We start from the raw sequence: 230,686 nt of genomic DNA on the forward strand, positions 1-230,686 counted from the left end.
AGACCGTCGTGTCGACGCGGATCGTCCCTGGTTGCGTGCAGTTTTTGGGGGTGGAAAAACGTATTCACACAGCCTGGCCCCAAAGCGGACATGGGCCGTTCCCTAGATGCGTCGCGTAGGTGCGTCGTTCATAAACCGCATTTGCACTTTGCTAGTGGTTGAGCCACCGATAGAACCTTGTTTGGGCAATCGTTCGGCCAATCTAGACCTCCTGCAAATACCCGAAGGCATGCATGATGAGCCATTCCCTCTACGACAAGATCTGGAACGACCACGTGGTGGTTGAGGAGCCAGGCGGGACGTGCCTCCTCTACGTCGACCGGCACATTGTGCACGAGGTGGACAGCCCGCAAGCGTTCGGAGGGCTGCGACGCGCAGGCCTCGCGGTGCGGGCTCCTGAAAAAACGCTGCTGGTCGTCGACCACAACGTGCCAACGTCGGACCGCACCAAACCCAACCCCGATCACGAGAGCGCCCAGCAAATCGCCTATTTCGCCGAGAACGCCAAGCTATTCGGCCTCGAATATTATAGCGAATTCGATAGGCGACAGGGCATTTGCCATGTCGTCGGACCAGAGCAGGGTTTCACGCTTCCGGGCACGGTCATCGTTTGTGGCGACAGCCACACCACGACCCATGGTGCGTTCGGAGCACTCGCTTACGGTATTGGCACTTCCGAGGTTGAGCACGTGCTCGCTACACAGACGCTGATCCAGCGAAAGTCAAAGAACATGCGAGTGACCGTCAACGGCAAGCTGCCCCCGGATGTCACCGCCAAGGACATTATCCTGGCCGTCATCGGAGAGATTGGTGCCGCTGGCGGCATCGGCCACGCACTCGAATTCTCCGGTGAAGCTATACGGGAGCTGTCGATGGAAGGCCGTATGACGGTCTGCAATATGTCGGTCGAGGCGGGTGCGAGGACCGGCATCATCGCGCCTGACGAAAAGACCTACGAATTCCTCAAGGGTCGGCCGAAGTCCCCAAAAGGCAAGACATGGGACGAAGCCGTGCGCTATTGGGAGACGTTGCGCTCAGACGAGAGGGCTCAATTCCATCGCGAGGTCACGCTGAGTGTGAATGAGCTTCCGCCGCTGGTCACGTGGGGCACGAGTCCGGAACAGGTGGTTTCGATCGCGGGCCGCGTTCCAAAGCCCAATGAGATCGCGAACGAAAGTAAGCGCCATGCCACTGAACGTGCCCTTGCATATATGGGGCTGGAGGGCGGTGAGAAAATGGTCGACGTCATGATCGACTGCGTGTTTATCGGCTCGTGTACCAACGCTCGCATCGAGGACTTGCGCGAGGTCGCGCGCGTGGCAAGTGGCAAGACGGTCAATCCCAACGTCCGTGCGATGATCGTGCCAGGCTCCGGCTTGGTGAAGCAGCAAGCCGAAAGCGAAGGGCTCGACAAGATCTTCGTGAAGGCTGGCTTCGACTGGCGTGAGCCCGGCTGCTCAATGTGCCTCGCCATGAATCCCGACAAGCTCAAACCCGGCGAACGTTGCGCCTCGACGTCGAATCGCAATTTCGAGGGCCGCCAGGGCTATAGAGGTCGCACCCATCTCGTGTCGCCTGCGATGGCGACGGCTGCCGCGATCGCAGGAAGGTTTGTCGATGTCCGGCAATGGGGCCAAACGTTCGACACACGGTCTCTATAACGGACATCTCGCCTCAACAGATCGACTTGCCTTTCGAGCAAGATGGTGACGCAGAGAAAGACAAGTGTCGCCCAGGTAAGAGCGATATGTTGTGGTGCACGTGTCCGCTATTGGCACGCTGAGACATGCCGATGCACGGTAACGATGTCTGTTTAAAAGGGTAGAACGGAAGTCGTCGGTACGCGGCCAAGCCGACGCGATTGATCCAAAGCAGACATTGCTATCCGCCCAGAAATTCGACCTCCATCCGGTCAACCTGGCGTATGGGTCCAGGCGCAAGTCGTGGAAAGGCACCGACCAGCCGCGTGTCCGGCGCCAACCGTGCAATTGTCGCGAGGATTTCCTCCATCTCGACGCGGGCGAGTGCCTCACCGAGGCAGCGATGCGCACCCGCGCCGAAAATCGGATGCCATCGGGGATGGTCCTTGCGGAAGATATCGAAGTGGTCGGGATCGGTATAGACCGATGGATCGCGCAGAGCCGAGGGCACGGAAATGGTGAGCAGAGTACCGGCGGGAATTCGATAGCCGTCTAGGTCAAAATCCCCGACAACGATGCGGGGGATTCCCATGATCACCGGATCGAAACGCAATCCTTCGTCCACCGCTGCGCGCTTGAGACCATCGGAATCGGCACAGAAAGCGCGCCATTGATCCACATGTTGGAGGAGATGGGCGAGCGTCATACACAGTGAGCCGCGGGTCGTATCAGAGCCCGCTAGAATGAGCCCGACGATCTGGGTGCGGATCTCGTCCTTGGACAACTCTTCATCCTGCACAGTCGCTTCGACATATTGCGACAGGAAGTCTTCTCGAGGCGAAGCGCGCCGGTCAGCCAGTAGCGCCGCAACATAGTCGTTGAACGCCACAAGGCTCTTCTCGATCTCATCACGACGGTCAAGATTGATGAAGCCGAGCGCTTCAGGCGTATCGGCGATCCATTGCATGAAGACTGGGAGGTCGCCGCGGGGAATGCCAAGAATGTCCGCGATGATGCGGGCGGGGACCTGCGCGGCGATCTCATTGACAAAATCGATCGGTCCGAGGCCGATGCGCGCCTCGACAAGCTCGGCCGCCAACGCCGCCGCCTTCGGCCTCATGGCGTCCATCAACTTGAACGCAAAGATACGGGACACTGGCGCGCGGCGGCGCAAATGGACATCGCCGTTGGAAAATAACATGCTAGATTTAATGAAGTCGAAGATGGGACCCGAGGTTATGCCCTGTATCAACTTCCCTTCTGTCTCGATCTGGCGCGTGATATCGCGCGTGATCAGATCGAGATGCTGATGGCGAAGCGCGACAATGAACCCCATTTGGCTGCGAGCGATCGGCCCGTTTGTACGCAATCCAGCCAGATAGGCGTGGATGTCGGGAACGACGCTCGTGTCGATTTCCTGAGCCTCGGCGATTGAAAGCGCGTGCATAATCTTTTCCCTGGCCTGATCGCTTCTGTACTAAGGGAGATGAGAGCCTAGCGCAGTGCGGTAGGTTGGTCGAGATGCCGCCGTGGGGCTGCGATCGCGAGCAAGGCGGGTCTGCTCCGAACGCCGTGAAACGTTTCAAGCGAAAGGTGCCTGGCCGAAACCTCGGGCTACTTTGGTGAACCCCTGATATTTGCCGAGCTGCAATTCGCTCGAGAGAGGCAGTCGCTCACCTTCTTGAACTGGAGCCCAATTTTCCATTACTGAATGGGCGACCCGCAACCGCTTATCGAAGCTCGAAATATCTATATTGACGATCTGCGCAAGGCAGGACTTCCCGAATGAGTGACAGAAGGACTTGTCGCACGTCCAACCAGCGAAAAAAGTCACTTCCGTTTTTGGCAGATTTTGTTGCAAAAGTCAGTTGAGACAGGCCGTGAAGCGTGATTCCGTTGTGTTGACGCGATTCTCGGTGGGGTCGATCCATGATGGGCCGTCTGAAGAGTGACCAAGGTCAACTGTTCTACGAGTTTCATCTTGGCGACGCGGTTCCCGAAGATCACCTAGTGCGGAAGATCGATGTTGCTCTCGATCTATCCTGGCTTCGCAGCGAACTTGCACCTCACTATTCGTCGATGGGTCGCCCGTCGATCGATCCGGAACTGATGATCCGGATGCTGGTCGTGGGGTATGTGTTTGCGATCCGCTCAGAGCGGCTGATCTGCCGTGAAGTACAGGTGAACTTGGCCTATCGCTGGTTCTGCAGGCTCGGTATCGAGGACGCTATCCCGGATCATTCGGCATTTTCGCGTGCCCGCAACGAGCGCTTCCGCGAGGGAGACATTTTCCGCCGTGTGTTCGAGCGGGTCGTCGAGGCGTGCATCGCAGCCGGCCTGGTTGGCGGCGAAGGCTTTGCCGTCGATGCGAGCCTGATTGCGGCCGACGCTAACAAGCAACGCTCGATCGCAGGTCAGGATTGGCGCAAGGATCGCGATCCGGCGAGGTCCAGCCGTGCGGTGAAGGAGTATCTGGCGACCCTCGACGATACGGCGTGGGGCGCCGCCAGCGACGTTGTGCCAAAGTTCGTCTCGCCATCTGATCCTGCGGCGCAGTGGACCGGCGCTCACAAAGGGCCGGCATTCTTCGCTTACTCCGACAATTATCTCATCGACGTGAAGTTCGGCGTCATCGTTGACGTCGAGGCCTCCCGCTCCATTCGGCAGGCCGAGGTCGGCGCCGCAAAGACCATGATCGAGCGAACAGAGGAGCGCTTCGGCCTTAAGCCTGAGCGGCTTGTCGGAGATACCGCTTACGGGGCAGCTCCAATGCTGAACTGGCTGGTCGAGGAGAAAGGCATCGCGCCTCATATTCCCGTGTTCGACAAATCGAAGCGGGACGACGGCACCTTCTCGCGTGGCGACTTTCGATATGACCCGACGAGCGACGTCTACCACTGTCCTGGCGGGAAGCGACTTGGCACGAGTGGTACCGTGCATGAGGGCAAGACGCTTCTGTATCGCGCCAGCAAGCTCGACTGCGATGTATGCCCGCTCAAACCGCAGTGCTGTCCGAAAGACCCGGCGCGCAAGATCCCGCGCGATATCCATGAACACGCCCGAGACGTTGCCCGTTCGCTTGTGGACACTGAAGCCTTCGAACAGTCACGCCGTGAGCGTAAGAAGATCGAGATGCGGTTCGCACACCTGAAACGTATCCTGAAGCTCGGTCGGCTTCGATTGCGTGGTCCACGAGGTGCCCAGGACGAGTTTGTTCTGGCTGCCATCGCCCAGAACCTGCGGCGGCTCGCGTCGCTGGTCGCTCGTCCACCACCCGCTCAGGCTCTGTGCATCGCGTAGCGTTAGAGTTGCGTAGAGAGCGTCAGGGCCGGCGGATCAAAGCCGGTCGTCCTTAGCGAAATGGCCGAACGATCCATCGGTAGCAGCCGACTTTTGCAACAAAATCGGCACAAAACGGACTTGGCGGGCCTCCCTGGCGATGTCTGTTCTTGAATACAAGGCAAACTTTAGTCCGAGCGCCGGCCAAATGTCGCCTTTTGACCCGGAGGTTGGCGGGTGCGACCCGGTATCCGGGTGGTCGATCCTATGCTCGGATTCGCTTCCATCAATCCGCCAACGCTCAGAGTGCTCATTACCCGTTTCATGTTGTAGGCCAGGACGTGTGGAGCGCCATTTCGGTGCCTACGTTCATGAGCGTTTTCATCTGGAAGTGCGTCCATCCCATCCACGACTTATCGTGCCGAATGGATGCTCAACCGTCTGACAGCGGCCCTCTGCTTTCCACGATCCCGAGGTACCCTCCGGCCACCGGGCCTTGGAGGGAGCAGCCAAACCTCCTAAACATACCGCGACCTTCGGATTTCCCTGTTACGTCGTGACGTTACCCTGTTCGCCTAAGAATATTTCCCTGTTAGCCGGACTAGGGAATTGCCCCGAAAAGCGCTGCAGTGTAGCGTTTTTTGACTCACGTTTTTTCTCCGAGCCACCAAGATCGGCGGATTCCCTGCAAAATTCCCTGTTAGCAGGGAAAGTGCCTGGAGACAGGTGCGATCAGCACTGCGTCGCCAGCCAGCACCCAAGCTGCTGAGTTCGCTATATAAACAGCTTCTATTTCCGCTAAGTTTTTCGGCGCGTTTGGAAATACAGGGTCTGAAGCTCGGCTGAGAATCGAACTGAACGGCGTCGCCCGTCATGCTGACCATGGACCCCATTCATTGCAAAGTGGCTTCTTGAATTGGAAACGCAAATATTGTGGGCCGAGCTCGCGTGAAAATGCCCAAGCGCGCATAACCCTGAATGTTGCCGAACTACTGCACCCGTGCCAGCATCCGGCGGAAACGGGCAAGTGCGACCGCCAGGAAGATTGCGCCAAGCACGACAATCGCGACGAGATGCGGCCAGACCAGGTCGATGCCGGCACCCCTGCACAACACCGACTGCGTGAATTGCACGAAATGCACGGCCGGCGAGATCTGAATCGCGACCTGGAGCGGCTCCGGCATGGCTTCGAGCGGAGAGGCCCCGCCCGACAGCATGTTGAGGATGAGGAACACCGGGATCGCGAGCAGCGCGAACTGCGGCATGGTGTTGGCAATGGTAGCAAGCAGGATGCCGAGCGAGGCGATGGCGAAGAGATAGATCATCATGCCGGCGACGAACAGCGGAATCGAGCCCGCGATCGGCACGTGCAATATGCCCCTGATCACGATGAGCAGCGACAGCGTGCCGAAGAACGCCACCACCAGCGCGTTGGCCCAGATCTTTCCGGCGGCGATCTCGTGCGCGCGCACGGGCATGACCAGGAGGTGTTCGATGGTACCCCGCTCGCGCTCGCGAATGACCGCCGCGCCGACCAGCAGAATGGTCAGCATGGTCAGGTTCTCCACCAGTGCATTGATGGCCATGTGCCAGAAGCCTTCCAGGTTCGGATTGAAGAAGGCGCGTTCGACGCTGCGCACCGGCAGTTCGCGCTCGATGCCGCGAGAATGCAGGTAATTCGCCGTTTCCTGCTGCAGGATCGAGGACACGTAGCCGGCACCGACCGCCGCCTGGGTCATGGCGGTGGCGTCGATGTTGAGCTGCACGGCCGGATCGCGCCCGTTCAGCACATCGGCCTGGAACCGCGCCGGGATGTCGAGCACGAAAGCATATTGGCCTTCATCCATCAGCCGATCGACGGCCGAGCGATCGATCGCGACGGGCCTGCGGAAATAGGGCTGCAACAGCGCGTCCGCAATGCGGATCGACAGCACCGAACGATCGGAATCGACAATGGCGATGGGCGCGTTGTTGACGTCGGTCGTGATCCCCGTCGACTCGCTGTAGACGCTGAAGGAGAACGAATAGACGACGAAAAAGGCCAGCACGACGTCGCTGGCGAGGCTCGCGAGCTCCTTGACGCCAAGGCGGAACACGTTGGAGAGCCAGCGGGTCACGTCAACCGTCCTGTTTGCGCAGCAACAGGCTCGCCGCCACGAGATAGGCAAGGCCGAAGGCGAGCAGGATGAGATGGTTAGGATAGAGCTCGACGAAGCTGCGCGCCTTGGTGATGGTGCCCAGTGAGACGTTCTGAAACCAGAGCGGCGGAAAGCTCATACCGATGAAGCGGCCACTGCCCTGCAGGGCGGCGGCCGGATAGAGATAGCCGGAGAAATTGATCGCCGGGACGGTGCTGACGATGGCGGTGACGATGATCGCGGCGACCTGGCTGCGCACGAAGACCGACACGAGGATGCCGAAGGCCGTGGAGGCGAAGACGTAGAGCAGGCCGCCCAGCGCGAGCGCGGCAAGCGAGCCCTTGACGATCACGCCGAAGGCAAGGCTCGCCAGCACCAGCAGGCTGACGAAGCTCGCGCAGCTGAAGAGAATGTAGGGCAGCTGCTTGCCGAGCAGGAACTCCGCCACCGTCGCCGGCGAGGCGTAGAGATTGGTGATCGATCCGAGCTCGCGCTCGCGCACCACGCCGAGGGCGGCGAGCATCGACGGGAACAGCACCATGAAGATCATAATCAGTCCGGGCGTCAGCGCGAATACGCTGCGGAAATCCTGATTGTAGCGAAAGCGCGGCTCGAGCTTGGCCGCCAGGAGGTCCGGCACCGCACCACGGGTGCGGCGGGCCAGATCCTCTACATATGAGAGCACGATGCCGTCCACGTAGTTGCGCGTCGTCTCGGCACGGAAGGGCGTGGCACCGTCGAGGAAGAAGGCAACCTCGGGCCGGCGGCCGGCGACGAGGTCGCGGCCGAAGCCCGGCGGGATGTCGATCACCAGGCGCAGGTCGCCCACGCGCAGGCGGCGATCGACCTCCGCTTCGCTCTGCAGGGGCATCTTCTGCTGGAAGTAGCGCGACGCTGCAAAATTCTCGACCAGTTGCCGGCTGTCGGCGCTGTGGTCACGGTCGAGCACGGCAAAGGACAGGTTCTCGACGTCGAAGGTGATGCCGTAGCCGAAGGTGAGGAGCAGCAGCAGCGGGCCGAGCAGCGCGAAGCCCAGCCGCACCCAGTCGCGCAGCAGTTCGCGCATCTCGCGGTAGCCGAACGCCCACATGCGCCGCAGCGATGCCCGCAGGCTGGCGGTCGGCGACGGGCGTGCAGCCGCCGACGTCGTCCAGACGGTGCGCGCCTCTTCATCGACCGTCCCGTCGGGATCGGCCTCCTCGAGATAGGCGATAAAGGCGTCTTCCAGACTGGCGGTGTCCTTGGCCCGCCTCAGCTCTTCCGGCGTGCCGACCGCAAGCACCTTGCCGGCATGCATCAGCGAGATGCGGTCGCAACGCTCGGCCTCGTTCATGAAATGCGTCGATACGAAGATGGTCACGCCATCGCGCCGGGACAGTTCGCCCAGCAGGCGCCAGAACATATCGCGCGCGGCCGGATCTACTCCGGAGGTCGGTTCGTCGAGGATCATCACCTCGGGGCGGTGCAGACAGGCGGCGGCGAGCTGCAGCCGCTGCCGCATGCCGAGCGGCAGGCTCGGCGGTTTGCTGCTCGCCGCCTCGACCAGGCCGAAATGCTCCAGCGCCCGGTCGGTGACCCGCTTCACCTCCGTTTCGGGAATACGATAGAGGCGCGCATGCAGCTCGAGATTTTCGCGGACCGTCAGCTCCTCGTAGAGCGAGAAGCCCTGTGACATGTAGCCGACGCGCAGGCGCGTCGCCAGGTCGCCCGCCTCGACGGAACGTCCGAGCAGTTCGGCGCGCCCGTCGCTGACGTCGAGCAGACCGGTGAGCATCTTCATGGTCGTGGTCTTGCCGCAGCCGTTCGAGCCGAGGAAGCCGAAGATCTCGCCGCGCCGGATGCTGAAGCTGACGTGATCCACGGCGACGAAATCGCCGAACCGGCGCGTCAGCCCCTCCGCCACGATCGCCGGCGTGCCGTCTGCGCTCGGCGGCAGCGGCGCGATGGATGCCTCAGCGGCGACGCTGCCGCCGTGCAGCGCGATATAGGCCTGCTCGAAATGCTGGGTTGCCGTCTGCTTCAGAAGCTCGGTGGGAGCGCCTTGCGCCAGCACGCGGCCGGCGTCGATGGCGACGACGTGATCGAAGCGTTCGGCTTCTTCCATATAGGCGGTGGAAACCAGCACCGTGAGCTGCGGACGCTGGGCCCGAATGTCGTCGATCAGCCGCCAGAACTGCCGCCGCGACAAGGGATCGACGCCGGTGGTCGGTTCGTCGAGGATGAGTAGGTCGGGATCGTGGATCAGTGTGCAGCACAGCGACAGCTTCTGCTTCATTCCGCCCGAGAGATTGCCGGCCGGCCGGTCGGGAAACGGAGCAAGGCCGGTCGCTCTCAGCAGTTGCTTGATGCGCGCCGCGCGCTCGGTCGCCGACTGGCCGAACAGGCGGCCGAAATAATCGATGTTCTCGGCGACCGATAGGCTCGGATAGAGATTGCGCCCGAGGCCCTGCGGCATGTAGGCGATGCGCGCCATGATGTCGTCGCGGTGCGCGCGGGAGGCGATGTCGCCGCCAAGCGTCCGGATGCTGCCGGCCTGCAGGCGGCGTACGCCGGCGATCAGCGCGAGCAGGGTCGATTTGCCGACGCCGTCAGGCCCGACCAGCGCCGTGGCGTTGCCGGCGCGGACGGATAGGCCGATGTCGGCCAGCGCCGTTACCTTGCCGTAACGGTAGGCGACTTCGCTGACTTCAACTGCGAAAGGCTCAGCCGGCGACATTGGGCAGCCGGAGAGCAAGCCAGGCGGGCCAAGTCGCGTTCGGAGCCACCTGGACATAGGCGTTGCCGCTGAGGCCGGCTTTGACGAAGTCGCGATAGGTGTCGAGCAGCTTCGGGTCGATGGCGAGCTTGACGCGGTACATCAGCTTCTGCCGCTCGTTCTGCGTCTCGACCGTCTTCGGCGTGAACTGCGCCTCGGCAGCGACGAAGGAGACAGTGGCGGGGAATACGGCGTTCGGAACCGAGTCGAGCACGATACGCGCCTGCGAGCCGAGTGCGATCCGGCCGCTCTCGCCGGTCGGCAGAAAGACGGTCATGTAGACGTCGGAAAGGTCGAGGATGGTGACCACGCGGCCGCCCGCGGCGACCACTTCGCCGGCCTGCACCAGCTTGTACTCGACACGGCCCGACACCGGCGTGTGCAATTCGGAATCGCTGAGCGTCGCCTCGATCTGCGCGACCTGGGCGTCGGCGGCCTCCCTGGCCGCATTGGCTTCGACCAGCGCCGCGCGCGCACCCTCGATTTGCGCGGCGGCGACGAGGCTTTGTGCCTGGCGCCGTTCGAGATCGGCCCTGGTTCCGGAGGACGTTTGCTCGAGACGGGTCGCACGCTGCATCTCGACCTCGGCGAGGTCGTACTCCGCCTTGCGGATGTTGATGTCGGCCTCGGCATGAGTGATGGCGGCGGCGGCGCGCTGAACTGCGGCCTTGGCGCCGGCAAGTTGTGCGCGCAGCTCCGCGGTATCGAGCGCGGCGATCAGCTCGCCCTTCTGGACGGCATCACCTTCCTTGACGCGGACTTGCGCCACCCGCCCGGGCAATTTGGAGGCGATGTCGACGCGCGTCGCTTCGATGCGGCCGTTGGCGGTCGCAAGCCCGACAGGGGTTTGCACCGCCATCACTTGCGTCCAGTAGATATATCCGCCTGCAGCGAGCGTAAGCAGGGCGGCGATAGCAAACACTGCGGGGCCACGCATGTTGGGCGCCATACCTTTTTTTAGATCAACGGTCCGATCGAATGCTTTCAATATCCTGAGATCGTCGGAACAGCCTTGAGTTAGCTCAATGAGGGCAGCTCTTGGCTGGCCTTGTGGTAGACTTGGCAATGATTTGCCCAAGATTTGCCCACCGCCCCTGACGCTCTCGCGGTTGGATTTTTCGCTGTAAGCGGTTGATCTGTAATGATCGGATTTTGGCCCAGTTGGGAAAATTCTTTTGAGAAATCACGAGGTGCGGCATGTCTCAATCAGCGGCTCTATCGGAGCCTGCTTTCATGGAGTATCTCGTCGTAGTCGGCACGCGCGCAGCCCGTTGCAGCAGGTTTTTCGGACTGATCCCCCTGCGAGGGCTGCTTCTTTATTTGGAAACAATTGCCAAGCTATTGAAATTGCTAGAGGCCACTTTTAGCCTTTTTTCCAAAGGCGCTTTGAAATCGTTGAACAATCAAACTGATTTTGATTCCGCCATTCGGAGGTTCGATCCCCTCCCGCCCCAGCCAATTGATATTGCTCGTCAAATCGTACTTTGTTCCGGCGCTTCTTCTGAACGTTTTTGCCGCTCTCATCGAACCCAGGTGCGCTTTATCCTTTGTTTCTGCACCTTCACGCCATGAGATACGGCGCGCAGATCAACTGGTACAGGTCGATTACGTGCTCGTCGTAGATTAGGATATTGCAGCGTGCAATTCGGACTCTCTGAGACATTGGATGGGTACCAGTTTGGAGCTGAAATCGCTTTTTGGGCGATGAGCACCAGCAGCCGATGCGACTCTATTGCGGGCCCGGCAGGAGTTGAACCTGCAACGTCGCGGTTCGCGTATGTCCGGGGCAGGTCGGCTTCGTCGTCGTCACGGGCCGCCGCTCGCCATAAGCCGGATGTTCGGATCGGGGGTTTGAGGCGCTCCTCTGACTCGAACCCCGATGGCTACGCAATGTACGATTTCGCTCGATAGAGTTCTCCGGATAGTAGCAGTCAGTTTCTAAAGACATGGGCCTGGGCCATGCGGCGAAGCTGAAATGGTGGCAATTGGCCGCAAGCCCTCACAATGCAAAGCATCGTCAGGTCGTGGTCGCGATTATCCGTTTCGAGTATCGGGTCTCAGCCTCGGTGTTACGGCTGGAGCATCGGTCAGTCGGCTGGAAGGATGGGCGTCAGGCATAAGGCAGGTCAGTGACTTCGCCGGCACCTACAGCTCCGCCGGCAGCGGCGGCGCTTTCGTTGGCGGATAGGCGTTCGACTAGGAAACGAGAAGGGCGTGAAGATCGCTCTACAAGGGCCGAGAGCCGGAATGGAGTTCGCCGCGAAACTCACCGGGGTTGGGATTTCGCTGAAGTGAGCCTGCTCGGCTGCTCCCGTTCTTGTTTCGGGAAGGCACTCTGGAGCGCGCGCCTAGAAGAAATACCCGATTTCACGCATCCCCGAAACGGCGGCCCGACGGGTCTTTCATTTGCTTGACTTAAATCAAAGGTGGAGGTGTCAGCGCTCCGATGGTCAGGGCACGCGCCGAATTGCGACCTCAACATCGAGGGTATCCAAGCAACCAGTCTAAGCCGGTAGGAGATACACCATGAAGGCAAGCGCAGCCCTGAGGAAGGAAGCCGATGCCGGTGATTGCTGGAATGGCTTTCGGCCTGGAGACTGGCTCAGCTCCATCAACGTTCGCGATTTCATCGTCCGTAACGTGACGCCCTACACGGGCGACGAAGCTTTTCTCGCCGGGCCATCGCAGCGCACCAAAGCCGTCTGGGCGAAATTGCAGCCGTACTTCACCGAGGAAAGAAAAAAGGGAGTGCTTGCAGTAGACGCTCAAACTCCCTCGACATTGCTTGCCCACAAAGCCGGCTATATCGATCGCGACAACGAAATCATCGTGGGTCTTCAGACTGACCAGCCCTTCAAGCGGGCGATTTTTCCCTTCGGCGGGTTGCGGATGGTCGAGGCGGGTCTCAAGGCCGCGGGCTTCGAGCCCGACCCGGCTGTCCACAAAGCTTTCACGAACTACCGAAAATCGCATAACGACGGCGTCTTCGACGCCTATACGCCCGAAATCATGAATTGCCGGCGGTCCGGGATCATCACGGGCCTGCCGGATGCTTATGGCCGCGGCCGCATTATTGGGGACTATCGGCGGGTCGCTCTTTACGGGATCGATCGGCTTCTCGAGGCCAAGCGTGCCGAGCGTAAACAGATCGACGGCATGTGGCCGAGCGATGACATCATCCGGCTGCGCGAGGAGCTATCCGACCAGATGCGCGCGCTCGAGGACCTTGCTTCGATGGCGAAGCTATACGGCCGCGACATATCGAAGCCCGCCTCCAATGCCCAGGAAGCATTCCAATGGACCTACTTTGCCTATCTTGGGGCGATCAAGGAGGCCAATGGGGCAGCAATGTCCATCGGACGCATATCAAGCTTCCTGGACATTTACATCGAACGGGATCTGAAGGAGGGCGTTCTGGACGAAGGCAGAGCTCAGGAACTGTGGGATCAACTGGTTCAGAAGCTCCGCATCGTTCGTTTCCTGCGCACGCCCGACTACGACGCGCTGTTCAGCGGGGACCCCTATTGGGCGACCGAGTGTGTCGGCGGTATGGATCTGGACGGGCGCACGCTGGTGACCAAGAGCAGCTATCGCATGCTGCACACGCTTTCAAATCTTGGCCCGGCACCCGAACCGAACATTACGGTTCTCTGGTCCAGCCATATGCCCGCAACATTCAAGCGCTACTGCGCCACGGTCAGCCGCGATACGTCCTCCCTTCAGTACGAGAACGACGATCTGATGCGTCCGTTCTGGGGTGACGATTACGGCATTGCCTGCTGCGTTTCGGCGATGCGCCTGGGCAAGCAGATGCAGTTTTTCGGCGCCCGCGTAAACCTGGCGAAGGCGCTGCTCTACGCGATCAATGGTGGCCGCGACGAGGTCTCAGGCGAACAGGTCGCCCCCGAAACGCTGCCGGTCGCGGGCGACTTCCTCGACTACGACGATGTGATGGCCAAGTTCGATACCACCATGGAGTGGCTGGCGCGCACATACGTCCACGCGATGAACTGCATCCACTACATGCACGACAAGTATTTCTATGAACGCCTGGAGATGGCTCTCCACGATCGTGACATTCTCAGAACCATGGCGTTCGGCATCGCCGGCCTTTCGGTGGTTGCCGACAGCCTCAGTGCTATCAAGTACGGAAAGATCCGCGTCGCCCGCGATGCGAATGGATTGGTGGTTGACTATCAAAATGAGGGGAATAAGGCGACGCCGCAATTCGGCAACAACGACGACCGCGTTGATCAAATCGCGGCGGACATCGTCACCAGCTTCATGGGGAAGCTACGAAAGCACCCCACCTACCGCAACGCGACGCACACCCAGAGCGTGCTCACCATTACTTCGAACGTGGTGTACGGCAAGGCTACGGGTAACACCCCCGACGGCCGCCGCAAGGGCGAGCCGTTCGGGCCGGGCGCAAATCCGATGCACGGCCGGGACAGCCATGGTTGGCTCGCCTCCTGCCTGTCGGTTGCAAAGCTTCCCTACAAGGACGCGCAGGACGGCATCAGCTACACGGTTTCCGTCGCTCCACAGAAGGCGCACTTGTCCGAGAGCCAGCTGATCGATGAAGCTGTCAAGGCGTTCGACCTCTACTTCGATCGAGGCGGGTTCCACATGAACCTGAACGTGATCGACAAGGACACGCTCGAGGACGCCATGAAGAATCCGGACAAGTACCCGCAGCTTACCATTCGAGTCTCCGGCTACGCCGTCAACTTCGTTCGTCTGACACCGGAGCAGCAGAGAGATGTGATCAGCCGCACTTTCCACGGCCAGATCTGAACGGAGGTGCATCATGTCGACGGTGCAGATACTTGAACCCGGAAGTCGTTATGACCTCCGAGCGGGGATTTCACCCGACGCACCAGACGAAAGCCAGCTCAGGGATGAGGAGGGCGCGTTCGGGTATTGCCACTCCTACGAAACCTCGTCCCGATATGACGGGCCGGGTCTGCGCGTCGTGCTCTTCGTCTCCGGCTGCCTGTTGCGATGTACGTACTGCCACAATCCGGATACGTGGCATCTGAAGGACGGGACTTACGTTTCGGCCGATCATGTGCTCGGTCGCCTGGGTGATTTCGCGCCAGCACTTCTTCCGCTTGGCGGAGGACTCACCATTTCCGGCGGCGAGCCGATGGTGCAGCTTGCATTCACCCGGCGGATATTCGCCGGCGCGAAGGCATTGGGCCTGCACACGGCCATTGAGACCTCGGGATTCCTGGGGGATCGTGCCGACGAAAGCTACGTGTCGAACATCGATCTCGTCCTGCTCGACATCAAAAGTTCGGATCCAGACACGTACCGGCGAGTGACGGGTCGTGACCTCGCGCCGACGCTGCGCTTCGCCGAGCGGCTGGCTTCGCTGTCGAAGCCGGTGTGGGTCCGCTTCACGCTCGTCCCCGGCGAGACCGACGATCCCGCCAACGTCGACGGCATCGCTCGATTCGTCGCGCCGATGAAGAACGTCGAGTGGGTCGAGGTTCAGCCGTTCCACCAGATGGGCGCCTTCAAGTGGAAGGCGCTGGGGCTCGACTACAAACTTCTCAATACCGCGCCTGCCAACCGGGAACTGACGGACCGCGTCATTGGGCAGTTCCGCGCGGCAGGCTGCCGGGTGCGTTAACCGACAACAGGGCTCCGGGGGAAACCAGATATGTTAGACCTTGCTCGCGAGATCATCGGCAGCCAGCCGATATTGACGGCGTTTCTCGCGATCGGGTTGGGCTACCTGGTCGGTCAGATCAGCATCGGCGGATTTTCCCTCGGCGTCGGCGCCGTTCTTTTCGTGGGCCTTGCCATCGGTGCGTTCGCGCCCAAAGCCCAGATCACGGGACCAATTGGCCTGACAGGACTGATCATGTTCCTGTATGGGATCGGGATCCTTTACGGCAGGCAGTTCTTCGAAGGCATGGTCGGCGTCGGGCAGAAGTACAATCTGCTGGCGCTTGTCGCATGCCTGGCCAGCTTGTTGGTTGCGCTTGGGCTCGGACACGTCTTCGGTATCAAGATCGGACATACGCTCGGCATCTATGCTGGATCCATGACGAGCACCGCCACGCTCCAGGCTGCGCTCGACGTTGTGAAGAACAAGGATCCATCGATCGGCTATTCCATCGCCTACCCCTTCGGGGTGATCGGTCCCATCCTGTGCATTTACTTCATGACCCGGATCGTAAAGCCGAAATTTCCGGCTAAAGCGCAGCGGTTTCACATGGGCGAAATTTCGATCGGCCAAAGCCATGCCGGAAAGAGACTCGACGAACTGACGACGGGGGCGCTCAGCGGTGTACAGGTGACGATGGTTCGAAAGGGAGGGCACAATTTCGTTCCGACGGCCGATACCGTCTTGTCCACAGGGGATGCCATTCTCGTGGTCGCCGAGCAGAATGAAGCGATTGGCAGGGCGGCCGCCACGCTTGGAAAACTGGAGCCCGGCCGCCTGGCGAGCGACCGCGCTGATCTCGACTACATCAGAGTCTTTGTCGGGAAGGCCAGCGTGGTGGGAGTACCCCTCGCCAGTCTTCCGATGCCGGCCGGCTATCCAACCTACTTGTTGCATGTTCGTCGCTATGATGCGGACCTCGTGCCGGGGCCCGACCTGATGCTCGAATTCGGCGACCGGGTAGGGGTACTGACGCCGCCTGACCGCAAGGAAGAGATTCGGCGCCACTTCGGCGACACGGTGAAGGCGGCGGCCGAATTCAGCTACGTCTCGCTCGGGGTCGGAATGGTTTTGGGGGTCTTGCTTGGGCTTATTCCGATTCCGATTCCTGGAGTAGGCGTTGTGACGCTCGGTATCGGAGGGGGACCGCTGATCGTCGCTCTCATTCTTGGCAAATTACGGCGCACAGGCCCCATGCTCTGGACCATGCCGTTACCAGCGAACATCGTCTTGCGAAACTTCGGACTGGCGATGTTTCTTGCAACGGTCGGCGTCAATGCAGGGCAGCCCTTTGTTCGAACCGTCGCCGAATCCGGGCTTACGATGCTCTTTATCGGGGTTGCAGTTCTGCTGACGACTGTAGCCATCGTCTTGCTGGTGGGGCACTACATTCTGAGAATCCCGTACGACGATCTAGTGGGCGTGGCATCCGGCGCAACAGGAAATCCGGCGATCCTCGTCTATTCGACCAAGATGGCGCCCACCGAACGGCCCGACATCGGCTACGCCATGATCTTTCCTTCCATGACGCTGGTGAAGGTGATCGCAGCGCAGATCGTGGGGCTCCTCATGGTTGGCAGCAGCGCCGGCTAGGTGACCAAGGGGGCGGCGGAAGGTTAGCTCGTCGATGGATCAGGCACGGGAGACACGGCATGGCTGATCGGGCATCTCCGCCGCAACTACCCATCTTCAATTTGAATGCTTACAGCCCGGCCGAAATTAAGGAGGCGATCGAGCAAGTCGGAGTCAAAAAGGCGAACCTTCCCTTTCTGGCTTCATTTATGCTGGCAGTGATCGCAGGGGGCAGCATTGGACTGGGCGCGCTTTACTATATCGTCATCGTCAGCGACGCGGAGCTGAGCTTCGCCACGGCGCGCGTGGTCGGCGGGCTGGTTTTTTCGCTCGGGCTGGCAATCGTTCTGGTTGGCGGAGCCGAGCTCTTTACGGGAAACAATCTGATCGTGATGGCTTGGGCGTCCGGAGACGTGTCTACGAGGGAGATGCTGCGCAACTGGGTCGTCATCTATTTCGGTAACTTGATCGGTGCCGTCGGACTTGTAGTTCTGGTCTTCCTTTCGCATCATCTCGAAATGAATGGAGGTCGCGTAGGGCTGTCCATATTGAATACGGCTGTCGCGAAGATTCAGCCCGACGCCGTAACTTTATTCTTCAAGGGAGTTTTGTGTAACCTGCTTGTTTGCCTGGCAGTGTGGCTGGCGTATGCCGGCCGGTCGGTTACCGACAAGATTGTTGCGCTCATATTTCCGGTGTCGGCCTTCATAGCCGCCGGCTTTGAGCACTGCGTCGCCAACATGTACTTCCTGCCTTTGGCCTGGTTGATGGCGCGAACAGGAAATGTCCCTCCTGATTTCGACGCGTCGGCCATAACTATATCGGGCATCATTCACAATCTTGTGCCGGTCACGCTCGGCAATATCGTAGGTGGTGCCGGCCTCGTCGGCGCAATGTATTGGACTATCTATCGGGTCGCCTTCGGCAGGAACGGCAAGCGCGGTGCTACTTAGGGCAAAGGAGGATCATCCACAGCTCTGCCACACATCCCTGCTGCACGGGGTGCCGCGTTCAGATGGCCCCACATCTTTCGCCGCGGGGCGACCCAACCATTGGCGGCGGCTGCGTCCTGTGCGGAGGGGCTACGAGATCGCAATGATCTCGAGCTCTTGACCGGATGCACCGACGACATCGCCAACAGCTTTGCCCATCAGAGACCTTGCCACTGGGGACACGAAGGAAATGGAGCCGGCCTTGGGGTCCGCTTCGTCCTCTCCCACGATATGATATTTCTGCACGCGTCCATCATTGCGCCTGAAAGTCACCGTGCTGCCAAAGCCGACAGTGTCAGTCGACGTCGGATTGGGGATGACCTGAGCCGTCCGAACCCGCGCCGCAAAGTAGCGCGCATCGCGCAAAGGGGTCGCTGCTTGCCGCCGCCGTTCATTCACGTCTTCGATCTTCTGCGCCGTCTCGTACGCTTCGCGAGCCTGTTGGAGCTGAAATTCCAGAGCCTTTAATCCCGCCTCCGTAACAAGGTTCGGATGAGGTGAAACCGGGCGGTCGGGAAGCAAAGTCTCCGACGCCGTTTCGGCACTGTCTTCCTTGGTGAAGGCAACGCTCAAGCTCGAAACTCCTTTTAAGCGAGATACGCAAAAAGCGGCCGACGACAAGCGCGCGGACTCGTCAAAGGAACTGTAGCGCAACGCTCAGCGACATTTACCAATCATACACCGCGGAGCGAGACGGGCGCCATTATCAAGCTACCTTTGTGAGTGCGCGCGGAATGTCGCATCACGGAGCGGAGCCGCTGCAGCCTTGCTCCGCCGGCAGTTCCTCCGCATTGGGGTCGCCCGGTGCCGTCGCCCAGGCCAGTTCGACGAGCGTCACGATCCGCCGACCGGCGCCGTCAAGCTGGCAAACGATGAGGCCCTGCTCCTCGATGTAGGTCAGCAGACGCCGTGCACGCCGCAACGAATGTGAGCCATAGGCGCGGGCAATCGCTGCATCGCCCGGGCAGGGCCAACCTTCCTTCGCGGCGCGGGCGATCATCATGAAGACGCCCTGCATATCCTCCGGCAGAAGTGAGGCGCGGACCGAGACATCCTGCCACCCGTCATCCTCTGCCATATCGGAGCCGAGCCCGGCGCGGGCGCGCGTCAGCATGCGACGGAAGTCACCCAGGTCCGGCACGGCCGAACCGAGGCCCTCGATCCGGCAGCGGACCACGAACTCCTGATAGAGGACGCCGATGGCGCGGAATCCCGCGTCGGGTTCAGCCATGACGGCGCGCAGAATACGGTCCACTTGCTCACGCCGCGCCGCCAGTTCCTCGGCGCTGAGTGGCTGCTCCACCGCTTCGGGACGGACCTCCAGCGCCGCTGACTTCGCCGCCATGAGCTGGCCGAGGAGGTCTGGCGGCGACCGGCGCTGGGGCCGATTATTCTCGGGCGGCGGCGCTGCCAGGATGATGGCGCGCGCGTCCGGTGTCGCTTCCGGCAGAGGCATCAGGCGCGGGGTCGCGTTGCGCGGCGTGGTGTCTGTCGGACCGATGCGCAGCCCCAGCGGACGGCGGGAGAGGGCCGGTCCCAGCGCCATGAATTGCCCGCGCTCCAGATCCCGGAAGGCCTCTGCCTGTCGCCGTTCCATGCCCAGAAGGTCGGCGGCGCGCGCCATGTCGATATCCAGAAAGGTTCGGCCCATGAGGAAATTGGAGGCCTCGGCCGCGACGTTCTTGGCGAGCTTCGCCAGTCGCTGGGTGGCGATGACCCCCGCAAGCCCGCGTTTGCGGCCACGGCACATCAGGTTCGTCATGGCGCCGAGCGAGAGTTTGCGCGTCTCGTCCGAAACCTCGCCGGCGACTGCCGGCGCGAACAGCTGCGCCTCATCCACCACCACCAGCATCGGGTACCAGTGGTCGCGGGCGACGTCGAAAAGCCCGCCGAGGAAAGCGGCGGCGCGCCGCATCTGGTTCTCGGCGTCGAGCCCCTCGAGATTGAGCACCGTGGAGACGCGATGGATGCGCGCGCGCTCGCCGGCGACCTGCAGGCCCCGCTCGGTATGGTCCTCGGCGTCGATCAGCAGGTGGCCGAAACGGTCGGCAAGCGCCACGAAGTCGCCTTCGGGGTCGATGATGGTCTGCTGCACCCAGGGGGCACTCTGTTCCAGCAGCCGGCGCAGCAGATGGGATTTGCCGGAACCCGAATTGCCCTGCACCAGCAGGCGGGTCGCCAGCAGTTCCTCAAGGTCCAGGTTAGCCGGGGCGCCTGCCGTCGTGTGTCCCATCTCGATCGCAACGGTCATGTCTCGACTCAAAGTCTCCCTGGCGGAGGCGGGCTTTAACAACCTGATCGCAGCCCGTCGAGCGCCCATGGCCGGCGACTCCGTGTTCTCCACGGCTGGTCGAACGCGATCAGCGCATGGCAATTCGTCGAACGGTCGATTTTGGCGTTCGCAGGCAATCGGCATGTTGTGGCTGAATATGAGTAGATGGAGTCAGATAGCCAACTGACAAGATTTTCAGCAAAACGGAGCCAGTCAGCGCGGCGAGGACACATTCTTCAACTGCACCAAGAATGTCACTAGCCACGCGCACGCAAACATGCCCGCGAGACCAAGCGCCGTCCTGCGATCGATCAAGGACAGGTTTGTCCACCACCATATCCGGTAAAGCCATATTCCTGTCGTGGCTACGCCAAGCAGGCAGACCAGCACCTTGAGAAAGGACGAGTTCGCGACACCCAAGGCGCCAAACAAGAGCGTTGCTGGAACGAGGAACATCGTGCAGGCGGATATCAAAGTCTCGTTCATGGGCCTCAAGACATCAACGAATCGCAAGCTACATATGCAGTTTGCAGCAACCTGTATCCTTCTGGAAGGGACACCGATGCGACTGATACTTGGCTTGCGCCGCTCACGATGCGTTCATCCAATCAAGTCTGAACGAGGAATGACGAAATCTCAATGGGTTTGCGGTTGACAGATCCTCGCCAACGGACAGCCGCCCGCTCGTGGCGTCAACAGCGGTCATCACCCGTGCGGCGATTGTCGCTTTCGCATTGACTTTCGGCCGTAGAACCAGGCCTTGGCTCCTTCCGTAGCGGCAATGTAGCCAAGGACGATAGCGAGGACTGTGCTCATCTGGAGAGCGGATAGTGGCACGAAGCCAAAGATCGAGCTCAAGGAGCCGATGAACGGAATCGCGAGAGTCCCGGCGGCAACCACAAGCGTGGTCCATAACAGCAAGCGACTGGGCCTGCTGCGAAAAGCCGGTCTGTGTGTTCGCAGGACAAGCACGACGGCGAGTTCGGTCAGCAGCGAGACTGTGAACCAGAATGTTTGAAACGTCGGCTGGTCGGCATGAAAGACCAGCAGCAGCGCCGCGAATGTCACGAGATCGAAGACCGAGCTAATCAGTCCAAAGACGATCATGAAACGCCGGATGTCCTTGATGTTCCAGCGCTGAGGCCGACGTAGGCGGTCAGGATCGACATTGTCGCTTGAGATCGCAATCGACGGCAGGTCGGAAAGGAAATTGTTCAGCAGGATCTGCTTGGCCGCCAGCGGCAGGAACGGAAGCAGCGGTGCGGCCAGCGCCATGCTCAGCATGTTTCCGAAGTTCGCGCTGGTGGTGATCGAGATATATTTGAGCGTGTTGGCGAAGGTCCGGCGTCCGTCCTCGACGCCGCTGCGCAAGCAGTCGAGATCGCGGCTCAGGAGGATAATGTCGGCACTCTCGCGCGCGACATCCACGGCCTCCTCAACCGAGATGCCGACATCGGCCGCATGCAGGGCCGGTGCGTCGTTGATGCCGTCGCCGAGATATCCGACCGAGTGCCCGGTCTTCTGCAAGGCGCGGACGACCCGCTCCTTCTGTTGAGGATCGATTTCAACGAAAAGGTCGGTGCGTGGCGCGAGGTGCCATAACGCCTCATCTCTGAGTTTACCCAGAGCGTCGCCGGTCAGCATCGACTTCGGATTGAGACCGACGGCCTTGGCCAGATGTGCCGTCACATGGCGGTTGTCTCCGCTGATCACCTTGATGCGAATACCGAGCTGGGCGAGATCGTGGATCGTCCGTTGCGCTTCTGCTTTGGGCGGGTCGGAGAAGATCAGAAAGCCACAAAACGTCATGTCCTGCTCTTGATCTCGTCCATAGCGCGGCTTGGCCGCGACCCTGCGCGTAGCCACAGCCAGGACCCGGAACCCCTCGGTTCCCTTCGCCTCAAAAACCCTATCGAGTTCGGTGCGCAATGCAGGCGTAAGGGGGATATCGGCGGCATCGCGCCGGATCGACGAGCAGATATCGAGCACATTGGAAAATGCGCCCTTGGTAACGATGAGATGCTCTGTTTGATTGCCGTCTTCCGCCACCACGATGGTCAGCCGGCGGCGAAGAAAATCGTACGGAATTTCGTCGATCTTGGTGAAGCCGTGCGTCGTCAAGCCTGCGCTGCTCCCCGCGGCCATGATCGCGGCATCGAGCGGATTTTCGATGCCGTTCTCGAACGCCGCGTTGAGGAAGGCAAGCCGGCTGATTTCGGCGGATGGCCGATTGTCCGCATCCAACGCACCATTGAGAACGATGATACCCTCCGTCAGGGTACCGGTCTTGTCGGTGCACAGAATATCCATGCTGCCAAGGTTCTCGATGGCTTCCAGGCGGCGGACGATGACGCCCCGCCGGCCCATATCTCGGGCGCCCGCGGCCAGAGTCACACTGACGATCGCCGGCAACAGCTCGGGAGATAGGCCGACTGCAAGCGCAACGGCAAACAGGAGGGACTCGATCGCCGGACGACCGAGAAGCAGATTCACCGTGAGGACGAACAGAACGATGACGACCATCGCGCGAAGTAAAAGGTATCCGAACTGACGAACGCCGCGCCCGAAATCCGTCTCGGGCTCGCGGGTTCCAAGCCGTGCCGCGATTGCGCCAAACGTGGTCCGGAGACCTGTTTCGACGACAAGCACCTTCGCCGTGCCGCTTTGGACGGATGCGCCGAGAAAGACTGCATTTGTCCGAGCAGAAACTGCCGCCTCAGCCTTTATGATCCCAGGCTGTTTCTCGACCGGAAAGGATTCGCCTGTCATGCTCGCTTCGCTGACCAGGAAGTCCACAGCCTCGATCACAAGGCCATCGGCCGGGATCAAATTCCCCGCGGACAGCTGGATGATATCGCCGGGCACGATTGTGCTGACAGGCACGACCCGTTCGACGCCGTCGCGCACGACGCGACATGTCAGTGCCAAGCTGCGTTTCAGCTCCTCGACAGCCGCCGACGCGCGATACTCCTGAAAAAAGCCGAGCAGGGTGCTTCCAAGCACAATCGCCAGAACGATGGTCGAGTCCATCCACTGTTGCAGCACCAAGGAGATCGCCGCGGCGAATATCAGAATGAGGACGAGAGGGCTTTCGAATTGCCGCAGAAACAAACGAAGCGCGCTTAGGCGCGATGAGTCTTCCACGACGTTGGGACCCACCAGGCGAAGCAACGCGATAGCTTTCTCCGATGAAAGGCCGCCTGGACCCGATCCCAAGGTGGTCATCAGCGCAGTGGCGTCCTGGCTCCAGTAGGGGGGATCAAGGCATGGATCGCTCATTTACGAATCCAATTTTCAGCGTTCGTCCAACGTCTGGCAACTATCGTGGAAAATCCGTTGGCGGCGCGCAACCCCGCGGCACCAATCGCCCAGGGATTGTTGGTGAGCTCGCCGCGGCCGCTCTGTATCGGGCCGGGATTTCCGGGAATCGCGGCCTGAATCAAGTCGGCTCCGGGCTGCTTTCCCAGATGCGCCACGAGAGCTGCACGAAAGCTGCAGTGGTTGCCGAGAGCCATACGGGTAATCTTGCGCACTATTCCAGCGGGCAGAATTGCAAAGCGCGCGCTGGTGCCTCCGATGTCCGCAAGCAGCACGCTTTGGGGGGCTTGTTCTGAGGAAACCGCTTTCATCTTTGTCGTGCGGCCTTGATCAGATCCCGGTACCAGTGGAATGAGGTCTTGGGAAAACGCCGCAGCGACGCATAATCGACGTAGGTCAGGCCGAAACGAATACTGTATCCCGACTCCCATTCGAAATTGTCGAGCAGGGACCAAACAAAGTAGCCTCTGATATCGGCGCCGCTGGCGGCGGCGGAATTCATGGCCCCGACATAGGCGGCCAGAAACTCTATCCGCTCCGAATCGATTACCGCTCCGGTTTCGTCGGGCTTGTCGTAACTGCCATATCCATTTTCAAGAACGTAAATTGGCAGACCGTACTTCTCATGGACGGTCCGCAGCGTGTCGCGAAAGGCTTCCGGATTGATTGGCCATCCTATCGGGGTGAGCGGAACCCCCGTCGGCTTCTCACCGAACGCGAACCCCAACATGGAATTCGGCTGCGCTCTCACATATACTGGGCTGTAATGATTTAGTCCGAGCCAGTCGACCGGACGACAAATGCGTGCCATGTCGCCCGGCTGGACGTGTGGATCGACGGCAGGCCGCATGAGGAATGGATATTCGCCGCGGCATTGCGGATCGGGGAAAGCCCAATTCCAATAGGTGCCCAGTCGTTCGGCCGCGACCGCATCGGCCTCGTCGACACTCGCGGGCCAGCACGGCTGAAAATTGTGAATGCACCCGATTGATGCGCCGGGGACTTTTTCCCGGATCACATCCACGGCCGCACCATGGGCGAGATTCACGTGGTGTATCGCCCGGTGAAGATTGTCTTCGCTGGTCGGGTCTCGCTTGCCGATGGAGCGGCTGAACAGATTGAAGATCGACGGTTCGTTGAATGTCGCGAAATGTTTGACGCGATCGCCAAAACGCGTTGCGATCAGCGTGGTATAGTCGGCGAACCATGTCACCGCCTCCCGATTCATCCATCCGCCGAGATCCTCCAGCGCCTGTGGCAGGTCCCAGTGATACAGGCACAGCCATGGTTCGATACCGGCGGCCAGCAGCTCATCGATCAGCCGATCGTAAAATAGGAGGCCGGGTTCGTTCACCGACCCTCGCCCTTGCGGTAACACGCGTGGCCAGGCAACGGAGAACCGATAGGCCTGAACGCCCAGCAATTTCATCAGGGCAACATCTTCCCGGTAGCGATGGTAGTGATCGCATGCAACGTCACCGGTGTCGTGATTCTTGATCTCCCCCTTTTGACCGTAGACGTCCCAGATGCTCGGCCCTCGGCCGTCCTCTCTTGTTGCCCCCTCGATCTGGAAACTTGACGTGGAGACTCCCCAGATGAAATCCGGACGCAGGTTAGCTGTTGAGGGAAGCTCCGATGCGGGCATGATTGAACCGTCTGATCTCTGATTGTCTCTCATTGGCCGCCCATGCAACCAGGGCGCGAGCCGCAATTTTAATAATCCGACCGAACGCGAAGACGATCTTGAGATATATCAAGAATTATCGACGGACCGATGCGATAAATTACTTGGTTATTTGACCGCTGGGGTATTCGATTGAAAAGGACAAAATGGGGTGGCATCGCCGACGGTCGCTTCCGAGGAAGCGGGTTTTTTCGCGTTGACGAACATGACGGTGTGTTTTGGCTGGTCGATCCCGACGGAGGGCGTTTCCTTTCCAAGGGCGTAAATACCGTCCGCTTCGATCAGGATCACGTCGGAAGCAGCAATCGCGTACCATATGCCGACACGTGCCTGAAGAAATACGGCAGCCAGCATATCTGGCGTACGTCGGTGGCCGACCGGCTGACGAGTTGGAAGTTCAACACGCTCGGCTGCTGGTCGGATGAACTTGTCGCCACCGCAGGATCGTCGCTGCTAGCGATCGCACCCAGTGCTGCACTCGGCGCCACGTTCCGGCTACACCGGCGCGACCAGATCTTTCCCGATGTGTTCGATCCCGCATTTTCCGCGCACATCCGGGAGAGCGCGAAGAATCATTGCGCAAAGCGGCGCAATGAGGCCGGATTACTCGGTACATTCATCGACAACGAACTGTATTGGTCACCCGATTGGCGAGGGGCCGACGAACTATTGACGCTGTTTCTGAACCTGCCATCTCACCGTCCGGGCCGGGTCGCGGCGATTGCAAGATTACAGGAGCACTATCGGGATTTTTCCCAGTTCAACGCAGTCTGGCGCACGCCGGCGCGATCATGGGAAGAACTCGGCTCAATCGGACGTATCGAAGCGCCGTTCTTCAGAATGCCGCCTGGCGGCCTGAACGACGCGCTTGAGACCAAAGCTAACCTCGCCAATCCAGCCCGCGCGGCATTTTCCGCCGATTGCGATGCCTTTGTTGCGGTCGTCGCCGAGCAATATTTCGCGTCGTGCGTCTCGGCCATCAAGGCTGTTGACCCCAACCATCTCGTGATTGGCTCCCGGTTCGGCTACCAGCCGCAATCCGGTGTGATTGCAGCAGCCGGCCGCTACCTCGATGTGATCTCGTTCAATTGCTATCACCTCGACGCCGGTCCAGTTATCGATGCTTATGCGGAATGTGGCAAGCCGTGCCTGATTTCCGAGTTCTCGTTCCGCGGCGACGATTCAGGCCTGCCCAATACCAGCGGTGCCGGACCGCGGGTGGCAAGCCAGGTCGAGCGCGCCCAGAGCTTCGAACGCTACGTTTCCGCTGCGCTGCGAAAACCGTCCATAGTCGGATATCACTGGTTCGAGCATGCCGATCAGCCAGCGGAGGGACGCTTCGACGGCGAGAATTCGAATTTCGGCATGGTGACAATCGAAGATGACGTCTATGCGGAGCTGACTGAAGCGATGACCCGGGTCAATGCGGCGGCGGAGCAAATTCATGCGGAGGCCGCCCACGCCGAATAGTGGTCGTTACGCCCTGGTTTTCGTGCAACTGGCTTCGGCCTCGACAACCGCCGCCATGGTGCGAAACACGCTTGAGGGATTGACGCTGATTGAATCGATGCCAAGCTGGGTCAGGTAGCGCGCGATCTCCGGATAATTTGCTGGAGCTTCTCCGCAGATGCCGACGTGACGTCCGTTTCGCTTGGCGCCCGTCACAGCCTGCCTGAACATCTCCAGCATGCCCGGATCGCGTTCATCGAAATCAAAGGCGACGATATCGGAATCCCGGTCGACGCCGAGCGTAAGCTGGGTGAGATCATTTGAACCGATCGAGAAGCCGTCGAACAGTTCCGAAAACGCGTCGATCTGGATGACGTTGTTTGGAATCTCGCACATCACATAGATCTCAAGCCCGCCTTCGCCGCGCTTGAGGCCGTTGGCCGCCATCGTCGCGATCACACGTCGGCCTTCCTCGACGGTTCGGCAGAACGGCACCATGACGCGCAAATTGGAAAGACCCATTTCCTCGCGCACCCGGCGCAGCGCCGCGCACTCCAGCTTGAACCCTTCGGCATAGGCAGGGTGGCTGTAACGCGAAGCCCCCCGGAATCCCAGCATCGGATTCTCCTCCTTCGGCTCGAATGCCTCGCCGCCGAGCAGGCTGGCGTATTCGTTGGTCTTGAAGTCGGAAAGCCGGACAATCACCGGCTTGGGATAGAATGCAGCGGCAATCGTGCCGACACCCTCCGCCAGCCTTTGAATGAAGAAATCGGAAGGACTCTTGAAGCCTTTGACCAGACGAGCGATGGCAGCTTTCGCCTTGGCCGAGACGATCATCTGCGGCTTGAGCAGCGCCATCGGGTGGACGCCGATATGTTCGCTGATGATGAACTCCATGCGCGCGAGGCCGACCCCGGCCTGCGGTTGCATCGCGACCCGGAAGGCCATTTCAGGCGTGCCGACATTGACCATGATTGCGGTATGCGGCCGCCGGAGTTCGCTCACGGGCGTCCGGGTGACGTCGAAGGCGACCTTTCCCTGATAGACGTTTCCAATCTCGCCCTCGGCGCAGGAGATCGTGACGTTTGTCCCCGTCTTGAGCTTCTCCGTCGCATGCATCGCGCCCACCACGGCGGGGATGCCCAGTTCCCGAGCCACAATCGCGGCATGACAGGTCCGGCCGCCCTTGTCGGTGATGACGCCGGCCGCAATCTTCATGACCGGTTCCCAATCCGGACTGGTCGACGGCGCGACCAAAATCTCGCCTGGCTTGAAGGCGGCGAGGTCTCGCGCTGTGGCAATCCGGCGGGTGGGTCCCGATACAATCTTTTCCCCCACCGCGCGACCGGTGACGATCACAGTCCCGCTTCCCTTGAGATCGTAGGTTTCGTAGACGTCCGGCGAACGCTGCGAGGCAACCGTCTCGGGCCGCGCCTGAATGATGTAGAGCTTGCCGTCGGCGCCGTCCTTGGCCCATTCAATATCCATGGGCATGGCAATGCCGGCATGTTTTGAATAGTGCTCCTCGATGTGCACGGCAATGTCCGCAAGGCGCAACACTTCCGTATCGGAGATGCAAAACCTTTGTTGCTCGGCGCTTGGCACCGTTCGAACAAGCGTTGCGCGGCTGCCGCCGCCCTTGCCGTAAATCATGCGGATTTGCTTGCCACCGAGCCGCCGCCGCAGGACGCAGCGAAATCCTTGCTTCAGGGTCGGCTTGTGAACGTAGAACTCGTCAGGATCGACCTTGCCCTGGACGATGGTTTCGCCGAGGCCGTAACAGCCCGTGATGAAAACCACATCGCGAAACCCGGATTCGGTATCGAGCGTGAAGATGACGCCACTGGCGCCAATATCCGAACGCACCATCTTCATCACCGCGACGGAGAGGGCGACCTTGAAGTGATCGAAGCCCTTGTCGAGGCGATAGGAAATCGCGCGATCGGTGAAGATCGAGGCAAAGCAGCGCCGGCAGGCCTCGAACAGGTCTTTCGTGCCGCGCACATTGAGGAAGCTTTCATGCTGGCCGGCAAAGCTTGCGGTCGGAAGATCTTCCGCCGTCGCAGAACTTCGTACGGCAACGGCGACGCCGGTTCCGGCTTCCCGCTCAAGCTGCCGATAAGCTTCCACGATCTGTTCGCGGAGAAGCGGCGTGTCCATCGCCCTGTATATGATCTCGCGGGCTTTGGCGGCCTTGCTCGCAAGCTGCTTGATCTTGCGCTTGTCGAGACCGTCCAGAAGCCGGTGAAGTTCGTCCGCGACATAGCCCTGCGACAGCGCATCGCGATAAGCCTCTGCCGTGATGGCAAAACCATTGGGGACAGCAACCCCTTGTGACGACAAAACGGAATACAATTCGCCTAGCGACGCGGTCTTGCCGCCGACAAGGCCGACGTCGTTCAATCCGAGTTCGAGGAATGATCTGATATATTTTGCCATTTGCCCAATAAATCAGGCTGAATTCAGCCGGTATTGACGAAGGTCAATCCTCGCGCACGTTCGCAGCGGAGTGCCTGACGGGGTCGTGAAGGGCAAAAATTTAGCCGCTAACCGGGGCGTCCCTCGGGGTATCGGAAAGGTGGAGAAGAATTGTACTTGACGCACATCAACCAATGGTGCGGGGCACCATGGTAATTGACAATTTGGACGATTAATCGCTTGGAAACCTGCGGAGATGCGCAAATGCCTATGCAAAGCAACATCCACTTCTACGTAAACTGGGCTAAAGAGCGCCTCGATGAAATGGACGCCACGCTGACGTCATTTGAGAACAAAGTCGCTGCAGTGCAAGCCGATGCCCGCGATAGGGCAGACAAGGTTCTTTCAGTAATGCGCGAAAAACGCGATGAATTTCGGAACATCGTCAAGAAACAGGCGGAAGCGAATGAGGCCGGCTGGATCACGGCTCAGGCGCAATTGGAGTCTGAATGGGGTTCCTTCGAGACCGAAGCAAAAAAATATGTCGAGAGCTTCGTCAAGCAGGTCGAGCAACAGCAGGCAACGTTTAAACTTCAGGCCGCCGCCCAACTGAACGCCTGGCGCGAAGCGGCCGACAAACTTGGCTCCGCTGCCAACGATTTCGCAGCTGAACGTCGGAACGAAATCGATGCGGCGCTGAAGCGTATGAACGCTGATGCCGTCGCAGCGGAGGCAAAGCTCCTGAAGCTGAGTGAGGCGGGAACCCAGTCCTGGTCCGTACTGACGGCCGCTCTAACGGAAACCCGGGCTACTTTCGATCGCGCCAATCAGGCGCTGCGGGAGCAGTTCAAGCGATCTGCCTGATCAAGACAGTTGGCCTTTCCGGCCTGACGGTCCTTTGGCGGGATTAGTCGCAGTGGCGAAAGGCGCCACTGCGTAACGATGTAGGATATGCCCGTGCGGTCGGTCAATCGAGAGCCTTGTTACAGGATCGCAGCGGCGATGGTCGCATGGCTCTGCCTTGGCGCGCACGTCAGGATCGCGAACGCTCAAGCAAATAATCTGCCTGCAATTGTTGAGATCTGTACGCCCTGTCATGGTGTGGATGGCACCGGGGGCGATGTTGAAAAGCCAAATCTCGCCGGACAAAAGAGCATCTATATTCGCGAGCAACTTTTGGCCTTCCGATCTGGCAAGCGCAAACACCCCGACATGAAATCGATCGCTCGGGACTTGTCAGACCGGGAGATTGATCAACTCGTAATCTATTACTCTACTTTATCGCCCAATTGACACCGTTCCGGTGGAGCGAGCGCTCTTGACCACACTTGCGTGCGGCGTGTCTTGCGCGAAGCATGGTTGGGCATCAGAAAGTCATGATACTAGCCGCCTCGTCTTTCTCGTGATTACTCGTAGCGTAACGCTTCGATTGGATCGAGCCGGGCGGCCTTCCGTGCAGGGTAGTAGCCGAAGAAGATGCCAACGGCTGCCGAGAACAGGAACCCGCCCGCGATGGCGGCGAGCGATATCGGTGCCGGCCAGCCGGTGAGGGCAGAAATGGCGAGGGAAAATGCCGCGCCGATGATAATTCCCACGATGCCGCCGCTGACGCTGATGAATATTGCCTCAGCAAGAAACTGCAGCAGGACATGCAGCCTTCGCGCACCGATCGCCATCCGTAACCCGATCTCCCGCGTCCGTTCGGTCACTGAGACGAGCAGGATATTCATGATGCCGATGCCGCCGACCACAAGCGATATCGACGCCACCGCGGCCAACAGAAGCGCCATGATGCGGCTGCTGCCTTCCGCGGTCTCCGCGATCTGGCTGAGATTTCGCACGGAAAAATCGTTGACGCTACCCGGCCTGATGCGGTGACGGCGCGCCAGGATTTCAGTCGCCTGGCTGATCGCGGTCTGGATGCTGGTCTGATCTACCGCCTGCACATAAATCTGGTTCACGAACCCTATCATGCGCGGTTGAAGGCCGTAAGGGTTTGGCGCCGCCGGATAGATCCAGTTGATGGCCGTTTGCTGCTGGCTCGGAGACGCAACGCCGAGAATTTTGCGCTCGGCCGTTGTGAAAGGAACCATGATCAGATCATCCTGGTCCTGTCCGAAGGATGTCTGTCCCTTGGTGTCGAGGATTCCGACCACCTGCAATGCGACGCCCCTCGCTTGCACCGTGGCGCCGATCGGATTCTGAAAAGTGCCGAACAATTGCCGGCGCACGGTCTCGCCGAGGACCGCGACAAGTGCCGCGCTTCGCTCATCCTCCGGCGTGATCGCCCGCCCGGCTGCGATCTGCCAGTTCGTCATCGGCGGGTAATTGGAACTTACCCCCTGGATGCCGGTGGTCCAGTTCTGGTTTGAAAACCGAATCTGCCCGGACTGGCGGATGAGATAACTCACCTCACCCGCGGCAGGCGCCTCTCGTCGGATCGCATGGACATCGGCGACGGTCAGCGTCGAGGCGCTTCCGGACCCACCGCGGGCGCCCCCGCTGGTGGCCGCCCCGGGCAGTATGACAACGAGGTTGGTTCCCAGTCTTGCGATCTCCTTGCGAACCGCCTCGTTGGCCCCCTGGCCGACGGACACCATGACGATCAATGCGGCCACGCCAATGAAGACGCCGAGCATCGTCAGCGCCGAGCGCATCTTGTTGCGCCAGATTGCCTCTGCCGCCGCGGTCATTACCATCCAGGCAAACGGCCAGGAGGCGCCCGACAGCCCGACATAGCGCTGAGGCGCTGCCGGTTTCGAGAGAGAGGCCAAGTCGCTCGTTGTCCGGGTTGCAGGGACTGCGGTCCGGGGCGCCCGTTCGCGCGCGGTGTTTCTCACATCGGAGATGATCTGACCGTCGCGCATGGTCAGCACGCGATCGGCAAAGGCCGCAATATCAGGCTCGTGCGTAACCACGATGATGGTGACGCCTTGTTGCCGATTGAGCGAGCTGAGCGTCTGCATAATCTCGTTTGAATTTCGGGTATCGAGATTGCCGGTCGGTTCATCCGCCAGCAACAGACTCGGCTGGTTGATCAGGGCGCGGGCGATCGCGACCCGCTGCTGCTGCCCGCCCGACAGCTGGCCCGGCGTGTTGCGTTCACGGTCGCGTAGCCCGAGCTTGTCCAGAACCGCGCGTGCCCGGTCGAAGCGTACGCGCGCATGGCCCTGACCGGACATCGCGTACAGAAGGGGCAAGGCAACATTGTCGATCGCACTGGTGCGCGGCAGCAAATTGAAGCTCTGGAACACGAATCCAAGCCGCTCGCTTCGCAGGCCGGCGAGATCCGGCTCGGCAAGCTGCGCGACCTCGATGCCATCGAACCAGTAACGACCGCTTGTCGGCCGGTCGAGGCAGCCGAGGACCGACATCAGCGTCGACTTGCCCGACCCCGACGCTCCCATGATGGCGATGAACTCGCCGTGTTCGACGGTCAGGCTGACGTCCCGGAGCGCAAAAACGTCGATGTCGCCGACGTGATATGTCCGCGACACCTTCTCAATTTTGATGACCGGCTCCGCCATGCACGTCAATCGCTGCCTTGTAGCCGCACAATCAGAGTCGCGGTCGAGGCACCGCAGAGCGCCCGTTCACCGAAGTCTGCTGTTCGGCAATGATTACCTTGTCGTCGACCTTCAGATCGCCCTGGACAATTTCCGTGAACTCGTCGTCGTCGAGTCCGCCCGTCACCTGAACCGGCGCCGGCGTTCCGTCGCGAAGCACCCAGACCCGTGGTTGCTTGGTTTCGTGAGGGACGGTTCCGGTCGGCACATAGCGCAAGGCCTGGTTCGGAACGCGGAGCACCGCACTGCGCTGATCGACGATGATCCGGGTTGCGGCCGTCAGGCCCGGCTTGAGCGCCAGGTCGGAGTTGTCGACGCTGACGACGACGTCGTAGGTGACAACGTTTTGTACCGTTTGTGGGGACTGGCGGACCTGAGTGACCCGGCCTTCGAAGGCGCGCCTGGAATATGCATCGACGGTAAATGTCGCCTTGTTGCCGTTCCTGATGCCGCCGATGTCGCTTTCGCTGACATTGGCGTCGACCTGCATCTTGGTAAGGTCAGTCGCGATCAGGAACAGGGTAGGGGTCTGGAAGCTCGCCGCGACGGTCTGCCCCATGGTCACGTTGCGCGAGACAACGGTGCCATCGACCGGCGAGATAATGTTGGTGTAATCGAGATTGACCTGCGCTGCGTCGAGCACCGCCTGGCGCTGCTGAATGGTGGCTTCGTCGAATATGATCTGCGCCTGTGCCTGATCGTATACGCTTTTTGCGTTGTCGTAGGCGTCTCTCGACACGGCGTTGGTCTGCACGAGAGTTGCGTGGCGTTCCAGCGAGAGCTTGGCATACACCAGCGATGCTTTGTCCTTCTCCAGTTGGGCTTTCGCGACGGCGAGGTTCGCCTTTCCCTGATCGACCATGCTTTGATACGGGCGCGGATCGATCTTGGCGCAGGACTGTCCACGCTTGACTTGCGTATTGTAGTCGCAGCTCAGTTCCTGGATGACTCCGGATACGTAAGTTCCGACAATGATCGTCAATTCGGGGTTGACGGTCCCTGTTGCGCTAATGCTGCGGGCGATTGGTCCAATCGTGACGGGCGCGGTCGCATAGCGAATTCCCGAACCGCTGCCAACGGACCACCAGACGGAGATCGTCCCAACGGCAAGCAGAAGCGCCACCGCTACGCCGATCGCCCAGTACCGGGCCGTTCCGCGTTTCTGCGCCGCCGGCTCCCGAACCCCACGCTCGGTTGCCGGGAAGGGTACAATTTGCAGCGCATCCTTGCCGCCGGATTCGCCAGGGCCCGACTGCTTGTTCATCTCGCCTAAACCTCACGGCAACAATTACTAAATGTAGCCCGCTGGTGACCGAGGCAGTTGATCGGCATCAAGGTGATCGGACCTGGTTTCCGCTGAAAGCGACGCTGCCGCCGGTAGAAAAGTAGTGTGAGGTGTGCAGCGGAGCTAACCAGACCGTTCCGGACGGTTCATGGCGTCGGTAACGCAAGTGCAAGCCTTCGGTCCTCAAGCCGCGCCTTGGTCTTGATGATCTGGGCAGTCTGCGAATATTCGTTGCCGGTGTTGACGCGGGCCGCAATCCCGAAGCCCGCGACGCCGATGCCCGCCACCAAGGCAGCGACCACAATTTTCATGTGGGTCGTGCGATCTGCGCTATAGATCGAGTGGTTCATGGCGGACCTCCAGAAAGTTTCGATTCTTGAAGTCGTCGTATTGCTTTCCTATGCGGCTGCGATCGGGTGAACGAGAGAGGTGCCCTCACGCATCCATATTGTGCAGGCGCTGCCGGTTGCGAAGCACGATCTGACGGGCGCCGGAGAAGGCAAGCACGCCATCATTGTGAAGTTGTGACAGGGCGCGCGAGACTGTTTCAAGCGTGAGCCCCAGATAGTCTCCGATGTCCCTGCGGCACATCGGAAGCGCCATCATGCCAGTCGCGGCCAGACGACGGTCCATCTCAAGCAGGAAGCTTGCGACGCGCTCCATCGCGTTCTTGCGGCCGAGAAGCAGCATATGGTCTTCGGCACGTCCAAGCTCGCCGGCTGTCATGGTCCAGAGGCTGCGGGCAACCTGGGCGGTCATGCCGGCTGCCTGCTCGAGGCTGCGGCGCTTCACCAGGCGAACCGTGGTGTCAACGATAGCTTCCGCGGTCAGCCGATGGGTCGGTCCGGACTCCAGCCCGAAGACGTCGCCCGGAAGGTAGAATGCGCCAATCTGCCGCCTGCCGTCGGATAGCAGTTTGTAACTTCGGACCGAACCGCAAATGACCTGATAGACGTAGTCCGAAGGCTCATCCTCCCCATAGATTTCCTCATCCTTCTTGTAGGAGAATTCCGTGGCGACAAGACCCGCATGGCCGGCAATCGCATGGAATTGGTCGGGGCGGCCGGCAGTGGCGACTTTGGGATTTGCGACGGGAGCGCTGATCGATTGAGTGAGCATGTGCCATCTCCTGAACGAGCTGATGGCCAATTGTTAGTTCAGGTCACTGCGTCGCGAAATTTCGTTTCTTTTCTTAGGGGCGGGTCCCTAAGTAGTTTACCGGAGGTGGTCTCCAGCCTTCGAAAGCGCTCTCGGCACATCCTAAAGGCAAATGACGGATACGGATCCCAATCAATTGCACCGGCTTCTGCGGTCCAATGGATGGGGCCGATGTAGGCTAGCGCGGGCATCAGGCGCCGTTGCCGAAAAAACAATGCAGTTAAGTCTGGTCGATCCCGGCAAAATCGCCACCCGACGACATCGCGGCGATAATGGCCGCTTGGATGGTCTTGTCCTGCAACGCTACGGCACGGGTCAGCGACATCAGGCGCCGGCGGGTATCATAGAGCTGATCGAGCAGGGACAGCACCACCGGGAGCGCGCCGCTATCAATCTCGAGCTCGTAAGTCAGGGTGCAGATCAGACGGATCCGGGCGCATTCCATGTCCGAGAACGACAAACCGGCGTCCTGCTGCGGAGCGACCAGTTCGTCGCGGATCCAGCCCTCAAGATCGCCGCGTTGCAGCGAGGGTATGGTCGTCAGAAGGTCGTCGATAGCCATCATCTCTCCATCTCCCTGCGCGGATCCTGCTCGTTTTTCGGTTGCCATGTCTCGAGAAACGCGACCAGTTCGGGTTCTTCGGCTGTGGGCAGCACCACCTTGAGGGTGATCAGCTGATGCCCGCGCTGTCCGGTTTTGCGGTTGCGAATGCCTCTTTCACGCAGCCGCAACGTGGTGCCCGTATTCGATCCCTTCGGGACGGTCACCGTCACCGGTTGACCTATTGTCGGCACCTGGATCCGACCGCCGAGCATCGCTTCCCTCAGGGTCACGGGAACCTCGACATGGATGTTCTCATCCTTGCGGTGAAAGAACGGATGCGGCTGGATATGCAGCTCGACATAGGCATCGCCCGGCGGACCGCCGCCATAGCCGGGCATTCCCTGTTCTTTCAGCCGCAGCATCTGCCGGTCCTCGGCGCCCTCGGGCACAGTCACCTGCAAGGTCTTGCCCTCCGGCAGCGTGATGGCGTGCGTGGCGCCGTTGGCAGCGTCCAGGAAGGCCACAGGAAGCACATAGCTCACATCCTGGCCGCGTGCCCGAAACGCGTCCCGTGAGCGTTGACCCCTGCCGGCAAACGCCTTTGCCAGGAATTCCTCCAGATCCTCGTTGCTGTCGAAACCGTCCTGCGCGGCATGCGAGGTGTAGGCGGGCCCGTCGGCGAAGTCGCGATAGAATCGCTCCTGCGGCCGCTCCGCGCCACTGGCGTCGATCTCACCCGCATCGAACCTCCGCCGCTTCTCCTTGTCCCTGAGCAGATCGTTGGCAGCCGAGATGTCCTTGAATTTTGCCTCCGCCTCCTTGTCGCCCGGGTGGAGATCCGGATGAAACTTGCGCGCCAGTTTCTTGAAGGCGTCCTTGATCTCCTTGTCGGTCGCGGATCCGCTTACGCCGAGGGTCTGGTAAGGGTCTTTCATTCTTCCGATCCCTTCAAATCAGCCCGCGCGCGATCAATTTGATCCAGCCCAAGCAGCAGCGATGCGACGCGATTGGCGGAGGAGGCCCATTCCGCAAGCCGTGCGTAATTGTCGGTGAACCAATTGAACGCGCTCGTCACCATGACGAAGGCGGCTGCCGCCTGAACCACTTCCCCGAGGCTCATCTCACCTGCAAGATACTTTGGGGTACAGAGCAGCAGGCCGATGACCGGCGTAATCAGGACACTGGCGTGCGTGATCAGAGTCAACCGCATCAGCTGCCAACAATAGGTTAGCCAAATGGCGATCACCGCCTTCAAGGCCGAGCCAACTGCCTGGCGACCGTCCTTCTGGTCATCCTTGAGCGCGGTACCTTCACCAGTTTCGCGCAGGTGGGTCCCGATCGATCTCAGTTCGGCTTCGCATCGCTTGTTTTCCTCCAGCACGTGGACCAGGTGTTGGGCAATCAGAAAAGTTGCGGCCGAAAGCAGGATGGAATAGACGACAACCGATATGACAAGGTAGCCGGGAATATTGAGCGTGAAGCCGTCGAAGCTTACGATCAAGCCATCCCCAACAGACCAGAGCACGCCGATAAACGTAATCGCCGTGAGGAACGACGAGAGCAGTCCGATCGTAAGATCAATGGGAAGATCTGTCGCGATCCTTACGTCCTCGGCGATCCGAAACTCGGGAGCTTGATGGTCCCCGCGCACGAATCTCAGCCGGACATAGCGATCGTTTTCCAGCCAATAGTCGTAGAGACGGTTGCTCATCCACTCGCGCCATGTGCGCTGCATGGTCATCCGGGCCCAGACCGAAAAAATAGCGAGGAAAATACTGGCAGCGGCCAACGGAACGAACCGCAGCGTCTGCATCCAGAGCTCCGCCGCATCCTTGCGCTCTACGGCATTGAAGAAGTCGCGATTCCAGAAATTCAACCCGTACTGGGTCCATAGCTGCAGGAGCACCGTGGCGATCAATAGGACGACCAGCAGCCAGGCGCGCCACGCGGAACGGCCCTTCCAGAAGCCGGAAGCACTTTGCCAGAAGCGGGAGAGCAACTGCCCTTCGTCCGGAGCAATGTAAGCCTGATCTGGCATCTCGCTTCGTGTTGATGGCGGCGGAGCCTGCTGAGTGGATGGTACGATACCTCGATCGGACATTTGGCGTACCTACTTCAGGAAGGCAAACGCCATCATGGCAATGCAGGTTGCAAATCCGGCTGCCGGAACGAGAACCGGGACGGTTATATGTGGCGTTTTGGACTGCACACCGCGATAGCGAAGCCGGAGCAATGATAGATTGACCAGCGCAAAGACTACAAGGGTTGCCAGAGATGTGCCCTCTGCAAGGGATGCCAGTGGTACGAACAGCGCAAGGGGGGCGACCATCACTACAATGAGCACTGTCGCGACCCAGGGAGTTCCGGTCCGTGGACTCACCCGCGCGAGGACGGCAGGCAACTGGCGCTCCCGCGCGACACCGTAGATGACCCGAGCCGCCATCGTCATCTGCGCAAGGATCGTGTTCAGCGTTGCGACAATGGCGATCGCGCTGATTGTTGCGGGGCTGACACCGGCCACTTCACGGAACACCAGACTCAGCGGTGCCGACGAGGACGACAGGCGTTCAATCGGCACGGCGGTCACCGCGACCGCTGCGACAACTACATACAGGATTGTCGAGATAAGCAACGTCAGTATCATGGCACGCGGGATGTCGCGGTGCGGAACCTTCGCTTCCTCGACAACGTTTGCAAGGTCCTCGAAGCCGATAAAAGCAAAAAATGCGAGCAAGCTACCGAAGGCGATTCCTGACAGCCCGGCCGCATTCAGCGGTGGCATGTGTGCGGTCGTTGCGACAATGGGAAGGTCCGCATAAACGGCGGCGACGACAACGATAACAAGTCCACCGACCTCGATCAGCGTGAAGATACTCGCCAGAACGACGGATTCCAGAATTCCCCAGCACGCCACGCCTCCAAGAATCGCCAGAACCGCGATCACGATTATAGATTTGGGAAAACTGACGAATTGCTGGATATAGCCGGCGGATCCGAGCGTTACGGCCGCCGAGGAAATCACCCCGATAGCAACGGTCAGCAGGCCGACGGTCGTCGAGAATCCACGCGATCGGAAGGCTGCCCTGACGTAAGCCGCTTCGCCGGCGCTGACCGGAAAACGTGTTGATAATTCCGCGTAGGAGGCGACGGTCAGACCCATCACCGCCGCCGCAAGGACGAACGACCACGGAGCATGAATCCGGGCATGGCCCGCCACCTCGCCGATCAGTACATAAATGCCGGCGCCAACCGTAATTCCTGTCCCGTATAAAACAAGTAGAGGCAACCCAAGACGGCGGCGCAAAGGCACGAAGGCTTCAGTCGATCGCTCGCTCATCATTCGAAACCCCAGGGCCGCGATTGCCTGCGCTTGCGCCAGTTCTTCCGCGGAGCGCCTGGTATCCGGTGTTGCCCCTGGAAGACCATGATTGCGCGGATCGCTCTTGCTCTCTCTAAAGGGATTGCCTGGGTCCGGGAATATCAGGTCGGTTCCTGAACATCGGGGTAGACTCGTTCTCGATGCACCTCCGCGCCCGACTCGTCGATGACAACGATAGCAAGGGCGGGGTCTTTGCGTGGCTGCTCGCTGCCTAACCGCCGTGCAAGCTCCTTGCTGTGCTCGATTGCATTCGCGATCGCAGGAAACTCCAGCCCAGCTCTATCCCGGATCGGAATGCCGTCCTTCCTGTCAAAGTAAAATGTCGGCATCAATGGTTCCTGTAAAATTCTCACAGAATTGAGCGGATGCTCTTGAAAGCCGATGAGACCCCAAGAGCATCCGCGAATTTGACGTCCAGGCAAGCGTGCTCCGTATCACATCGGCCGCGAGCTTCCCTTACGCTTGCGTCCAATAAATCAATGCGAAGGAACCGACCATGCGATAGATCAAACATCGCCCTGCGTTGGCGGTCTCCCGTACCCGGCAATCATGCGGGAAAATCCAGACAAGCGGACATCTGGACGCGGCGGGTGGGCAATCTGGGCGAGAGATCAAATCCAGCGCGACGCCTTATTCCAGCGACTTCAGAAAGCTGATGAAGTCGCCGACCTGGCCGGGATCCAGCCGAAACTCGGGCATCCTTGGGTGGCCCGTCGACAACCCTTCGCCGAGTGCGTCTTCCAGCGTTTCGACCGGATAGCGTTTGTGAAGAGTCCGAAATGGAGGCGCGGCAGTGCGAGGGCTTCGGGTAGCTCTGTCGATCGAGTGACACTGCGAACAGTTGGCTTGCGCGAAGGCTTTGCCGCGCCGGACGCTTTGTGCGTCGGCAAATGCCGGAAAACCGGTGGCGATGTTTGAAATGATAAATATCGAAAGAAAATGCGGCGCAACCCTGCGTCGGTGCGTGCTCATTGGAATGGCTCTTTCAGCTAACCCGGGCAGTTTCCCGCCGTGGAATCAGATATTTTCATCGTCCCATCCATTCGGCCAGGTCATTTGATGCAAATCAATCCCGATAGCCCTGGTTCGACCGCCGGATCGTGCTTGACCTGCGTCAATAGCAAGGAGTCCGTCTTGATTAGTCTTTGATCCAAAATTGGAGGCTTGAATGCGCGCGCATCAAATCATGACCCGCAAGGTGATCACGGTGAAGGCCGATACATCGATCCGGGATGCTGCAAATCTCATGCTGCAACAGCATATTAGCGGGCTTCCCGTGGTTGACGAGGCCGACAGGCTGATCGGTATTGTCTCGGAAGGTGACTTTATCTGCCGCGGTGAGATCGGCACGCAAACACCGCGCATCAGGTGGCTCGACTTTCTCATGGGTCCCGGGAAATCGGCCGTCGATTTCGTGCGTGAGCACGGTCGGAAGGTCGGCGAGATTATGACGCACGACGATCTCTGCACTGTGACAGAGGACACGCCACTGGAGGAACTGGTGCGATTGATGGAACGGAGGAATGTCAAGCGTGTGCCTGTTGTGCGCGAAGCTGCTTTGGTCGGGATTGTGACGCGGACTGACCTGCTTCGCGCCGTCGCAAGTCTTGCTCGGGATATTCCGGATCCGACAGCCGACGATGACCACATTCGCAACCGTGTGATCGCATCCATTGAGAAGAACGAATGGAAGCCGGCGCAGCTTGGTGTCACGGTACGAGACGGGATCGTGCATCTGAGCGGTATGATCACGGATGAGCGCTCTCGGCAGGCGAGCATCGTCGCCGCTGAAAATGTCGACGGCGTCAAGTTGGTCCACGATCACCTCTACCTGTTTGACGCGATGTCCGGGCTTTGGTTCCGGTCGCCGGAGGATGAGGGATGGGCAAGGGCCGGATAGCGCGGTTGTTCCGCCAATGCCCCGGTGATGTCGGTTCGTTTATCTCTTAGCTGCGGACATGAGACTTTGCTTGCCTGCCAGGAGGGCGAGGAAGCAGGTCGCGTCAAGATTTTCGATGTTTTGCGTTCACCGCGATCGCAGCCGCTGCGGTGCGGTTCTCGACGCCGAGTTTCGAGTAGATTTGCTCGAGGTGCTTGTCGACGGTGCGTGGGCTCAAGCCCAGAATTTGCGCGATGTCGCGGTTGGTCTTGCCCTTCGACAGCCACGACAGCACTTCGCCCTCGCGTGTCGTCAGACCAAGCTCGCTGGAGAATTCCGCCGGCGTCTCAGTGCCGGAATCCTTTGCAAGCCGCAGCAGGAATTCGTTGCTGCCCAGCCTGCCCATATATTGCAGCCGGAGCTGTTCGTTGCCGGGAAGCGCGGTCATGATCGCGGCTTTCGACCCGGCCTTGCCCTTGCGGGCCTGGTCCAGCCATTGCGGGATCGGCTGCGGCAGCACGACATCGTCGTCGCTATCCGGGCTAAGCGCATCCGACAGCAGTTTCTGCGCCTGGGGTGTCGCCCACATGATCTTGCCCACGCCGTTGACGGCGAGCAGATAGCGGCCGGAGACGTCGAGCGCGGCCCGCGCGCTCTGGGTCAGCCGCGCATTGGCGAGGTGGACGCGGATGCGCGCCAGCATCTCCTCGACCGCAATGGGCTTGGTGACGTAGTCGACGCCGCCGGCCTCCAGGCCGCGCACGATGTGCTCGGTTTCGGCCAGCCCTGTCATGAAGATGATGGGAACGTGGTCGAGGCCGGCGTCACGCTTCAGCCGCCTGCAGGTTTCAAAACCATCCAGCCCGGGCATGACCGCGTCAAGCAGTACGATGTCGGGCGTGATCTGGTCGACGATCCGCATCGCGGCTGCGCCGTCGAGCGCGACCATGACCGTCATGCCGGCGCCGTCGAGCGCATCGGTGAGCAGCCGCAGGGTCTCCGGCGAATCATCGACGATGAGGGCGACGTCGCGCTTTTTGGATTCAGTGATCATAACTGTGCAGTGTTTTCAGGGTCGCCATGTACTGATCGAGATCGAAGCGGTCGATCAAGGCGCGCATTTGCGACACGAAGTCGGCATGTTCGGGGTAGTCGATCCCGATCTCGTCCAGCTTGACCTGGATTGCGCGGATGTAGCCGAGTTGCCCGAGGCCGATCAGTTCCTCGACATATTTCACCGGTGGCCGCGATCCCGTCTCCGGCTTCCAGCGCGGCTGGGGTATCTGCTCGGCCTCGTACTGCCATTCGATCCTGAGCAATTGCCGGATCGTCTCCACCAGCTTGGGGATATCGATCGGCTTCATCAGATAGCCGTCGTGAAACGGCTGCGCCAGCGGCGCGCCATGCGCCTCCAGCGCGCTCGCCGACACCATCAGGATGCGGGCCTGATGATGACCGCTGGCGCGCAACGTTTCCGCCACCGTCCAGCCGTCCATGCCTGCCATCGAGATATCCAGCAGGAACAGATCGGGCCGGCAGTGCTGTGCCAGCGCAAGGCAGCCCGGTCCGTCGGGCGCGCTCAGGAGAATGAAGCCGAGCGGCGCCAGCACCTCGCGCAGCAGGTCGCGGTGGGTCGGATCGTCGTCGGTGATCAGGATCGTCTTGCGCGGGCCGTGATAGCCGAAGATCGGCGCCTCGATCGGCGCAATCCGCGTCGGATTGGTGACTTCCGACAGCAGGATCTTGACGCGGAACGTGCTGCCGGTGCCGACCTCGCTCGTCACCCTGATATCGCCGCCCATGACGCCGGCGAGCAGCCGGCTGATGGTCAGCCCGAGACCGGTGCCGGTCTGCGGCTGCGACACGCCGAGCGCACCGCGCTCGAACGGCGCGAAGATGCGTTCGAGATCGTCAGCCTGAATACCCGGGCCGGTGTCGATCACCTCGAACTCCGCGACCGGGCTGCGGTAATGCACGACGAACTGCACGCTGCCGGTCTGCGTGAACTTCAGCGCATTCGACAGCAGGTTGATCAGAACCTGGCGCAGACGCTTTTCGTCGGCATAGACGACGAGGGGCAGCACCGAAGGCCGCCTGAAAACGAAGTCGATACCCTTGGCGGCCGCCTGAACGCGAAACATCCCGACGAGTTGGTCGAGGAATTCGCTCAGGCGCACCTCGTCGCGGGACAGATAGAGCCGGCCGGCCTCGATCTTGGAAATATCGAGGATGCCGTCGATCAGCCCGGACAGATGATCGGCGCTGCGGCGGACCACGCGCACCTGATCGCGCGGCTTCGTAGTAAGGCTGGAATCCTGTTCCAGCAGTTGCGCATAGCCGGAGATCGCATTCAGCGGCGAGCGCAGTTCGTGGCTCAGGCCGACCACATAGCGGCTCTTGGCGAGGTTCGCCGATTCCGCTACTTCCTTGGCGCGCTGCAGCTCGGCATCGGTGCGCTTGTGCGCGTCGATTTCCTGGATCAAGAGCGCGGTCTGCCGCCGCGTTTCCGCCTCCGCCGCGCGGCGGCTCTGCTGCGCCAGCACGAACAGCCACGCCACCACGCCGATGATGATGGTGAGCGCGAAGAAAACCTTCCAGAGCACGTCGGACAGAAGGAGGTTGTCGACCGCAACCGTTGCCGACGTCTGCAGGTAGATCAGCCCGAGCGTCAGCCCGACGAGGCCAGCGGATACCGCGAACACGCCGAGATAATGCCCGAACTGCGAGTTGATCCGGGCGTAGATCGTCTCCGGCAGCATTTTGCCCAGCGTCTCCGACACCTGCGCGCCGATCCGCGCATGCGGCTTGCAGAGGTCGTGGCAGCGCGCGTCGAGCGAACAGCACAGCGAACATATCGGGCCGGCGTAGGCGGGGCAGGAGGCCATGTCCTCCGGCTCGAACGAATGCTCGCAGATACAGCACTGGATCGCCTCGAGGTTCTGCCAGCTTCGTTTGGGTTTGCGCGCGATGTAATATTTGCCGTCGGTGGCCCATGCGATCAGCGGCGCGGCGATGAAGGCGACCGCCAGCGCCACGAAGGCCGAGAGCGCCTTTGCCGTCGGTCCGAACAGGCCGTAGAACGCTGAGATCGAGACGAGGGTCGCGATCGTCATGGCGCCGACGCCGACCGGGTTGATGTCGTAGAGATGCGCGCGCTTGAACTCGATGTGCTGCGGGCGAAGCCTAAGCGGCTTGTTGATGACGAGATCGGCGACCAGCGCGCCGACCCAGGCAATCGCGACGTTGGAGTAGAGCGCCAGCGTCTGCTCCAGCGCCTTGTAGACGCCGATTTCCATCAGCAGCAGCGCCACCATGACGTTGAACACCAGCCAGACGACGCGGCCGGGATGGCTGTGCGTCAGCCGCGAGAAGAAGTTCGACCACGCGATCGAGCCTGCATAGGCGTTGGTGACGTTGATCTTGACCTGCGAGAGAATGACGAAGGTGCCGGTCAGCGCCAGCGCCAGATCGGGCTGCGACAGCACGTAGCGGAACGCTTCGAGATACATGTGCGCCGGATCGGCGGCCTGTTCGTTGGCGACGCCGTGGCTGAGCGCGAAGTAGGCGAGGAAGGATCCGACGAGCAGTTTCAGCGCGCCGAAAATGATCCAGCCGGGGCCCGCACCCAGCAGGGCGATCCACCACGAGGTTCGCGAGGTGCGGCGGTCGCGCGGCAGAAACCGCAGGAAGTCGACCTGTTCGCCGATCTGCGCCACCAGCGAAAACACCACTGAGGCGGCGGTGCCGAACAGCAAGAGATCGAGATGGCCGCTCGCGTCGCCATGTTCGCCGGCGAATTTCCGCCATTCCGTGAACGAATGCGGGTTGGCCCAGGCGATCGCCACGAAGGGAAGGATGTGGAGCACGACCCAGAGCGGCTGCGTCCACAGTTGGAAGCGGCTGATCAAGGTGATGCCGTAGGTCACCAGGGGAATGATAACGACAGCGCTGATGAGATAGCCGAGCGGGCGCGGGATGCCGAAGCACATCTCCAGCGCGGCTGCCATGATGACCGCTTCGAGCGCGAAGAAGATGAAGGTGAAGGAGGCGTAGATCAGCGAGGTGATGGTGGAGCCGATATAGCCGAAGCCGGCGCCGCGGGTCAGCAGGTCGATATCGATGCCGCATTTGGCGGCATGGTAGGCAATCGGCAGGCCGCAAAAGAAAATGATGACGCTGACGACGAGGATGGCGGCGGTGGCGTTGGCTGCGCCGTAATTCAGCGTAATCGTGCCGCCGATCGCTTCCAGCGCCAGAAAAGAGATGGCGCCGAGGGCGGTATTGGCGACGCGGGCGGCCGACCAGCGCCGGGCGCTTTTGGCGGTGAAGCGCAGCGCATAGTCTTCCAGGGTCTGGTTCGCAACCCACTGATTATATTGGCGCCTGACGCGGTCGATCCGCTGCCGCCCTGCCACTGTGATGCTCCTGCCCAGTTCAACCGACCCCTGCGTAGCCAGCAAACCCCGTACCAAAATCTACGTCGCTATTTTGCGGTGCAATATACGCAATCCCACGTATCTGTGCAGTGCACAAATCCAGGCAATCCTCGCCTGACCAATAAGCGTTCTCGAACCAAAAATGGGGTGCTCATGTCAGACGAACCAAACAAGGGCCTGCAGTCGCCACTTCGCCGCAAACTGCTGATGGGCGCGGCAGCACTGCCGCTCATTTCGATGCTTCCCCGGCCCTCGTTCGGAGCCGGTCCCGCCACCGCTACGGTCAACACCACCGGGCTAGCGGTCACCGATACGGAAGTCACGGTCGGCATCCTGCACTCCGCCACCGGAACGATGGCGATTTCGGAAACCGGTTCGATCCAGGCTGAAAAGCTGGCGATCGAACAGATCAACGCCGCCGGCGGCGTGCTCGGACGCAAGATCAAGTTCATCCAGGAAGACGGCGCCAGCGACTGGCCGACATTTGCGGAAAAGGCCAAGAAGCTTCTCGTCAACGACAAGGTCGCGGCGATCATGGGCTGCTGGACCTCGGCATCCCGCAAGGCCGTGCTGCCGGTCATGGAGCAGTACAACGGCATGCTCTACTACCCGACCTTCTATGAAGGTCTCGAGCAGTCCAAGAACGTCATCTATACCGGCCAGGAGGCGACCCAGCAGATTCTCGCCGGGTTGAACTGGATCGCCAAGGAGAAGGGCGCCAAATCGTTCTTCTTTATCGGTTCGGATTACATCTGGCCGCGCACCTCGAACAAGATCGCGCGCAAGCACGTCGAGAACGTGCTGAAGGGCAAGGTCGTCGGCGAGGAATATTACGCGCTCGGCAGCACCCAGTTCAATTCGGTCATCAACAAGATCAAGCTGACCAAGCCCGACGTGATTTTCACCGACGTGGTCGGCGGTTCGAACGTCGCCTTCTACAAGCAGCTGAAGGCGGCCGGCGTCGACCTTTCGAAGCAGGCGCTGCTGACGATCTCGGTGACCGAAGACGAAATCGACGGCATCGGCGGCGAAAACATCGCAGGTGCCTATGCCTGCATGAAGTACTTCCAGTCGCTCGACAACGCCAACAACAAGGCGTTCGTCGCCGATTTCAAGAAGATGTGGGGCGAGAAGACCGTGATCGGCGACGTGACGCAGGCCGCCTATCTCGGCCCGTGGCTGTGGAAGTTGACCGTCGAGAAGGCCGGAAGCTTCGACGTCGACAAGATCGCGGCGGCCTCGCCCGGCGTCGAATTCAAGGGCGCGCCCGAAGGCTACGTGCGCATCCACGAAAACCATCACCTCTGGTCGAAGACCCGCGTCGGCAAGGCCAAACTCGACGGCCAGTTCGAACTGATCTTCGAGACCGCCGATCTGGTCGAGCCCGATCCGTTCCCGAAGGGCTACCAGTAAGCGCGGCCGATCTCCCCCAATCTCTCCCGGGCAACCGCTCCCTGGCGTGGACCGTCAATCCGCGCTCACGACCCCGCGTCGCGAATTTTCTCGCGACGCGGGACCCTTTCCCTCGACGGAGAAACATCGATGTTCGGCGAATATTCGATTGGCGATCTGGGCTCCATCTTCGTCATGCAGGGCTTTGCAGGCCTGATCCTGTTTTCCGTCTACGTGCTGATGGCGCTCGGTCTTGCGATCATCTTCGGCCAGATGGGCGTCATCAACATGGCGCATGGCGAGTTCATGATCCTGGGGGCCTATGTCACCTGGATGACGTCGAACACGTTCCAGCATTATTTGCCTTCACTGTTCTCCGGATACTTCTTCCTGGCGATGCTGCTGGCGTTTCTGGCATCGGGCGCGCTCGGGATGCTGGTCGAATGGGCGCTGATCCGTCATCTCTACAAGCGTCCGCTCGATACGCTGCTCGCCACCTGGGGCCTGAGCCTGATCCTCCAGCAGACCTATCGTTCGGTGTTCGGCCCACGCGAGGTCGGCGTCGAACTGCCGCAATGGATGCTGGGGTCGCTCAAGGTGACCGACAGCATCGAGGTCCCGATCAACGGCGTCTTCGTGATGGGCCTGACCGTGCTGATCACCATCGTGGTCGCTTACGTCCTGTACAAATCTCGCTGGGGCCGCCAGGTCCGCGCCGTGGTGCAGAACCGCATCATGGCCGGCGCTGTCGGCATCAATACCGAGAAGGTCGACCGCTACACCTTCGGACTCGGCTGTGGCATCGCCGGCATCGCCGGAAGCGCCTTCACCATGATCGGCTCGACCGGGCCGACATCGGGCCAGCTCTACATCGTGGATACCTTCCTGGTCGTCGTGTTCGGCGGCGCTGCCAGCCTGCTCGGCACCATCGCTTCCGCCTTCTCGATCTCGCAGACCCAGTCGACGCTGGAATTCTTCATGTCGGGTTCGATGGCCAAGGTGCTCACGCTGCTCGCTGTGGTCGGAATCCTGATGCTGCGGCCGCAAGGCTTGTTCGCCCTCAAAGTCCGCAAATAACAAAAAGCAGGTACGGTCATGATCATCACCTCACGCTTCTTCAATCGATCCGAGCTCATCGGCTTCATTGCGCTGGCCGCGGTCCTGTTCGTGATCCTGCCGCTCTCGCTGGATGTGTTCCGCCTCAACCTGGTCGCGAAATATCTGACCTACGCCTTTGTCGCGATCGGGCTTGTGCTGTGCTGGGGCTATGGCGGCATTCTAAGCCTGGGGCAGGGAGTGTTCTTCGGCCTCGGCGGCTACTGCATGGCGATGTTCCTCAAGCTGGAAGCCTCCAGCGTCGAGAACACCAAGATCCAGTCCACGCCCGGCATTCCGGATTTCATGGACTGGAACCAGATCACCTCGCTGCCTTTGTTCTGGCAGCCATTCCACAGCCTCACCTTTACCATCGCCGCAATCATCCTGGTGCCCGGCCTGTTCGCCCTGATTATCGGCACGGCGATGTTCAAGCGTCGCGTCGGCGGCACCTATTTCGCGATCATCACCCAGGCCGTCGCCGCGATCCTGACCATCCTGATCGTGGGACAGCAGGGCTATACCGGCGGCATCAACGGCATGACCGACCTGCGCACCCTCAGGGGTTGGGACATCCGGCCGGACCATGCCAAGATCATCCTTTACTTCTTTGAAGTGTTCCTGCTGTTCGTCTGCATCGGCATCGCGCAGTTCATCCGTCTGACCAAGCTCGGCCGCATCCTGGTGGCGATGCGCGAACAGGAAGATCGCGTCCGCTTTTCCGGCTACAGCGTCGCCAACTTCAAGATCTTTGCCTTCTGCATGGCAGCGATTTTCGCCGCGATAGGTGGCGCGATGTTCGCGCTCAATGTCGGTTTCATGTCGCCGTCCTTTGTCGGCATTGTGCCGTCGATCGAAATGGTGATCTACACCGCCGTCGGCGGACGGATGTCGATCTTCGGTGCGGTGTGGGGCTCGTTGCTGGTCAATTTCGCCAAGACCAGCCTTTCGGAATCCTTCCCGCAGCTCTGGCTGTTCGGCCTCGGCGCGCTGTTCATCGCGGTCGTGCTGGCCTTCCCGAACGGCCTGTCGGGAATCTGGGCCGACTACGTTCAGCCGCGCATCGACCGGCTGCTGGCATCGCGCAAATCAAAGGCGGGCGCGTGGGCCGACAATTCCGTCGCCGACGGCGCACCGGCAGAGTGAGGCAAGCATGCTCATCGGTCATCAGCCCAAACCCTTCCTGCTCGCGGTCGAGGCGCTCACAGTGTCATTCGACGGCTTCAAGGCCGTGAACAATCTCTCTTTCTATGTCGAGGAGAACGAAATCCGCGTCATCATCGGCCCCAACGGCGCCGGCAAGACCACCGTACTGGATCTGATCTGCGGAAAGACCAAGGCGACCTCGGGCTCGATCCAGTTTCGCGGCAAGGAGCTGACGAAGCTGAAGGAGAACCAGATCGTGCAGACTGGCGTCGGGCGCAAGTTTCAGACGCCGTCGGTGTTCGAAGATCTGACCGTGTTCGAGAATCTGGAGATTTCATACCCGCGCGGTCGCACCGTGTTCGGATCGCTCGCCTTCCAGCGTGACGATGCCGTGAGGCAGCGCGTCGAAGAGGTCGCCGAGATGATCTTCCTGAAGGATCGTCTCGATACCTATGCCGACCAGCTCAGCCACGGCCAGAAGCAATGGCTCGAGATCGGCATGCTGCTGATCCAGGACCCGGAGCTCTTGATGCTCGATGAGCCTGTCGCTGGCATGAGCGTCAGCGAACGCGCCAAGACCGCCGAACTGCTCAACCGCATCATCAAGGACCGCTCCGTGCTGGTCATCGAACACGACATGAAATTCGTCGAGGACATCGCCCACAAGGTCACGGTGCTGCACCAGGGCCAGATCCTGTCGGAAGGCACGATGGAGAAGGTCAAGAACGATCCGAAGGTCATTGAAGTCTATCTCGGACATTAGCGCATGATCCCGGAAAGTGGCTTCCGGTTTCCGGACAAGATCCTGCGTAACGAATAAGGAGCGCGTCGATGCTGGCTATTTCGGATCTACACGTGGCCTACGGCCAGAGCGAGGTGCTGCACGGCCTCAACGTTTCGGTCGCGCCCAACGAGATCGTTGCGATCATGGGCCGCAACGGCATGGGCAAGACGACGCTGATGAAGTCGCTGATGGGCATCCTGCCGACCAAGAGCGGCTCTGTCAGCATGGACGGCGCCGAGCTCAGCGCGCTGCCGAGCTACGAGCGCGTCGCCAGGGGCCTCGCCTACGTTCCGCAGGGCCGCATGATTTTTTCCACCATGACGGTGAAGGAGAATATCGAGACCGGCCTTGTGGTGTCGGGCGGGTCCGAGGTGCCTGAAGACATCTACGAGCTGTTTCCGGTGCTGCTGGAAATGAAAGGACGGCGCGGCGGCAATCTGTCGGGCGGTCAGCAGCAGCAATTGGCGATCGCGCGTGCGCTCGCCACCAAGCCGAAAGTGCTGCTGCTGGACGAGCCGACCGAGGGCATCCAGCCGTCGATCATCAAGGACATGGCGCGGACCTTGAAGCGGATTCGCGACGAGCGCGGCCTGTCGATCGTCGTCTCCGAACAGGTCTTGAGCTTCGCGCTCGATATCGCCGACCGCGTGCTCGTCATCGAGAACGGCGAGATCGTCCGCGATGACCCGCGCGACAGCGTCGATGCCGCGCAAGTCTCGAAATATCTGTCCGTCTGAAAACCCAACCCATCTGTCTAAAAAGGGGAGCTATCGATGCCAGAGACACTGATCAAGGTCGATCTTTCGAAGTCGGCCTACGACAACGACATGATCCACAATCGGTGGCATCCCGACATCCCGATGGTTTCGTGGGTCAACCCGGGCGACGATTTCATCATCGAGACCTATGACTGGACCGGCGGCTTCATCAAGAACAATGATTCCGCCGATGACGTGCGCGATATCGATCTCTCGATCGTGCATTTCCTGTCCGGCCCGATCGGCGTCAAGGGCGCCGAGCCCGGCGATCTGCTCGTGGTCGATCTGCTCGACGTCGGTCCGCTGAAGGAAAGCCTCTGGGGCTTCAACGGCTTCTTCTCCAAGCAGAACGGCGGCGGTTTCCTGACCGATCACTTTCCGCTGGCGCAGAAATCGATCTGGGACATCAAGGGACTCTACACCTCGTCGCGCCACGTGCCCGGCGTGAATTTTGCCGGCCTGATCCATCCCGGCCTGATCGGCTGTCTGCCCGATCCGAAACTGCTGGCGACCTGGAACGAGCGCGAAACCGCGCTGATCGCAACCAATCCGACCCGTGTCCCGGGCCTTGCCAATCCGCCGTTCGCCGCGACCGCGCATGCCGGCCGCGCCAAGGGCGACGCCAAGGCCAAGGTCGGCGCGGAAGGCGCCCGCACCGTGCCGCCGCGCGAGCATGGCGGCAATTGCGACATCAAGGACCTGTCGCGCGGCTCAAAAATCTTCTTCCCGGTCTATGTGCCGGGCGGCGGGCTCTCGATGGGCGACCTGCATTTCAGCCAGGGCGACGGCGAGATCACCTTCTGCGGTGCGATCGAAATGGCCGGCTGGCTGCATCTCAAGGTCGACATCATCAAGGACGGGGTGGCGAAGTACGGCATCAAGAATCCCGTATTCAAGCCGTCGCCGATCACGCCGAACTACAAGGACTATCTGATCTTCGAAGGCATCTCGGTCGACGAGGCCGGCAAGCAGCATTATCTCGACGTCCACATCGCCTACCGCCAGGCCTGTTTGAACGCGATCGAATATCTGAAGAAGTTCGGCTATTCCGGCGCGCAGGCCTATTCGATCCTCGGCACCGCGCCGTGCCAGGGTCATATCTCGGGCGTGGTCGACGTGCCCAATGCCTGCGCCACGCTGTGGCTGCCGACGGAGATTTTCGACTTCGACATCATGCCGTCGTCGGCCGGTCCGATCAAACACATCACGGGCGATATCCAGATGCCGATCTCGCCGGACAAGTGATCCCTGCGCGAGAAGGATGCGGGACGGCTTTGGTGTGCCGGCCGCCCCGCATCCGCTGTCGTGCTCTTCCAACCATCGCGCGAGAAAGCCAGATGCCCGTCTACGAATATCTCTGCAACGATTGCGGCCCGTTCACCGACATGCGGCCGATGGCCGAATGCGACGAACCGCAGGACTGCCCGCGCTGTGAGACTATATCGCCGCGCGTGATCCTGACCGCGCCGGCGTTTTTCTGCATGCCGTCAGACAAGCGGAAAGCCATCGCCACCAACGAGCGCAGCGCCCACGCGCCGAAGACGCTTGGTGAATACAAGGCCTCGCACGGCCCCGGCTGCGGCTGCTGTTCATCCAAGAAGCCGGCGCGGCTGGTGACCAGGACGAAGGGCGGCGCCAAAGGCTTTCCGACCGCACGTCCATGGATGATCAGCCACTGAAGCGCGATCCTTCAAACCCGAACCAGAACAAGAGGCGATCCAATGCTCCACGGTGACATTTCCTCCAGCAACGACACAGTCGGCGTCGCCGTCGTCAATTACAAGATGCCGCGCCTGCACACCAAGGCCGAGGTGCTCGACAACGCCCGCAAGATCGCCGACATGATCGTCGGCATGAAGCTTGGCCTGCCGGGCATGGATCTGGTGATCTTCCCGGAATATTCCACCCACGGCATCATGTACGACTCCAAGGAGATGTACGAGACCGCTTCGCAGGTCCCGGGTGCCGAGACGGAAATCTTTGCCGAAGCCTGCCGCAAGGCGAGAGTCTGGGGCGTGTTCTCGCTGACTGGCGAGCGCCACGAGGAGCATCCGCACAAGGCGCCGTACAACACCCTGATCCTGATGAACGACAAGGGCGAGATCGTCCAGAAGTACCGCAAGATCATGCCATGGGTGCCGATCGAAGGCTGGTATCCCGGCAATTGCACCTATGTGTCCGAAGGCCCGAAGGGTCTGAAGGTCAGCCTGATCATCTGCGACGACGGCAACTTTCCGGAAATCTGGCGCGACTGCGCCATGAAGGGCGCCGAGCTGATCGTGCGCTGCCAGGGCTACATGTATCCGGCCAAGGAACAGCAGATCCTGATCTCCAAGGCGATGGCCTGGGCCAACAATGTCTATGTCGCGGTCGCCAACGCCGCCGGCTTCGACGGCGTCTATTCCTACTTTGGCCACTCCGCGATCGTCGGCTTCGATGGCCGCACCCTGGGCGAGACCGGGGAGGAAGAATACGGCATTCAATACGCAGGATTATCGAAGAGTCTGATCCGCGATGCGCGCCGCAACGGCCAGTCGCAGAACCATCTCTTCAAGCTGCTGCATCGCGGTTATACCGGCATGATCAATTCCGGCGAAGGCGCGCAAGGCGTCGCGTCCTGCCCCTACGACTTCTACAAGAAGTGGATCGACGATCCCGAAGGCACGCGCGAAATGGTCGAGGCGATGACCCGCCCGACGGTCGGGACCGACGAGTGCCCGATCGACGGCATTCCGAACGAGGCGACGGCGAGCAACTACTAGACCGCTGAGCCGGCGCGCCGCCGCGCGGCGGCAAGGCGTTTGCGACCTGCCGTCCGCCCGGCTCGAGAGGTGGTCGGATGAGAAGACATACGAGCGACGCGGCTCGCGCCGCTCGCATGTCTTTCCAATCGCCCGGTCAGCGAACGGCGCGCTCGACGGCGATGGCGGTCGCTTCACCGCCGCCGATGCACAACGCGGCGACGCCGCGTTTCAGGTTCCGCGCTTCCAGCGCATGCAGCAGCGTCACGATCAATCGCGCGCCGGTGGCGCCGATCGGGTGGCCGAGCGCGCAGGCGCCGCCATTGACGTTGAGTTTCTCGCGGGGAATGCCGAGATCCTTCTGCGCCGCCATCGCCACCACTGCGAACGCTTCGTTGATCTCGAACAGGTCAACATCGCTGACACTCCAGCCCACCTTGTCGAGCAGCTTGCGGATGGCGGGGATCGGCGCGGTGGTGAACCATTGCGGCTCCTGGCTGTGCGTGGCGTGGCCCTTGATCTCCGCGAGCACCGGCAGGCCGTCACGGTCGGCGAGCGAGCGCTTGGCCAGAATGAGCGCCGCGGCGCCGTCGGCATTGGCGGAGGAGGCGGCCGGCGTGATGGTGCCGTTGGCGCGGAACGCGGGCTTCAATCCGGGAATCTTGCCGGGGTCCACCTTGAGCGGATGCTCGTCATTGGCGACGACGCGTGGGCCTGTCTTTTCGGTCAGCGTGATTGACGCAATCTCGGCCCTGAAGGCGCCGCCCTCGACCGCCTTGCGGGCGCGGTTCAGCGTCTCCATCGCATAGGTGTCCTGGTCCTTGCGGGTGAACTGGTAGGCCTCCGCGGTGGCCTCGCCGAAATCGCCCATCGAGCGGCCGGTCTCGTAGGCGTCTTCCAGCCCGTCCATCATCATGTGATCGATGATCCGGTCATGGCCGGCGCGATAGCCGGCCCGCGCCTTGGCCAGCAAATAGGGCGCATTGCTCATGCTCTCCATGCCGCCGGACAGCACGATCGCGGCCGAGCCCGCATTGATGATGTCGTGGGCCAGCATGGTCGCCTTCATGCCGGAGCCGCAGACCTTGTTGACGGTGGTGGCGCCGGCGGCATCCGGCAGTTTGGCGCCGCGGGCGGCCTGGCGTGCCGGCGCCTGGCCTTGTCCGGCCGGCAAGACGTTGCCCATGAAAACCTCATCGATCCGCTCGGGCGCCAGCTTGGCCCGTTCCAGCGCCGCGCCGATCACGTGGGAGCCGAGCTTGTGGGCGCTGAGAGGCGACAACTCGCCCATGAAGCGGCCGAGCGGCGTGCGGGCGGCGGAAAGGATGACGACGGGGTCGGAAGCGGTGGCCATGGCGAACTCTCCTGTTGATAGATGTTGTTATATGACGATAGTCATATAAGATAGCCAGCATTGCAATGAAATGTTGCCGTGAACTTTCAAGGAAGCGCGGCTCCAGAATTGCTTCGAGGGGATGGGGACGGGTTGTGCAGCCGATCACCTTAGGACCTTGCACGGAGGGGCGATGCGATACGTAGAAGACCACAGGCGTCAAACCCACGATCGGATCGTTGAAAATGCCTCCTACGGTTTGCGCCAAAAGGGCGCGGAAGGGCTCAGTGTTGTCGAGTTAATGAAGCTCGCGGGTCTGACCCACGGTGGCTTCTATAACCATTTCGAGTCGCGTGCCGCGCTTGTCAGCGAGGCGATCGCCTTTGCGATGGACCAAACGACTGGGCGATGGAAAAAACTGGCGAACGGGAAGGCCGACGGGGAACGCTTCGAGGCGTTGGTCGCTGATTATCTTAGTCCCCGGCATCGCGACAATCCTAAACACGGTTGCGCGCTTCCAACCCTGGCCGTCGATGTCGCGCGATCGAGTCCGAGCGAGCAGCAGGCCCTGGCTTCCAAACTGGAGAAGATGATCGATGCCCTTGTCGAGTTGCTTCCCGATGAGCGACTTGGACAGGCCCGCCAAATTGCGACAGGCGCTATCGCAACCATGGTGGGATCGATCGTGCTGTCGCGTGCCGTCGGCGCGGGGAAACTTTCCGACCGCATTCTCGAATCCGGCCGCAGGACCGCCGGCGGCCGGATTCGGAAGCCGAAACGAAGAACAACAAAGGCGACGCGCTGCGAAAAATCATAACAAGGGAGGTCTCCATGACGGCCGGCAAATGGCTCAAGACAGCCTGCAACCTGTGTTACATCAATTGCGGGATTGAAGTCCTGGTGAATGACGGGCGCCTCGAGAAAGTGCGGGGCGACCGTTCGAGCCCGAAATCACAGGGCTATCTGTGCAACAAGGCGACCCGAATTCCATATTATGCGCATCACAGGGATCGGCTCACGACCCCGCTGCGCCGTCGCGCGGACGGCGGCTTCGATGAAATCGAGTGGGACGTGGCGATCGCAGAAATCGCGGAGCGGCTGCGAGACATCGTCGACAGATATGGCGGCAAGAGTATCGCCCTTTACGGCGGTGGCGGGCAGGGCAATCACGCCGGCGGCGCCTACGCCAGTGGATTGTTGCGCGCGCTGGGTTCGCGCAGCGTCTTCAATGCCCTTTCGCAGGAAAAAACCGGCGACTTCTGGGTCAATGGTCACATGTTCGGCAGCCAGACCTGCCATACCGCCGAAGACGTGCATCATTGCGATCTCTTGCTTGTCATCGGCGCAAATCCCTGGATCGCGCACGGCTTCCCCAATGCGCGCGATCATCTCAATCAAATCCGCAAGGATCCCGCACGCAAGCTGATCGTCATTGATCCCAGGCGAACCGAAACCGCCGAAATGGCGGATCTGCATCTCGCGGTTCGTCCCGGTGCCGACACGTTTCTCCTGGGCGCGCTGCTGGCCACGCTTGTCCGGTCCGACCGGATCGATCATGCCTTTATTGAGGAGCACACGATCGGCTTCGCGGAAGTGAGGCAGGCGCTATTAGATGTCCCCGTTGAAGAATGGGCTGCTGCCGCCGATATCTCGATCGCGGACCTGGAGCGTTGCGCCGCGATGATCGTGGCGGCGAAGGCCATGGTGGTGCGGGTCGAGCTTGGCATCCAGCAGGGCATCAACTCGACGCTCAACTCCTATCTCGAAAAGCTTCTAATCATGCTTTCCGGCAATTTCGGCCGTAAAGGTACCAACCAATTGCATAGCTGGCTTCAACCGCTATGGGGAAATTCTCCGAACCAGACATTCGCACCGACCGGCGACGCGATTATTGGGGGCCTGTTGCCGCCCAACATTTTCCCCGAAGCGGTACTCAAAGACCATCCCGACCGGTTGCGCTGCGCCTGGATCGACAGTTCCAATCCCGCCAACACGGCCGCAAACACCGAGGCCGTGGAACGCGCGCTGCGCTCGCTCGACCTATGCGTTGTGGTCGACGTTGCGATGACCGAAACCGCACAGCTCGCGCATTACGTTCTCCCGGCGTCCTCACAGTTCGAGAAAACTGAATTCACCCTGTTCAACTTCGAATTTCCGACGAACTATTTTCATGTTCGTGCCGGTGTGTTGCCGCCGCTCGCCGGCACCTTGCCGGAACCCGAGATCTACACGCGGCTTGCCATCGCCCTGGGGCTTCTGCCAGGTGACAATGTGCTCGCGCCCCTGCGGGAGGCGGCGCGGCTTTCGCGAGCCGAGTTCGCCATCGCTTTTCGTGCTGTCATCGCTGAAAACCCCGGCGCGGTCGCTGCGCTCGTGCTCTATCACACGCTAGGGCAGACGCTTCCGGACGGCACGGCGGCTGCGGCACCCTTGTGGGGGGCGGCACTGGCTTGCGCGAAGCGATCGCCGCAAGCGGTGCGGCGGGCGATCGGCGCATCGGACGAGGTGGCGGATCACCAGCTCGGCGATCTCCTGTTCGACACTATCGTAGCCACCCGGCAAGGCACTGCCGTTACCCGGCACGACTATGATGAGGTCTGGTCATTGATCAGCCATTCGGACCGCAAGGTTCGGCTGGTGGTCCCGCAGATGCTGGAATGGCTGGCACGGCTCGATCCGCAAGCAGCGGGCGCGCCAAAAGAGTTTCCGTTCATGCTGGCGGCGGGTGGCCGCCGGTTGTTCAATGCCAACCAGATCTTTCGCGATCCCGCGTGGCGACGCGAGGATCCGGACGGCGCCATGTTGATCAATTCGCGCGATCTGAGCGAGTTGGGCGCAGAGGATGGTGACTGGATCGCCGTCGAGTCGGTGATCGGACGGCTCGTCGTCCGCTGCAAGGTCGACGATGCCATGCGGAATGGCCAGCTGGCGCTGCCGCACGGTTACGGTCAGGCATACCCGACGTCGGACGGAGAGCGCCTGGTCAACGGACCGCGTATCAATCTGCTCACCGAGAGCGGCAACCGCGATCCCATTGCGGGCACGCCTTACCACAAGAACGTCGCCGTTCGTCTGACCCTCGTGTCCGCGCACGAGGCTGCTGCCTATCAGTCGCAGTCCGAGCGAATTCATATGAGGGCGGCCGGACAACAGTTCGAAGGGAGCGTTAAATGACCGAGAAACCAATCGCGATCGTGACCGGGGTAGGGCCGGGCACGGGTGCTGCCATCGTCAAGCGCTTCTCTGCCGGCGGGTTCCGTATCATTGCACTTGCCCGCTCAGCGGAGCTCATCAATCGCCTTGCGCAAGAGCTTCCCGACGTGCACGCGGTGACCTGCGACGTCTCGGACGAGAGCCAGGTGCGGACCGTGGTCACTGACGTAAAGCGCCGTTTTGGCGCGGCCGAGGTTCTCATCCACAACGCGGTCGGAGGAGGCTGGGGAAGCTTTCGCGAGATCGATCCGAAGATGCTCAAAGGCAATTTCGAGGTCAACGTGATGGGCCTGTTGTACCTGGCGCGCGAAGTGGCTCCTGACATGATCGATCGAGGGAGCGGCGCAATCCTGGTAACCGGAAACACGTCTTCGATCCGAGGCAAAGCCAATTTCGCCGGCTTCGCTCCGACAAAGGCAGCGCAGCGTATTCTGGCTGAGTCCATCGCGCGTGAAATGGGACCTCTCGGCGTCCACGTCTCCTATGTTCTCATTGACGCCGTGATCGATACGCCCCGGATGCGTGCGCGGATGACCGACAGACCGGACGAATTCTTCATCAAACCTGCCGCCATCGCCGACGAACTGTACCATCTCTACTGTCAGGATCGATCGGCTTGGTCATTCCTCGCGGAACTGCGGCCATTCCGCGAAAATTGGTGACCATGGCCGGTGAGAAACACGGTCTCGATTACTCCATTTAGCGAACCGCTCAGACGCAGGACTTGAAAGGTCGAAACCATGTCTGATGGGTCAATCTCGATTGATACAGGGACAGATGAATTGCTGTGTGCGATCCGGGATCGCGTCGCCGTGATCACCTTGAATCGACCTGAGGCACGAAATTCGCTGTCCGACAATCTCACGCCGGCGTTGCGCAGGATGATCAAGCGCAACGGTGACGATCCGGACGTCGGCGCACTGCTGATTACGGGTGCAGGCAGCGCCTTCTGTTCCGGCGGCGACGTCAAGGGGATGGGCGGCAACTCTGCTGCACCGGCCATGTCAATCAGCGACAAGGTTGCGCGACTGAAGGAACGTCAGCGAACCCTGACCGGCGTGCTTGTCTCGGTGCGTAAACCCACCATCGCGGCCCTACCGGGACCTGCGGCTGGCGCAGGGCTTGCGATCGCGCTTGCCTGCGACATTCGTATCGGAGCCGAATCCACCATCATGACGACTGGTTATGCCAGAATTGCGCTCACCGGCGATTACGGCATTTCGTGGCTGTTGACCCGGCTGGCCGGGACGGCGCGTGCCCGCGAACTGATGTTCCTGTCCGAACGGATCGATGCACGCCGCTGCGAAGCACTGGGGCTGGTGAATCGCGTGGTGCCTGATGTTGACCTGCAGGATGAAGCGTTTGCATTGGCGAAGACGTTGGCGAACGGTCCGGGGAGTGCGTTTGCCTCCATCAAGGATAATCTCGATCTTGCGCTGTCGGCTGACTTCCTGACGTCATTGGATCATGAGGCCGAGAAGATGGTCCTCGCAGCGAGCACAGCGCAGCATACCGAAGCCGTGCGAGCCTTCATCGAGAAACGCGCTCCTAATTTCAGGTGAGACTAGGCGGCTGAAGTCACTCCTCGGCCGATTTGTTTTCCGGGGATGGTCCGGCAATATCCGCCACCACGGCCGCAATCAGCGATTCCGCCAGAGGGTCGTCCGCAATCACCCGAGACAATATGACAGCGCCAACCATCTCCGAGAGGATAGCCGCGGGATGTCTGCTGCCAGCGGCCCCTGGGTTCGCGGACGGCAGCTTCGCAATCTGGTCGAGATAGCCTTGAATCGCCGTGATGAAGACGGCGCGGAGAGCGGGATCGTCGCTCCGCGCGGCGTCTACGGCCAATGCTGGCAGAATGCACCCGGACCCTGGATCGTCACGGTGAGCCGATGACACATAGCCTTCGATAAGCGCGCGAAGCGGATCTTTGGGCTTTTGGGCCAGTCCATTCTTCAGCAACGCTGTCGTGTTGGCGATCGCACGTTCGCTGGCCTTGACCGCCAGATCATCCTTTGAAGCGAAGTTGCGATAGAAGCCGCCATGAGTCAGCCCGGCTGCTTTCATGATGTCGGCAACGCCGATCCCTTCGAATCCATGCTTGCGCAGCAGGCGCGCCGCAGTCTCGAGGATCTGCTCGCGGTTCTCCAGCGCCTTTACGCGCGACACCCTCATGGTTTGCTCACTCCGCTTGTCGCAGGACCGGACCTTCGTAAGATGGTCCTCGCCACGGGCCGAGCATTCTCAGATTCGCAAAAACTCCGCTTGACATGTTGCATGACGACCATCATCTATCAGATAAGATGACGGTCGTCATCAAAAAAGTGAAGCGAAATGACCGCCGCCAGCCGACGAAGCGGACCGTTTCATAATTGAGGGGTAAAATAATGCCGAGCCTGAAAGCGCCGGAGTGCAAGAAGACAGCATTCCTCGCCGGCGCGTCGAGTGGCATCGGCTAGGCCGCGCGGCAGGTCGCATTCGCCCGGCGTCCTCGGGCGCTGTTCGACAAGATTCTGCGATCGCAAATCGGGCTGGCGTAATCAGCACGTGTACTGCCGCGCAAATGGAGAGCCGTGCCGTCCGGCCGATTATCCGTCCCATCTTGGAGTGTTCGGTCCGAGCCGGACTATGGAGAAGACCATGTCAAATACTGTTACTAACCTCGGGCGAGGGGTGCGCTACATAGATGCACCCACGCTCTCGATAAATGTCGGGGGGACCAGTTTCGTCTACCGCGACATCGGTCCCCGCACCGGCGTGCCGCTAATTCTTCTCAACCATTGGGGCGCGGTTCTCGACAATTTTGATCCGCGGATTGTCGATGGTCTCGCCAGCAAGCATCGCGTGATCGCAACCAATTACAGGGGTATCGGTGCATCGGGCGGAACAGCGCCCGTGACCATCGATGAAATGGCGCGGGATGCGATTGCCCTGATCCGCGCGCTGGGCTTCGAGAAGGTCGATCTGCTCGGCTTTTCCCTCGGGGGATTTGTGGCGCAGGACGTCACATTGAAAGCACCGGACCTGGTGCGAAAGCTCATTTTGACTGGCACGGGGCCGGCGGGTGGCGAAGGTATCGACAAGGTGTGGCCGGTATCCTGGCCTTTGATGATCAAGGGCTTTCTGACGCTGCGGGACCCAAAATTCTACCTGTTTTTCACGTCCACGGCCAATGGCCGCCAAGCGGCGGCAGCCTTCCTGAAACGGCTGAAAGAGCGCAAAGCAGGCCGGGACAAGGGGCCTACGCCCAGCGCTTTCTTGCGGCAAGTCAAGGCGATCACTGCTTGGGGCCGACAGGCGCCTCAAGATCTCGGCAGCATCCGCATCCCGGTGCTGATCGCGAATGGCGACAGCGATATCATGGTGCCGACCTCAAACAGCATCGATATGGCGCGCCGTATCCCGGGCGCAGAACTGATTATCTACGAAGATGCCGGTCATGGCGGGATTTTTCAGAACCACGACGATTTCGTGCCGAAGGCCTTGTCCTTCCTCGGCGCCTGACGCCGCGACAATATTTCAGATTGGAGAAGACACCATGAAGGCATTCGTTGTCGACAAATACAAAAAGAAGGGCGCTCTGCGCTTGACCAAAGTACCGGAGCCGGAGGTGCGAGACGATGATGTCATGGTTCGAGTTCACGCAACCGGTGTGAACCTTCTGGACTCCAAGGTGCGGAACGGAGAGTTCAAACTCTTCCTGCCGTATCGTCCGCCCTTCGTTCTGGGCCACGACGTTGCCGGGATCGTCACCCGGGTTGGCCCGAAGGTCAGGCGGTTCAAGGCGGGCGACGAGGTCTATGCACGGCCGCGCGATCATCGGATAGGAACATTCGCGGAATTCATTGCCGTGAATGAAACCGACGTGGCGCTAAAGCCCAAAAACATCAGCATGGAAGAAGCCGCCTCCATCCCGCTGGTGGGGCTGACCGCCTGGCAGGCGCTGGTAGAGGTAGGCAAGCTGATGCCCGGTCAGAAGGTCTTCATTCAGGCCGGCTCCGGTGGTGTGGGAACTTTTGCCATCCAGCTCGCCAAACATCTCGGCGCGACAGTTGCGACGACGACGAGCACGAAAAATGTCGAGCTGGTCAAAAGCCTCGGTGCGGATGTGGTCATCGACTACAAGACGCAGGATTTCGAGAAGGTTTTGTCGGGCTACGATGTGGTCTTGCACAGCCAGGACGCCAAGGCGCTTGAAAAATCTCTGCGAGTGCTGAAGCCGGGTGGCTTCCTCGTTTCGATTTCGGGGCCGCCGGATCCCGATTTCGCCAAGGAGTTCGGTTTGAACCTGTTCCTGAAGCTGGTAATGCGGCTGCTGAGCCGTGGTGCGCGGAAGAAAGCCAAAAGCCTTGGTGTGCGCTATTCATTCCTGTTCATGCGTGCGGAGGGCCAGCAGCTGAGCGAAATCACGTCGCTGATCGAATCCGGCGTGATCCGTCCGGTCGTGGATAAAGTCTTTCCGTTTGAGAAGACTGGAGATGCGCTGACCTATGTCGAGACAGGACGCGCAAGAGGCAAGGTCGTCATTGCAGTGAAACAGTAGGTCCCCTAATGACGCGGCCTGAGTTGCGATGCCACGACGCTGGCCGGCCGCCAAACGCATCTGAGGAAGCATCATGACTGAATCCAAGCGCGACACTCAACCTTCCGTACAGGACGTTGCACTCATTGTCGGCGGCGGTCCGGGCATCAGCTCGAGTTGCGCCCGGCTGTTCGCAGAAAGCGGCATGCGTGTCTGCGTCGCAGCCCGGAATCCCGAAAAAGCGGTCCTTGAGACCCTCGAAAAAACGCACGGCGTACGTCGATACGCCTGCGATGCCAGCGAACCGGCGGCCGTGGCGCAGTTGTTCGGAAATGTCGTTCAAGACATCGGCACGCCGAGGCTTGTCGTGCATAACATCGATGGCCGGGTTCCCGGCATTTTCCGCAAGAGCGTTATCGAAGCCGATCCCGTGATGGCGCTCGAGACGCTTCGAAACTCAGCGTTCTCTGCGTTTCTGGTTGGTCAACAAGCCGCCAGGCTTATGCTCGGAAACGAACCCGATGCCAATGGCGCGAGAGGAACGATCATCTTCACGAACGCCAGCGCGGCACTCAAGGGCTTCCCATCAAGTGGCGCCTTTGCAATGGCATGTCATGCCAAGTCCGGACTCGCGCAAAGCATGGCAAGAGAACTGATGCCGCAGGGGATCCACGTTGCGAATGTGCCGATCGACGCCGCGATCGGCTGGACTCAAGCGGACGGGACCCGTGCGCACCGGCTGGCGGGAACGACCGTCGACGACAACATGGCCGACCCCGTCCATATCGCGAAAACCTATCTTCAGCTTCATCAGCAGCATCGGTCGACCTGGGCGTTCGAAGTCGTGCTCCGACCGTGGGCCGAGAAATGGTGATGCGCACTTGCTTCGGTGCGGATACGAAGCGCGATTGACCATTGCTTTCGAGTTGACGTGCCGCTCGCCGTCATCGACCGCAAAGTTGGCATATAATGGACTCCGAGAGGGTTTGCTGTCTTGTTGCCGCGCGTCCGATTTTCATCGAGGCGTCGCCAAGCAAGTCCGGTCGCAACATAGCTAGGCATTGACGTCGACGACCGTGCGGCCCTGGACCTTCCCGGCGAACATTTGGCGCACCACATCGGGGACCTCTGCGAGGCCGACCACCTGCATCGTTCGGGCGAGCTTGTTCAGGTCCAGGTCGCGAGCCAAACGCGACCATGCCTCGATTCGCGCCTCCTGCGGGGCATTCACCGAGTCGATTCCAGCAAGTGTGACGTTGCGCAGGATGAACGGCAGAACCGTTCCGGGAAGATCGACACCCTGAGCCAGGCCGCAGGCCGTCACCACGCCGCGGTACTGCGTCTGCGCCAATACGTTCACCAGCGTATGACTGCCGACGGAGTCGACTGCTCCCGCCCAACGCTCGCGCGCGATAGGAGCTCCAGGCTCCGAAAGCGTCCGACGATCGATGACATCGGCCGCACCGAGGCTCCGCAGATAATCGGATTCTTCAAGACGTCCAGTTGATGCAACGACGCGATAACCGAGGTCCGCGAGGAGAGCAATCGCAATCGAGCCGACGCCGCCATTGGCGCCGGTTACGACGATATCGCCACGCTGCGGTGTAATGCCGCCATGTTCGAGGGCGAGCACCGACAGCATCGCGGTGTAACCGGCAGTGCCGACCGCCATGGCGTCCTTTGTCGAAAATGGCGCCGGAATCTTCACCAACCATTCGCCTTTCAGCCGTGCCCTCTGGGCATATCCACCATGATGGGTCTGACTTAACCCCCAGCTGTTGGCGACGACGCGGTCTCCGACTGCGATGCCGGGATAGGAGGATGCCTCCACTGTTCCAGCAAGATCGATGCCGGGAATGAGGGGAAATTGGCGAATGACCTCCGTGCGCCCGCTAATGGCCAGCGCATCCTTGTAGTTCACGGTCGAGTAGTCGACGGCGACCGTAACGTCGCCAGGCATGAGATCTCGCTCGTTCATTTCGACCACGCTGGTCGTAATCTTTCCGTCTGTCTTTGCTGCCAGCAGTGCCTTGAACGTCATCGTCATATCCTAGGTCGGTGTTGCGTTGTCCACGGACCTAGGGTCGCGCCTCTTTTTCGCAAGGAGGCACAATTAAAGCGGCTACTATCATTTATGGACGTACCCGACGCATGCCAAAGCGCGGAGTCAGGCCTTGGCGATATGACAGCGGGCCTGACATGACGACGGAGCGTCCCGAAGCCTGGGCAGGCTACTGGCCATGCCGAGGCTTATCCGTGCAGCCGCTCCGGCGCGCGCCGTCAGTGAGTTCGTTGCCGAAATCACGCCGCTGTCTTGCAGGAGGATGCGAGCATCTATTGTATTAGGATCGTCATGTGATATAAATCCTGACGTCGGTTCAAATGGCATCGACGGCAACATCCAAAGACGTCAACCGAGCGAGTATGACCGGAGTTTAGGGTCCGCCCACCCGAATTCGTGCCTGCATGCAGCGGAACGCTTAATTATAGCAGATGCGACCATTTTTGGAGGTGTCTATGCGTCCAAGACGGTTTGACGCGAAGAGCGGATGTGCGGTCGGAGTAACACTGTCCGTCATTGGCGGCATGTGGAAGCCACTGATCCTGTTTCATCTCTTCGCTGGCAAGAAACGGTACATGGAACTGTCCCGAGCCATCCCTAACGCCACGCAGAGGATACTGACCCTTCAATTGCGCGAGTTGGAGGCCGATGGCGTGATCGTGCGCCATGCCTATCCGCAGATTCCTCCGAAGGTGGAATATGAAATCTCCCCCTTCGGGCAGAGCCTGGGGCCTGTACTGCTTTCGCTTCGGAGTTGGGGCAAGCAGGTATGGAGGTTCAATTGAAGGCGTCCCGCAGTTGCACAGGCGCTTGAAGATCGCCAGCTAAACGCATGCTCCCTGTAACGTGAAATTGAGTGATGCGTGCGGACTTTGTGCTGCGGATGCCTGAGCAGTCGAGATGTTTTCACCGTACGGCGCCCAATGAGCTGGCGTCGTACGGCGAGTTCAGCCAGTGTTCAGTTAGCGATTAATGCCGCAGTGGCATAGCAATGACGCGATTATTGCGAGCCGCTAACGAACGATGCCTGTGCCAAACTTCTCCAACTTGCGCACGCGAAGCGAGCATTCGCGTGGGATCAGCTGACTCTAACGAGCGCTGAATATCGCGACTGCGCGTGCCAACGAGCAACGCACTTCCCTAAGTTGGTCTTATCCCACTGATTTCTCCGAATAATCTGCGTCTCAACTATTCAATTCCAAATGGGAATTGATCGCGTGAGATGGAAGTCATCCTCACTTCCAGAACGGCGGACAGCCATCCGTCTTGACAGTTCTATTTTAGAACTATTTACTTGGGCGGTCGATGGAAGTGAAGGAGCGGACTTGCCCGTTTGAAGGGGAGGCCACGCAGCACCCCCGAAAACAAGGCGCGAGGAGGATGGCATGAGGAGCGTGGACGAACTCACTGCGGCGGAGCTGCTGGACGGCCTGCCGTCCAGGGTACACGAGGTCTACGCGCCGTTCGTGCGGGACATCCCGGATCATCCGGCCTTTGTGGAAGGGGGGCGTTCGTGGAGCTACAGGCAATTCTCGGAAGCTGTCGACGCCGTAGCGAAGGATCTTTCCAATTTGGGGATCAGGCCGGGCGATCGCGTGATGATTGCGAGCGAGAACAGCGTGGCCCTGGGAGCGATGCTCTTCGCGGCGAGCAAGCTCGATGCTTGGGGCATTGCGGTTAATCCCCGCCTATCAGCCAGGGAGATCGACCTGATCGGCACGCACAGCGGCGCCAGGCGTGTGCTGTTCAACTCAGCACTTTCGAAGGAAGCCGCCGATCACGCCAGCCGCGTCGGTGCTAAAATCGGCGCCGTGGGGCCATTCGGTGGAATCGGTATTGGTCCACTCAATGCGGATGCGCAAGCGGAGCCCGTCGAGAAAGATGGCGCCCGCCAGGTCGCTGGCCTCTTGTACACCTCGGGCACGACCGGTGCTCCGAAGGGAGTCATGCTGAGCCACCGCAATCTGCTCTTTACCGCAAGGACTTCAGGAATTCTTCGCCAAAGCGGTCCAGCCGACCGCATCTACGGCGTGCTGCCGATGTCCCACATCGTCGGGTATTCGATCCTGCTGATCGCCACGCTGATGCACGGCGGCACATTGTGTGTTGTGGCCAAGGCCGATCCCGCCGCGCTGGCCCATGCCATCGCCGAGGAGGGGATTACGAGCCTGTTCGGTGTTCCCGCCACATATCAGCGTCTGCTCGAACACAAGGCGGTCAAGGGCATCCAACGACTCGAGCGAGGCAAGCTGCGGATCATAGCCGTCGCTGGCGCTCCGCTCGACCTCGATCTGAAGAAGCGGATCGAGGACGAATTCGGAATCCCGCTATTGAACAATTACGGCATAACCGAATGTTCGCCGGGCCTATCGGGTGTCCGTTCAGAACACCCTGTCTCGGACGAGTCGGTCGGCCCCTTTCTTCCCGGTATTGAGCACCGGATCGTGGACAGGCAGGGCAAGAAGGTGGTGACCGGCGACGTGGGCGAATTGCACGTCCGAGGCCCCAATGTGATGCTGGGCTACTATCGCGCTCCCGAGCAGACAGCCGCGGCGATCGATAACCAGGGTTGGTTCAACACAGGGGATCTCGCCCGGGTGAACGGCGAGGGCCATCTCTACATCGCTGGCCGAACCAAAGAACTTATCATCCGCTCCGGCTTCAACGTTTATCCCGCCGAGGTGGAGGCGGTGCTGAACGCGCACGACCAAGTCGTCCAATCAGCTGTGGTAGGACGACCGATTGATGGCAACGAGGAGGTCGTCGCGTTCGTGCAGCTTCTCCCCGGCGCCAGCGTCAGCGCCGAAGAGCTGAAGTCATACACGGCCCAACAGCTCACTTCGTACAAGCGGCCAACTGAATTGATCGTGGTCGATGCTCTGCCCTCAGCCTCCACCGGCAAGATACTCAAACACAAGCTGCGAGAGATGGCGATCGAACGGGCGGGCGGGAAGGTGTCCGATGCCGCAGCCGCGGGCTGAGTGATGCACTGCAAGGGATGGGCGAAGCCGCACCAGGGGTCGGTGCCGAGGCCGTACGGAAATTCAACGATTGATGAGCGGCGCAACCCGTCGCCGCACAAGGGAGAAGTCGATGTTCAGGAAGTCTATACTAGCAGCCGCGATCGGCGTGACGATTGTCGGCGCGCACGCGCGTGCGGAAATGCCCGGCGTCACGAGCGCCGAAGTGAAGGTGGGGGCTACGTTCCCGTTTAGTGGTCCAGCATCGCCGCTCAGCAATACCGGAAAGGGTCTGATCGCCTACATCAATTCGATCAACGACCGCGGCGGGATCAACGGCCGAAAGATAAACCTCATCACCTACGACGATGCTTACAGTCCTCCCAAGACGGTGGAGCAGACCAGGAAGCTTGTCGAGAGCGATGAAGTGGCCTTCCTGTTCGGCCCGCTCGGTACTCCCGGTATCGGCGCCACCATCAAGTACGTCAACGAAGAAAGTGCCTCATCTATTCGTGGTAAGCGGCGTCACCAAATTCACGAATTTCGCTGAATTTCCGATGACCACCACTGGGTTGCCTAGCTATGATACGGAAGGGCGGATCTACGCGAAATACATCACCCAGGCCCGGCCGGACGCAAAGATTGCGATCCTGTATCAGAACGACGATTTGGGTAAGGACTTCCTCAATGCATTCAAAGGTTATCTGAAAGAGGACTTCGACAAGAAAGTTTTATCGTCCTCCTATGAAGTGACCGAGCCGACGATCGATTCCCACGTGGTGAAGTTGAAATCGTCTGGTGCGGAGGTGTTCCTAGTTGCCGGCACACCGAAGTTCGCGGCTCAGGCCATCAAGAAGGCCGACGAGGTCGGTTGGAAGCCGCTGTTCCTGATCAACTTCGTTTCGAGCTCGGTCTCTTCGACCATCGTCCCTGCGGGACCGGAAAAGGCCGTGGGCATCGTTGCGGCAACGATCACCAAGGACCCGAACGACAAGAAGTGGGGCGACGACCCCGGCATCAAATGGTACCGTGAGCACTTCGCGAAATACCTGCCGGGCGCGGACATTGGTGATGCCAATTATGTGTTCGGTACGCAGCAGGGACAGATCCTTGAGCAGGTGCTCAAGCAGTGCGGTGACGATCTCTCGCGCGAGAACATCGTCAAGCAATCGCGGAGCATACGCGGGCTGTCGCTTCCCACTCTCATACCGGGTGTTACGATCAACACAGGCCCGGAAAACAGTATGGCGTACACGCAGTTGCAGCTGCAGCGCTGGAACGGTACGACGTGGGAGCAATTCGGTAACGTACTCAGCGCCGATGGAAAGTGAAGTGTGCTTTCTGAAGGTGCAATGCGGGTGATCTGAGCCCGCAACGCCACTAACTGAATCAGGGAGCATAAATGTCCAGCAACGCACTTTTCCGGCCTTTCAAGCTGAAAGGGCTGAACTTGCCGAACCGGGTCGTGATGGCGCCGATGACGCGCTCATTCTCTCCGGGCGGAATTCCGACAGAAGACGTCGCGCGATACTACCGCCGCCGAGCCGAAGGAGCGGTCGGGTTCATCATATCGGAGGGTACGGGCGTGGATCGTCCGGCATCCCTGAACGATCCGAATGTTCCCCGCTTTCATGGCGAGATGGAGCTGGCAGGGTGGCGGCGTGTGGTCGACGAGGTGCACGCCGCCGGCGGCCTGATGGCGCCGCAGCTATGGCATGTCGGAGCCGTTCGCACGCGTGCCCAGAATTGGTCTCCTCCCGGCGCCTACGACAGTCCGTCCGGCCTGTCGCGACCGGAGAAGAAGTTCGGCAAGCCGATGAGCGAAGAGGACATTGCAGACGCCATTCGCGCTTTCGCCGACGCGGCGCTTGCGGCGAAGCGCCTGGGGTTCGATGCCGTCGAATTGCACGGCGCGCACGGCTATCTGATCGATCAGTTCTTCTGGGAGGGTACCAATCGCCGAGAGGATACCTACGGAGGCAAGGACTTGCCCGGCCGGGCCCGGTTTGCTGCTGATATCGTCCACGCGGTGCGCAAGTCGGTCGGAACGGACTTTCCGATATTGCTCCGGATCAGCCAGTGGAAGCAGCAGGACTTTGAGGTAAAGCTGGCCGATACGCCTCGCGCATTGGAAGCCTGGCTCAAACCTTTGGTCGACGCGGGAATCGACATTTTGCATTGCTCTCAACGGCGCTTCTGGGAGCCGGAGTTCGATGGCTCCGATTTGAATTTCGCCGGATGGGCGAAGAAAGTAACGGGAGTGCCGACGATTTCGGTCGGGTCGGTCGGTCTGACCGGCGAATTCATCGCCGCATACGGCGGCGAGAGTTCCCGTCCGGCGTCCCTCGACGAGTTGATCCGCCGCCTCGATCGCGAGGAGTTCGATCTCGTCGCGGTGGGCCGGGCGCTGCTTCAGGATCCGCAGTGGCTACTGAAGGTGCGTGACGGCCGGACGGAAGAACTGATGGCTTTCGAACGGACCGCGTTCGCGGCGCTGAGCTGAGTTGAGCGATAAAAGGTGTCGAGGTGCAGGGCGCACCGCCACCCGAATAAGGGCTATCCAAATTTTCTGTAGCCAGTGTTCGGCGACCGTTCCAAGCTGGCTGGCAGGGAATAATTAGCTGCACGCCAGTCGACCGGAGCCTGCGTGTCGTTGCGCAGTCCCCTGGAAACAATTCGGAGGCAACAAATGAACGACACTAGAACCCAAGTCGGCCAGATCCGCACCGAGGTGCACGGGCATGTCTTCAAGATCATCATCGACAACGTGGCGAAGAAGAACTCGTTCAGTCCGCAGATGATGGCCCAGATGTCCGATGCGATGACGCTTCTCGACCGAACGGACGATTACTGGGTCGGGGTGCTCTGTGCCGAAGGCCCGGATTTCACGGCTGGGCTGGATATGCCGAAATTCTTCGGACCCAAGGCCGAGAATACCGAGATCAAGCCCGGCAACATCGATGCCTTCGCGCTGAAAAGCCGGTGCCGCAAACCGATTGTGACGGCAGTGCAGGGGATCTGTTTCACGATTGGCATCGAAATGATGCTGGCTGGCGACATCGTCGTGGCGGCCGATGATGCCCGGTTCTGCCAGATGGAGTCCAAGCGCGGGATCGCGCCGCTTGGAGGCGCCCACTTTCGCTATCTGACCCGGGCAGGATGGGGAGATGCGATGTATCATTTGTTTTTGTGCGACGAGTTCAATGCGGCCCGAGCGCACAAAATCGGGTTTGTTCAGGAAATAGTTGCTCCCGGCCAACAGATTGCCCGCGCAATGGAGATTGCGGATCTGATCGCAAGGAACGCGCCGATCGGCATTCAGGTAACCAAGGAAGCAGCGCTGAAATACATCGAGGCCGGCGAAAAAGCTGCGATCGATTACATCCCGAAGATCAAGGATCGCGTCTTCAGCAGCGAAGACATGAAGGAAGGCATCCAGTCTTTCGTGGAACGTCGCTCGGCAATGTTCCGCGGGAAATAAAGATCTCGCGGAACCCACATTACCATGCAGCAGAACTTCGCCCACAAGAGGATTTGACTATGGGAAGCATCAAGAAGGCATTCGATCTCACCGGCAAGAATGCCCTTGTTACAGGCGGCTCCCGTGGCCTTGGGCTGCAGATCGCCGAGGCGCTAGGCGAGCAAGGGGCTCGGGTCTTGATTTCGTCTCGCAAGGCGCAAGACCTGGAAAAAGCCCAAGCGCACCTTGCCGGTCTCGGCATTAAGTCGGACTGGATCGCTGCGGATAATTCCAGGGACGAAGACGTCAAGCGGCTCACTGACGAAGCGATCAAGAAGCTCGGCCGGGTGGACATTCTGGTGAACAACGCGGGCGCAACCTGGGGCGCGCCGACCGAGGATCACCCGATCGAGGCGTGGGACAAGGTGATGAATCTGAACATCCGCTCGCTGTTTCTGCTCAGCCAACAGGTTGCGAAGCACTCGATGATCCCCAATAAATATGGCCGCATTATCAACCTTGCTTCGATCGCGGGGCTGTTCGGAAGTTCCGGGGATATGCAGATGGTCGCCTACAATACGAGCAAGGGCGCGGTGGTTAATTTCACGCGGGCCCTGGCGGGTAGTTGGGGGCGCTACGGAATTACGGCCAATGCTCTGGCGCCCGGCTTTTTCCCGTCGAGGATGACGAAGGGCACCATCGAGGCTGTCGGTGTCGAAAAGCTCGCCGCCGGCGCGCCGCTGCGCCGCATCGGCGACGAGGATGATCTGAAAGGCGCGGCCGTTCTCTTCGCCAGCGACGCCGGCAAGCACATCACCGGACAGATCCTCGCCGTCGATGGCGGCCTGACCTCGGTGCTGTCGTCTTCCTGAACTTCTCAGTCGAGCCGCTTTCGGTTTGGTGGTGAAAGGCGCTTCTGCAGAATTCGGTTGTTATATATGATGATGATCATCTAATATGTCTCCGTTTCCTAGGTTAGCTCGGAGCAGGCAATGCGTTACCCGAAAGATCACGGGCGGCAGACCCGCAGGCGGATCGTCGAGAATGCTTCCTATGGCCTGCGCCAGAACGGTGCCGACGGCTTGAGCGTGGTCGACCTGATGAAGCTCGCCGATCTGACGCATGGCAGCTTCTACGCCTACTTTAAGTCACGTGACGCTTTGGTCGTTGAAGCGCTCGCTTTGGCCATGGATCGAACCGTCGCCCATTGGCTGGATCTCATGCAGGGATTGCCTGCCGAGAAAGGATTTGATGCCGTCGTCGAGGCGTATCTGAGCCCTCGCCATCGCAACAACCCGGCCCGCGGTTGTGCGCTTCCGGCGTTAGCCGCGGATATCGGACGTTCTGGCCCGGAGGCGCGACGTACCTTTGCAGGCAGGCTGGAGAAAATGATCGATATCATCGCCGGGTTGATCCCGAAGAGATCGCCATCAGATGCGCGACATGCCGCCGCCGGCGCAATTGCGACTATGGTCGGTTCGATCGTGCTCGCGCGTGCGGCGGGTGACAAGCGGCTGTCTGACGCCCTTTTGGAAGCCGGTCGGCAGGCCGTGCGCGATCAGACCGGAAGCGCCACTGCGGAAGCCTCTCCAGCGGACTGAATCTGAATGCCTCTTTCCGAGTCCATCAGCCTCCAGGGCAGCTCCGGCATATCGATCGTCAAACCATTTGATGCAAACTATGACTTGCAAAATGCAAGCCGTGATGTAGCCTGCATTTCGCAAATCAAATGATGCGGTCGCGAGAGCCGCCGGCAAACAGGAGGCAGCTTTGTCCGAGGATGCGTTGGTGACGCGCGAACAGCGCGGCAATATTTCCGTTTTGACAATGGTTTATCGGCCGTACAACCTGCTCGGCCCCAAGCTTCTCAACGCGATCGTGGAGCAGGTGGAGGCAGCGCAAAAGGCAGGCAGCCGCGCCATCGTCATCCGTAGCGGACTGCGGCATTTCTCCGCCGGCGCAGATCTGGATATCTTCGATAAGCGGGTGGAGGCAGGCAGCGCAGATCAGGGCGGTGAAAATCGGCGGCTGAACGGCGTCGAATTCTTGCGCTTCATGGAGCTTCTGCCAATCCCGTTAATCGCCAGCGTTCACGGCGTTTGCCTGGGTGGCGGTCTCGAGCTTGCGCTATCGTGCGATTACATCATCGCAGCCTCTTCGGCGAAGATCGGCTCAGTCGAGGCGACGCTTGGGCTGCATCCCTTGCTGGGAGGAATCCAGCGGCAGGTGCAACGTATCGGCGCGCAGCGCGCCAAGGAGATGTCGATGCTGGCGCGCCGCTACGATGCGCCAACGCTGGAGAAGTGGGGATTAATCAATCTCACTGTCCCGGAGGAATCGTTGGAGACGGCGACCATGGCCATCGCGGAGGAGTTCGCGCAAGGCCCAACGGTGGCGCATGCCGCAACCAAGGAACTCGCGCATATCGCCGTCAATCAGGGCGTGGTGGCTGCGGACGAGGCGATGTCACGCGTACAGGCGCCGATCTGGGCGTCGGAAGACCTCAAGACCGGTCTTGCATCATTCCGCAAGAACGGCCCGGGTCTCGCAAAGTTTGCGGGGCGCTGACATGAGTGGCCCCTTGAGTGGAATCCGTGTCGTTGATTTTTCCCGTGTGTTGGCTGGTCCTCTGTGTGCCCGGACCTTGCAGGACCTCGGCGCTGAGGTGATCAAGATCGAACCACCAAGCCCCGACGTTTCTCGCTTTGCTTTTCCATCGACCGACGGGATGTCAGGCTATTACGCTCAGCAAAATGCCGGCAAACGCAACGTCAGTATCAATCTCAACATCCCGGGCGCTTACGAGTTGGCGCTTGAACTCTGCGACACCGCCGATATCCTGGTCGAAAACTTCCGGGCAGGCACACTGGGTTTCTTCGGGCTGGATTACGCAACGCTGTCGAAACGCAATCCACGGCTGATATACGCGTCGATCACAGGTTATGGGCAGGGTGGTCCGTGGCGGAGCAGGATGGCTTATGCGCCAACCGTGCAGGCCGAGGCTGGCTTTACCGAAAACAGCGTCCGCCACTATGGCAGCGCTCTGACGGAGCCGCGTACCGACAGCCTGTCGCATGCCGACGTCTACGCTGGATTGCAGGCCGTGATCGCGATACTTGCGGCTCTCAATAGCCGTCAGAGGACCGGTCGGGGCCAGTATATCGACGTCGCAATGGCGGCGACGTTGCTTGCGGTCAACGAACGCGCGCACGTCGATCTTTCCGATGATGACATCGGGGCGGAGCCGGCGGTGCTCGGCGCCACTGATTGTTCCTTCTTTACAGGACCGCAAGGCGAAAATTTCACGGTCGCGACCAGCATTATTGGCAGCCGGACCTTTCCGTCGTGGCTGCGCGCCATGCGCCGGGTCGATCTGATGGATGATCCGCGGTTCTCCAGCGCTGCCGCGCGCCGCTTGAATTTCGGCGTGCTGCATCAGATCATCCAGTCGTGGATCCTGACCTTTCCGGATATGGCGACCCTCGACGCCCAGTTCGACGAGGCCAAAATCGCCATGGGCGAGATCCGTTCTATCAAGGAGCTCACGGCATCGGAATGGAGCGATTACTGGGGCGCCGTCCAACGCGTCCCTGACCGCAGCGGCGGCGAATATCGGTTGCCGGGCCGGCCGTGGCATTTTTCAGCAGAGGAGCTGGCACCAATTGGCACACCTGCCTTTCAGGGCGAGCATAACTTCGCGGTCTTCAGCGAACTCGGCCTCAGCGAGGCGGAATTGAAACGCTTAAGCGAAGCGGGCGCGCTCGTTTCGCATCGGCGTGCGCTAGAGCCAGACATCGTCGCCAAGCCGGAAGCCGAGCCGGGGCAGGCGGCCTGATCAGAAACGCCGAAGGGCGCACTGGACATACGCGAATCCCGCTCAATATGGTATGAGTTGAGTTCGGGGTTGAAAGAGCTATGTCCAGTGTGAAGCGAAGCCGTCTTGCAAACAAGGAATGTTCCATGGCGCGCGCCATGGAGGTTGTCGGCGACCGCTGGTCCATCCTGATCCTGCGCGAGGCCTATTACGGCGTGAAACGCTTCGATGAGTTCGAATACTATATCGGGATCGCTTCCAATATCTTGAGCACCCGGCTGAAGAAATTGATCGATGCCGGCGTCATGGCGCGGGTGCCGTTGCCCGAACACGCCGGGCGATACGAATACGTTCTGACCGAGAAAGGACGCGATTTCTTTCCGGCCTATCTCGCGCTTAAGAAATGGGGTGACGACTGGCTGGCGGAGCCCGCAGGGCCGCAGGTCGTGTTCCGCGAACGCGCCGCCGGACGACCGATCGAATATCCGGCGTTGCGGACGAGCGGCGGCAAGCCGTTGCGGCTTGAGGACGTCGAGATCGTTGCCGGCGCAGGTGCTGTTCCGTTCAATCGTAAGCGATTTGGCGGCAATGCTGCCGATCGCGGGGTTGTCGACTCGAACGCTCCCGTTTCACGACGCAAGCGCAAATAACGCGCGCCTGGTCTCGATCCGGATCAGATTCGCGCGGTATTCCGCCGAAGCGTAGCGGTCGGAGAGGCACTCGGTGGTCTCACTCAGCAATTGTGCCGCCTGTTCGATGTTGTCCTGCGAAAGCGTCTTGCCGATCAGGAAATCGGAAGCGCGTTGGCCGGCGAAGGCGTGGTTCGCTGCACCGGTGACGCCGATGGAAATCTCGTCAACCGCCCCCTCTTGCAACCGCACGCCGACCGCGATTCCCACGACGGCAAAGCCGCTCGCGGGATGCCGGATCTTTCGATAGATGAAGTGCATGCCAGTCCTCGGCCGAGGGATATGGACGCTTGCGAGAATTTCGTCCGGTTCCAGCACAGTCGAAAAGATATCGATAAAGAAGTCCCGCGTCGCCACCCTTCGGAGGCCATTCGGGCCCACGATCTCGATCTCTGCCTGCAGCGCCACCGCTACCGCCGGCCAGTCAGCCGCGGGATCGGCGTTCGCGAGCGAGCCGCCGATCGTGCCGCGGTTACGCACCTGGGGATCGGCAATCAGGCTGGCTGCCTGGCGAAAGACCGGCAATTCCCTGTACAGGGGCTCGGAAGCAAACAGTTCGGCATGGGTGGCCAGTGCGCCGATCCTGATGCCGGTTTCGCTGATCTCGATTCCCTTGAGTTCGGCGATGCCGCTGATATCGACCAGCAGTTCGGGGGACGCCAACCGCAGCTTCAGCGCCGGCAGGAGGGTATGGCCGCCAGCCAGGAGCTTTGTTCCGTCGGGATCGTCGCGCAACAAATCGATCGCCTGGGCCAGCGATGACGCGCGGACATAATCGAAGGCTGCGGGGATCATTGGGCCGCTCCCATGCGTGCTTGTTGCACCGCCGCCCAGACCCGTGGCGGGGTCAGCGGCATGTCCAGATGTTTGATACCGAATGGTGACAAAGCATCAAGCACGGCATGAACCATACAAGGCGGGGCGGCAATCGAACCGCTCTCGCCGATGCCCTTGACGCCGATCGGATTGGTCGGCGAGGCAGTTTGCTGGAATAGCGATCGGATGTTCGGCACATGCTCGGCGCGCGGAACGGCATAATCGAGCAGCGAACCGGTCAGCAGCTGCCCATTGTCAGGATCGTAGCTGACCTCTTCATAGAGCGCTTGCGCGATGCCCTGCACGACGCCGCCATGGATCTGGCCGGCCGCGAGACGGGGATTGATCAGCGTGCCGACGTCGTCAACCGCGACATAGTCGAGGATATCGACGATCCCGGTTTCCGGATCGACCTCGACATAAGCGAGGTGGACGCCTGACGGCGACCCCATGCCGGTCGGGTCGTAAAACACCGTCTCATCAAGGCCCGGCGCGACGCCATCCGGCAGTTTATGCCCGACATAGGCCATGCGGGCCACCTTCGGGAAGGTTACCGGGGCGATATCGGTACCGGGCACGCTGAACGCGCCGGCCGAATAGGAAACGTCCTTCTCGTCCACTTCCAGCATGCCCGCCGCGATCTTCTTCGCCTTTGCGACAATGCGTTGGGAGGACACGTGCACGCTGGATCCACCGACCGCCATCGAACGGGAATTGAAGGTGCCGTGGCCGGCCTGTACCTGGCGCGTGTCGCCCTGTACGATGTCAATGTCTTCAATCGGAATCTGCAACACGTCGGCAGCGATCTGCGACAACGACGTGATATGGCCTTGTCCCTGGCTCATCGAGCCCGAATAGATCGTAGCTCGTCCGCTGGAGTCGATGCTGACCCGCGCGCTTTCCCAGCCGCCCCGGTCGAAGCCGCTCATAGCCAACCGGCGTGATGGTGCCATCCCGCACATATGCGTATAGGCGGCAACGCCAATGCCGCGATAGATGCCACTTCCGCGCAAGGCTTGGCATTCGCTGCGGCGGCCTTCATAGTCGAAAGCCGCGAGCGCCTTGTCGAGCAGTCCCTGGTAATTGCCGCTGTCGTACATGACGCCCGTGCTGCCGTAGGGCCGATAGGGAAATTCCGCCGGTTGAACGAAATTCTTCCGCCGCACGTCGACCTGGTCGAGCTTGAGGTGGCGTGCCACCGCATCGATCGCGCGCTCGGCAATATAAGCGCCTTCGGGCCGCCCATAGCCGCGATAGGCATCAACCGGCACGGTATTGGTCACGACGACGCGGGAAATAGCCTCATAGTCGTCTATCTTGTAAGTGCCGGTGCCGAAGTTGACCGTATTCACGGTCGGACCGCCGCTCGCCATGTTCGACAGGTAGGCGCCGACGTTGCCGAGGGTCTCAACCTTCAGGCCGAGAATCTTGCCGTCGTTCCTGAACGCTACCTCGATATTTTCCGTATGGGCGCGACCATGGCTGGTCGATTGATGGCTCTCGGAGCGGCTCTCCCACCACTTGACCGGTGCGTCAAGTTCGCGCGCGAGATAGGGGCAGAGCAGGTCCTCCGGATACAGATGCATCTTGGCGCCAAAGCCGCCTCCGATATCAGGTGCGACCACCCGCAATTGATGCTCGGGAATACCGACCGTCTCGGCGATCCAGCGTCGGTGCATGTGGGGAACCTGACTGCCGATATAAACCGTCAAGGTGCCGTCCGGTTCCGGCGAGGCAACGATCGCGCGCGTTTCCATGCAGGTGGGGATCAGGCGGTTGTTGACGACGCGCAGGCCGATGACATGATCGGCCGCGCGGGCGGCGTTCTGGTAGTCGCCGCCGCGTACTTTGTAGATCGTGGTGATATTGCCCGGAACGTTGTCATGGAGCTGCGGGGCGCCCTCCCGGATCGCGACTTCCTCATCGATCACGGCGGGCAGCACGTCGTACTCGACTTCGATCCTGCCGACGGCGTCATAGGCTTCAGCCAGCGTTTCCGCAACGACCAGCGCCACGCACTCGCCGACAAAGCGAACGCAATCGGTCGCGACAACCGGACGGAACGGTACCTTGCTGCCGGGAATGACCCAGTTCGGCACGATCGGGCCGATCTTGCCGGCGAGCGCCTTGCCGGACAATACAAGGCGAACACCCGGTGCGACTTTGGCTGCCGACAGATCGACGTTTCGGATCTTGGCGTGGGCGTGCGGCGATCGCAGCACTGCCATATGCAGCATGCCCGGCAACCTGACATCATCGACGTATCGGCCCTTGCCGGCGAGAAATTTGAAATCCTCTTGTCGTTTGAGCGGCTGGCCGATAAGGCGGATCGCAGTTGTATCGTTCATGGCTGGTCGCCTTTCGATGCCAGGCTTTCGATGGCGCGGACGATGTTGTGATAGCCGGTGCAGCGGCAGATGTTGCCGGCAAGGCCGTGGCGGATGTCGTGCTCGCTCGGATTGGGCTGATCCCTCAACAGCTGGCGCACACTCATCACCATGCCCGGCGTGCAGAAGCCACATTGCAGAGCGTGATGCTCATGGAACGCAGCCTGAACCGGGCTGAGTTCGGCCCCTATGTCGGTCAGGCCCTCGATCGTTGTGATCGACGCACCGTCTGCCATTACGGCTAGCACGGTGCAGGACTTGATCGCCAGTCCGTCGATCTCCACGGTGCAGGCGCCGCACTGCGAAGTATCGCAGCCGACATGCGTTCCAGTGAGGCCAAGATCCTCCCTGATCAGGTGGACCAGCAATTTTCGCGCTTCCACTGCGACGGTCTTGCGCGTGCCGTTGATCTCCAAGGTTACGACGTGACGGTTGTCGGGCTCGGGCATGCATCCTCCTGATTACGGCACGCTGGCCGCCGTACTTCTTTATGAGAGCCGGATATCGGCAATATCGATCGCGACCACAACAGCTTCGGTGATCGCGGTGCCATCGGCTCCTCGACGATAAGCGCGCCGCTTGGTCGCGATCCTGACGCCGTCAAAATCCCGATACTCGGACATGTAGTGCGCCATCGGAATCCTGCCGGTGACGACCGCGCCGTAGTCGACGCGTGAGATCAGGCCGTCACAATCGACGTGAAACACCTGTTCGGGACAATGCGTCGCGACCGCGTCCGGAAACGTCACCTTGAGCCGACGCCGCCTTTCGCTTGGTTCGTCCCACGGCTCGATCTCTTCCGTTTTGAATCCCGGCAACTGGAAGAGGAACGGCGAATTTAGATAGTTCCAGATCGCGTAACCTGAAAAATAGGCGAGATGCAGATCATCCCAGGCGGTCTCGACCGTGTGGCCTTCAAAGGCGGCGCGTGGATTTGCCCTGCTCTTGATGGGCTTGCCATTCGAGGTCTCGATGGCGACGGCCTCGGGATGATAGACGCTGCGCCAGTCCGGCTTGGTGAACGGCTGATAGCTGACCCGCTGAGCGCCGGTATCGGCCGTGACGTAAACCTGCTTCAGGGCATCGGGCCAACCTTTTCTGGCCCAAAGCATTCCGGTGATAGACATATAGCCTTCGATCGTCCTAGCCGATTTCCAGCGTGTGACACCGTGAGCGTCGAGGACAAGGTCGCGCAGTTCGCTCATATCCATTGTCCTCCCATTGTGCGTTTAACAACTCTAATAATAAGAGTGACTGGAAGGCAAGTGAATTCTTGCATGAAAATTCCCGGTCTGGCCTTGGATAGCGGGCCAGGCGAGTTTACTCTGGTAATAAGAGTTATTCGGAGGTCCACACAGATGCGCTCGAAGAGTTTTGAGGGAATGGCTTGTTCGATCGCCGGGGTGCTCGATGCCGTCGGCGATCGCTGGGCAGTTCTGATCTTGCGCGACCTGTCGCTGGGTTTGAGCAAATACGAGGATTTGAGAAAGTCGACTGATGTTACCCATGCCACCTTGTCCGACCGCCTCAAGCATCTTGAAGAAAATGAACTGATCGAGCGGCGGCAGTATCAGTCGGGTCCCGATCGTTACGAGTACCTCCTGACCCGAAAGGGCAGGGACGTCATCCTCGTCGTTCAGGCGCTTGCCCAGGTCGGGGACAAATGGGGAATTACCGGGGACGCCGGCCCCCCTCTCAAATTCATCAACAAGAACAGCGGACGCCAGGTGAAGCTGGCGCTCGTGGATGAGAAGTCAGCCGAGGTGGTCCGCATGAGGGATGTTCGGCCTCAGGCCGGCCCAGGCGCCGACGATCTGGTGAGGTGGCGACTGACCAAGTTCGATCAACGATGATTTCTTTCCCGCTGCATGGGGAAAGCGCGACGAGGTATGAGGGGCGCCTCTCCCGGTCAGGATGTAGACCGTCGCAATGGCGGCTTCCCGCTCGGTCGGATGCTGTTGCAGAACCGCAAGCAGCTTGCCGAACTGGATGACCTGGTTCACCCAAAAGATGTTCTGCTCGAGCCCGCTGGTGACTGTGGAGTTGAGCCCTGTCAGGCCCGGCAGCTCGAGATGGCCTTGGCCTACAGGATCTCTATCGCTTCGAGGACCATGATGGGTTTGATGGCGTCATGCTTGGCGTTCCGGGGCAGGCGTATCACTTTGAATTTACCCGTGCACACGGACATGATGCGAGAGCGCCAAACGACAACCTCGTGGCTTTCTACATTCCCGATTGCGCTGATTGGCATGCAGCGGTCGTACGGATGAAACAGCACGGCTATGCGCCGGTTCGGTCCTTCAATCCCTTTTGGGACAAGGATGGGGTAACGTTTGAAGATTGTGATGGGGTATCGGGTGGTACTTCAGAATTCTGCCTGGAAACCCTGAATAACATTAGTGGAAGGGGCGGTTTGCTCTCTCACATAACGACGTCTGGTGGCTTCATTTAGGATTGCCTCGAGTCACTTCAGACGTGAAGCAACCTGATCGATAGCCATATCGAGCGCCAGTTCAAGAGGCCGAGTGGAGCGCGTGGTCTGAGCCAGCAGTAGGCCTCCTTGCAGTGCTGCCAGTACGGCGGTGGCGAGATCGGCTAGGTCAACACTCGACTTGCTTCCAGATCGGTCGCGCATCGCTTTGAAGCCCGCGATGAGATACGCCTCCCAACGTGCGAAACTTTCCGCAAGTTGCGCGCGCGGTTTTGGAGATTCGGCCAACTCTGAGACCAGCGATCCGAGCGGGCAACCACCCGCGCATTGGCTTTCCCGAGACAACTCCACAACGGCGTCCCGCCATCGACGCAGACCGGCAAGGGATGTCAGTCCGCGCAACATCGACTCCTGTGCAGCAAGCACGCATTCGGTCTGCCGTTGGATCACCGCGAGCACCAGGTCATCCTTGTCCGCGAAGTAATGGTAGAGCTGAGACTTGCTCGCCTTGCTGGCCGCGAGAACCGCGTCCACGCTGGTGCTCGCAACTCCGTGAGCTCGCATCAGATCAGCCGCAGCCTCAACGATGCGTGCCTTAGTTGCCGTTCCGCGAGCCGTTCGCGGCCGTTCAGCTGCAATGCTTCCCGCCATGGTGATCACCCTATTTGACAACGGACGGTTTTGCAAGCAGACTGGACTAATCGGTCCAGTAGGAGAATCCATATGTCAGCACTACAGAACGGCAACACTTTTCCTTCCCTCACCATTGATGCCGTAGGCGGCGGCACCATTTCGCTGCCCGGCGATCTGGCAGGCTCGTACGGTGTGGTTCTCATTTACCGTGGTTCGTGGTGCCCCTACTGCAACGCGCAGCTTGCGGCGTTCTCTCGCGCGAGCGCAAAGTTCGCCGAACTCGGCATCAAGGTCGTTGCTCTATCGGTCGATGACCGCGCGACCTCCGCCGCGCTGGTAGAAAAGCGCGATTTGAACTTTCCGATAGGATATGGCGCCAACGCAGATTCGGTCGCGGCGGCGACCGGCGCTTACACCAACGATAATCCGCGCTACCTGCAATCCACCGGCTTCGTCCTCGATCCGGACGGCAAGGTGATCACCGGCGTGTACTCCACTGCGGCAATCGGCAGGCTCGTCGCCGACGATGTCGCCGGTTTCGTCAGCTATGTGAAATCCAAGAAGTGACCGGGTGCTTGCTGGCAAGGGGAGGAAAATCGATGAGTGAAAAGCAGATTGCTGTCGTGGTGGGCGCAGGGCCCGGACTCGGCAATGCGCTGGTCCGGCGATGTGCTGCGGCGGGCATGAACGTGGCCGCAGTCTCGCGCAAGAGGCGGCCGCCCGAGATGATCGAAGATCGCAACCTCGTTCGCGGCTACGCTTGCGACGCGACGGTGGGTGTCGAGGTCACCAGCATGTTCGAGCGGGTTACCGCGGAGCTCGGTACCCCCGATCTGGTGGTGTACAATGTAGGAACCTGGGATCGTGCCGGCATTCTCGATATTTCCGACCAACTGTTCGAACGGGCCTGGCGTACCGGCTGCTTCGGCGGCTTTCTTGTCGGTCGGGAAGCTGTCAGGACGATGCTGCCGCGTGAACGCGGCACCATCATCTTTAGCGGCGCGACCGGGTCGATCCGCGGGGGTGCCGGCTTTGCGGCCTTTGCCGTCCCAAAGTTCGGTCTTCGCGCCCTGGCTCAGAGTATGGCCCGCGAATTCGGTCCAAGAGGCCTTCATATCGTCCACGTGATCATCGACGGCATGATTGGTCAGGAGGACGGCGCAGAATCCGACGACGTTCTGGCCCCGGGTGCGATCGCGGAGGCCTATTTCCAGCTTTACCGGCAACAACGCAGCGCCTGGACGCACGAGATCGATGTGCGGCCGGTCGGCGAAAAGTTCTAATCGACCATTCGCACCATCGGACATGCTCGGACTGACTCGGCAGCTCGACCCCTTCGGAGCATAAATTGGAATCTGCATTCATGACTGCTGCAAGGTTTGGCGGTGATACAAATCGTCACCGATGGCTGCTAATTTTCCTCATTCTGATTTGGGCCATCAGTTGGCCGGTGATCAAGGTTGGGGTAACAGCCGTGCCTGCGATTTGGTTTGGGTGTCTACGTTACATGATTGCGGCCTTTTGCCTGTTTGCTCTTGTTGCCCTGCGGCGACAGCTGGCTTTTCCGTCGAGATCGGATTGGTCACTCATTGCCGTTTCAGGCGCCCTGCAGATGGCTGCATATTCCGCACTGACAGGTCTCGCACTGACCATACTTCCGCCCGGACGTGCTTCCGTCCTCGCCTTTTCCACCCCGATTTGGGTTGTCCCTTTGGCGGCGTGGTGGCTTCACGAACGCATTTCACAGCTCGCCATGTTTGGCGTGGCGGTCGGATTGTCGGGCGTCTTTGTAATTGCGGCGCCCTCCCTCCATGTGGAAGGAAAAGATCAGATCGCCGCGTACGGCATGCTTATGGGCGCGGCCGCTGCTTGGGCAATCTCTATCGTCTTCGTCCGCTCGCATCGCTTTGCTGCGACAACCCTTGCACTGGCTCCCTGGCAGATGCTGGTGGCGGCGGCTCTCCTTCTGCCGTTGGCACTGGGTATAGAGGGCTCGCCGCCGCCAATTGGAGCAAGTGGCGCAGCATCGCTCGCATATGTTGGTCCGATCGCGACTGCTTTCGCCTATTGGGCGGTCGTGGAAGTCGGTCGCCACTTTCAGGCAGGTACGATATCCATGGCGCTGTTGGCAACTCCAAGCCTTGGCATTCTGATCTCCGCTCTTACGCTGGGAGAAGCCGTCGGTGCCTCGCTGATCGCAGGTGTCGTCTTAATCGCAGCGGGAATCCGGTTGGCGACGAGCACGTCCGACCGCCAGGTGCAGTCCCACCAGAGAGTATGTGACAGATAGCGTCCATCTTGACGGACCATTGGGGCGGGCTACCATTTCCAATGCTGGAGCACGGTCGCGCCAGACCGTTGGGCAGGGGTCCGCATTGCATTTCCAATAGTCCAGTTCGTCTAGCCCAGGATGTCATCCGGCCGGTGGCCAAGCAGCCAAGCGAAATTTGCGATCGACGTCGGCGATGGGGTGCTCGTTGATCTCGCAATACGGCGTTCCATCAGCCCGCCTGCGTCGAACTGCCAGTTCTCGTTGCCGTAAGCGCGAAACCAATGGCCGCTGTCATCAGGATATTCATAGGCGAAGCGAACGGCAATGCGGTTATCCGCGTGGGTCCATACTTCCTTGATCAGGCGGTAATCGAGTTCTGTCGACCATTTTCGTTCAAGGAACGCCTCGATCGCATCGCGGCCGTTGATGAACTTCGCCGGATTTCGCCACTGGCTGTCGGGCGTATAGGCGAGTGCGACCCGGGCCGGATCTCGGCTGTTCCAGGCGTCTTCGGCCAGCTTGGCTTTCTGCGCGGCGGTACGATCGTCGAACGGGGAGGTGAGGGCGGCTCATGTCGATACTCCTGTCGCTTGCAGTCAGGTTGAAGGACGACGATCGGCCGCCATGAGATGGTTGGCGACCGTCGCTGTCGTTTTCCTTTGTGGCTGCCTCGCGGCCTGCGTTGACTGGCTACTTCCTCGGTTTCACGTTCTTGTCGTAAAAAGTAACGATGTGGTCAGCGATGTAGGGCAGATTGTCTTCGGTGGCGAAGTGGCCTGCGTTCAGTCGGTGCATTTCTGCCTTAGGAAGGTCCATCAAATAGGACTCGCCGCCTTCCGGGGTGAAGAATGGGTCGTGCTCGCCCCAGAAGATAAGCGTCTTCGGCTGGTGATCGCGCAGAAACTTCTGCCATTGCGGGTACAGTTCTACGTTGGTCCGATAGTCATAGAACAAGTCAAGATTCAACCGCAACCCGTTTGGCTTGCGCATGAAGCCATCGTCTGATTCCCAGGCATCCTGGCTGATCAACTCAGGGTGGGCCGCACCTGCAAGATAGACACCCTTAATGCCGTCGTGTGTGTTGAAGGCTGCGAGCGGCGCTTCGGTCTCAGCGGAACGGTTGACCCACAGCGCCTTTCGGAATGCGTCCCAAGCGGGCGTTAAGCCGCTTTCGTATGCATTGGTATTTTGGATGATCATCCAATCAAGCGCCCGAGGGTTGCGTCCGATGATCCGGAAGCCCACCGGCCCGCCATAATCTTGCATGAAGAGGCCGTAGTGGTCGAAGCCTTTCGCTGCGAGAAACTTCTCCATCGTCACGGAAATGGCCTCGAACGAATAATGATAGGTCGCCGGGTCCGGCCGGTCGCTATTACCAAAGCCCTGGTAGTCCGGGGCAATCACGTGGAAGCGAGGTGCGAGTGCGACGATGAGATCACGATATTGATGCGATGACGACGGCCAGCCGTGCAGCAGCACGAGTTTCGGGTTCTTCGGATCGCCGGCTTCGCGGTAGGCGATATTGAGCTCGTCGACGTTTATCGTACCGTACTTGACCTGGGTAGCGGCGACGGCGGTCGTTGTTGGAGTGATTGCGGTCGTCCCGCGCGCGGGAGCGATCGCTACGAGGTTGGTAGTGGAAATCGCGCCGGCGAATAAGGCCGCAAACAAGCGAGAGCTGATTGTCATGGTCTGGTTGCTCTGTGATTGGAGATGAGTGGGTGTCGGTGGGGATGCCGACAGCCAGTTGCGTCGTTTGCCGAGAGCCCGTTCAGGCAGCTCGGGCCTCGACGACGGGAAAGTCGATGTCGGTCTTGAACACTTCGTTGAAATAATTGGTCCAGGTGTTCAGTGCGACGTGCAGGACGATCTCGATCACCTGCGCGTCGGTGTAACCGGCGAGTTTCATAGCCGAGAGCTCCGCTTCTGCGACATGTCCACGGGCGCGTGCCACCTTGGCGGCGAAGCGGACCGCAGCATCAGCCTTTGGGTCGTTCGATGCGCCGTTGCGGTTTGCAGTAATCTCGCCGTCATCGAGACGAGCGACGTTCTTTCCGAGATAGGTGTGTGCGGACAGGCAGTAGCTGCAGCCGTTCACTTCGGCGACGGCAAGCGCGATACGCTCGCGGGTTGCGGCTGGCAGTGCGCCTTTGCCGAGCGCGCCGGAAAGGCCAAGATATCCCTCGAGGGCCTGCGGGCTGGTCGAGATCAGGCGGAACATATTCGGTACAAGGCCGAGCTGCTTGTTAACGGCTTCAAGCAGCGGTTGTGACTTTTCAGGTGCTTCGGCGATCGTGGCGGGGGTCGGGATACGGGACATGGGGTGGCTCCCTTGTGAGTGGTTAAGCCTAATTGGCGAATGCGCGGAACCTAGTTTCTTCCATTTTTGGGAAATAGACGCTATTTTCTAGAACCAACATTCCATTTTATGGAAGCATCTATGGATCGATTCGATGCAATGGCCACCCTGGTCGCGACGGTGGACGGCGGCAGCCTTTCGGCAGCGTCACGGGCGCTGGGCATGCCATTGGCCACGGTCAGCCGAAAAATCTCAGAACTCGAAAGTCTCTTGCGTACTCAACTCGTCGTCCGGACCAGTCGCAAGCTTGTCCTCACCGAGGCCGGACAGGCCTATGTCGCGGCGAGCCGGCGCATTCTCGATGAGATCGAAGATGCCGAACGTGCTGCCTCGGGCGAGTATCGTGCGCCGCGCGGCCATCTGACCATCACAGCATCGGTCATGTTCGGTCGGTTGCACGTTGAGCCTGTCGTGCTCGAATTCCTGAAGGCATATCCCGATATCAATGCGCGACTGGTGCTGGCGGATCACGTCGTTAATCTGGTCGATGATCAGGTAGACGTCGCCATCCGGGTCGGACTGTTGCCGGACAGCAGAATGATCGCAACGCGTCTGGGGGAGGTTGGCTGGGTGACCTGTGCGAGCCCGCAATACCTGGAGGCGAATGGCACGCCGGAAACGCCTGCAGAACTTGAGAAGCATGATTGCATCATGTTCGAAGGCGTCTATTCAAACAATCTCTGGAGTTTTGGCCGCGGGAAAGAGTCCATCTTTTTGCCAGTCCGTCCGCGCTTTTCCGTAAATACGGCGGACGCCGCAATCGCGGCTGCGATGGCCTCGGCCGGCATTACCCATGTATTGTCTTATCAAGTCGCCGACGCTGTTGCCTCCGGCGCGCTTCGCTTGATCTTGCGTCCATTCGAGCCGAAGCTTCTACCGGTGCACATCATCTACGCCGGGCAATCGCTAATGCCCTTAAAGCTGCGTGCGTTTCTCGACTTCTCCGCCCCCCGGCTCAAGGCCTCGATCCCCGAATTCGGTTTGCCTGTCCACGTAGGGTAGGTCGTTTTCCAGGAATTAGAGGGCTCGACGAACGAGCGACTATGATCCGCTGACGACGCGATACACGCGTGCGTTTCCCTCAACACCACGAAGCGGGGCCTCGAACTCGACGACTTTATGGCTCGTGAGCAGATGACTGACCCCTGGAGCGGTACACTGGCATCCTCGATCTCGAGAATCTGCAAATGGCCGACGAGTAGGTCACCGTCGTGGGCGACCAGCACCTCGCCGCGCGTGATGTAAGCGGCGATCTGGGCCTGGGAATCGTCGGCCAGTGCAAAAAGAGGCAGCAGCAGGTTGCGATCTTCGCCGTAGTGGCCAATGCCCATGGGGTTACGCTGGAGAGAGATACGGGCCGAACCGTTTGAAGTCGGATCGATGCGCATCCGTCAACGAAGGCTGCATTTCACCGTCTTGTACGATCCCCCAAACGATTTGCGCACGCAGGCCCCGCGCATCGCTCCGGTTTTGCAGGACCAATCGTGCGCCGCTGGCGCGAAGCGCGAGATCGACGATCGACAGCCCTAACCCACTTCCGAGCGGGCTCTTGTTGCGGCCGCGGAAGAAGCGGTTCGTTACCAGCGAGATCTCATCGTCCGGGATACCGGGACCGTCGTCATCGATATAGACAGCCAAGGTGTCGGAACCTTTCTTCATCGACCATCGAATGATGCCTGGCTCAAGCATGTGGCAGACTGCGTTCTCATGCAAATTGCGAATGGCAACCAGAAGCAGCTCCCTGTTCGCCGTGACCACGGTGCTTTTCAGCGCGGGATCAAATCCGACTTGTGCCTTGCTGTCCGATGCCGGTAGAGCATCGATGACTTCCTCAATCAGGTCTCCGATGTTGACGTTGGATCGCTTGGCGTCGTGGGTGGAGTCGACCTTTGCCATCGCCAGCAATTGACGGACCATCCGCGTGGTCCGATCGACGGCTACTACGATCTGGCGCAGTGCTGCCTCGCGAATGCCGCCGTCGCTCGCCACCATCGCGATCTGCGCTTGCGTGCGCAGGCCGGCCAGCGGCGTGCGAAGCTCGTGCGCCGCAAACGCCGTTAGCTCCCGTTCATGCCGCATGGCGTCGCGGAGCTTCCGGAAGAGATGGTCGAGCGCATCCACGACGGGTTGGATTTCACCTGGAATCTTTCCGGTCGCGACCGGGCGCATGTCGTCGGCATTGCGGTGTGCAAGTTCGCGCGCCAGCGCCTGCAAGGGGCGAAGGCCGCGGCTGAGGCTTGCCCAGATGAGCAGGCCAAGCAGCGGAATAGTGAGGAGCAGGGGCGCAAGCAGACCCTTAATGATCTCTTCCACTAGGTGAGCCCGCAGTCCCAGACGATCGCCCACCGACACCCGGATGCCCTTGGCGGTATCTTCCGCGGTATAGACGCGCCATGTTTCTCCCTTGATCATCCGCTGTGAAAAGCCGGCACGCTTTTCGCCCAGGCTTTCGTCCGGCGCACCGCTCGAGCGGGCCACCAAGCGGCCGTCGAGCGACCATATCTGGCAGGACAATTGGCGTTCATAACTCATTATTTCGGGCGCCTGTTCTGAATCGCCTTCCGTCTGCGCCGGGCCAACGCCGTTGCCCGAGGCGAGCGACAGCACCATGCGCGCAGCTTCCTGAAGTCGCGCGTCGAGCACACTTTCGATTTCGCGCGTGGCGCCAATATAGATCCAGCAGGTGGCGACGAGCCAGATCAGGCTGGTGGCGGTAACGAGGATCAGGAACAGTCTGCCCTTCAGTGAATTCATGATGCGATGGGCCTCATGCGGTAGCCGATCCCGCGCAGGGTTTCGATTTTGGCTCGCCCGATTTTGCTACGCAGCTTATGCACGTGCACTTCGACGGTGTTGCTTTCGACCTCCTCTTGCCAGCCGTAGAGTTTTGCCTCCAGATCGCTCTTTGACAGCACCGTGCCTGGCCTGTCCATCAGCGCCGCAAGGACCGCGAATTCGCGCCGCGACAGGCCAATGCACTCTCCGTTGACGGCCGCTGTCAGCCGCGCGGGATTGAGCGTCACGCCATTGTAAGTGGCCTGCGGTGCCGCACGGCCGCTATTCCTCCGGCTGATGGCGCGTACGCGGGCGGCGAGTTCCTCAAGATCGAACGGCTTGCCGAGATAATCATCCGCACCGGCATCCAGCCCCCTGACGCGGTCGGGAACCTCATCAAGCGCGGTCAGCAATAGCACCGGCGTTCGGTCACCGCGGGAACGCAGCGCGGCTAACAGATCGAGGCCCGATCCGTCCGGCAACATCAAATCGAGCACCAGCGCATCGAACGCGTCGGCCGCGAGCGCGGCGTGACCGTCGGCGCAACTGGAGACGATATCGAGCGTCGCGCCGTACAGCCCGAGACCGATCTTCAGGCCGTCGGACAGCACCGGGTCATCCTCAACAACCAAAATTCGCATGGAAGCCGCTCCTCGTCGTGACTTCCGCGTCGGCCTCTAGCCTTAAGGCTGGCTTAAGGTCGCGCGGTCACATGGGCCGCCGGATCGCTCACAGAAGGTACCCCATGCCCTACGTTCGCATTCTCGGTTTTGTTACTTTGTTGCTGAGGCTGATGGCGGCTGCCGGTCCAGTTTTGGCCGCGACGCCGATGCCGGCCGATCAGGCCTTCCAGCTCCGCGCCCAACTCGACGAGGAGAAGGGGATCGAGCTGACCTGGACGATCGCTCCGGGCTATTACCTGTACCGCGACAAGATCGTGGTCACGCTTGATGGCCAGCGAGTCAGGATCGCCACGGAGAAAGGCCAGCCCAAGGATGATCCGAATTTCGGCATGACCGAGGTCTATCACGCGGGTACCACGGCGACGGTTCCGGCGGAACTGTTGCCGGAGAAAGGCCGCATCATCGTCACCTATCAGGGCTGCGGCGAAAACACGATCTGTTATCCGCCGATCGCAAAGACGGTTGATATGGCGACATTGCTGATCGCAGTGGCGCCCGAAGATAACGAAGCCGTGAACCGGCCCGGAAACGGCAGCAGCGCAGCGGACATTTCGACATGGGGTCCGTCCCCGGCCGATGGAGCAGGCGCAGAGTCGGGCATGCTCGGGGGCAGCCTATTGACTATAGTTCTGGCCTTTCTGGGTTTCGGCCTGCTGTTGTCGTTCACGCCCTGCGTATTTCCGATGATCCCAATTCTTTCGGGCATGCTGGCGCGGTCGGGCAGCCGCCTTTCCTTGACACGCAGCTTCGCTCTGTCTGCGTCCTACGTGGTGGCGATGGCTGCGGCCTACGGCACGCTCGGGATCTTCGTGGCCTGGTCGGGTGAAAACCTGCAGACCGTATTGCAGACGCCACTCGCCGTCCTTGGCATGAGCGCGCTGTTCTTGGCGCTCGCGCTGTCGATGTTTGGGCTGTATGAATTGCAGTTGCCGCAATCCTGGACCGCGAGGCTCGCGACCAGTGCGGGTAATAGAGGTTCGATCGGCGGCGCCGCGTTGCTCGGTTTTGGCTCGGCGCTGATCGTCGGTCCTTGTGTAACGCCGCCGCTGGCGGCAGCGCTGGTGGTTGCACAGACCGGGGCGGTCGCTCGCGGCTCGCTGGCGTTGTTCGCGCTTGGCCTCGGCATGGGGCTGCCGTTGATCGCCTTCGGCGTGCTCGGCGCCCGGGTGCTGCCGCGTTCCGGCGCGTGGCTCGCGCGCGTAAAGCATATTTTCGGTTTCGTTTTTGTCGGGCTCGCGATCTGGATGGCTTCGCGGGTCCTGCCCGTCGCGCTCACGGCCACCGCGTGGGGCGCCCTGTTCATCGCAATCGGGCTTTACTTCGACGTCCTCGCGCTGTTCGAGGAGCCGCGGTGGCGATCAGCCAGTCTCGCCAGGGCAGGTGCCGCCGTGCTGGCGCTGTTTTATGGATGCGTCCTGCTCATCGGTGCGGCGCTCTCCGACTACGGACCCTTGCAGCCACTGATCTCCATCGGCGCGGTCGCCTCTTCAGCGGATGCCGGCAGCACCGAAGGTTTCCAGGTGGTTTCCAACGAGGCCGACCTCGACAAGGCGATTGACCTCGGTCGCCGGCAGGGCCGCGGCATCATGGTCGACTTCTCTGCCGATTGGTGCACCGAGTGCCGGCTGATGGAGCGGAACATCTTCGCCAAGGATGAGGTGCGGCAGCAGCTTCGCGGCATGCTCCTGATTCGTGCCGACCTCACCCATTACGACCTGTCGAGCAAAAACTTGATGCAACGTTTCGCGGTGGTCGGGCCGCCCACGGTGGTGTTCCTCAATCCCGACGGCAGCGAAATCAAGGATGCCCGCGTGGTCGGCGACATCGGCGTTGACAATTTCCTCAACAAGGTCGCCAAGGCCTGGCGCGCCTAAATCCAGTTCATGGAGAGATGACAGATGACCTCTTCGATATCCCGGGCCGGCTTTTTGCGGCTGGCGGCCCTGTCGCTGTTTGTGGTCCCGGCGCAGACGCGCGCCGACGACAACGAAATCACGCGTGACATGATCCTGAACGATCCCGATGCGCCGACGGCTGGAAACCCCAATGGCGATCTCACCATCGTGGATTTCTTCGACTACAACTGTCCCTACTGCAAGAAGGCCGCCACGAGTCTGGAAAAGCTGGTCAAGGCTGACGGCAATATCCGCCTCGTCTACAAGGACTGGCCGATTCTGCACGAGACCTCGATCGTTGGCGCCCGGCTGGCGCTGGCAGCCAAATACCAGGACCAGTATTTGCCGGTCCACCACGCGTTGATGGACATTCCGGGCTACGGCATCTCGCAGGAACAGATGCTCGATGCCGTTCGCAAGACCGGCGTCGATCAGACCCGGCTGGATGCCGATATTGCAGCGCATGCCGACGACATCCTGCGTCTGATCAAGCGCAATCTGAACATTGCTGAAGCGATCGGCCTACAGGGCACGCCCGGATTTCTGGTCGGCGCTTACAAGGTGAACCAGGCGCTGAGCTATGAAGGGTTCGTGCGGGTCGTGGCCGATGCTCGCGCGCGGGCCAAAAAATAGACGACAGCGTCAATTCCCGGAAAACAGCAATCATGATCAGTTCGCCTTCTCAAGGGGCGCGGCGTTTGTTCGCCGCGTCGACACTCTTACTCGGCCTTGCCGGCTGTTCGGTGACGGACGAGGGGCTCCGCACCGTCGAATTCTCAGGCCCGCAATCTCCGGCCATGATGCATTATGCCTCGCGAGGCTCCGAAAGATTTCCTGTCGACGCCGTCGATACCTCGCATATCGACAGGCAATTCCTCAAGCAGATGGTCGACTATCGCGCGCCGTATCCGCCGGGAACGGTCGTGGTCGATCCGCACCGACGCTTTCTCTATCTGGTTCAGAAGGGAAGTAAGGCCATCCGTTACGGCGTCGGGGTTGGCCGAGAAGGCCTGGCCTTTGCGGGTACGGGCACGGTGCAGGAAAAGCGCGAGTGGCCGCACTGGACACCGACGCCGGCCATGATCGCCCGCGAGCCGAAGCGATACGCGAAGTGGGCAAGGGGCATGGACGGCGGCGTCGGCAACCCGCTCGGCGCGCGGGCGCTCTATCTGTTCAAGGACAGCAAGGACACCCGCTACCGCATCCACGGCACCACCGAGCCCGACAGCATCGGCAAGGCGGTCTCCTCCGGCTGCATCCGCATGATGAACCAGGACGTCATCGATCTGTATGGCCGGGTGCCGCTCGGCGCCAAGGTCGTCGTGCTCTAATGCATTTAAGGTTGGTTTAAGCTGACGCGTCTAAGTGCGCGATATCAGTCAACACAGGATTGGAAAACAGCTGATGCTCGCGATGACATCGTCTTCCCGCAAGGCTTCCGACGCGTTCGCCGCTTGGGCGCCATTGCCGATCCGGCTTGCGGTCGGCTACGGCTTCGTGGCGCACGGCTATGCCAAGCTGTCGCGCGGACCTGAGACCTTCGCGGTGGTGCTGCACACGCTCGGGGTACCCGATCCGCTGTTTGCCGCGTGGGCGGCAACCTTGACCGAGCTCATTGGCGGTGCGGCGGTCATGGCGGGCATGCTGATTCCCTGGGTCAGCATCCCTATGGTGGTCGTTCTCCTCACCGCGCTGATCACCGTGCACCTTCCTTACGGGTTCTTTTCGGTCAAATTCGCGGAAGTCACCGAAACCGGAATCAAATTCGGGTCGGTCGGCTATGAAATCCTGCTGCTTTATCTTGCGGGTCTGGTGGCGTTGGTGCTTGGCGGGCCTGGCGAGTTGTCGCTGGAGCGCTGGCTCGAACGGCGCCGGGATCGCGAGCAGGAGCAGCAGACGCTGCAATCGCTCGCCCGCAAGCCTTAATCAACGTGAGGCGATCCTTCGGGCCCGCGTAACATCGGCGACGACTGCGACGAAGTAATAGATGGGGATGTCATGGGTTAGTTTCGTTAGTGGCGCGATTTGCAGCGTGCCTGCTCTGTGGGATATCGGCGATGACGACGGACGATCTCATTCGGGCTTTGGTTGCCGACGGATATGTCGGGCGAAAGCCCCGGGCGGTTCTCTTGATTGCATTGCTGCCCGCGACGGCCTTCGTTGCAATTCTTTTCTTCACGCGAATTGGATTTCGCGAGGATATCGATGCCGCGCTACGCACGGTGCGATTTCAGTTCAAATTCGCCGTGATCGTGCCGCTCGCGCTCGTGGCCCTAGGCGCACTGTTCCGCAGCGCGGGACCGGTCTTCGCGCTGGGCTGGTGGGCGAGATTATTGCCGCTTCCGCTGCTTCTGCTGTCCGCGGGCGTTGCCGCAGAATTGCTGTCAATCCCGCGATCGGATTGGATGGTCCGGCTGATCGGTTCTAACGCCGTGAACTGCATGACGCTCATTCCGCAGCTCGCCAGTGGTCCGCTGGTAATCTTCATCACCGCGCTGAAGAGCGGCGCACCGGCGCATCCGGGATTGAGCGGTGCAATGGCGGGGCTTGGTGCGGGCACCTTGGCTGCCGTATTCTACGCCACGAACTGCTTTGACGACAGCCCGCTGTTCGTTATCACCTGGTATCCGCTGGCCCTTCTCGCGGTCGTATCTGCTGGCTATTTTGCAGGACTTTGCTCCTTGCGATGGTGACGTCAGGTCACGGCCTAATCCGCCCCGGCAGCAGGCCCGACACGGTGTCGGGCCTGACTGGCGATCGCGCAGGCGACCGCGCAGGTCAACCCAGACTAAATAATTCAGTGCCTGAAAACGTAATTGAGATGGTTGCAGGTCCCCGGAACAACTGAAAAGCTTCGCTCGAAAGCCTATTTCTGCATGAAGTGCCAACCCCGGAATAACCCCGATTACATCAGGAACGAACGCACATAGCCGGGGTCGAATGAAGCCAAGACTCTTGACTTTTCAGCACTATGCGGCGCGATAACCGGGTTCGGGACGCAGGGGTCGCAGGTTCGAATCCTGCCACTCCGACCATTCTTTCAAGTACTTATAGTTTCGATGTTTTTCGTGCGCAATGAAATGCGCAACGATTTGAGGCACGGCAGCCATGCCCATCGATCTTAAGGCGTACGCGAATAGCCTTTAGAAACAAATCGAGCAAGATTCGCGACGACCTTGTGTCGCTCGAAGCCGGGAAGCGCGAGGGAAATGGCTTTGGTGCGACGTCGCGCAGGACACGAAATCCTCTCCCGGCCTACAAGCTGAATTGGCGGCACGCGGCGAGTAGGGTCAGCTCAGCGCCTTCCCCTAAACGCCTCCGCAGCCTCTTCCTGGAAGTCAGGGTGGTGATGTCCGTAGTTGGCCTCCAGTTGCTCAACCGTCATTCCGAGCCAGCCGGCGGCTTCCCACATGTCAACGCCCGATTGCATCAGCCAGGTTGCTGCTGTGTGCGCAGTGAGTGTCGGACCACGTCGTCGCCCAGCCCGGCATCCTCTAAAATGCCTTCCCAGGCTGATCGGATCTTGCCGGCGATCGGCTGGCCATCATGCATGCGGTTCACGACGAACCGGATTCCGTGTTTTCGCCATTCCACCTCGGTTGCCGAACAAGCCCACGACTTTGGCTCGAACAATGGCCAATAGCGCTCGGCAAACTTGCGGTCGAAATTTGCGTTATGATGCAGGAGCCATCGTGCAGGCGAGCGCGTCAGGGGAGGAGCGGACGTACTCAATCCTTGAGTGCGTCGCCGGTGACAAGGATTAGGTCGCAGCGGAAATCATTGGCGGACTTGCCACTCGCATCTTCGATCCGGTGATAACAGGCGTTGTTACCGAACGGGCGGTTCTCGAACTTGCCGTTCGTGTCCTGGACGACCTCGGCGGGGACCTTCTTGCCGAGAAAATTGAACAGGACCTTCGCTTTCTCCGCGTTGCACGACAATACCACGGCGCCACCGGCATCCTCGACCGAGCCGGCTCCCATCGCCTCCCTGACGCAATCGCTGAGGCCCGCGAGCGTCAGGTCCTTGGCGCCCACTTCGGCACGCGCCGGATGCGAGAGCGCGACGGCGGACAGAAGACAGGTCAGGCTGATCAGGTTTTTCATCGGGGCAGTCCATCATCGTTGGGTGGGAAAGGGCTTCGGTTCAGGCCGGTGCTGGTATCCGCTTGCTGATCGTCAGCTTCACGGCGGCGCCACCGAAGCGCGACTGCTCGATCCACAGGCGTCCGTCATAGAGCGCGACCAGATCACGGGCGATCGCAAGGCCAAGTCCGGTGCCGGGCTTGAGTTCGTCGAGCCGCGCGCCGACCTCGAAGACACGTTCGCGATGCTCCTCCGGGATTCCCGGTCCGTCGTCCTCGACGGACATGCACACGCTGGCGCCGAGATCCTGGCTTGCGACAACGACCTGCTGGCGAGACCATTTCGCCGCGTTATCGACGAGATTGCCGATAATCTCGGTGAGGTCATTGGGATCGCAGGCAACCGTGTGATCAAGGGGGCCTTCGACCTCGAAGCTTCGCTGATGACCGGCGTTCAACTTGCTGTAGGCGTTGATCACGGTGTGCACGATCTCCGCAAGAGCGGCCGAGGTGCCGGCGTTGTTCATCGCGGATGCCCGCGCGCGCGCGGTCTGGTAGTCGATTATCAGGACCATGCGCGCGCATTGCTCGTGCAGCACGCGGGCCGTCTCGGTGTGCCCTTGACACTCCAGTTGTCGGGCTTCCATCGTCAGGATCGCCAGCGGCATCTTCAGTGCGTGGGCCAGATTGCCGGCGTGAATGCGTGAGCGCTCGACCATCGCGAGATTGGCGCTGATCATGCCGTTGAGTTCCTTGACGAGCGGCATCACCTCGTTGGGCAGGTCGTCCGGCAGGTGAGTCACGGTCCCCGAACGCACCGCCGAAACCGCGTCGCGGATGCGGGCGAGGGGACGTAGTCCGAATGCTACCTGGGCATAGGCGGTCCCGATCATCCCGAATGCCATCAGGCCGAGCGACGTGGCCAGCACCATGTGCAAATGGCTCATCTCGTCGCTGATCAGTCGTTCGTCGGCTCCGATCCGGATCTCGACCGGTTCCTTGAGGTGACGGCCCTGGACGACGCGCCGGAGCATACGCATCGTCCCGGTGGGACCGTTGACGCTGGCAGCCGCGGGGCTGTCGCCGTCGGGTCCGGCGGGAAGCTCAAGATCGGCGTCCAGCGAGGGCGACCGGATCATTTCGCCGCCGGGCAGATGGACCTGCCAGTAGTGGCCGGAGCGAGCGGCGAAATACCGCGGATCGCTGAAATCGCGCGCCAAAAACGGCCTCCCGTTAGAATTGATTTCAACCAGGCTGCTGAGCTCGCGGGCGTGATCCTGCAGGTCATGGTCGAAGTGCGATGCGACGAGGTTGCGAAATACGCCGGACAGCAGCAGTCCGCTGGCCACGAGCGCAAACGAGATCCAGATCGCTGCGCAGGTGATCATTCGGGCGCGGAAATTCCGGCGCAGCATGGGCTCATCCGATCCGGTAGCCCATGCCCCGGATCGTGCGGATCGTTTCGCGCCCCAGCTTCTTGCGAAGCCGGGCGACGTAGACCTCCACCACGTTTGAGTCACGGCCATGGTTGAACGAGTAGACGTGTTCGAGCAGTTCCTTCTGGGAGACGATGCGGTCGGAGTGGCGCATCAGCAGATCCAGCATGCGCAATTCAAGTGCGGTGAGTTCGACGGGCACACCGTTCTTGGTCACCGTCCCCGCGGCCGCATCGATCTCGATGTCACGGCGCCGGCGCATCGTTTCCGACTGGCCGGACGAGCGACGCAGCAACGATCGGAGGCGGGCCACAAGCTCCTGCGCCTGGAACGGCTTCTCGAGGTAATCGTCGGCACCCGCATTCAGTCCGTTGACCCGTTCGGCCCAGCCGCTCCGTCCGGACAGGATCAGGACGGGCAGCTTGCGACCCTCGCTGCGCCAGCGCCGGAGCACAGCGAGTCCCGAGACGTGCGGAAGCCCGATGTCCAGTATCGCCGCGTCATAGCTTTCGGTGCTGCCCATCAGCCATCCCTTGGTGCCATCGGTGGCAAGATCCGCGTCGAAGCCCGCCTCCGCCAGGTTTGCCCTGATCCGCTGCGCATAGGCCGTCTCGTCTTCAATCAGGAGTATGCGAATGGCCGTCACTCCCCTGTCATGCTGTCATCGGTTCGTTCGAGATCATGGCGCGATCCCGAGTTGCTTCGCAGCATCCGCGATCCGCGTCCGCTCGCCGGACTCCTCGGCGAAGACCGCGAGCGCACGCTGCAGCGAGGCTTTCGCCTGCTCCGTTTCGCCGAGCACGACCCGGGAGCGGATCAGCTTGATCCAGCCTTCGGCATCGCGCGGCGATTGCTCCAGCCGCGCCGCCAGCCCATCGACCATGTTGCGGATCATTGCGCTGCGATCCTGCGGAGCCATGGTCTCGGCGTTTCGTACGTCCTGCGCAGACGGGCCGCGCGCGCCAGCTGCCTCGGCCGGCGGAGCAACCGGGGACGTGGACGATCGCAGCAGCTCTTGCATGGCTTCGGCAGACAGCTTCGGTTTCGACGCGGCGACTTCGCCGGCATCGGCTCGAATGGTCTTGAGCCTCTGACGGAGATCGGGCAGCCACGGCTCGCTTGGATCGGCCTCGGCGACGACCGCTTGCCAGTCCGCGGCCGCGCCATCCTTGTCGCCGTCCTGCTCCTTCGCCAGCCCCATGAAGAATCGTGCCCGTGCATTCCTCGGATCACTCTTCAGCGTCTCTTCGAATTCTTTGCGTGCGTCAGTGGTGACGACGTCGCCCGCGTCACGCACCAGGGCCTCTCCCCGCGCGCTGCGATACTCGGCGAAGTCGGGCCTCAGCTCGACGGCCCGTGCATACGCCTTGGCTGCATCTGCGAACCGCTCGATGTTGAAGTAGGACCAGCCGAGCAGCCGCCAGCCATCGGCGTCTTGCGGATTTTTCTGCAGCCGGTTCTGGACCCGCTGGATCATCTCCTCGACGGGCGGAAGTGTGCTCGATGATTGCGCGGCGCCGCGTGAGGCTTCCGGGGCGGCGGTCGTGGACGGTTGAACCAAGCCCTGCGTCGCGATCGATCGGGTGGCAAAAGCGGGCCGCTGGCTGATGGCCTGCGGAGTGGCTGACGGAAGATCCGGGCTCCCGATGACGGCATAAAGAGCCACGGAACCGAACACGACGATCGAGGTGACGGCGACCAGCGCGAATTTGCGCTCGGACCCGGCGAGCCAGGTGTCGGGCGTGTCCTCGGCGCGATTGACCGCGATGATCCGGCGCTTGATCTCGAGCCCTGCGCTCTCGGCCTGCGCCTGATCGATCAGGCCCTGGGCGGCCTCGGTCTCGATCTCCCTGAGTTGATCGCGATAGACCGCGATCTGTCCGGCCGCGGCCAGCCGCGTCCGCTCATAGCGTCGGATGAAGGGGGCCGAGAGGAGAACCGCGGCCGCGGAAATCATGGCAGTGCAGATGAGCCAGAGCGTCATGCGGAGTTCCGTTTGTCGAGGATCGCCTCGACCAGTTTGAGTTCGTTGTCATCCAGCGGTGCGGCTGTCGTCGCCACCGCTGCATTGGTTGCCGAGCGCCGAATGTACCGGCCGAAGCCCAGGCTTGCTGCGATCAGGACCAGGAATGGTCCGACCCAGAGCATCAACGTGTTGAGCTGCATCGGCGGTTTCAGCAGAACGAAGTTGCCGTACCGCGCAACGATGAAATCCATGGCAGCGCTGTCGTTGTCACCGGCCTGCAGGCGGTCGCGCAGCAGCACGCGGAGATCACGGGCCAGCGGCGCGTTGGAATCGTCGATGCTCTGGTTCTGGCAGACCACGCAGCGAAGTTCCCGGCTAAGATTGCGTGCGCGGGCCTCGAGTGCCGGATCCTTCAGTATCTCGTCCGGCTGTACCGCGCGGGCTTGCGAGATGGCCCCGAGCAGCGCCGCTGCGACCAGCAGTGCCTTGCGAGGCCGTGATCGAGAGACACCAGAGTGTGAGATGATCATCGCGCTCTCCTATTCCGCAGGAGCGGCGAACGGGACCGGCTGCGCCGCGCGTTGCGGAGCGCCAACCCGCAGGCGGCGGTCGGCAAGCGAGACGAAGCCGCCAAGAGCCATCATCAGGGCGCCGATCCAGACCAGCGGGATGAACGGGTGGTAGTAAAAGCGAACGGCCCAGGCGCCCGCATTGTCGGGGTCACCGAGCGTGACATAAACGTTCGAGACCAGGTTCGTACGAATTCCCGCCGCCGTCGTCAGTTGCCGACGGACCGGATAGAACCTGCGTTCGCTGCTGAGTTGCGTCGAAGGCTTGCCGTTACGGGAGATATCGAAAATGGCGCGTTCAGCCTCGTAGTTCGGGCCCGGCACTTCGGCCACTGAGCGGAAGCGGACGTCATAGCCCGCCAGTTGCAGGCTCTGGCCCGGACGCAGCATTTCGATCTTCTCGCTTGCCCATGCGGTCATTCCCGTGATCCCGGCGACCGTCACGCCCATGCCGGCATGGGCGAGGACCAGGCCGTAGACCGCAAGTGGAGTCGTGCGCGCGAGCCGGAGCGTTGTTGCAAGGGGCGTGCTGCCGAGTCGCGTCCGTTGCGCGAGTACGAGCAGCGAGCCGAGGACGAGCCACACCGCGAGGCCCATGAAGAAGGCGACCAGGAAATGCTGACCGAGGGTGAAGGCGAGCAGCGCGACCGCAGTCAGGGTCGCCGCGATCGCAGCCGGCCTGAGACGGCCGAGCGCCGCGCGCAACTCGTCCCGCTTCCAGCGCAGTGCCGGACCCACCACCATCACCAGCAGCAGCGGCACCATGATCGGCACGAAGGTCATGTTGTAATAGGGCGGCCCAACCGAGATCTTGTCGTTGCCGAGCATGTCGACGACCAGCGGATAGAAGGTGCCGAGGAACACCGTTGCCACCGCGGTTGTGAGCAGCACGTTGTTGACGACAAGGCCGCTCTCGCGGCTGACCGCCGCGAACAGCGGCCCATGCTTCATCTCGGGCGCGCGGATCGCGAAGAGAGCGAGGCCGCCGCCGGTGGCGATCAGGATCAGCACCAGGATGAAGGTGCCGCGCGCCGGGTCCTGCGCGAAAGAGTGCACGCTGGTCAGTACGCCGGAGCGAACCAGGAAAGTGCCGATCAGGCTGAGCGAAAAGGTCAGGATCCCAAGCAGGATGGTCCAGCTCAGAAGCGCGTTGCGCCGTTCCACGACCAGCGCGGAGTGGAGCAGGGCGGTGCCGGCCAGCCAGGGCATGAAGGAGGCGTTCTCGACCGGGTCCCAGAACCACCAGCCGCCCCAGCCGAGCGTGTAGTAAGCCCAGGCACTGCCAAGCGTGATGCCGATGGTGAGAAAGCACCAGGCCGCGAGCACCCAGGGCCTGACCCAACGTGCCCAACTCGCATCGACCTTGCCCTCGATCAGGGCGGCGATCGAGAACGAGAATGCCATCGAGAAGCCGACATAGCCGAGATAGAGGAAGGGCGGGTGGATCGCGAGGCCCGGATCCTGCAGGATTGGGTTGAGGCCATTGCCCTCCGCCGGCGCGTCGGCGAGCCGGACGAACGGATTCGACGTCGCGACAATGAATACCAGGAAGCCGAGCCCGATCATGCCGTGAGTACCGAGCACGGTGGTCAGGAGGCGGTCAGGCAGGTTATTGCCGAACACGGCAACGGCCGCGCCGAACAGGGCCAGGATCAGGACCCACAGCAGCATGGATCCCTCGTGATTGCCCCAGACGCCCGACACCTTGTACAGCAGCGGCTTCAGCGTGTGCGAATTGGCGGCAACGACCTGGACGGAGAAGTCCGACTGCACGAACGCCGCAGTCAGGCAGGCGAATGCCAGCGCAATGAAGACGAACTGGCCGATCGCGGCATGGCGAACGAACGCCGCAATCGCCGGCTCGCGGCGGCGCAAGGCCAAGAGCGGGACGGCCGACTGCACGAGCGCAATCAGCAGAGCAATGATGAGAGCGAATGATCCCGTCTCTGCCGTCATGTCCCTTCCCGCAACGACAGCCGCGATTTATTCCCGCAAGCCGTTCTCAAGAGTTCGTGAGTTCCCGGACTGAAAGGGCGAAATGGGGCATCAATAGTACGGAAAAACGCCATTCCGCGGATTCGCCACGATTGAATTTGCGACCGCTTCGCGAATTCAAAACTACGCTTCGGATTGATTCTGTTGTTTTGCATTTGAATTTCCCGTCTTCCGGGAGACGGCATCCCCAACATTGAGAATGCCAGATGCATCCAACGCATGGCCGGCGAATGCACGCGGACCGATCGCAGCAGTCACTTGCCTATTCCAAAAGTTTGGCAACCTCGCGATGACCGCTGACCAGGGCGATTTCAGCTGCCGTCTCGCGCCGCTTGTTGCGCAAGCGCTTGTCGGCGCCGGCCTCCACCAGCATCGAGGCGATCTGGGTCCGTCCTTCATAGGCCGCCATCATCAGCGGACTTACCCCTTGGCCATTGCGGACGTTCGGGTCGACCTTGCGACGCAGAAGCTCGCGCACGACCTCCGTCAGTCCGGCGCGGACCGCGAGAATCAAAGTTGTGTTGCCGCTGGCTGTCGTCGCCTGCGGGTCGGAGCCATGATCGAGCAGGGCCAATGCTGCAGTCTCATGGCCGCTCTCGATCGCTTTCAGAAGCGGGCTCGTGCCGCCGGAGTCGGTGACATTTGGTTCTGCGCCCTGCGTCAGAAGACGTGGAATGGCATCCGCATTGCCGTGCGCGGCCGCATGCCACAGGGCCGTGCGGCCCTGTTTGTCCACCGCCTTGACGCTCTGATGATCCCACAGCAACGTCTCGACCACACGTGGCGAGCACGATGTCGCCGCCATCATCAGCATGGTCCGGCCGTCTTCGAGTGTCTGAATTGCCGACTGGTTGACCTTGAGAAGGGGAGCGATTGTCGGTTCGCTGCAACGGCTCACGGCTGCGGCCAGCGCCGTCGTGCCATCGCTCGTCGTGATCAGCGGGTCGGCGCCCCGAGCCAGCAGCTGTGTCACGATTTCGGCTTGGGCGTGACCGGCAGCGAGAATCAGCGCTGTCTGACCCTGTCGATTGCGGAGATTGGGGTTGGCGCCCGCGGCCAGCAGGAGCTCGGCGACGGCGGTCTGACCTGCTGCCGCAGCGATCATGAGCGGGCTATCGCCATCGGCGTTTGCCACATTGACGTCGACGCCCGCAGCAATGAGCAGGCGCAGCGGCGCGATCTGGGCGCGCAGTGTCGCATCAATGATTGCAGGCTGGCCGTTGCGCGATGCACTCAGCGACGATAGGTCGAGCTTCGGAGTGGCGACGGGCCGGCTGGCCGGACGCATCTCCGGCTGCCTGGGGCCGGTCGCGGCAGCACGATTGGCAATGTCGCCCAAGAGTTGTTCGGCCGGTTGGTAGCCAGCAGCAGCCGATCGCCGCAACCATTCCCGCGCCGTCTCGACATCGGAGGTCGTACCGCGTCCGGCAAGGTACATCGCAGCCAAGTTATATTGTGCGCGGACGTGTCCCTGTTCGGCGCTCTGCTTCATCCATTTGAACGCCAGCGCGTCGTTGGCCCCGGTCACGTGGCCCGAACGATACAACGAACCAAGGCGGTACTGGGCCTCGCGGTCACCGGCGCGGGCAGGCGGCTCGAGCAATTTCAGGGCCTCGCCCGGGCGACCGGCCCTGATCGCGGCGTCGGCGGCGCGGATCGCGGATGAACTGCCGCGACGGTCGGTATCGACGAATGGCGTGGAAGGGTCCGACGCTGCAGCTGAGTTCTGGGCGAAGCAAGATCCCGCCATGCTGCTCAGGCACAGTCCACCGATCAGGCTCATAGATATTAGGCTATGCGGTGCCATATTTGGTCTCGACCTCGATGCCCATGCTCTCAAGGAAGCTTGTCGGTAGAATGCCGCCAGCACACACGATGACCGCCTGGTTGCGGAGACGCTGAGCGCTGCCATCGGCCTCGATCTCGACGGCGTCCGGTTCGACCTGCCGGATGGTGGAATGGAACAGCACGTTCAGCCGCCCCGATTGCCGCATCTCGTCGACGCGTTCTCGGTTCTTGAGCTTTGCCCTGTTGAACGAGCCGCTGCGGTGGGACAGCGTCACCGTGGTGCCCGGCTGCTCGGCGACAGAACAGGCTGCCTCGAGCGCGGCATCGCCGCCACCGACGACGAGCACGTGCTGCCCCCGGTATTGTTCGGGATCAATCAGCCGGTAGACGACCTTGGTCTGGTCCTCGCCGGGAACGTCGAGCCGGCGAGGTGTACCGCGCCGCCCGATCGTGAGCAGCACGGACCGGGTCCGGTAGGTGCTGCGCGTGGTCCTGACCTCGAACCCGTTCGGAGCTCGTGCAACAGATTCGACGCGTTCGCCGAGATTGATCTTGAGCCTCGTCTTTCGGACGATATTCATGAAGAAGCCGATCAGCTCTTCCTTGCTCAGTTCCCGGATGTTGAACTTGCCGACCAGAGGCAGCGTGAACGGCGCTGTCATGACCAGCTTGCCGCGCGGGAAATGTGCCACCGTACCGCCGAGCGAGTCCTGTTCGACGGTGACGGAGCGAAGCTTGTGCTGCATGGCCGCAAGGCTCGCGGACAGGCCGGCCGGTCCACACCCGACGATGACGACGTCGAGCATCTGCCTGTCGCCGGTCCTGGTCACCTTGCGGATCGAATCGATCGCCTGCCGTCCCTGTTCGATGGCGTTGCGCACCAGGCCCATCCCGCCCAATTCGCCGGCGATGTAGATTCCGGGCACGTTTGTCTGGAAGTCTTCGGCGACGTTGGGGATGTCGACACCGCGTGTCTCGGTGCCGAATACGAGTGTGATCGCGTTGACGGGGCAAACTACCTCGCACGCGCCGTGGCCGATGCAATGCGACGGTTCAACCAGAGATGCCTTGCCGCCAATCAGTCCGATGATGTCGCCTTCCGGGCAGGCCCTTACGCAGGAGCCGCAGCCGATGCATTTCGCCGGATCGATCACCGGATGCAGCGAGGCAGGTTCGAGCAGACCGGCCTCTCGCGCCGCGGTGAACTTCGCGGCACTGTGCGCCTCGCGCCGCTTCCGCGTAACCATGTAAGCAGCCCAGATGCCGACCATTGGGGCGGCGTAGATAATGATCAGATCGAGAGCCATGCCAGTCTCTATCGCTTACTTACGGCCTCGCGGCGCAGGCAACCCGTGGCTTGCTTGCATCGGGTCGCTGCGAATGCTTCTCAAGAGACTCCGCGCAGAGATCCGGAATGCTCGCGAGCGGTCCCGACCGACGAGGCGTTCGATGAGTAGCCAGCGACCGCTGGCAGAAATATGGCTCAGGGTGCAGGTGCAGCATGCTCGCAGGGGATACAGCCGCTGGCGGCGGGAATGGCTGTCAGCTGCCGTTCAGGTTCGCCATTCCAGCGACGTATTGCGCTCGCCCGTTGGCGCCATCATGAGTGAAGCGCGCGCGGTGAGGGCATCGGCTCCCACCATTCAGATACGTGTCCCGGCGATGGTAACGGTTCTCGTCGCAGTCGCCGTCCTGGTCGGATGGCTGCAGCGAGACGAGGAAATCTGGACGCCGAAAAGCGGTACCGGATACTGGCTCGGCATCATCGGCGCTCTTGCGATGCTGGTACTGCTGATTTACTCGCTGCGAAAGCGGTTCAAGTCGACACGGACGATCGGCACGATCCCGTTTTGGTTTCGTACCCACATGCTGCTGGGGACGCTGGGGCCGGTCCTGATCCTTTTTCATGCGAACTTCAGGCTCGGCGCACTCAACAGCAACGTCGCATTCTTCGCGATGCTGACCGTGGCCGTCAGCGGCGTGATCGGCCGCTACATCTATCGCCGGATCCATCTCGGCCTTTACGGCAGGAAGGCCCAGGTGCAGGACCTCTTGCTCGAGGCCGAGGCAATGCTGCAGTCGCTGGGCCGGGAAATGCAGGCTGCCGCGTTCGTCGCACAGGAGCTCGTGGCCTTCAGCAGGGGCATCGAGAACAAGGTGCCGCGGACGGCATTCGAAAGCCTGCGGACCGGTGCGACGATTGCCCTGCGATCCCGCCGGCTGCGGGCAAATGTGGTCGCGCAGGCCCGCCACCTCATCCGCGAGCAGGGCAGGCAGGCGGGCTGGACGTGGTCGCAGCGGCGCGTTCGACAGCGCCGGGTCGAATATCTCGTCGGCCGCTATGCGCTGGCCGTCCGCAAGGCCGCCGAACTCACTTTCTTCGAGCGATTGTTCGCGCTCTGGCATGTCTTCCATCTGCCGTTGTTCTTCTTGATGTTGCTGTCAGGCGCCGTCCATGTGTGGGCTGTCCACAATTACTGAGAGGCCACGCGGGGCCGCGATCCGTCTTGTGCTGACCGTCGGCGTGCTCCTCGCATGGCTCGCGGCGCTTTCGGGCTGGGCTGGTGCGCAGACCGTGCTCGAAAAGCTTGTGATGCCGGGACCGCTGACCCAGAGCCATACCAAGTACGAACCCCAGTGCGGCAAGTGTCACGTATCGTTCTCGCGAGGCGCGCAGACCGGACTCTGTCTCGACTGCCACAAGGAAATTGCCGTCGACCGCAACGATCGCAAGCGTTTGCATGGCCGAGAGCAGGGCGCATCTACCCAGGAATGCCGACAGTGCCATGCCGATCATAAAGGGCGAGAGTTCAACATCAACCCGCTCGACAAGGAAACATTCAACCACGACGTGACGAATTACCGCCTGGTTGATTCGCATCGCGGCGTGCCGTGCATTGGCTGTCATGCCGCGACGGTCAAATACCGTGAGACGCCATCGACCTGCTTCGAATGCCACAAGAAGATCGATCCGCATCGCGGCAGACTTGGTGAACGTTGCGAAAATTGCCACACGACGGTGAAATGGCGTGACACCAGGGAGTTCGATCACGGCAAGACGAAGTTTCCTCTGATGGGCGCTCACAAGACCGTGGCATGCACGACCTGCCACGCCGGACAGCAGTACAAAGACCTTCCGACCGCCTGCGGGTCATGTCACAAGCTGCAGGACGTGCATGGTGGGCGCTACGGCGACAAGTGCGACGCCTGCCATGAACAGGTGAAATGGAAGCCGGCCCGGTTCGACCACAACAAGACGAAGTTTCCGCTGCGCAACGCGCATGCCAAGGCCAAGTGTGACAGCTGCCACACCGGTGATCTCTATCACGACAAGCTCGCGACCAGTTGTGTCTCCTGCCACCGAAAGGATCCGCATCAGGGCAAGCTCGGCGAGCGTTGCGAGAAGTGTCACAACGATCTGGGGTGGCGGAAGAACATCACCTTCGATCACGAGCTCACGCGCTTCCCGCTGGCCGGGCTGCACAAGACGGTCCCGTGCGAGGAGTGTCACCGCACGCCTACCTACAAGAACACGCCGACGGCTTGCGAGAGTTGCCACAAGGACTTTCACCAGGGCCGGCTCGGCGGACGCTGTGCGACATGCCACACCCCGAACGGTTGGATGCTTTGGCGCTTCGACCATGCGAAGCAGACCCGGTTTGCGCTGGCGGCAGCCCATCAGAAGCTGACCTGCGAGGCCTGCCACAAGGCGAAATCGCCCCCGAACATGAAGCTGCCGATGGAATGCTACAGCTGCCATCGCGGCTCCGATGCGCACAATGGCACCTTTGGGCAGAGCTGCGAACGCTGCCATGTCGCGACCAGCTGGCGGCAGGTGCAGATTCGCAATTGAGCCGCGCGGATCGCGCCGCTATCGCCTCGCCAAGCCCTCCATTGTTCGGAGCTGGTTGCAACTGGTGTCGCTTTCTCCCGTGGTCGTGTCCCCGATGCCACGCTCGATTCGGATTCGCAGGGCGAACGACAGTTCAAGCGGCTGAGCGCATTGAGCTTTCGTAGCAGTGACGCGTTCTGCGGCCTCGCCGCGCGCAGGGCGATCTGGGCCCTGACGTCGGGATTTCACGCGAATATCCGGCCCGATTGGAGACATCTGGCGCAGGCCCTTGCTGCAGCAGGCGAGAAGCGGACCCGCGTTTCAGGTTGAGTTCAGCTTTGTCAAGCTTTCGGCAACCTTTCGGCCTCTCTCGACAGCCTAGGTCTGGTGTCTTTGTGCCGTGACGATCGCGATGGCCGACGAATTGATGTGATCGGCCGAGAGTCGCAGCGGGAAGCAAAGCGGAAGGAGAGTGCGGGGCGTACTGGCAGGCGGGTGGATGGGGATTCGAAAACCACCTCGCTGTACCGGGGATCTGCAAACAGCATCGACTGGTGGCCAGGAGGCAAGCGCGCAGGCGCTTCGCCTGACGGCTTTGCTTTGACTGACGGTCGGGTGGCTGCACGTGCATCTCCGGAAATCCTGGAGTTGGTGAACGAAGTCGGAGATCGGGTTGGTAGAGTGCAGCAGCCATCTGTCGCTGTTGGTGCGTAGGTCGCGTTCCGTCGTCCGGTGCGCGATCGTCGCCTGCCTGCTCGTGCTCGCGTCCGCGATCACGGCGACCGCGCAGGATACGCGGTCGTCGTTCGACCATTTCTCGACCGGGTTTCCGCTGACCGGCAGCCACACCGCAGTCGAGTGTTCGGCCTGCCATGTTGGTGGCCGCTTCAAGGGGACCCAGACGCGGTGTGCGAGCTGCCATAACGGCGCGCAGACGGCTGGCATGTCCGTGAGCCATCCGAAGACCACGGCCAGCTGCGAAAGTTGTCATCAGACCACGACCTGGAAGGATATCCGCCGGATCGACCACACGCAGGCGAAAGCCGGCTGTGCGACATGCCACAACGGCAAGATGGCATCGGGCAAGTCTGCGAGCCACATCGCGACCAGTGCCCCCTGCGATTCCTGTCACAAGACGACGGCGAGCTTCCGGGTGGCCATGAAGATGGATCACACCGGGATCGTGGCAGGCTGCGCCAACTGCCACAATGGCAAGACCGCGATCGGCAAGCCGGCCACGCACCGTCCGACGAACATTGCCTGCGAAGCCTGCCATTCCACCACCGTCAGTTTCGCCAAGGCGGTCTTCGCGCATCAGCCGACCGACACGAACTGCTCGTCCTGCCACAACGGCAAGACGGCACAGGGCATGACCACGCCGCCGCACCTGCCGACCGGGACGCTGCAGTGCTCGAACTGTCACACTAACACGGCATCGAGCTTCACCACCTACACGATGAACCACGCGTCGGTGTCGACGATGCGCTGCGACGCCTGCCACTCCGGTGCTTACACGTCGCAGGGGACCAAGGGCGCAATGGGAACGGCGTCCTACGCCGGCCATGTCGCGACCAACGGATCGGACTGCGCCTCGTGCCACGCCAAGGCGGTGTCCGGCGGATACGCCTCCTGGAGCGGCGGCACTTTTGCGCACAAGGCGACCGACACCAACTGCTCGTCCTGCCACAACGGCAAGACCGCACAGGGCATGACGACCCCGCCGCATCTCCCGACGGGGACGCTGCAGTGCTCGAACTGCCACACCAATACGGCGGCGAGCTTCAACGCCTATACGATGAACCACGCGTCGGTGTCGACGATGCGCTGCGACGCCTGTCACTCCGGTGCGTACACCAGCCAGGGCACCAAGGGCGCGCTCGGGACGGCGTCCTACGCCGGCCACGTCGCGACCGGCGGATCGGACTGCGCCTCGTGCCACGCCAAGGCGGTGTCCGGCGGTTACGCCTCCTGGAGCGGCGGCACTTTTGCGCACAAGCCGACCGACACCAACTGTTCGTCCTGCCACAACGGCAAGACCGCACAGGGCATGACCACGCCGCCGCACCTGCCGACCGGAACGCTGCAGTGCTCGAACTGTCATACCAACACGGCATCGAGCTTCACCACCTACACGATGAATCACGCATCGGTGTCGACGATGCGCTGCGACGCCTGTCACTCCGGTGCGTACACGTCGCAGGGCACCAAGGGCGCAATGGGAACGGCGTCCTACGCCGGCCATGTCGCGACCAACGGATCGGACTGCGCCTCGTGCCACGCCAAGGCGGTGTCCGGCGGATACGCCTCCTGGAGTGGCGGCACTTTTGCGCACAAGGCGACCGACACCAACTGCTCGTCCTGCCACAACGGCAAGACCGCGCAGGGCATGGCCACCCCGCCGCACATCCCGACGGGGACGCTGCAGTGCTCGAACTGTCATACCAACACGGCGGCGAGCTTCACCACCTACACGATGAACCACGCCTCGGTGTCGACGATGCGCTGCGACGCCTGCCACTCCGGCGCCTTCACCTCGCAGGGGACCAAGGGCGCAATGGGAACGGCGTCCTACGCCGGCCACGTCGCGACCAACGGATCGGACTGCGCCTCGTGCCACGCCAAGGCGGTGTCCGGCGGATACGCTTCCTGGAGCGGCGGCACCTTCGCCCACAAGACGACCGATACCAACTGCTCGTCCTGCCACAACGGCAAGACCGCGCAGGGCATGACGACCCCGCCGCACATCCCGACGGGGACGCTGCAATGCTCGAACTGTCATACCAACACGGCGGCGAGCTTCACCACCTACACAATGAACCACGCATCGGTGTCGACGATGCGCTGCGATGCCTGCCACTCCGGCGCCTTCACCTCGCAGGGGACCAAGGGCGCGATGGGGACGGCGTCGTTCTCGGGCCACGTCGCGACCAATGGCGCAGATTGCGCGAGCTGCCACGCCAGGTCGGTGTCCGGCGGCTATGTCAGCTGGACCGGGGGCGTGTTCACCCACAAGGCCACCGACACCAACTGTTCCTCCTGCCACAATGGCGCGGTCGCAAAGGGCATGACCACGCCGCCGCACATTCCCGTAACCGGCATCCAGTGCTCGAACTGCCACGTCAATACGGCGGCGAGTTTCACGACCTACACGATGAGCCACTCGGCGGTGCATGCGACGCGCTGCGACAGCTGCCACAACGGCTCGTATACGGGGCAGGGCAAGCGGGGGGCCAAGGGTCCCGAGCACAAGGCGAAGTCGCAGGATTGCGGCTGCTGTCATACCGGTGCGGCCGTCAGCTTCTCGACCTGGGACGATAATCCCAAGGACTCCGCAGGTACCTGCACGACGACCGCGAAGTCGGTGACGAACCCGATGACCGCGGTGAGGTCGGCGATGCAGTCGGTCGCCAACCGCACGATGACGGCGGTCACGTCCGCGATCAATTCGGCAACCGGCAGAATTGGAGGCAGTGCAACCCAGTCCTCCGGTTCGCCGGCTCCGGCACCGGGCCCGGCCACGAACAATGCGGCGGCGCCCCAGTCGGCATTGGCCAAGGGTGACAAGGAAGCCGCGGGTGCCTCCACGGCTGCGGGCACACCGCCGGCCGCCGCCGCATCGTCTGCCCCAAGCGCGACCATCGCCGCCAACGGCCGCAGCAAGCTCGCGCCCACGATCGGACCGTCCACCGCAGATCAATCGCTGCAACCGGGTGCCCGGCTGGCACCGGCGCAGCAGTTCGGTCTGTCCGCAGCCCCTGCGGCGGGCGCGGTCTCGAGCCGGTTCGACCACATGACCACGCGCGGCCCTTGCGCATCGTGCCACAATGGCAATGCTGCGACCGGCAAGTCGCCGAAGCACGTGCCGACTACGGCCTCCTGCGACACCTGCCACAAGAGCACGGCGACCTTCGCGGGTGCGCGCTTCACCCATGCCGGCACGACCGCGGCCTGTGCGACCTGCCACAATGGCGGCATTGCCAGCGGCAAGCCGCAAAAGCACGTGCCGACCAGCGCCTCCTGCGAGACCTGTCACAAGAGCACGGCGACCTTCGCCGGCGCGCGCTTCAGCCACACGGCAACGACGGCAGCCTGCGCGAGCTGCCACAATGGCGGCACCGCCAGCGGCAAGCCGCCGAAGCATGTGCCGACCACGGCGTCCTGCGACACCTGCCACAAGAGCACGGCGACCTTCGCCGGTGCGCGCTTCAGTCACAGCGCGACGATGGCAGCCTGCGCGACCTGCCACAATGGCGGCACGGCCAGCGGCAAGCCGCAGAAGCACGTGGTGACCAGTGCGGCCTGCGAGACCTGTCACAAGAGCACGGTCACCTTCAGTGGTGCGCGAATGGATCACGCGACGCTGACGGCGCCCTGCGCCAGCTGCCACAACGGCACCACGGCGTCTGGCAAGGGGCCGAAGCATTTCGTCACCACGGTGTCCTGCGAGAGCTGCCATCGCACGGTCAGCTGGTCGTCCGTGACCTATCGCCACGTGTCGGCGAGCTATCCGAATCATGGCGCCACCATCGCCTGCAGTGCGTGCCATGCCGGTAACAGCCAGGTCGTGACCTGGAAGTTCGCGGCCAGCAAGCCCGATTGCGGCGGCTGCCATACCGACGACTTCCGCCCGCAGCAGCACGTCAAGTCGCTCAAGCCGGTGCCGATGAACTACACCGCCGCCGAGCTGAAGGACTGCACCGGCGCCTGCCACATCTACGCCGACAAGTCGGGCACCACGATCCAGACCCGCCGGCAGCGGCTGCATCGCGTCAACGGAGGCAGCTGGTGACGCGCAACGTGTTCGCTCGCATGGGACTGATGGTGCGCAGTTTCGCTGCGATTTCGCTCGCGGCGATTCTGCTCGATGGCGCGGCGACCGGACTGCGTGCCCAGCCGGTGATCGACCAGTTCGTCTCCGGCGCGGATCTGATGACGGTTGGAAACTGCAGCCTGCTGCGGGTCAACTTCCATGTCCGGATTCGCTATGTCGGGCATTTCCCGCCGGACCGCGGCAACCAGCTCAGCATCTCGCTGCAACTGGTCGACCGCGAGGGAACGCTGGCACGGCGGCTGGTCCGCCGCGAGGGCGTGCGGGTCGAGAACGCCCATGGTCTCGGCATCCGCGATGTCTACCTTGCTCTGGACGAAGCCAGAGGACCGGTCCTCGTCATCCTGTTCGGCGGCGAGGTGCAATACCAGGTCGTGCAGTCCGGCAGCTTCGAGCAGATCGCGGTGCTGATCGCGCGCAAGGGGCCGGCCTCGGCCTGCAAACTCTCCGCCTTTCCGATCGGGACGGCGGAGTCCGTGCGACGCGACGTCGGCCCGCCCCGCAAGCTGTCGCCGGCGGATAGGCGCATCGCCGAGGCGTCGATGGACGAGGCGCGGGCGGCGATCCGCAAGGGCAATTATCCGGCGGCGATCGCGATCCTGAGAAAGGCGCTGCAATACCCGGAGAACAGCACCAGTCCGGAGGCGCAGGAACTGCTCGGCGTCGCCAGGCAGAAGGCGGGCCAGACCGCCGAGGCGGTCGCGGAATACGAGGACTATCTGCGCCGCTATCCGACCGGCGAGGGCAGCGACCGGGTCCGGCAGCGGCTGGCGGCGATCCAGACCGCGGCCATGCCGGAGCGGCCGCGGGAGCAGCCGGGGCAGGGCGCCGAGCCGAACGGGGTGCGCAAGCCGCCGCCGACCGGCGAGACCCGCTGGACCATGTCCGGCAGCCTGTCGACGACCTACATCACCAACGACAGCACCACCGCGGTCAAGGACCTGTCGCGCGCGCCCAACCCGAACGCCGATCCCGACGCGCACCGCATCCACCAGAACACGCTGCTGTCCAATTTCGACCTGTTCGGCACCTCCGACAACGACCAGGTCCGGACCAAATTCAAGCTCGCCTTCACGCATGAACGGCGGTTCGATACCCAGACCGACAAATACGGCGTGTCGACGGCCCAGGTCGATTACACGCTGAAGGACTATGATCTCACCGCGCGGGTCGGCCGGCAGTCGCGCAACACCGGCGGCGTGATCGGCCGCTTCGACGGCGCCGTGCTGAGCTGGCAGTACAGTCCGGCGGTGCGCTTTAACGTGCTGGCGGGCTCGCCGAACTGGAGCCGGTTCGACGCACCGTTCAAGGACAACAAGTCGCTGTACGGCGCCAGCATCGATTTTGGCAAGATCTTCGGCGGGCTCGAGACCAGCATCTACGCCATCACCCAGTACGACAGCGCGATCGTCGACCGCCAGGCGATCGGCGCCGAGTTCCGCTATTTCGATGCCAACAAGTCCGCGCTCGGCACGATCGACTACGACACACATTTCCAGCAGCTGAATGCGGCGATCTTCTCCGGCACCTACACGCTGGAAGACAAGTCCGTTATCAACACCGCGCTCGACTATCGCAAGGTGCCGTTCCTCTCGACTTGGAACGCGCTGCAGGGCCAGCCCTTCCTGACCCTGTACGACATGATGAAGTTCAACACTGCTGCCGATATCAGGCAGTTCGCGATCGACCGTACGCCGACCTTCTCGTCGGCGATGGCGAGCTACTCGAAGCCGCTCAGCGAAACCTGGCAGGTCTCCACCGACGCCACCGTCACCAATCTCTCGGGCACGCTGCCCTCCGGCGGCGTCGACGGCACGATGGCGAGTGGGCTCGAATACTATGCCTCGACCCAGCTGACAGGCAGCGGCATCGTCAAGCCGGGCGACCTGTTCATGGCCGCCGTCCGCTACGCGAACCTCGCGGATTCGCGGTTCTACGTGCTCGACTTCAACACGCGCTATCCGCTGTCGCCCGATCTTGCGGTCAGCCCGCGGCTGCGGCTCGGCTACCGGACCGGAACGCGCACCGATCTGAAGGAGCTCACGATCCTTCCCTCGTTCCTGGTCACTTATCTGTGGTCGAAGGAGCTGAGCATGGAGGCGGAGATCGGCTACCGTTTCGTCGACTCGACCCTCAACCAGGTCAAGTCGGCGGGGAGAGACCTGTTCGGCACCATTACGCTGCGCCACGATTTCGGCATGGATGGCGTCTCCACCCGCTGCCGCGCTTCGACCGTATCCTGCGCCTGGGCGAAGGGCGGCGCGATGGAGGAGGCGGCCCGCAACAGCCCCGGGGCCGGTCTGCCGCTGCGCGACCAGGATGCGGCGCCGCGGTCCTATGCGCTGGAAACGGGGCTGCGCTACTGGTTCAGCTCGGGCAAGAACCGCTACAACTACTTTGCCGACCAGACCGCGACGACCCAGGTATCGCGGCTCGACTACAACGGCCTGACCGGCCACACGGGCGAAGCGTTCTTCCGGTTCGACGCCTATGACGGGCCTTTCGCAAACATGTTCCTGAAGGGCTATGCCGGCGCCGGCAAGGTGTCCGGCGGCAAGATGATAGACGACGACTTCGCGCCGTTCGTCACACCGTCCTCGCGCACCAGCAGCAGCGCCAGCGGGCAACTGCAATATGGCAGCGTCGATCTCGGCTTCAACCTGATCGAGGCCGAGCGCGTCAGGCTCGGCGCGTTCGTCGGCTACCATTACTGGATGGAGACGGTGGATGCGCACGGCTGTACGCAGCTGGGCGGGAACCCGGTGATCTGCATGCCCGCGCTCGGTCCGAACATCAAGGTGGTGACGGAGCAGGATCGCTGGCACTCCGGGCGCGCCGGCGTGGCCGTCGACGCGCGGATCTGGGACCGGCTCAGCTGGCAAGGGGAGGTCGCCTATGTCTGGACCTCGCAGAAGGCCGTCGACACTCATTATTTCACTTTCGGCCGCGATCCGGCCGCGGGGCACGGCTCCGGATTCCAGGCTGAAACCGTGTTCAAGTTCCACCTGACCGACGCTTTCAGCCTCGGAATCGGCGGCCGCTGGTGGCACTTCAGCACCGACGCGGTGGATACCTTCAACCAGCTGCTGCGCTACAACACCGATCGCTACGGCGTCTTCGTGCAGGGTTCCTACAAGTTCAACTGATTTTGGGTGACAAGGAGTTGCGCCATGAATTTCCAGGCCAGGCAAAAGCGGTTCGGTCTCGACTACGACGCCTGTTTCGATCGCGCACTGGCTCAGCTGCATGACGAGCGCAGGTACCGGGTGTTCGCCGACCTCGAGCGGCTGGCAGGGCGGTTTCCCCACGCGATCTGGCATTGCCCGCAGGGCCCGCGCGAGGTCGTGATCTGGTGCTCCAACGACTATCTCGGCATGGCCCAGCACCCCAAGGTCGTCGGTGCGCTGGTCGACGCGGCGACGAGGATGGGCACCGGCGCAGGCGGCACCCGCAACATCGCCGGCACCAACCACCCGCTGATCGAGCTGGAGCATGAACTGGCCTCCCTGCACGGCAAGGAAGCTGCGCTGGTGTTCACGTCGGGCTACGTCTCCAACGAGACCGGGATCTCCACGATCGCGAAGCTGCTGCCGAACTGCCTGTTACTTTCGGATGCTCTGAACCACAATTCGATGATCGAGGGCGTGCGGAAGGCCGGTACCGACAAGGTGATCTGGCGCCACAACGACGTTGGCCATCTCGAGCAGCTCCTGCGTGCAGCCGATCCCGATCGTCCCAAGCTGATCCTGTGCGAGAGCCTCTATTCGATGGACGGCGACGTCGCGCCGCTGCACAAGATCTGTGACCTTGCCGAGCGCTATGGCGCGCTGACCTATGTCGACGAGGTCCATGCAGTCGGTATGTACGGCGCCCATGGCGGCGGCATCACCGAGCGCGACGGCGCAGCCAGCCGGGTCGACATCATCGAGGGAACGCTGGCCAAGGCCTTCGGCTGCCTCGGCGGCTACTTCGCGGCCAAGGCCAATCTGATCGACGCTGTCCGTTCCTATGCCCCGGGCTTCATCTTCACGACCGCGCTGCCGCCGGCGATCTGCGCCGCGGCGACTGCCGCGATCCGCCATCTCAAGACCTCGCAATGGGAGCGGGACCGCCACCAGGACCGCGCGGCGCGGTTGAAATCGGTGCTGCATACGGCACGGCTGCCGGTGATGCCGAGCGATACCCATATCGTACCTGTTCATGTCGGTGATCCCGAGAAGTGTAAGCAGGCTTCCGACCTGCTGCTGACCGAGCACGGCATCTACATCCAGCCGATCAACTATCCGACCGTGCCGCGCGGCCAGGAGCGTCTGCGCATCACGCCATCGCCGTATCATGACGACGCCCTGATCGATCGGCTCGCCGAGGCAATGATTGAGGTGTGGAAGCGGACGGGGCTTGCCTGAGCGGAGAAATTAGATCCCAGTTCCTCTCCTCCGCCATCCTGATTGGGAGGTGCCGTACTCGCTGGCGCCAAGGGGCCAAGATCCCGCGGACTTCGAGGCTCGCCGACTATAACCTGCAGGTCACCACAGATCCCGGCCCAGCCATCAAATGGTTGTCACGCGCAGCCGAGCAGCGCGACGCCAATGCGATGTTTTGGCTCGACGCATTCTATTTGATGTCCAAAGCCCATCACGTTCCTGAACGTGGCGCACAGCTATTCAAGAAGTGCAGCGAAGCGACGTTGGACGATCCGGCGGCAATGCCGCCGCGGTCTCGATCTTACGTGCCCCGCTCGGGAAGGTCGCCAAGCAGATTTGACAGCTTGACCGCAAGCTTGCGAAGCCGGGCATTCTCCTCGAGCAGCAGTCCGACGTTATCGGCTTTCTGATGCAGCGCCTCATCTCCCCGAAGTCCATCGACTTCGTCGAGCAGGGGCGACAGGGCGGTCAGAAGTTCGTCGTCCTGATGCGGCGCTTCATTTGCCTGGCGCACGCCATTGTCTTCGCGCAGCGGCACGACGTTGTCGGCGTGTCCGACGTCCCGAAATGCATTGCGGCGGGCCTGTCTGTCGTGCGGCGGATGTTCGATACTCATGACACATTCCTGATCACAAGGTGGCCCAGTCGTCAGTTCCACGATGAGCTTTCCATTGAGTCGGAGGCAAATTTGCGTCGGAAAGGTAACGCCGAAGTGGCTCGGCAGATCGGTCACACGTCCTTGGATTCACACGGCAGATCGAATTAGGCCAAATTTTTGACGTATCGTGGACCATTCTGACGTCTGCGCGGCTGGGGAGCAAAGCATCTTATTTAGGGACGTATCGATGACGGATTTCCTGACCAATGCGGATCACTGGCGCAGGCGTGCGGAACGGACTCGGGCGTTAGCCGCGAATGCCGTCAAGGACCAGGGCCGCCTGCTCAAGGTGGCGGAGGAATACGACCGCCTGGCAGCCCTCGCCGAACGGCGGCGGAGTGCTCCGGTCCCGGCCGGGTCCTACGCTCCGGCAAGCCAGCCCGAGTAAATCGTCCTCAATCGAAAAACCGTCCGGAGCAGCGGGCATTTCCGCTTCAGTCGGCGCATGGCGATGCAGCCGTGGCGGCGAAGTGTGCCGCCATTACCCAGATGTGTGACCCGTAAAACACAACTGCGGGGCAACGTTCAAAGCATTGTGATCATGCGATTGCAGGAGAATCAACGAATCACCTAGACCGTTAGCGGGGCTGGGAAGCGGAGAGTGAGTATGAGAGTCGCTTCCTTAGAAAGTGTACTGACGGCGGCTACGCTGGTACTGGCCATCGTCATCGTGCTGTGGGGAATCAAGATTTTCCACGGTGTCTGAACAGGCGAGCTGGCGTCGAACAAGAAACCTCAGAAGAGGTTCGCGACAATGGTAACACTTCCGCGGCGGCGGAGGCCTTTTCATTTCTGGTTGCCGACGCATGGTTCGTTGGAGGCTTGTCCCTTCCGACGCGTATCGAGTTTGGTTTACGGCCTGGCGCGAGATTCGCACGGGCCGCGAAAGGCATTGGTTGCAAGTCTCGCATGCATTTTGGTTATTATCTGATGATCGCAGCGCTCGTTCTCATGGGGCTGGAAGTTCTTTACGCGCTCTATCAATTGGCCACGTTTCTTTGAGAGAACTTTTCGGTTCTGATTGAATCAGAACCAGGCTCTAGATTGTTGTTTTGACGCGTTTTCCTGACGCGAAGCGGTGTGCATTCCGAGAGCACGCTTCGCTCGAATACGCCATAATGCGCACGCGCGGGCTGTAATTCCGGACCGCGCAGGCTTGAAGATTCGCCGCAATCACGCCGCTTTGGCGCCGGGGTCGGCTTCGCGCGATTCCAATTTTAGTCGCAAATTTGCCCGCCGACTCACATCATTCTCCGCGCGCGACAGAACGACTGGGGGCACGTTGCGCTTTTTAAAATTGGAGTATCAATCATGCGAGTAGACCATCCGCAGCTTAATAAGCGAGACCGCCGCGCAGAACCTTCATTTTGGGTTGAGGAACCGACCGACGACGCCCTTTCACTGCTTGAGAATGCCCTTCGCGGGGACGAGCCCGCCCTTCGTCGCGACGAACAGGCCGACGAAGCTCACTCGCTGATCGAGGAGAACGCCCGGCTTCGGGAGCTGTTGTCCCAGCTTTCGGACCTGATCCGCAAGAACGGCGTTCACCCGAGATAACGCGACGATCCGATCTCGGCCCCGGCCCGGCAAGAATGGTTCAACCGCTGCCGGGGCGGGGCCGCCGTATTTTCGATGATTGAATTCACAACGCCGCCCGCACCAGAAGCGGCGAATAGCCTGACCCGAATACCTCTCCGCGCTCAGGCCAGATGGCAGGCCACGAAATGCCCGTCGCTGCCTTGCTTCAGTTCGGGCGCGCTTTCCCGGCAGCGCGGCTCGGCGATCGGACAGCGGGTGTGGAAATGACAGCCGCGCGGCGGGTTCATCGGGCTCGGCACGTCGCCTTGCAGGCGGATCCGCTTGCGCTTCACCTTCGGGTCCGGCACCGGCACGGCGGAGAGCAGCGCCTGGGTATAGGGATGCTGCGGACGGCGGTAGAGCTCGCTCGCGTCAGCCAGTTCGACGATGCGCCCGAGATACATCACCGCCACGCGGTCGGAAATATGCTCCACCACGGAGAGATCGTGGGCGACGAACAAATAGGTCAGGTTGAGTTCGGCCTGCAGGTCCTCCAACAGGTTGATCACCTGCGCCTGGATCGACACGTCGAGCGCGGATACCGGCTCGTCGCACACGATGAACTTCGGCTCCACCGCGAGCGCGCGCGCGATCACGATGCGCTGGCGCTGGCCGCCGGAGAATTCATGCGGGTAGCGGCGCATGTGCTCGGCCTTCAGCCCCACCTTGACGAGCAGGCTCGCCACGCGGTCGTCCCGCTCGCTGGCCGAGGAAGCGAGCTCGTGGATGGTGAAGGCTTCGCCCAGGATCGCGCCGACGGTCATGCGCGGATTGAGCGAGGCGAACGGGTCCTGGAACACGATCTGCATGTTGCGCCGCATGGCGCGCAGGTCGCCGCCGGAAAGGCCAAGCATGTCCTGCCCCTCAAAGGCGATCTCGCCTTCGCTGGGTTCGATGAGGCGCAGCACGCAGCGCGCCGTGGTCGACTTGCCGCAACCGGACTCGCCGACCAGTCCGAGCGTTTCGCCGCGGTTGACCGCAAACGACACGCCGTCAACCGCGTGAACGCGCCCGACCTCGCGCGAAAGCAACCCGCCCTTGACGGAAAAATATTTCTTCAGTCCGGTGACGCGCAGCAGGGGTTCGCTCATGCGCTCGCTCCCTGCGTATCTCCGAGGTGACAGGCCATGCGGTGGCCAGGTGCTACCTCGCGCAGCACCGGTTCCTGTTCGGCGCAGCGCGCGAAGGCGAAGCGGCAGCGCGGCGCGAAGCGGCAGCCGGGCGCGGGATTGATCAGGATCGGCACGGTGCCGCCGATGGTTTCCAGCCGGGTCTTGTGCGCGCTGTCGAGGTCGATGCGCGGGATCGAGCGGATCAGGCCCTGCGTGTAGGGATGGCGCGGGCTTTCGAACAGGCTGTCGACATCGGCCTCTTCCACCACCTTGCCGGCATACATGACGACGACGCGCTGCGCAGTCTCCGCCACGACGCCCATCGCATGGGTGATCAGCATCACCGCCATGCCGAAGCGTTCCTTCATGTCCTGCAACAAATCGAGGATTTGCGCCTGGATGGTCACGTCGAGCGCGGTGGTCGGCTCGTCGGCGATGACGAGCTTGGGCTTGCAGGCCAGCGCCATCGCGATCATGACGCGCTGGCGCATGCCGCCCGAGAACTGGTGCGGATAATCATGCACGCGGCCGGCGGCATTGGGGATCTGCACCAGCTTGAACATTTCCACGGTGCGGGCCAGCGCGTCCTTGTTCGAGAGACCCTCGTGGCGACGAAGAACCTCGGCGACCTGCTCGCCGACCGTGAGCACCGGGTTGAGCGAGGTCATCGGCTCCTGGAAAATGAAACCGATATCCTTGGCTCTGATATCGTCAAGCTCGTTGCTCGTGAGCGGCACCAGATCGCGGCCCTCGAACAGGATCTGGCCTTCGACGATGCGCCCCGGCGGCATCGCGATCAGCTTCAGGATCGACATCGCCGTGACGGTCTTGCCGCAGCCGGATTCCCCGACCACGCAGAGCGTCTCGCCCTTGTTGAGCGAGATGTCGACGCCGTCGACCGCCCTTAGCACGCCGTCATCGGTGGCAAAGTGAGTCTTCAGGCCCTTGATCTCGAGCAGCGGCGCCATCAGATCACCCGCCTTGCATCGAGCGCGTCGCGCATCCCGTCGCCGATGAAGTTGATGGCGACCACCGCAACGAAGATCGCGCCACCCGGAAACAACGCCCAGTGGGCGGCGATGTCGAGAAAGTCCTTGGCGTCGTACAGCAGCCGGCCCCAGGTCGGAACGTCGGGCGGGAAGCCCAGGCCGAGAAAGGACAAGGTCGATTCCGCGATGATGGCGGCGGCGACGTCGATGGTGCCCGCGATGATCACCGGTCCCAGCGCATTGGGCAGGATGTGGCGCACCACCTGCCGCAGCGGACTGGCGCCGAGCGCGCGGGCGGCTTCGACAAAATCCTTTTCGCGCAGCGACAGGAACTGCGCGCGCACCAGGCGGGCAACCGGCATCCAGCGCAGGCCGCCGATGACCAGCACGATGAGAATGAAGATGCCGCCCTCGGGGCCGAAGGCGGCCTTCAGCCCGTCGCGGAACAGATAGATGAGGAGCAGCAGCAGCGGCAGTTGCGGCAGCGAGAGGAACAGGTCGGTGAGCCACATCAGCGCATGCCCGAGCGCGCCGCGCGACATGCCGGCGAGCGCGCCGATCACCGTGCCGACGATGACAGCGACCGCCATCGCGGCGAGGCCGACCGCGAGCGAGATGCGTCCGCCGTAGATCATGCGGGCGAGAATATCCTGTCCGAGATCGTCGGTGCCGAAGGGATGGGCGAGCGAGGGGCCTTCGAGGCGGGCGTTGAAATCGATGTCGTTGATGCTGACGCGCCAGACGAAGGGACCGAACACCACCGCCGCGATCAGGACAATCAGCAGGACTGCGCTGACCACGGCGAGCTTGTGGCGGCGATAGCGCCGCCAGGTCTCGCGCCAGGGCGACCAGGCCGGCCGCCGCTCAGCGGAGGGAGATGCGAGGGTCAAGCCAGCCATAAAGGACATCCGCGATCAGGTTGAAGAGCACGACGAGACAGGCGAAGACGAAAGTCACGGCCATCACGACCGGCGTGTCGTTGGAGAGAATGGAGGAGATCAGGAGCGAGCCGATGCCCGGAATGCGAAAAATCTGCTCGGTGACGATGGCGCCGCCGAACACCGCGGGCATCTGCAGCGCCACCAGCGTGACGACCGGGATCATGGCGTTGCGCATCGCGTGCTTGACGATCACCCTGGCCTGCCCGAGGCCCTTGGCGCGGGCGGTGGTGACGTAGTCGAGGCGGATCACGTCCAGCATGGCCGAGCGCACGAAGCGCGTCATGGAGGCGGCCTGAAACAGCCCGAGCACCATCACCGGCATGATCGCCTGCCGAACCTGTTCGATCACCCAGCGGAAGCCGGTCGCCTTGATGTCGGAGGTGTAGACGAAAGGCAGCCAGTCCAGCGTGATTGAAAACAGCAGGATGAACAGCAGGCCGGTGAAGAAGGTCGGCAGCGAAAAGCCGATAAAGGCGAGCGTGTTGGCGATCTGGTCGAAGATCGAGTAGGGCTTCGTCGCGGCATAGACCCCGACCGGTATCGCGATCGTGAGTGCCAGCAGTTGCGCCGAGCCGATCACATAGAGCGTCGTCGGCAGGCGCTGCAGGATCAGCGTGTCGACGTTCATCCGGCTGACGAAGGAAAAGCCCCAGTCGCCCTGCAGCATGGCCGAAAGCCAGTGCAGGTAGCGGAGGTAGATCGGATCGTCGAGGCCAAACTTGGCCCGAAGCGCCGCCGCTACTTCGGGCGGCACGTTGGGATTGGTCGCGAGTTCACTGAACGGATCGCCGGGCGCCAGCGCCAGCACGATGAACAGCACGAGCGAGATCCCGAGCAGGCTCGGGACCGCGATCAGGAGGCGACGCAGAACATACTGCCGCATGAGAAACGATCCGCCTATGCCGGCTATCAGGTCTCTCGGTACCAGTCCTGGATGTTGTCGGTGTCGTTGGTCCAGCCGCTGAGCACCGGGCGCAGCGAGTTGGTTGCCGCGCCGACCTTCAGGCGGTGCATCACCGGGATGACCACCGTGTCCTGCCACATGATGTCGTTGGCCTTGATGTAGAACGCGGCCCGCTTGATCGGATCGACTTCAGCCTCGGCCGCGTCGATCGCGGCATCAAACTCCTTGTTGACCCAGCGCGGGAAATTCCTGCCCTGCCACTTGTTTTCCTTGGTGGCCACGAAGCGCGAATGAAAGCGCCGCATATGCTGGGCCGGGTCGGGCTGGGTCATCGGAATCTGGAACATCTCGATGTCGGCATAGAACTTGGAATAGGTGTCTGGATTGGCGACGTCGGAGGAGAAGAACACCGAGGCGACCACCGATTTCAGCTCGACGTCGATGCCGGCCTTCTGGCAGGCCTGCTTGACGATCGCCTGGGTCTTCTGGCGCGGGCCGTTGGTCGAGGTCTGGTAGAGGAGCTTCAGCTTCTTTCCGTCCTTCTCCCGGATGCCGTCGGCCCCGACTTTCCATCCGGCCTCCTCCAGCAGCTGGGTCGCCTTCTCGATTGAGAACTCCCATTTCGTGTTCTTGGAGACGAATTGGTCCGGGCCGTTGAGGAAGTTGGCCGTGGTGCGTCCGGCGCGACCGTAGATGTGCTTTTGCATGGCATCGCGGTCGACGAGGAGCGCCAGCGCCTTGCGAACGGCCGGATCGGAGAGCAGGGGATGCTTGGTCTTGATCGAGGAGCGTTCGCCGTCGACCTCGGTGTTGGGATCCGTGAAGTTCAGCGCAATGAATTCGATATCGCCGCCGGTCGAGTAGACGGTCTTGCCCTTGCCGCCCTTCTCCAGGCGCAGCAAGACGTCGTCTTCCACCTGCATGTTCCAGGCATAGTCGTATTCGCCGGTCTGAATCACCGCGCGTGCCGCCGAGACGGCATCGCCGCCGCCCTTGATCTCGATCGTATCGAAATAGGGGCGGTTCGGCATATGGTAGTCAGGATTGAGTTCCCCACGCACGACGTCGCCCGGCTTGAACTCGACGAACTTGTAGGGACCGGTGCCGACGGGCTTGAGATTGTTCGGAGCCTCGCGGGATTTGGCGCCTTTGTAGTCCGCAAACAGATGCTTGGGCAGGATGCAGCCGACCACCGCGACAAAGGCATCGGCCCAGAACGGGGTGGGATTCTTGAACAGGACGCGGACAGTGAGATCGTCAACCTTTTCGACGGTGATGTCCTGGTAAACACCGATGGTCAGCGCTGAGGTGGCGGGATCGCGGGCGTATTCCCAGTTGAACACGACGTCGTCGGCGGTGAACGGCTTGCCGTCATGCCATTTGACGCCCGGCTTGAGCTTCCAGGTAACCGACTTGCCGTCGGCAGCGAGACCGCCGTTCTGAATCGACGGAATCTCCGCCACCAGAATCGGACAGAGGTTGCCGCTGGAATCCCAGCTTGCGAGCGGCTCATAGAAGAGGCGCGAGCCGTCCTGGTCCTTGGTGCCGGTGGCAAAATGCGGATTGAGCAGGGTCGGTCCCTGCCACCATAGCAGTTTGAGCGGCCCGCCGCCGCCGCGCTTGGTCGGCTTGTAAGGAGCGGGACTCTGCGCCATCGCCACACCGCCGATGGCGAGTATCTGCGTGGCCATTGGCGCGGTGAGGCCAAAAGCGATCATGCGTTGCACAAAGGCGCGGCGATCCATCCGGCCGTCCTTTACCTCATCGATCATGCTTCGCAGTTCAGTGTCCAGCATCGTTGTCCCCATCTGGTTCCGGCGTGGTTGCGGCGCGCCGCCGGGCGGCAGCGTCAGGTGTCCCCCGGTAAGATGGCACACCAAATGCCCCCGAGGTCAACGTCTGTCGACAGACCACCCCCGTGACGGCAAGCCGCTGTTGATTTTTGCTTGAGCAAAACGGCGCTGCAGCGCACACCGCTTCAGCAATCCGGCGCCATCCGTGCTCCAAACGCACCCCGGATTGCAAAAAATTTGTTCGCCGGATCAGCGAGGTCCAGCCTCGTCCGGGCTGATGTCCGGTCAGGCCAGCGACATATCCAGGGGCGGCGCAACGCTGTCCGGCAGCGGACTGACATAAGGCGTGCGGGTGGTGCGCTTGTTCAGGTCGGCCTTGGCGGCGGCGATCAGGTCCGGCTCCGTCAGCGCCCGGACGCCGAGCCCCGCCATCGCCTTGGCCGCCTGCACCATGGCCTTGTGGGCGTGCGGGCTCTTGCCCTGCGCCACCACCTGCCAGGTGTGGAACGGGGTGCCGATCGCTACCGTCGGGGCATGGACCTGAACGGTGGGCACGACCCAGCTCACGTCGCCGACGTCGGTCGAGCCGATTTGCGGGTTACGTTTGGCGTCTAAGGGCACGATGAAATCAGCCAGCGGCCGGTCGGTCGGCTCCATGCCGATCGAGTGATAGACGCTCTCGATATCCTTGTCCGTCAGCGTGGAGCGGATTTTTGCGGCGAAATCCTTGTCGGTCTCGTCGAAATGCGGGGGACCGAGTTCTTCCATGATGCCGTGCAGAGCCTGCTCGAGCGGCGTGTTCGGCAATATGTTGGAGACGGCGGAAATGATCTTCATCTCCACTTTTGTTTCGGTCATCAATGCCGCGCCCTGCGCGATCTTGTGGACGCGTTCCACCAGCTCGTTCATGCCAGGCAGGTCGCGGGCGCGGATCGAATAGCGCACGCGCGCATGGGCCTGCACCACGTTGGGGGCGATGCCGCCGGTGTCGAGCAGGGCATAGTGGACGCGGGCGTCGCTCGGCATGTGCTCGCGCATGTAGTTGACGCCGACATTCATCAGCTCGACCGCATCGAGCGCGCTGCGGCCAAGATGCGGCGAGGCCGCGGCATGCGAGGTGCGCCCGGTGAAGATGAAATCGGCGCGGGTGTTGGCGAGCGAAGGCGTCACCACGACTTCCCAGAAGCTCGACGGGTGCCAGGTGATCGCGATGTCGGCGTCATCGAACGCGCCCGATCGCACCATGAAGGCCTTCGCCGCGCCGCCTTCTTCCGCGGGGCAGCCGTAATAGCGCACGCGCCCCGGCACCTTGTGTTCGGCGAGCCAGTCCTTCACGGCCGTGGCTGCAAGTAGCGCGGCCGAACCGAGCAGATTGTGGCCGCAGCCATGGCCGTGGCCGCCGGCCTCCAGCGGGCGAGGTTCGGCCACGCCGGCCTCCTGGCTGAGACCGGGCAGGGCGTCATATTCGCCAAGGAAGGCGATCACGGGCCCGCCTTCGCCCCATTCACCCATCACGGCGGTGGGAATCCCTGCGACCTGCTCGGTGACGCGAAAACCCTGATGGCGCAGCTCGGCCAGATGTTCGGCCGACGAGCGCGCTTCGGTGTAGCAGACCTCGGGCATCGCCCAGACCCGGTCGCTCAAGTCGACGAAGCGCGGCTTGATGGTGTCGACGCCACGCCAGATATTACTGCGGTTATCCATCTTCCGGTTCCCAATTCTGATGCGATGTGAGCAATTGTTATCAGCTTCGCCAAACGACGCCAGCGCCGGGGCAGGCACCTGCCATGCCCATCACGCCTTCGCGCCATGCGGCCGGAACAGCCGGCCTTTCTCCACCGCCAGCACCACGGCGAGCGCAGCCAGCGTGCACAGGAAGAAGCCGGTCGCGAACGGCAGCAGCGTGCCGTCGTAATCCTGGCCGATGGTGACGCCGATGCCGATGCCGAGCAGGGTCGTGATCGAGCCGTACAGCGACGAGGCGGTGCCGGCGATATGGCCCTGCGGCTCCATCGCCAGCGCGGTGAAATTCCCGATCATCAGGCCGAAGGCAAACATCATCGATGCCGACAGCGCCATGAACAGCGGCAGGGGCAGCATCTGCATTTTCGTCGCCGCCAGCATGGTTGCGGCGACGGCCACGAACCCGAGCAATGCGCCATGCGAGATCACGCGCATGCCGAGACGGCCGACCAGGCGGGAGTTGATAAAGCCGGCGATGGCGGTGCCGATGGCGATGCCGGCAAAGGCCAGCGGAAAATAATGCCCGAGCTGGTAGATTTCGGTGAACACCTGCTGCGACGTGAACACGAAAGCGAACAGCGAACCCACGACGCCGCCGGCCGCGAGCGCATAGCCCAGCGTCTGGCGGTTGGTCACGGTCTGGCGGAAGGCGTCAAGCACCTCGCGGATGGCGAGCGATCTGCGCATGGCGACGGGCAGCGTCTCCGGCATGCGCAGCGCGGTCCAGATCAGCGCCACCACGCCATACAGCATCAGCACGATGAAAATGCCGCGCCACTGCGTCAGCATCAGCACGGCCTGTCCGAACGACGGCGCGACCACCGGCACGGCAATGAACACCATCATCGCCAGCGACACCACGCTTGCCATGCGACGGCCGGAATAGCAGTCACGGACGATCGAGGTCGCGATCACGCGGGTGGCTGAGGTGCCGAGGCCCTGCAGGGCCCGCGCCAGCAGCAGGGTTTCAAAGGAAGGTGCGGCGATCGCAAGCAGGCTGGCGACACAATAGAGGGCCATGCCGCCGAGCAGCAGCGGACGGCGGCCGAAACGGTCCGACAGCGGCCCCATCACGAACTGGCCGACGCCGAAGCCGAGCAGAAAGATCGACAGCACCATCTGCGGCCGGTTGGCGGCCGTGATGTGGAACGTGGACGCGATGTTCGGCAGCGCCGGCAGCATCATGTCCATCGCGATCGGATTCAGCGCCATGATGGACGCGATCACGATCACGAATTCGGGAAAGCCCATCGGGCGGTGGCCTGAAGCGGCCAAGGCATTGGCACTGGTGTCGGACAACGAAAAACCCTCTTGAGGACCGCACTCTATTGATTTTGTTGCGACGCACAATCGGTGTTTTGGAATGGCAGGTCGGCGGCCTCGGAGCCTGCAGGCAAGCCTTGCCCGAACAATCGGCAAACTCGTTGCGGCGGTGCCCAAAATCATTGTTCTGATCGGCCGCTTGCTCTATCCCCTAGGCCACAAAACACCGGATCGTGATCGCCTTTGAACGGAGACCTTGTGTCGGGACAGACCTTGAAGATCGGCACGCGCAAGAGCGCGATGGCGCTGGCGCAGACGGAAGCGATTGCGCGGCTGTTGCGGGCGGCCGATCCCGCGCTCGACGTCGAGATCGTCAAGTTCGAAACCCGCGGCGACCAGGACCAGACCAGCAAACTGCTGCGCCATGGCGGCAAGGGCGGCGCCTTCGTCGCCGAAATCCGCGAAGCGATGCGCGCGGGTCAATTGCAGGCGGCGATGCATTCGCTGAAGGACGTCCCCGGCAATGAGGAGACGCCCGGCCTGATCATCTCGGCGATGCTGCCGCGCGACGCCGCCAACGACGCGCTGGTGCTGCGTCCCGGCCTTTCGCTGGAAGAATTTCGGAAATCGAAAGGCAAGGGTTTCAAGATCGGCACCAATGCGGTGCGCCGCGCCGCCTATCTGCGCCGGCTGTTTCCGGAAGCCGCCGTGATCCATTTTCGGGGTGCTGCCGATACCCGGGTGGCAAAGCTCGATCGCGGCGACAAGCAGCGGCTTCCCGGCGGCGGCGAGGTGGGGCCTGCGGACGCGCTTGTCATGGCGCGGTCGGGGCTCGAGCGCATCGGGATGGCTTCACGTATCGTCCATGACTTTTCGGTTCGCGAAATGCTGCCGGCGGTGGGGCAGGGCATCGTCGCGGTCGAATGCGTCGAGAAGGACTGGCTGACGCGCGGGCGGCTGGCGAAGATCGAGGACACGCAATCGCGGCGCTGCGCCGAGGCCGAGCGCGAGGTGCTGTGGGTGTTGAACGGCCATTGCAACTCGCCGATCGCCGGCCACGCCACGCTCGCGGGTAACGAGATGACGCTGACGGCCGCCGTGCTCGATGAAACCGGCGACCGCTTCATCGAGGTGTCGCGGCAGGGCATGGCGGACCGACCACGCGAGCTTGGCCGCGCCGTCGGGCTGGAGTTGTTGGACAAGGGCGCAGCCGAGATTATCGCGCGCACCCGGCCGGACGAACATTAGGGCGCGTACGTCGGCCAGGCAAACGACTGCACCAAAGCGCCATTGGCGGCAATTCTCTGGTTTCGTAATGACAACCTATTTGGTTCCGGAGATAGTTATGGCCGATGATGGTAGGCGCGGCTTGCCATCAAGGGATGTCTTACGTACCAAATCAAGCACTGTGGCTTCGATCTTCTGGCGAGTTTGTTCGTCCGACTTTGTGAGCCCCGCGACGACCGGTGCAGCGACCTCCGTCATCAAGCTCCAGTACTCCTCAGCTGACTTGAGGTTAAGTTCGCCCACCACATTCTTCACTGCGATGTCCTTGAGACCGCCCTTGCGAAAGGCTGTTTCCATATAACCCGGCGCGGCACAACGGAACAGTCCAGGCGACCCGGGGGGCGGTGTGGGCATATCAACATACTTGCTGATTGTTTCCATGATCGTGGTGGCCCATGGATTCCTGTCGGGTACATCCCAGACAGCGGTGCACACGCGTGCTCCAGGTCTTGCTACACGCACGAACTCTTTCACACAGGTGTCGACATCGGGGAAAAACATAAAACCGAATCGACAAAGCACGGCATCGAATGAGTTGTCGGGAAATGGAAGGGCGCCCGCATCACACTGCTTGGTCCGAAAGTTTCCAATCCCGCGACGCGCGGCCTTATCCGCAGCGACCTCAAGCATTCGATCAGAGAGATCTGTGACTGTGACTGTTCCCTTTGGTACGAGAGCAGCGGCGCTAAGCCCCGGCTCGCCGGTACCAGCTGCCACATCAAGGACGTTCGAAGTGTCGCGCAAGGCGGCACTGCGGATGAGCTCCTGGCCAACCGGGGCTAGCCAATTCAATACTTGCTCGTCCCATTTCTTCCAACCGGCAGAGAACTTGTCCCAGGTCTGGCGCTGCTGATCACGTATTTGCTCAAGCTCTGAGGGCATGGTGGCCTCCTCGCGACTGTGCTTACGCTGTGCTTGACTAGCAATATAGCGGACCGATGTCTTGCGACCTAATGTCCGAAGTGGGGCATTCGCTACCGAGTCGAGCCAGCGGTAAGTCCAGCCATGTCCGCTGTGACGCCGAAAGCGGAAGGCAATTCAGAACGTCGGCGGCCACGCTATGGGCCGTTGCGGGTTGCATCTGCATCATCCACCCGCGTGAAGGCTCAGCTCGGCACTGCGGCGGTCGGCGCGGCGGAGTCGCCGGCAAGGTTCGCGGTTGATATTCTGCATCACGATCACATAGCCTTCGGCCTTGTAGTACGCGTAGAGGTTTCCGGCCGTGGCTCGTACAGCACGGTTGCGGTCTCCGCGATGACGGTGGCTGACCGGTTCTGCATAGTTGCTGGACAAGGGCGCCGCCGAGATTATCGCGCGGACCAGGCCCGACGAGCACTAGCCCAACGGTCGCCGTCTATCCGCTGATGGAGGACGGGGCCGCCGGGCTTACGGAGTCGGCGCGGCGCATTTCGCTTCTGCGCCGCTGCGGCCGTCGCAATTTGCGCCGTGTCCACAGCAGCAATCCGGTCGAGAGCAGTCCGAGCAGCGCGAGCGAGGTGAGAATGTTCAGCGAGCTCGCGATCATGGCCGACCAGTTGCCTTCGTGAATCAGCCGGGGCCAGTTGCGGGGCAGTGGCACCAGATCGTCGCCATTGACGGCATAGGCGCGGAGTTCGCCGCCCTCGAAAATTCGCGCCATTAACAGTCTGCCGCGTGGGCGGATGGAGGTGACCTGCGCCAGATCATGCGATCGGCGACAATGGAAACGGCCTCGGGAAGCGATATCAGCCGGGCGGACCTGAGGGGAGGTGCGCTTGCCTGAAAGGTCCAGCCGAACGCCAGGCATAGCCCGGTCAACGGGCTCAGCACGATCAGCGGCAACGTGAACCACGCGGTGCCCTTGTGCCAGCCGGAAAGGCTGTTCCGCAGTTTCGGCAGTCCCATCAGAATGCCGAGGCACATGACGACGACCATGGCGATCGTCGACGAGATCACGAGCCAGGATTGACCGAGCAAACGTTCATGGTTGCGCCGCGTCCACAGGAAGAATGCCGGCAAAGCCGCTTTCTCGGTGACCTTCTCGCCGCTTTCGAGATCGATCTCGGCTGAGTCGGCGCCCTGCAGGGTGATGCGCCGTTCCGCCGAGTTGACGGAGACGCCGCGCGCCTTGCCGTCGGGATCATATCGCTTGATGAGATCGGCGACCCGCGCCGCATCGACGGATTGCGGCTTGATGGCGCTTACCTGAACTGCCGGCTCAAAGGAAAGAATCAGCCCGGTCAGGATGATGGCGAGAAGCGGCAGCGCGAAGACGAGGGTGATCCAGCGGTGAAGTATCAACAGCAGGGGCTTGACCATGGCAGTCTCCGAACCTGGCGCGACCTTGATGTACCGAGGCGCGCAAGACAAATGACGCTTTGTCCATGTCGGCGCATTGATCCCGAACAATTCGCCCGGGACCCCTCGAGCAACGAACTGCTTTCGCCGAAGCGCGTTTATGGGTATCGTCCAACCCGCCGGTGATGCCGAAACGGTGCACGCATGCGATACGCGTCAGTTCTGGGAGCCGCAGTCTTAAGGGCCGCGTTGGTCGCGACCGCAGCCGCGCTGTCTCTGCCGGCGCAAGCCCAGCAGCGCTTTCTGGCGACCCCCGAAGAGATCGGCGTCGGGCCGCCGCCCGCGCGCTACTCCTGGATTCCGTTCCGCTGCACCGACGAGCTAGCGGATAATTTCTATCACGGCGCCTGGTATGCGGGGCAGCCGACCGCGCTTTATCGTGGGCGCGCCTACCGGCCGTACTATCGATACAGCGCCTATCGCGCGGGCCTGCGGACCTATCTCTGTTCGGAATAGGCCGTGTACATGTCACGGCCTAACGTTTGGCTTGGTCCTGCCAGTCTTCCCACTCTACGTCATGGATTTCCAGGTAACTGGAAACGGCTGCGCCGATGGTCGGGAAGAAGTATTGCTCGCCAAGCTGCGAGAACAATCCAAATCGCTTCAGCTTGTCCTTTACCGGATCTTTCAGTTCGGCAAAGCACAACTCGATACCCTGCGCGTACAACGTCTCGTCCAATTCGGCGACTGTATCGCCGGCGGAGACGTCCACGCTGGTGACAGGCTCCGCCGCAACGACCAGCCAGCGCACGGGCGTCGGCGATTTCGCCACGGCGTCCAGTATGCGCTCTCTAAAGAATTCGGCGTTGGCGAAAAATAGTGGCGCGTCCCACCGAAACAGGACCAGGCCCGGGATTTGGCGTGCATCCGGATATCTCGTGATGTCGTGATAACCCTTGACGCCATGGGCGCGACCCAACACGGCGGAGTGTGGGCGCCAGCCGTCCCACAGGAACTCGATGATGGCGATCGCGATGGCCAGACCTATCCCCGGAATCACACCGAATACGGCCACGCCGACAAAGCAGACCATCGCCAGCCAGAACTCCCACTGCTGAATCCGATAGATTCGTTTGAGATCCGTGACCTCAAAGAGGCCGATCGCGGCCGCGATGACGACGGCCGCCAATGCAGCGGTGGGCAAATGCTGAAGGAGGTTTGGCGCCACCAGCAGAAGGATGGCGATGGCAAGCGCGCCGACGACGCTGGTGAGTTGGGTGCGGGCGCCGGCGGCTTCTGCAACAGGGGTACGCGAAGCGCTGCTGCTGATCGGAAAGCCTTGAAAAAAGCCGGTTGCCAGATTCGCGGCGCCAAGCCCGACCATCTCCTGGTTGGGATCGACATGGGTGCCCAGTCGCGCGGCATAGGCACGCGAAAGCACGCTGGTGTCAGCAAATGATACGAGCGCGATTGCGCAGCCGCCGATGAGCACCGGAAACAGATCATTATAGCCGATCAAGGGAATGGCGAAAACGGGCAGGCCCTGGGGAAGAGGACCCAAAACCTTCACGCCGTAGTGGGTGCCAAGACCAAGCGCAGCGACGACCGCAGTCGCCCCAACCACCGCAATCAGAATGCCTGGCAGCCGTTTGCTATCCTTAAGCAGCAGGATGACCATCAGCGTGCCGAGCCCAACCCCGAAGGCGACCCAGTTTGTCTTTCCTTCAATAATTGCATCGGTGATCGCCCACAGGTCCCGCAAAGGTCCTTTGCTCTCGACCGAGAAGCCTAAGAACTTTGGCAGTTGGCTGATCAAAACGGTCAATGCAATTCCGTTCATATAGCCGTACCGTATCGGCTTGGAGAGCAGCTCGGTGACAAAACCCAGGCGCCCGATGCCGGCCAGAATGCATACCGTCCCCGAAACGATCGCCATCATGGCAGCGAGCGTTGCGGCGCGAACAGGATCGCCACCAGACAACGGAACGACGACGCCGAGGATAACGGCCGCCAGTGCCGAGTCCGGTCCCAGCACGAGGATGCGGCTGGGGCCGAACAATGCGTAGACCAGCAGCGGTACGATCGTTGCGTACAGACCGTAGATGCCAGGCAGGCCCGATGCCGCCGCGTAGGCAATTCCAACCGGGACCAGCATCGTCGCCAGGACCAGTCCAGCGAAGATATCGTGCGGAAGCCATGCCGCCTCATATCGACGGAGGATCTCGATTCCCGGCAGCCAGTGCATCGAATGCTTCATTGGCGGTCACTTCCGGACCCGCTGGCCACGCGCATGCGTTGGCCGCAATTGGTACAGCTGGAGCCCGGTCCAGGCTGTTGTGTCCCTCGGCAAGCGGAAAACACAACGCGCCGAAACATCAGTAGTGGTTGGGAATCGGCTGGCCCGAGCCCAGACCCTCGGTAGCATTCTTGGGCCGCCGCTGCACCTTGGGGATCTTCGGCAAGTCTACGTCGACCTTCTTGTATGGGATGCTGTCGAGCAGATGCTGGATCAGGTTTAGCCGGGCGCGACGCTTGTTGTCAGCGGGGACGATGTGCCAAGGCGCCCATGACGTGTGGGTGGCCTTGATCATGCGCTGGTAGGCTTCCGTATAGTCCCACCAGCGCCGCACCGATTCAGTGTCCATCGGACTGAGCTTCCAGTGTTTCACCGGGTCTTTGATCCGCGCCTCAAACCGGCGACGTTGCTCGTCCTGACTTACATCGAGAAAGTATTTGCGCAGGATGATGCCGTTGTTGACGATCATCTCCCGCTCGACGATGGGCGCCATCGTCAAGAACCGCTCGTAGTCCTCGTCGGTGACGAAGTCCATCACCCGCTCGACCCCGGCCCGGTTGTACCACGAGCGGTCGAAGAGGACGATCTCGCCCGCCGCCGGGAAATGCGCGATGTAGCGCTGCATGAAAACCTGGGTCTTCTCGCGGTCGGATGGGGCGGGCAGTGCCACGTGGCGGTAGATGCGCGGGCTGGTGCGTGCAGTGATCCGGCTGATCACACCACCCTTGCCCGCGGTGTCCCGGCCCTCGAAGACCACAATGATGCGTGCCCCCTTGTCTTTGACCCAGGTCTGCAGCCGCGTTAGCTCGACCTGAAGCTTCGCGAGCTCCTTCTCAAATTCCTTGCGGCTCACCTTGCCAGACCCGGCCGGCGCCTCGGTTACCTCACCCTTCTTCTGCTTGTCCTTCAACATCTGGCAGCCTCCCGGGCCACTACGGACGACTTCGGTCGCGCCGCAGGACGCCCCTGATACCGGACGGAGCAGAGCGCCGCGTTGCTCTTGTTGACCTAGATCAAAGGACGTCCGCAATGGATCATTCGATTTTGGCTGTCCGCGCATGTCCAGTTGGGCCGTTTTCAACCGGGTCTGCGGGCTTTGCTGTCAGCCAACGGCCTTGTGGGGTTGGCCGGACGACCGTGATTCAAATTCCAAAAACCGGGGGCTTCGTGGACTAGCGCGCCACCTCTGCCCATTCCGGGCAGGTGCGCTGGTCGACCGGCACCAGCCATGCCTTGTAGTTGGTCTTGTCGATCACTTCCGCCGGCAGCATCACCTTTTCCGGCAGCGGCTCCTTCTTGAGGTGACGCACCGCGGCCCGCGCCGCAGTGCAGCCGATCTTGAACATGTTGAAATCGACGGAAGCTAACATCCCGCCGGTTTCGATCTGCTTCACGGCCGGAAGAATGCCGTTGATGCCGATCACGGTCGCGGTCCGGTTGGCGGCCTTCAGCGCTTCCAGCACGCCGAGCGCCATGCTGTCGTTAACCGACAGCACGGCATCGATCTCCTGATGCTCGGTCAAAAATTTCTCCATCGCGCGGCGGGCGTCCACCTGCTGGTAATTGCCGATGCCCGATCCCAAAACCTGGATGCCGGGAAACTCAGTGAGGGCGCGCTGGTATCCGCGCACGCGCTCGCGATTGGTGGGCGCGGCAGGCGTTCCCTCGATGACGACGATCTTTCCCTTAGCCCCGAGTTTTTCGAAGAGATAGCGCGCCTCGCGATATCCGATTTCGAAATCGTCGGCGCCGACATAGGTGACGAAGCTGCCGGGCAGCGGATTGGACACCAGCACGATCGGGATTTTGGCCTCGTTGAGTTTCTTCACGGAATCGATCATGGCGACGTCATCGACCGGGATGAAGATGACGGCGTCCGGTTTGTCTTTCAACACCTGATCGACCATCGCTTTCTGTTCGCCGACATTGTCAGGCTGGTTCGGCACCAGGTGGATCAGCTTCACGCCCGTGCTGCGCGCGATCTGGTCGGAGGCGATGCGGAAGGCCTCATAGGCCGGGTTGGTGCGGTTCTTGGTGAACACGGCGATGGTCATCTGATTGTCCGCCGCCAGGGCGTGGCCTGCGATCAGGAGCATCGATCCTGCAAGCATTGTCGTTATCAGATCTCGCATCGCAGCCTCCCAAGGAGTGCCGTCATTGCGAGGAGAGACGAAGCAATCCATCTATCCCCGTGTGGGGAGATGGATTGCTTCGCTCCGCTCGCAATGACGGCGGTGAGTGTCATAGCCGTCACAGCCACAGTATCTTCTTCCGGTATTCGAGGTCGGTGAGCAGCGGTTGCGCCGGTCCCTCATGGAACACCGCGCCGCGCTCCAGCGCGAACACGCGGTCGGCGAGCGCCAGCACGAGATCGAGATTGTGTTCGACGATCACGATGGAGATGTGCTGCCGGAGTTTGTCGAACACTTTGAACAGGTCGAGGATCACCGCCGGCGCCAGTCCCTCGAAGGGCTCATCGAGCAATAGCAGTTTGACATTGCCCGACATCGCGCGCGCGACCGCCACCATCTGCTGCTCGCCGCCGGAGAGATAATCGGCAGCTACGTCCATGCGCTCGCGCAGGCGCGGGAAGTATTCGAGGATCTTCTCCTCGTTCCACACCACGCCGTTGCTGCCGTCGGTCTTGCGGGCGAGACGCCCGAGCGAGAGGTTTTCCCGAACCGTCATGCCGGCGAACAGGCCGCGGCCCTGCGGCACATAGCCGATGCCGGCGCGCGCGATGTCGGGCGCGGGCAGGTGGGAGATATCGGCGCCGGCATATCGAATCGTGCCCGACGACAGCGGCACGAGGCCCGCGAGCGTCTTTAGCAGCGTCGATTTGCCGGCGCCGTTGCGGCCAAGAAGAGCGACGATCTCGCCTTCGCGCACATTGAGGGTGGCGTCGTGGAGGATATGGCTCTTGCCGTAGAAGGTGTTGACGCGCTCGAAGCGCAGGACAGGCGCTGCACTCGCCTTCGCGTAGTCGCTGCTGAGATGCTCGACCTCGGGCACGCCGGTGCCGGTATAGACCTCCTGCACCCTGCGGTCGGCGCGCACGGCTTCCGGCGTGCCGGTCATCAGCACCTCGCCCTGGTTCATCACGGTGACGGTGCGCGAGAAGCCGAGCACGCGGTCGATGTCATGCTCGACGATCAGGACCGGAATATTAGCGGCGATGTTTTTGACGAGGTTCGAGACGCGCTCGCGCTCGGCGGCGGCAAGTCCTGCGAGCGGCTCGTCCAGCAAAAGCACGTGCGGCTTGGAGCCGAGCGCGATGCCGAGATCGACCAGCCGCTGCCCGCCATAGGAGAGTTCGCCGCCCTCGATGGTCTCGATGCCTTCGAGGCCGAGGAATTTGATCAGCTCCGCGGTCTCGGCGTGGATATCCCTGTAGTGGTCGATGTCGCGCCAGAGGTCGAAGCGTCCGGCATTCTGCGCCTGCAGCGACAGGCGGAGGTTTTCGTAGATCGACAGCCCCTTGAACAAATTGGTGATCTGGAACGAGCGCGCCAGCCCCCGGTGGCAGATCGCCTCCGAGGGCACGCCCTGGATCTCGCGGCCGTTCAGCTTGATGGTGCCGCTGTCGGTCGGATAGAGGCCGGAAACCAGATTGAACAGCGTGGTCTTTCCCGCGCCGTTCGGCCCAATCAAGGCATGGATTTCGCCGGCGCCAACTTGCAGGCTGGCATCGGTCACAGCGCGAATGCCGCCAAAGCTCTTGGAGACGCCGCGCACGTCGAGCACGATGCCGTCGAGCCCCTTCGGCAGCAGGAAGGCCGGCAGCGGCAGGCCTTCGTAAATCTTCCGACGGCTCATCGCCGCGGATTCTTCCGGCGGTGGCCACCAGCGTTTTGAAAGCGTTGCCCAGATGCCGACGAGGCCGCCCGGCGAGTACAGCACGAAGGCGACGAAGACGAGGCCGAACCACAGCAGCCAGTTCGACGTCCAGATCGAAAACAATTCGCGGAACAGGATGAAGAACAGCGCGCCGATTGCCGGCCCCAGCATGCTGCGCATGCCGCCGATCACGACGATCGCGAGCAGCTCGCCGGAGAACGGCACCGAGACCGCTTCGGCGGAGACCAGATAATTCTGGAAGCCGATCAGCCCGCCGGCAAAGCCGGTCACGACAGCCGAGATCACAAAGACGCCGAGCTTGTAGCGCTCGACGGGATAGCCCTGAAAGGTGGCGCGCAACTGGTTCTCACGGATCGCCATCAGCACGTGGCCGAACGGCGAGCGCACCAGTCGCAGCAGCAGGTAGAGCACGCCGAGGCAGAGTACGGAGACGACGATGTAATAGTTCAGCGCATTGTCGAGGCTGAACGGGCCGATGCTGCCGCGCTTCAGGCCGCCGAGGCCGTCCTCGCCGCCGGTGACGGCAGTCCAGCGGAAGGCGATGGTGTAGGCCAGCGCCGACAGCGCCAGTGTCAGCAGCGAGAAATAGACGCCGCGCCGGCGCAGGATGACGAAGCCGACAAAGGTTGCGATGATGGCGACGACGGCGGCTGCCAGCAGCAGCGGCAGGAAGATGTCGCCACCGAACCAGTTGCGCTGGATCAGCCCCGCCGCATAGGCGCCGATGCCGAACCAGGCGCCGTGGCCGAACGAGACGAGGCCGGTATAGCCGATGCAGAGGTTGAGCCCCATGGCGGCAATGGCGAGCGCCACCACCATGGTGCCGGTGTTGAGCGAGAGGCCAAGCAGATAGAGGCCGAACGGCAGCGCGATGACGGCGAGCGTGGCTGACAGCAGCTGATGATATTTGGTGAGGAACGCGCTTGTCATTCGAACTTCTCGATACGTTCGCCCAGGAGCCCGCGCGGCCGCACCAGCAGCACCAGGAACATCAGCACGTAAATCGAGGCTTCACCCGCGGCGGGCGCGAAGTGAATGGTGATGCCCCTGACGACGCCCACCAGCAGTGCTGCGATCACCACGCCCCAGAAACTGCCGAGGCCGCCGATGACGACCACGACAAAGGCCACCGTGATGATCTCGGCACCCATGGCGGGATGCACGATCGTGATCGGGGCAAAGAACGCGCCGCCAAGGGCGGCCATGCCGACGCCGAGCATGACGATCGCGGTCATGTAGGGCTGCAGCCGGATGCCAAGCGCAGCCACCATGTCCGGCCGCTGGATGCCGGCGCGCACCACGCGGCCGAACGATGTCTTGTGTAAGAGCAGCCAGACGCCGACCAGGACCGCGGCGACGACAGCGAGGATCAGCAGGCGATAGCGCGAGAACAGGAAGTCGCCGAGAAAGACCGAGCCGCGAAACGCCTGCGGGATCGCGGCCGAGATCGGCGGCGCGCCCCATAGAATCCGGATCGCCTGCTCGGTGACCATGGCGAGCCCGAACGTCACCAACAGGCTCAAGATCGGATCGGCATCGTAGAACCGGCGCAGGATGAAGCGCTCGAAGAGAATGCCGAGCAGCGCCACGGCGACCGGCGACAGCACCACCGCCGGACCGAAGCCGAGAAATTTCGTGATCCCGACCGAGATGTAGGCGCCGAGCGCATAGAACGCGCCGTGCGCGAGATTGACGATGCCGCCGACGCTGAAGATCAGCGACAGGCCGAGCGCGATCAGGAGGTAATAGCCCCCGAGCACCAGGCCATTCACTACCTGCTCCAGCAGAAATCCGAACTGCATATGCGATCCGCGAAGATAAAAAGGGACGGCGCCGGCTTTTTAGTGCCGGCGCCGCAACGCCAGTGTGCCCGACGCCCGGATTCGGGCTTCTATGCCTTCATGTTGCAGGGATTTTGCGTCTTCGTCGGGTAGATCGATTCGAGCTCCGCGCCCGCGGCCGGCACCGCTTCGCCAAGCACCAGCATGTCCCACTTGTCCTTCATCTCGCCCTTCGGCTTCACCGTGAACGGATAGGCCTCCTGCACCAGCTGATGATCCCAGGAACGGAAATAGGCCTTGCGCGCCTTCATGATGTCGAACTGCGTCTGCTTCTCGAAATAGCCGATCAGCGCGTCGCTCTCGGTCGACTTGGTCTCGGTGATCGCCTGCGCGATCATTTTCAGCGTGATGTATTCGATCCAGGCGTGGTTCTCCGGCGGCTTGCCGTATTTCTTGGTGAAGGCCTCGACGAAAGCCTTCGAGGCCGGATTGTCCAGCGTGTGATACCAGACGGTCGGCCAGGTGCCGCTGAGATTGCCTTCGCCCATCGCCCAGGCGTCGCCGGTGTTGAGGTTGAAGCCGACCAGCGGGTAGGGGAGGCCGAACTCGGCATATTGCTTGACGAGGTTGGTGACCTGGTTGCCGGCGAGGTTGCAGCACACGACGTCAGGCTTGGCCTGCCGGACCTTCAGGAGATACGGGCTGAAGTCGGTGACGTCAGTCGCGATCAGCTCGTCCCCGATCAGGGTGGCGTCGTTGGCGCTGAAGAAGGCTTTCGCGGCCTTCAGCAGGTCGTGGCCGAAAATGTAGTCTGCCGTCAGGGTGACGAACTTCTTGCCCTTCACCATACCCTTCTGCTTGAGCGCGGTGCCGACGGCGTTGACCATCACGGTGTTCGGGATGTCGCAGTGGAAGGAGTAGCGGTTGCAATCCTTGCCGCGCAATGCATCCGAACGCGCGCCGGTGGAGAAGAACACCTTCTTGTTGCGCTCGGCGACCTGCATGATGGTCAGCGACGAGGCGGAAGAGATTTCGCCGAACAGCAGCACCGCGCCGTCCTGCTCGATCATGCGCTGCGCCTTGGTGGATGCAGTCGCGGGATTGACCGAGTCTTCCGACATCAGGTCGATCTGCTTGCCCATGATGCCGCCGGACGCGTTGATCTCTTCGGCGGCCATCTTCACCCCAAGCTGGGCGTAGCTGCCGATCGCGCCGAGGAAGCCGGTCAGCGGCACCAGATGGCCGATCTTTATTCGCGCGGCCTGGGCGCTGAGGATGGCCGGAGATCCGATCGCGGAGGCGCCGGCAAAGGCGGCGCCGGCCTTCAACAGAGTACGTCGGCTGTAGCGGGTCATCACTGGTCTCCTCCCGGGATACGTCACGACGTTCTCTCTTCCGTTTCCGCTTATGCGACAATGTGAGAGACGTTCTTTTATTGTTGTAGGATATTTCCGGACGCAATCGCTCCTGTCAACGCCAAATGCGTCGCAGCCGCGGCCAACCCGTTTGAAGCGGATTTTAGCTGGATCGGATCAGGAGGATTTCGCCAGATCCCGCGCGCCGAATTCGGCCGACAGCCGGCTGGCGGCCGATTGCACCAGCTTGGCGCGGCTCTGCAGCACCTGGTCGGTCATGCGCCAGATCGGGCCGGAGATGCCGAGCGCGCCGATCACTTCGCCGGTGAAGTTGTAGACCGGCACTGCGACGCAGCGGACTTCCGCGTTGAATTCGCCGTCGTCGAAGGCGATCGCGCTGCGGCGGATCTCGGCGATATCGCGCAGCAGCACGGCGGGGTCGGTGATCGACTTTTTCGTCGACGGTTTCAGCTCGACCCGTTCGAGGAAGCGCTTCAGCTGATCGGGGCGCAGCGAGGCCAGCATGATCTTGCCGAGCGCGGTGCAATGCGCCGGCCGCACCACGCCGACGCGGTCGGTCAACTGGAACGCGCCAGGCCCGCTGGTGCGGGCAATCACCACCACGGCGTCGCCCATCCGCACGGCAAAATGGCCGCTTTCGCCGCTCTCGCGCGACAGGTCTTCCAGCACCGGCGTCGCCAGATTCACCATCTCGATTTCGTCAAGCGCGCTGGCCGCCAGCGCAAACAGCGGCCGGCCGACGCGGTAGCGCTTTGAATCGCGCTCCTGCCTGAGATAGCCGAGCGAGACCAGCGTCTTGGCAAGGTGGAAGGTGGTCGAATTATGCAGGCCGACCCGCTTGCTGAGGTCCGCCAGCCCGATGCCTTCGCGGTGACGCGCGACTTCCTCCAGAATCGAAAACGCGCGGCCCAGCGACTGCACGCCGCCCCGCGCGCGCTCCTCGGCCTCGTCGTCGATGTTGGGTTCGCTCGATGGCACCAGCTTTGCGATCGCGACTTTGCCGGTCGAAACCTTGCGCGATATTGCCGGCTTGTCGCTCGTCTTCGGCTTGGTGCGCGGTTTCACGGAATCAGCTCTCCAGGTGGGCGGGGCGAACTCTATCAGGCCGTCCTCGCCCGGCAACAGCGCCGCGCAGCGCGCGAGGCCCAATCGGCATCATACCACAATAGCAATTGACGTACAGTATTATGAGAAATAGGTTCGGGCCCGTCGCCGCACCGTGCAAGCAAGACGCGGAGGCGAATTCGTTGAGCTCAGGGAGAGAGTTAAATCGATGTCGCGTAACATGCTCAACGGCGCCCAGGTCATCGTCGACTATCTGATCCAGGAAAAGGTGCCGCAGGTGTTCGGCCTGTGCGGCCACGGCAATATCCAGTTCATCGACGCGCTGTACGAGCGCTCATCCGACATCAAGACCATCTCGGTGCATCACGAGAGCGTCGCCGGCTTCATGGCCGACGTTTATTACCGCGTGTCGGGGCGGCCGACGGCGACCTTCACCTCCTGCGGGCCCGGTTCGGCCAACCTGCCGATCTCGCTCGCCAACGCCTTTCTCGACTCCGTACCGTTCCTGGCGGTGACCGGCAACGTGCCGACCAGCCAGTTCAACCGCGGCGCCTTCCAGGAAATGTACCGGCACTATCAGGCCGATTTTCCCTCCACCGTGCGCACGATGTGCAAGAAGGTGTTTCAGCCGACGCGCGGCGAGATGGTGCCGCTGGCGGTGCGGCAGGCCTGGAAGACAATGACGACCGGCCGGCCCGGCCCTGTCGTGCTCGACGTGCCCTTCGACGTGTTCATGGAATCGGCGGCCGAGGAGGCGCCGAACGCGATCGCATGGAACGGCAACATATCGAGCCGCTGCGGCGCCGATCCGGAAGGCGTGGTCAAAGCGGTCGATATGCTGCTCGGCGCCGAGCGGCCGACGATCATCGTCGGCCAGGGCGTGCGCTACGGCGGCGCGGCGGAGGAATTACTGAAACTTGCCGAGCGCTTGCAGATTCCGGTCGCGGCGTCCGCCAGCGGCCTCGGTGCGATCGATTGCAACCATCCGCTGGCGCTGGGCCTCGTCGCGCGCGCCGGGCACTACCAGGCCAACCACGCGACGCGTCAGGCGGATGTCTTGCTGGCGATGGGGATGCGGTTCGACGACCGCACCTCGAGCTCATGGATCCCGGGCTATTCCTTCACCATCCCGCCGACGCGGCTGATCCATGTCGATATCGATCCCGAGGAGATCGGCCGCAATTATCCTGTCGCGCTCGGCCTGATGGCCGACGTGCGCACTTTTCTGCGACAGGTCCATGCCGAACTCGATCGCCGCGCCGACCTCACCAAGAAGGCCGATGCCCGCAAGAAATGGCTGGCGCAGATCGATGGCTATCGCAAGGAATGGGACAAGTTTGTCGCGCCCGGATTTTCCGACGACACCACGCCGATCAATCCGCAGCGCGCCGCGCTCGAGATCGACAAGGCGCTGCCTGATAATGCGATCCTCGTCAGCGATATCGGCGTGCATCACAACTGGCTGCTCGGCTTCTGCAAGCCGAAGCGGCCGGATTCGCTGATCGGCTCGATGGGGTTCGGCCCAATGGGTTTTGGCGTCGCCGGCGTGATGGGCGCGAAGTTTGCAGCCCCCGACCGGCCCTGCGTGTCGGTGTGCGGCGACGGCGCGTTCTTCATGCACGCCAACGTGCTCGGCACGGCGGTGGAATATAATCTGCCCGTGGTCTGGGTGGTCTGGAACAATTACGCCTATGCCTCGATCCGCGGGTTGCAGCGCGGCTATCTCGGCGGCCGGGAGCTGGCGACCGATTTTCACGATCCCAACACCGGCGCGCGCTACAACCCGGATTTCGCCGCGATGGCGCGCTCCTGCGGCGTCGAGGGCGTGCGTGTCGATCGCGCCGGCGATCTCGGCGAGGCGATCCGCAAGGGCATTGCGGCGAACAAGCCCTATCTGATCGACGTCGATATCGCCGCTGACATCAATCCGGTCGGCGCGGGGGTGTGGGAATTGCCCGGGCTCGGCCAGAGCAAGGCCGGCATTGGCACGCGCTATCAGCCCGCCTGATCTTTTGCGAAAGGAAATCGCATGTTGCTTGCAGGCAAGAAAGTCGTCGTCGTCGGTGGTTCCTCCGGCATTGGTCTTTCGACCGCCGAGATGGCAAAGCGCGAGGGCGCTGAAATCATCCTTGCGTCGCGCAATGTCGAGCGGCTCGACAAGGCGGCCGAGAAGCTGAATGCGATCGCGATCCCCACCGATGTCACCAGCGATGACAGCGTCGCGAAACTGTTCCAGCGTTGCGGTCCTGTCGATCATGTCGTGGTGACGGCGGCGCAGCTTCGCACCGGCCCGTTCAAGCAGGTGGCGATGGAGGATGTCCGCGCCACCATGGAAGGCAAGTTCTGGGGCGCGTGGCGTGTCGCGCGAGAGGCGCAGATCCGGGCCGGCGGGTCGCTGACGCTGGTCTCGGGATTCCTCAGCGTTCGGCCGCGGCCGAATTCGGCGATCGTCAGCGCCGCCAATGGCGCGCTGGAATCGCTGGCCCGGGCGCTGGCGCTCGAACTCGCACCGGTGCGCGTCAACGCGGTCTCGCCCGGCGTGATCGATACCCCGATCCGCGCCGCGATGCCGGAAGAGGCGCGGCGCGACATGCTGGCGAAGACGGCGGCGGCGTTGCCGGTGGGCCGCGTCGGCGCGGCTGAGGATATCGCGCGGCAAATCCTCAGCTTCATGGCGAACGGCTTTGCGACCGGATCGATCGTCACTATCGACGGCGGGGCGCTCGTCATCTGACGGCAGAGGAGGCCATCATGGCTTCGGAAAACAACGGCGCCTTCATCCGCAACATCGCCGAAGTGCCGTGGCGCGAGTTCCCCAATCATTTCGGCGGCGCGCTGTCAAAGCCGCTGGTCATGCCGGAGACCGCGGGCTCCCGTCACATCGACTACCGGATCTCGATGTACCAGCCGATGGCGCATGTCGCGCCCCACAAGCATCTTGTGCAGGAGCAGATCTATCACGTGCTCGAAGGCGAGGGGCTGATGGAGATCGCGGGCAAGAATCACGTCGTCCGCAAGCACGACTTCATCTTCCTGCCGCCCGGCGTCGAGCACGCGATTTCGAATTCGGGGTTGGTCGACTTGGTGTTTCTGGTGATCACCTCGCCGGTGACGGACGACGAGAAGCCGGTGTGACACCCCGGCTGGCGGGCTTCAGGCGGAAGCGGATCCGAGCAGCACCACGCCTCCAATCAGAATCGCGCAGCCCGTAACCCGCCATGCGGTGACCCGTTCGCCGAGGATCAGCATGCCGAACAGCGCGCCGACCATCATCGACATTTCGCGCGCGGGCGCGACCAGGCTGAGCGGGGCGCCCATCTCGATGGCTGACAGCACGAGGATGTAGGACAGCGGCGACAGCGCACCGACCCCGAATGCCAGCAGCCAGTAACCTTTCATTTTCGCCCTGGCGCGAGGCAGGTTCGACAGAACGATCGGCAGCATGATGAAGAACCGCAGCAGGTTGGTGACCCAGTCGAGCACGACCGGGTGAATGCCGAGCAGCTTGACGCCATATCCGTCGACGACCGTGTAGCCGGCGATCAGCGATCCTGTCGCAGTGCCCCAGCGCACGCCATCGAGGCCGCGCGGGCGGCGGAACGCGGTGAGATCGCCTTGCGTGGTGATCAAGCCGATGCCGGCGACGACGGCGAGCAGCCCAAAAATGCCCTGCGCGGTCGGCGTCTCGCGCAGCAGGATGAACGCGCCGATCGATGACAGCATCGGCCCGGTGCCGCGCGCGATCGGATACACCACCGAAAGGTCGGCGACCTGATAGCCGCGCTGCAGGCAAAGGCTGTAGGCCAGATGAATGCAGGCGCTGAGCACGAGGCAGCCAGCGACAGGCAGGCTCCAGTGCAGTTCACCGTAAACCAGAAGCCAGATCATCCACGGCAGATAGACGAGGCAGGCGAACAGATTGTAGGCGAACACGAAGGTCGGCCCGGCATCGGCGGCGCGCTTGGAGAGCAGATTCCAGGTGGCGTGGATGAAGGCGGCGAGGACAACGAGGGTGAGTGAGACGAGCGACATGAGACCTCCGTGCCATCAGGCGCGATCAAGATCTCGACATCTCCTCCTCTGGGCTTTTGTCCCTCGGGTGCAGCCGCGTGCTACCGCGGTTTCCGCAACGCTCGGACCGGCGATGGCGGTGTCGCCACCCGGAACCCTAGTTGCCACTCAGTCGATGGAACCCTGATATCCAAGGGAATCAGGTGCGGTCAATCCGGAATCTCATGCTGCAGGCGCGCAATGCCGCGCGGTCAGGCCGCCAGATCCTGCAACAGCAGCGACGAACCGCGAATCAGCACCTTGCGTCCCTTCGCGGTGATGGCGGGCGCATCGCCGTTCATGGTGGCAAGTTCCAGCGCGATCAGGCCGTCGATCGTGGTGCGGCTCATGCGCGGCAGCCTTGATGCAGGCGTCCGCAACGCTTTCAAGGCTTCCCACTGGGACGGCGTCAGTTCGTAATCGAATTCTTCGTTCATGGTGCCTCGGCATTCTTGCAGCGCTTGCCACAATTCTTGTGGCGCGTGATTAGCGAGCGCACGTGAAATTCGTGCGACCGCAACGAGTCGGTATCGCGACGAGCGACGATGCGCTGTCACATCATCGTGTCACTGGAATCGATTGAATGTGTCGAATCACACAGATGGCCGGACAAAAACGCTGGCGCAAAATTGCGTGAGTACGGGGCGTCAAAAAAACCGCCCAATCGCCGCAACCCTTAAGAGGAAGTTACTAACCAAAGGTAAACGCCGGTTCCGCAAGAACACGGGGCTGCGCCCACTTCTGCCAGACCTCATCCTGAGGAGCCGCGAAGCGGCGTCTCGAAGGATGAATGGCACCAGCGGGCCTCATGGTTCGAGACGGCGCTAAAGCGCCTCCTCACCATGAGGGTTTGGCTGCCAGGGTGGGCAAAGCGCAAGCGTGCCCACCATTGTGAGCGGAGTGTTCGATGGTGGGCACGGCGCGGTGCGCCTTGCCCACCCCACGAATCTACCCGCGCCGCACGCTGGCGCCACCATCGACCGGCAATGTCACGCCGGTGATGAAACTTGCTTCATCGGAAGCGAGAAACAGCGCGGCGTTGGCGACGTCCCAGCCGGTGCCCATCTTGTGGCGCAGCGGAACTTTGGCGTCGCGCTCGGCCTCGACCTCGGCGCGGCTCTTCTTGAACTCGCGCGCGCGGGTATCGACCGCCATCGGCGTGTTCATCAGGCCGGGCAGGATGACGTTGGCGCGGATGCCGTATTGCGCGTTCTGGTAGGCGAGTTGTTCGGTGAAGGCGATCATCGCCGACTTGGTCGCCTTGTAGGCCACATACGGATAGGTGGTGATCGCGGCCATCGACGAGATGTTGATGATCGCGCCGCTCTTCTGCGCCCGCATGATCGGGATAACGTGCCTGGCGGCCCACACGCAGCTCTTCAGATTGATCGCGACGCAGCGGTCGAACGCTTCCTCCGAAATGTCGAGCAGTTCGGCGTCGCCGCCGGACAGGCTGACGCCGACATTGTTGTGCAGGATGTCGATGCGGCCCCAGCGGCCCAGCGCATCCGCCACCATCGCCTTGAGGTCGGCATTTTGGGTGACGTCGGCCTTGAATGCCGCCGCGGTGCCTTCCCTGGCGGCGATCATGTCGACCGTCTCCTGGGCCGAGGCCGGATTGTGATCGACGCACAAAACTTTTGCGCCTTCGCGCGCAAAAGTGAGAGCGGTGGCGCGGCCGTTGCCGATGCCTTCGCCCGGGCTCTGTCCGGCGCCGACGACGATGGCGACACGATCTTTCAGGCGCATTCATTCCACTCCCGGGATCGGGTACTGTTGCAGTACCTCTTTGTAATGGGGTTCGTTGTCGATCTTCATCGTCGCCAGCACGCGCACCACGGCGCAGTAGAAGGCGATGGTGAGCACGAGGTCGACCATCTGCTCGTCGGAGAGCTTTTGCTTGATCTCGCCGAAGGTTGCCTCCGACATCGCAAGCTCCCTCACCATCTCGCGGGCGCCACGCAGGATTACTTTTGCGAGCGGTTCCAGCTTCGAGGGCTTGCCCTCGGTCTCGGCCATCAGTCCTTCGATATCCTCGTCGGTGACGCCGAATTCCTTGCCGATCTTCACATGGTGGGTGAACTCATATTCCGATTTCTCCATCCAGCCGACCTGGAGGATCGCGAGTTCACGCAGGCGCGGATCGAGCTTGCTCTTGAAGCGGATGTAGCCGCCGACGCCGTTGAAGGCGCGCGCCATGTCGGGCGAGTTCACCAGCAGCTTGTGCAGGTTCGTGTTGCGCTTGAGCATGTCGCGGTATTCGGGAGCGACCTGGTCGGCTTCGAGATAGGGCAGGCGGGCCATTTTGTTGTTGTCCTTGTTGGCGATGTCCGATGATGCTCACCTAGCCGTACAGCGCTTTGTGCTCCTGCTCATAGTTGGCGTAGGAGTCTTTCATGCTCGCCATGTTCAACAGCATGGTGGCAACCGGCGCGTCGTCAGCTCCGAATACCGTCGTGCGCACCCACACGCTTTCGGTGCGCCGACTACCGCTCAGCGCAACGACCTCGCGCTCGGTGACATAGTTTTCGCCGACGAAAAGCGGCCCGCGCAGCAGGCGGATTTCCTGATCGGCGAACAGCCCGACCGCCGGCCCCCGGATCGGCAGCCGGTCCTCGCGGGCGCGGTATTGAAACAGCACACTCAACATCTCCATGGGAATGATCGCCCGGCCCCAGGGATTGAGCTCCTGCGAATAGTACGCCGAAGGCTCGGTGATGACCTTCAGCTTCTGCTCCAGCGAAAACGGATAGAGATCGCCCATGTTCTGGTCGAAATCCATTTTAACGGTCTGGCGGGGTGTCTTCATGCCGACCTTGAGGTCGGCGAGAATGACGGGATCGGCGAGCGGCTTCAGTTCGCCAAGCCTTCGGTGAAGCGCGGTTTCCGTTCCATCGCCGCCGATCGATGCGGTGCCGCGCAAGATCTCGGTGCCGTCACGCTTGGTCATGCCGATCGCGCAGGTAATCTGGCCCGGCTTCGGCTTTTCGATATTGGCCTGCACCTCCTCGCCCTCGAAGGCGGGGTTGCGGTAATGCGCGGACAGGCATCCGGTCTCGAACCAGGCCTGGCCCCAGATCCGCTCGCACAGCGGCGCGAACTGGCTGAAATGGGTCGGGCCCTCGATGGTGCCGCCCTGAAAGCCGAGCTTCTGCGCGGTCGCATCGTCGTGGATCGAGGCGTGGGAGTCGTAGACCTGCGCATGAAGCATCTGCTTCGGGCTGCGCCATGGCCCCACGAGCAGATTGTCGCGCTCCAATAGTTCGGTCGTGAACGCCGCTGATGTCATCCCTGGTGTCTCCCTTTGTCCCGCAGCGTTTCAAAGAAGGCGGATTTCGGCAAGAGCGATCCACAAGACGGGCGAGATATGTCCTGCGGCCATGAATTCACGCTGGGCACGCATAGCAGAACCGGTGCATTCTGTTCGCAATTAGACCGGTTCAAATAACCGGCGGAACGCGCGACGGGGAGCGGACGAATGGCGTTGATGGAAGTGGGGCTGGACGACAAGTACCGGCTGGATGCGAAGCGCATTTTTCTGTCCGGTACGCAGGCGCTGGTCCGATTGCCGATGTTGCAGCGCGAACGCGACCGCGCAGCGGGGCTCAACACCGCAGGTTTCATATCAGGCTACCGCGGCTCGCCGCTCGGCATGTATGACCACGCGCTGTGGCGCGCGAAAACCTTCCTCAAGCAGCATGACATCGAGTTCGCACCCGGTCTCAACGAGGATCTGGCGGCGACCGCCGTGTGGGGCAGCCAGCAGGTCGGCATGTTCCCCGGCGCCAAGGTCGATGGCGTATTCGGCATCTGGTATGGCAAGGGCCCCGGCGTCGACCGCTCGATGGACGCGCTCAAGCACGCCAACTCGGCCGGCACCTCGCCGAATGGCGGCGTGATTGCGCTGGCCGGCGACGACCATGGCTGCCAGTCCTCGACGCTGGCGCATCAGAGCGAGCAGGTATTCGCCGCAGCATTGATGCCGGTGGTCAATCCGGCGACGCTGCAGGATTATCTCGATCTCGGCATTCTGGGCTTTGCGCTGTCGCGCTACTCAAGTTGCTGGGTCGGCTTCAAGGCGATTTCCGAAACCGTTGAGAGCTCGGCCTCGATCGTCAGCGATCCCGATCGCATCAAGATCATTTTGCCCGATGATTTCGAAATGCCGCCGGGCGGGCTCTCCATCCGCTGGCCGGATGCGCCGCTGGAGCAGGAGCGGCGTCTGCACGGCCCGAAGATGCAGGCAGTGGCGGCGTTCACGCGCGTCAACCGCTTCGACCGTATCGTGCTGGATTCCAAGCCCGCGCGGCTCGGCATCATGGCAACCGGCAAGGCCTATCTCGATCTCCGGCAGGCGCTGGCCGATCTCGGCATTACCGATGCCGAGGCGCAGGCGCTGGGATTGCGTATCTACAAGGTCGCGCTGACCTGGCCGCTGGAGGAGTCAGGCGCGCGAGCGTTCGCGGAAGGTTTGCAGGATGTTCTCGTGGTCGAGGAGAAGCGCGGCTTCATCGAGGATCAGCTCCTGCGCATTCTCTATAATGTAGATGCGTCGAAGCGGCCTTCGGTGGTCGGCAAACGCGACGAGAGCGGCGCGCCGCTGCTGCCGAGCGAAGGCGAGTTGACGCCGACCATGGTGGCGGCGGCGGTCGTGGCGCGGTTGCGAAAACTCGGCCATCGCAGTCCGGCGCTGGAGCAGCGCCTCGCAAAGCTCGAAGCCTTCGACCGGCCGGCGGAAGGCATTGGCGCGGCAAAGCTGCAGCGCACGCCGTATTTCTGCTCGGGCTGCCCGCACAACACTTCGACCAAGATCCCGGAGGGCAGCCGCGCGATGGCCGGCATCGGCTGCCACGGCATGGCGCTGTCGGTGCCGAACCGGCGGACGCAGACGATCTCGCATATGGGCGCGGAAGGCGTGACCTGGATCGGGCAGGCGGCGTTCACCAATGAAGCGCACGTGTTCCAGAATTTGGGCGATGGCACCTACACCCATTCCGGCCTGCTGGCGATCCGCGCGGCGGCCGCGTCCGGCGTCAACATCACCTACAAGATCCTTTATAACGACGCGGTCGCAATGACCGGCGGCCAGCCGGCCGAGGGCGGGCTGACGGTGTCGCAGATCGCGCACCAGGTTTCGGCGGAGGGCGCAAAACGCCTCGTCATCGTCTCCGACGATCCGGAGAAATACCCCAGCAATTACTTCCCGGCAGGCGCGACTGTTCATAACCGCCGCGAACTCGACGCGGTGCAGCGGGAGCTGCGCGAGATCAAGGGCCTCACAGTCCTGATCTATGACCAGACCTGCGCGGCGGAAAAGCGCCGCCGCCGCAAGCGCGGGCTTTACCCGGATCCGCCGAAGCGCGTCTTCATCAACGAGCGGGTCTGCGAAGGCTGCGGCGACTGCTCTTCTGTCTCGAACTGCGTCTCGGTGCAGCCGCTGGAGACCGAGCTCGGCCGCAAGCGGCGGATCGACCAGTCGAACTGCAACAAGGACTTTTCCTGCATCGAGGGCTTTTGCCCGAGTTTTGTCACCGTGCATGGCGGCAGGCTGCGGAAGGCCGATCGTACCGCGGCCGATCCGTCCGCGCTGTTTGCCGACCTGCCGCTGCCGGCTACGCCTGCGCTCGATGGCGCCTACAACATCCTCGTCACCGGGATCGGCGGCACCGGCGTCATCACCATCGGTGCGCTGCTCGGCATGGCCGCCCATGTCGAGGGCCTGGCGTGCTCGACGCTCGATTTCACGGGCTTGTCCCAGAAGAACGGCGCGGTCATGAGCCATGTCCGCATCGCGCCCGAGGCGGACGATCTCTCCACCGTCCGCATCGCGCCGGGCGGCGCCAATCTCATCCTCGGCTGCGACATCGTGGTCGCCACCAGCATCCCGGCGTTGAGCCGGGCCGAGCGCGGCGTGACGCGGGCGATCGTCAATGCCGACCTGCTGCCGACCGCGAGCTTCGTCATCAATCCCGACATCGATTTCGAGGCGGGGACGATGCGGGAGTCGCTCAACGAGGCCGTCAGCGCCGCCGATCTCGACATCCTCGATGCCACCGGGCTTGCCACCGCGCTGATGGGCGACAGCATCGCCACCAACGCCTTCATGCTCGGCTTTGCGTTCCAGCGCGGCGCCATCCCGCTGTCGCTGGAGGCGATCATGAAGGCGATCGACCTCAATGGCGCGGCCATCGACATGAACAAGCTGGCGTTCTCCTGGGGCCGGCTCGCCGCGCACGACCTGCAGCGCGTCGTCAGCGCGGCGCGCTTCAAGAATTCGGGCGCAGCCCCGGTCAAGCGGACGCTCGACGAGAGCATCGCCTTCCGCGCCAAATTCCTGACTGAGTACCAGAACGAGGCCTATTCGAACCGCTACCTCGCGGAGGTTGAGCGCGTTCGCGCGGCCGAAGCCAAGGGCTCGCCCGGTTCGCATGACCTCACCGAGGCCTTTGCAAAAGGCCTGTTCAAGCTGATGGCCTACAAGGACGAATACGAGGTCGCCCGGCTTTACTCGGACGGCGAGTTTGGCAAGGCGTTGAAGGAGCAGTTCGATGGTGACCCCGGCGTCAAGGTCAGCCTTGCGCCGCCGCTGCTGGCGTCGCGCGACAAGGGGACCGGGCATCTGCGCAAGCGCGAGTTCGGCGCATGGATATTCCGCGCCTTCGAGCTCCTGACCCGGTTCAGGTTCCTGCGCGGCACGGCGTTCGATCCGTTCGGCTACACGGCCGAGCGCCGGATGGAGCGGGCCTTGCCGGGCGAATATTCGGCAATGATCTTCCGCCATCTCGACAAGGCGAAGCCGCAGGATTGGCCGCGCCTGGTGGCGTTGGCGAAGTCGGCGGAACTCGTTCGCGGCTACGGCCACATCAAGGAAGCCAATGTCGCGAAATACCGCGCTGAATATGCGCGTCTCGAAGGCGCCATCGGTCAGCCCGTGGCGCAGGCGGCCGAGTAGGTTCCGCTCATCCTGGCTGTGAACTTTTCCACAGCCAGGATCATGCACCGGTAACCTTGCTGGCAGGAACGGCTGGAATTGTCCGGCTCGCTTCCTACATGATGGCTGTTCCTCAGATTCTTGGTTTGATTCAGGAGGCCTTTGATGGTCCTGAAAAGCGCTTTTGCGGCGGCACTTTGCACGGGGTTCCTGATGTCGGGCAGCGCCGCGCTGGCGGATGAGTACCGTGCGGGTGAGTTGCTCGGCCTCGATCTTTCCCAGGCTGTGCTCTCGCCGAAGCGGCTCGGCCCGGAGACGGAATTCGCCCCGGTTCGGATCGAGGCGAGATCCGATCGCAAACCTGTGAAAACGGAGCGCGTGGTTGTGGCGAAGGAAGCCGCGCCCAGGCCTTACGTCGAGCCTCACGTAGCGCATGAGCGCACCGCGAAGCCGCGTGGCGTTGCCCGCACCAAGCTGGCGCGGCGTCACGGCAACCCGCTCGACGCACAGGCGCGCGACACGCGGATCCAGACCTGGCCGTGCAAGTCCGGCGGTATCTGCGGCTGGCAGCGGTAGAGTTGGTTCGGCAGCGGTAAATTCGCGGAGTTCGTCATTGCCTGCGACAAACGCGAAGCGTTTGCGCAAGGGAGCAAAGCGACGAAGCAATCCATCTATCCGCGGATAGAAAGAATGGATTGCTTCGCTGCGCTCTGCCCATCCTGCGATTCCCACTCCTTCATCCATCGCAGCATATCTGACGTGTTCGACCGGGAGACCGTCAGCACGGATCCCCCGTAACCCTCCATGTTGGCGCCTCATCGTTTGGCTAGGCTTCATCGCCTTGCCGACGCGTGGGTTACAAAATCGCATCCGGAAGTTGCGCATTGGTTCTTGAAGGAGGCGTCGCGGTGGCGCACAATTCGCCTGTCCCTCCCGACCGGAGCGCTGCCATGTTTGTCGCCGAGAGCAAGCGCCTGACGCATCAGGGCGCGAAAAAGATCATGGCGACGGCGCTGGAATTGGGAATGACATAGGCCGAAGCCGGCCGACGAACTCGGCCGTGTGGCGTGCAAAGTGTTGGGGGAGGGCAAAGTGACGAGTGCCGATCCGCTCCGCGTGGCTTGCATCGGGATGGGATGGTGGTCCGACGTGCTGGCGGATGCCATCCAGCGTTCGGGCAAGCTCGAGATCCGCGGCTGTTACACCCGGTCCGACGAAAAACGCAAAAATTTTGCGGCAAAATACCGCTGCCGGCCGGCCGCGAGCTACGAAGCGCTGCTGGCCGATGCCGAGATCGAGGCAATCATCAACACGACGCCGAACGACGTGCATCTGGCGACGACCTGCGCCGCCGCGGCCGCCGGCAAGCACGTCTTCCTGGACAAGCCGATCGCCAATAGCATCGCGGATGGCCGCGCCATCACCGAGGCCTGCCGCAAGGCCGGCGTGGTCCTGGCGCTCGGCTATCAGCGGCGGCGCGAGAGCCATTTCCGCCACATCAGGCAGCAGATCGACGCCGGCCGGTTCGGCAAGCTCGTCAACGCCGAGGCGAACATCAGCCGCGACCGCCTCGGCAAGATCGATCTCACCTCCTGGCGCTACCAGGCCGCGGGCATGCCGGGCGGCGTGATGCTGCAGATCGGAATCCACTATATCGACGTGCTCGCCTACCTGATCGGGCCGATCCATGCGGTACGCGCCCAGTCGGCGCAACTGGTGCTGCCCGGCGACAATCCTGACGTCGCGAGCCTGATCCTGCAGCATGAGAACGGCGCGCTGTCGACGCTGAATGCAAGCTACGCCTCGGCGTCCGAGTATTACCTGATGAATGTCTACGGCAAGGACATGACGGCGTTCTACGATTTGCACAATGGACTGCGGCTGCTCAAGCGCGGTGAAAGCCACCCCGTTGCGGTGCCATGCGCAGTCAACGATACCCTGGTCGAGGAGCTCGAGGAGTTTGCCGCGGCGGCGCGCGGGCAGCGCCGACACGAAGTCGGGGGCGAGGAGGCGACGCGGTCGCTCGCCGTAGTACGCGCCGGCATTGTCTCGGCACGTGAGGGACGTTCGGTCGAGGTTGCCCAGATACTGAACGGCGACGGAAAAATGTGACGGCGCAGCAGCACGGATAGGAGCGCGCGTTATGAAACCTGGCACATGTGTCTGGAAAGTTTTCGCGGTTGCGATGGTATTGGCCGGCATCGTCGGGGAGGTAGCCGCGCAGGACTATCCCGCCAGGGCGATCACGGTGGTCGTGCCGTTCCCTCCCGGCGGCGCCAGCGACGTCGTTGCGCGCATCGTCACCAACCAGATGTCGAAGATCCTCGGCCAATCCATCATCATCGAGAATGTCAGCGGCGCCGGCGGCACCGTCGGCGGCGCGCGCGTGGCGGCTGCCGCACCCGACGGCTATACCCTGCTTGCCGCGGCGATGGGCTCGCATGTCGCGGCTCCGGTGCTTACGCCCAACCTCAAATACGATCCGGTCGCCGACTTCGTGCCGATCGGCATCACCGCCCACTCGCCGGCAGTCATTATCGCGCGGAAGGATTTCCCGGCACGGGACCTGAAGGAATTCGTCGCAGCGTTGCGGCAACGGGGTGACGCGGTGAAGCAGGCCCATGGCGGCATCGGCGCGTCCTCGCATATGGCGTGTCTGCTGTTCACGGCGGAAATCGGCGCGAATCCGGCGCTTGTCGCCTATCGCGGTTCAGGCCCGGCATTGAACGATCTGGTCGGGGGGCACGTCGATTTCATGTGCGAACAGTCGGTCAGCGTCGCGGAGTCGGTTCTGGCCGGCTCGGTCAAGGCCTTCGCGGTCTCTGCCGCGAAACGCCTCGAAACGCTGCCGAATGTTCCGACCGCCAGCGAAGCCGCCATCAACTACGAGATGAGCGTCTGGGCAGGACTGTTTGCGCCGAAGGGCGTTTCGCCCGAAATCATCGCCAGGCTGGCCGATGCGCTCGACCGGGCGCTCGATGAGGATGTCGTGCGCGAGCGGATCGCCCAACTCGGCGGCTCGATACCGCCAAAGGACGAACGCAACCCGGCTGCCTTCGACCGTTTTGTTCGCTCCGAGATCGCACGCTGGTCACCCATTCTTGCTGCGGCCGGAGCCGGGAAATGAGGGGCGTGCGCTACATGAAGTAGCCTCAGGGCGTCACCTCACCGCGAGATAGCCGCCCACCACCATCAGTATGGAAAGCGCCACGACGACGCCGAGCACGGCGGCGATGATCGCAGGCAGTTCATGGGTCTCCAGCCATTGTCGCAACGCCCTTACCATCGCACCCCCGACCTGGTCCTGATTGCCCGCACCTTGCACGCCGCGATCTCATTAGCGGTCAATTTCGCTTAGTGAAATAGCCGGTTCATGCGCCTTTCGTCGCGCATCGGGCGCGCCGCTTTTTCTCAAGCCACCGCGCGGCCTTGCCGAAGCACAGGCGTTGTGTAATTCCCGGCTCCGGGCCGGCTTGCGGGGTAATTCTTTTCCGCGGGCCGGAATTCGGGTTTTTGCTACACACGGGCGCGGTGCCAGTCCATACTGGATCGCATCAAAGGGAGGTCTTTCTAATGCGTGAAGCTGTCATCGTTTCCTATGCACGTACCGGGCTGGCGAAGTCCGGCCGCGGCGGGTTCAACATCACCCCGCCGATGTCGATGGCGGCCCACGCCATCAAGCACGCCGTCGAGCGCGCCGGCGTCGACAAGGACTATGTCGAGGACTGCTATCTCGGCAATTGCGCGCATGGCGCGCCGAATATCGGCCGTCAGGCCGCGTTGCTCGCGGGATTGCCGAAGTCGACCGGAGGCGTGTCGGTGAACCGCTTCTGCTCGTCGGGACTGCAGACCATCGCGATGGCCGCCAACAGTATCCGCTCGGAGGGCTCCGAATGCATCGTGGCCGGCGGCGTCGAAAGCATCTCGGTCCCCGGCGGCCCCCTGCCGAAGGAAGTGGTAGATCCGGAACTGCTCAACATCGCTCCTGCGATCTTCATGGCGATGATCGACACCGCCGACATCGTCGCGGAGCGCTACAAGGTCAGCCGCGAATACCAGGACGAATACTCGCTCGAATCGCAGCGCCGCATGGCGGCCGCCCAGCAGGCCAACAAGTTCAAGGACGAAATCGTCCCGATGAAGACCAAGATGAAGGTGGTCGACAAGGCGACGAAGATGGAAAGCATCGTCGACTACACCGTCGATCGCGACGAGTGCAACCGTCCCGAGACAACCATGGAAGGCCTGGCCAAGCTCGAGCCAGTGAAGGGTCCGGGCAAGTACATTACCGCCGGCAACGCCAGCCAGCTTTCGGATGGCGCGGCCGCCGTCGTGCTGATGGAAGCCAAGGATGCCGAAAAGCGCGGTCTCAATCCGCTCGGCCGCTTCGTTGGCTGGGCGTCGGCGGGCTGCGAGCCGGACGAGATGGGTATCGGTCCGATCTACGCCGTGCCGAAGCTGTTGAAGCGCAATGGCCTGAAGATCGACGACATTGATCTCTGGGAACTGAATGAGGCCTTCGCCAGCCAGTGCCTGTATTCCCGCGACCAGCTCGGCATCGACCCCGAGAAGTACAACGTCAACGGCGGTTCGATCGCGATCGGCCATCCCTTCGGCATGACCGGTGCGCGTCTCACCGGCCACATCCTGCAGGAAGGCCGCCGGCGCAAGGCCAAGTGGGGCGTCGTCACGATGTGTATCGGCGGCGGCCAGGGCGGCGCAGGGCTGTTCGAAATCTACAGCTGAGACTTTTCGCAATTAGCGCTCAACAAAGAAAATGGCTCCGCGAGGAGCCATTTTCAGTTTGATGTGTCGGCCTCAGTAGCGATGCTTCTTGATGATCACGACCTTGTCGTGATGACCATGCCGCCATCCGCGATGGTAGCCGCGGTCGCGATGTCCACGATATTCGGCACGCGCGCCATAGCCATGGTGATGGCCGTTATAGCCACCACGCTTGATCACGACGGTCTCGGCGCTCGCAATCGACGGCGCCGCGATGATGAGCGCGCCAAGCGCGGCGATAACGTATCCAAACTTCTTCATTCCATTCCTCCTCAAATGATCGAGGATAAAACATCACGTCGAAGGCAACGTTCCCGCGGAACTTGAAGAGAATTCTGAACGCCTGTTCAGATGCGTGCGTCGCAGCGCGTCAGCGTTCGACCTTTGGCTGGTTTCGTAGGATGGGTGGAGCGAAGCGATACCCGTCACGCTTCCGCGGAGGGATTTGATGGTATCGCTTCGCTCCACCCATCCTACGAAGACGTGGACGCCGGTGGACCGAGCTCTGGCGCGCAACCGCGCCGGTCTGCCCACTCAGGGATCACCGGCTCCATGGTTGGTTTTGCGTGGGATGATGCACGCCCTCCTTGCGGAACGCCGGTTCCCGGCGCATCATCCCTCCATAAAAAATCATATCAGGGGGAGCGCTGCGATGAGCAGGTTTTCACGCCGTGATTTTCTAAGCTTGACGGGATCGGCCGCTATCGCTGCTGCTTCCGGCCACGCCAACGCCGCGATGGGGCCGAACGACAAGTACGACCTCGTGATCAAGGGCGGCGACGTTCTGGATCCGAGCCAGTCGCTGCGCGGAAAGCGCGACATCGGCATTCGCTGGGGCGTCATCGAGGCGGTGGAGAACGAGATTCCGGCCGCCCGCGCCGCCAAGACCATCGATGCCTCGGGCAGGCTGGTGACGCCGGGCCTGATCGATTTGCATTCCCACGTCTACCCCTACGGCTCGGCGATCGGCATTCCCGCCGACGAACTGGTGCAGGCGCAGGCCACCACCACGGTGGTGTCGGCGGGCGACGCCGGCGTCAACAATCTCGCCGCGCTGCGCCGCTACATCGTGGCGCAATCGCGGGCGCGGATTTACGCCTTCGTCCACATCGCCAACAACGGCCTGTCTGGCTTCCCGGTCGCCGAGCTCTACAACATCGATTACGCGCAAGTGGAAGCCTGCGCGATGGCGCTGGCCGAAAATCCGGATTTCCTGCTCGGCGTGAAGGTCAGGATGTCGGAGAACGTCATCGCCAAGCATGGCCTCGAGCCGCTGAAGCGCAGCATCAAGGCCTGCGAGATGTGCGGCTGGCCGGCCAAGATGATGGTGCATATCGGCGGCGTCGAGACCAAGGAGCTGATGTCGGAGATTCTCGACCTGCTGCGGCCGGGTGACGTGCTGACCCATTGCTATTCCGGCGCGCCGAACATCGCCGGCGCCTTCACCAACATCGTGCAGGATGGAAAACTGCTGCCGGCGGCGCTGTCCGCCAAGCAGCGCGGCGTGATGTTCGATGTCGGCCATGGCGGCGGCAGCTTTGACTTCACCGTGGCGGAGGTGGCGATCCCTGGCGGCTGCACGCCGGACACGATCTCTTCCGACATTCACGTCTTCTCCGGCAATTCGCCGGGCATGCCTTATCTGCCGAACGTCATGAGCAAGTTCATTCTGCTGGGATATACGGTGGAGCAGGTGGTGGCGATGGCGACCACGGCGCCGGCCAAGATCATCAACCGCGCGCCGAAGCTCGGCACGCTGCAGATCGGCGCCCCCGGCGATGTGTCGATCCTGGAACTGGTGGAGGGGCAGACCTCGTTCGTCGACACCCGCAACAACAAGCGCGAGGGCAAGCTGCTGCTTAAACCCGTACAGACCGTGATCAACGGCGTGCCGTTCGGCCGGCCCTACCAGGCGCCGTTCGCGGTGCGGTGAGGGACCGCACCGCTTGTCTCAGGCGGATTCGCCGGCTCGGCCCAGCAGCTTGTCGACGAGGTGTGCGGGATTATCGGGGATGGCGTTGCCCCGCCAGGCGACGTGCTGATCGGTGCGCGCCAGAATCAGTTTGTGGTCGCTGGGCGGTTGCGCTTCGGGGACATCGACGACGTCGAACGGGACGCCGTTGCGGCGCATCGCGTCAGTCAATGGCGCAACCGCAACATCGGAATCGTAGCGCAGCAGCGTGTAGCCCGGCCCGAGCGCGTCATAGACCGGCCGGCCATCGGCCAGTTTCGCGAACGGAAGCCGGCAGCCCGGCGTCGAGGACGACGTGAAATCCGCCATCGTAAAACCCGGCTGCTCGGCGCCGTCATAGGCGATGATCGGGGAGCGATCGTAGAAATAGCCGAAGTTGAGGCCGGCGCAGCAATATTGCTGCACGTTCAAATCATAGGCGGCTTGCCCCACCTGCTTGCGGACGGCGTCGCCTTCAGGCCCCGGCTGTTCGATTTCATCGGGAACGGTGCGGCGCTGGCTCAACACCTTGCCCGCCATCTCCATCGCAAAGCGGGACACCTGCTCGGTGATGGGAAGGCGCTCGGCCTCATAGGCATCGAGGATGCCGATGCCGGCCCAGCCTTGCAGATAGGCCGCGAGCAGCCAGGCGAGGTTGGTCGCGTCCGCGATCCCGGCATTCATGCCGTAGCCGGCATAGGGCATCCACAAATGCGCAGCGTCGCCGCAGATGAATGCGCGCCCCTTGCGGAAGCGGTCGGCGACGAGGCGGCGGCCGACCCAGTCCTCCTTGCTGAGGATCTCGTATTCGAAATCGGGACCGACGCCGAGGATGGCGCGGATCGAGGCGTCGCGATCGACCGACTCGAAGGTCTCGTATTCCCGATTGAGATGGTTATGGATCAGCCAGTTCTCCCGGCCGTCGATTGCAACCACCGTGCCGCAGCGCCGCGGATTGAGCGACAGCGTCATCCAGGCGGGCTGGTCCATCAGGGCGAGCAGGGTGGGGGCGTGTATATAGGTCGATTGCACGCGCTGGATGATCGGCGTTCCCCGCAGATTGGCGTCGATGGCCTTGCGGACCAGCGAACGCGCCCCGTCGCAGCCGACGATGAAATCGGCATGAATCTGCAAGCTGGTTCCGGTGTCGAGGTTGCGGACGGTCGCAACGATGCCGTCATTGGCTTCGCTGAAATCCTCGAACGCGGTACGGTTCAGAATATGCAGCCCGTCGATGGAACCCGCGTGTGCAAACAGCACGGGTTCCATGTAGATCTGGTTGATGCGGTGCGGCGGCTCGGCCGTCGGCCAATCGGTGTCCGGTCCGCCGGTAGCGGTATAGCGATCGCGGCGGCAGGGAATCAGGATGCGCGAGAGCTCGATGCCCGTTGCCGTGGTGCGGTAAGAGCAATCGTTCGGGTAATCCGCCGGCAGTCCGGTGTCGCGCAGCTTCTGCGCCAGCCCGAGCCTGCGGAAGATCTCCATCGAACGCGACGAGACATGGTTGCATTTCACGCTCGGCGGTTCCCCGGCGGCGCGCGTTTCCACGATGGCAACCGATATTCCTCGCGTTGCGAGGTCCATTGCCAGAGTCAATCCGACCGGACCGCCTCCGACCACGAGAACGCTTGTCTTCACCATGTCGCTTGCTGCCATGTCGCTTGCTGGGTTGGGACGATCATGCATAACTAAGCGCCACAGAGATCATCGGGGGGACCCTGAATGTTTCCGTCGATCCGGCGAGGCATGATCCATGCCCTTGTTGTTGTTTTGTCGCTGTCGTTATCGGCAATTGAAGCAGCAAACGCATATCCTGATCAACCGATCAAGATCATCGTGACGTTTCCGCCCGGCGGCAGTGCCGATATCGTGATCCGCGCCCTGCAGCCGGCGCTCGCGGAGACGCTGCGTCAGCCTGTTGTCATCGAGAACAGGGCGGGGGCGGGCGGCAATATCGGGATCGGCGCCGTGGCGCAGGCCGCGCCTGATGGCTACACGCTCGGCGTGGCCGCGGCCGGCGTGCTGACCGTCAATCCCCACCTCAATCGCGCGGCGATGTCGTTCGATCCGGTCAAGGATCTGGCGCCGGTCACGCTGCTGGCGGAAATTCCGTTCGTGCTGGTGTCCTCGCAACAGTCGGCCATTGCCTCGGTCGCAGACCTCATCGCCAAGGCCAAGGCGCAACCGCAGGTCCTGTCGATCGGCCATGGCGGCAATGGCACCGCGATGCACCTGACCTCGGCCCTGTTCGCTCAAAAGGCCGGCATCGGAGTTCAATTGATCGCCTATCGCGGCACCGCGCCGGCGACGACGGACGTTCTTGCCGGCCACGTCCCGCTGGCGGTGCTGGATATTCCAGCATCCAGGCAATTGATCGGCGACGGCAAGCTGAAGGCGCTCGGGGTCTCCGCCGCCAAGCGCGTCGTCTTCCTGCCCGACGTTCCCACGCTGGCGGAGCAGGGCCTGAGCGGATTCGAATCCGTCGGCTGGTTCGGGATCGTCGCGCCCGCCGGCACGCCGCCCGAGATCATCAGCGCGTTGAATGCCGCCTTTGTGAAGGCGTTGAGCGATCCCGCCGCGATCGAGAAAATCCGCGTTCTCGGCGCCGAACCCGCGCCCACCTCGCCCGAGGCTTTTGCAAAATTCATCCAGAGCGAAAGCGCGAAATGGGGGAAGCTGATCGCCGAGGCCGGCATCAAGGCGGAATAGAACGCCGGCCACCGGGCCTGCGGCCGATTGATCAAAATCAAATTGGGCGAAGGCCAACACCATTTGATCCCAATCAATGCGGCGGCCTTCCTGCCTGACGACGATGTCAGGTAGAGGAATCCAGCGTGGCACGCAGCGAACGCCTATCCGACACCGAACTAACCTTGGGCCGTCCCGTCCGGGCGATGCCGCATGACGATGACACGCGCCTGGCGCAGGAGAGCGAGTTTCTCAGCCAGTTGGGCAGCCGGGTCCGCGAGATGCGCGCGCTGCACGGCATGTCGCGCCGGGAGCTCGCGCGCCGCTCCCACCTTTCCGAGCGTTTTGTGGCTCAGATCGAAGCCGGCAAGGGCAATGTCTCGATCGTGCGGCTGTTGCGGATCGCGCTGGTGTTTCGCTGCGAGGGACCGGCTGCCTGACCGGCCGCGCACAGGGAGGCCTTGCCATGGGAGAGCTTGTTCTTGCGGCCAAGGTCAGCCACGTGCCGTCCTTGATGCTGTCGGAGGTCGCGGGCAGCCCGCTCAGGAGCGCGCGGCAAGGCGCGGTGAATGCGCTGCGCGAGCTTGGACGCCGGGCGCGGGAGCGCCGCGTCTCGACCTTCGTGGTGTTCGATACGCACTGGCTTTCCAATTTCGGCTATCACATCAACGCCAATCCACACCATCGCGGCGCCTTCACCAGCCACGAAGCGCCGCAGATGATCCAGGATTTGCGTTACGACCTGCCGGGCGACCCCGCGCTTGCCGAAGCCATTGCCGCGGAGGCGGCGGGCGCGGGGCTTGGCGTCATTGCGCACAGGGTTGCGAGCCTCGGGCTCGAATACGGCACCATCGTGCCGATGCACTACATGAATGAAGATGGCTGGGCCAAGGTGGTCTCGGTCGCGACGCCGCTGTTCACCTCGCTGGAGGAGAGCCGCATTCTCGGTGAGGCGACGCGTCGCGCCATCGCGCGATCCGGCGAACGGGTGGCGATCCTTGCCAGCGGATCGCTGTCGCACCGGCTGTGGCCGAACAAGAAGCTCGGGCCGGAGGCGTGGACCTCGATCGCGAGCGAATTCAACCGTCAGGTCGATCTGCGCGTGCTCGAACTTTGGCAGCAGCGCCGCTACCGCGAATTCATCGACATGCTTCCGGACTACGCCGTCAAATGCAACGGCGAGGGCGGCATGGCCGATACCATCATGCTGTTCGCGGCGCTCGGCTGGGATAGCTTTGATGGCGAAGCCGAGCAGCTTTGCGACTACTTCCCGTCCAGCGGCAGCGGCCAGGTCAATGTCGAGTTTCACGTCGGCGGGAATAAAGGGTTGGCGTGAAGATACTGGTTATCGGAGCCGGGGTGATCGGTACGGTCTATGGCGGCAGGCTGTCGGCGGCCGGCCACGACGTGACGATGCTCGCACGCGGCAGGCGGCTCGCCGAGATCGCCTCTGACGGCCTGCGGCTCGAAGACGCCATCACGGGTCGGCAGAACGAGGCTCGCGTTGGGGCGATCGCGGCGATCGGCGCCGATGACCGCTACGATCTCGTCGTGGTTGCCGTGCGCGAGCGGCAGCTTGACGGTGTCCTGCCGCTCATAGAGCGGGCCGGCGCGACCTGCGACATCCTGTTCCTGCTGAACTGCCCACTGCGGGTATCCGAACTGGTCGCGCGCTTCGGAATCCGGCGCGCCTGGTTCGGATTTCCCGGCGCCGGCGGCGTTCATGCCGGATCGACGGTCCGCTATAGCGCGGTTGCCCAGCAGCCGACGACATTCGGTCCCGTGGCCGGGCAGGACGACGGCAAAGCGCGCGACTTTGCCAGGCTTTTTCGTGGGGCTGGATTTGCCACTTCCGTCGTCTCCGACATGGAGGCATGGCTGAAGACCCATGCGTTTCTAATCGCGGCGATTTGCGGTGCGCTTTACCGGAACGGCGGTGTATCGGCTAAGCTGGCCGAGGATCGTGAAGGCCTGGCAATGCTGCGCAACGGCGTCAGTGAAGGCTTCCGCTGCGTTCAGGCGCTCGGCTTCAAACCGTCGCCTCCGAAGTTGCGCTTTCTGGTCACCTGCCTGCCGGCGCCGCTGCTCCTGCGCATGCTGAAGAAGTTTTTCTCGTCGCGGCTGGCGGAGTTCGCCATTGATGGCCATGCGACGGCGGCTCCGGAAGACATGCTCGACCTTGCGGACGACTGCCGGAAGATGATCGCGACCAGCGGGATCGAGGCTCCGAACACGGAGCGTCTGTGCGCCTCTGTCGAAAACTACTGCGCCAGCGCCACCCTCGGTTCGGCCGCGCGCGATCGCCATTGATCTTGGGAAGTCAGCGACCGAGCTTCGCGCCGCGCTGCTCCACGTTCGCGATCCGCGCCGGCACGCCAAATTCCTTGCGGCAGACTTCGGCGAGCACGGCGACGCCCTCGCGGATCTGTTCCTGCGAGGGGCTGGCAAAGCACAGCCGCAGCCGGCTGCCGGCATAGGCCTTGTCGGTCGACCATTCCGGTCCGGGATTGATCGCGACGCCGGCGGCGAGCGCGGCCTGATAGAGTTTCAGCGTATCGACATTGTCGGGCAGCTTTACCCACAGGAAGATGCCGCCCGCAGGCGCTTCGAACTCGGCCGCGGTGCCGAACTGCTCGTTCAGCGCTTCCATCAGCGTGTCGAGCTTGGCGCGCAGGCCGCGCGTCAGCTTCGGCACATGGGTGGAAAAATGCGGCGCGCAATATTCCGCCAGCACCATCTGCTCCAGCGCGCCGCTTCCGGCATCGGTCTTCAGCGCCAGCATCCGCGACATCATTTCCCAGGGCGCAACGATGAAGCCGACCCGCAGCGCGGGGGCGATCGACTTCGAGAACGAGCCGATGTGAATGACGCCGCCGTGCCGGCTCATGGCATAGATCGCGGGCGGGCGCTTCCCCGTCCAGATCAGGTCGGCGTAGCAATCGTCCTCGAAGATCGGCACGCCGTATTGCTGCGACAGTTTCAGCATTTCCGCGCGCCGCGCCTCCGGCATGATTGAGCCGGTCGGGTTCTGCACGGTCGGGATGGTGTAGATGTATTTCGGCGTGATGCCGCGGCTCTTGTGGTCGGCGAGGGCTGCCGCCAGCGCATCCATCCGCATGCCCTGATCGTCAAGGGGAATGCCGACCGCCTTGACGCCGAGCCGCGTCAGCCGGTTCAACGCGCCCTGATAGGTCTCCTGTTCGACCAGCACGGTGTCGCCGCGCGCCAGCAAGGTTTGATTGACGAGATCGAGCGCCTGCAGCGAGCCCGAGACGATCATGATGTCGTCGGCGCTGCAGGTAATACCGGCGTCGCGCTTGAGTTTTGCCGTGAGGAATTCGCGCAGGGGACGATAACCCTGCGGACCGCTGGCAAGCCCGTAGGTCGCGAGCGTCTTGCCCTCGCGCCGGAGCACGGCGTTGACCGCGTCGATCAGGCCGTCGACCGGAACCTGGTCGGGATCGTTGTTGCCGCCGACGAAACTGTATTTGGCAAGGCCCGTCCACCGCGCTGCCGGCGCCGGCAATCCGGCGGGCAGCAATGGCGCGAAATCGAAGGGGGTTGCGGTGGACATGGAAATTCACTCCCGTTTTGTTTTTCGTTGAGAAGGCCGCCCTGCGGCCTTCTTGCAGGCTCGTTCTTGCAGGCTAGTTCTTGATGATCCTGATCGGCCGCCCCTGACTGATGAAGGCATAATGCCCGGCGCCGATGCCGCCGACCATCAGCGCCTCGACCGCAGGCTCGGCGATTTCGCCTGTGGCCGCCCAGTCGACCACGAAATTGGCCCCCGTTCCGCCGCGCACGTCATTCGCGGGAATGAAGACTTCGACGGTTGCGAACGGCTTTAGCGCAACCGGTGACTTGAGGTAGCTTTCCACCATCTTGCCCGATGTGTCGAAATACGCGACCCGCTTCAATACCAGAGGACGGGTTTCGGAAGCGTTGTGGACGCTGAGGGTAACCGAAAAATCCGCCCGCAGCTTGCCATGGCTCATCGAGACGCTGGAATAGACCGGCACGTAGAAGGCGCCGGATACGGCGAGATTTTCTGTCGGCAACGCGGTGAGGGAGGCGACGAAGGTCTGTTCGATGGTGCCGGTCTGTGCGCTGGCGGCGGGGGAATACAGTATCGACAGTGCAGCCAGAATCGCGAGAAAAGCCCCCTTTCCATGGCTGTGACACATTGCTTGTTTGACCCCTGCGCCGGGACCTCTAGGTTGGGGTAGGGGCAGAAACGGACCTATGCACGAGCTTATTCGCGATATCACCTTATGCATCCTGTTCGCCTGGGTGCTCGGCCTGTTGGCGCATTTTTCCCGGCAGCCGCTGATCCTGGCCTACCTTATCGCCGGGTTCCTCATTGGTCCATTCGGCATGGGCTGGGTCAAGTCCCAGGATTCGATCAACGTCATCTCCGAACTCGGCCTGATCTTCATGCTGTTCATGATCGGGCTGGAAATCGACCTGAAGAAGATCGTGCGCGCCGGCAAGGTCATCCTGTTTGCCGCCGGCGGCCAGTTGATCGGCGGCGTCCTGCTCGGGATATTGTTCTTTATCGGAATCGGCCTGTCGATGGGAAATGGCCATTTCGACGCGCTGTATCTGTGCATCGCCTGCGCGCTGTCGAGCACGGTGATCATCGTCAAGGTGCTGTACGAAAAGCGCGAACTCGATACGCTGCCCGGGCGGATCACGCTCGGCGTGCTGGTGCTGCAGGACATCTTCGCGATCCTGTTCCTGGCGGTGCAGCCGAGCCTCGATAATCTGCAAGTGAGCGTGATCCTGTTGTCGATCGTGCGGGTCGGCGCGCTGGTGGCGACCGCGCTGGTGCTGAGCCGCTATGTGCTGCCGTGGCTGTTCCACCAGATCGCACGCCGGCCGGAACTGATTCTGCTCGGCGCATTGGCCTGGTGCTTTCTGATCGGCGAGATCGCGGAGAGGCTGCATTTGTCGCGCGAGATGGGCTCGCTGGTGGCGGGCGTGTCGCTGTCGACCTTCCCCTATGCGCTCGATGTCACCGCCAAGGTGACCACGCTGCGCGACTTCTTCATCACGCTGTTCTTCGTCGCCCTCGGCATGACGATCCCGATCCCGGGGGCGTCGGTGATCGGGCTGGCGCTGATGATCGCGGCCTTCACGGTCGTCAGCCGCGTGGTGACGACGTTCGTGCCGCTCTATCTGATGAAGCAGGGCCTGCGCGCCAGCCTGCTGCCGGCGATCAACCTGGCGCAGATCTCGGAATTTTCGCTGGTCGTGATCCAGACCGGCGTTACGGCGGGCCACATCAAGACCGAGACGTCGAGCGCGGCGTCGTTCGCCTTCGTGGTTCTGGCGGTCGTGAGCACCTTCGTGATGGCGCGCAGCGACCAGGTGACGCGTGGCCTGATTGGTCCGCTGAAGCGTATGGGTCTGCGCGATCTCGATCACAAGCATGACGCCGACGCCGGACATGAGGGCGGGCACGGGGAGGCGCGCCGGGTCGTCATCCTAGGTTTTTTCCGTGCCGCCAGCGCGCTGTTGGCCGAGATCGAACAGCGCAATCCGGCGGCTCTCGAGCAGATCACGGTGATCGATTTCAATCCGCTGGTGTTCCGGACCCTGACCGACCGGGGCATGCACGTGGTCTATGGCGACATCAGCAATGTGGATACGCTGGTGCATGCGGGCGTCGGCAAGTCCGAACTGATCATCCTCAGCATCCCGGACTCGCTGTTGAAGGGCGCCGACAACGAAAAGCTGGTCCGGCATGTCCGCTCGCTCAACCCGACCGCCAAGATCGTCGCGACCGCGGAGATCCTGGCCGACGTCAACGACCTCTACGAGGCCGGGGCCGACTACGTGACGGTGACCAGGCTCAGCGACGCCCATGAGCTTTACAAGGTGATCGAGGCCGCGCAAGCCGGGCTCCTGGAAGACAAGCGCGCCGAGACCGACGCGCTGCTCAGCGAGCGCCGCGAGGTGCTGCCGTAGAAACGGGCCTGCGTTGCCCGGATTGCGCTTCGCCTCATCCGGACTACGGGCCGGCATCCTGGTATGCCTGTGGGCGACGTTGCCCCGCGTTTTGACGCTGGCGCAGGACATTGAGTCCGGCTAATGCACTGGCTGTAGATAGCGAGATGTTGGAAAAATGGCCGATACCATCCAGGAAGTTCTGCAAGCCTTTGCCAAGGGTGAACTCGTCGTCGTCACCGACGATGACGACCGGGAGGGCGAGGGCGATTTGATCGTCGCGGCCTCGCTTTGCACCGCGGAGAAGATGGCGTTCATTATCCGCCACACCTCCGGCATCGTCTGCGCGCCGATCACCACCGACGACGCGCGCCGGCTGCGGCTCGATCCGATGGTGGCGCACAACGAGTCCAACCACACCACCGCCTTTACCGTCTCGATCGACTACAAGCCCGATGGCGGCACCGGCATTTCGGCGGATGAGCGCGCCTCGTGCTGCCGCGCGCTCGCCAATCCCAACGCCGGCGGCAACGATTTTGCCCGGCCCGGCCACATCTTCCCGCTGATCGCCCGCGACGGCGGCGTGCTCTTGCGTTCCGGCCATACCGAGGCGGCGGTCGATCTCTGCAAGCTCTCGGGGCTCCCGCCGGTCGGCGTCATCTCCGAGTTGATGAACGACGACGGCACCGTGATGAAGGGCGAGCAGGTTGCGCGTTTCGCCGCCACCCACAAGCTCAAGCATGTCACGATCGCTGACATGATCGCCTACCGCCAGGCGCGCGAGAAGCTGATCGAGCGGGTCGCCACCTTTACTACCGACAGCCCGATCGGGCCGCTGCAGGGCTACGCCTATCGCTCGCCGTTCGACGAGATTGCGCATGCCGCCTTCGTCTATAACGGCATCGGCGACGGCAAGAACGTGCTGACGCGGCTGCACAAGCCGAACATCGTCAAGGATCTCTTCGCCGGCCCGGCGCGCGTGCAGATCGTGCTGAACCATTTCCAGAAGGCCGGCCGCGGCGTGCTGGTCTATCTGCGCGACGGCGCGGCCGGGGTTCCGGTCCAGCCGGTCGGCGAACAGAAAACCGCGGAGGCCGATCGCAACCGGCAATGGCGTGAAGTCGGCGTCGGTGCCCAGATCCTGCGCGATCTCGGTATCACCTCGATCGTCAACCTCACGTCCTCTGTGCACGACTACAAGGGACTTTCCGGTTTCGGCATCGAGATCGTCTCCAACGAAAAGTTGGAGGGATAGAGTTCGTCATTCCCCGATTTGCAACGGCAAATCTGAGGTTCGCGCCTTCGACGCGCCCCCGGAACGACGCGGGAAAGATTTGCGCTTCTGCCGATAGCGCATTAATTTGTCGACAATTCCATGAGGACAGTGATGCGAAAGGGATTTTCATGAGCGTGCGCCCTCAAGCCAAGGACAAGCCGGCGGCGGCTTCTTTCCAGTGGGACGATCCGTTCCTGCTCGACGAGCAGCTCACCGAAGACGAGCGCATGATCCGCGACACCGCGCGCGCCTATGCGCAGGACAAGCTGCAGCCGCGTATCGTCAAGGCCTATCTTGAAGAGAAGACCGACCGCGAGATCTTCAACGAGATGGGCGAGCTCGGGCTGATCGGTATCACGCTGCCGGAGGAATATGGCTGTGCGAACGCGAGCTACGTCGCCTATGGCCTCGTGGCGCGCGAGATCGAGCGCGTCGATTCCGGCTATCGCTCGATGAACTCGGTGCAGTCGTCGCTGGTGATGTACCCGATCTACGCCTATGGCGACGAGAACCAGCGCAAGAAATATCTGCCGAAGCTTGCGACCGGCGAGTGGGTCGGCTGCTTCGGCCTGACCGAGCCGGATGCCGGCTCCGATCCCAATGGCATGAAGACCCGCGCCGAAAAGGTCGCCGACGGCTACCGGCTGACCGGCAGCAAGATGTGGATTTCCAACGCGCCGATCGCCGACGTCTTCGTGGTGTGGGCCAAGTCCGCCGCGCATGACAACCAGATCCGCGGTTTCATTCTCGAGAAGGGCATGAAGGGCCTGTCGGCGCCGAAGATCGGCGGCAAGCTGTCCTTGCGCGCCTCGATCACCGGCGAGATCGTGATGGACGGCGTGGTGGTGCCGGAAGACGCGCTGCTGCCCAACGTGAGCGGCCTGAAGGGCCCGTTCGGCTGCCTCAATCGCGCCCGCTACGGCATTTCCTGGGGCGCCATGGGCGCGGCGGAAGACTGCATGCACCGCGCGCGGCAATACACGCTCGACCGCAAGCAGTTCGGCCGGCCGCTGGCGGCAACCCAGCTGGTGCAGAAGAAGCTCGCCGACATGGAGACCGAAATCGCGCTGGGGCTGCAGGCAAGCTTGCGCGTCGGCCGCCTGATGGACGAGGGCAAGTTCGCGCCGGAAATGATCTCGATCGTCAAGCGCAACAATTGCGGCAAGGCGCTCGACATCGCGCGGGTGTCCCGCGACATGCACGGCGGCAACGGCATCCAGATCGAGTACCACGTGATGCGCCACACCGCGAATTTGGAAACCGTGAACACCTATGAAGGCACCCACGACGTCCACGCCCTGATCCTGGGCCGGGCGATAACGGGTATTCAGGCGTTTTCGTAAGCCGCTTGCTCGTCATTCCGGGGCGCGCCGAAGGCGCGAACCCGGAATCTCGCGCCGTATTCTTTTTTCCCACCTCGGGATTCCGGGTTCATCGCTGCGCGATGCCCCGGAATGACGCCAAGAAAAACCATGGCCGACAACGACGACATCCCGTTCAACCGCGACTTCCCGCTCAAGCCCGGAGTCGTCGATGAAGCCCGCCCCGGCGTGCGGCGCGTCCTCTGCAACAATCCGAGCCCGTTCACCTTCACCGGCACGGTCAGCTACATCGTGGGTCGCGGCAATGTCGCGATCATCGATCCCGGTCCCGACAACGAGGCGCACGCAAAGGCGCTGCTCGACGCCGTGCGCGGCGAGACGGTGACGCACATTCTCGTCACCCATACCCATCGCGACCACTCGCCGAACACCGCGCGGATCAAGGCCGCCACCGGCGCGCCTGTTTATGCCGAGGGGCCGCATCGCGCCTCGCGGCCGCGCTTCGAGAGCGAGAAGCACAATCCGGAATCCGGCGCCGACCGCGACTTCAGGCCTGATATCGAAGTCGAGAACGGCGACGTCATCGAAGGGCAGGGCTGGGCGCTGGAGGCGGTCGCAACGCCGGGCCACACCGCCAACCATCTGGCGTTCGCGTGGCCTGAGCGAAAGATCAACTTCGTCGGCGATCACGTGATGGGATGGTCGACCTCGATCGTGGCACCCCCGGACGGATCGATGATCGATTACATGGCCTCGCTGGCGCGGCTGGAGAGCCGGGACGAGGATCTGTATTTCTCCGGCCATGGGCCGGAAATTCGGGAAGGGCCGCGTTACGTCCGCTTCCTGACCCGGCACCGCCAGGCGCGCGAAGCCTCGATCCTGCATCGCCTCGCCAAGGGCGAGGCCGACATCCCGACCATGGTGCGCGCGATCTATATCGGTATCGATCCGCGGCTGACCAACGCCGCCGGATATTCCGTGCTGGCGCATCTGGAAGACCTGGTCGCGCGCGGCATCGTGGCGACGGACGGCGATCCGGTGATCGGCGGGACGTACCGCCTGGCGTCCTGATCCCTGATTCCAAGACGCGTCAGCGCTCGCTCGCCGAGATGATCTTGCGCCAGGCCTCCGGCGTCAGCGAGTAGGGGCCGGTGGCGCCAGCGTGAAACAGGCGCCACAGGGACGGTTTGATCAATGTCGCGAGCACCGCCAGGACAACCGGCAGCGCGGCTATCGGGTCGCCATCGACCGGCGTCAATTCCTCAGCCGCATCCTTATAGTCGCCACGGCATCGCAGCGCGGCAATCAGCTCGCGCAGCACCGCGACGCGCCGTCCGTGTTCCGCCGCGCCCAGGACAGACAGCAGAAGTTGGCGCGAGCGCACGCCGCCTTGCCCGGCCGGCACCGCCGGGGGATGACCGCCCTGGGCCAGCTCGAGCATGGCGCCGACGAGATCGACGCCGGCGATGTGTGCGTTGATCGGCTCGACCAGCCGCGGATTGACGTCGATGACCAGCGGTCCATCACCAGTGACGATGACATCCATCGAGATGGGCCCATGCCAGTCGAGCGCCTGCACCAGCCGCTGCAGATATTCTTCCAGCTTCGGAAGCCGAATGCTTTCCTTCACCGCGGCGCCGCCGCCGATGCCCTCGATCACACGCCGATTGGCGTGATGGGCAACGAGCCGGCCGTGGTCGGCGAGCGCCTGCACCATCGCAAGCGGGCCCGAGGCTTGCGTCTGCACCAACAGCTCCTCGGTACCGAGCCCGAGCGCCGCAGCTGCGGCGACGAGTTCGTCCGCCGTGGCGGCGCGGCGGACGCCGGCGCTCGCGGTCGAGATCGGTCGCTTCACGAACACGGGAAACTGCCCGATCGCAGCAAGATCGTTCTTGCTGCGTACCACGACGGAGGCGGGCTGCGGAATGCCGATCGCATGCAAGGTGCGCCAGGCCTCGATCTTGTCCTGCACGCGGCGCAGCGCGGCGAAATCCGGAACCACCGTTGCCACCTCGAGCCGGCTGCGCTGCGCCGACAGGACCGCCACCTGCTCCTGCGTCGGCAGCAGCACGTCGATGGCGCGCAGCCTGGCGATGCGGTTTGCCGCCGCAAGCCAGGCCATCGGATCGTCGGCGAAGCGCGGCACCCGATGCAGCGCGCGGACATGACGTGTGAAACGGGTGAGGCAGAACGGCGTCGAGGAAAGGACTTCAACGTGGTGACCAAGCGCGCCCAGCCGTGTCGCGACTTGGCGGGAGGTCAGACCGGAACCTTCGCTGAGGAGCACGCGCATGACATCATTCCGGATATCCCGGGTTCGCTCGCGCCCAGGACTGGCTAACGCGTCACTTCTTCACCGTCTTGGCCTGCGCCTTGGCCGGCGCTTGCGGTTTCTTCGGCGCCGCCGGTTTGGCGCTATCGACCGCGGTATTGATGTCCTCGATCAGCTTGGAGACGCGCGCGGCGTTGCTGCCGAGGTCGCTTTCGAAATAGCGCGAGGAGGAGCGGATATCGACGCGCGATTCCTCGCCGTCGGGCGTGATGCGGATCGAGATGTCCTCGCGAAATCCCATGATCGGCGTCCGCGCCACCGCCTCGATGCGGCCGATGCGGCGCGGCAACTGCGGCGGCCGCTCGTCGATCACGAGCCATTTGCGCTTGGTGACCAGCGCCAGCGTCACCTCATAGGCCCGCTGCGGCGGGACTTCGAGCTCCACCGTCTCGATATCGGGGTAAGCGATCCGCTGCTGTTCGGCCGAATAGAGCCCGGCATAGACCGCCGAGTTGGCGCCTTCGCCGCTGCGCAGCCGCGCCAGCGCCTCGAAGCGCGGCGGATCGATCGGGTCGGTGGTGATGTCGTGGATCGGCGGCAGCTTGCGGTATTGGAGGGCGAGGTAGGCCGGGTAGGCGAGCAGCAGGGCGTTGATCAGGAACGCCAGCAGGATCCGGCCCATGCCGCGCGACCCGTTCTGCCAGATCGCGGCAAAGGCAGCGAGGCCGACCAGGATCGAAAGCACGGCGCAACCGAGCGCGCCGAAGAAGGTCGCCAGCGCCGGCTTCATCTCCAGGAAGCCGAAACGGACGATGAGGATCGAGACCACCACCGCGACCACGGCAAAGATGGCGAGGTTGCGCGACCAGGTGGCGAGGCTGGACACGGGCTCCGACTGGTAGGGAGCGGAAAACCTTCGGGCCATCGGTAAATCTGCCGGGTTGGAGTCTGTCTGGCCGACGGGCGGGGCCGGGCTGCAAACTCGCAACGTGAGACCACGGCGGGGCGCGAATTTCAAGGTTTGCGCGTTATACTTCTTGGTTGAAGCGTTTTCTTGGCGCGAACCGGTATCCACTTCGCTCGAAAACGCTATTAATCGGCCAATGCGCTGATGACGGCAACCTTGCCGGTTAACCATCCCTGTAAATTGATTATTAGTTGTAGATTGAAGTCGGTCCAACTTTCGTCTACCTCTCGCCGTCTGGTTGTCGTATTTGCCGCAACACGGGACTGTCCTGCACGGACACGGCGAACCGCCAACTAAACGGGAAACGGCGGGTGTCAGCCGGAAGCGCTGCAGGATGATCTCAACTCCCGGTCCTTGTTTCCGGGCGGAGCCGCAAAGATGCGGTTGCGCCCATCCGGAGTTTCAGGGATCATCGCATAGGGCGCAATCGGCATACGTCCGCGGGGCTGGTGGATAGCCTCATGAGGGCGAGTGTTCAGTATGAGTAGTGATGCAAAGCACGAAGGATATGTCGGCCCGAATGACCCGGCATATTATGCGCCGCGCGAGCTGAGGGAACGGTCGACCAGCGAGCAGCCGGGCACGATGCCCATCCAGACCGAGGAGTGGCGCCCGCGAATGCCGACGGAAGGACCGCCCTTGCAACCATTTGGCAAGCCTCCACGCCGCCAGGATTCCGAAATGTTCACCAAAGCCGTCGCGCAGGCCATGCAGGAGGCGAGGGAAGTGGCGCCGGTCGAAGCGCCATCCGTGCTCCGCGATCTGTCGGGGCGGCGCGCACTGCTCCAGCAGGTCATCCGCTTCTCGATCGCGGTGGCGATTGCCGCGAGCATCGCAACGCTTCTCGTGATGGCCATTCCGTCTTCGCAACGCCCCGCCGGCCAGGACAACGCGTCGCTTTCGGCCGCCTGGCAGTCGGTAAAGTCGTCGGTTACCCCGGCGCCGCAGCCGCCGCCACAACAGAAGCGTACGGCGACCCTGGCCGTGCAGGACGGCAGCGGCTTCGCCAACGATCCCGTGCCGCTCGGAATTCACGTCGGCGCTCCGCCGCCCGGCGCGTTCGTATCCATCAACGGACTGACTGCCGGCGCGCGGCTGACGTCCGGCAAGCGTATCGGCGCCGGCGAGTGGCGTGTGCCGGCGACGGAGATTTCCGGCGTTTCGGTCATTCCGCCGGAAGGATTCACCGGCCAGATGCTGGTGACTGCGGAATTGCGTGACGGTAACGGCGCGGCTCTGACCGGCACCTCCACGCGGCTGACCTGGCAGGCAGCAGCGCCAAGCCTTGCCGCGGTAGCGCCAAGGGTCGCTGCGACGCCGCCGGTTGCCGTGCCGCCGCCAGTTGCCGCACCGCCGCCAGTCGCCGTGGCGCCGCCGGTCGCCGTGGCCACGGCCGCGCCGTCGGCGATGCCGGTCACGCCGCAGGCGGAGGTCGTGCGCAGCCTCGATCCGAGGGAAGTCGCCGCCCTGATCAAGCGCGGGCAGGATCTGCTCTCAAGCGGCGACGTCCAGTCGGCGCGGTTGTTGCTGATGCGCGGCGCCGAGGCGCGGAATGCGCGGGCGGCACTGCTCGTCGGCACGACCTACGATCCGGCGCTGCTCAGGCAGATCGGCGCTGACGGTCCGATGGCGGACGCCGCCCAGGCCCGCATCTGGTATCAGCGGGCAAAGGAATGGGGCGAACCCGACGCGCAGCGAAAGCTGGAAGCGCTGGCGCTCTCGCGCTGATTTCGACCGGGCGCGTTCGCACGCGCCGGTCAAATTATTTTTGAGTACCGGAGTTTTTCCATGACGATGCGATTCGCTACCCGCGTGGCGTCTCGCTGCGCGGTCGCGCTGTTGTGCGCGACATCGGCCTTCGCCCAAGGCAACCCGCAAGGCATCAAGGGCGAGCTCGATCCCGGCGCAGTGAGCGACGGACTGAAGGCAATATTCAGCTATTCCAGCGGGAACAAGAGTACGCGCGAACGGCTCAACGCCAACACCGTCACTGTCGTGACGGGCACGATCGGCGGCACCTACGTCCAGTTCGGGGCGGACCTCGCCTCGGTGCTCGACGACGGCAACCAGATGCGCGTGCTGCCGATCGTCGGTCGCGGATCGGTGCAGAGCATTGCCGACATCCTTTTCCTCAAGGGGGTCGATCTCGGCATCATGCGTGCCGACACGCTCGATTACCTGGAAAGGAAGGGCTACACCGGCAACATCCGCGGCCAGTTCGCCTATATCACTAAGCTCTACAATGAGGAGATGCACGTCGTCGCCAGGACGTCGATCAAGAGCCTCGCCGATCTGAACGGCCGGCGCGTTGCCGTCGACCTGCCGAACGGAGGAACGTTCGTCACCGCGATCACGATCTTCGAACGGCTGGGCATCAAGCCGGTCTACGCCTTCATCGAGCAACGCATCGCTTATGAAAAGCTGAAGAACGGCGAACTCGATGCGGTCGTGGCGGTGCAGGGAAGCCCGTCCAAGGCCGTCAGCCAGGTGAAGGGAGACAACCTGCATTTGGTCCCGATCCCCTACAGCGAACCGCTGCAAAGCGATTATCTGCCGTCCGTGCTGAAGGCCGAGGACTATCCGTCGCTGATCCCGCCCGGTGGCCGTGTCGACACCGTCGCCGTGCCGGCGATCCTGGCCGCCTACAACTGGTCGCCGAAGACCGAGCGATACGGCAAGGTCGAGCATTTCGTGAAAATATTCTTCGACCGCCTGAAATCGCTGCAACAGCCGCCGTTCCATCCGAAGTGGAAGGAAGTGGTGTTGAGTGCGCCCTTGAAGGGATGGACGCGCTTCCCGGCGGCCCAGGAATGGCTCGACAGGAATGCCACCGTTGCGTCGGACACGCGCCAGAGATTCGAGCAGTTCATCGCCGCGCAGGCCCGTGACACCGGCGGACAGGATACGCGAGCGGCGGAGGACGACGCGACGCTCTACCAGCAATTCCTGAAGTGGAAGGAAAGCCAGCCGGGCGCCAGGCGCTAGCGCGGGATCAAATCAGGTTGGGCCGTGATGACGGACCAACTCGTGCCCCTGCGTGAGTGCTGCGAGCCGGGGCCCGTCCTACTTTGCATGGGGTTGTTTTCGATATTTTGAGTCCGGGCCCCTGCGGTGCATCGCGAAAAGGCCGCCTTCCTTTGCGGGAAGGCGGCCTTCTTTAATTCGGGCGGGGAGTTCGCCTCACGCCGCGGCGGTCGGGAAGCGGTAAGCCTTGAACTGTTCGCGCAACGCGGTCTTCAGGATCTTGCCGGTCGCGGTGTGGGGAATGCCGTCGACGAAAGCGACGTCGTCGGGCATCCACCATTTGGCGATCTTGCCATCCATGAACTTCAGGATGTCCTCGCGGGTGGCTTTCTGGTCCTGCTTGAGTTGTATGATCAGCAGCGGACGCTCGTCCCATTTGGGATGATAGACGCCGATAACAGCGGCTTCCGCGACCGCGGGATGACCGACCGCGAGGTTTTCCAGGTCGATCGACGAAATCCATTCGCCGCCGGACTTGATGACGTCCTTGGAGCGATCGGTGATCCGCATGTAGCCGTGCTGGTCGATGGTCGCGACGTCGCCGGTATCGAAAAAGCCCTCGTCGTCGAGGATCTCGGTATCGACGTGGAAATAGGCCTTGGCGACCGCCGGGCCGGCGACCTTGAGGCGGCCGAAAGTCTTGCCGTCCCACGGCAGTTCCTTGCCGGCATCGTCGGTGATCTTCATCTCGACGCCGAACGGCGGATAGCCCTGGGTCTGCAGGATGTCGAGCCGCTCCTCGCCGGTGAGTTCGGCAAATGGCGGCTTCAGCGCGGCGACGGTGCCGATCGGGCTCATCTCGGTCATGCCCCAGGCGTGGCGCACGCGAATGCCCATGTCGACGAACGCCTTGATCATCGAGCGCGGCATCGCCGAGCCGCCGCACACCACGCTCTTCAGGTGGGGCAGCTTCAGGTTTCCGGCGGCCATGTGATTGAGCAGCATCAGCCACACGGTCGGCACGCCGGCGGTGTGCGTGACCTTCTCGGTGTCGAGGAGTTCATAGACCGAAGCACCGTCGAGCTTGGCGCCGGGCATGACGAGCTTGGTGCCCATCGAAGGCGCGGAAAACGCGATGCCCCAGCTATTGGCATGGAACAATGGCACCACCGGCAGCATTGTCTCGGCGGCGCTGGTGCCGAGGGCGTCGACATTGTTGGCCATCAGCCCGTGCAGCACGTTGGAACGGTGCGAATACAACACGCCTTTTGGATCGCCCGTGGTGCCCGAGGTGTAGCACATCGCGGCCGCGGTATTTTCGTCAAAATCCTTCCATTTGAACTTGCCGTCGGCTTCCGCGATCCAGTCCTCATAGGCGACCGCGTTTTTCAGCGTGGTCGGCGGCATGTGCGCCTTGTCGGTCAGCACGATGTAGCGTTCGACGCTCGGCAGGCTGGCGGCGATCTTTTCCAGGATCGGCACGAAGGTGATATCGACCATCACCACGCGGTCCTGCGCGTGGTTGATGATCCAGGCGATCTGGTCGGGGAACAGCCGCGGATTGATGGTGTGGCAGATCGCGCCGATTCCCATGATGCCGTACCAGGCTTCGAGATGGCGCCAGGTATTCCAGGCGATGGTGGCGACGCGGTCACCGAGCTTGATGCCGTCGCGGTCCAGCCGTTGCGATACTTTCAGCGCGCGTGCATGAATTTCGGCGTAATTGGTGCGATGTATGGGACCTTCGACCGACCGCGTGACGACCTCTTGCGTGCCGTGATACTTCGCCGCGTGTTCGATAATCCGATGGCAAAGCAAAGGCCAGTCTTGCATCAATCCGAGCATACGCACTTCCCTCCGATGGTTTGTTTGTTGCCGCTCGATCCGCCGACTGTACGGGCGGACCGGGGGGTGGGTTCATGGAATTGACATGAACTTTACCGCGCAGAACGCAAGCCGGAAATGGGCTTATGGCGCCTTTCGCCGCCTCAACCCGGCAATGGTTACCGCTGCCGCGGTGGCGCTCCTGCTTGGCATGCCAACCGGGCCGGCGGTTGCGGCGAAAGCGTCCCGTCCGGCGCCTTGGGCGGACCTGTTCAGGGATGTATCGCCAAGGGAACGGGGAGCCCCGCGGGCAACGGCGCGCCGCGCGGCGGTGCCGCTGCCGAAGCCGCGCCCGTCCGAGGCCCCTTCGGCCGAACGCGACAAGCCGGACAAGCAGCAGCAGGCCTCGCCCCCGAACGGCAAGCCCGGCGAACAGGCCGCGCCGGCACCGCAGCCCACGCCACAGCCATCGGCCTGCCGGCTGGCGCTGACCGACGCCATCGCGATTGCGCCCAGCATCCCCGACATCAAGGGCGCCGGCGGCTGCGGGGGCGAGGATCTGGTGCGGCTGGAGGCGATTGTGCTGCCGGACAAGCGGCAGGTTTCGGTGAAGCCGGCGGCGATCCTGCGTTGTCCCATGGCATCTGCGCTCGCCGAGTGGATCCGCAGCGATATCGCGCCGCTGGCGGAGCGCCTCGGCAGCTCCGTCTCCGATCTCGACAATTTCGACTCGTTCGAGTGCCGCGGCCGCAACCGCATCGTCGGCGCCAGGCTCTCCGAACACGGCCGCGCCAACGCGCTCGACGTTCGCGCCTTCAAGTTCGCCGACGGCAGCTCGATCTCGCTGACCGACCGCACCGTGCCGCGGGGATTGCGCGAGAGTGTGCTGCATTCCGCCTGCACGCGGTTCTCGACCGTGCTGGGTCCAGGCTCGGACTGGTACCACGAGGACCATATCCATCTCGACCTGATGGAACGGCGCGGCAATTACCGGATCTGCCAGTGGGACGTGTGGGACCCGCTGCCGCAGACCGCGCCGCTATTGCCGGCCGAGCGGCCCGAGGAAGCGCCGCCGCGCGAGGCCGCCGCCAAGCCGGACGAAGCCAAATCGGATGCCAAGTCTGGTGCCGAGTCTGGTGCCAACTCTGATGCGAAGCCTGATGCCAAGTCCGCGGCTGAGCCGGAAGCTGAAAAAAAGAATGCCGAAAAACCGGATCAGGCCGAGCCGCCGCGCGAGGAGAAGCCTGCAAAGAAAAAGCGCCGGCAAAACCGGCGCTCTTGATGTTCGGCTGCGGTGTAACCGGCAGTCGGCTACTGCGGCGTCGGGCCGTTGTTGCCGCCGCCCTGCAGCGCCATCTTGGAATTGTACGGCGAGTCGCCCTGCCTGGGTTCGAGCACGACAACCACCGTGCCCTGCTTCACCCGGCTGTAGAGGTCGATGACGTCCTCGTTGGTCATGCGGATGCAGCCCGACGAGATCGAGGCGCCGATATATTCCGGCTGGTTGGTGCCGTGGATGCGGAACAGCGTGTCTTTGTTGCCCTGGTACAGATAGAGCGCACGGGCGCCGAGCGGATTATCGACGCCGCCGGGCACCGATGCGGGCAGGCCTTCGATGCGCTTGTGGATATCGGCCGTGGGCGTCCATTTCGGCCATTCGGCCATGTTGCCGACGCGGGCGATGCCGGAGAACGCGAGGGCTTCCTCGCCGACGGTGACGCCGTAGCGGATCGCCTTGCCGCCGTCCTGGACCAGATAAAGGTAATGATTATCGGAATCGACGACGATGGTGCCGGGCAGTTCCTTGCGGTGATAGTCGACGATGGCACGGCGGAACGGCTCCGCCGGCGGCACCACGGCATAGCGCGCCTTGGCGAGCTGGGCCTTGTCGTTCGGCTTGAGGGTGGCTTCAGGGGCGGCCTGATAGGTGGTTGCCGGCATGCAACCAGACAACGCAAGGCCGGCGGCAAGCAGCCCCAGGATTACTTTCAGCGACGACATGGCGTACTTCCAATCGAAAGTCTTGCGTTCGCAGCAACAATCTTGCGGCCCAAACGCGACGATTCCATTAATCCCAGTATCCGCAAAATCCGGCTGATATGCCAGCGTTTGCGCACCGGTTTCGCGTTGCGGAAGCGCGGCTGTGGCTTTTATGCCGCAAATTTTGCGACTTGCGGTTGATTTCCGGGCAGGGGTACGCCGGGGCCGAATAGTGGCCGCGCGGGCGCCACCTCGCGGCCACAAATATGGATCGGCGGTTAATGCGCCGGTCATGAAGCGCTTGCCAGAATCGGGTTTAGTGCCGCTGGGTAGCCCTAGCGTTTTCAAGCGAAGTGGTACCGGTTCGCGTCAAGAAAACGCGTCCAGATGAAGAGATTGCCGCCCGTTCTGGAGTTGCCCATGTTTTCGGTGTTTGTTCCCTCCGAATCCTCCCTGAAGAAGCTCCCCGCCGCGGATCCGGCGGCGCTGCCGGACAATGCGGTCTGGATCGACCTGTTGAAGCCGACGCTGGAGGAGGACCGCGCGGTCGAGCGGCTGGCCGGCATCGCGGTACCGACCCGGGAGGACATGCAGGAAATCGAGATTTCCAGCCGGCTCTATATCGAGAACAGCGCCCGCTACATGACCGCGACGCTGATGTGCCAATCCGACACCGACATGCCGAGGACCACGGCCGTCACCTTCATCCTCGCCGGCCACCGCCTGGTGACGGTGCGCTATGACGAGCCGAAGCCGTTTGCCTTGGTGGAACACAAGCTGGCGCGCTCATGCCTGCCGGGGATATCGGGCGAAATGGTGCTGATGGAACTGCTGGACGCGGTGATCGACCGCTGCGCCGATATTCTGGAGCGCGCCGGCGCCGAGGTCGATCAGGTCTCCCACGACATCTTCGAGCCCGAAAGCGCGCGCCATGGCCAGGCCAAGCGATATTCCCAGATCCTGATCGCGATCGGGCGGAAGGGGGATCTGGTCTCGAAGATCCGGGAGAGCCTGGTCTCGATCGGCCGTGTCGTCACCTTCCTGTCGGCGGTGGTGGAAGGCGCCAAATGGTCCAAGGACATGCGCGAGCAACTCAAGACCATGCAGCGCGACGTCGTCTCGCTGACCGACCATTCGTCCTATCTCTCCAACAAGATCACCTTCACGCTCGACGCCATGCTTGGCGTCGTCAATCTCGAGCAGAACAACATCATCAAGCTGTTCTCGGTGATGGCGGTCGTCCTGATGCCGCCGACACTGATCGCCTCGATCTACGGCATGAACTTCAAGATGATGCCGGAACTCGAATGGGCGCACGGCTATCCGATGGCGCTCGTCATGATGCTCATGGCAGCCGTGCTGCCATACTTGCTCTTCAAGTGGAAGAAGTGGCTATAGACCAGCGGTTCCCGGCGGTTCCACACCTGCGAAGATCGGCTCAATTCCACTGCTAAAATTTGAGCAGTGCGCTGAACGAATGATCGAAACTTGTCTGCGATAACGTGCATCTCAGGCCGCGAGGATCCCATGGTTGAGAAACTCATAATGTCGCCACGCAACGTTGTCGATCTTGCGCGCTATCAGCAGGACCGCGTCGTTGGCAAGGCGCAGGCGTTCTCGACGCGGCTTTGCCGGCACTGCGGTGCTGTGCTGGCGGACGGCGAGAACGAGGACGAGTGTTCGAGCACGCTTAACGTTACCGCCACGACACTGCGCACGGGGCAACGAAAGCTTTACGCGGAGTGATGTTGCTTCGCAATCACTGACCTCATCCTGAGGAGCGCGCACTCGCGCGCGTGTCTCGAGGTAGTGTAGGATGGGTGGAGCGAAACGATACCCACGCTTTATCGCGAGCCGATTGATGGGTTTCGCTTCGCTCTACCCATCCTACGAGATCACATCCTGCGCTTAAACGTGCTGGCCGCCGTTGATGTGGATCTCGGCGCCGTTCACGTAGGAGCTGGTTTCCGTACACAGCACATAGATGATCTTGGCGACTTCGTCCGGCGTGCCGAGCCGGTGCATCGGAATCTGCTGCTCGACGATCTTCTCGGTGCCCGGCGACAGGATCGAGGTGTCGATCTCGCCCGGCGCGATCGAATTGACGCGGACGCCGACGCGGCCGAAATCGGACGCCATTTCCCGTGTGAGTGAAGCAAGTGCCGCCTTCGAGGTCGCATAGGCGACGCCGGCGAACGGGTGCACGCGCGAGCCCGCGATCGAGGTGACATTCACCACCGCGCCTTTGGCGTGCTTCAATTCCTCGATCAGGCCGCGCGCCATCATGATCGGCGCGAAGAAGTTGACGCGAAAAACATGGCTCCAGGTTTCGATATCGGTGTCCATGGTGCCGAGCCGGCTGCCGTCCGGCGCTTTCGGCGAGATCGCGGCGTTGTTGACCAGCGCATGCAACTCGTCGTTCTCCAGCCGCTTGCGGATCTCCGAAATCGCGCGCGTCGTGTCGGCGTGGTCGGCGAGGTCGACCTCGATGTGATCCTCCGGTCCGGCGCCCCACGGGCAGACTTCCGGAAAGGCATGCCGCGAGCAGGTGATGACACGCCAGCCGGCCGAGGAGAACCGGATCGCGGTGGCGTGGCCGATGCCGCGGCTGGCACCGGTCAGGAGCAGCGTGCGCCGCGGCGCGTTGGATGAAGAGGGCATTTAGATTCTCTCGTTCTTCGTTTTGCCCGGGCATAGTAGTCTGCCTTGCGCAGACTACGTAGACTTGTCTGCGCTCCCGGGCATCCACGTCTTGCTTTGTCGCATAAAAGGAAGTCGTGGATGGCCGGGACATCCTACACGAAGACGCGCTTCGCGCTTTAGCCCGGCCATGACGATCACTCAGGGATAGAGCCTCACCTTCGACCACGCGCCATCAGGCGCATCGCGGCGGAATTCGATGCGGTCGTGCAGGCGGAACGGGCGGTCGTGCCAGAATTCGAAACGTGTGGGGTGAATGCGCCAGCCGCTCCAGCCCTGCGGGCGCGGCACTTCGCCGATCACGTATTTGGCGGCGACCAGCGCGATCGCCTGCTCGAAGGCAAAGCGGCTCTCCAGCGGCTGCGACTGCTTGCTGGCCCAGGCGCCGATCTGCGCCTGCTTCGGCCGCGTGGCGAAATAGGCGTCGGCTTCCTCATCCGTCACCGGCGACACGTTGCCGCGGATGCGGACCTGACGGCGCAGCGACTTCCAGTGAAATAGTAAAGCCGCCTTAGGATTTGCGGCGAGTTCGCGGCCCTTCTGGCTGGCGATGTGGCTGTAGAACACGAAACCATCCGCATCATAGCCCTTCATCAGCACCATCCGGACATCCGGCAGCCCGTCGCCATCGACGGTCGCCAGTGCCATCGCGTTCGGATCGTTCGGCTCGGACTTCACGGCTTCCGCAAACCATTCGGCGAACAGGGCAAACGGTTCCCCGGCCGCGGTAAAATCACCCGATGTTAACGGTGTCGGGTGTTTGATGGAGGTCGTGTCCGTCATGGCAGGAGTCCCAGTTGCGTCCGTTCGCGTCCCAGAGCGCGTTGCAGCCCCGATACGGGCTCGCCCTATATAGGGCATGGGGACGCGTTGGCCTATCGGCGATCGGGCCGCGCGGCGCGGTGATGACCTTGATTTTGATCGGCCTCGGCTCGGGCGGCTGCAGCCTGTCGCGCCCGGACGCCTACGCCAGGATGGACGCTCCCGACGTCACGGGTTCGCTGAGCAAGCAACCGGGCACGGCGCCGGTGCCGACCGAGAGCGATCTGGCCTTTGCACGCACTGCCGCCTCCGACGTGCTGACCAAGGGCGACAAGGATTCCAGCCAGCCCTGGGAAAACCCGGAGACCGGCGCGCGCGGCTCGGTGACGCCGCTGTCCCAGGCCTATTCCGCCGAAGACGGGCGCACCTGCCGGGACTTCCTGGCGAGCTACGTCAACGGCCGCGCGGAAAGCTGGCTGCAGGGCGCTGCCTGCAAGGCCGGCCATGGCCGATGGGAAATCCACACGATCAAGCCCTGGACGCGGGGATAAGGCCTGAAAGGTTTTTCAAGCGAAGCCTTCGGGGTAGTTGCAAAAATGCAACTGGCTCCCCAGATGAAGCCAAAGCGGGCGAATTGCTCTAAGCTTCAATAACCGAATTTCCCGTGAAGGAGACCTGACGGATGCGCGACCCCTATGAGGTCTTGGGGGTGCCGCGGGGCGCCAGCGCTGCGGCGATCAAGAGTGCCTATCGCAAGCTCGCCAAGAAGCATCACCCGGACAACAACAAGAACGATCCAAAGGCGGCTGCGCGCTTTTCCGAGATCAATTCCGCCAACGAGATCATCGGCGACGAGGACAAGCGCAAGCAGTTCGACCGCGGCGAGATCGACGCCGAGGGCAAGCCTCGCTTTCAGGGCTTTCCCGGCGGCGACCCGCGCAGCCGCGCCGGTGGAGCTGGTGGCTTCGAGTCCTACAGCTTCCGCACCGGTGGCGGTCCCGGCGGGGCGGGCTTTGAGGATATCCTCAACAGCATGTTCGGCGGCGCGGCGAGGGGCGGACGTTCCGGCGGCGGCGGCCGGACCTTTGAATTCGACACCGGCGGGATCGGCCTCGATCTCGATCTGAATGTCGCGATGACGGTGTCGCTGGAAGAGGCAGTTAAGGGCGGAGAAAAACGCGTCCGCCTGCCGACCGGCAAGGAGCTCAACGTCCGGATTCCGGCAGGCGTCACCGCCGGCCAGCAGATCCGGCTGAAGGGGCAGGGCGAAACCGCGCCGGGCCACCCGCCCGGCGATCTCCTGATTACGGTCAGCATCGCGCCGCATCCGTTCTTCAAGGTCGACGGCAGCGATCTGCGCATCGATCTGCCGATCGCGCTGTATGAGGCGGTGCTGGGCGGCAAGGTCCGGGTGCCGACGCTCGGCAGCGCGGTGGAATTGTCGATTCCGAAAAATACCTCCAGCGGCCGCACCTTTCGCCTCAAGGGCAAGGGTCTGCCCAAGGCGGGCGGAGCCGGAGACCTGTTTGTCACCACCCGAATTATTCTGCCTGACGGGAACGATGCCGAGCTTGAGGCATTGATGGAAAAGTGGCGCGACGGCCACCCTTATAATCCGCGCAGCGATTTCGGCTGAGTCGAGTGGTGATTCGGCTGCGATTCGCGGCACGAAAAAACGTGTCGAACAGTACGGGGCCTGGCAGGAATTTTTCCCAAAAAAGCGGCCTATTTCCTGGAAAACAAAGGGTTTTCGGGAAAAAGGGGCGGCCTCGAAAGGGGGACCAGCGCGGTACCAAACCCCGATCGAGGCCGCTTGCGCCGATCGGCGGATCGAGCGCTACTCATTTTCGCGTGATCACCCGGTGCATTAATGAGACCGGCCGGTGTTTTGATTCCAGATTTTCGATGTCAGAATTGGGACAAGTCGGCTTGACGTTGTCTAGCCGCCCTTCTTCTCCATCTGGTCGTAGACCGCCTGGGCGATCTGGGTCAGTCGCCCCCGATCGGCGCCGGTAGACACCACCGCATAGACGACGCCGTCATCGGCCCAGAACAGCGTGCTTTCATTGCCTTCCGCCGCGAATCGCATCTGCGTCGCCTCGGCCTCCGATTTGGCGGTGTAGATCGTGAAACGTTCGCCCGAGGCGCTCTCATACATCATGAAGGATGCCGGGCCCGCGGACCCCGGCAGCAGCCGCCCGCCGACCAGCTTCAATCCGGCTCCCGCCAGTTCCGGCGCGCGGACGACCCAGCCGCAGCGCTTGGTCAGCCATTGCTGCAGATGGCTGCGTTCGCTGCCCGGCACCTCGACCGGATGGCGGACTTCCACCACGTAAAGCCGGTGCGCTTCGATCGCGTGCACCGTCAGAGTTTGGAAAGCCGAGGGCGCCGCCGTCGCGCCGCGCGCGAGCCAGCCGACGCTGCCGCCGACAATGAACGCCGCCAGCGTGGCCGCGATCGCGCCGTACACCCATTTGCGCGGCTGTCGCACCAGCCGCTCGATCTCGAGCCGCTTCGGCACCGCCTCGTCGATAACCGAATCGTACCTGGCATGCAGCGCTTCCGCCATCGCGCGCCACGACTGCACCCGCGCGGCATCGTCGGGATGCGAGGCGAGCCACGTCTCGACGTCGCCGCGGCGTTCCGCCGGCAGCTCGTTGTCGACGTAAGCATGCAGCTCGTCTTCGGTGACGGGAATGTTGGGATCGGTCATCGTCGTCGTCTCTGCCTATTCCTGGTCTGTCTGTGCATCACGCCTGCCACACCCATCTTCATTTCACCCGCCGCAGCGCCGTGCGTTCGCCCTCGAGCGAAGCTTTGACATGCGCGCGTGCGCGGGCAAGCCGGGACATTACGGTGCCGATCGGCACGCCCTGGATATCGGCGACCTCGCGGTAGCTCAGTCCTTCCAGCATCACCAGCAGCAGCACCGAGCGCTGTTCTTCCACCAGCGTTGCCAGCGCGCGGGCGATGTCGCGGCCCTCCGCCTCGGTGCCGCTGGCGTCGGGATTGTTGTCGAGCAGCGGCATGAATTGCGGCCGCCGCGCCAGCGACCGCCGCCGGTTCTTGTTCAAATTGGTCAGGATCGTATAGAGCCAGCTCCTGACGTCGCCGCCGAGAAACAGCCGCTCCGAACGCAACGCGCGCACCAGCGTATCCTGCACCAGATCGTCGGCGATGTCGGCATCGCGCGCGAGCGCACGTGCATAGCGGCGGAGCGCCGGAATCATGGCTTCGACACTTTGACGAAACGCGCTCATCGGCACCAGATTGCAAGAGTTGCAAGAGTCATGAGGCGCGAACGCCTTACCCAACATAACACCCAATCGGCGTGTCTATTCCAGCCATTGAGGCGCACCGGAAACAGCGTTAATCCGAACAGCGGATTTGGGCTCGACCGCACGGGAGTGCTGGTGTACCTCCAAACCCCACAGGGAAGCTCGATTGAAAACCGGATGTCGCAAAAATCAGGCCTGATGCTGGGCAAGCGCGGGGTGATCCTCGGCGTCGCCAACAACCGCTCGATCGCCTGGGGCATCGCCAAGGCATGCCACGACGCAGGCGCTGAAATCGCGCTCACCTGGCAGGGCGACGCGCTGAAGAAGCGGGTCGAACCGCTGGCCAAGGAGCTCAACGCGCTTCTGCTCGGCCATTGCGACGTCACCGATTCCGCCACCATCGACGCGGCATTCGACGTGCTCCGGGAAAAATGGGGCAAGATCGACTTTGTGGTCCATGCCATCGCCTTCGCCGACAAGGACCAGCTCGATGGCCGTTATCTGGAGACGACGCAGGACAATTTCTCCAGGAGCATGCTGATCTCCTGCTACTCGCTGACCGCGATCGCGCAACGCGCCGAAAAGCTGATGACCGACGGCGGCTCGATCCTGACGCTGACCTATTACGGCGCCGAGAAGTGGATGCCGCATTACAACGTGATGGGTGTGGCCAAGGCGGCGCTCGAAGCCAGCGTGCGCTATCTCGCCGCCGACCTTGGTGAAAAGAACATCCGCGTCAACGCGATCTCGGCAGGTCCCATCAAGACGCTGGCCGCATCCGGCATCGGCGACTTCCGCTACATTCTGAAGTGGAACGAATATAACGCGCCCCTGCGCCGCAACGTCAGCATCGAGGAGGTCGGCGACAGCGCGCTGTATCTGTTGTCGGACCTGTCGCGCGGCGTCACCGGCGAGGTGCATCACGTCGATGCCGGCTATCACGTCGTCGGCATGAAGCGCCCCGAGGCGCCCGACATCTCGCTCTCCAATTCGGTAGCGAAGGAATAGCCTGATAGTCCGATGCCCGCGCCCGTGATCTACTACATCCGCCATGGCGAGACGTCGTGGAATGCGGAAGGAAGGCTGCAGGGTGCGCAGGACATTCCGCTGAACGATCTCGGCCGCAGGCAGGCGGCCCATGCCGGCAACGTCCTCGCCGATCTCCTCAAGCGCGATGGCCGCGACAAGGCCGCGTTGCCGTTCGTTGCAAGCCCGCTGCAGCGGGCGCGGGCGACGATGGAATTGGTGCGAGAGGCCCTGAAACTTCCTCGGGAAGAATATGCGCTCGACGATCGGCTGCGCGAGATCGGCTACGGTGTCTGGGAGGGTTCGACGCTGGCGGAGATGCAGGCCGCCGACCCCATGCTCTATGCCAAACGGCTGACGGCGAAGTGGACGATGGCCCCCGAAGGCGGCGAAACCTACGCGGAAGTGCAGGACCGGATGCGCCACTGGTACGATTCCGTGCAGAGCGACACCGTCGCCGTGGCCCATGGCGGAACGGCGCGGGCGCTGATGGTGGCCCTCGGTATCGAGACGCCGAAGAGCGCCGCCGACCTCCTGATCGAGCAGGGCGCGGTTTATGTGTTCAGGGACGGCGGTTTGCGGAAGTTTAGCTGAACTAGTTTGTATTGACATTGTAGATACAGACGTCCATATTCCAGCAATGCCAAAGGACCGTTCTTCATCCTCCCAAGGCTTGGGAAACGCGACCATTGCTGTCGCCGAGCGCTCATCTGTTGCGGACACGAAGGGCAGCATCAACCTGCGCATCGAGGCCAATACCCGGCAACTTATCGACGAGGCAGCAGCGATCCTCGGCAAGACGCGCACCGAGTTCATGATCGAGACCGCGCGGCGGCAAGCGATCGATGTGCTGCTCGACCAGCGCTTGTTCGTACTCGATTCCAAGCGCTACGACGCCTTCCTGCACGCGCTCGACAATCCCCCCGCGCCGGGTCCGAAACTGCGGTCGCTGCTCCGCCGAGCGCCGGCATGGCAGAAGTAGAAGACGCATCGGAACGCTCCGCATCTGGATTGTCCGCCCCCGTTCCCTTGACGGCCGAGCATGATCTTTCGGGCTTCGACTGCGGCGAACCTGCGTTGAACGACTGGCTACGGCATCGGGCCTTGAAGAACGAAAGCCGTTTTTCGCGAACCTATGTCGTCTGCGAGGGCAACCGGGTGGTCGCTTATTTCTGCATCTCGGCCGGGGCGGTGGAACGCATGGCGGCGCCGGCCAAGGTGCGGCGCAATGCACCCGACACAACTCCGGTTTCGGTCATCGGGCGATTGGCGGTCAGCCGCGACCACGCGGGCAAGGGGTTAGGCGCCGACATCCTCGCGGACGCGCTTCGCCGCATCGCGGTCGCCTCGCAGAGCATCGGCATTGGGGCGGTGCTGGTGCATGCGAAGGATGAGGCAGCGAAGCGCTTCTACATCAGATGTGCCGAGTTCATCGAGTATCCGGAAGACAGCCGCACCCTGTTTCTTCCGATCGAGACCGTCGTCGCCGCCTTCAGTTAATTACCTTAAGCACCACGCCGGAGCCCATTTGACCCAATGCTCTCCGCGCGTTACCACACGGGCCAATCCGGCGATTTCGAGCTCCAAATGTCGCACAACACCTTCGGCCACATGTTCCGGGTCACGACCTTCGGCGAAAGCCACGGGGTCGCGATCGGCTGCGTGGTCGACGGCTGTCCGCCGCTGATCCCGCTGACCAATGAGGACATCCAGCACGATCTGGATCGCCGTCGCCCGGGACAATCGCGCTTCACCACCCAGCGCCAGGAGCCGGACGCGGTCAAAATCCTGTCCGGCGTGATGGCCCATCCCGAGACCGGTGTGCAGGTGACGACGGGAACGCCGATTGCGCTGTTGATCGAGAACACCGATCAGCGCTCCAAGGACTATTCCGAGATCAAGGACAAGTTTCGCCCCGGCCACGCCGACTTCACCTATGAGGCCAAATACGGCCTGCGCGATTATCGCGGCGGCGGACGGTCGTCGGCGCGCGAGACCGCCACCCGCGTGGCCGCCGGCGCCATCGCACGCAAAATCCTGCCTGACGTGAAGGTGCGCGGCGCGCTGGTGCAGATGGGCCCGCACAGGATCGACCGCGACAGATGGGACTGGGACGAGATCGCGCGCAATCCGTTCTTCTGCCCCGACAAGGACAAGGCCGCGTTCTTCGAGCAGTATCTCGATGGTATCCGCAAGAGCGGCTCCTCAATCGGCGCCGTCATCGAAGTGGTCGCCGAAGGCGTGCCGCCGGGATGGGGCGCGCCGATCTACGCCAAGCTCGACGGCGAGCTGGCGGCGGCGATGATGAGTATCAATGCCGTGAAGGGCGTCGAGATCGGCGCAGGTTTTGGCGCTGCCGAATTGTCCGGCGAGGAAAACGCCGACGAGATGCGCACCGGCAATAACGGCACGCGCTTCCTGTCGAACCATGCCGGCGGCGTGCTCGGCGGCATCTCGACCGGCCAGCCGGTGGTGGTGCGCTTTGCGGTGAAGCCGACCTCGTCGATCCTGTCCCCGCGCAAGACGGTGGATCGCGCCGGCGCCGACACCGATATCATGACAAAAGGCCGCCACGACCCCTGCGTCGGCATCCGCGCCGTGCCGGTGGGCGAGGCGATGATGGCCTGCGTGCTGGCGGACCATTTCCTGCGCCATCGCGGCCAGGTCGGCTAAAGAGTTCGGCTGACGGGCCGAGTTGCCGCAACGTCAAGCGTCGGTGTCGCCTTGACGCGCGCTGAACTTGCGCGGCAAATACCGGCGTCATGGATGCATCGAAACTGCACGAACTGACCGACTGGCTGATCGACGGCGGCAGGTCCGCGGCCAGCCCGAGCCGGTTTATGGCCGAGTGCTGCGAACGGATGGTCGCGGCGGGCCTGCCGCTCTGGCGTGTCGGCGTCTTCGTCCGCACGCTGCATCCCGACATCTACGGGCGCAATTTCATCTGGAAACCGGGCGCCGAGGTCGAGGTCGGCACGGTCGATTACAATATCCTGGAGTCACCGGGCTTTCATACCAGTCCGCTGATCATCGTGTTCCAGCAGGGGCTGGAGGTTCGGGCCCGGACAGATGATCCCCGGAGCGAGCGCTTTCCGATCATCGATGAGCTTCGCGCCGAAGGCGTCACGGATTATGTCGCGCTGCCGTTGCCCTTTATCGGCGGCACGGTGAATGGATCGAGCTGGACCACCAAACAGCCGGGCGGTTTCACGGATGAGCAGTTGGCGGCGCTGCGGAGCCTCGTGAAGCCGCTGGCACGGGTGGTCGAAATTATCACCCTGACCCGCACCGCTGCGAGCCTTTTGGACACCTATGTCGGCAACCGCGCCGGCGAACGGATCCTCGGCGGCCAGATCAGGCGCGGCCACACCGAGACCATGAACGCCGCGATCTGGCTGTCCGACCTGCGCGGCTTCACCTCGCTGTCCGATCGCGTGCCGGCGGAAACCGTGGTCGACGTCCTGAACCATTACTTCGACTGCCAGGTTGCCGCGATCCGGAATCATGGCGGCGAAGTGCTGAAATATATGGGCGACGGCCTGCTCGCGGTTTTCCCGATCGATGAATATGTCGGCGACGAGCAGCAGGTTTGCAGCCGCGTCCTCGAAGCCGCCCACGAATCCCGCGCCAGCGTCGCCGAGTTGCAGTGTCCGATCGGCGACGCCGTCGAACGGTTCCGCTTCGGCGTGGCACTGCATGTCGGGCGAATTCTCTACGGCAATATCGGCGGCGGCAACCGGCTCGACTTCACCTGCATTGGACCGGCGGTGAATCTGGCGGCGCGGCTGGAAAAGATCGCCAGCCAGCTCGGCCGCACGGTCGTGGCGTCCGAAGGATTTGCCGGCATCTGCCGGGGCGGCTGGAGCGATCTCGGCGAGTTCCCTGTCGCCGGTTTCTCCAAGGCCGCACGCGTGTACGGCCTGGTCGACGAAAAGTCGGCGGCCTGAAGACTCCCGTAGCCCGGATGGAGCGAAGCGCAATCCGGGTCGCTCCCCGCAGTCTACGATCTATCCCGGATTACGCTCCGCTTCATCCGGGCTACGGAGGTGTCACTCTTCCGGCTCGGTGGTGAACAGCAGCGGATAGCCCTTGGCGCGGCCGGCGTCGGTGGCGCGCGTCGCCTTGGTCTCGGCGACGTCCTTGGTGAACACGGCGACGACGCAGACGCCGCGCCGGTGCGCCGTGATCATCACCTTGTGGGCCTGGTCCTCGGTCATGCGGAACTCGGCCTTCAGGACGGTGACGACGAATTCGCGCGGCGTGTAGTCGTCGTTGATGAGGATGACCTTGTGCAGGCGCGGCCGTTCGGTCTGGGTTTTGACCTTTGTTTTTGGCGTGACGACAGTATTGGCCATTTCCAGTCAAGTCCGGCAAGCGAGCGAGTGACGCGGGCCCGCCGCGCTCAGTTGGCGCGGCAATCCGCCAGGCGCTGCGCCATGGTCTGATCGCCGCGGCTGACGGCCGCCTCGATCAGTTTACAGGCTCCGGGCCGGTCCTGAAACTGGGCGTTTGCCGAGAGTTTCAGCTCGATCAGGGCGGCCATCGCGCCGGGTTCGTCGAGTTCCGCGGCCTGGACGGCATCGTAGAGCGTGCGCTTCGGATGGCTGACCCGTGTTTGCGGATATTCGGCGAGCAGCCGCACGACCTGCATGCGCGCGTTGAAATCCCAGGTGCCGGCGCGGTCGATCAGGGTGACCGCCTCCTGAATGTCGCGCGGCACCAGTTTGCCTTCGAGGGTGAGCTGCCCGAGCATCCCCTTTGCCATCCAGCTGTCGGACGTGCCTTTCAGCAACGACAGCGCGCGCTTGGGATCGGCCGCGCCGCCTTCGCCCGCGATCAGCATTTCCGCGAGCGGGACGATGGCGCCACCGGGATCGGGGCGGCGGGATTCTTCGAGCAGGGCTCGGGCGCGCACCGGATCCTGCTTGCGAATGGCGATGGCCAATTCGCGCTTGGCGCCGAATACATCAGCCTTTGCCATTCTCTCCAGGATGTCGAGGCCGCGGGCGCGCTCGTCCGGTTTGTCCGACGTCGCCAGTAGACGCCCCAGCGTCACCAGCAGACTTCCTTTGCTTGCGTCCTTTGCAGGGTTGGCGACGGCACGTTCCGCCCAGTATCGCGCGGCGACGGGATCGCGTTTGACGATGTCCCCGTCTTCGAGCCGGCGTATCAGCATCTGCGTGGCAAAGGGGTGGCCGAGTTCGGCGGCCTTGTGCAGGGCCAGACCCGCCTCGTCGCGTGTGACCAGCGGCACGTGATCGAGGTCGCCGCGATCCCAGGATTTGTGATGCTCGTAGAGTTGGTAATTGGCCTCGGCACTGCCTTGCGCGGCGGCCTCGCGCAGCATGGCAACCGCCTCCGCCTTCTGCGCATAGGGCAGGTTGCGCGCATACGCGGCCTTGAAATCTGCGTTCGCAGGGTTGGCCTCGAACGCCACTTTGCAGCTTTCGCGCCGCAGGTCCCATCGCCGGCGCTTGGCGGCATCGTCGATATACTCTTTCGGCTCTTCAAAGAGCTGCTGGCAGAGCTCGGCGGCATTCTCCGCCGTCAGCACCGGCTCCGGCTTGGCCGCTTCAGGCCGGGCGGTACCGGACTGCGGCGTCGGAAGCGACAACGCGACCACCATGCCGAAAGCGAGCAGGCCGCTCGACATAACGACCGACCGCATCAACGGCGACGGGCTGTCATTTGCGGGAAGTTTTGGGGGCGTAACCATGTTCATGCCATGCGCCGCTTCTTGTGCGGCCGCTCGCATCTGTCGCGCCGGGCGCCCTGATCGTTCAATCCGGAAACCAGGCGCCGGGCAGCTGAACCGCGGTGTGGAACCTGTCCGAGCAGGCCGGCGGTGGACGAGGCCTGATCCTAACCCGAATGTGAAGGACAAATGATTTCAGCGCTTTGCGTCGGCCGTTTTGCATGTCACCATCACTGTCATTCGACGGGAGGGCCGCAATGCGCTGGTATGTCTCGATCGGGGCCGTGCTTGTCGCGGGCGTACTCGCCGGCGGCGATGTGGCGGGTTTTGCCGCGCCGAACCCGACGAACCGGCCGGGTCACCAGCCGAACGCCGCCAGCCGTCAACTGGCCGACAAGGAAACCAATCCGACCGTCGACGTCGAACTCGTCCTTGCCGTCGACGTCTCCTATTCGATGGACCTGGATGAACTCGCGCTGCAGCGGGAGGGTTATGCGCAGGCGATCGTCTCCAAGGAATTCCTGCAGGCGCTGAAGAGCGGCCCGAACGGCAGGATCTCGATCACCTATTTCGAATGGGCGGCCTCCACCGACCAGAAGATCATCATCCCGTGGCGCGTGATCGACGGGCCGGAGACGGCCGACGCCGTCGCCAATGAAATCATCAGGACCCCGATCCGCCGGGCGTCGCGCACCTCGATCTCGGGTGCGATCAACTTCGCCATGCCGCTGTTCGACGAGAACCCGCACCGCGGCCTGCGGCGGGTGATCGATATTTCCGGCGACGGCCCAAACAACAACGGCGCGCCCGTGACCATCGCGCGCGATGCTGCGCTGGAAAAGGGCATCGTCATCAACGGCCTGCCGATCATGGTGAAGGAACCGTCTTACTCCACCATGGATATCGACAATCTCGATTTCTATTACGAGGACTGCGTCATTGGCGGCCCCGGCTCGTTCGTCGTCACGATCAAGGACCGCGAAAAGTTCAAGGAAGCGATCCGCACCAAGCTGCTGCTCGAGATCGCGGGCCGTACCCCCGAACGCCCGGTCGTGCCGGCCGCCGGCCGGGAGGCGCGCGTCAATTGCATGATCGGCGAGAAGATCTGGCAGGACCGGTGGGGAAGGTGAGGACGTAGTTTCGTAGGATGGGTGGAGCGAAGCGATACCCATCAAACCACGCAATGCCCTGCATGACGACATGACTGATTACCGTCGCAACTTTGTCGTTGGAGGTAGTTTCTTCTTCACGGTTAATCTGGCGGAGCGGCGACTGCGACTACTGACGGAACACATTGACGAATTGCGGGCAGCATTCCGGGAGGCGCGGCACGACCATCCATTCACGATCGACGCGATGGTTGTTCTGCCTGATCATCTTCACGCGGTCTGGACAATGCCCGACGGCGATGCTGACTTTGCCACGCGTTGGCGGTTGATCATAACGGGTTTCTCGCGCCGTGTTCCGGCTGGCGAACGAATTTCCGAGAGCCGGGCCGCCAAGGGCGAACGCGGCATATGGCAGCGGCGTTATTGGGAGCACACCATTCGTGATGAAAACGATTTCGCCCGTCACATCGACTACATCCACATCAATCCAGTCAAGCATGGCTACGTGACGCGGGTCGGAGATTGGCCGCATTCGTCATTTCATCGCATGGTGAAACTCGGCGTTTATCCCGAGGATTGGGCCGGCGATGTCTCTGACCATGGAGATGCGTTCGGCGAACGTCGGTAGGAACGCGAAATCGGATGATGGGTATCGCTTCGCTCCACCCATCCTACGAATTACCGCGAGCTCACCGCCTGAACCTTGCCACCAATTCCACATGCGGCGTGTGACGAAACTGATCGACCGGCGTGACGCCATCGATCCTGTAGCCGCCGTCGATCAAAACCTTCGCGTCGCGCGCGAATGTCGTGACGTTGCACGATACCGCGACCACCGTCGGGATCTTGCTCGCCGCCAACTGCGTCGCCTGCGCCTGCGCGCCCTGCCGTGGGGGATCGAACACCACCGTGTCGTAGTCGCGCAATTCCTGCGGCATCAGCGGGCGGCGGAATAGATCGCGCGCTTCGGCCTTGACCGGCTTCAGTCCCGAGGTGGACGTCGCGGCCTTCTGCAAGGCTGCGACCGCGCCGGCGTCGCTGTCGTAGGCGGCGATACGCGACTTCGCTGCAAGCCGCAGCGCGAAGGGGCCGACGCCGCAGAACAGGTCGGCGATATATTTGGCACGCTTGCAATGGTCTGACACCAGCGCGGCCAGCGTTTCCTCGCCGGCCACCGTTGCCTGCAGGAACGAGCCGGGCGGCAGCGCCACCTGTGCGGCGCCGATCGAAATCACCGGCGGCGTTCGCATCAGCACCAATTCGCCGTGGCGCGTCAGCCGCGCCAGCCGATGCTGTTCGGCGATGCGCGACAGCCTTGCGATCAAGGCCGTCGACAGCGGGCCGGAGCCGCGCACATCGACATCGAGCCCGCTATTGGTCGCGGTGATCTGGATGTCGAGCGGCTTGCCCGTCGAAATCAGCGGCTCGGCGATGGCCCAGGCCACCTCGATCGCGCCGTCGAGATGCGGGTCGAGGATCGGGCAGCGGTCGATCGGAATGATGTCGTGTGAACCTGCCGCCGTATAGCCGACCTTGAGCACGTCGTGCGTTCCCATCCGCGCGTGCAGGGTGATGCGCCGGCGGCCCGCGCCATGGGCATCGGCCAAAGGCGCGATGTCGCAATCGATTCCCGCCTGCGCCAGCGTCGTCACCACGAGCTCGCGCTTCCAGGCGCGATAGGGGGCGGCGTCCCAATGCTGGATCGCGCAGCCGCCGCAGACGCCGAAATGCGGACAGAACGGCGCGATTCGCTCCAGGCTTGCGGCCTCGACCTTGAGCAATCGCCGGCGGTCGGGATGATGGCCGGGAACCGGGCCGGCCTCGATTGCTTCGCCGCCCAGCGCGTAGGGAACGTAGATATTGCCGCCGCCGGCGATGGCGACGCCGTCGCCGTGATGGCCGACATGGTCGATGACGAGACGCTCGCTGTCAGCCACGGCGCGCGCCCATGAAGAATTCGATATTGCCGTCGCCGCCTTTGATCGGCGACGGAAACACCTGGATATCGGTGCAGCCGAGCGAGGCGGCAAATGCCGTGATGTCGTCGCAGATTTCCTGATGCACCATCGCGTTGCGGATGATGCCGTGCTTGGAGTGCTTCCGCTCCGCCTCGAATTGCGGCTTGATCAGCGCCAGCAGATGCATCGGCGCGGCCGCCAGCGACAGCGCCACCGGCAGCACCGCTTTCAACGAAATGAAGCTGACATCGATGACGACGACATCCGGCCGCGCGGGCAGGCGCTTGCCCTCGAACTTGCGGATGTCGGTTTCTTCCATCGATACGATCTTGGGGTGGTTGCGCAGCGAAGGATGCAGCTGGCCGCGCCCGACATCGATGGCGAAGACGAGGCTCGCCCCGTTCGCCAGCAGCACCTCGGTGAAGCCGCCGGTGGAGGCACCGACGTCGAGGCAGACATGGCCCTCGATCTCGATCGGATACAGTTCCAGGGCGCCTGCGAGCTTGACGCCGCCGCGCGAGACCCAGGGGTGCGCGGGCTGCGCGGACAATTTGGCATCGGCGGCGATCATCTCCGACGCTTTCGACACCTGCCGGCCGTCGGCGGTCACGCCACCGGCGTCGATCGCGGCGCGGGCGCGGGCACGGCTTTCGAACAGGCCGCGCTCGACCAAGAGCACGTCCACGCGCTTGCGGGCAGAAGTCTCGCTGTCGTTCCTGTCAGCCAATGTCCGTCCGATTTGCGTCAGTCCGATTTGCCGGTGGCGCGATCCGCCGCAAGCGCGACGCAGGCCTCGAAAGAGGTGAGATCGTGCCAGATATCTTGAGGCCGCTGCCGCGGCGTCACCAGTCTAGCACCATGCAGATCGAGCGTGTGGATCATCATGAGATTGTCGGGCAGGCCAAAATCTTCCACCGTCAGTCCGTCATCGTCGATCAGATGGCCGGTGGCGGATTTGGTCACGTCATAGATCCGCTTTACGCGCTCAACATAGAGCGCGGGGTCGTTGCTATAGGCCAGACAGAACTTGCCGCGACCGGCCATGTAGCCGAGTTCATAGATGGTGCCGGCGTCGGCACTGGGGCCGCGAAACGGCGTAAGGTTGGCGATGATCGCGTCCGCCGCATCCATCATGGCCTCATTGCCCTTGAAGATCGCGAGCGAGGCGTCGGCGGCCGAAAGATCGACCGCGTTGTCGAGCGGATAGAGCCCGCTCACGCCATGGCGGGCGCAGATCGCGGCCTTGCGGCGCCCGATCTCGATGGCGTCCGGCAGGAACACGTCGGGACCTGCCAGGTAGATCTTCATGGGATTACCGGCGAAAGAGCCAGCTCTTTGGTTCTGTCAGCGCTTCGGTTCCGACCGGATCAGAACCGAAGCGGCTGCGCCTCAGGCGAGCTTGACGGTCTCGGTCTTGTAGTCCTTGCCGAGCGCATCGAACACCTTGGCGACGATGCCCTTGGCGTCGAGTCCGGCATGGGCATACATCGCGGTCGGCGAGTCGTGGTCGATGAACTCGTCGGGCAGGATCATCGCGCGCATCCGCAGACCGCCGTCGAGCATGCCGTGGTCGGACAGCGTCTGCATCACGTGCGAACCGAAGCCGCCGATCGAGCCTTCCTCGATGGTGAGCAGCACCTCGTGGTCGCGCGCCAGCTTCAGCACCAGGTCGACGTCGAGCGGCTTCATGAAGCGCGCGTCGGCGATGGTGGTGGAGAGGCCGTGGGCGGCGAGTTCGTCGGCCGCCTTTTCGCATTCGGCCATGCGGGTGCCGAACGAGAGCAGGGCGATCTTGTTGCCCTGGCGGACGATGCGGCCCTTGCCGATCTCGAGCGGGATGCCGACCTCGGGCATTTCGACGCCGCGGCCTTCGCCGCGCGGGTAGCGCACCGCGCTCGGGCGGTCGTTGATCGCGACCTGCGTCGCAACCATGTGCACCAGTTCGGCCTCGTCGGAGGCGGCCATGATGACGAAGTTCGGCAGGCAGCCGAGATAGGCGTTATCGAAGGAGCCTGCATGGGTCGCGCCGTCGGCGCCGACCAGGCCGGCGCGGTCGATCGCAAAACGAACCGGCAGGCTCTGAATCGCGACGTCGTGGACCACCTGGTCGTAGCCGCGCTGCAGGAAGGTCGAGTAGATCGCGCAGAACGGCTTGTAGCCTTCGGTGGCGAGGCCGGCCGCAAACGTCACCGCATGCTGCTCGGCAATGCCGACGTCGAAGGTGCGGTCGGGGAAGGCCTTGTTGAAGATGTCGACGCCGGTGCCGGACGGCATCGCCGCGGTGATGGCGACGACCTTGTCGTCCTTCTCGGCTTCCTTGACGAGGCTCTGGCCGAACACGTTCTGGTAGGCCGGCGCATTCGGCTTGGCCTTGGCCTGGGCGCCGGTGGCGACGTCGAACTTGACCACCGCGTGGTACTTGTCGGCGGAAGCTTCGGCCGGGCCGTAGCCCTTGCCCTTTTGCGTGACGACGTGGACCAGGATCGGGCCGGTTTCCATGTCGCGGACGTTCTTCAGAACCGGCAGCAGATGGTCGAGGTTATGACCATCGATCGGGCCGACATAATAGAAGCCGAGCTCTTCGAACAGCGTGCCGCCGTCCATCATGAAGCCGCGGGAATATTCCTCGACGCGGTTGGCGCGGTTGGCGAGGATCTTGGGCAGACGCTTGTTGATCTGCTTGGCCGCCTCGCGCAGCGTGCGGTAGGTCTTGCCGGAGTAGAGCCGGGACAGGTACGCGCTCATCGCGCCGACCGGCGGGGCGATCGACATGTCGTTGTCGTTGAGGATCACGATCAGGCGTGAATTCATCGCGCCCGCATTGTTCATGGCCTCATAGGCCATGCCGGCGGACATCGCGCCGTCGCCGATCACGGCGATGACGTTGTTCTTGCCGCCGGAGAGGTCGCGCGCCACCGCCATGCCGAGGCCGGCCGAGATCGAGGTCGAGGAATGCGCGGCGCCGAACGGATCGTAGTCGCTCTCGCTGCGCTTGGTGAAGCCGGAGAGGCCGCCGCCGGTGCGCAGCGTGCGGATGCGGTCGCGGCGGCCGGTCAGGATCTTGTGCGGATAGGCCTGGTGGCCGACGTCCCAGATCAGGCGGTCGCGCGGCGTGTCGAAGGTGTAGTGGATCGCGGTGGTGAGTTCCACGACGCCAAGACCGGCGCCAAAATGGCCGCCGGTCACCGACACGGCGTCGATGGTTTCCTGGCGGAGTTCGTCCGCGACCTGGCGCACTTGCTCGACCTTGAGCTTGCGCAGATCGTCGGGCGTACGGATGGTATCGAGAAGCGGCGTTTTACTAAATGTGGTCACAGCGATATTCCAATTTTGCATGTCAGGGCGAGTGGCCCGACGCGAGATGGGAAGCGCGTTAACCGCGCCGTGAAAATCCAGACCCCGGTGCCATCGCGGCAGGCCGGTACCTGATTTGAAAGCCTAGATGCACTCTGGCTTAAACCATGTGATATGCATCACGTTAGTAGCTTCTAAACCCTTCCCGGTTCAGTTTCTTTAGCTATTTGAAGCGCTTACTGCCGTGCGAATCCGTCGGCAGGCCGCTCTCCCCCAGCCCATAGAACTGCAAGCTTTACACCAAAGCCGCTGCCAAAGCCAACCCGGAGGGTCGATTCGGTTCCGGGGCGGGAAGCTGGAAAAACCTCGATTTTTCAACCGCTGCGGCGGGCGGATGGTTCCAATTTGGCTAAATCGACGGCATTTGTGGCCGCCGTCGTGGCCGCTTCGATCCTTTTCCAGGCCCGATCGCGCGACCTGGAATCGCCGGTGGCGACATCCAGCGCGGCGTCGGGTGCGGCCACGCGCGCGCTGAGCGGGACCGGTCCGCAGACGATCATGAAGAAGTCGTAGGCGTTGGGCCGTTCGTTGGCCATCACGAACTGGAAATGCACGCGGAAGAACTGCCAGCGAAACTTCTCGTAGTGCTCGGGCCGGATGATGTCGCGGAAGCGGACCGGCACGATCGTCGGGTTGCGCCTTAAGGCGCCGACGTCGATGCCGTGGCTGGTGATCGGATCGAACTGGTAGAAATTCATCACGTCCTTGCGGGCCTGGCAGTCGATCCAGTCGATCGACGGCTCGATGGCCAGCATGCGCAGATGCTCGCGAAACTCCTTCGACACCGCGTGATAGCCGACGATCGGGAAATTGCCGCCGATCGTCAGCAGCACGATTCGCGGACCGTGACGGCCGAGCGCGGGGTCGAGCTTCAGTGCGCGCGCCAGCATTTCCGTCGACAGGAACGATCCGGAGCTATGGCCGACGATGACGATTTCTTCGGCGTCGGTGCTTTTGGCTGTCTTGACCAGATGCTGCGCGAAGCGGTCGATGCGCTGGTCCCATTCGGAGCGTTCGCGGTGCGAGAACTCCCACGTCCAGATCGTGTCGCACAGGAGGTAGAGCACGTAGGTGGCGTTCTCGGTGTATTTCAGCACGATGCCGAGCAGGGCGACGAACAGGGCGGTCGCAATGGCGATGCTGAAAATGTCGGGAATGCCGACCGCATTCAACCCCTTCTCGAAGACAAAGGCGACCGCTGCGGCGCACGCGGCTTCCAGCAACAGCATCAAATGCGGATAGGTGATGAAAGTCGCAAATCGCCAGTTCGCCTTGCCGAAGCGGGCGATAGTGCCGGCGAAGACCAGGCGCCAGTAGATCCACACCGCGCTGAAGACCGTGCGCCAGATCGGCGACGCCAGGTCCTGCTGGATGAAATCCTCGAACCGGAGGAAATCGTAGGCCGTGCGGGTCTGCCAATCCTCCGCCTTGGTATCGATGGTCCAGGACGCGATCTCGTCGTCGGCAGCGACCTTGGGCCGGCTGATGGTCGCCTGCAGCTGGTAAAGCCGGCCGAACTTGCGCAGTTCGGTCCGGAACATGCGGTAATATTGCGCCAGCCCGCGCGGATCGTAGCCCTGAATATAGATGATATGGCGGTGCTGGACGCGCACGTAAGTCCCCGGAGTGATGGCCGACTATAACAGGCTGGGCAGGGCGCCAAGAACTAAATCGGCGACTAAACCAGCGACCAGGCCGGCGAGCGAATTGACCGGCTGTTCAGCCTTTCGGTGGGAGGCCAGCACCGAATTCGTCCCAGATTCTCTCGATTATGCCAAGGGAGACTGGTGGGATCGACTTTCCACCCCGTCCGGGATCATTGCACGTCAAGCGGCTCGGTCCCGGTGACCTGGCCGTTGGCATCGGTGGTGATCTTGTCGACACGGGCCTCGGCCTGCCGCAGCAGTTCCTCGCAGCGGCGCTTCAGCGCCTCGCCGCGCTCATAGATCGTGACCGATTCCTCGAGCGGCACCTTGCCGTCCTCCAGCCTTTTCACGATCGATTCGAGCTCCTCGATCGCGCGCTCGAAGGAAAGCTTTTTGACATCTGCTTGGGTGTTTTCGGCCATTATTGCGTTCCCGGATGCGCCCCGGTTCCCCAAGGCACAGAATCAAGCTTACTTTTACGAGGCTATTGTGGCGGGGATTTACCCGCCCATCAATGCGGTGACATGGGCCGCAACCGACTCCTTCAGCCCCTCCAGGTCGTAGCCGCCCTCCAGCACCGAGACAAGGCGGCCACCTGCGCTGGCCTCGGCCTGATCCATCAGCTTGCGCGTGACCCAGCCGAAATCATCCGCCTTGAGATTGAGCGAGGCCAGCGGATCGCGGTAATGCGCGTCGAAGCCGGCGGAGATGATGATCAGTTCCGGCGAGAATTTCCGCAATTGCGGCAGGATCAGGTTTTCGAACGCGGAGCGGAACTTGGCGCTGCCGTCTTCGGAAGCCAGCGGCGCATTGACGATGGTGTCGTGCTCGCCGCGCTCGCCGCTGGCGCCGGTGCCGGGAAACAGCGGCATCTGGTGCGTCGAGCAATACATCACGGTCGGATCGTGCCAGAAGATGTCCTGCGTGCCGTTGCCGTGATGGACGTCGAAATCGACGATCGCCGCACGGCCGATGCCGTATTTGCGCTGGGCGTGACGGGCGGCGATGGCGACATTGTCGAAGAAGCAGAAGCCCATCGGCTTGGAGACCTCGGCATGATGGCCGGGCGGGCGCACCGCGACGAACGCGTTCGGGTGGACGCCGGACATTACCGCGTCGGTCGCCGCCACCGCGCCGCCGACGCCGCGCATCACCGCTTCCCAGGTGCCCGGCGACATCGAGGTGTCGCCGTCGATATAGATCATGCCGCTCTGCGGGGCGATATGGCGGAGCTCGCCGACATAATGCTCGCCATGGCACAGCGTGACGGAATCGAGATTGCCTTCCGGTGCCTCGCTGCGCGTGAGCGGCTTGAAGCGTTCTTCGGCCAGCACCTCGGCGACCGCGCGCAGCCGGTCGGGCCGTTCCGGATGGCCTGGGGGCGTCACATGGTCGAGACAGGCGGTATGCGTCAGAAGGAGCGTCATGCAAAATCCTGGCGTTAAGGCGGGCGCCGGCGAGGAGCGGCTAATCTATAGCGTTTTCGAGCGAAGTGGATACCGGTTCGCGTAAAGAAAACGCGTCAAAACATAAGATTGGAGCCCGGTTCTGATGCAATCAGAACCGTTGGGGCTCCAGGCGGTTAGCGGCCGCTCGGAAAGGCCCACGGCGTCAGGCTTAGTTGACCCTGACAATGCGATCGGCGGCGGTCGGGCCGACCGGGCTGTTCGCCCCAAAATAGGCATGCAGCGCGTCGACGTCGTAGATGCCGACCTGCGGCGCGGTTCCCTGGGTGAGCACGGTAAAACCGTCGCCGCCGACGAACAGGAAATTGTTGACGGTGACGCGATAGCTCGCGGCGGGATCGACCGGTTGCCCGTTCAGCGACATCCGTTCCGCAAGCACGCGCTCGCCGTCCGGCTTCGATCCGTCCCACGCATAGCCAAAACCCCTCGACACCTGCAGGATCCTTGGCCGCTTCGGATCGAGCCATTGCTGCTCCAGCATGTCCTTGATCTGTTTCCCGGTCAGCGTGATCGTCACCAGTTGATTGCGGAACGGCTGGCTGGCGAACAGGTCGGCATAGGTCACCGCGCCGTCCTCTCTGCGCGTGACGTCGGCGCGCACGCCGCCGGGATTGGTGAAGGCGATGACCGCGCCGCCTTTCGCATCAAGGCTGGTCGCCGCAAGCTGCGCGTCCGCGATGATGTCGCCGAGCGGGCTTTCGCCGGCATTGTTGGGCACGCGCGACAGCGTGGCCGTCACCGAACCCGCCGGGCGGTTGGCGATCGGTGCGGCAACCCTGTCATAGGCTTCCAGCAGCGCGGTTTGCCTGATGTCCTTCGCAAGCGTCGCTGATCGCACGATGTTGTTGTCGGCCTTAGCGCTGACCACGTCGCGCGTGACGGGATCGAGCTTGAGATCAACAGCGGTGACGAGCGTGCCGTATTTGTCGCCTGATGTGACGAGCCGCCCGTCGACCTCGCAGACATAGGCGCGGTGGGTGTGACCGGTGACCACGACATCCACCGCGTGATCGAATTTCTTGACGATATCGACGATCGGTCCCGAAATGCCAGGGCATTCGTTGTAGTCTCCGGTCGGCAGCCCGCCTTCATGGATCAGCACGACGATGGCCTCGACGCCGCGTGCTTTCAGTTCCGGGATCAGCGCATTGACCGTCTCGGCTTCGTCGCGAAACTCTAGATCGGCAATGCCAACCGGCGAGACGAGACCCGGCGTGCCCTTCAAGGTCAGGCCGATGAAGGCGACCGGAATGCCGTCGAAGCTGCGGATTTCGTAAGGGGGAAACACGGTCTTGCCGCTGCTCTTCTCGAACGTGCTGGCGGCGAGATAGCGAAATTTCGCGCCGGCAAACGGATGCGGTCCCAGGCATTGGTCGACCGGGTGGCAGCCGCCATGCTGCATGCGCAACAGTTCGTCCTTGCCCTCGTCGAATTCGTGATTGCCGACCGAGGAAATATTCAAGCCCATCGTCGACAGCGCCTCGACCGTCGGCTCGTCATGGAACATCGCCGACAAAAACGGGCTGGCGCCGATCAGGTCGCCGGCCGCGACGAAGATCGTATTCCTGTGACCCTCGCGAAGCTGGTCCACCAGCGTCGCCATGTGTTCGGCGCCGCCGGCAGGGACGGTGATCTTCCTGGTCTTGTCCTCGGGATCGGCAATCGTGATCCCGCCCGGCGGCGGGCGGAGGTAGCCGTGAAAATCGTTGATCGCGAGAATGCGCAGGTCGACGGGGGCGGGGGTTTGGGCCTTGCCTGGTGCGGCCAGGCAGAGGGCGGCGAGCAGTGCAAACGCAGGGATAGGACGAAGGAAAGCGCTCATGACTTTGACATAGCAGCCTAATGTGTCCCCGTCATTGCGAGCGCAGCGAAGCAATCCATCGCGCCGCATGAAGAAAGAATGGATTGCTTCGTCGCTGCGCTCCTCGCAATGACGGTGGGGCGAACGCGCGCCTTTCGCTCACCCCTTCTTCCGCGCAAAGAACGCCTTGAACGCGGCGACCGCTTCCTTCGAGCGCATCCGTTCGCCGAACAGATGGCCTTCCTGGTCGATCCGGCGCGTCATGTCCTCGGGCGGCAGCTTCAACAGTTTTCGCGAGATCGCGACCGCTTCGGCCGGCAGCGCGCAGATCTCGCGGGCCACCTTGCGCGCCTCGGCCTCGGTATGGCCGGGCGCCACCACCACATTGACGAAGCCGGCTTCGCGGGCGTCGTCGGCGGAGAAGGTGCGGCCCATCACCAGCATGGAAAAGGCGCGCTGGTGGCCCATGGTGCGCGGCATCAGCAGGCTGGAGGCGCCTTCCGGCACCAGCCCGAGATGGATGAACGGCGTCGAGAAGGTCGCGGTCTTGCTCGCCAGCACGTAATCGCAATGGAACAGCATGGTGGTGCCGATGCCGATCGCGACGCCGTCGACGGCGGCGATGATCGGCTTGACGTTGTGCGCCAGCGAGTAGAGAAATTTGGCGGCATTGGAGGCGCGCGGCGCGTCGCTGTTGGAGGTGCCGTCTTTGAGGAAATCCTCCAGATCGTTGCCGGCGGTGAACACGCCCGAGCCGCCGGTGATGATGATGCAGCGGATATCGGGGTTGTTCTGCGCCTTGTCGATGGCATCGCTCATCGCGCGATACATGTCTTGCGTGATCGCGTTCTTCTTCTCGGGCCGCCGCAACGTGATCACGCGCGTCGCATCTTCGTCCGACACAATGAGGTGTTCGGTCATGAACTCGCCCCTAAAAGCAGGCGGCGACGGTGCCGCTGGCCAATCATCCGCCGACATCCTACATGATCCGGCAAAAGGCCCAACAACTCCCTGCGATTTTTCGGGGGATGTGACTGCGAGGATAGTGCAATGCAGCTAGGCGGAATTCATCATCTGACCGCGATCTCGGCAAAGCCCCGGGACAATCTGGCGTTTTACACCGCGCTCCTCGGCATGCGGCTGGTGAAAAAGACCGTCAACCAGGACGACGTCAGCGCCTATCACCTGTTCTATGCCGACGGCAAAGCCAATCCCGGCACCGATCTCACCTTCTTTGATTTTCCGGCAGCCCCCGAGCGGCGCGGAACCAATTCGATCTCGCGCACGGGCTTGCGCGTCTCGGGCGAGAAGACCCTCGGCTACTGGCGGGATCGTCTGAAAAACGCCGGCGCCGAGACCGGCGATATCGTCGAGGTCGACGGCCGGCTGACGCTGCCGTTCGAGGACGGCGAGGGCCAGCGCCTGGTGCTGGTCGACGACGGGGCCGCGGGCGCCGCCTCGCCATGGGAGCGCAGCCCGGTGCCGGCAGAGCACCAGATCCGCGGCCTCGGTCCGATCGTGCTGACCGTGCAGGAGCTGTCGCGCACTGCCTTCGTGCTGACCGAGGTCATGAACATGCGCCGCGTGCGCGAGTATGCCGCCCACGGCGCGCAGATCCATGTGTTCGAGATGGGCGAGGCAAGGGGAGAGAGCAGCCCCGCCGCCGAACTGCATGTGCTCGAAGACAAGGAAACGCCGGTCGCGCGGCAAGGCGCCGGCGGCGTTCACCACGTCGCGTTCCGCACGCCGGATGAGGCGCAATATCACGCCTGGACGCACCGCCTGAACGAGCTCCGCGTCCCCAACAGCGGCGAGATCGACCGCTTCTATTTCCGCAGCCTCTATTTCCGCGAGCCCAACGGCATTTTGTTCGAGATCGCCACTGACGGCCCGGGCTTTGCGACCGACGAGCCGATGGAGACGCTGGGCGAGAGGCTGGCGCTGCCGCCGTTCCTGGAGCCGCGACGGGCGGCGATCGAGGCGGGGCTGAAGCCGATTGGGTAAGCTTCGTAGGATGGGTGGAGCGCAGCGATACCCATCATCGCCGGACAAGCGTAGAACCGTAGCCCGGATGAGCGCAGCGACATCCGGGGCTTCAGCCGACTATCCATCCCCGCACGTCGCTGCGTTGATGCGGGCTACGCGCTGAGCCGATTTCGCAGGATGGGTAGAGCGAAGCGAAACCCATCACTGTTCTCCGTCGCAATTGATGGGTATCGCTGCGCTCCACCCATCCTACGGGCTTGGTCACCGCAACTTCTTGGTGCACGTTGCGGAATTCGGATGTGTATAGTATTATCTTTTCATACACATCGCGACGGGACATCGGCCATGCGCACCAATATCGACATCGACGATGCGCTGATGGCGGAAGCGCAGAAGGCTTCCGGACATCAAACCAAGAAGCAGACGGTGGAGCAGGCGCTCCGTTTGATGATCAGGCTGCGAGGTCAGCAGGAGGTCGGCGGGGCGTTCGGCAAATACCGCTGGCGCGGCAACCTCGCCCGCAGTCGCAAGGGACGAGCAGCGGCCGGGTGATCGTCGTCGACAGCAGCGTTTGGATCGACTTCCTCAACGGCCGCAATGCGCCGCATGTCCGGCGGCTCCGCGCGCTCCTCGGCATGGAAGAGATCGTCGTGGGCGACCTGATGCTTTGCGAGGTGCTGCAGGGTCTCGACAGCGAGCGGGCGGCCCGGGAAGTCGAGGCTCTGCTGCGCCGCTTCGAGATCGTGTCAATGGCCGGCGATGCGATCGCCACCATTGCGGCCCGCAATTTCCGTTCCTTGCGCCGGCGCGGCATCACGGTTCGCAAGACCATCGACCTCTTGATCGGCACCTGGTGCATCGAGAACCGCAGGCCACTGCTTCACAACGACAGCGATTTCCGGCCGATGGCGCGGTATCTGGGGCTGGTCGAAGTGCCGGCGCAGGTGTGAAAGGCCGGTGAAGATGCGACTAGTTAAGTGCACGCCCTAGGCGTTGCGCCAAAACACTAATTTCCCGAGCCAATTCAACGTGATTTGCCCCGTCCAGTCCCTTCGGCAAAAACAATTCTCTTCTCGGCCACCCCAAATCAGCACTATCAATCCCGCCGTCTCATCCCTCACGAGGGGCGGATCGCGATCGTCACGGACGCGGGGTGGGATGCGGTGGACGTGGGCAGCGTCAGGCGCGAGATGGTGTTTGCAGGGCGGTTTCGGCCGTGAGTGAGCACAGCGCGCAAGACGACGACGCTGCAGCGTACGGCAAAACCGTGTGGTCCTGGCATCCGTGGCTGATGTCAAGCTGCCGGTGGCGAAGTTGGTCCAACCGGATCGATTTTGCCATCAAGCCGGCAGCGATGGAGGCAAAAGGAATTCGTCTCCAAGGAGAGCGCGGCATAAGCCGTCAAACCATTGCGCAGGGAATGCCGGAGTGCTCCGGCTGTACCTGTATGCTCGTGTGCGCTCACTTCCACTCATTGCACACGAGACCGCGGGTGCAGCAAGCACCCGGCATTCCCTGCTCCCTCATTTTAGAGGGAAGGAATTCCAGCAAACCTCGGGCGCAAGTCGCGCCGCGAGATGGTGAAGTCATGTTTACGAACGTTGACGCAAACAAGTTCGTTGTGCCCGGCAAGGAGCCGCGCCAGCGTGAGGTAGCATGCAGCTTCTCAGGCTTCGTTCTTCGGAACGTACTTCCCGAGCACGCATTTGTAGCTCTGCAATCGCCACGCGTGATACGGCCCCTTGGCGAGCCAGTCGGCAATCCCGATCTGCGCGTTGACCGCGCAGGCGCTCATGGTGATGCCGGACTGGTCGCTGGTGGTGACGACCTTTTCGAGACAAAGCTGGCTGTTGCAGAGAACGGCGACGAGAGTGATGAGCATGGCGACCTTCGTTGAATAAGGAATATCCACTTCGTTCAGCCAATGCAGGGTTCATGCCAACATTGGTGCACGCCGTTTTTTTGGACGCCCCTTACGCGAATTGCCCGGCAAAAACGCAACACTTCCGTAGCCGTGCTTTTTTTTGCGCGGGACGGATACCGGCAACGCCGGGGAATGCGAATTGCATTGAGAGTAGCGGCGGGCGTGGACGATTCGCAAAGCGTAGAACTACGGGACCGCATCGGAATGGCCATGACTGTCTTAACGCTGCAACAGTTCTGGATTGCCGTGCCTGGGCCTCCACCCATCCTGCAAATCGGGCACACTCGAAGAACGAGGATGCGAACTCGGAAATTCAGATGGCCCGGTTGATTTCGCCCTCGAAGCGCATTTCGCACTCACTCCCGACATCGCGCCATGCTCGTTTCGCGTCCACGCGTGAAGCGGTTCCCTCCGGCGATCGGAATGAGACATTAGTGCAACAACCATCGTCCTAAATTCCGGGAGGCGCATCGTTGTGCAGCTACATCCTGCCGACGCAGATATAATCGCAGCAATGGTTCGAGTAGGAGTTTTCGATGTCGAAGTTTGCGATTGGCGAGCAAGTCGAAAACATGGCCAACGATCACGAGTCGGGCGCGGTTGTCGCCGTGTTTCCGACCGTTGACGGAAGCTTTAGATATGCCGTCGACACGGAAGGTTACGGCGCGCTTCAGTTCTTCGCCGAGGAGAAGCTGGCTTTCGCCGTTGCGAGGCGGGGGGCCACATGACAGGCCGTGCAACCACGCAAGCGATCTCCGCGACCGAACTTAACGAGGGCGACAGCGATGCTGTGCGCATCAGGCACCAGCTTGACGCCTGGGCCAATGCCTCAAATCGCACCCCCAGATTGGTGGCGACGCCTGCGGAAAACATAGGCGTTGAAGCATCTGGCGAGACGCCCTTGCCGGCAGCGAAGCGCGGCCGCGCCTCTCCGGCAACCAGTCGCGCCAAGGCTGCCAAGGGCACCAAGGCCAAGGCAGCCAGGACAACCAAGGCCAGGACAGAAGAGGCCGATGGCGAGCCCGAGGCGCCCAACGCGCCGCTTGAGCCGCTGACCGTTTCCGTCGCACCCATCATGCCGGAGGCAGTTCCCACCACGCCGGAGCGCGCACGCACCAGCCGCGCCTTTGCCCTTGTTGCCGCACTCGCACTGGCGACGGTTGCTGCCTATTTTTCCGTCGCGGGCATGGCCGAAATATTTCCCGGCGCGCCGGTTGCGGTCATGGTGCTCGCCGCCACCATGGAAGCCGGCAAGCTCGTGATCGCCGGATGGCTGGCCGCGCATTGGCGCCGGACCAACTGGAAAATGCGTTTCGTCATGGTCGCCCTCGTTGCCGGCCTCGCGCTCATCAACGCCGCCGGTGTGTTCGGCAAGCTGGTCGAGGCGCATGTCAGCGTGGCGGCCTCGTCGCGTTCCGGCGTCACGGAGCGCCTTGAAGCGCTCGACGCCCACGTTACGGCGCAAACGGCTCTCGTTGCCGACCTCGCCGGCCGCATCGCGCAAATCGACCGGGCCGTGGACGAATCGACGCGGCTTGGCCGGGTGACGCGGGCCATCAACATCGCCACGCAACAGCGTGTGACGCGGGATGGGTTGGATACGCAGCGGCAGGCGGCGACCACAACGCTGGTCGGCCTGCAGGCGCAACGCGCCGCGCTGGCCGGTGAACGTTCCCGCATCGAGGCATCCGCAGGCCCGATCCAGTATCTTGCGATGATGGTCGGTGCCGCGCCCGAAGTCGCGGTGCGATGGCTGATACTCTTGATGGTGCTGTGCTGCGATCCCGCAGCGATCGCCTTGACGGTCGCGGCGGCTGGTTCGCGGGGCGAGCGAACCCGGCATGCGTAGCCCGGATGAGCCAACGGGTCGCGCGAATGCGCGCCCGACGACGAGCGCATTGCGCTCGCACAGTGATGACAGGCTCCGCGACATCCGGGGCTTCAGCTTCTCTCCCGCATGTCGCTGCGCTCATGCGGGCTACTCGCTGCGTTAACGACGAGATGAATCATCGGCCGACGCACCATCAGCAACGACTCGCCTAAAGCCGATATCAGGCGTATAAGTATTTCCCATGAGTTGGGATGCGAAAGACGTAGCACTGCTCAAAGAACTCTGGGCCGCGGGCCACAGCGCCGGTCAGATCGCAAGTCGGCTCGGCTACAGCCGCAACGCCGTGAGCGCCAAGCTGAAGCGCATGGGCCACAAGCGGGGTCACAAGCCACCGACGGCCAACCCCAGGATCGTGGCCGTGCCGACGCGAAAGCCGGCGCTCGCGGCAGCCTGCGCCCGGCCGGTGGACAGGGTGATGTCGAAGTCCAAGCCGGTCGCGAAGCAGGCCAGGGAACTCACCAAGCGTGAGCTCTACGCCATGCTGGCCAATGCGGTCAGGAACACGGGCTGACGCTTACTGCGGCGCGTTCGAGAGCAGAGGGTATGATCGATCCGCTCCTGACAGGAGCGGAGGCGGGGCAAGTCTGCGGCCTTCCCGTGACGGGCGGGAAGGGCGTGCTCGAACCGGCTACATGGTCCTCGCTCTCGCGAGTTTCACGGTCTTGGCAATTTTAGCGGTCTTGGCCTGCTTAGCCTTGCCGCGATCCTCGCGCGCGGCCTGTCGGCTGCCCTTCTTGACCTTCGCGTCGGCGTGCTTCCTGGCCTTCGCTCCCGCGTCTTTCTTGATCCTCGCTTCTGCCTCTTGCGTCTTTGCGCTGCCGCGGCGAGAGACATATTCTTGGCCGTCGATCGGCGCGACGTGGGGCGGATCCCTGTCGAGATAGGGCCGACCGATTCCAAAGTCCTTGCCGTTCGCGTCGATCCACTTCCAGAGCTTTTCGGTGGAGACCCATCGCTGCGCGCGGCTGGCGCCCTTGACGCTCACAATGTCGGCCGCGAGCCCGCGGCCATAGCCGCCGCGGAGGCTGCCGCCATGGTAGGACCGGTCGGATGCCGCCTTCAGGCCGCTTGCGATTCCCTGACGGTAATCATCGCGGAATGCGCTGGTGATGCCGGGCGACAGGCCAGCCTGCTCCGCCGCGTGAAGGGTGTGAAACAGCTTGAGCTTGAACTTCCGGTCCATGCCGCCGATCACATAGTCCATCATCGACATGCCGGCTCTTTCAGCGGCCTTTGGATCCTTCCAGGTGAAGTCCTCGTCGACACGCTTAGTGAAGGTCCTGGTGACAGTTTTCGTCTTGCCTTTGCGCTTGATCGTCACCTTGCGCTGTTCATGCACCTTGATGGCATCGACCTTGGGCGCCCGCTCGTAGAGGGCCCACAGATAGCGATCGATGCAGATCTCCGCGACCAGGCACTCCTCGTTGATTTCGAGGATGCGGATCGCTGGCTGGGCATTGTCAGGCACCGCATCGGTCGGGCTGACCATCGCTACATCGGTGGACGGTTCCTCGGGCGACAGCACCTGCGAAGGATCGGCCAACGAAATCTCGAAAAGCGATATCGGCTCATAACGAAGGTTCGCCGTAGCTTCGGCGACTTTCGCCATCACGGAATCGGTGGCTGGCGCCACAACGACGTCACCGATGTCGGCGCTCGCCAGAACGATCTTCTGCGGTGGCTCCGTGGGCGCGACGCTTGTGATGACAGTTGGTTCGCGGCGTTCCACGATGGACACCGCACTGGTGCTCTCGATCGCGGCCGCGCGAGCGTTTTCGATGGAAGCGCTGATGTGCTCGATGGAAGCCGAACCGGAGCCTGCGAGCCAGGCGAGAACACAGCTCGCGAGAGCCAAGCCCGCGAGAGCGTTGATTCGGCGCTGCGCCTTCGTTGCCAATCGCCATGGGTCCATGATCCGGCCTCCCAAGGCTCCGCATGAGCCTGATTACATAGCCAAGCACGCGACGGCGCTCATTCTTCGGATTGCGAAATGAATGCGCAACGGCCGGAGACTACGGGATCATCCATTTTTTCAAAGGTGTTGCTTCAATACCACGCGCCGCAGCATGGAACTTGCTGTGCCATTCTGCGACGGATGCGTGCGTGCCGCGTATTCAGAGCGAGCCGCACGAATGCGCTCACCCCAGCAACACTGCATCCGCGCCGTTCACGGCTTCCGCGCTGTCGGTCACCGTCTTCTCCAGCGAACCCGCCTGCACGGTGATGTTCTCGGCAAAGAACCGCGCCACCGTCACGTAGCGCTGTGGATCGCCGGCGTCGCCATTGCTCTTGGCGGCCAGCGCTTCGCCGGCCAGCATGCAGCCGCCGAGCGTCGAGCCAAACAGGCGCAAGTATGGCGTGGCGCCTGCCAGCGCGTCGTTCGGCGCCGACGCCACGCGCTCCAACAGCCATTTGCTGGCGCGCTCCAGCGAGCCGAGCGCGTCGCGCAGTTTGGCGCCTGTCGTGCCGAAGGCGGGATCGTTCGAGGTCTCGACCTGCTTGACGATGCCGCCCAGTTCATCGAGCAGGGCCCAGACGGATGCGCCGCCGTTGGCGGCAAGCTTGCGCGTCACGAGGTCGATCGACTGGATGCCGTTGGTGCCCTCGTAGATCGAGGTGATGCGCGCGTCGCGATAGTGCTGCGCGGCGCCGGTCTCCTCGATGAAGCCCATGCCGCCGTGGATCTGCACGCCCAGATACGCCACCTCGTTGCCGATATCGGTGGAGAACGCCTTTGCAATCGGCGTCAGCAACGCGCCTCGCGCGGCGGCCTCAGCCCGAACCTTGGCGTCCTTGGCGCGCGTGGAGACGTCGAGCGCCACGGCGGTGGCGTAGCAGATCGAGCGCGCCGCGGCGGTCATGGCGCGCATCTGCAACAGCATGCGCTTGACGTCGGGATGCACGATGATCGGGTCGAGCCCGTCGCCTTTTTTGCCGACGGCGCGGCCCTGGCGGCGTTCCTGCGCGAAGGCCAGCGCCTGCTGATAGGCGCGATCGGCAATGCCGACGCCTTCGAGGCCGACGCCGAGGCGGGCCTGGTTCATCATCGTGAACATGCAGAGCATGCCCTTGTTTTCCTCGCCGATCAGGTAACCGACGGCGCCGCCGTGATCGCCCATCGTCATGGTGCAGGTGGGGGAGGCGTGCATGCCGAGCTTGTGCTCGACGCCGGACGGATAGATGTCGTTGCGTGCGCCAAGCGAGCCGTCGGCATTGACCATGAATTTCGGAATCAGGAACAGCGAGATGCCCTTGGTGCCCGCGGGCGCATCGGGCAGGCGGGCCAGCACGAAATGAACGATGTTATCGGTCATGTCGTGGTCGCCATAGGTGATGAAGATTTTCGTGCCCTTGATGCGATAGGTGCCGTCATCAGCGCGCTCGGCGCGGGTACGCAGCGCGCCGACATCGGAGCCGGCCTGCGGCTCGGTGAGCTGCATGGTGCCGGTCCATTCGCCGGAGACGAGCTTTTTCAGATAGATCTGCTTCAGTTCCTCGCTGCCATGGGCATCGAGCGCCTCGATGGCGGAGAGCGTCAGCAGCGGGCAGAGGCCGAAGGCGATGTTCGACGCGCTCCAGATTTCGGTGCAGGCCGCGTTGATCGCCATCGGCAGGCCCTGGCCGCCAAAAGCTTCCGGCCCCGACACCGCATTCCACCCGGCGGCGATCCAGCGCTGATAGGCATCGGGCCAGCCGGGAGCGGTCGTCACCTTGTCGTCGGCGAGCTTGATGCCGTGTTCGTCGCCCACCCTGTTCAGCGGCGCCAGCACGTCGCCGGCGAATTTGCCGGCTTCCTCCAGCACGGCCGCGGTGATGTCGCCGTCGAAGTCGCCATAATGGCCGGCCTTCACGGCCGCCTGCAGGCCGGCGCCGTGGTTGAGCGCGAGCAGGATGTCGGAGATCGGCGCGCGGTAGGTCATGACGAAAATCTCGCTTTGACAGGAACTGGGCTGCCGTATTCCCACGAAACCGGGGTTGTCTCAACTCTCCGATGGGCGGTATTGGGCCGCGCCAGGGGCGTGAAACCGGCCGGGGGCCTTCGCGTAACCGGTCTAATTATAAAGGGTCACGCTTCCGGGGTGCTGATTTCGGACGAAATTCGGGCTTCCAGCCTGTTGAAATGGCCGAACTCCCTCTATAGACCGGGCGTTGTCCGAACCGGTTCGCGCAGGGCGCATCGTCCGCGCGTTTCGGTTCAGCCTGTTGGGGCGTAGCCAAGCGGTAAGGCAGCGGATTTTGATTCCGCCATTCGGAGGTTCGATCCCTCCCGCCCCAGCCAGCCACTGGCTCAACCAGAGAGGGTTGGCTCATATTGGTTAGAACCGCCGCATTTTATAGGCTTTTCGTGCAGTTGCCCCGAGTCTCCAGTCTCTAGAAAATGGCAACCTTAGCGAGAATATGCCGAAAGTCTCCAGCCCAAACCGCAGAAATTCCCGTTTTTGTGGAGACGATTGGAGGAGACCGGTTCGATCACCACTGAGTGGTAGGGGTGGCAGATGCATCCAAGCCTATTTGTTACTCGATTCAGGCCGATTTTTTGATGCAGTGTCAGCAACTGACAGCGGGCAAATGCAAATCACTTTGCGCAGCGCTCCAATTTGACGTCTGCTCATGGAAGCTAAGCAGACGTGTTCATGGCGTTGCGCGCGTGTCAGCTTATGACCGACCGACCCAAAGTGGATGTTATCCCTGATTGTCAGCCACGTCCGCTCCCTAGCGCAGTACTCACTTACCTAATCAATTCCGGCCAACGGTCGATCCGCGCTTCACTGGCGGAAACGAAGCATCTCTTAAAGGCGGGAGCCTAAGAGCTTATCTTTGCACACCTTTCGGCAATTGCCCGAGACAACAATTAGCCGGCGGGCCAGTGCAATTTGCTCGTCTTGCGTTGACGGTTGTCCTACTATCGGTACGAAATTGGCTAACGGTTGGACATGCCGTGAAGAAGGGTCACTGCCGTGGTCACGAAACGGCGCAATTTGCCCGGCGAATTGGGACGTCGGTGTAGCCATTGTGGCTTTGAAATCCGGCCGACTGCGAACTTTTGTGGCGGCTGTGGACGATCCAGGGCCTTCGGGAACGCGACAGACCAGAACGCCCTGACTTTTCTGCAATCGAAGGTGCCGGCCAAGCTGGCCGAGCGGATTTTGCATTCCGGCGGCGCCATGTCCGGAGAACGCAAGCACGTCACGGTTTTGTTCGCCGACGTCCGTGGTTCGACAGCACTGATCGACAGGCTCGATCCAGAAGAGGCGCTCGAAATCCTCGGACCAGTGCTCCAGGTGCTGATGGATGCGATTCATCAACACGATGGATTCATGAACCAAGCCCGTGGCGACGGTGTCATGGCGCTTTTCGGAGCGCCCATCGCAACCGAAGACCATGCCGTGCAGGCTTGTCGCGCGGCGATGGCTATGCAGGCCGGCATTCAAGAGCTGAATCGCAGGAGGATCAGCGATATCTCCCTGCGTATCGGAATTAATTCCGGTCACGTCGTCATTCACTCGATCGGCAGCAACTTGACGATGAATTACGATGCGGTCGGAAAAACCGTGCATCTGGCTGCCCGCATGGAAGAGCTCGCGGCGCCAAACAGGATCATGCTGACCGCTGCGACGCAAAAGCTGGCCAAGGGCTTCATCGTCGCGGACCCGCGGGGCACGGTTGCGTTGAAAGGCGTGGCGGAGCCGGTCGAGACTTTCGAATTGGGCGGGATGCGTTCGACCACGCGCTGGCAGGCGCGCTCTTCGCAAGGCCTAAACGCGCTGGTGGGCCGACAGGCAGAGCTCGACACGCTAAGAGGGCTGCTGCGAAGAGCCGCGAGCGGTAATGGACAGGCGCTGACTGTCATTGGCGCTGCGGGGTTCGGTAAATCGCGACTGATTCACGACTTCGTCGGCGAGCTTGGCAGCGAGTGGATGGTACTGGAAACCGCATGCGTTCCTCAGCATACGCAGTCCAGCTATTATCCGATCAGCGATCTTATCCGTCATATGTTCGGAATTGACATCGATGACAAGCCGGAAACCGTTGCCAAGCGTATTAAGGAGCAGATCGTTTCGCTCGACGCCAATCTGGCAAAGTTCCTTCCGGCAGTTTTTTCAGTGTTGGACATCAGCATCGAGGATCAGGAGTGGAAGAACCTGGAGCCGACGGAGAAACGTCGAGCAATCGTCGAAGCGATTACGGCTCTGGTCTTGTTTCAGGAGCGGCGCACACCGCTGTTGATCATTGTCGAGGACGTTCATTGGATCGATAGCGAAACAAGGATCATTCTTCACAATGTCCTCAGCTTGTTGCGTGGCTTGCGAATTTTCCTGATCATGACGCAGCGCCCCGAAGGCAATCTGGCGGACCCCGATCTCCTTCGTCTCGAACTATCCGCACTCGCCGAGGTAGATTCACAAGAATTGCTCGATCGTCTTATCGGTCGAGATCTCACTCTGCAGTCTATAAGAAACCGCATCGTCGCTAAAGCGCAGGGAAATCCCTTGTTTTTGGAGGAGTTGGTTCAGTCTCTCGCAGAGGCTGGCAGTTTCGAGGGAGAGCCAGGGGACTATCGGCTGAGCAAACCTGCCGAGCGGATTGAAATCCCGCAAACCATCCATACCGTTCTAGCCGCACGTATTGATCGATTAGACGGATTGCCGAAGACGTTGTTGCAAACATCTTCAGTGATCGGAGCGGACGTTTCGATCGCACTGCTATCCGGAATGCTCGAGGTACCAGCAAGTAAGATATCGGGATACCTCAGGGAGCTTGAGGAGGCAGACTTCCTCCGCAGAGTGAAGCGCGTCGGATCAGAGTATTCTTTCAAGCATGAGCTGATACGCGAAGTTGCCTACGGCACGATGCTGCTGGGGACGCGCCGATCGCTGCATGCCAAGGCGGTTGCAACCATAGAATCCCGCTTCGGCGATCGGCTCGACGAGCACATCGACCGGTTGGCCGATCATGCATTCATGGCGGGGCTTTGGGAAAAGGCCGTGCCGTATCAGCTCCGTAGCTGTCGACGTGCCGTGAGGCGCGGCGCCAACCAGGACGCGATCGGGATTTATCATCGCGGGCTGGAGACCCTGTCGCACTGGCCGCCCTCGGCAGCGAAAATCAGGGCTGAAATCGATTTCCGCCTCATCGTTGTGATTGCGTTGGAGCCCCTTGGCAAGCATCGTCTGATTGCCGATGTGCTGCGAGAGGCGCGCGAGCTGGATGACCCATCCAATGATCCAATACGCAATGCCGCCGTCAATTGTCAGCTCGCGGTAGCCCTTTGGCGGATTGGAGAGCACGACGGTGCAATGGAGGCGGCTAAAGCTGCGAGCGCGATAGCGCAGCAGATCGCTGACCCAGCTCTCACGTTCGCATCACTGCACAACATCGGGATGGTGCTCCACGAAACCGGAGCTTACAGAGACTCGATCGAAGTACACGAACAGTGCTTCGCGTTCGAAAGTCCGGAGCTTGATCAGAAGCGCGCAGGCTGGGCCGCCTATCCAAGCGTCGTGCTCCGCACTTTTTTGGCCGACTCCCTGATCGAAATCGGGGAACTGGAACGAGCCGAAATCATGGCCAATGATGCCATAACAAGAGCCGAGGATCATTTCTACTCGCGCGCAAATATATCGCATGTCCTTGCCCGGCTCAGGATTGCGCAGGGTCGGCATGTGGAAGCGTTGTCGATCCTGCGGGAGTGCTGGCAAACTTGCCTCGATCGCGGCATCGTGCAGATGTACCCGATACTCGCCGCACGTATGGGAGAAGCCTATCTTGCGCTGGGCGATGTCAAGGCCGCCGCCGAGATTCTCTCCAAGCCGGAGCGGCTGGACGTGCCACTTGGCGAAAACGCCTTCGGTTGGGGCTGGCTCTTCGTGGCGCAGGGGCGCGCTTTCCTGGCGGCAGGCGATCACGTGCAAGCACGAATTTCAGCGAAGCGGGCCCTGGCGCTCGCGGAAGAGCGCGGCGAGCCTCCGCAACGGGCCCATGCGTTGAAACTATTGGGCGATGCGTCGTTGGCGAAAGGTGACCGATCCGAAGCTCAACCCTACCTTGAGCGCGCTCTCGAGCTCGCAACAACGTGTGACATGCGGCCGTTGATGGACCAATGTCGTCCCGCCCTCGAGTCCGCTCGCACGTCGCGCGCTATGTGAATCAAACATGCTCGAGGGTCATGCCGGGGCGGCGATATCGCGTAGCGCCCGAAGTCCTGGAAGAAAGAAATAGGCTCCGCCCCGGACCGTGACGAACGGCTTTGCACGGTCGACGCGAAGGTTTGACGGCCGGCTCTGGATCGTGATTCCTTCTCCATCAGGGAAATGACTGATTGGATCCGTTCCAGTGTAGAGACCGTTGAAATGAGGGTTGTTGATCCATGAGTGCTGGATCATCTCGAATTGCCCGGCGATATCGGCGTTCAGGGCAATGAACAACATGCCTCTCTCGGCCTTGTCACCGTGGCCATTTGCACCATTCGGCTCCCATCGTTCGCCATATGGCCGGCCGCGCCTGATGATGCGATGCATCTTTGAAAGATGCAGCGCTGTTTCCGGATCGGGTCCGAGGGAGTCGCGCGGATTTGCCCGCCGGATGTGTGCTCCGATCGGGCACCTCAAGCCGGCGCGGTCCTCGTAGTAGTAGAGGAAATTGTTCTTTGCATCTTCCTCGCTTCCATTGGGCTTTTCAACGATCAGCGGTTCGCCGTCCATACCCCGGCCGAGCAGGCGTGCGGCAACCCACTTGTCGGTCTCGCCAATTTTTTTTGCTACGTCGCAAACAAAGGTGTTAAAGGCCGGGACATCCTGTTCGAGCTGGCGAAACACAAGATAGGTGCCGTTCCGCCTGATATCCCGATCATGCCCGTTGGTCACGCGCGCTTTGCGCTCGTTCTCGTAACCGAGCAGGAACTCGCCTGCCTTTACCTCGGCGTTCGGCTTGATCTCGGATTTCCCATTCTTGGAATTTGCGCCTTTGCTCTTTTTTGGGCGGCCCTCGATCTTCGGCTGAGAAAACCCGTCCTCAAAGCCGAAATGCTCCCTCTCTTTGGGGAAGAGTTGACCACTTAGTACGATTGGTTCGCCATCGACAATGTCGGCCATTGCCGTCATTTCAGCTTGGATCAGCTGATTGATTCCCGTCTCTTCAGCGAACAGCATGAGGAGGCCATCGATTTCGCGGGTTTCCTCGTTCCAGCCGCCCCAATGCCAGTACTCTGGTGAGCTGTCTTCGAGGTCGCCAAGTATATTCGTCCGGCGAGGTATCGGCGCCCCTCGGGCTCGCGCAGGGGCCATTCCTTCGAGGAATTCGAACGAGAAGGAGTTAAGTGTGGATTGGTCGACCCCGAGATGCCGCAGGCCAGAGGCCGTCAGCGCTAGATTTCTGGCGGGTTGCGTGTTGCTGCTGGGCCCGGGCTGGGATGGCGTCAGCCGCCTCGTGAGGTCGAAAAGCCACTCTTTCTTGCGCGGGAGATTGCCAGATTGGAAGCGCCACAACAGATAGGCCGAACGTTTTAGTTCTCCGTACCCACTGAGGACGATACCTTGCACATCCTCCCATTCTACCCTGTCCATCTTGCGCATGATGGTCCCCACTCAAAGGTTTTGAACGATGGCGTCGAGCCCGCTTGGGGCGAGTCGCTTGGACAGGGATTGTCGAATAGCCGTGTTCGTATTGATGTTCACCACGCTCAGCGTATGATAAGCGCTGTACCACATAATCGTCTCGATCTGGCTCTCCCGCACGTAAGCCTTGAACGGTTGCTCAGCCTGAGCCCCTATCCAGAAATAGAACCGTGTTTCGGGGAAGCTGCAGCGCGCGCCTGCTTGACCTTCGACGTACGTGTTGGTCCAAATGGCGTTCAGCCCCTTGACCGCGGCCATGTCAATGAACTCGTTCAGATAGCTGTTCCAGGCGCCTCCATAATTGTCGAGAAACAGCAGCCGTCGACCACTATCAATGAGAATCCAGCGGGCCGAGAGGATGGTCGGGATATCGCCAAGCGTGCCGACATTGAACCAGAAGCGGGACAGGAGATTGATGAGGAACAGCGTGCCGCGCAACGCAATACCATGGATAAAGCCTGGCTTGACGAGCGTCAGGCTTGCAAGGTGGTTCTGGAAACGGTTGTTGCCGCCTTCTTCCCGCGAGTATTTTTTCGCGTTTTCGGCGGATCTCGCTACGAGCGCTATGGGGTCGTCAAATTGCCGCTTGTCCATCAGCTCGCGCCCGTGCGCGACGAACAGGAGCAAGATGCCAAGCCCGTACAGGACAAAGACACCGATCAATGCGTGGGCGGCGATCAACAGTCCTTGGTAGATCAGCCAGTTGGTAGTCTCCTTGGTCATGATAGGCGACAGATATCGGCTGACGATGAGGGCGCCGCAGGCGAGGACGAGCACCATCATAAACCGGACCAGGTCGAGCCGCAGGCGTCGCCAGTTTTCCTGCGGGCCTTTGAGTTTATTCACTTCGACCGATATGTTCAGAGATGTTGCGAAGTATTGTAGGCCGGCCAGCGCAACGACCAGCAGGAAGAGGACAAAGAGAAGGATCGGATGCACAAGCCACGTGGAGAGCTGGGTCGCAACCAGCAACGTCCCCATGTTGGGAATAAGCGCCAGCAGAACCGCGCCAATGAAAAGGACGAGCACGCCATAACGCAAGATCACCAGGACGTGCAGCGGAACGCGGCTGGTGAAGAATTGATCGCGCGGATGCTTGCTCCAGCTGGTGAAAACGAGTTCGAGTCCACGGAGCAGGAGCCAGCTCACGGCAAGTCCGATGGGGAGAAACACCTCCGGCGGCAATCTTACCGGGAAGTTCGGGAAGAGCTGGATGAGAATGCGTTTGCTGTTGCGATCCACAACTGCAAAGGCGGCCTTGATCGACTCCAATAGCGGCGGCCAGCCGTAGGTCACCGCCAGCCAGTCGCAGGCAGCGCCGATCAGGCAAGCCACAGCAAGAGCCGCAAACACTATCGCCACGGCGGTCAGGTTCCGGTACTGTACTTCCCATGGCACGGGCGCCGGTCGGTCTGCCCAGCGACTGTCTGCATTCCCGGTGATGAAGCTGCGCAGCTGCGCAAAGAGTCCGTCCAGACGCGGCGCAAAGGCTGCACGACGTTGCTGCCCAGCGAAATAGTCGACGACCTCGGCCTGCAGCCCATTTTCACTCTTGATTTCCGCGACGGTCCGTCCGGGGTTGCCGGAGAAGTAGATGTGAGCTCCCACGTCGTGATCAATCAAATACTCTTTTGCGAGCTCGGGAGAGATAAGACCGGAAGCGGGATAGCCCACGCAGTGCTGGTAAAGCCCGTGCATGCCTTCCCCTGCTGCACGCAGCAAGTCCGAAATGAAATCCGCTTTTGACCCATCAAACGTAGCTTCGAGTACAAGGCTTGGCTCGAAATCGTGCGTCCCCTCCAATATGATGCAGCTGGCGAAATGAAGACTTGGAATACCGTCAAACCGGAAGTCCGGTCTGCATCGCATGTCGGATTCCGGCTCGGCGTTGCGGCGGAGATATTGACGACATTGCTCTGTCTGAGAGGCCTTTATCGGTGTAATAATCGTGACGTAATTCGTCATGGGTTCTATCCGCGCGATGCTTTCGCCTTACCGATCATTGAACGTGACAAACAGGCCGACAGCCACCGGTCCATCAAACTGCAACTGACCTTTTGCGTCCGTTGTTCGTGAGAGTCCTTTCAGCAGCAGAAGCGATCTGAAAACCTCCAGCAGGGCTATTTCGGCTATGTATCGTCCGAAACACTCCCGCGCCCCAAAGCCAAAATGCAGATATTGGTCAAACGGTCGGTTGGCATCGAAGCTCGACGGGTCGGGCACCGCCTCCCGGTCGAACATGGCCGACAGCGGGGGAGCAAGAACCCTCGTTCCGGCGCGCACGAGACGTGCCTTTTTCGTACCGTACGCAATCACTGTGTCGCGCGGCGTATCGCGGACCAGGAGTGGCAACATTGGCCGAAAGCGCAGTGCCTCATAGACGAAGTGCCGAAGAGTGGTGCGGAGCGTGTTCACACGTTGGTCGTCACCGCACCTCATGGCCTGATCGAGCGCGATTGCCACTTTCTGCGCCTCCTGCAAGGCGTCGGGATTGGCGAGGATCTGATCGATGGCCCCTGCAGCCGCTCGAACGATTGTTGCTCCGCCTGTAGCGAGCAGACCGGTCAGATAGCGCCGTATCCAGTCTTCATCGAACCAAGCCGGTGCGCCGGAAGTGCCTAGCCGTTGAACGAAGCGGGTAAGAAGAGTGCCGTTGGGCGCAGTCGGCTGCGATCCCGCCACGAGTGAGGCGGCGCTGGAAATCTCATTCAGCACGAGATCAGTGATTTTCTCGATGTGGGAGTGCGAGCGGGACCAGGGCTTCGAGCCGATCGGTGGCTTGACCATGATGATGCCGGCGAGATCACGCATCGCATGGGCCATGTCTCGCGTGCTCCCCGCCAGGGGAGGAACACCAAAATACTTGTCTGCGATATCGACAACGACCGGTTCAAGCAACTCGGAGACGACGTCGATATGACCCTTCGCTGCTGCAATTTGCTGGCGGCATCGCTGGTCCACGATCGCCCTGAGCCTTGCGGGGTCGGCGGTCAGGTCAACAGCGCTCTGAAGCCACTCGCGCTCTTGCGCATGCCGCTGGCGCCAGTCCACGGTCATGAGAAAATTGCCCCACGGCATTCCCGGCTCGATGGACTCTCCCAGCGTGAAGTCGTCGAAGCGCTCGAGCACCTCGCGCACCTCGCGGGCCTGCGTGACGACGAGGAGTTTGCTGAAGATAAATATCGGTCGAAAGCGTCGCAGGCCGCTGAAAAGGAACTTGAAGAGACCAAGTTGACAGAGGAAATGGCACTGCACGCGGTAAAACTGCATGCGGAACGCAAGACGTCGCGCCTCGATGAAGCGTTCCAGCCGGGAGACGAATTGGAAATAGCGATCCGGCGACTCACGTCGCATGGTCGATTTGAAAATATTTGTGTCCATCGACAGCCCCCGAAGCCTTGCTGCACAATTCCGCCGGGGCACCAAGGCCGTCAATTTACTATGCTGCGATCGTTATCGCAGGTCGCGCAATGTTAATGTGAACTGTTTCACAGTTGTAGGAGCGAGCGTGTAAAAAGGCGGTTGGGCGCCTTAGGTGCCGCCACCTTAGGTCAGCATTGGCTTGGTAAAAGCAACTGGTGGCTCTTGTCGGCCCCCAGGCGCCTCGCTTCGTATCGGGGCAAACGAGAGCTTCAGAATACGTGCGCCTGCGCTGCATAATCCGTGCTTCAGAGCTCGTGCGAACCTTCATCGATGCGGGCCGTTACCCGCTTACGGCTTTGGTCTTTGGAGCCCACTTCTAAGATATTAGCGGACGTCGTGAGGGCACATTACTAACTCCGCCTCTGGCCCCTTTGCGGACCTAGCGATTTGGTTAGATGGCGTCCGCTTCTACAGCGAAGGCAGACTGCCATGTGTGCCTTCCAGTGCGCGAACGGCCAACTCTCCATTTCACGGGCCGTCTCTAGGCTCCCGCTTCCATTGTGGAAAGGCCGAAAAGTCTCCTGGGGCGAAAACCTGGCTTCGAGGCGAAATTCTCTCGATATTTCAAAGGCCGATATTCAATTGGGAATGTCGGAGTTCGATCCCTCCCAGGGCAGCCAGCCAGTCCGGCGTCCAGCGGAGCTCCCGAATAGACCCGAGAATAGGCCGGAAAGCCCGGCTTTTTCGGCGAGCTAATTAGTCTCTGGGCACCCGGTCTCTTAGCATCGGTGACGAAATCGCGGAAAGTCTCCGGTCGTTTCCCGAAAAATTCCCGTTTTGCGGAGACTATCGGCGGAGACAGGTTCGATCAGGCCTAGTCTCCGATCTTAAATGCGCGGATTTAGAAATGGACTGCCACGCCCGACGCAAACCGCTTTGAACTGATAGGCTTTCAAAGCGCCGGTTAATAGTTGGCCATCATTGGCATGTCACCGAATGGCCGAGACAGACGTTCCGCGCCTTCGCGCGGCAATCGGCTGACGCGGTGAGCCATGGGCGAGTAGAGCCCGATCAGCGAAGCTGACGCGCCCAGAATCGACTTACTCGGTTGCATGCGATGGGAATCTCGCGAAACTAAGGTTTGAATCGGGGGTGCGCTTTGGACGAACGAATTGAAAGAGCCTTGCGGAGCGTGCGGTCGTTAGACGAATTATCGCGGCTCGAAGGAAACGTGGAACGGCTTAAGGCTTCTTCCGATGAAGTCCGGGCGGCCATCCGCGCGAAATCAACCGAACTTGGTCGCGCCCTCGTAGCAGAACGGACGGGATTTCCACTTACTGACCTCACCCCTGCCGAGGAGAAGATCGTACGCGCCGCCAGCGAATACGCAGGCATCGAAAAGCGCCTGGGAAACCCCGCGACAAGGACGTTCAGCCAACTCAAGAACCGGGGTTTGATCGGCGCCGCTGAAGTGTCGGTGATGAAATCGAAACCGACTCAAGGTTTTACGGCGCTCGAGGATGCCGATCTCGTCGAACTTTCCTACGAACAGATCATCGTCGATCACCCCGATGAATTCTCGGCGCGCGCGCAATGGTACTCCCGCCGGGCCTTGGGATTGCCGAACGATACCGACAAGCCGCCAGCCCCTGGCGCAAGCCTGACTCAGGAGCGGACAGGACAGCTTCTCCGATGGCTTCGTGACCGTGCCGCCACCAACGGCGGGCACTTGGGCGAATTCACGAACGCGGAAGCCGCCGCCGCGATTGGGCTCACGGACATGCACCGCTCTGGCCGGGTCTTTGGCAACATCCAGTCCCGTATTGATTTCGCGTGCTATTCCTTGGATCTGCCACCGCTCGGGCTCTTGGCCGACGAGCCATTCGACATGGCGTGGTCGCAGCAAGACCGGGATTGGGCCTTCCCTATCGAAACCATGCAAGCTGCCGCGCGCGCCCGCGCGTGGCGGGAAGAAGACTTTGAGCTCGTGTTGAACGAAGCGGAACGCCTTCCAGGCCAAGCGCATATTTCGTGGAAGCGCGCCATTAGCGAGAATGAAGCGAAGGTTCGCGCGTGGGCATCTGGCCTCGCGGACGCCGACCCAAACAAGCCGGCCGCTGCCAGTGAAGACGAAGACAGCCTTGGCAGCGCCAAGCGAAATCCCGTCTGGGGCCGCGAGGAGCTTATCCTCGCCCTGGACCTTTACTTACGCCATCGGGTATCGCCGCCGTCAAAGGCAAGCGCAGAAGTCGCTGAGCTTTCGGCCTTCCTCGGCCAGTTGGCCGGTGCGCGGGGCGGCGCGGACGCGCAGACGTTCCGGAACGTCAACGGCGTTTACATGAAGATGATGAATTTCCGGCGCTTTGATCCGGAATATACCGTCGATGGCAAAGTCGGCCTTGTTCGAGGCAATAAACTTGAAGAGGTTGTCTGGAATGAATTCCATGCGGATGCGGCAAAGCTTGCCGCGGCCGTGAGCGCGATTCGCTCTGGCGTGGTGAACCACGTCCAGCCTCAACCAGCGCCGTATTGGGTTTTTGTATGTAACCCCAAAAAATGGGCGATAGATCGCTTCCTTGATCGCAATATCGAACATGACACCTGGGGCGTCAGGCCATCGGACCGCGACCGCTTCGCTCCAGGCCAACTCGGAATCATCCGCGTGGGCGTGGATCGCCGCACCATCGAAGAGCGTGGCGGAAAGCCGCCTCTGGAAGCTGGTATCTACGCGCTTTGCGAAGTGGAGAGCGCAGCGTTCAGCGGCGCCGGGGCCAATGATGAGTTTTGGAATGACGACGCCGGCCGCGAGCCCGGATGGCCTACAGTGCGCATTCGCTATCTGCGGACCTACCTGAATGAGCCGCTGACCATCGCAAGGCTCCGGGCTGAGCAGCCAGGCGTATCGAGCCTGCTGCTCGATGGCTTCCAAGCCGCGTCGTTCCCTATCAGCGCTGACGACTTCCACGCGGTCGTCGCGCTGCTCGGCGAGGACGTCGATGAAGTGGTGGCGAGCACCCCGGAGACAGCTAACTCAGCCGCTGCCTTGGCAGCGCTTCAAAAGAAATACGTGAATGCAAGCCCCGAGGTGAAGGAACGCGTAAGCAAATACATCGAACGTGGCAGCGTCGGAAGTCGGGTCAAGAAGGAGCTTGGCTTCAGATGCCAAGTTTGCGAGGCGCTGGGTCAAAAACCGCTGGGTTTCCTAAAGAAGAACGGCGAACACTATGCCGAAGCGCATCACGTCATGCCTGTTTCAGAACTGCAAGTTGGTTCGCTTGCGGCGTCCAACATCATGGTTGTTTGCGCCAACCACCACCGACAGATGCACTATGGTGGCATCGAGGTGGAAGTGCGTGAAACAGTTTTTGAATTCACCATCGACGACACGCCGCTGAAGATCGAACGCTACTTGGCGGACGCCTAGCCGTTTCGGCATACCGTGCATCAAGCTCAATGCCGAGATAGGAGCGGCCCGATGCAGACGGCCGCATCACCTGAACGCAATCGCCGTGCAGGACGGCATTGCGGGTGTGGATAAGAGGTGAGCCAATCATGACCTCACCTCCGAAGTGACAAGCTCGGCTTCCCAATCGACGCAGCCAGAATGGCTGGAAGTGAACTCGGCCAAGCCGTTCAGTTCATGCATGGCGGCTGCCTTGGCAATCGCGTCCTCCTCGCTGCTGGCAAGCACGAAGGTCTCGTGTTCAGCCATGTCGATGAATCTCACGCGGTATCGCCGCGTAGCGGCGGGGCTCATCGCCCCGCCTCCGCGTCGGCCTTCGGCTCGCGAACGACCAGGCGGCCATTCAGGGGCAGGCAGCTGAGCTGCAGGTTGAAGCCCTTGCCATCCTCGTGGCGCCAGGCTGCGCCGATCTTGGTCCAGTAGGCCTTCTCGCCCTCACCTTCGATTACGTAAAGCGCGTAAGGTTTCTGGCTCTTTTGGTTCGTCTTCATCGGACTATCTCCCGTTTGTTATTCCAGCTGCGCCAATCGCGGCCGGACGGGAGTGAAAAAGGACCAGAGGTCATAAGCAGCGGCGCAAGGAGGCTCCGACCGAGGGACCCTCCGGGATACGGTTGGATGCCTTGCGCCGAGGCGCCTCGGTCCTAACTTCCCGTCGTTATTGGCCGTGCAATTGGAGCGAGGCTACAACGGGACCTTAGGCCCTGAGACGTAACAGGAGCCGATCTGGGGCGGTTTCACGTTGCGAGTCGAGGCAGAGAGGGCTGCTTGGATATTCAGGTGTGCTGAGCGCGGGTTGCAGATGGCAGGAATTCCATTTCAGGCCTGCCTATGCCGATACTGTTGCACCCAAGCGTTGAACCTTCAAGGAACGGTGGGGATGGTAGAGGTTGCTGCTGTCATTATTCTGCCTCCGGAAGGTCAGCCGCGGCTGTGGATTGGGAAAGAAGCTATGGCCTGGAAGATTGAGAAGTACGCCTGTTTCGTGAAAGTGCCCTTTTGCGTTGCACCACGGTCCGTGACACGCCGCGCGGCGCACAGCTGATTGCAAAGCTGCTACCCCGGATTCTTACGTGCCTTGACAGACTGGCCAACTCGGGCATTCTGTTCGACCTTAGGTAGATTTCTATTTTCTGAAATTTTCGGAAATCCGCGAACGCGGCCATTCCTATAATATCTGTATTTGTGAGGGGCCCATGATTACACGGGCGTTGCGCGCGGCAGGTATTCTCGCGCTCTCATTCATGAGCTGTGAATCAAACGGGTGGAGTCTGAAGACGCATCTTTGGATATCCGATCAGGTCATTGCTGACGTCATAGACGATTGCAAGATAACCCTGAAACTGCGTGATGGATCGCAGAGAACATATCCAGTACCCGCGGATGCCTGTTCAGCACTTCGGGCACGGCCGGATCTTTACAGGGCTGGTCATCTCGGCCCGGATGTTTTTCCGGATCCGGTAACCGGCCAGATGACCACGCACCCTGGAATCGAGCATGGATGGCTGGCCGAGCGCTGGATGCGCCAGGTCCTTGAGTCTGCGGCGGGCGATGACGAGTTGGCATTCGCGTACGGTTTCTTGGGACACGCGTCCGGAGACATTTTCGGGCACACGTTCGTAAACCAGTATGCGGGGGACATCTTCCTGCTCACAGATGGAGAGACAAAGGTAGAACTCCGCCATTTCTCTCTGGAAAAATACATTGAGTCAAAAACTCCCGGCCTGTCATTTCCAACCAACGCCGGCGGGATTGGTATTCCGGCAAAATATCTGTCTCAAATACTTATCTATAACGATGACGTTTCCAAGCAATATCAGAAACAAGCAATAACATTGCATCTTGCGAGTCTTCAGATAGCCAAGAAGGCGGTCGACGACGTCTCAAGGGAGAGCAGGAAGATTACGGATCGCTTGGTCGATTTCTACGCCGACTTCTACAAGCTCCAGGCGAAGGAGTTAGCGAAAATTGCATCCTTCGAACGCGAGGTTGAACTGGCAAAGGCCAGCTTGCGGGCTGCTGAGGCAGAACTGAAGCTGGAAGAGGACGCGCTGGCGCTGGCGCAAAAGGCAGTCGATGAAGCTGAGAAGATCTTGTCCACCTACGGCGATCTGATAACCGCGCTAAATTCTCAAATCAGCGACACCCTTAATGCCATATCAGCTGCGGCGGGAACGATCGCGGATCTTTCAAAAGCAAAACAACGGGCGGTCGATGCGCTGAACGCGGCTAATGCAAATCTTGGACAGATTGTTTGCGACGCCAAGCAGGAATTCTGTAATGACGTTACCAACAACGTCTGTAGTTGGCTTCGTCTTGGAAAAGTCTGTAAAGATGTCACGAAAACGATTTGCCATGTGGTCGACATCTCCGATCCGCAATGTGGCGCCGCAAAAGCGGCTGTGAGCGCAGCCGTTGCGCAAGTGAATGCACTCACGTCCCAGCTGGAGCAACAGATCGCTCGGGAAACCCAGCTACAGGCGAAGAAGGCAGCGCTCGAAGCGGAGAAACTTGAAAAGCAGGCAACCCTTCTGGCGACACAATCAGCTATCGCAGGTCTGCGGGCGACACTTAGCGCTCATAAGGCTTTGGTCGATGCGAAGCAGGTGCTGGTAGGAAAGGCCAGGGAGTTGGTGGCAGAGGCCGAAAAACGGCTGGAAGAAATCAAGAAAGCTGCGGAGCCGGTTCTGAAGCTCGTCGATAGCATCGCGGACGTCATGAAAGAGTACAACCTCATCTCATTGATGTTCACGAACTGGCGGGATGGCATCGAGCGGGCAGGCGCGGATTTCATGGATGCTTCCATGGAAACCGGCTTTGGCATGATGAATGAAGACGGAAACATCATGGAGCACTACAAGAAATGGCTCCAATGTTCGGCTCACGCGTATCTCGGCGTTCCCTGGCAGTTGCCGTACACCTATTGCACGGTCCAGGACAAGGTCGAAGAAATCAAGGCGGCAATTGATCGGCTGAAAGAGCAGCTGCCCCCGATCGTTCGATGGCTGCTTGATCCTCTGGCAGATCTCCGCGAAGAGGCAATCAAGGTTGCGAAAAAGGAAGTCTGGAATGCCGCTAAGCACACTGCTGACTTCGTCATGGGACCTCCCACCGGCAGGTTCATTGGCATGCTCGCCAGCCAGGAGAAGGCGACGGCGGATGCCGTGCGGGATATCTTCAGGAGT

At 62.0% G+C, this 230,686-nt stretch carries 198 protein-coding genes, 1 tRNA gene and 4 pseudogenes (1 of these 203 cut by a window edge); 99 read left to right on the top strand and 104 right to left on the bottom strand.

Going from position 1 to position 230,686, the window contains the following annotated elements:
- The first annotated feature begins 233 nt into the window (after positions 1-233).
- Complete coding sequence (gene leuC / locus JQ624_RS14440; RefSeq protein ID WP_409334328.1) at positions 234-1,661, top strand: 3-isopropylmalate dehydratase large subunit; 1,428 nt, start codon at positions 234-236, stop codon at positions 1,659-1,661.
- A 220-nt stretch (positions 1,662-1,881) separates the two neighbouring features.
- Here leuC and JQ624_RS14445 read toward each other — a convergent pair whose 3' ends face one another.
- Positions 1,882-3,087 (bottom strand): cytochrome P450, encoded by a 1,206-nt coding sequence (locus JQ624_RS14445; RefSeq protein WP_212419565.1) that lies wholly within the window; start codon positions 3,085-3,087, stop codon positions 1,882-1,884.
- 482 nt (positions 3,088-3,569) lie between these two features.
- Between JQ624_RS14445 and JQ624_RS14450 the strand changes: the two genes are divergently transcribed.
- Positions 3,570-4,940 carry a transposase gene (locus tag JQ624_RS14450; RefSeq protein ID WP_212419566.1) on the top strand — a complete coding sequence of 457 codons (1,371 nt, stop codon included), beginning with the start codon at positions 3,570-3,572 and terminating at the stop codon, positions 4,938-4,940.
- A 257-nt stretch (positions 4,941-5,197) separates the two neighbouring features.
- Here JQ624_RS14450 and JQ624_RS14455 read toward each other — a convergent pair.
- The 4 genes and pseudogenes from JQ624_RS14455 to JQ624_RS14470 all read right to left on the bottom strand — a co-directional run.
- A pseudogene (locus JQ624_RS14455) lies at positions 5,198-5,369 on the bottom strand (IS5/IS1182 family transposase); the annotation flags it as partial.
- 539 nt (positions 5,370-5,908) lie between these two features.
- Entirely contained in the window at positions 5,909-7,036 is a 1,128-nt protein-coding gene (locus JQ624_RS14460; protein WP_212419567.1) for an ABC transporter permease, read from the bottom strand.
- 1 nt (position 7,037) lies between these two features.
- On the bottom strand, positions 7,038-9,773 hold the full coding sequence (rbbA, locus tag JQ624_RS14465) for a ribosome-associated ATPase/putative transporter RbbA (protein ID WP_212419568.1): 2,736 nt from the start codon (positions 9,771-9,773) through the stop codon (positions 7,038-7,040).
- On the bottom strand, positions 9,760-10,749 hold the full coding sequence (locus JQ624_RS14470; protein WP_249129805.1) for an HlyD family secretion protein: 990 nt from the start codon (positions 10,747-10,749) through the stop codon (positions 9,760-9,762). The genes rbbA and JQ624_RS14470 overlap by 14 nt, the downstream gene beginning before the upstream one ends.
- 296 nt (positions 10,750-11,045) lie before the next feature.
- On the opposite strand from JQ624_RS14470, the gene JQ624_RS14475 reads away from it, so the two are divergent.
- The 5 genes from JQ624_RS14475 (at position 11,046) to JQ624_RS14495 (ending at position 18,014) form a co-directional block, all read left to right on the top strand.
- On the top strand, positions 11,046-11,384 hold the full coding sequence (locus JQ624_RS14475) for a hypothetical protein (protein WP_212419570.1): 339 nt from the start codon (positions 11,046-11,048) through the stop codon (positions 11,382-11,384).
- Between the two features lie 954 nt (positions 11,385-12,338).
- Positions 12,339-14,609: a formate C-acetyltransferase gene (gene pflB / locus JQ624_RS14480; protein WP_212419571.1), complete on the top strand. Its 2,271-nt coding sequence runs from the start codon at positions 12,339-12,341 to the stop codon at positions 14,607-14,609.
- 13 nt (positions 14,610-14,622) lie between these two features.
- Positions 14,623-15,450, top strand: coding sequence for a pyruvate formate-lyase-activating protein (gene pflA / locus JQ624_RS14485; RefSeq protein WP_212419572.1), 828 nt, complete (start codon positions 14,623-14,625; stop codon positions 15,448-15,450).
- A 30-nt stretch (positions 15,451-15,480) separates the two neighbouring features.
- Entirely contained in the window at positions 15,481-17,082 is a 1,602-nt protein-coding gene (locus JQ624_RS14490) for an aspartate:alanine exchanger family transporter (protein ID WP_212419573.1), read from the top strand.
- A gap of 59 nt (positions 17,083-17,141) precedes the next feature.
- Entirely contained in the window at positions 17,142-18,014 is an 873-nt protein-coding gene (locus JQ624_RS14495) for a formate/nitrite transporter family protein (RefSeq protein ID WP_212419574.1), read from the top strand.
- A gap of 129 nt (positions 18,015-18,143) precedes the next feature.
- Here the strand turns inward: JQ624_RS14495 and greA are convergent, their stop codons facing one another.
- The 7 genes from greA to JQ624_RS38565 all read right to left on the bottom strand — a co-directional run bounded on the left by greA (position 18,144) and on the right by JQ624_RS38565 (position 25,681).
- Positions 18,144-18,626 (bottom strand): transcription elongation factor GreA, encoded by a 483-nt coding sequence (gene greA, locus JQ624_RS14500; protein ID WP_212419575.1) that lies wholly within the window; start codon positions 18,624-18,626, stop codon positions 18,144-18,146.
- Between the two features lie 169 nt (positions 18,627-18,795).
- Positions 18,796-20,304 carry an ATP-binding protein gene (locus JQ624_RS14505; protein WP_212419576.1) on the bottom strand — a complete coding sequence of 503 codons (1,509 nt, stop codon included), beginning with the start codon at positions 20,302-20,304 and terminating at the stop codon, positions 18,796-18,798.
- Between the two features lie 109 nt (positions 20,305-20,413).
- Positions 20,414-20,677 carry a hypothetical protein gene (locus tag JQ624_RS14510; protein WP_212419577.1) on the bottom strand — a complete coding sequence of 88 codons (264 nt, stop codon included), beginning with the start codon at positions 20,675-20,677 and terminating at the stop codon, positions 20,414-20,416.
- Between the two features lie 353 nt (positions 20,678-21,030).
- Positions 21,031-23,604 carry a magnesium-translocating P-type ATPase gene (mgtA, locus tag JQ624_RS14515; protein WP_212419578.1) on the bottom strand — a complete coding sequence of 858 codons (2,574 nt, stop codon included), beginning with the start codon at positions 23,602-23,604 and terminating at the stop codon, positions 21,031-21,033.
- Positions 23,601-23,954 carry a glucokinase gene (locus JQ624_RS14520; protein WP_212419579.1) on the bottom strand — a complete coding sequence of 118 codons (354 nt, stop codon included), beginning with the start codon at positions 23,952-23,954 and terminating at the stop codon, positions 23,601-23,603. The genes mgtA and JQ624_RS14520 overlap by 4 nt, the downstream gene beginning before the upstream one ends.
- Positions 23,951-25,288 (bottom strand): GH1 family beta-glucosidase, encoded by a 1,338-nt coding sequence (locus JQ624_RS14525; protein WP_212419580.1) that lies wholly within the window; start codon positions 25,286-25,288, stop codon positions 23,951-23,953. Before JQ624_RS14525 ends, JQ624_RS14520 begins: the two co-directional genes overlap by 4 nt.
- Before the next feature lie 147 nt (positions 25,289-25,435).
- Positions 25,436-25,681 (bottom strand): hypothetical protein, encoded by a 246-nt coding sequence (locus JQ624_RS38565; RefSeq protein ID WP_249129806.1) that lies wholly within the window; start codon positions 25,679-25,681, stop codon positions 25,436-25,438.
- 15 nt (positions 25,682-25,696) lie between these two features.
- On the opposite strand from JQ624_RS38565, the gene JQ624_RS14530 reads away from it, so the two are divergent.
- Positions 25,697-26,797 (top strand): agarase, encoded by a 1,101-nt coding sequence (locus JQ624_RS14530; RefSeq protein WP_312014419.1) that lies wholly within the window; start codon positions 25,697-25,699, stop codon positions 26,795-26,797.
- Between the two features lie 6 nt (positions 26,798-26,803).
- Here the strand turns inward: JQ624_RS14530 and ppsA are convergent, their stop codons facing one another.
- Positions 26,804-29,215 carry a phosphoenolpyruvate synthase gene (ppsA, locus tag JQ624_RS14535; protein WP_212419582.1) on the bottom strand — a complete coding sequence of 804 codons (2,412 nt, stop codon included), beginning with the start codon at positions 29,213-29,215 and terminating at the stop codon, positions 26,804-26,806.
- Positions 29,216-29,458: 243 nt separating this feature from the next.
- Here ppsA and JQ624_RS14540 point away from each other — a divergent pair, with 243 nt between their 5' ends.
- Both JQ624_RS14540 and JQ624_RS14545 read left to right on the top strand, forming a co-directional pair.
- On the top strand, positions 29,459-30,058 hold the full coding sequence (locus tag JQ624_RS14540) for a hypothetical protein (RefSeq protein WP_212419583.1): 600 nt from the start codon (positions 29,459-29,461) through the stop codon (positions 30,056-30,058).
- 138 nt (positions 30,059-30,196) lie between these two features.
- On the top strand, positions 30,197-30,487 hold the full coding sequence (locus JQ624_RS14545; protein WP_212419584.1) for a c-type cytochrome: 291 nt from the start codon (positions 30,197-30,199) through the stop codon (positions 30,485-30,487).
- A gap of 113 nt (positions 30,488-30,600) precedes the next feature.
- Here the strand turns inward: JQ624_RS14545 and JQ624_RS14550 are convergent, their stop codons facing one another.
- The 10 genes from JQ624_RS14550 to JQ624_RS14595 form a co-directional block, all read right to left on the bottom strand.
- A complete protein-coding gene (locus tag JQ624_RS14550; RefSeq protein WP_212419585.1) occupies positions 30,601-32,721 on the bottom strand; it encodes an ABC transporter permease in 2,121 nt (706 codons plus the stop codon).
- A gap of 31 nt (positions 32,722-32,752) precedes the next feature.
- Entirely contained in the window at positions 32,753-34,024 is a 1,272-nt protein-coding gene (locus JQ624_RS14555; RefSeq protein ID WP_212419586.1) for an efflux RND transporter periplasmic adaptor subunit, read from the bottom strand.
- Between the two features lie 167 nt (positions 34,025-34,191).
- Complete coding sequence (locus JQ624_RS14560; RefSeq protein ID WP_212419587.1) at positions 34,192-34,395, bottom strand: hypothetical protein; 204 nt, start codon at positions 34,393-34,395, stop codon at positions 34,192-34,194.
- 85 nt (positions 34,396-34,480) lie between these two features.
- Entirely contained in the window at positions 34,481-35,164 is a 684-nt protein-coding gene (locus JQ624_RS14565) for a helix-turn-helix domain-containing protein (RefSeq protein ID WP_212419588.1), read from the bottom strand.
- A 259-nt stretch (positions 35,165-35,423) separates the two neighbouring features.
- Positions 35,424-35,768 (bottom strand): hypothetical protein, encoded by a 345-nt coding sequence (locus JQ624_RS14570; RefSeq protein WP_212419589.1) that lies wholly within the window; start codon positions 35,766-35,768, stop codon positions 35,424-35,426.
- Positions 35,765-36,682: a DnaJ C-terminal domain-containing protein gene (locus tag JQ624_RS14575; RefSeq protein WP_212419590.1), complete on the bottom strand. Its 918-nt coding sequence runs from the start codon at positions 36,680-36,682 to the stop codon at positions 35,765-35,767. The genes JQ624_RS14570 and JQ624_RS14575 overlap by 4 nt, the downstream gene beginning before the upstream one ends.
- Positions 36,679-37,785: an SbmA/BacA-like family transporter gene (locus JQ624_RS14580; protein WP_212419591.1), complete on the bottom strand. Its 1,107-nt coding sequence runs from the start codon at positions 37,783-37,785 to the stop codon at positions 36,679-36,681. Before JQ624_RS14580 ends, JQ624_RS14575 begins: the two co-directional genes overlap by 4 nt.
- A gap of 72 nt (positions 37,786-37,857) precedes the next feature.
- Positions 37,858-39,087: an APC family permease gene (locus tag JQ624_RS14585; protein ID WP_212419592.1), complete on the bottom strand. Its 1,230-nt coding sequence runs from the start codon at positions 39,085-39,087 to the stop codon at positions 37,858-37,860.
- Between the two features lie 140 nt (positions 39,088-39,227).
- Positions 39,228-39,455, bottom strand: a complete 228-nt coding sequence (locus JQ624_RS14590; protein ID WP_212419593.1) for a DUF6894 family protein — start codon at positions 39,453-39,455, stop codon at positions 39,228-39,230.
- A 301-nt stretch (positions 39,456-39,756) separates the two neighbouring features.
- On the bottom strand, positions 39,757-40,098 hold the full coding sequence (locus tag JQ624_RS14595) for a cytochrome c (protein ID WP_212419594.1): 342 nt from the start codon (positions 40,096-40,098) through the stop codon (positions 39,757-39,759).
- A gap of 196 nt (positions 40,099-40,294) precedes the next feature.
- Between JQ624_RS14595 and JQ624_RS14600 the strand changes: the two genes are divergently transcribed.
- Entirely contained in the window at positions 40,295-41,026 is a 732-nt protein-coding gene (locus JQ624_RS14600; RefSeq protein ID WP_212419595.1) for a CBS domain-containing protein, read from the top strand.
- A gap of 103 nt (positions 41,027-41,129) precedes the next feature.
- Here the strand turns inward: JQ624_RS14600 and JQ624_RS14605 are convergent, their stop codons facing one another.
- Together JQ624_RS14605 and JQ624_RS14610 are read right to left on the bottom strand one after the other, a co-directional pair.
- On the bottom strand, positions 41,130-42,059 hold the full coding sequence (locus tag JQ624_RS14605) for a response regulator transcription factor (protein ID WP_212419596.1): 930 nt from the start codon (positions 42,057-42,059) through the stop codon (positions 41,130-41,132).
- On the bottom strand, positions 42,049-45,420 hold the full coding sequence (locus JQ624_RS14610) for an ATP-binding protein (protein WP_212419597.1): 3,372 nt from the start codon (positions 45,418-45,420) through the stop codon (positions 42,049-42,051). The genes JQ624_RS14605 and JQ624_RS14610 overlap by 11 nt, the downstream gene beginning before the upstream one ends.
- A gap of 174 nt (positions 45,421-45,594) precedes the next feature.
- On the opposite strand from JQ624_RS14610, the gene urtA reads away from it, so the two are divergent.
- From urtA to JQ624_RS14650, 8 genes are all read left to right on the top strand, one after another.
- Positions 45,595-46,854, top strand: coding sequence for an urea ABC transporter substrate-binding protein (urtA, locus tag JQ624_RS14615; protein ID WP_212419598.1), 1,260 nt, complete (start codon positions 45,595-45,597; stop codon positions 46,852-46,854).
- A gap of 129 nt (positions 46,855-46,983) precedes the next feature.
- The gene (gene urtB / locus JQ624_RS14620; protein ID WP_212419599.1) at positions 46,984-47,910 is read left to right on the top strand and encodes an urea ABC transporter permease subunit UrtB; all 927 of its coding nucleotides are present in this window, start codon (positions 46,984-46,986) and stop codon (positions 47,908-47,910) included.
- An 18-nt stretch (positions 47,911-47,928) separates the two neighbouring features.
- Complete coding sequence (gene urtC / locus JQ624_RS14625) at positions 47,929-49,074, top strand: urea ABC transporter permease subunit UrtC (protein WP_212419600.1); 1,146 nt, start codon at positions 47,929-47,931, stop codon at positions 49,072-49,074.
- Positions 49,075-49,081: 7 nt separating this feature from the next.
- Positions 49,082-49,837 carry an urea ABC transporter ATP-binding protein UrtD gene (gene urtD / locus JQ624_RS14630; protein ID WP_212419601.1) on the top strand — a complete coding sequence of 252 codons (756 nt, stop codon included), beginning with the start codon at positions 49,082-49,084 and terminating at the stop codon, positions 49,835-49,837.
- Positions 49,838-49,905: 68 nt separating this feature from the next.
- A complete protein-coding gene (urtE, locus tag JQ624_RS14635; protein ID WP_212419602.1) occupies positions 49,906-50,595 on the top strand; it encodes an urea ABC transporter ATP-binding subunit UrtE in 690 nt (229 codons plus the stop codon).
- Between the two features lie 36 nt (positions 50,596-50,631).
- Entirely contained in the window at positions 50,632-51,861 is a 1,230-nt protein-coding gene (fmdA, locus tag JQ624_RS14640) for a formamidase (RefSeq protein WP_212419603.1), read from the top strand.
- Between the two features lie 92 nt (positions 51,862-51,953).
- The gene (locus JQ624_RS14645; protein WP_212419604.1) at positions 51,954-52,295 is read left to right on the top strand and encodes a zinc ribbon domain-containing protein; all 342 of its coding nucleotides are present in this window, start codon (positions 51,954-51,956) and stop codon (positions 52,293-52,295) included.
- A gap of 42 nt (positions 52,296-52,337) precedes the next feature.
- Entirely contained in the window at positions 52,338-53,378 is a 1,041-nt protein-coding gene (locus JQ624_RS14650) for an aliphatic amidase (protein WP_212419605.1), read from the top strand.
- Positions 53,379-53,514: 136 nt separating this feature from the next.
- On the opposite strand, the gene JQ624_RS14655 is transcribed toward JQ624_RS14650, so the two are convergent.
- Complete coding sequence (locus JQ624_RS14655; RefSeq protein WP_212419606.1) at positions 53,515-54,711, bottom strand: acetyl-CoA C-acyltransferase; 1,197 nt, start codon at positions 54,709-54,711, stop codon at positions 53,515-53,517.
- 172 nt (positions 54,712-54,883) lie between these two features.
- Between JQ624_RS14655 and JQ624_RS14660 the strand changes: the two genes are divergently transcribed.
- From JQ624_RS14660 to JQ624_RS14675, 4 genes are all read left to right on the top strand, one after another.
- Positions 54,884-55,507, top strand: a complete 624-nt coding sequence (locus JQ624_RS14660; protein ID WP_212419607.1) for a TetR/AcrR family transcriptional regulator — start codon at positions 54,884-54,886, stop codon at positions 55,505-55,507.
- Positions 55,508-55,521: 14 nt separating this feature from the next.
- Entirely contained in the window at positions 55,522-57,864 is a 2,343-nt protein-coding gene (locus JQ624_RS14665; protein ID WP_212419608.1) for a molybdopterin-dependent oxidoreductase, read from the top strand.
- Positions 57,861-58,565, top strand: a complete 705-nt coding sequence (locus JQ624_RS14670) for an SDR family NAD(P)-dependent oxidoreductase (RefSeq protein ID WP_212419609.1) — start codon at positions 57,861-57,863, stop codon at positions 58,563-58,565. Before JQ624_RS14665 ends, JQ624_RS14670 begins: the two co-directional genes overlap by 4 nt.
- 78 nt (positions 58,566-58,643) lie before the next feature.
- Positions 58,644-59,465: an enoyl-CoA hydratase-related protein gene (locus tag JQ624_RS14675; RefSeq protein ID WP_212419610.1), complete on the top strand. Its 822-nt coding sequence runs from the start codon at positions 58,644-58,646 to the stop codon at positions 59,463-59,465.
- A gap of 16 nt (positions 59,466-59,481) precedes the next feature.
- On the opposite strand, the gene JQ624_RS14680 is transcribed toward JQ624_RS14675, so the two are convergent.
- Positions 59,482-60,081 (bottom strand): TetR/AcrR family transcriptional regulator, encoded by a 600-nt coding sequence (locus tag JQ624_RS14680; RefSeq protein ID WP_212419611.1) that lies wholly within the window; start codon positions 60,079-60,081, stop codon positions 59,482-59,484.
- Between the two features lie 465 nt (positions 60,082-60,546).
- Here JQ624_RS14680 and JQ624_RS14685 point away from each other — a divergent pair, with 465 nt between their 5' ends.
- The 3 genes from JQ624_RS14685 (at position 60,547) to JQ624_RS14695 (ending at position 63,302) form a co-directional block, all read left to right on the top strand.
- Complete coding sequence (locus JQ624_RS14685) at positions 60,547-61,410, top strand: alpha/beta fold hydrolase (RefSeq protein WP_212419612.1); 864 nt, start codon at positions 60,547-60,549, stop codon at positions 61,408-61,410.
- A 34-nt stretch (positions 61,411-61,444) separates the two neighbouring features.
- Positions 61,445-62,449 carry an NADP-dependent oxidoreductase gene (locus JQ624_RS14690; RefSeq protein ID WP_212419613.1) on the top strand — a complete coding sequence of 335 codons (1,005 nt, stop codon included), beginning with the start codon at positions 61,445-61,447 and terminating at the stop codon, positions 62,447-62,449.
- A 73-nt stretch (positions 62,450-62,522) separates the two neighbouring features.
- Positions 62,523-63,302, top strand: a complete 780-nt coding sequence (locus tag JQ624_RS14695; RefSeq protein ID WP_212419614.1) for an SDR family oxidoreductase — start codon at positions 62,523-62,525, stop codon at positions 63,300-63,302.
- 180 nt (positions 63,303-63,482) lie between these two features.
- On the opposite strand, the gene JQ624_RS14700 is transcribed toward JQ624_RS14695, so the two are convergent.
- Positions 63,483-64,469 carry an MDR family oxidoreductase gene (locus tag JQ624_RS14700; protein WP_212419615.1) on the bottom strand — a complete coding sequence of 329 codons (987 nt, stop codon included), beginning with the start codon at positions 64,467-64,469 and terminating at the stop codon, positions 63,483-63,485.
- Positions 64,470-64,945: 476 nt separating this feature from the next.
- Here JQ624_RS14700 and JQ624_RS14705 point away from each other — a divergent pair, with 476 nt between their 5' ends.
- The 10 genes and pseudogenes from JQ624_RS14705 (at position 64,946) to JQ624_RS14750 (ending at position 75,374) form a co-directional block, all read left to right on the top strand.
- Positions 64,946-65,275 carry a helix-turn-helix domain-containing protein gene (locus tag JQ624_RS14705; protein ID WP_212419616.1) on the top strand — a complete coding sequence of 110 codons (330 nt, stop codon included), beginning with the start codon at positions 64,946-64,948 and terminating at the stop codon, positions 65,273-65,275.
- A 600-nt stretch (positions 65,276-65,875) separates the two neighbouring features.
- Entirely contained in the window at positions 65,876-67,471 is a 1,596-nt protein-coding gene (locus JQ624_RS14710) for a class I adenylate-forming enzyme family protein (RefSeq protein WP_212419617.1), read from the top strand.
- Positions 67,472-67,583: 112 nt separating this feature from the next.
- Positions 67,584-68,781, top strand: a pseudogene (locus JQ624_RS14715) (ABC transporter substrate-binding protein).
- Between the two features lie 71 nt (positions 68,782-68,852).
- Entirely contained in the window at positions 68,853-69,953 is a 1,101-nt protein-coding gene (locus JQ624_RS14720; protein WP_212419618.1) for an NADH:flavin oxidoreductase, read from the top strand.
- Between the two features lie 186 nt (positions 69,954-70,139).
- On the top strand, positions 70,140-70,931 hold the full coding sequence (locus JQ624_RS14725) for a crotonase/enoyl-CoA hydratase family protein (protein WP_212419760.1): 792 nt from the start codon (positions 70,140-70,142) through the stop codon (positions 70,929-70,931).
- A 59-nt stretch (positions 70,932-70,990) separates the two neighbouring features.
- Positions 70,991-71,782, top strand: coding sequence for an SDR family oxidoreductase (locus JQ624_RS14730; RefSeq protein ID WP_212419619.1), 792 nt, complete (start codon positions 70,991-70,993; stop codon positions 71,780-71,782).
- A 120-nt stretch (positions 71,783-71,902) separates the two neighbouring features.
- Positions 71,903-72,511: a TetR/AcrR family transcriptional regulator gene (locus JQ624_RS14735; RefSeq protein ID WP_283816919.1), complete on the top strand. Its 609-nt coding sequence runs from the start codon at positions 71,903-71,905 to the stop codon at positions 72,509-72,511.
- Positions 72,512-72,680: 169 nt separating this feature from the next.
- On the top strand, positions 72,681-73,478 hold the full coding sequence (locus JQ624_RS14740) for an enoyl-CoA hydratase/isomerase family protein (protein WP_212419621.1): 798 nt from the start codon (positions 72,681-72,683) through the stop codon (positions 73,476-73,478).
- A 1-nt stretch (position 73,479) separates the two neighbouring features.
- Positions 73,480-74,745 carry a CaiB/BaiF CoA-transferase family protein gene (locus JQ624_RS14745; protein ID WP_212419622.1) on the top strand — a complete coding sequence of 422 codons (1,266 nt, stop codon included), beginning with the start codon at positions 73,480-73,482 and terminating at the stop codon, positions 74,743-74,745.
- 125 nt (positions 74,746-74,870) lie between these two features.
- Entirely contained in the window at positions 74,871-75,374 is a 504-nt protein-coding gene (locus JQ624_RS14750; protein WP_212419623.1) for a helix-turn-helix domain-containing protein, read from the top strand.
- Here JQ624_RS14750 and JQ624_RS14755 read toward each other — a convergent pair.
- Genes JQ624_RS14755 through JQ624_RS14770 form a run of 4 tightly spaced genes read right to left on the bottom strand, consistent with a single transcriptional unit; the run spans position 75,354 to position 79,821 of the window.
- Positions 75,354-76,208, bottom strand: a complete 855-nt coding sequence (locus tag JQ624_RS14755) for a xanthine dehydrogenase family protein subunit M (RefSeq protein WP_212419624.1) — start codon at positions 76,206-76,208, stop codon at positions 75,354-75,356. The genes JQ624_RS14750 and JQ624_RS14755 overlap by 21 nt on opposite strands.
- Positions 76,205-78,577, bottom strand: a complete 2,373-nt coding sequence (locus tag JQ624_RS14760) for a xanthine dehydrogenase family protein molybdopterin-binding subunit (RefSeq protein WP_212419625.1) — start codon at positions 78,575-78,577, stop codon at positions 76,205-76,207. The genes JQ624_RS14755 and JQ624_RS14760 overlap by 4 nt, the downstream gene beginning before the upstream one ends.
- Positions 78,574-79,065 carry a (2Fe-2S)-binding protein gene (locus tag JQ624_RS14765; protein ID WP_212419626.1) on the bottom strand — a complete coding sequence of 164 codons (492 nt, stop codon included), beginning with the start codon at positions 79,063-79,065 and terminating at the stop codon, positions 78,574-78,576. Before JQ624_RS14765 ends, JQ624_RS14760 begins: the two co-directional genes overlap by 4 nt.
- Positions 79,066-79,104: 39 nt before the next feature.
- A complete protein-coding gene (locus tag JQ624_RS14770) occupies positions 79,105-79,821 on the bottom strand; it encodes a hypothetical protein (RefSeq protein WP_212419627.1) in 717 nt (238 codons plus the stop codon).
- Positions 79,822-79,974: 153 nt separating this feature from the next.
- Between JQ624_RS14770 and JQ624_RS14775 the strand changes: the two genes are divergently transcribed.
- Together JQ624_RS14775 and JQ624_RS39700 are read left to right on the top strand one after the other, a co-directional pair.
- On the top strand, positions 79,975-80,469 hold the full coding sequence (locus JQ624_RS14775; RefSeq protein WP_212419628.1) for a helix-turn-helix domain-containing protein: 495 nt from the start codon (positions 79,975-79,977) through the stop codon (positions 80,467-80,469).
- A 197-nt stretch (positions 80,470-80,666) separates the two neighbouring features.
- A complete protein-coding gene (locus JQ624_RS39700; RefSeq protein ID WP_409334331.1) occupies positions 80,667-81,068 on the top strand; it encodes a VOC family protein in 402 nt (133 codons plus the stop codon).
- A 12-nt stretch (positions 81,069-81,080) separates the two neighbouring features.
- On the opposite strand, the gene JQ624_RS14780 is transcribed toward JQ624_RS39700, so the two are convergent.
- A complete protein-coding gene (locus JQ624_RS14780) occupies positions 81,081-81,698 on the bottom strand; it encodes a TetR/AcrR family transcriptional regulator (protein WP_212419629.1) in 618 nt (205 codons plus the stop codon).
- A 72-nt stretch (positions 81,699-81,770) separates the two neighbouring features.
- Between JQ624_RS14780 and JQ624_RS14785 the strand changes: the two genes are divergently transcribed.
- The 3 genes from JQ624_RS14785 to JQ624_RS14795 all read left to right on the top strand — a co-directional run bounded on the left by JQ624_RS14785 (position 81,771) and on the right by JQ624_RS14795 (position 83,970).
- Positions 81,771-82,247 (top strand): peroxiredoxin family protein, encoded by a 477-nt coding sequence (locus tag JQ624_RS14785; RefSeq protein WP_212419630.1) that lies wholly within the window; start codon positions 81,771-81,773, stop codon positions 82,245-82,247.
- 32 nt (positions 82,248-82,279) lie between these two features.
- Positions 82,280-82,963, top strand: coding sequence for an SDR family NAD(P)-dependent oxidoreductase (locus JQ624_RS14790; RefSeq protein WP_212419631.1), 684 nt, complete (start codon positions 82,280-82,282; stop codon positions 82,961-82,963).
- An 80-nt stretch (positions 82,964-83,043) separates the two neighbouring features.
- Positions 83,044-83,970, top strand: coding sequence for a DMT family transporter (locus tag JQ624_RS14795; RefSeq protein WP_212419632.1), 927 nt, complete (start codon positions 83,044-83,046; stop codon positions 83,968-83,970).
- A 110-nt stretch (positions 83,971-84,080) separates the two neighbouring features.
- On the opposite strand, the gene JQ624_RS14800 is transcribed toward JQ624_RS14795, so the two are convergent.
- The 3 genes from JQ624_RS14800 to JQ624_RS14810 form a co-directional block, all read right to left on the bottom strand.
- The gene (locus tag JQ624_RS14800; protein WP_212419761.1) at positions 84,081-84,470 is read right to left on the bottom strand and encodes a DUF1348 family protein; all 390 of its coding nucleotides are present in this window, start codon (positions 84,468-84,470) and stop codon (positions 84,081-84,083) included.
- A gap of 172 nt (positions 84,471-84,642) precedes the next feature.
- Entirely contained in the window at positions 84,643-85,641 is a 999-nt protein-coding gene (locus JQ624_RS14805; protein WP_212419633.1) for an alpha/beta fold hydrolase, read from the bottom strand.
- Between the two features lie 82 nt (positions 85,642-85,723).
- The gene (locus tag JQ624_RS14810; protein ID WP_212419634.1) at positions 85,724-86,272 is read right to left on the bottom strand and encodes a carboxymuconolactone decarboxylase family protein; all 549 of its coding nucleotides are present in this window, start codon (positions 86,270-86,272) and stop codon (positions 85,724-85,726) included.
- A 120-nt stretch (positions 86,273-86,392) separates the two neighbouring features.
- Here JQ624_RS14810 and JQ624_RS14815 point away from each other — a divergent pair, with 120 nt between their 5' ends.
- Positions 86,393-87,313 carry a LysR family transcriptional regulator gene (locus JQ624_RS14815; protein WP_212419635.1) on the top strand — a complete coding sequence of 307 codons (921 nt, stop codon included), beginning with the start codon at positions 86,393-86,395 and terminating at the stop codon, positions 87,311-87,313.
- A gap of 333 nt (positions 87,314-87,646) precedes the next feature.
- Here JQ624_RS14815 and JQ624_RS14820 read toward each other — a convergent pair whose 3' ends face one another.
- Positions 87,647-89,065, bottom strand: a complete 1,419-nt coding sequence (locus tag JQ624_RS14820) for an ATP-binding protein (RefSeq protein WP_212419636.1) — start codon at positions 89,063-89,065, stop codon at positions 87,647-87,649.
- A complete protein-coding gene (locus tag JQ624_RS14825; RefSeq protein WP_212419637.1) occupies positions 89,062-89,727 on the bottom strand; it encodes a response regulator transcription factor in 666 nt (221 codons plus the stop codon). Before JQ624_RS14825 ends, JQ624_RS14820 begins: the two co-directional genes overlap by 4 nt.
- 104 nt (positions 89,728-89,831) lie before the next feature.
- Here JQ624_RS14825 and dsbD point away from each other — a divergent pair, with 104 nt between their 5' ends.
- From dsbD to JQ624_RS14850, 5 genes are all read left to right on the top strand, one after another.
- Complete coding sequence (gene dsbD / locus JQ624_RS14830) at positions 89,832-91,643, top strand: protein-disulfide reductase DsbD (protein WP_212419638.1); 1,812 nt, start codon at positions 89,832-89,834, stop codon at positions 91,641-91,643.
- A 24-nt stretch (positions 91,644-91,667) separates the two neighbouring features.
- Positions 91,668-92,297: a DsbA family protein gene (locus JQ624_RS14835; RefSeq protein WP_212419639.1), complete on the top strand. Its 630-nt coding sequence runs from the start codon at positions 91,668-91,670 to the stop codon at positions 92,295-92,297.
- A 32-nt stretch (positions 92,298-92,329) separates the two neighbouring features.
- Entirely contained in the window at positions 92,330-92,995 is a 666-nt protein-coding gene (locus tag JQ624_RS14840; protein WP_212419640.1) for a L,D-transpeptidase, read from the top strand.
- Positions 92,996-93,068: 73 nt separating this feature from the next.
- Positions 93,069-93,590: a DoxX family protein gene (locus JQ624_RS14845; protein WP_212419641.1), complete on the top strand. Its 522-nt coding sequence runs from the start codon at positions 93,069-93,071 to the stop codon at positions 93,588-93,590.
- Positions 93,591-93,721: 131 nt separating this feature from the next.
- Positions 93,722-94,357 (top strand): NrsF family protein, encoded by a 636-nt coding sequence (locus JQ624_RS14850; RefSeq protein WP_283816921.1) that lies wholly within the window; start codon positions 93,722-93,724, stop codon positions 94,355-94,357.
- Positions 94,358-94,959: 602 nt separating this feature from the next.
- Here the strand turns inward: JQ624_RS14850 and JQ624_RS39310 are convergent.
- The 10 genes and pseudogenes from JQ624_RS39310 to JQ624_RS14890 form a co-directional block, all read right to left on the bottom strand.
- Positions 94,960-95,094, bottom strand: coding sequence for a hypothetical protein (locus JQ624_RS39310; protein ID WP_283816922.1), 135 nt, complete (start codon positions 95,092-95,094; stop codon positions 94,960-94,962).
- Between the two features lie 143 nt (positions 95,095-95,237).
- Positions 95,238-95,342 (bottom strand): annotated as a pseudogene (locus JQ624_RS39705) (3'-5' exonuclease); the annotation flags it as partial.
- A gap of 50 nt (positions 95,343-95,392) precedes the next feature.
- Positions 95,393-95,770, bottom strand: a complete 378-nt coding sequence (locus JQ624_RS14855) for a hypothetical protein (protein ID WP_212419643.1) — start codon at positions 95,768-95,770, stop codon at positions 95,393-95,395.
- 40 nt (positions 95,771-95,810) lie between these two features.
- Positions 95,811-97,163: a HAMP domain-containing sensor histidine kinase gene (locus JQ624_RS14860; RefSeq protein ID WP_212419644.1), complete on the bottom strand. Its 1,353-nt coding sequence runs from the start codon at positions 97,161-97,163 to the stop codon at positions 95,811-95,813.
- Positions 97,164-97,167: 4 nt separating this feature from the next.
- Positions 97,168-97,821, bottom strand: coding sequence for a response regulator transcription factor (locus JQ624_RS14865; protein WP_212419762.1), 654 nt, complete (start codon positions 97,819-97,821; stop codon positions 97,168-97,170).
- Positions 97,822-97,863: 42 nt separating this feature from the next.
- A complete protein-coding gene (gene ccmI / locus JQ624_RS14870; RefSeq protein ID WP_212419645.1) occupies positions 97,864-99,168 on the bottom strand; it encodes a c-type cytochrome biogenesis protein CcmI in 1,305 nt (434 codons plus the stop codon).
- Positions 99,165-99,680 carry a cytochrome c-type biogenesis protein gene (locus tag JQ624_RS14875; RefSeq protein WP_212419646.1) on the bottom strand — a complete coding sequence of 172 codons (516 nt, stop codon included), beginning with the start codon at positions 99,678-99,680 and terminating at the stop codon, positions 99,165-99,167. Before JQ624_RS14875 ends, ccmI begins: the two co-directional genes overlap by 4 nt.
- Before the next feature lie 9 nt (positions 99,681-99,689).
- The gene (locus tag JQ624_RS14880; protein WP_212419647.1) at positions 99,690-101,675 is read right to left on the bottom strand and encodes a heme lyase CcmF/NrfE family subunit; all 1,986 of its coding nucleotides are present in this window, start codon (positions 101,673-101,675) and stop codon (positions 99,690-99,692) included.
- A gap of 301 nt (positions 101,676-101,976) precedes the next feature.
- The gene (locus tag JQ624_RS14885; RefSeq protein ID WP_249129807.1) at positions 101,977-103,497 is read right to left on the bottom strand and encodes an ankyrin repeat domain-containing protein; all 1,521 of its coding nucleotides are present in this window, start codon (positions 103,495-103,497) and stop codon (positions 101,977-101,979) included.
- A 10-nt stretch (positions 103,498-103,507) separates the two neighbouring features.
- Positions 103,508-104,809, bottom strand: a complete 1,302-nt coding sequence (locus JQ624_RS14890; RefSeq protein WP_212419649.1) for an NAD(P)-binding domain-containing protein — start codon at positions 104,807-104,809, stop codon at positions 103,508-103,510.
- 142 nt (positions 104,810-104,951) lie between these two features.
- Between JQ624_RS14890 and JQ624_RS14895 the strand changes: the two genes are divergently transcribed.
- The 5 genes from JQ624_RS14895 to hemA all read left to right on the top strand — a co-directional run bounded on the left by JQ624_RS14895 (position 104,952) and on the right by hemA (position 116,568).
- The gene (locus JQ624_RS14895; protein WP_249129808.1) at positions 104,952-105,983 is read left to right on the top strand and encodes a pyridine nucleotide-disulfide oxidoreductase; all 1,032 of its coding nucleotides are present in this window, start codon (positions 104,952-104,954) and stop codon (positions 105,981-105,983) included.
- 28 nt (positions 105,984-106,011) lie between these two features.
- A complete protein-coding gene (locus JQ624_RS14900; RefSeq protein WP_312014420.1) occupies positions 106,012-107,355 on the top strand; it encodes a cytochrome c3 family protein in 1,344 nt (447 codons plus the stop codon).
- A 652-nt stretch (positions 107,356-108,007) separates the two neighbouring features.
- Positions 108,008-112,123 (top strand): hypothetical protein, encoded by a 4,116-nt coding sequence (locus tag JQ624_RS14905; protein ID WP_212419651.1) that lies wholly within the window; start codon positions 108,008-108,010, stop codon positions 112,121-112,123.
- Entirely contained in the window at positions 112,120-115,308 is a 3,189-nt protein-coding gene (locus JQ624_RS14910; RefSeq protein WP_312014421.1) for a hypothetical protein, read from the top strand. Before JQ624_RS14905 ends, JQ624_RS14910 begins: the two co-directional genes overlap by 4 nt.
- 24 nt (positions 115,309-115,332) lie before the next feature.
- Positions 115,333-116,568, top strand: a complete 1,236-nt coding sequence (gene hemA, locus JQ624_RS14915) for a 5-aminolevulinate synthase (RefSeq protein WP_212419652.1) — start codon at positions 115,333-115,335, stop codon at positions 116,566-116,568.
- A gap of 319 nt (positions 116,569-116,887) precedes the next feature.
- Here hemA and JQ624_RS14920 read toward each other — a convergent pair whose 3' ends face one another.
- On the bottom strand, positions 116,888-117,244 hold the full coding sequence (locus JQ624_RS14920) for a hypothetical protein (protein WP_212419653.1): 357 nt from the start codon (positions 117,242-117,244) through the stop codon (positions 116,888-116,890).
- A 187-nt stretch (positions 117,245-117,431) separates the two neighbouring features.
- Between JQ624_RS14920 and JQ624_RS14925 the strand changes: the two genes are divergently transcribed.
- Complete coding sequence (locus JQ624_RS14925; protein ID WP_212419654.1) at positions 117,432-117,632, top strand: hypothetical protein; 201 nt, start codon at positions 117,432-117,434, stop codon at positions 117,630-117,632.
- Positions 117,633-118,555: 923 nt separating this feature from the next.
- On the top strand, positions 118,556-118,801 hold the full coding sequence (locus JQ624_RS14930) for a hypothetical protein (protein ID WP_212419655.1): 246 nt from the start codon (positions 118,556-118,558) through the stop codon (positions 118,799-118,801).
- Positions 118,802-118,944: 143 nt separating this feature from the next.
- Here JQ624_RS14930 and JQ624_RS14935 read toward each other — a convergent pair whose 3' ends face one another.
- From JQ624_RS14935 to JQ624_RS14965, 7 genes are all read right to left on the bottom strand, one after another.
- Positions 118,945-119,913, bottom strand: a complete 969-nt coding sequence (locus JQ624_RS14935; RefSeq protein ID WP_212419656.1) for an ABC transporter ATP-binding protein — start codon at positions 119,911-119,913, stop codon at positions 118,945-118,947.
- On the bottom strand, positions 119,910-120,902 hold the full coding sequence (locus tag JQ624_RS14940) for an ABC transporter ATP-binding protein (protein ID WP_212419657.1): 993 nt from the start codon (positions 120,900-120,902) through the stop codon (positions 119,910-119,912). The genes JQ624_RS14935 and JQ624_RS14940 overlap by 4 nt, the downstream gene beginning before the upstream one ends.
- Positions 120,902-121,822 (bottom strand): ABC transporter permease, encoded by a 921-nt coding sequence (locus JQ624_RS14945; protein WP_212419658.1) that lies wholly within the window; start codon positions 121,820-121,822, stop codon positions 120,902-120,904. The genes JQ624_RS14940 and JQ624_RS14945 overlap by 1 nt, the downstream gene beginning before the upstream one ends.
- The gene (locus tag JQ624_RS14950; protein ID WP_212419659.1) at positions 121,788-122,747 is read right to left on the bottom strand and encodes an ABC transporter permease; all 960 of its coding nucleotides are present in this window, start codon (positions 122,745-122,747) and stop codon (positions 121,788-121,790) included. The genes JQ624_RS14945 and JQ624_RS14950 overlap by 35 nt, the downstream gene beginning before the upstream one ends.
- 26 nt (positions 122,748-122,773) lie before the next feature.
- The gene (locus tag JQ624_RS14955) at positions 122,774-124,564 is read right to left on the bottom strand and encodes a peptide ABC transporter substrate-binding protein (protein WP_212419660.1); all 1,791 of its coding nucleotides are present in this window, start codon (positions 124,562-124,564) and stop codon (positions 122,774-122,776) included.
- 282 nt (positions 124,565-124,846) lie between these two features.
- Positions 124,847-126,265, bottom strand: coding sequence for a M20 family metallopeptidase (locus JQ624_RS14960; RefSeq protein WP_212419661.1), 1,419 nt, complete (start codon positions 126,263-126,265; stop codon positions 124,847-124,849).
- 90 nt (positions 126,266-126,355) lie between these two features.
- A complete protein-coding gene (locus JQ624_RS14965) occupies positions 126,356-127,603 on the bottom strand; it encodes a multidrug effflux MFS transporter (protein ID WP_212419662.1) in 1,248 nt (415 codons plus the stop codon).
- 237 nt (positions 127,604-127,840) lie between these two features.
- Between JQ624_RS14965 and hemC the strand changes: the two genes are divergently transcribed.
- Positions 127,841-128,815 carry a hydroxymethylbilane synthase gene (gene hemC / locus JQ624_RS14970; RefSeq protein WP_212419765.1) on the top strand — a complete coding sequence of 325 codons (975 nt, stop codon included), beginning with the start codon at positions 127,841-127,843 and terminating at the stop codon, positions 128,813-128,815.
- 75 nt (positions 128,816-128,890) lie between these two features.
- Here hemC and JQ624_RS14975 read toward each other — a convergent pair whose 3' ends face one another.
- From JQ624_RS14975 to JQ624_RS14985, 4 genes and pseudogenes are all read right to left on the bottom strand, one after another.
- The gene (locus tag JQ624_RS14975) at positions 128,891-129,736 is read right to left on the bottom strand and encodes a class I SAM-dependent methyltransferase (RefSeq protein ID WP_212419663.1); all 846 of its coding nucleotides are present in this window, start codon (positions 129,734-129,736) and stop codon (positions 128,891-128,893) included.
- 204 nt (positions 129,737-129,940) lie between these two features.
- Positions 129,941-130,134: pseudogene (locus JQ624_RS14980) on the bottom strand (cyclic nucleotide-binding protein); the annotation flags it as partial.
- A 74-nt stretch (positions 130,135-130,208) separates the two neighbouring features.
- Entirely contained in the window at positions 130,209-130,493 is a 285-nt protein-coding gene (locus JQ624_RS39710) for a hypothetical protein (protein WP_409334329.1), read from the bottom strand.
- Complete coding sequence (locus JQ624_RS14985; protein WP_409334330.1) at positions 130,493-131,152, bottom strand: PepSY domain-containing protein; 660 nt, start codon at positions 131,150-131,152, stop codon at positions 130,493-130,495. Before JQ624_RS14985 ends, JQ624_RS39710 begins: the two co-directional genes overlap by 1 nt.
- Before the next feature lie 183 nt (positions 131,153-131,335).
- On the opposite strand from JQ624_RS14985, the gene JQ624_RS14990 reads away from it, so the two are divergent.
- Positions 131,336-131,647 (top strand): hypothetical protein, encoded by a 312-nt coding sequence (locus JQ624_RS14990; protein WP_212419664.1) that lies wholly within the window; start codon positions 131,336-131,338, stop codon positions 131,645-131,647.
- A 19-nt stretch (positions 131,648-131,666) separates the two neighbouring features.
- Here the strand turns inward: JQ624_RS14990 and JQ624_RS14995 are convergent, their stop codons facing one another.
- The 7 genes from JQ624_RS14995 to JQ624_RS15025 all read right to left on the bottom strand — a co-directional run bounded on the left by JQ624_RS14995 (position 131,667) and on the right by JQ624_RS15025 (position 141,507).
- Entirely contained in the window at positions 131,667-133,388 is a 1,722-nt protein-coding gene (locus tag JQ624_RS14995; RefSeq protein WP_212419665.1) for a SulP family inorganic anion transporter, read from the bottom strand.
- Positions 133,389-133,506: 118 nt separating this feature from the next.
- A complete protein-coding gene (ppk2, locus tag JQ624_RS15000) occupies positions 133,507-134,340 on the bottom strand; it encodes a polyphosphate kinase 2 (protein ID WP_212419666.1) in 834 nt (277 codons plus the stop codon).
- A 259-nt stretch (positions 134,341-134,599) separates the two neighbouring features.
- Positions 134,600-135,559, bottom strand: coding sequence for a sugar ABC transporter substrate-binding protein (locus JQ624_RS15005; RefSeq protein WP_212419667.1), 960 nt, complete (start codon positions 135,557-135,559; stop codon positions 134,600-134,602).
- Positions 135,560-135,677: 118 nt separating this feature from the next.
- Positions 135,678-138,215, bottom strand: a complete 2,538-nt coding sequence (locus JQ624_RS15010; RefSeq protein ID WP_212419668.1) for a branched-chain amino acid ABC transporter ATP-binding protein/permease — start codon at positions 138,213-138,215, stop codon at positions 135,678-135,680.
- Positions 138,212-139,087, bottom strand: coding sequence for a branched-chain amino acid ABC transporter permease (locus JQ624_RS15015; RefSeq protein WP_212419669.1), 876 nt, complete (start codon positions 139,085-139,087; stop codon positions 138,212-138,214). Before JQ624_RS15015 ends, JQ624_RS15010 begins: the two co-directional genes overlap by 4 nt.
- A gap of 89 nt (positions 139,088-139,176) precedes the next feature.
- Entirely contained in the window at positions 139,177-140,421 is a 1,245-nt protein-coding gene (locus JQ624_RS15020) for an ABC transporter substrate-binding protein (protein WP_212419670.1), read from the bottom strand.
- Between the two features lie 177 nt (positions 140,422-140,598).
- Positions 140,599-141,507, bottom strand: a complete 909-nt coding sequence (locus JQ624_RS15025; RefSeq protein ID WP_212419671.1) for an IclR family transcriptional regulator — start codon at positions 141,505-141,507, stop codon at positions 140,599-140,601.
- A 208-nt stretch (positions 141,508-141,715) separates the two neighbouring features.
- Here JQ624_RS15025 and JQ624_RS15030 point away from each other — a divergent pair, with 208 nt between their 5' ends.
- The 3 genes from JQ624_RS15030 to JQ624_RS15040 are packed head-to-tail and all read left to right on the top strand — an operon-like array spanning position 141,716 to position 144,642.
- Positions 141,716-143,515: a thiamine pyrophosphate-binding protein gene (locus JQ624_RS15030; RefSeq protein ID WP_212419672.1), complete on the top strand. Its 1,800-nt coding sequence runs from the start codon at positions 141,716-141,718 to the stop codon at positions 143,513-143,515.
- A gap of 21 nt (positions 143,516-143,536) precedes the next feature.
- A complete protein-coding gene (locus JQ624_RS15035) occupies positions 143,537-144,241 on the top strand; it encodes an SDR family oxidoreductase (RefSeq protein WP_212419673.1) in 705 nt (234 codons plus the stop codon).
- 17 nt (positions 144,242-144,258) lie between these two features.
- Positions 144,259-144,642 carry a cupin domain-containing protein gene (locus JQ624_RS15040; RefSeq protein WP_212419674.1) on the top strand — a complete coding sequence of 128 codons (384 nt, stop codon included), beginning with the start codon at positions 144,259-144,261 and terminating at the stop codon, positions 144,640-144,642.
- Positions 144,643-144,660: 18 nt separating this feature from the next.
- Here JQ624_RS15040 and JQ624_RS15045 read toward each other — a convergent pair whose 3' ends face one another.
- From JQ624_RS15045 to JQ624_RS15065, 5 genes are all read right to left on the bottom strand, one after another.
- Positions 144,661-145,539 carry a DMT family transporter gene (locus JQ624_RS15045; protein WP_212419675.1) on the bottom strand — a complete coding sequence of 293 codons (879 nt, stop codon included), beginning with the start codon at positions 145,537-145,539 and terminating at the stop codon, positions 144,661-144,663.
- Between the two features lie 230 nt (positions 145,540-145,769).
- On the bottom strand, positions 145,770-145,994 hold the full coding sequence (locus tag JQ624_RS15050) for a hypothetical protein (protein WP_212419676.1): 225 nt from the start codon (positions 145,992-145,994) through the stop codon (positions 145,770-145,772).
- A 511-nt stretch (positions 145,995-146,505) separates the two neighbouring features.
- Complete coding sequence (locus JQ624_RS15055) at positions 146,506-147,306, bottom strand: SDR family NAD(P)-dependent oxidoreductase (RefSeq protein WP_212419677.1); 801 nt, start codon at positions 147,304-147,306, stop codon at positions 146,506-146,508.
- Positions 147,307-147,861: a carboxymuconolactone decarboxylase family protein gene (locus tag JQ624_RS15060; protein WP_212419678.1), complete on the bottom strand. Its 555-nt coding sequence runs from the start codon at positions 147,859-147,861 to the stop codon at positions 147,307-147,309.
- A 40-nt stretch (positions 147,862-147,901) separates the two neighbouring features.
- On the bottom strand, positions 147,902-148,846 hold the full coding sequence (locus JQ624_RS15065; protein WP_212419679.1) for a hypothetical protein: 945 nt from the start codon (positions 148,844-148,846) through the stop codon (positions 147,902-147,904).
- 189 nt (positions 148,847-149,035) lie between these two features.
- Here JQ624_RS15065 and JQ624_RS15070 point away from each other — a divergent pair, with 189 nt between their 5' ends.
- The 5 genes from JQ624_RS15070 (at position 149,036) to JQ624_RS15085 (ending at position 155,615) form a co-directional block, all read left to right on the top strand.
- Positions 149,036-152,509, top strand: coding sequence for an indolepyruvate ferredoxin oxidoreductase family protein (locus tag JQ624_RS15070; RefSeq protein WP_212419680.1), 3,474 nt, complete (start codon positions 149,036-149,038; stop codon positions 152,507-152,509).
- 144 nt (positions 152,510-152,653) lie between these two features.
- On the top strand, positions 152,654-153,064 hold the full coding sequence (locus tag JQ624_RS15075; protein ID WP_212419681.1) for a hypothetical protein: 411 nt from the start codon (positions 152,654-152,656) through the stop codon (positions 153,062-153,064).
- 332 nt (positions 153,065-153,396) lie between these two features.
- Positions 153,397-153,522 (top strand): hypothetical protein, encoded by a 126-nt coding sequence (locus tag JQ624_RS39315; protein ID WP_283816923.1) that lies wholly within the window; start codon positions 153,397-153,399, stop codon positions 153,520-153,522.
- Between the two features lie 58 nt (positions 153,523-153,580).
- A complete protein-coding gene (locus JQ624_RS15080; RefSeq protein WP_212419682.1) occupies positions 153,581-154,600 on the top strand; it encodes a Gfo/Idh/MocA family protein in 1,020 nt (339 codons plus the stop codon).
- Between the two features lie 31 nt (positions 154,601-154,631).
- A complete protein-coding gene (locus JQ624_RS15085; RefSeq protein WP_249129809.1) occupies positions 154,632-155,615 on the top strand; it encodes a tripartite tricarboxylate transporter substrate binding protein in 984 nt (327 codons plus the stop codon).
- Positions 155,616-155,648: 33 nt separating this feature from the next.
- On the opposite strand, the gene JQ624_RS15090 is transcribed toward JQ624_RS15085, so the two are convergent.
- The gene (locus JQ624_RS15090; RefSeq protein WP_212419778.1) at positions 155,649-155,813 is read right to left on the bottom strand and encodes a hypothetical protein; all 165 of its coding nucleotides are present in this window, start codon (positions 155,811-155,813) and stop codon (positions 155,649-155,651) included.
- Positions 155,814-156,061: 248 nt separating this feature from the next.
- On the opposite strand from JQ624_RS15090, the gene JQ624_RS15095 reads away from it, so the two are divergent.
- On the top strand, positions 156,062-157,234 hold the full coding sequence (locus JQ624_RS15095; protein WP_212419683.1) for an acetyl-CoA C-acyltransferase: 1,173 nt from the start codon (positions 156,062-156,064) through the stop codon (positions 157,232-157,234).
- A gap of 72 nt (positions 157,235-157,306) precedes the next feature.
- Here JQ624_RS15095 and JQ624_RS15100 read toward each other — a convergent pair whose 3' ends face one another.
- The gene (locus JQ624_RS15100; protein ID WP_212419684.1) at positions 157,307-157,534 is read right to left on the bottom strand and encodes a hypothetical protein; all 228 of its coding nucleotides are present in this window, start codon (positions 157,532-157,534) and stop codon (positions 157,307-157,309) included.
- 391 nt (positions 157,535-157,925) lie between these two features.
- On the opposite strand from JQ624_RS15100, the gene JQ624_RS15105 reads away from it, so the two are divergent.
- Positions 157,926-159,206, top strand: a complete 1,281-nt coding sequence (locus tag JQ624_RS15105) for an amidohydrolase/deacetylase family metallohydrolase (protein WP_212419685.1) — start codon at positions 157,926-157,928, stop codon at positions 159,204-159,206.
- 18 nt (positions 159,207-159,224) lie between these two features.
- Here JQ624_RS15105 and JQ624_RS15110 read toward each other — a convergent pair whose 3' ends face one another.
- Positions 159,225-160,880 (bottom strand): FAD-dependent oxidoreductase, encoded by a 1,656-nt coding sequence (locus tag JQ624_RS15110; RefSeq protein ID WP_212419686.1) that lies wholly within the window; start codon positions 160,878-160,880, stop codon positions 159,225-159,227.
- Positions 160,881-161,060: 180 nt separating this feature from the next.
- On the opposite strand from JQ624_RS15110, the gene JQ624_RS15115 reads away from it, so the two are divergent.
- The 4 genes from JQ624_RS15115 to JQ624_RS15130 all read left to right on the top strand — a co-directional run bounded on the left by JQ624_RS15115 (position 161,061) and on the right by JQ624_RS15130 (position 164,222).
- The gene (locus JQ624_RS15115) at positions 161,061-161,933 is read left to right on the top strand and encodes a tripartite tricarboxylate transporter substrate binding protein (protein ID WP_312014423.1); all 873 of its coding nucleotides are present in this window, start codon (positions 161,061-161,063) and stop codon (positions 161,931-161,933) included.
- A gap of 125 nt (positions 161,934-162,058) precedes the next feature.
- Positions 162,059-162,352 carry a helix-turn-helix domain-containing protein gene (locus tag JQ624_RS15120; RefSeq protein WP_312014424.1) on the top strand — a complete coding sequence of 98 codons (294 nt, stop codon included), beginning with the start codon at positions 162,059-162,061 and terminating at the stop codon, positions 162,350-162,352.
- 26 nt (positions 162,353-162,378) lie between these two features.
- On the top strand, positions 162,379-163,248 hold the full coding sequence (hpaD, locus tag JQ624_RS15125) for a 3,4-dihydroxyphenylacetate 2,3-dioxygenase (protein WP_212419688.1): 870 nt from the start codon (positions 162,379-162,381) through the stop codon (positions 163,246-163,248).
- Positions 163,245-164,222 carry a ketopantoate reductase family protein gene (locus tag JQ624_RS15130; RefSeq protein WP_212419689.1) on the top strand — a complete coding sequence of 326 codons (978 nt, stop codon included), beginning with the start codon at positions 163,245-163,247 and terminating at the stop codon, positions 164,220-164,222. Before hpaD ends, JQ624_RS15130 begins: the two co-directional genes overlap by 4 nt.
- Positions 164,223-164,232: 10 nt before the next feature.
- On the opposite strand, the gene JQ624_RS15135 is transcribed toward JQ624_RS15130, so the two are convergent.
- Together JQ624_RS15135 and JQ624_RS15140 are read right to left on the bottom strand one after the other, a co-directional pair.
- On the bottom strand, positions 164,233-165,486 hold the full coding sequence (locus tag JQ624_RS15135) for a PLP-dependent aminotransferase family protein (RefSeq protein ID WP_212419690.1): 1,254 nt from the start codon (positions 165,484-165,486) through the stop codon (positions 164,233-164,235).
- 73 nt (positions 165,487-165,559) lie between these two features.
- A complete protein-coding gene (locus JQ624_RS15140) occupies positions 165,560-166,096 on the bottom strand; it encodes a DUF3124 domain-containing protein (RefSeq protein WP_212419691.1) in 537 nt (178 codons plus the stop codon).
- Positions 166,097-166,154: 58 nt separating this feature from the next.
- Here JQ624_RS15140 and JQ624_RS15145 point away from each other — a divergent pair, with 58 nt between their 5' ends.
- From JQ624_RS15145 to JQ624_RS15160, 4 genes are all read left to right on the top strand, one after another.
- On the top strand, positions 166,155-167,882 hold the full coding sequence (locus JQ624_RS15145) for a cation:proton antiporter (RefSeq protein ID WP_212419692.1): 1,728 nt from the start codon (positions 166,155-166,157) through the stop codon (positions 167,880-167,882).
- Between the two features lie 157 nt (positions 167,883-168,039).
- A complete protein-coding gene (gene ribB, locus JQ624_RS15150) occupies positions 168,040-169,116 on the top strand; it encodes a 3,4-dihydroxy-2-butanone-4-phosphate synthase (protein ID WP_212419693.1) in 1,077 nt (358 codons plus the stop codon).
- A 149-nt stretch (positions 169,117-169,265) separates the two neighbouring features.
- Positions 169,266-170,480, top strand: a complete 1,215-nt coding sequence (locus JQ624_RS15155; protein WP_212419694.1) for an acyl-CoA dehydrogenase — start codon at positions 169,266-169,268, stop codon at positions 170,478-170,480.
- 129 nt (positions 170,481-170,609) lie between these two features.
- Positions 170,610-171,530: an MBL fold metallo-hydrolase gene (locus JQ624_RS15160; RefSeq protein ID WP_212419695.1), complete on the top strand. Its 921-nt coding sequence runs from the start codon at positions 170,610-170,612 to the stop codon at positions 171,528-171,530.
- Positions 171,531-171,549: 19 nt separating this feature from the next.
- On the opposite strand, the gene JQ624_RS15165 is transcribed toward JQ624_RS15160, so the two are convergent.
- Both JQ624_RS15165 and JQ624_RS15170 read right to left on the bottom strand, forming a co-directional pair.
- A complete protein-coding gene (locus JQ624_RS15165; protein ID WP_212419696.1) occupies positions 171,550-172,752 on the bottom strand; it encodes an ATP-grasp domain-containing protein in 1,203 nt (400 codons plus the stop codon).
- Positions 172,753-172,804: 52 nt separating this feature from the next.
- Entirely contained in the window at positions 172,805-173,656 is an 852-nt protein-coding gene (locus JQ624_RS15170) for a DUF1499 domain-containing protein (protein ID WP_212419697.1), read from the bottom strand.
- A 723-nt stretch (positions 173,657-174,379) separates the two neighbouring features.
- Here JQ624_RS15170 and JQ624_RS15175 point away from each other — a divergent pair.
- Together JQ624_RS15175 and JQ624_RS15180 are read left to right on the top strand one after the other, a co-directional pair.
- Positions 174,380-175,426 carry a hypothetical protein gene (locus JQ624_RS15175; RefSeq protein WP_249129810.1) on the top strand — a complete coding sequence of 349 codons (1,047 nt, stop codon included), beginning with the start codon at positions 174,380-174,382 and terminating at the stop codon, positions 175,424-175,426.
- 66 nt (positions 175,427-175,492) lie between these two features.
- Positions 175,493-176,683 carry a TAXI family TRAP transporter solute-binding subunit gene (locus JQ624_RS15180; protein WP_212419769.1) on the top strand — a complete coding sequence of 397 codons (1,191 nt, stop codon included), beginning with the start codon at positions 175,493-175,495 and terminating at the stop codon, positions 176,681-176,683.
- Positions 176,684-176,878: 195 nt separating this feature from the next.
- On the opposite strand, the gene JQ624_RS15185 is transcribed toward JQ624_RS15180, so the two are convergent.
- Positions 176,879-178,507, bottom strand: coding sequence for a fatty-acid--CoA ligase (locus JQ624_RS15185; protein WP_212419698.1), 1,629 nt, complete (start codon positions 178,505-178,507; stop codon positions 176,879-176,881).
- Positions 178,508-178,592: 85 nt separating this feature from the next.
- On the opposite strand from JQ624_RS15185, the gene JQ624_RS15190 reads away from it, so the two are divergent.
- The gene (locus JQ624_RS15190; protein WP_212419699.1) at positions 178,593-179,768 is read left to right on the top strand and encodes an extensin family protein; all 1,176 of its coding nucleotides are present in this window, start codon (positions 178,593-178,595) and stop codon (positions 179,766-179,768) included.
- A gap of 29 nt (positions 179,769-179,797) precedes the next feature.
- On the opposite strand, the gene JQ624_RS15195 is transcribed toward JQ624_RS15190, so the two are convergent.
- On the bottom strand, positions 179,798-180,487 hold the full coding sequence (locus tag JQ624_RS15195; protein ID WP_212419700.1) for a L,D-transpeptidase: 690 nt from the start codon (positions 180,485-180,487) through the stop codon (positions 179,798-179,800).
- A gap of 399 nt (positions 180,488-180,886) precedes the next feature.
- On the opposite strand from JQ624_RS15195, the gene JQ624_RS15200 reads away from it, so the two are divergent.
- Both JQ624_RS15200 and JQ624_RS15205 read left to right on the top strand, forming a co-directional pair.
- Positions 180,887-181,864 carry a magnesium transporter CorA family protein gene (locus tag JQ624_RS15200; RefSeq protein ID WP_212419701.1) on the top strand — a complete coding sequence of 326 codons (978 nt, stop codon included), beginning with the start codon at positions 180,887-180,889 and terminating at the stop codon, positions 181,862-181,864.
- Between the two features lie 147 nt (positions 181,865-182,011).
- Positions 182,012-182,212, top strand: coding sequence for a hypothetical protein (locus JQ624_RS15205; protein ID WP_249129811.1), 201 nt, complete (start codon positions 182,012-182,014; stop codon positions 182,210-182,212).
- A gap of 162 nt (positions 182,213-182,374) precedes the next feature.
- Here the strand turns inward: JQ624_RS15205 and JQ624_RS15210 are convergent, their stop codons facing one another.
- Both JQ624_RS15210 and pdxH read right to left on the bottom strand, forming a co-directional pair.
- The gene (locus JQ624_RS15210) at positions 182,375-183,127 is read right to left on the bottom strand and encodes an SDR family NAD(P)-dependent oxidoreductase (protein ID WP_212419703.1); all 753 of its coding nucleotides are present in this window, start codon (positions 183,125-183,127) and stop codon (positions 182,375-182,377) included.
- Positions 183,128-183,307: 180 nt separating this feature from the next.
- Positions 183,308-183,949, bottom strand: coding sequence for a pyridoxamine 5'-phosphate oxidase (gene pdxH, locus JQ624_RS15215; protein WP_212419704.1), 642 nt, complete (start codon positions 183,947-183,949; stop codon positions 183,308-183,310).
- A gap of 122 nt (positions 183,950-184,071) precedes the next feature.
- Here pdxH and JQ624_RS15220 point away from each other — a divergent pair, with 122 nt between their 5' ends.
- Both JQ624_RS15220 and JQ624_RS15225 read left to right on the top strand, forming a co-directional pair.
- On the top strand, positions 184,072-184,479 hold the full coding sequence (locus JQ624_RS15220) for an RT0821/Lpp0805 family surface protein (protein ID WP_212419705.1): 408 nt from the start codon (positions 184,072-184,074) through the stop codon (positions 184,477-184,479).
- A 131-nt stretch (positions 184,480-184,610) separates the two neighbouring features.
- Complete coding sequence (locus tag JQ624_RS15225; RefSeq protein WP_212419706.1) at positions 184,611-185,564, top strand: DnaJ C-terminal domain-containing protein; 954 nt, start codon at positions 184,611-184,613, stop codon at positions 185,562-185,564.
- Between the two features lie 303 nt (positions 185,565-185,867).
- Here the strand turns inward: JQ624_RS15225 and JQ624_RS15230 are convergent, their stop codons facing one another.
- Together JQ624_RS15230 and JQ624_RS15235 are read right to left on the bottom strand one after the other, a co-directional pair.
- A complete protein-coding gene (locus tag JQ624_RS15230; RefSeq protein WP_212419707.1) occupies positions 185,868-186,641 on the bottom strand; it encodes an anti-sigma factor in 774 nt (257 codons plus the stop codon).
- Positions 186,642-186,699: 58 nt separating this feature from the next.
- A complete protein-coding gene (locus tag JQ624_RS15235; RefSeq protein ID WP_171577673.1) occupies positions 186,700-187,188 on the bottom strand; it encodes an RNA polymerase sigma factor in 489 nt (162 codons plus the stop codon).
- A gap of 195 nt (positions 187,189-187,383) precedes the next feature.
- On the opposite strand from JQ624_RS15235, the gene fabI reads away from it, so the two are divergent.
- The 6 genes from fabI to JQ624_RS15265 all read left to right on the top strand — a co-directional run bounded on the left by fabI (position 187,384) and on the right by JQ624_RS15265 (position 192,179).
- A complete protein-coding gene (gene fabI, locus JQ624_RS15240) occupies positions 187,384-188,214 on the top strand; it encodes an enoyl-ACP reductase FabI (protein ID WP_212419708.1) in 831 nt (276 codons plus the stop codon).
- A gap of 12 nt (positions 188,215-188,226) precedes the next feature.
- Positions 188,227-188,826, top strand: coding sequence for a histidine phosphatase family protein (locus JQ624_RS15245; protein WP_212419709.1), 600 nt, complete (start codon positions 188,227-188,229; stop codon positions 188,824-188,826).
- A 46-nt stretch (positions 188,827-188,872) separates the two neighbouring features.
- Positions 188,873-189,214, top strand: a complete 342-nt coding sequence (locus tag JQ624_RS15250; protein ID WP_212419710.1) for a DUF1778 domain-containing protein — start codon at positions 188,873-188,875, stop codon at positions 189,212-189,214.
- Complete coding sequence (locus tag JQ624_RS15255; RefSeq protein ID WP_212419711.1) at positions 189,202-189,732, top strand: GNAT family N-acetyltransferase; 531 nt, start codon at positions 189,202-189,204, stop codon at positions 189,730-189,732. Before JQ624_RS15250 ends, JQ624_RS15255 begins: the two co-directional genes overlap by 13 nt.
- An 87-nt stretch (positions 189,733-189,819) precedes the next feature.
- A complete protein-coding gene (aroC, locus tag JQ624_RS15260) occupies positions 189,820-190,905 on the top strand; it encodes a chorismate synthase (protein ID WP_212419712.1) in 1,086 nt (361 codons plus the stop codon).
- Between the two features lie 89 nt (positions 190,906-190,994).
- A complete protein-coding gene (locus tag JQ624_RS15265; protein ID WP_212419713.1) occupies positions 190,995-192,179 on the top strand; it encodes an adenylate/guanylate cyclase domain-containing protein in 1,185 nt (394 codons plus the stop codon).
- Positions 192,180-192,281: 102 nt separating this feature from the next.
- On the opposite strand, the gene clpS is transcribed toward JQ624_RS15265, so the two are convergent.
- Positions 192,282-192,587, bottom strand: a complete 306-nt coding sequence (gene clpS / locus JQ624_RS15270) for an ATP-dependent Clp protease adapter ClpS (protein ID WP_212419714.1) — start codon at positions 192,585-192,587, stop codon at positions 192,282-192,284.
- A gap of 47 nt (positions 192,588-192,634) precedes the next feature.
- On the bottom strand, positions 192,635-193,954 hold the full coding sequence (locus tag JQ624_RS15275) for a sel1 repeat family protein (protein ID WP_212419715.1): 1,320 nt from the start codon (positions 193,952-193,954) through the stop codon (positions 192,635-192,637).
- Positions 193,955-194,184: 230 nt separating this feature from the next.
- Between JQ624_RS15275 and JQ624_RS15280 the strand changes: the two genes are divergently transcribed.
- Both JQ624_RS15280 and JQ624_RS15285 read left to right on the top strand, forming a co-directional pair.
- A complete protein-coding gene (locus JQ624_RS15280; protein ID WP_212419716.1) occupies positions 194,185-195,057 on the top strand; it encodes a DUF1194 domain-containing protein in 873 nt (290 codons plus the stop codon).
- Positions 195,058-195,127: 70 nt separating this feature from the next.
- Positions 195,128-195,664: an REP-associated tyrosine transposase gene (locus JQ624_RS15285; protein ID WP_212419717.1), complete on the top strand. Its 537-nt coding sequence runs from the start codon at positions 195,128-195,130 to the stop codon at positions 195,662-195,664.
- Positions 195,665-195,725: 61 nt separating this feature from the next.
- On the opposite strand, the gene JQ624_RS15290 is transcribed toward JQ624_RS15285, so the two are convergent.
- From JQ624_RS15290 to JQ624_RS15330, 9 genes are all read right to left on the bottom strand, one after another.
- Complete coding sequence (locus tag JQ624_RS15290) at positions 195,726-196,973, bottom strand: methyltransferase (RefSeq protein WP_212419718.1); 1,248 nt, start codon at positions 196,971-196,973, stop codon at positions 195,726-195,728.
- Positions 196,966-197,721 (bottom strand): TlyA family RNA methyltransferase, encoded by a 756-nt coding sequence (locus tag JQ624_RS15295; protein ID WP_212419719.1) that lies wholly within the window; start codon positions 197,719-197,721, stop codon positions 196,966-196,968. Before JQ624_RS15295 ends, JQ624_RS15290 begins: the two co-directional genes overlap by 8 nt.
- A gap of 17 nt (positions 197,722-197,738) precedes the next feature.
- Complete coding sequence (locus tag JQ624_RS15300) at positions 197,739-198,302, bottom strand: nucleoside 2-deoxyribosyltransferase (protein ID WP_212419720.1); 564 nt, start codon at positions 198,300-198,302, stop codon at positions 197,739-197,741.
- Between the two features lie 81 nt (positions 198,303-198,383).
- The gene (gene dxs / locus JQ624_RS15305) at positions 198,384-200,330 is read right to left on the bottom strand and encodes a 1-deoxy-D-xylulose-5-phosphate synthase (protein ID WP_212419721.1); all 1,947 of its coding nucleotides are present in this window, start codon (positions 200,328-200,330) and stop codon (positions 198,384-198,386) included.
- A 332-nt stretch (positions 200,331-200,662) separates the two neighbouring features.
- The gene (locus JQ624_RS15310; RefSeq protein WP_212419722.1) at positions 200,663-201,961 is read right to left on the bottom strand and encodes a hypothetical protein; all 1,299 of its coding nucleotides are present in this window, start codon (positions 201,959-201,961) and stop codon (positions 200,663-200,665) included.
- Positions 201,962-202,164: 203 nt separating this feature from the next.
- Complete coding sequence (locus JQ624_RS15315; RefSeq protein ID WP_212419723.1) at positions 202,165-202,416, bottom strand: exodeoxyribonuclease VII small subunit; 252 nt, start codon at positions 202,414-202,416, stop codon at positions 202,165-202,167.
- Positions 202,417-202,494: 78 nt separating this feature from the next.
- Entirely contained in the window at positions 202,495-203,421 is a 927-nt protein-coding gene (locus JQ624_RS15320; RefSeq protein ID WP_212419724.1) for a histone deacetylase family protein, read from the bottom strand.
- 190 nt (positions 203,422-203,611) lie between these two features.
- Positions 203,612-205,282, bottom strand: coding sequence for a bifunctional UDP-sugar hydrolase/5'-nucleotidase (locus JQ624_RS15325; protein WP_212419725.1), 1,671 nt, complete (start codon positions 205,280-205,282; stop codon positions 203,612-203,614).
- Positions 205,283-205,420: 138 nt separating this feature from the next.
- Complete coding sequence (locus JQ624_RS15330) at positions 205,421-206,182, bottom strand: crotonase/enoyl-CoA hydratase family protein (RefSeq protein ID WP_212419726.1); 762 nt, start codon at positions 206,180-206,182, stop codon at positions 205,421-205,423.
- A 129-nt stretch (positions 206,183-206,311) separates the two neighbouring features.
- On the opposite strand from JQ624_RS15330, the gene JQ624_RS15335 reads away from it, so the two are divergent.
- The 3 genes from JQ624_RS15335 to JQ624_RS15345 all read left to right on the top strand — a co-directional run bounded on the left by JQ624_RS15335 (position 206,312) and on the right by JQ624_RS15345 (position 208,197).
- Entirely contained in the window at positions 206,312-207,265 is a 954-nt protein-coding gene (locus tag JQ624_RS15335) for a ring-cleaving dioxygenase (protein WP_212419727.1), read from the top strand.
- 327 nt (positions 207,266-207,592) lie between these two features.
- Entirely contained in the window at positions 207,593-207,799 is a 207-nt protein-coding gene (locus JQ624_RS15340; RefSeq protein ID WP_212419728.1) for a type II toxin-antitoxin system VapB family antitoxin, read from the top strand.
- Positions 207,796-208,197, top strand: a complete 402-nt coding sequence (locus JQ624_RS15345) for a PIN domain nuclease (protein WP_212419729.1) — start codon at positions 207,796-207,798, stop codon at positions 208,195-208,197. The genes JQ624_RS15340 and JQ624_RS15345 overlap by 4 nt, the downstream gene beginning before the upstream one ends.
- A gap of 716 nt (positions 208,198-208,913) precedes the next feature.
- Here the strand turns inward: JQ624_RS15345 and JQ624_RS15350 are convergent.
- Positions 208,914-209,129, bottom strand: coding sequence for a hypothetical protein (locus JQ624_RS15350; RefSeq protein WP_212419730.1), 216 nt, complete (start codon positions 209,127-209,129; stop codon positions 208,914-208,916).
- Positions 209,130-209,707: 578 nt separating this feature from the next.
- Between JQ624_RS15350 and JQ624_RS15355 the strand changes: the two genes are divergently transcribed.
- The 3 genes from JQ624_RS15355 to JQ624_RS15365 all read left to right on the top strand — a co-directional run bounded on the left by JQ624_RS15355 (position 209,708) and on the right by JQ624_RS15365 (position 211,573).
- Positions 209,708-209,899: a hypothetical protein gene (locus JQ624_RS15355; protein ID WP_212419731.1), complete on the top strand. Its 192-nt coding sequence runs from the start codon at positions 209,708-209,710 to the stop codon at positions 209,897-209,899.
- A complete protein-coding gene (locus tag JQ624_RS15360) occupies positions 209,896-211,020 on the top strand; it encodes a hypothetical protein (protein WP_212419732.1) in 1,125 nt (374 codons plus the stop codon). The genes JQ624_RS15355 and JQ624_RS15360 overlap by 4 nt, the downstream gene beginning before the upstream one ends.
- Positions 211,021-211,243: 223 nt before the next feature.
- Entirely contained in the window at positions 211,244-211,573 is a 330-nt protein-coding gene (locus tag JQ624_RS15365) for a GcrA family cell cycle regulator (protein ID WP_212419733.1), read from the top strand.
- A 117-nt stretch (positions 211,574-211,690) separates the two neighbouring features.
- Here JQ624_RS15365 and JQ624_RS15370 read toward each other — a convergent pair whose 3' ends face one another.
- Together JQ624_RS15370 and JQ624_RS15375 are read right to left on the bottom strand one after the other, a co-directional pair.
- On the bottom strand, positions 211,691-212,974 hold the full coding sequence (locus JQ624_RS15370; protein ID WP_212419734.1) for a hypothetical protein: 1,284 nt from the start codon (positions 212,972-212,974) through the stop codon (positions 211,691-211,693).
- Positions 212,975-213,200: 226 nt separating this feature from the next.
- The gene (locus tag JQ624_RS15375) at positions 213,201-214,982 is read right to left on the bottom strand and encodes an acyl-CoA dehydrogenase (protein ID WP_212419735.1); all 1,782 of its coding nucleotides are present in this window, start codon (positions 214,980-214,982) and stop codon (positions 213,201-213,203) included.
- 284 nt (positions 214,983-215,266) lie between these two features.
- On the opposite strand from JQ624_RS15375, the gene JQ624_RS15380 reads away from it, so the two are divergent.
- Positions 215,267-215,341 (top strand) — tRNA-Gln (locus tag JQ624_RS15380).
- An 841-nt stretch (positions 215,342-216,182) separates the two neighbouring features.
- Positions 216,183-219,209, top strand: coding sequence for an adenylate/guanylate cyclase domain-containing protein (locus JQ624_RS15385; RefSeq protein ID WP_312014425.1), 3,027 nt, complete (start codon positions 216,183-216,185; stop codon positions 219,207-219,209).
- An 18-nt stretch (positions 219,210-219,227) separates the two neighbouring features.
- On the opposite strand, the gene JQ624_RS15390 is transcribed toward JQ624_RS15385, so the two are convergent.
- The 3 genes from JQ624_RS15390 to JQ624_RS15400 are packed head-to-tail and all read right to left on the bottom strand — an operon-like array spanning position 219,228 to position 224,057.
- Entirely contained in the window at positions 219,228-220,634 is a 1,407-nt protein-coding gene (locus tag JQ624_RS15390; protein ID WP_249129812.1) for a Dyp-type peroxidase, read from the bottom strand.
- Between the two features lie 12 nt (positions 220,635-220,646).
- Positions 220,647-222,641 (bottom strand): hypothetical protein, encoded by a 1,995-nt coding sequence (locus JQ624_RS15395; RefSeq protein WP_212419736.1) that lies wholly within the window; start codon positions 222,639-222,641, stop codon positions 220,647-220,649.
- Positions 222,642-222,668: 27 nt separating this feature from the next.
- On the bottom strand, positions 222,669-224,057 hold the full coding sequence (locus tag JQ624_RS15400; protein ID WP_212419737.1) for a cytochrome P450: 1,389 nt from the start codon (positions 224,055-224,057) through the stop codon (positions 222,669-222,671).
- 1,213 nt (positions 224,058-225,270) lie between these two features.
- Here JQ624_RS15400 and JQ624_RS39510 point away from each other — a divergent pair.
- Positions 225,271-227,463 carry an EVE domain-containing protein gene (locus tag JQ624_RS39510; protein ID WP_212419738.1) on the top strand — a complete coding sequence of 731 codons (2,193 nt, stop codon included), beginning with the start codon at positions 225,271-225,273 and terminating at the stop codon, positions 227,461-227,463.
- Positions 227,464-227,589: 126 nt separating this feature from the next.
- Here JQ624_RS39510 and JQ624_RS15410 read toward each other — a convergent pair whose 3' ends face one another.
- Both JQ624_RS15410 and JQ624_RS15415 read right to left on the bottom strand, forming a co-directional pair.
- Positions 227,590-227,796 (bottom strand): hypothetical protein, encoded by a 207-nt coding sequence (locus tag JQ624_RS15410; protein WP_212419739.1) that lies wholly within the window; start codon positions 227,794-227,796, stop codon positions 227,590-227,592.
- Positions 227,793-227,993 (bottom strand): hypothetical protein, encoded by a 201-nt coding sequence (locus JQ624_RS15415; protein WP_212419740.1) that lies wholly within the window; start codon positions 227,991-227,993, stop codon positions 227,793-227,795. Before JQ624_RS15415 ends, JQ624_RS15410 begins: the two co-directional genes overlap by 4 nt.
- 704 nt (positions 227,994-228,697) lie before the next feature.
- On the opposite strand from JQ624_RS15415, the gene JQ624_RS15420 reads away from it, so the two are divergent.
- On the top strand, positions 228,698-230,686 hold the 5' portion of the coding sequence (locus JQ624_RS15420) for a hypothetical protein (RefSeq protein WP_212419741.1). 891 nt of this gene lie beyond the right edge of the window; only the first 1,989 of its 2,880 coding nucleotides appear in the window; its start codon is at positions 228,698-228,700; its stop codon lies beyond the right edge, outside the window.

It is taken from the genome of Bradyrhizobium sp. AUGA SZCCT0283 (genome assembly GCF_018130385.1).
Taxonomy (GTDB): domain Bacteria; phylum Pseudomonadota; class Alphaproteobacteria; order Rhizobiales; family Xanthobacteraceae; genus Bradyrhizobium.

Bases quoted from the DNA above. Each gene is read 5' to 3' on its own strand.
- leuC (WP_409334328.1), top strand. From the start codon at position 234: ATGATGAGCCATTCCCTCTACGACAAGATCTGGAACGACCACGTGGTG.
- JQ624_RS14445 (WP_212419565.1), bottom strand. From the start codon at position 3,087: ATGCACGCGCTTTCAATCGCCGAGGCTCAGGAAATCGACACGAGCGTC.
- JQ624_RS14450 (WP_212419566.1), top strand. From the start codon at position 3,570: ATGATGGGCCGTCTGAAGAGTGACCAAGGTCAACTGTTCTACGAGTTT.
- rbbA (WP_212419568.1), bottom strand. From the start codon at position 9,773: ATGTCGCCGGCTGAGCCTTTCGCAGTTGAAGTCAGCGAAGTCGCCTAC.
- JQ624_RS14470 (WP_249129805.1), bottom strand. From the start codon at position 10,749: ATGCGTGGCCCCGCAGTGTTTGCTATCGCCGCCCTGCTTACGCTCGCT.
- JQ624_RS14475 (WP_212419570.1), top strand. From the start codon at position 11,046: ATGGAGTATCTCGTCGTAGTCGGCACGCGCGCAGCCCGTTGCAGCAGG.
- pflB (WP_212419571.1), top strand. From the start codon at position 12,339: ATGAAGGCAAGCGCAGCCCTGAGGAAGGAAGCCGATGCCGGTGATTGC.
- pflA (WP_212419572.1), top strand. From the start codon at position 14,623: ATGTCGACGGTGCAGATACTTGAACCCGGAAGTCGTTATGACCTCCGA.
- JQ624_RS14490 (WP_212419573.1), top strand. From the start codon at position 15,481: ATGTTAGACCTTGCTCGCGAGATCATCGGCAGCCAGCCGATATTGACG.
- JQ624_RS14495 (WP_212419574.1), top strand. From the start codon at position 17,142: ATGGCTGATCGGGCATCTCCGCCGCAACTACCCATCTTCAATTTGAAT.
- JQ624_RS14505 (WP_212419576.1), bottom strand. From the start codon at position 20,304: ATGACCGTTGCGATCGAGATGGGACACACGACGGCAGGCGCCCCGGCT.
- JQ624_RS14510 (WP_212419577.1), bottom strand. From the start codon at position 20,677: ATGGCTTTACCGGATATGGTGGTGGACAAACCTGTCCTTGATCGATCG.
- mgtA (WP_212419578.1), bottom strand. From the start codon at position 23,604: ATGAGCGATCCATGCCTTGATCCCCCCTACTGGAGCCAGGACGCCACT.
- JQ624_RS14520 (WP_212419579.1), bottom strand. From the start codon at position 23,954: ATGAAAGCGGTTTCCTCAGAACAAGCCCCCCAAAGCGTGCTGCTTGCG.
- JQ624_RS14525 (WP_212419580.1), bottom strand. From the start codon at position 25,288: ATGCCCGCATCGGAGCTTCCCTCAACAGCTAACCTGCGTCCGGATTTC.
- JQ624_RS38565 (WP_249129806.1), bottom strand. From the start codon at position 25,681: ATGCTGGCTGCCGTATTTCTTCAGGCACGTGTCGGCATATGGTACGCG.
- ppsA (WP_212419582.1), bottom strand. From the start codon at position 29,215: ATGGCAAAATATATCAGATCATTCCTCGAACTCGGATTGAACGACGTC.
- JQ624_RS14540 (WP_212419583.1), top strand. From the start codon at position 29,459: ATGCCTATGCAAAGCAACATCCACTTCTACGTAAACTGGGCTAAAGAG.
- JQ624_RS14545 (WP_212419584.1), top strand. From the start codon at position 30,197: ATGGTCGCATGGCTCTGCCTTGGCGCGCACGTCAGGATCGCGAACGCT.
- JQ624_RS14550 (WP_212419585.1), bottom strand. From the start codon at position 32,721: ATGGCGGAGCCGGTCATCAAAATTGAGAAGGTGTCGCGGACATATCAC.
- JQ624_RS14555 (WP_212419586.1), bottom strand. From the start codon at position 34,024: ATGAACAAGCAGTCGGGCCCTGGCGAATCCGGCGGCAAGGATGCGCTG.
- JQ624_RS14560 (WP_212419587.1), bottom strand. From the start codon at position 34,395: ATGAACCACTCGATCTATAGCGCAGATCGCACGACCCACATGAAAATT.
- JQ624_RS14565 (WP_212419588.1), bottom strand. From the start codon at position 35,164: ATGCTCACTCAATCGATCAGCGCTCCCGTCGCAAATCCCAAAGTCGCC.
- JQ624_RS14570 (WP_212419589.1), bottom strand. From the start codon at position 35,768: ATGATGGCTATCGACGACCTTCTGACGACCATACCCTCGCTGCAACGC.
- JQ624_RS14575 (WP_212419590.1), bottom strand. From the start codon at position 36,682: ATGAAAGACCCTTACCAGACCCTCGGCGTAAGCGGATCCGCGACCGAC.
- JQ624_RS14580 (WP_212419591.1), bottom strand. From the start codon at position 37,785: ATGCCAGATCAGGCTTACATTGCTCCGGACGAAGGGCAGTTGCTCTCC.
- JQ624_RS14585 (WP_212419592.1), bottom strand. From the start codon at position 39,087: ATGATGAGCGAGCGATCGACTGAAGCCTTCGTGCCTTTGCGCCGCCGT.
- JQ624_RS14590 (WP_212419593.1), bottom strand. From the start codon at position 39,455: ATGCCGACATTTTACTTTGACAGGAAGGACGGCATTCCGATCCGGGAT.
- JQ624_RS14595 (WP_212419594.1), bottom strand. From the start codon at position 40,098: ATGAGCACGCACCGACGCAGGGTTGCGCCGCATTTTCTTTCGATATTT.
- JQ624_RS14600 (WP_212419595.1), top strand. From the start codon at position 40,295: ATGCGCGCGCATCAAATCATGACCCGCAAGGTGATCACGGTGAAGGCC.
- JQ624_RS14605 (WP_212419596.1), bottom strand. From the start codon at position 42,059: ATGATCACTGAATCCAAAAAGCGCGACGTCGCCCTCATCGTCGATGAT.
- urtA (WP_212419598.1), top strand. From the start codon at position 45,595: ATGTCAGACGAACCAAACAAGGGCCTGCAGTCGCCACTTCGCCGCAAA.
- urtB (WP_212419599.1), top strand. From the start codon at position 46,984: ATGTTCGGCGAATATTCGATTGGCGATCTGGGCTCCATCTTCGTCATG.
- urtC (WP_212419600.1), top strand. From the start codon at position 47,929: ATGATCATCACCTCACGCTTCTTCAATCGATCCGAGCTCATCGGCTTC.
- urtD (WP_212419601.1), top strand. From the start codon at position 49,082: ATGCTCATCGGTCATCAGCCCAAACCCTTCCTGCTCGCGGTCGAGGCG.
- urtE (WP_212419602.1), top strand. From the start codon at position 49,906: ATGCTGGCTATTTCGGATCTACACGTGGCCTACGGCCAGAGCGAGGTG.
- fmdA (WP_212419603.1), top strand. From the start codon at position 50,632: ATGCCAGAGACACTGATCAAGGTCGATCTTTCGAAGTCGGCCTACGAC.
- JQ624_RS14645 (WP_212419604.1), top strand. From the start codon at position 51,954: ATGCCCGTCTACGAATATCTCTGCAACGATTGCGGCCCGTTCACCGAC.
- JQ624_RS14650 (WP_212419605.1), top strand. From the start codon at position 52,338: ATGCTCCACGGTGACATTTCCTCCAGCAACGACACAGTCGGCGTCGCC.
- JQ624_RS14655 (WP_212419606.1), bottom strand. From the start codon at position 54,711: ATGGCCACCGCTTCCGACCCCGTCGTCATCCTTTCCGCCGCCCGCACG.
- JQ624_RS14660 (WP_212419607.1), top strand. From the start codon at position 54,884: ATGCGATACGTAGAAGACCACAGGCGTCAAACCCACGATCGGATCGTT.
- JQ624_RS14665 (WP_212419608.1), top strand. From the start codon at position 55,522: ATGACGGCCGGCAAATGGCTCAAGACAGCCTGCAACCTGTGTTACATC.
- JQ624_RS14670 (WP_212419609.1), top strand. From the start codon at position 57,861: ATGACCGAGAAACCAATCGCGATCGTGACCGGGGTAGGGCCGGGCACG.
- JQ624_RS14675 (WP_212419610.1), top strand. From the start codon at position 58,644: ATGTCTGATGGGTCAATCTCGATTGATACAGGGACAGATGAATTGCTG.
- JQ624_RS14680 (WP_212419611.1), bottom strand. From the start codon at position 60,081: ATGAGGGTGTCGCGCGTAAAGGCGCTGGAGAACCGCGAGCAGATCCTC.
- JQ624_RS14685 (WP_212419612.1), top strand. From the start codon at position 60,547: ATGTCAAATACTGTTACTAACCTCGGGCGAGGGGTGCGCTACATAGAT.
- JQ624_RS14690 (WP_212419613.1), top strand. From the start codon at position 61,445: ATGAAGGCATTCGTTGTCGACAAATACAAAAAGAAGGGCGCTCTGCGC.
- JQ624_RS14695 (WP_212419614.1), top strand. From the start codon at position 62,523: ATGACTGAATCCAAGCGCGACACTCAACCTTCCGTACAGGACGTTGCA.
- JQ624_RS14700 (WP_212419615.1), bottom strand. From the start codon at position 64,469: ATGACGTTCAAGGCACTGCTGGCAGCAAAGACAGACGGAAAGATTACG.
- JQ624_RS14705 (WP_212419616.1), top strand. From the start codon at position 64,946: ATGCGTCCAAGACGGTTTGACGCGAAGAGCGGATGTGCGGTCGGAGTA.
- JQ624_RS14710 (WP_212419617.1), top strand. From the start codon at position 65,876: ATGAGGAGCGTGGACGAACTCACTGCGGCGGAGCTGCTGGACGGCCTG.
- JQ624_RS14720 (WP_212419618.1), top strand. From the start codon at position 68,853: ATGTCCAGCAACGCACTTTTCCGGCCTTTCAAGCTGAAAGGGCTGAAC.
- JQ624_RS14725 (WP_212419760.1), top strand. From the start codon at position 70,140: ATGAACGACACTAGAACCCAAGTCGGCCAGATCCGCACCGAGGTGCAC.
- JQ624_RS14730 (WP_212419619.1), top strand. From the start codon at position 70,991: ATGGGAAGCATCAAGAAGGCATTCGATCTCACCGGCAAGAATGCCCTT.
- JQ624_RS14735 (WP_283816919.1), top strand. From the start codon at position 71,903: ATGCGTTACCCGAAAGATCACGGGCGGCAGACCCGCAGGCGGATCGTC.
- JQ624_RS14745 (WP_212419622.1), top strand. From the start codon at position 73,480: ATGAGTGGCCCCTTGAGTGGAATCCGTGTCGTTGATTTTTCCCGTGTG.
- JQ624_RS14750 (WP_212419623.1), top strand. From the start codon at position 74,871: ATGGCGCGCGCCATGGAGGTTGTCGGCGACCGCTGGTCCATCCTGATC.
- JQ624_RS14755 (WP_212419624.1), bottom strand. From the start codon at position 76,208: ATGATCCCCGCAGCCTTCGATTATGTCCGCGCGTCATCGCTGGCCCAG.
- JQ624_RS14760 (WP_212419625.1), bottom strand. From the start codon at position 78,577: ATGAACGATACAACTGCGATCCGCCTTATCGGCCAGCCGCTCAAACGA.
- JQ624_RS14765 (WP_212419626.1), bottom strand. From the start codon at position 79,065: ATGCCCGAGCCCGACAACCGTCACGTCGTAACCTTGGAGATCAACGGC.
- JQ624_RS14770 (WP_212419627.1), bottom strand. From the start codon at position 79,821: ATGAGCGAACTGCGCGACCTTGTCCTCGACGCTCACGGTGTCACACGC.
- JQ624_RS14775 (WP_212419628.1), top strand. From the start codon at position 79,975: ATGCGCTCGAAGAGTTTTGAGGGAATGGCTTGTTCGATCGCCGGGGTG.
- JQ624_RS14780 (WP_212419629.1), bottom strand. From the start codon at position 81,698: ATGGCGGGAAGCATTGCAGCTGAACGGCCGCGAACGGCTCGCGGAACG.
- JQ624_RS14785 (WP_212419630.1), top strand. From the start codon at position 81,771: ATGTCAGCACTACAGAACGGCAACACTTTTCCTTCCCTCACCATTGAT.
- JQ624_RS14790 (WP_212419631.1), top strand. From the start codon at position 82,280: ATGAGTGAAAAGCAGATTGCTGTCGTGGTGGGCGCAGGGCCCGGACTC.
- JQ624_RS14795 (WP_212419632.1), top strand. From the start codon at position 83,044: ATGACTGCTGCAAGGTTTGGCGGTGATACAAATCGTCACCGATGGCTG.
- JQ624_RS14805 (WP_212419633.1), bottom strand. From the start codon at position 85,641: ATGACAATCAGCTCTCGCTTGTTTGCGGCCTTATTCGCCGGCGCGATT.
- JQ624_RS14810 (WP_212419634.1), bottom strand. From the start codon at position 86,272: ATGTCCCGTATCCCGACCCCCGCCACGATCGCCGAAGCACCTGAAAAG.
- JQ624_RS14815 (WP_212419635.1), top strand. From the start codon at position 86,393: ATGGATCGATTCGATGCAATGGCCACCCTGGTCGCGACGGTGGACGGC.
- JQ624_RS14820 (WP_212419636.1), bottom strand. From the start codon at position 89,065: ATGAATTCACTGAAGGGCAGACTGTTCCTGATCCTCGTTACCGCCACC.
- JQ624_RS14825 (WP_212419637.1), bottom strand. From the start codon at position 89,727: ATGCGAATTTTGGTTGTTGAGGATGACCCGGTGCTGTCCGACGGCCTG.
- dsbD (WP_212419638.1), top strand. From the start codon at position 89,832: ATGCCCTACGTTCGCATTCTCGGTTTTGTTACTTTGTTGCTGAGGCTG.
- JQ624_RS14835 (WP_212419639.1), top strand. From the start codon at position 91,668: ATGACCTCTTCGATATCCCGGGCCGGCTTTTTGCGGCTGGCGGCCCTG.
- JQ624_RS14840 (WP_212419640.1), top strand. From the start codon at position 92,330: ATGATCAGTTCGCCTTCTCAAGGGGCGCGGCGTTTGTTCGCCGCGTCG.
- JQ624_RS14845 (WP_212419641.1), top strand. From the start codon at position 93,069: ATGCTCGCGATGACATCGTCTTCCCGCAAGGCTTCCGACGCGTTCGCC.
- JQ624_RS14850 (WP_283816921.1), top strand. From the start codon at position 93,722: ATGACGACGGACGATCTCATTCGGGCTTTGGTTGCCGACGGATATGTC.
- JQ624_RS39310 (WP_283816922.1), bottom strand. From the start codon at position 95,094: ATGCAATCGGGCGTTGACATGTGGGAAGCCGCCGGCTGGCTCGGAATG.
- JQ624_RS14855 (WP_212419643.1), bottom strand. From the start codon at position 95,770: ATGAAAAACCTGATCAGCCTGACCTGTCTTCTGTCCGCCGTCGCGCTC.
- JQ624_RS14860 (WP_212419644.1), bottom strand. From the start codon at position 97,163: ATGCTGCGCCGGAATTTCCGCGCCCGAATGATCACCTGCGCAGCGATC.
- ccmI (WP_212419645.1), bottom strand. From the start codon at position 99,168: ATGACGCTCTGGCTCATCTGCACTGCCATGATTTCCGCGGCCGCGGTT.
- JQ624_RS14875 (WP_212419646.1), bottom strand. From the start codon at position 99,680: ATGATCATCTCACACTCTGGTGTCTCTCGATCACGGCCTCGCAAGGCA.
- JQ624_RS14880 (WP_212419647.1), bottom strand. From the start codon at position 101,675: ATGACGGCAGAGACGGGATCATTCGCTCTCATCATTGCTCTGCTGATT.
- JQ624_RS14885 (WP_249129807.1), bottom strand. From the start codon at position 103,497: ATGAGCCTGATCGGTGGACTGTGCCTGAGCAGCATGGCGGGATCTTGC.
- JQ624_RS14890 (WP_212419649.1), bottom strand. From the start codon at position 104,809: ATGGCTCTCGATCTGATCATTATCTACGCCGCCCCAATGGTCGGCATC.
- JQ624_RS14895 (WP_249129808.1), top strand. From the start codon at position 104,952: ATGAGTAGCCAGCGACCGCTGGCAGAAATATGGCTCAGGGTGCAGGTG.
- hemA (WP_212419652.1), top strand. From the start codon at position 115,333: ATGAATTTCCAGGCCAGGCAAAAGCGGTTCGGTCTCGACTACGACGCC.
- JQ624_RS14925 (WP_212419654.1), top strand. From the start codon at position 117,432: ATGACGGATTTCCTGACCAATGCGGATCACTGGCGCAGGCGTGCGGAA.
- JQ624_RS14930 (WP_212419655.1), top strand. From the start codon at position 118,556: ATGCGAGTAGACCATCCGCAGCTTAATAAGCGAGACCGCCGCGCAGAA.
- JQ624_RS14935 (WP_212419656.1), bottom strand. From the start codon at position 119,913: ATGAGCGAACCCCTGCTGCGCGTCACCGGACTGAAGAAATATTTTTCC.
- JQ624_RS14940 (WP_212419657.1), bottom strand. From the start codon at position 120,902: ATGGCGCCGCTGCTCGAGATCAAGGGCCTGAAGACTCACTTTGCCACC.
- JQ624_RS14945 (WP_212419658.1), bottom strand. From the start codon at position 121,822: ATGGCTGGCTTGACCCTCGCATCTCCCTCCGCTGAGCGGCGGCCGGCC.
- JQ624_RS14950 (WP_212419659.1), bottom strand. From the start codon at position 122,747: ATGCGGCAGTATGTTCTGCGTCGCCTCCTGATCGCGGTCCCGAGCCTG.
- JQ624_RS14955 (WP_212419660.1), bottom strand. From the start codon at position 124,564: ATGCTGGACACTGAACTGCGAAGCATGATCGATGAGGTAAAGGACGGC.
- JQ624_RS14960 (WP_212419661.1), bottom strand. From the start codon at position 126,265: ATGGATAACCGCAGTAATATCTGGCGTGGCGTCGACACCATCAAGCCG.
- JQ624_RS14975 (WP_212419663.1), bottom strand. From the start codon at position 129,736: ATGCCCTCAGAGCTTGAGCAAATACGTGATCAGCAGCGCCAGACCTGG.
- JQ624_RS39710 (WP_409334329.1), bottom strand. From the start codon at position 130,493: ATGGCGCGAATTTTCGAGGGCGGCGAACTCCGCGCCTATGCCGTCAAT.
- JQ624_RS14985 (WP_409334330.1), bottom strand. From the start codon at position 131,152: ATGGTCAAGCCCCTGCTGTTGATACTTCACCGCTGGATCACCCTCGTC.
- JQ624_RS14990 (WP_212419664.1), top strand. From the start codon at position 131,336: ATGCGATACGCGTCAGTTCTGGGAGCCGCAGTCTTAAGGGCCGCGTTG.
- JQ624_RS14995 (WP_212419665.1), bottom strand. From the start codon at position 133,388: ATGAAGCATTCGATGCACTGGCTGCCGGGAATCGAGATCCTCCGTCGA.
- ppk2 (WP_212419666.1), bottom strand. From the start codon at position 134,340: ATGTTGAAGGACAAGCAGAAGAAGGGTGAGGTAACCGAGGCGCCGGCC.
- JQ624_RS15005 (WP_212419667.1), bottom strand. From the start codon at position 135,559: ATGCGAGATCTGATAACGACAATGCTTGCAGGATCGATGCTCCTGATC.
- JQ624_RS15010 (WP_212419668.1), bottom strand. From the start codon at position 138,215: ATGACAAGCGCGTTCCTCACCAAATATCATCAGCTGCTGTCAGCCACG.
- JQ624_RS15015 (WP_212419669.1), bottom strand. From the start codon at position 139,087: ATGCAGTTCGGATTTCTGCTGGAGCAGGTAGTGAATGGCCTGGTGCTC.
- JQ624_RS15020 (WP_212419670.1), bottom strand. From the start codon at position 140,421: ATGACCCGCTACAGCCGACGTACTCTGTTGAAGGCCGGCGCCGCCTTT.
- JQ624_RS15030 (WP_212419672.1), top strand. From the start codon at position 141,716: ATGTCGCGTAACATGCTCAACGGCGCCCAGGTCATCGTCGACTATCTG.
- JQ624_RS15035 (WP_212419673.1), top strand. From the start codon at position 143,537: ATGTTGCTTGCAGGCAAGAAAGTCGTCGTCGTCGGTGGTTCCTCCGGC.
- JQ624_RS15040 (WP_212419674.1), top strand. From the start codon at position 144,259: ATGGCTTCGGAAAACAACGGCGCCTTCATCCGCAACATCGCCGAAGTG.
- JQ624_RS15045 (WP_212419675.1), bottom strand. From the start codon at position 145,539: ATGTCGCTCGTCTCACTCACCCTCGTTGTCCTCGCCGCCTTCATCCAC.
- JQ624_RS15050 (WP_212419676.1), bottom strand. From the start codon at position 145,994: ATGAACGAAGAATTCGATTACGAACTGACGCCGTCCCAGTGGGAAGCC.
- JQ624_RS15055 (WP_212419677.1), bottom strand. From the start codon at position 147,306: ATGCGCCTGAAAGATCGTGTCGCCATCGTCGTCGGCGCCGGACAGAGC.
- JQ624_RS15060 (WP_212419678.1), bottom strand. From the start codon at position 147,861: ATGGCCCGCCTGCCCTATCTCGAAGCCGACCAGGTCGCTCCCGAATAC.
- JQ624_RS15065 (WP_212419679.1), bottom strand. From the start codon at position 148,846: ATGACATCAGCGGCGTTCACGACCGAACTATTGGAGCGCGACAATCTG.
- JQ624_RS15070 (WP_212419680.1), top strand. From the start codon at position 149,036: ATGGCGTTGATGGAAGTGGGGCTGGACGACAAGTACCGGCTGGATGCG.
- JQ624_RS15075 (WP_212419681.1), top strand. From the start codon at position 152,654: ATGGTCCTGAAAAGCGCTTTTGCGGCGGCACTTTGCACGGGGTTCCTG.
- JQ624_RS15085 (WP_249129809.1), top strand. From the start codon at position 154,632: ATGAAACCTGGCACATGTGTCTGGAAAGTTTTCGCGGTTGCGATGGTA.
- JQ624_RS15095 (WP_212419683.1), top strand. From the start codon at position 156,062: ATGCGTGAAGCTGTCATCGTTTCCTATGCACGTACCGGGCTGGCGAAG.
- JQ624_RS15100 (WP_212419684.1), bottom strand. From the start codon at position 157,534: ATGAAGAAGTTTGGATACGTTATCGCCGCGCTTGGCGCGCTCATCATC.
- JQ624_RS15105 (WP_212419685.1), top strand. From the start codon at position 157,926: ATGAGCAGGTTTTCACGCCGTGATTTTCTAAGCTTGACGGGATCGGCC.
- JQ624_RS15110 (WP_212419686.1), bottom strand. From the start codon at position 160,880: ATGGCAGCAAGCGACATGGTGAAGACAAGCGTTCTCGTGGTCGGAGGC.
- hpaD (WP_212419688.1), top strand. From the start codon at position 162,379: ATGGGAGAGCTTGTTCTTGCGGCCAAGGTCAGCCACGTGCCGTCCTTG.
- JQ624_RS15135 (WP_212419690.1), bottom strand. From the start codon at position 165,486: ATGTCCACCGCAACCCCCTTCGATTTCGCGCCATTGCTGCCCGCCGGA.
- JQ624_RS15140 (WP_212419691.1), bottom strand. From the start codon at position 166,096: ATGTGTCACAGCCATGGAAAGGGGGCTTTTCTCGCGATTCTGGCTGCA.
- JQ624_RS15145 (WP_212419692.1), top strand. From the start codon at position 166,155: ATGCACGAGCTTATTCGCGATATCACCTTATGCATCCTGTTCGCCTGG.
- ribB (WP_212419693.1), top strand. From the start codon at position 168,040: ATGGCCGATACCATCCAGGAAGTTCTGCAAGCCTTTGCCAAGGGTGAA.
- JQ624_RS15155 (WP_212419694.1), top strand. From the start codon at position 169,266: ATGAGCGTGCGCCCTCAAGCCAAGGACAAGCCGGCGGCGGCTTCTTTC.
- JQ624_RS15160 (WP_212419695.1), top strand. From the start codon at position 170,610: ATGGCCGACAACGACGACATCCCGTTCAACCGCGACTTCCCGCTCAAG.
- JQ624_RS15165 (WP_212419696.1), bottom strand. From the start codon at position 172,752: ATGCGCGTGCTCCTCAGCGAAGGTTCCGGTCTGACCTCCCGCCAAGTC.
- JQ624_RS15170 (WP_212419697.1), bottom strand. From the start codon at position 173,656: ATGGCCCGAAGGTTTTCCGCTCCCTACCAGTCGGAGCCCGTGTCCAGC.
- JQ624_RS15175 (WP_249129810.1), top strand. From the start codon at position 174,380: ATGTTCACCAAAGCCGTCGCGCAGGCCATGCAGGAGGCGAGGGAAGTG.
- JQ624_RS15180 (WP_212419769.1), top strand. From the start codon at position 175,493: ATGCGATTCGCTACCCGCGTGGCGTCTCGCTGCGCGGTCGCGCTGTTG.
- JQ624_RS15185 (WP_212419698.1), bottom strand. From the start codon at position 178,507: ATGCTCGGATTGATGCAAGACTGGCCTTTGCTTTGCCATCGGATTATC.
- JQ624_RS15190 (WP_212419699.1), top strand. From the start codon at position 178,593: ATGAACTTTACCGCGCAGAACGCAAGCCGGAAATGGGCTTATGGCGCC.
- JQ624_RS15195 (WP_212419700.1), bottom strand. From the start codon at position 180,487: ATGTCGTCGCTGAAAGTAATCCTGGGGCTGCTTGCCGCCGGCCTTGCG.
- JQ624_RS15200 (WP_212419701.1), top strand. From the start codon at position 180,887: ATGTTTTCGGTGTTTGTTCCCTCCGAATCCTCCCTGAAGAAGCTCCCC.
- JQ624_RS15205 (WP_249129811.1), top strand. From the start codon at position 182,012: ATGTCGCCACGCAACGTTGTCGATCTTGCGCGCTATCAGCAGGACCGC.
- JQ624_RS15210 (WP_212419703.1), bottom strand. From the start codon at position 183,127: ATGCCCTCTTCATCCAACGCGCCGCGGCGCACGCTGCTCCTGACCGGT.
- pdxH (WP_212419704.1), bottom strand. From the start codon at position 183,949: ATGACGGACACGACCTCCATCAAACACCCGACACCGTTAACATCGGGT.
- JQ624_RS15220 (WP_212419705.1), top strand. From the start codon at position 184,072: ATGACCTTGATTTTGATCGGCCTCGGCTCGGGCGGCTGCAGCCTGTCG.
- JQ624_RS15225 (WP_212419706.1), top strand. From the start codon at position 184,611: ATGCGCGACCCCTATGAGGTCTTGGGGGTGCCGCGGGGCGCCAGCGCT.
- JQ624_RS15230 (WP_212419707.1), bottom strand. From the start codon at position 186,641: ATGACCGATCCCAACATTCCCGTCACCGAAGACGAGCTGCATGCTTAC.
- JQ624_RS15235 (WP_171577673.1), bottom strand. From the start codon at position 187,188: ATGAGCGCGTTTCGTCAAAGTGTCGAAGCCATGATTCCGGCGCTCCGC.
- fabI (WP_212419708.1), top strand. From the start codon at position 187,384: ATGTCGCAAAAATCAGGCCTGATGCTGGGCAAGCGCGGGGTGATCCTC.
- JQ624_RS15245 (WP_212419709.1), top strand. From the start codon at position 188,227: ATGCCCGCGCCCGTGATCTACTACATCCGCCATGGCGAGACGTCGTGG.
- JQ624_RS15250 (WP_212419710.1), top strand. From the start codon at position 188,873: ATGCCAAAGGACCGTTCTTCATCCTCCCAAGGCTTGGGAAACGCGACC.
- JQ624_RS15255 (WP_212419711.1), top strand. From the start codon at position 189,202: ATGGCAGAAGTAGAAGACGCATCGGAACGCTCCGCATCTGGATTGTCC.
- aroC (WP_212419712.1), top strand. From the start codon at position 189,820: ATGTCGCACAACACCTTCGGCCACATGTTCCGGGTCACGACCTTCGGC.
- JQ624_RS15265 (WP_212419713.1), top strand. From the start codon at position 190,995: ATGGATGCATCGAAACTGCACGAACTGACCGACTGGCTGATCGACGGC.
- clpS (WP_212419714.1), bottom strand. From the start codon at position 192,587: ATGGCCAATACTGTCGTCACGCCAAAAACAAAGGTCAAAACCCAGACC.
- JQ624_RS15275 (WP_212419715.1), bottom strand. From the start codon at position 193,954: ATGAACATGGTTACGCCCCCAAAACTTCCCGCAAATGACAGCCCGTCG.
- JQ624_RS15280 (WP_212419716.1), top strand. From the start codon at position 194,185: ATGCGCTGGTATGTCTCGATCGGGGCCGTGCTTGTCGCGGGCGTACTC.
- JQ624_RS15285 (WP_212419717.1), top strand. From the start codon at position 195,128: ATGACTGATTACCGTCGCAACTTTGTCGTTGGAGGTAGTTTCTTCTTC.
- JQ624_RS15300 (WP_212419720.1), bottom strand. From the start codon at position 198,302: ATGAAGATCTACCTGGCAGGTCCCGACGTGTTCCTGCCGGACGCCATC.
- dxs (WP_212419721.1), bottom strand. From the start codon at position 200,330: ATGCAAAATTGGAATATCGCTGTGACCACATTTAGTAAAACGCCGCTT.
- JQ624_RS15315 (WP_212419723.1), bottom strand. From the start codon at position 202,416: ATGGCCGAAAACACCCAAGCAGATGTCAAAAAGCTTTCCTTCGAGCGC.
- JQ624_RS15320 (WP_212419724.1), bottom strand. From the start codon at position 203,421: ATGACGCTCCTTCTGACGCATACCGCCTGTCTCGACCATGTGACGCCC.
- JQ624_RS15325 (WP_212419725.1), bottom strand. From the start codon at position 205,282: ATGAGCGCTTTCCTTCGTCCTATCCCTGCGTTTGCACTGCTCGCCGCC.
- JQ624_RS15330 (WP_212419726.1), bottom strand. From the start codon at position 206,182: ATGACCGAACACCTCATTGTGTCGGACGAAGATGCGACGCGCGTGATC.
- JQ624_RS15335 (WP_212419727.1), top strand. From the start codon at position 206,312: ATGCAGCTAGGCGGAATTCATCATCTGACCGCGATCTCGGCAAAGCCC.
- JQ624_RS15340 (WP_212419728.1), top strand. From the start codon at position 207,593: ATGCGCACCAATATCGACATCGACGATGCGCTGATGGCGGAAGCGCAG.
- JQ624_RS15350 (WP_212419730.1), bottom strand. From the start codon at position 209,129: ATGCTCATCACTCTCGTCGCCGTTCTCTGCAACAGCCAGCTTTGTCTC.
- JQ624_RS15355 (WP_212419731.1), top strand. From the start codon at position 209,708: ATGTCGAAGTTTGCGATTGGCGAGCAAGTCGAAAACATGGCCAACGAT.
- JQ624_RS15360 (WP_212419732.1), top strand. From the start codon at position 209,896: ATGACAGGCCGTGCAACCACGCAAGCGATCTCCGCGACCGAACTTAAC.
- JQ624_RS15365 (WP_212419733.1), top strand. From the start codon at position 211,244: ATGAGTTGGGATGCGAAAGACGTAGCACTGCTCAAAGAACTCTGGGCC.
- JQ624_RS15370 (WP_212419734.1), bottom strand. From the start codon at position 212,974: ATGGACCCATGGCGATTGGCAACGAAGGCGCAGCGCCGAATCAACGCT.
- JQ624_RS15375 (WP_212419735.1), bottom strand. From the start codon at position 214,982: ATGACCTACCGCGCGCCGATCTCCGACATCCTGCTCGCGCTCAACCAC.
- JQ624_RS15390 (WP_249129812.1), bottom strand. From the start codon at position 220,634: ATGCGCAAGATGGACAGGGTAGAATGGGAGGATGTGCAAGGTATCGTC.
- JQ624_RS15395 (WP_212419736.1), bottom strand. From the start codon at position 222,641: ATGACGAATTACGTCACGATTATTACACCGATAAAGGCCTCTCAGACA.
- JQ624_RS15400 (WP_212419737.1), bottom strand. From the start codon at position 224,057: ATGGACACAAATATTTTCAAATCGACCATGCGACGTGAGTCGCCGGAT.
- JQ624_RS15410 (WP_212419739.1), bottom strand. From the start codon at position 227,796: ATGAGCCCCGCCGCTACGCGGCGATACCGCGTGAGATTCATCGACATG.
- JQ624_RS15415 (WP_212419740.1), bottom strand. From the start codon at position 227,993: ATGAAGACGAACCAAAAGAGCCAGAAACCTTACGCGCTTTACGTAATC.